We start from the raw sequence: 228,804 nt of genomic DNA, 5'->3' as shown, positions 1-228,804 counted from the left end.
GGGCGAGGCAGAATTGTTGAATGACAGGGTACGTCGTCGCCCGGCGAATCGCCCCATAGATCCGCCGAATTTGTCGTCGCGTTACGGTGCGGGCGGGAGCGCGTAGTGCGGTGGCGGTGGCGGGCGGTGCCCGTCGACGACGTGCTTCAGGAGGTGCGGCGGGTGAGGCGGATGAGGATGCGGCCCGGGAGCGGGCGACGGCCGGTCGCCCGGATGCGGCGGGTGCGGCGGTCCTGCATCCGGCTCGGCGGCATCCGTCACCGCGCTGACGATCGGCTGTTCGAGTCCGGAGTCCCCGGAGGCGCCCGCAGCGGCGGACTCCTCATCATCGTCCTCCTCCGGCACGCCGTAGTAGCGGTAGAGCTCGCTCTCCTCCTCTACCGTGATCGAGCCGCGATCACTCTCGATCCTCGGCCCGTTCCTGATCCGGGTGCGGTCGAAGGCGACGAGGATCCTGGCTCCGTCGATGGTGGCCCCGGCCAGGGGCACAAACGACTCTGACATGCCGAAAAGTCCGGTGCGCACCGTCACGAAGGCCGGGTTGCCGGAGGTCTCGCTGAGAAAGACCTGCTCGACCGAGCCGATCTTCGCTCCGTCGCTGGTGACGACGATCCCCCCGTGGACGACGATCTCGTCGATGCGCTCAAGGGTGATCATGGTTCGCTCCTTCGGGACGACGTGCCCCATTCTCTCGCGTCGTCACGCGCTGACCGCAATCATCGCGAGCACGCTCAGGCCGACGGTGACCGGCGCCAGGACAAGACCGAACAGTGCGTAGCCGCGCCAGGTGATCAGCACGTTCATCTTCTCCAGCCGGCTATGCCAGAGCAGGGTCGCCAGCGACGCCCAGGGCGCGATCAGCGGCCCGGCGTTCGCGCCGATCAGCACGGCCAGCAACCGCGTCGTCGAGTCGGCGACCGGCTCGAGCGCGAGGTACGCCGGCAGGTTGTTGATCAGATTCGAGCCGACCAGGCTCGTCCCGGCGAGGCGGAACAGGTCCCCCGGCGCATTCCCGGTTCCGGCCACGACCGTGAGCAGCGCGGGCAGGCCGAGGTGCGCCAGCGCCTCCATCACCAGGAACAGGCCGGCGCTGAAGAGGAGCAGCGACCAGGGGATCAGCGCCAGGCTGAGCACGCCCGGCCGGCGCAGCAGGAACGTCGCCGCGAGCACCAGGGCTGCGATGCCCGACGGGATCCAGACCGGGATGCCGGCGACCAACGCCGGCAGGAGAGCCACCAGGACGGCGGCACTGATCCCGAGCAGCACCCGGTCACGGGCGCCGGATGCCGGCACCCCGGTCGTTCCAGCGGCGCGGGTGCGCTGCACCGGCACGCTCTCGTATTTCTTGCCGAGTTCCTTGCGGAAGACGAGGGCCACCATGGCGAGCGGAACGACGATGGCGACCAGGGCGGGCGCCGCGGTGAGGGCTGCGAATCCCAGCGGGGTGATGCCGCCGAGCCGGTGCTGCGCCAGGAGGTTGGTCAGGTTGGAAATCGGCAGGAGCAGGCTCGCGGTGTTCGCCAGCCAGACGGTGGTCAGGGCGAACGGCAGCGGCGGCAGGCCCGCCTGGCGGGCCACCACCACCACCACCGGCGTGAGCAGCACCGCCGTGGTGTCGAGGGAGAGGAAGACGGTCGTCAGGACGGCGAAGCCGGCCACCCACAGCCAGAGCAGCCAGGCCCGGCCGCCGCCCCAGTGCCGCAACCGGCGGGCCACCCAGCGGAAGACGCCTGCCTCGCTGCACAGCTCGGTGACGACGGTCATCGCGATCACGAAGAGCAGGATCGGGCCGACCCGGTCGATTAGGGCGAGCAGCGCGTCGACGGGTAGCACTCCCGCCACGACGGCGACGGCGCCGAGCAGGAGCAGCACCGCACCGATCACCGCGAGAACCATGAGTCGGAGTGTAGCGGCCGGCGGATCAGTCCCCCGGCACGGCGTCCTGGTGCAGCTCCCGGAGCATCACTTTCATCACCTTGCCGGTGGCCGTGCGCGGCAGCGTTTCGACGAAGTGCACGTGGTCGGGCACCTTGAAGCTCGCGATCAGGTAACGGGTGTGGGTGAGCAGGTCGACCGCGGTCACGGCGTGGTCCGGCCGGAGCACGACGTAGGCCTTGGGCCGCTCGCCCCACTTCTCGTGCGGGATGCCGACCACGGCCACGTCGAGCACGGTCGGGTGCGCGAGGATCGCGTTTTCCACCTCGATCGAGGAGATGTTCTCGCCGCCGGAGATGATGATGTCCTTGACCCGGTCCTTGAGCTCGAGGTACCCGTCGGGGTGCATCACGCCCAGGTCGCCGGTGTGGAACCAGCCGCCCCGGAACGCTTCGGCGGTCGCGGCCGGGTCCTTGTAGTAGCCGAGCATGACGTTGTTGCCGCGGAGCACGATCTCGCCGATCGTGCTGCCGTCGCGGGGAACGTCGGCCATCTCGGGGTCGACGACGCGCGCCGACTCGGCCTGCAGCATCCCGACGCCCTGGCGGGAGATCATCCGGGCTCGCTGGTCGCCCGGCAGGTCGTCCCAGTCCGACTGGTACTCGCAGATCGTGTGCGGGCCGTAGACCTCGGTGAGCCCGTAGACGTGCACGACCTTCACGCCGAGGCGTTCCAGCTGTTCGATCACGCTCGGGGCGGGCGGGGCGCCGGCGGTGGTGATGCTCAGCGGACGTTCCAGCGGGTGCGCCTCTGCCGCATTCGCGATCAGGCTGCAGACCGTGGGGGCGCCGCAGAGGTTGGTGACGCCGAGGGTGTCGATGGCCGTCCAGACGCTCTCCGGGCGCACCGCCCGCAGGCAGACGTGGGTGGCGCCGGCCGCCGTGACCGCCCAGGGCGTGCACCAGCCGTTGCAGTGGAACATCGGCAGCGTCCACAGGTAGACCGAGTCGCTCGTGAACGAGTTGTGGAACACCTCGCCGAATGAGTTCAGGTAGGCCCCGCGGTGGGAGTAGACGACCCCCTTCGGCTTGCCGGTCGTGCCGGAGGTGTAGTTGATGGTCAGCGGGGAGCGTTCGTCGTCGATGTCCCAGCAGAGCGGCCGGGGATCGGCCAGCGCCGCGGCATCCGCGGCGGCCAGGAACGATTCCAGGCTCTCCTGCCCGAAGTCCAGGCCACTGGCGGCCAGGCCGAACTCGGCGTCGGGCATCTCGATCACCCCGGTGAGGAACGGGGAGACGGGGCGGGCGTCGCCGACCGTCGCGACCAGCTCGGCGTCGACGAAGAGGACCGTCGCCTCGGAGTGCGCGAGCACGTACTCGATCTCTGGCCGGGCGAGCCGGGAGTTCAGGGCGATCAGGATTCCCCCGGCGAGCGGCACGGCGAAGTGCGCGATCAGCATCTCGGGCACGTTCGGCGCCAGGAACACGACCCGGTCCCCCGGGGAGATCCGGGCACGGATGCCGCGCGCCAGCCGTTCGGCGGCCGCCCGGAATTCGGTGTAGCTGTAGCGACGTCCGCCGTAGAGGATGGCGTCCTTGTTCGGGTACACCTCCGCGGACCGTTGCAGGAATCGCATCGGGGTGAGCGGGGCGTCGTTGGCCAGGCCCGTCGCCGGCTCGAGGCCGCTCGTCTGGTCAAGCAGGGTCATCTGTTCGAACACGTGGGACTCCTTTGTCCGTCGTTTGGTGCGGGAGTGGAGCGGTCGTGCCGGGGATCAGTGGAACGCGCTGATGCCGGTGAGATCCCTCCCGATCAGGAGCGACTGCACGCTCTCGGTTCCCTCGTAGGTGTGCAGGGATTCGATGTCGGCGAGGTGCCTGATCACGTGGTTCTCGAGCAGGATGCCGTTGCCGCCGAGCATGTCCCTGGCCATGGCCGCGATCTCCCGAGCCGCCCTCGTGTTGTGGTACTTCGCGAGGGAGGCCTGGATGGGCCGCAGGGTGCCGGCGTCGTCGAGGGCGGCCAGGCGGAGGCAGTGCAGCTGCATTGAGGTGAGCTGCGAGAGCATCATGGTCAGCCGCTCCTGCACGAGCTGGAACCCTGCGAGCGGCTTGCCGAACTGGATGCGCTGGGTGGAGTAGTTGAGGGCGGCTTCGAAGACGGCGGTGGCGTGCCCGAGCGCCGACCAGGCCACCCCGAGCCGGGTGGCGAAGAGCACGACGGAGGCATCTTTGAACGTGCGGGTGCCCGGCAGCACCGCGTCCAACGGGACGCGCGCGGCGTCCAGGACGATCCGGGCCTGGTGGATCGCGCGCAGCGATCCCTTGCCGGTGATCGTGGTGGCGTGGTAACCGGGGTTGTCCTGTTCGACCAGGAAGCCGCGCACGTTGCCGTCATCGTCCCTGGCCCAGACGACGGTCACGTCGCCGACCGAGCCGTTGCCGATCCACTTCTTCTCGCCGGTGATCACCCACTCGTCGCCGTCGCGCTTCGCGGTGGTCTCGAGGCCGACCGAGTCGGAGCCGTGGTCCGGTTCGGTGAGGGCGAAGGCGCCCAGCTTCTCGGCGCGGGCCAGCGGCACGAGCCACCGCTGCTTCTGCTCCTCGCTGCCGAAGAGGGCGATGCTGCGCAGCGCCAGCCCACCCTGCACGGCGACGACCGTGCCCATCGATCCGTCCCCGCGGGAGATCTCCATGTTGACCAGCCCGGCCGCGAGGGGCGACATCGGGGTCAGCCCCTCCCCGACGACGCCGTCGGTGAGCAGGTCGAGTTCGCCGAGCCTGCGGGCGAGGTGGAGCGGGTACTCTGCCTTGTCCCAGGCCTCGTTCACCTCGTCGAGGGTCTCCTCGGCGAAGGTGCGGGCGCGGTCCCAGAATGCCCGGTCGGCGGTGGGAACGTCGGCGAAGACACCGTAGTAGTCGGTGTCGAGCGGCAGGGATACGTCGTAGTCGGCCACGGTTTTTCCTTTCGTGGAGTGAATCGTGGAGTGGATCGGGGCGGAGGGGAGTGCTGTGTCACGGGTGGAAGAGCGTGCCGCGGGCGGCCAGCGAGGCGCCGGAGCGGTCCAGCAGCGGGGTCAGCCCGCCGGTGTGGTGCGGGAAGTTGGCGCCCAGGATCATGCAGGCGTCGATGTCGGCGGCGCTGTGCACCGTGCCATCGGCGAGCATCCGCCCTGCCTCATCGGCCAGGCCGTGCAGGAGCAGCGCGCGCACGGCGGTCTGGTCGAGCGGCGGCAGGACTCGATCGCCCGGGGACGGCAGGATCGACCGGATCGCCTCGGCCGCGGCGGGCGTGAGGCAGCCGTCGGGTCCGACGTAGCTCGGCAGCGACTGCTGCACGATACGCCGCAGGCTCGGGCTCACCGCGAACCGGTCGCCGAAGCCCTCTTCGAGGTGGGCGAGGATGTGCAGCTGCACGCGGGGGCCGATGTGGCGGATCAGGGTGAGCGGCGTCATCGGGAACCCGTCGGCCACGAGTGCGTCGTCGACGAGTTTCGCATCGGCGCCCGCGTCGATCAGACGGAGGGTGTCGCTGAACCAACGGGTGATCAGCCGGTTCACGACGAAACCTGCGGAGTCCTTCACCAGCACGGCGGTCTTGCCGAGCGACCCGGCGAGCGCGAACGCCTCCGCGACGACGGCATCTGTGTTGCGCGGCGCCCGCACGATTTCGACCAGCGGGAGCTGCGCGACCGGGTTGAAGAAGTGGAAGCCGATCAGGCGCTCCGGGTGCCGGAGGCCCGCCCCCTGGTCGGCGATCGAGAGCGAGGAGGTGTTGGTGAGCAGCAGTGCGCCGGGCCGCACGACTCGTTCGATCGACTCCCAGACGCCGCGTTTGACGGCCAGGTCTTCGAAGACCGCCTCGATCACGATGTCGCTGCCGGCGAGGTCGGCGAGGTCGCTGGTGCCGGTGATGAGAGCCGCAACCCGGGCCCGGGTCTGCGGCGTCATGGTGCCGCGTGTGACGGCCCGGCCAAGCTGGTCGGCGATGCAGTCCAGCGCCTGGGCGACCTGCTCGGGCGTGAGATCGGTCAGCCGCACGGGAACGTCGAGGCGCTCGGCGAAGATCAGGGCGAGCTGGGTGGCCATCCGTCCGCCGCCGACGACGCCGACCTGGCTGACGGCGGTGGCCGTGCCGCCGGGCCGGCTGCGTTTCCGGGCCGCCTGCAGGGTGAAGAAGGCGTAGACGGCGGCGCGGCATTCGTCGGTCTGTAGCAGTTGCCCGAAGGTGACAATGGTCTCAGCCTCGATCGGGTCACCGCCGCGGGCCAGCCGCGCGGCCGTGCGGGCCGGCCGGCTCGCGGTCGGGCCGGCGGGCACGGATGCCGGGCGCGCGTCGTTCGCGCGCTGCCAGGCCGAGAGCAGCTCGATGGTCTTCTCGACGGCGGGCAGCTCGCCGGGGATCCGCTTCCGCACTGCGGCGCGCAGCGCCTCGGGCTGCCAGGGCGCGGCCGCGGCGGGCCGCCCGACCGCCGAGGGGCCGGCCGGGGTGGCCGCCGCGTCCGCTTCCGCCGTGCGGGCCAGGAGGGCAGCCGCCCAGGCGAGTGATGCACCGATGAAGTCGGCGTCGTCGATCACGACGTCCGCGACCCCGCACGCCGCCAGGTCCGCGGCCGAAAGGGCACGGCCGGAGAGAGAGCGGGTGACCGCGATCTCCGCCGCTGCCGCGGGGCCGGCCAGGTCGGCGAGCAGGCCGAGCCCACCCCAGCCCGGAACGAGACCGAGGCGTGCCTCGGGCAGGCCGAGGTTCGTCGCCCGAGCGGCGACGGTGCGGAAATCGGCGCGGAGGGCCAGCTCGAACGCACCGCCGAGCGCGACGCCGTTGAGGAAGGCGAAGGTGGGCAACCGGAGCCGGCCGATCCGGTTGAAGGCCGCGTAGCCGTCGCGGGCGATCTGCTCACTCTCCGTGCGGGAGGAGACCGAACCGAAGGCGGCCAGGTCGGCGCCGGCCCCGAAGACCGCGCCGGTGCCGATGAAGGCCACCGCGTCGACCGCGGCCAGGTCGATGGCGTCGACGGCGGCGGCGAGCGCGGCCAGGGCCGCCCTCGTCCAGGAGATCAGCCCGCCCGCCGGAGGGGTGAAGACCACCAGGGCGATGGTGCGGCCACCGACGGTCCGGTTCGAGACATCGATTCGTGTGGTCAACACACTGTTCACGGTGCCCCCTTGCGCCGGTCGAAAAGCTGTAGGTACAAGTTGTACCTGACACTCAGTCTCAGGTCAAGTGGCACTCAGTGTCAGACGGCAGGGATGACCGTCGCCGCGCGGAGTCGTTCCTCGACGGCCCTGGCCAGATCGCCGGGGTCCATCGAGGCCGGGAAGACGGCGACGACCAACTCGGGTCCGGGGCCCGGCCCCGCCGGCGCGCGGCCGTCCGGGCGGAACATCCGGCGCACCTGAGCGAGTTCGGCGGCCAGCTCGGCCGGCAGGGCGGCGGCGCGGGGGTCATCCACCGTCGAGCGGATCAGCCGGCGCAGTTCGTAGTTGTGGGTGGCCGTGACCGCGGCCGCGAAGCGGATGGCGGCCAGCGCCGGCACCGCCGGGGCGGATGACCTGAGGTAGCTGGCGAACATCCGTTCGTACCGGATCACCATGACGGTCTCCCGGTCATGCAGCACCGGGGTCTCCCGCACGACCAGGTCCCTGATCCGCACGACCTCCAGGCGCTCCCGGAACCGTTCGAAGACCATGGTCGCCGCCTCGCACACGGCCAGCCACGGGTCGGCGTGCGGCAACTCGAAATGGCGCGCGATCTGTTCGAGCAGCTCGTCGTGGTCGGCGAAGATCACGTCGTCCTTCGAGCGGAACTGCCGGAAGAACGTGCTGCGGGAGACCCCCGCCGCCTCGGCAATCTCGGTGGCACTGGTGGCCTCATAGCCGCGCTCGCGGAACAGCCGCACGGCGACGTCGGCGACCTCGACCCTGGTCAGCGCGCGCTGGCGCGCGGGCGGTGACTCCTCGCCTGCGGAATCACTGCTCGCGAACTCGGTGCGCGGGGGAACGGTCATGGTCTGCCGAAATTATCACGGAATCCCCCACGCCCGGGCTCAGCGGGGAGCGGACGGATCGATCTGCTCGAGGTGTTCGGGCACCCGCACGTTCCAGCCGAGCTCGTGCTTGATCCGCAACCGCAGGGTGTCGGAGGATGCCGGCTCGCCGTGGGTGAGGTACGTCATCGCGGGGGCGGCCGGGGCGGCACGCATCCACTCGATGATCTCGTCGGAGTCGGCGTGGGCGGACAGGCTCCCGATCTCCACGACCTCGGCGGTGATCGGCACATCCCGGCCGAAGATGCGCAGCTTGTCGTCTCCACGGAGCAGGGCGGCGCCCCGGGTGCCGCCGGCCTGGAAACCGGTCAGGATGATGGCGTTGCGCGGGTCGGAGCCGAACGCCACGATGTGGTGGAGCACGCGGCCGCCGGTGAGCATCCCGCTGGCGGAGATGATGATCATCGGGCCGCCGCGCAGGTTGAGCAGTTTGGATTCGTCGACGGTGCGCACCATCCGGGCAAGGTCGTACATGCTCCGGTACTCGGCCTCGGTGAGGCGGTGCTCGCTCTGGTGGCGCTGGTAGATCTCCGTGGCGTCGACCGCCATCGGGCTGTTCAGGTACACCGGGATGTCCGGGATCTCGCCGCGGTCGCGCAACCGGGAGAGGTGCAGCAGCACGGTCTCAGACCGGCCGACCGCGAAGGCGGGGATCACGATGACGCCGCCGCGCCCCGTGACCCGGCGGATCACCTCACCGAGTTCGGCCTCGGGGTCGGCCGGGTCGTGCGTGCGGTCCCCGTAGGTCGACTCCGCCACGAGCACGTCGACGGCCTCCAGCGCGCGCGGCGGGTTCATCAGAGGGTCGTTCGCCCGGCCGAGATCGCCGGTGAAGTGCACGAGCGACTCACCGACCGTGAGCCGGATCTGGGCCGCCCCGAGGATGTGACCGGCCGGGACGAAGGTGGCCCGGATGCCGCCGCCGAGGTCGATCTCCTGGTCGAAGTTCCGGGGCCGGAACGATTCGAGGCTGGTCACGGCATCCGCCGCCGTGTAGAGGGGACGCGGGTTCTCGTGCCGCGACGACTTGCGCTTGCGGGCGTAGTTCGCCTCCTCCTCGAGAAGATAGCCGCTGTCGGGCAGCAGCAGCGAACAGAGTTCCGCGGTCCCCTTCGTCGCGTAGACCGGTCCGTCGAAGCCGTCCCGCACCAGCGCCGGGAGGTAACCGGTGTGGTCGAGGTGCGCGTGCGTGAGCAGCACGGCGTCAAGGGACTCCGGTGCCACCGGGAAGGCGAGCCGGTTGCGGTCGCGCAGCAGCTTGTAGCCCTGGAACAGGCCGCAATCGATGAGGATGCGGCGCCCGGCCGATTCCACCAGGAACCTCGACCCGGTGACCGAGTCGGTTGCGCCGAGGAATTGGAGCCGGGAACCTGACCGTGCCGTCATGGTGATCACCCAATAGAGATCGACGAAACTCCGGCATGACTGCACCATCTCGGCCGGTTCGCCCGCCTTCCGGGGAGGCAATCGGCCGAACCACCGGCTCATTCCTCACGGTAATTTCGATGCCGGTCCGTGTCAAGGCATCCGCGCGCGGCCCGGTCCACGATTTTGTTGTACTCGGCACCAATCGGGGGTACAGTCTCCGTCGAGTCGGCCAGCCGCCGCCCGAGAAAGAAAGCCAGACCGATGAACTTCAGCCCCGAATGCCAGCAAAGCGCCTGCCGAGGACGGATGTGGGCGCTGGAACCGGCACTGGACACCCTTGCCGACGAGGAACTCTGGTTCGAGTGCGAAGACTGCGGGGTGCAGCAGCACAGCCTCGACCTGCCGCATTTCGGTTTCTGACCGCCTGTCGCGTTCGGCGACCCCCTCCGCGGCGTCCGTGAAATGACGGCCGGTCATTTCGGATGGTCTACTCTGGCCATCTCACGCTCTTCGAGAGGAGCCGCCGGATGACCGCCGCCGCCAGTACAGCGCCGCGCCGCGCCGGGCGCCCCCTGGAAATGGTGTTGTCGCGGACCCGGATCACCGCCGCCGCGCTCGCGCTGATCACGACCGAGGGCTACGGCGGCTTCACCATGTCGAGCCTGGCGAGGACCTTGAAGGTCGCTCCTTCCGCGCTGTATAACCACGTCTCCTCCAAGCAGGAGGTGCTGCAATGGCTGGAAGACCATGTGATGACCATGGTCGACGTGAGCGGGTTCGGCTCAGAGCCGTGGGATGACGCCATGCGCCGCTGGGCGTGGTCCTACCGGGACGTGTTCGCCCGTCACTCTCCCCTGGTTCCGCTGGTGGCCGTGCTGCCGGTGACGGGCGCCCCGGAAACGCTTAAGATGTACGAGACCGTTGCCGTGGGACTGGCCGGGGCCGGCGTGCCGGTGGAGACGATCATTCCGGCCATCGTCGCCGTCGAGTCGTTCATCTTCGGCTCCGCCCTCGACGCCAATGCGCCGGCCGACATCTTCGACACCGGCGAGCTGGCCGACTCGAGCCCGACGTTCACCGCGGCAGTCCTCGGCCAGGACCGGAGCACCGGGGAGCGCCCCGCCGACGTGGCCTTCCGGTTCGGGCTCGAGGCGCTGCTCGCGGCTGTCCCCGCCACCAGACCGGGGCGTCCCGCCTGAAGCCGGTGCAAACATCCGGAATGTTATCTTTTTCTTTCGGATTCGCTTGCATTCCTTTGCCGCCCGGCTCAAACTAAACGAACCCAATTCATTTAGTCGGCAGCGCGACGCCATCCCGCCGCTCGCGCCCGCCGTCCCCACCCACACATCGTCAGTGAAGACGCATGAAAGGGATCACCATGACCGACCTCTCGACCCGGCCAGCCCCGGCCTCCCCCGCCGGCGGCAACCAGCCGCACGTGCACAGCAACGAGCTGCACGACGCGGCCGGATCCACCCACGGCATCACCAGGAAAGGCCTCAAAGGCGGCCAGATCGGCCTCCTCGCGGTCGTCGTCATGGGCGTGTCTTCGGTCGCCCCGGCGTACAGCCTGACCAGTTCCCTCGGCGCCACCGTGAGCGAGGTCGGATTCCAGGTGCCGGCGATCTTCATCGTCGCCTTCATCCCGATGATCCTGGTCGCCCTGGCCTACCGCGAGCTCAACGCCGACTCCCCCGACAGCGGCACGTCGTTCACCTGGACCACCAAGGCGTTCGGGCCGTTCGTCGGCTGGATGGGCGGCTGGGGCATGCTCGCCGCCAACATCATCGTGCTCTCCAGCCTGGCCGGCGTCGCGGTCAGTTTCTTCTACGTCTTCCTCGGCGAAGTCTTCGGCAATCCCGGCCTGGCCGCGCTGGCCGACAACACCGCCGTGAACATCGTCACCTGCCTGGCCTTCGTCGCTCTCGCCGTCTGGGTCAGCTACCGCGGCCTGCACGCCACCAAGCTCGTGCAGTACAGCCTCGTCGGCTTCCAGCTGGTGGTCCTGGGCATCTTCACCGTGACGGCCCTCATCGGCGCCGGCTCCGCCGCGTCGACGACGGCGATCCCGTTCGACTGGGCGTGGTTCGACCCGACCAGGGTGCAAAGCTTCAGCCAGTTCGCCGCCGGGATCTCGCTGGCGATCTTCGTGTACTGGGGCTGGGACGTCTGCCTCACCATGAACGAGGAGACCAAGGGCGGCCAAAAGACGGCCGGCAAGGCCGGAACCCTCACCGCTCTCGTCGTGCTCGGCCTCTACCTCGCGCTCATCGTCGCGACCATGATGGTCTCCGGCGTCGGCGTCGACGGCATCGGCCTGAGCAACCCCGACAACCAGGGCAACATCTTCGCCGCCATCGCGTCACCGATCATGGGACCGCTCGCCGTGCTGATGTCGCTGGCCGTGCTCGCCAGCTCGGCCTCCTCCCTGCAGTCCACGATGACCTCCCCCGCGCGCACGCTGCTGGCGATGGCGCACTACAACGCCCTCCCTCCGAAGTTCGCCACCATCAGCAAGCGATTCGGCTCGCCGGGCTACGCCACGATCGCCGCGGGCGCCATCGCCGGCGGGTTCTACGCGGTCATGACGGTCATCAGCGTCAACGTGCTCAATGACACGATCATGTCGCTGGGCCTGATGATCTGCTTCTACTACGCCCTGACCTCGTTCGCCTGCGTCTGGTATTTCCGGCAGAGCCTGTTCAGCAGCATCCGGAACTTCGTCATGCGCCTGCTCGTGCCGGGGCTGGGCGGGCTGATGCTCACCGTCGTCTTCGTGCAGACCGCAGTGAGCAGTTGGAGCCCCGACTTCGGCAGCGGCTCTGAGCTCTTCGGGATCGGACTCGTCTTCGTGATCGGCGTCGGTCTCCTGCTGCTCGGCGGCGCGGTGATGGGCCTGACCTACTGGCGCCAGCCGAGCTTCTTCCGCGGCGAGACCCTGCGCAAGGACACGCCCGCACTGGTGGTCCCCGAGTAGGGGCAGACCGGCATCCGCCTCTCCGGCCCCGACGTCCTGGTCGACATTCGACCGGAACGGCGGGGCCCTTGCCGTTCCGCCGCCATCCGGCGATACTGCCTGCGAGGCCTGCCGATCTTCCTACGCCGGCCGGGCGGTTTCTCACCGCCAATCGCACGGGCACACTCGTCGCAAGGCGGGGTCGCAAAGGCACGGGACCCTGGGTCAGCCGGCCTACCGATTGGACAGGACTGGCACAGCATGAGCTTTCCCTTCGCAGAATCCAACCCGCGCAACGGCCGAGCGGCTCCCCCGGTTCCGACGGATCCCTCGCACGAGTCCGCCCCGGAGACCACCGGCTCCGGGATCTCCTGGTTCGGCTCGTCGCCGGCCGTCGCGGCGCCGCGCAAATTGCGCTGACCTGCCGCGTGCCGTAACTTCTGAACCGGTGCCGCGCCTCCTTCACGAGTCGCGGACTGCCGCCGTGTCGCCGACCGGTGTGCCGCCGGAATGCCGGGAGTCAGAATGTCCGCTGTTGAGCTGCTCGTCTACGCCGATCGACTGGGCGGCACCGTCCCCGAGTTGCAGGCACTGCTCGACGGGCCGCTGCGCGCGTTCTCGAGCGTGCACGTGCTCCCGTTCTACATTCCCTTCGATGGCGCGGACGCAGGGTTCGACCCCGTTGACCACGCGTCGGTCGACCCTCGCCTCGGCACCTGGGACGACATGCGGTCGCTCGCCCGCACCCGCGGACTCACCGCGGACCTCATCGTCAACCATGTGTCGTCCTCCTCGGCGGAATTCGTCGACTGGCTGGCCCGCGGCGACGCCTCGGAATACGCCGGGATGTTCCTCACCTTCGACACCGTGTTCCCGAACGGCGGCACCGAGCGCGAGATCACCGCGTTCTACCGTCCCCGCCCCGGCCTGCCGTTCACGGCTTACCAGGGCGCCGACGGCAGCCGCCACCTCGTCTGGACGACCTTCATGCCCAGCCAGGTCGACCTGGACGTGAACCACCCGGCCGCGCTCAGTTACCTGCGGCGGGTACTCCGCGCCCTCGCCGACGGCGGCGTCAGCACCGTGCGGCTCGACGCGGTCGGCTATGCCGTCAAGACCCCCGGCACCGACAGTTTCATGACGCCGGAGACTCTCGAGTTCACCAAGGTCGTCGTCGCCCTGGCCCACGAGGCCCAGGTCGACGTGCTCGTCGAGGTGCACGCGCACTACAGCCAGCAGCTCGCGATCGCCCCGCTCGTGGACTGGGTCTACGACTTCGCGCTCGCCCCGCTTCTGCTGCACTCCCTCGGCACCGGCACCGTCGACCGCCTCGCGCGCTGGTTCGAGATCCGGCCGGAGAACGCCATCACCGTACTCGACACCCATGACGGCATCGGAATCATCGACGCCGGCCCGAACGGGGACCGTCCCGGGCTGATCAGCCAGGACGAGATGGCCGCCATCTTCGCCCGCGCCGCCGTGGCCACGCACGGCCACTCCACGATCGCCTCCGTGGTGCCGGAGTGGTTCACCCTCCCGCATCAGATCAACGCGACCTTCTTCAGCACGCTCGCCGGCGAGACGGCGCCCTACCTCCTCGCCCGCGCCGTGCAGCACTTCCTTCCCGGCCGCCCACAGGTCTACTACGTCGGCCTGCTCGGCGGGCTGGACGACACCAGCCTCTTCGCCGAGACCGGGAACGGCCGCGACGTGAACCGGCACCGCTACCCCGCCGACGAGGTCACCCGGGCCCTCGGCACCGAGGTCACCCAGGCCCAGCTCGGGCTCGCCCGGCTGCGCACCGGGCATCCGGCGTTCGACGGCGAATTCAGCTGGGTGACGCCCGGCGAGGACGAATTGCGGCTCCTCTGGTCGAACGGGAACGCCCGCGCGGAACTGACCGTGCGCACCACGCTCGGCGCGCCGAGCTTTCGGATCGAGCTGACGGATGCCGGCCGCGAACAGGTGATCGACACCCCCGCCGGCCTCGCCAGCTGGGTGCGAATCGGCCTCTGACCTGAAGATTCCCCACCTTCGCGTGTCCTCATTCCTGCCGACAGCGGGATCGGTGCGGCCGCGCTAGGTTGGCTGCATCGACCTGGGTTTGATCCATCGAAGACGGTCGCGGGGGAAGGCATCTTCATGAAGAGAGTTTCGTACTGCGGAAAATCGTTCCTCACCACCGACGGCGCAGCGGACGCGCTGCTGCAACTGGCGGTGGCTCTTCCGGTCTGCAACAGCTCTGAGCTCCTGGAACTGCCGGCACTGACCGACGACGGTCACACCATGCTGGTGCAACTCGTCGTCGGCCCGAACAGCGAATTCCTCAGCGTGCCGGAGAAGACCCGGGCCAAGGACCCCGACACCGCCGTCGCCGTCGCCTACCTGCGCGAGCGCACCCGGGTGCTGACCACCCGCGCCGAACCGGCCTACGCCTATGTCGACACCGGCACACTGTCCAATAACGGCTGGGACGATTTGTACGGGCTCTGAGCCGTGCGATAGCTGGTTGACTGAGGGGGTGCAGACACCTCGAACCCGTTGTTACCGTGATGGCCTCCTCGTCGGCGAGGATTTCTCGCTCGCCGACGTGTCCGAGCACCTCGAGGCAGCCGACTCGGTGGTGTGGGTCGACCTTGACGATCCGGGCGAGGACGAGCTCGCCCTCCTCGCGGAGGAACTGGGGCTGCACGAACTCGCGGTCGAAGACGCGCTCAGCCTGGGTCAGCGTCCCAAGCTCGACCGCTATCCCGACCACCTCTTCCTCTCCGCCTACTCCGCTGCCCTCGACCCGGCCACCTCACGGGTGACCACGCACGAGATCGCAGCGTTCATCACCGACCGCGCCCTCGTGACCGTGCACCGGAACGGCCGGTTCGGCGTGGACGCGGTCGTCGCCCGGTGGGACTCCTCCCCCGACCTCGCGAAGAACGGGGTCGCGTTCCTGGTCCACGGGCTGCTCGACTACCTCGTCGACGGCTACTTCGAGGCGGTCGAGGCCCTCGACGACGAGATCGAGGAGCTGGAGAGCCAGCTCTTCGTTCCCAGCGCCGACCAGGAGGTGGTGCAACGGCGTTCCTTCGAGCTCCGCAAGAGCCTGGTCACCCTGCGCCGGGTGATCCTGCCGATGCGAGAGGTCGTCAACACGCTGCTCCGTCGCGACCTGCACCTGCTCGGCGACGAGATGGGGCCGTACTTCCAGGACGTCTACGACCATGTGCTGCGGGCGATGGAATGGACCGAGAGCCTGCGTGACCTGGCCACCAGCATCCTCGAGGCCAATCTCGCGATCCAGGGGAACCGGCTCAACGTGATCACGAAGAAGGTCACCGGGTATGCGGCCATCATCGCCGTGCCGACGGCGATCACCGGGTTCTACGGTCAGAATGTGCCCTACCCCGGGTTCAGCCAGGAGTTCGGCTACTACAGTTCGCTCGGCCTGATCGTGGGGCTGTCGGCGCTGCTCTACGTTCTGTTCAAGCGCAACGACTGGATCTGAGTCACGGCACCCAGTAGCCGGTCTTGCCGAGCAGCTGTGTCTCGCGGTCGGCGTCCGGCGGAACGTCGACCTCCGGGCCGAAGACGCCCATCTCCCGCCAGGCGGGGATCTGCGGCCCGATCTGCTCCCACAGGTTCTCGACCAGGGGCGCGGGCATCGCGAAGTCCAGCCCGACGAGCTTCGCGATCGACCAGGCCTGGAAGGCACGGTAGATGCTCACGTGCTGCAGGTATTCGGCGAGGGGGAAGTCGCCGTAGCTCAGGTGCACGGTTTTGCCCGGGTCGAGGTGGGCGGTGACCGCTGCCGTGGCGAGGTCGTTGAGCCGGTCGTAGGCTCCGATCGGATCGTCGCCGAGCAGTTCGCCGGCGTAGTCGTCGCCGACGTCGGCGATGGTGCGTCCGGCCAGCACGGCAGGCAGCCAGGCCTCGTCGCGGGCGTGGTCGGCGAGGATGTCGCGCAGTGTGGGGTTCGGCGTGCGGGACCAGTCGTCGGGCGCCGGCAGGTGCAGCTTCGCGGGGGTGATCCGGTCGATGACGGAGCGCAACGCGGCATCCGACTGGAGGAAGAGTTCTCTCTGCTTCATCCCGGCACGCTAGCACCTCGCTTCGCCGGGCGGAACAGCGCCGGGGAGACCCGGCTTCCCGACCGCTACGGCTACTTCGCCGGACGGCCGCGGCGGTGGGCGTCCCGGATCCGGCGACCCGCCTCGACGGCCTTTCGCTCCTTCGCGGCCGCCTTGTCGCTGGTTCGGGTGTCCCGCGGGGGCAGCTGGATGTTCTCTTCGGCGGCGATTCCGGCCTGCAGCTCGCGGCCCCGTTCGAGTTCGGCGTCGAATTCCGCCCCGAACAGCAGCCCGAGGTTTGCCAGCCAGAGCCAGAGCAGGAACACCACGATGCCGGCCAGGGACCCGTAGGTCTTCGCATAGTCCGCGAAGGTGGTCAGGTAGAACCCGAACGCGGCCGACGCGACAACGATCACGAGCAGGGCCAGCACCGCGCCGAGGCTCAGCCATCGGAACCGCGGCTGCCGGGCGTTCGGGGTGGCGTAGTAGAGGATGGCGATCAGCAGCACGACGGCGGCGGCCAGGAGCGGCCATTTGAGAACGGACCAGACTACCCGGGCGATCTCGCCGATGCCGAGGGCGTTGCCGACGGCATCCGCCACCGGGCCGGAGACCACGAGCACGATCACGGCCACCAGGATGAGCAGGATGGCGGCGACGGTCACGAGCAGCTGCACCGGCTTGAGCTTCCAGAACGGGCGGCCCTCGTCGACCTCGTAGATGCGGTTCATCGCCCGGCCGAACGCGCCCACGTAACCGGATGCCGACCAGATCGCCACGGCGATGCCCGCTACGAGCGCGAACCCGGCCGCCGGCGACGTACTGAACTGCTCGATCGGGCCGCGGATCACCTGGAGCGCCTCCGCTGGGGCGACGGAACCGAGGATCGACAGCAGGGTGTCGGCCGACTGTTTGCCCTGGCCGACGACACCGAGCAGGGACACCAGCGCGATCAGTGCCGGGAACAGCGAGAGCACCGCGTAGTAGGTCAACGCGGCGGCAAGGTCGGTGCACTGGTCCCTGCCGAATTCGCTCACCGTTCGGCGCAGCGCGTACACCCACGACCGCTTCGAGACGTCGGCCGGGGAGGCCGGCTTGCGCGGGTCGTCGGGGGCAGGGGCTTCAGGGTTGGCGGCGGGCGGCAACTCGGCGGCGCGGCGGTGGCGTCTGTGCAGCAGTCTCATGGGTTCTCCAGTTCTTTCGCCCGTTCGGAGGGCCAGTCCCGGCGGGGTCGATTCGGACGGGAAGGGTGGGGGCCGCAGTTCGCCCCATTCGATGGCGGCCCCCGGTCGTGCGGCGGCTCGGTGTGCGAGCGCCTGGTCTCAGCTGCCGGACCCGGCAGGGTCGGTCGGCGCGGTCGTGAAGCCGACGAGCTTGTGGGTGCCGTCGCAGAACGGCTTGATCATGGAGACCCCGCAGCGGCAGAGTGCCACGGTGCGCCGGGTGTGGGGAATGGGGCCACCGGGGGCCGTGATCTCGACGTCCCCGCGCACGAGCAGCGGCCCGTCGGGGCACGCCGTGATCGTCACGGGAGGATGCGACGCCGCGGGGGTCACGAGGCCACCGCAGTTCCGGCCAGCGGACGCGCGGCCGACTCCGGGAGCGGGACCCGGAGCGAACTGCGCCCGGACTGCCAGCTCGCCAGCAGGGCCTCGGCGACCCAGCCGTCCATGGCCAGGCAGGCGGCGGCGCCGAACATGATGTCGGGGAGCGTGAGCGAGTCGTCCTCGGCGAGCGCCCCGGCCAGGTCACGGGCGGCGATCTGCTCGTGCACGGCATCCGCTTCGATGTGCTCGTCGAAGTAGCGGGTGATCGCCTCGCTGAAGCCCAGGCGGCGGAAGCCGTCACCGTAGAGCCGACTCGGGATCGCCGAGGTCATCTCGAAGGCGGCGAGGTGGCCGACGATGGCGCCGCGCAGGCGCCGGTTGAGCCCGAACAGGCTCATCATGTTGAACGAGGCGAGCACGAGTGCCGGAACCTGGTCGACGTAGCCGCCGAAGCGGGTGTCGAGGCCCAGCCCGCGCATGGTGTCGGCGAACAGGCTCGAGTGCATGCGTTCGGCATGTCCGCCGCCGTACTCGTCGGTCTGGATCTCGATCAGGGCCGCCTTGGCGCGTCCGGTCAACCGCGGGATGGCCCACGAGTGCGGGTCGGCTTCCTTGAGGGTGTAGATCGACCGGTGCACGATGAACTCGACCGCCTGTTCCGCGGTCGCCTTCCGGGCCAGGTACCGGGACAGGCTGGGACCCTGGTCGTCGATGGTCAGCGAGAAGAGGGCCCGGGCGACGGCGTCCTGGCTCGGGGCCGGCAGCGCGGGCTGGGGCACGGTCGACCGGAGAGTGCTTTCGAGGGCCTGTTCGATGGCTACCCGGGCGACGATGGTCGTCGGATGCCATTCCCAGGCCGCGTCGGACTGCACGACATCGCCGTAGTGCAGGCCGTACAGCAGGAAGAGGGTCAGTTGGAGATCGTCGTCGTTGACGATGTCCTGGCACTGCGCGAGCGCCTCCGCGGTGGCGACGATGAACCCGCCGAGGCTGGAGCCGGAGCCGTCGGCGGGGAGGGAGAGCGCGGTCAGAAGCTGGGAGCTGAGTGGTCCCCGCGCCTGGAACGGCGCGATCGGGAAGGAGAGCTGCATGAGGTCACGGTCCTGGGTGAGATGAGTCTGATTGTGCGGCGAAGTGAGGAGAACGGAGTCGTGCGGCAGGCAGAGCAGCCCGCCGCACGCTCCGAACGGCTAGTCCTTGAAGATGTCCTTGATGTTCTCGCCGGCCTTCTTCGCGCTGGCCGAGGCCTGCTCGGCCTTGCCCTCCGCGACCTTGGAGTCATCGTTCGTCGCCTTGCCGACTGCCTCGGTGGCCTTGCCCTTGAGGTCCTCGGCGGCGTTGCTGATCTTGTCGGATGCACTCATGCTGGTCTCGCTTTCGTTCGATGTTTCGTGGGAGGAAGCTCGGCGCGGGTGCGCCAGGCGAAAGTCAGGGGTTGCGGATGCTCGGCCTGAGCGTCAGGGTTCCGGGGTCCGGCGAGGAGTTCGTCGAACGTCTCCGAGTGGTCGGCCTGCGATGCCGGGAAGGTGCTCATGACCGGCCCGCCGGACGCTCGGAGTGCTCGACGCCGGGCTGGTCGTCTGCCTCGGGCAGGTGCAGGTCGGTGACGGTCACCGTGACCTCGGTCACGCGCAGCCCCACGAGCTCCTCAACGGCCGCGATCACCGCCGAGCGGACGTCGGCGGCCATCCGCGGGAGGGGAACCGGGTAGTCGGCGACGATCGCGATGTCCACGCCGACCTGGTCGTCCTCGATCCGCACCGTGACGCCCCGGCTGTCCTCGCGGGCGATGACCTCCCGGATGGCCCCGAGCGCCCGCGGCCCCGCCGTGCCGAGCGCGTACACTCCGGCGACGTCGCGGGCCGCGAGGTCGATGACCTTGACCACGACGCTGTCGTTGATGATGGTGCGGCCGGGTCCCGTGGCCGGCGCGGTTTCGGCCGCGGGCGCGACCGGGGGCACTGTGTTCGACGAAGCGGGGTTCGGATTCATAGGAGACTTCAATCGTCGGGGGCCTCACATATTCGAGGTCCGTGCCGGGGCGCGATTCGGGTATTCACCTCTAAGACGCGTCCCATGGCATATTTGTCACGCGATCGTGCGTAGAATCTCGGCGTACGACATGACCGCAGGAGGGGGATCGCATGCCGGCAACGCTGAGAGAGCACGTGCCCTCATCGCTCGACACGGCATCCGACCTGACCCTCGCCGACCGCGCGGCCGACGGGGATGTTCGCGCGTTCGAGGTGATCGTGCGACGTTACGGACCGCTCATGCGGGTGTACGCCTCCCGGGTGCTGGGGTCCAACGACGAGATGGACGACGTGGTGCAGGAATCCTTCATCACGGCGTGGCAGCAGCTCGCCACCCTCGAAGACGGCGGCGCCGTGAAGAGCTGGCTGATGCGCATCGTGAGCCGGAAGAGCATCGACCGGTTGCGGGCCAGACGCCAGCACGCCAATATCGACCTCACCGAACCGGCCGCGCCCGAGCATCAGTCTCCCCATAGGCTGGCCGAAGCGGAGTCCCAGACCGAAGCCCTCTCCCGGGTTCTGGCCGACCTGCCGGAGGACCAGCGACGATGCTGGATGCTCCGCGAACTCGCCGAGTACAGTTACGGTGAGATTGCCGAAGAGTTGGAGCTGCCCGTTTCAACTGTTCGGGGCCTGCTCGCCCGAGCACGCAAAACCCTTCTCCGGGAAATGGAGGAATGGCGATGACCTCACCAGACGAGCCGTTCGTCGCCTTCGACCTGGACACCTCCGACCGGGAGCTTGCCCACCTGGCCGGCCACACGATCGAGGAGCTCAGCGACTACCTCGACCGGGACCGCACCCCTGCCGACCCGTCCATCGACGACTCGCCGGAGTGCCAGATCGCCCTGCGCAGCCTGCAACGCCTCCGTGTCGTGCAGCGTTCCCTGCTCTCCAGCGACGTCGAGCGCGAGTCGGCCCGCAGCGACGGCTGGGTCAGGTCGATCCTTCAGAACATCAACCTGGAGGCCCACTCGGGCCGCGACATGCCCATCGAACACCCCTCACCGACCGCACGGCTCGTCGTCACCGAGGGGGCGGTCCGCGGAATCCTGCGGGCGACGGGCGACGAGATCGAAAACATCATCGTCGGCCGCTGTCGCCTCGACGGCGACGTGAGCGTTCCCGGCACCCCGATCACCATCCGCGTCGATGCCGCCGTGTGCGAGAGGGAGAACATCCCTGGCAAGGCCCAGGCCCTGCGCCAGGCCCTCTACGCGGCCCTCGACCAGCACACGGACCTGACCATCGCCGCGATCGACATCACCATTCGCGACCTGTACCTCAGGCCGGCCACTCCCCCGAGCGAAACCGAGCAGCGATGAGCGACGTTCTCCCCCAGGCCGACCGTCTCGACGAGGTCGTGCTCGCCGTGCCCGGGGTCGACACCCTGTACTCGGCCGCTCCGCTCATCGCCACCGTGATCACGACCGCAGTGGATGCTCTCACCCGCCGCCCGCCGTCGGCCAACTCGGTCCTGATCGCACACGAGAAGGCCGGCCTCTCCGTGGCCGTGAAGATCGGGGTCACCGACGGCTACGCGGCGACTGACGTCTGCCGCCGGGTGCACGACGCGATCATGGAACACCTGCGCGAGTACGAGGAGCAGGAGATCGCGGAGGTCGCCGTGACGGTGGCCAGGATCGGCTGAGCGGGCCGAACCTCAGCTACCGCACCCTCACGTTGAGAGCGCCGACGCTCCGCGAACGAATTCGGCCACGCGAAGCGGGCTTGAGGCGAATGCCGGGGCGGGGCGCCCCAGCAGGTAACCCTGGGCCAGCCCGCACCCGCTGGTGCGCAGAACCTCGAGTTGCTCAACGGTCTCCACCCCCTCGGCGACCACTTCGACGTCGAGCTTGTGCGCGAGGGCGAGAATCCCCTGCAGGAGAGCCGTCGAGGAGGCATCGGGGAGATTCATGATGAAGCTGCGGTCGATTTTGATCTGGTCCACGGGGAGGGAGTTGAGCCAGGACAGCGTCGAATAGCCGGTACCGAAATCATCCAAGGAGACTCGGATGCCCAGCCGACGAAGGTCCACCAGCCGTTCGACGATGCCGGGGAGGTCGACGAGCGCGCGGCTCTCCACCACTTCCAGGATGAGGCGCCCGGGTGCGAGACGATTTCGGTTGAGCGCCTCTCGAATGCTCGGAACAAGGTTCCGGTCGAGGAAGGTCGCCGCATCCAGGTTGACGGCCACGGACAGTCCGGGACCCGCCGGAGCCTCGCCATCCGGTGCCGTCCACGACGCCAGAGCCGCGCAGGCGGCGCCGATGACCCAGAGGTCGAGGGCGGCGATCAGACCCGCTTCCTGCGCCAGGGGCAGGAAAGCCGCCGGAGTCAGTAAACCGAGTCGAGGGTGTTCCCAGCGAATGAGCGCCTCGGCGCCCACGACGGTGCCCCCGTCGGAACCGAAGATGTCCACGACCGGCTGGAAGAAGAGCCGCATCTCATTGCCCGCCAGGGCGGTGGACAACTCGGCCTGCAGCGACGAGTCGGGTGCGCCGGTCGACGCGTGGCCCACGACCGCGACCTGGTTGCGTCCGGTTCTCTTCGCCGAATACATCGCACCGTCGGCCGCGTCGAGCAGTTCCTCACCCCGACCACCCTGCCCCTCGTGCACGGCCACCCCCACGCTGGCGGAGATGCGAATGTCCTGCCCGGCGAGATGGAACGGCGCGTTAAGGGAATCGACGACTCGGCCGGCGGCCTCGACGGCCTCATCCGGCCAGGCCAGGTCGCCGATGAGGATCGCGAATTCGTCACCGCTGAGTCGACCGATGGTGCCTCGACTCCCGATCTGGTCGCGCAGTCGGAAGGCGACCTGACGCAGCAGCTCGTCCCCACTGCGGTGACCCAGACGATCGTTCACGCGCTTGAAATCGTCCAGGTCGCAGAACAGCACCGCGGTGTTCATGTGCGCCTGGCACTCAGCGAGCGAGGCGTCGAGCCGACGCGCGAACAGTGCCCGGTTGGGCAGCCCCGTCAGCGAGTCGTGCTCCGACTGATGCCGCACGGTCTCCAACAATTGCGTCTTCTGCATGGTGGTCGAGCACTGGTGGCTCACGCCTTCGATCCGGGCGATGGCCTCGGCCGTAGCCTCGACCGTGATCGCGCTGGTCCAGCTGACCGTCGCGACGCCCATCAGCAGGTCTCCGGCCAGCAGCGGTGCCGCGACAACGGTGTGCACGCCGACGGCGCGGAGCAGCGCCGCCAGGGCCGGGCTGGCTCCGTCCGCCGTGATCACGATGAGGTCGTGCCGAGTGAGGACACCGAGCAGCTCGGGGGTCTGCTCGGCGGGGATTGACGAGCGCATGAAGTGGTCGCGTTCGACCTGGCCCATGCCGGCGGCCGCGGCCGGGCGCAGCTCACCGCGCTCGGAATCCCAGAGCAGGACTCCCGAAGCGTCGGAGCCTACGATGGAGGGCAGGGCCGATGCGACGACTTCGGCGACGTCCTCGACCGTGTCACTGGTCGCCAACTCGTGCGCGAGGCTGAGCAGCGCGGCGGTGCGACGCCCCTCGCGCCGGGACTCCTCGAGCGCCGTGAACAGGTCGAGCGCGGCTGCCGCGTGACCCGCGTAGGCCTCGAGCAGAACCCGGTCTCCGACCATCGCCGAGTGCCCCTCGGAGAACACCGCGGCGAGGCGTCCGTGGACTCTGCGGGTGGAGGCGATTTCCACCACGAGCGCGGGCGCTCCCAGATCCTCGCGGCGCAGCATCCGGGCGACGAGATCGGCGACACGCTCTGGACTCAGGCCGCGGTGGCGAACCAGCGGCGCACCGCCATCGTAGGATTCCACGATGAGGAGATAACCCGGTGCGAGCACGGCCGAGGCCGCCCGGTTGACGATCCTCGCCAGCACTTCGTCGACGTCTTCGCTGCTGACGAGATCAGCGGCGGCCACCTGGACCTCGCGCACCTTGTCCCGGAGGACCGAGAGCGACGCTTCCGCCCAGCGTCTGCGGTTGCGCCCCGACCACCAGTGTGCCCGCGTCGACCAGGTCAGCAGGTATTCGCAGGCGGGGAAGCCGTCCGACTGGCACTCGGGGTGCTCGACCACGGCAGGAGCCAGTCCGAAAATGGTCGGGACGGAGGAGAACAGACCCTGGGCGTATTGACAGTCCAGGCGGGACGGTGCATGGCCGTCATGGAGTCGATACCGCACGCTCGCCCGGGTCGCGCCGACCTGCAGGGCGTCGATCATGGACGTCGTGGTGAATTTCGGGACCATTCGGGGCAGCCGGCGATAGATCGCCCCCGGCGACGCGAACATGCCCAGCAACTGCACGAAGACCGGCGGAACTTCGCCGATGACCGAGTTGGCACCGACCGCGAACATGGTGCTCGGGTCGTGCAGGACGGCGGTCGCCGCCTCGAAGAGCCGGATGCGGGTGTCGTAGCTCACCCAGTTGGAGTCTTCCTGGAGCAGCGCTGCGTCCTGGTCCACGCCCGCTCGGGCGAGCACGTCGGCGACGGCCGCTTCCCCTCCCTTGCTGCGCACATGGCGCAGGAGCAGACCGATGGTCGTACCGGCGGTCTCCCGCAGCTCCGCTTCCATCTTGTTCCTCCCCAGCAACCAGTATCGATGACTTTCCCCGCGATTCGGGGACGTGGGTACAGCCGATGGCGCGACCTGCCGGACGCGCTCGACGTCGACTTCGTCGTGCACGACGACGGGGCGCCCGGCACCGCCGAGGCACCCGAAGACTCACACGGCTCCGGAGCCCGGTGGCTGGGCAGCGTCGCCTTCGGAGACGAGCGCGTGATCGTCGGTCCTGACTCCCGAAGCCGCCACGCAGTGGCCGGCCGCGGCGATCGGGATGACGAGGACATTTCCGGACTCATCCCAGTCGCTCTGCGTTCCGATGTCGGCGCACAGCCGTTGCATACGACGGGCGATCGAGAGCGAAGCGGCGCCCGCCAGCCGGGCCTGGAAGTCGACGATAAGGGTCGGGTGCAGCCGCATCGAGTGCGGGATCGCGCCGCGCGTTTCCAGCACGAAGGCGAATGACTGGTCATTCCGTTCGTCCGGATCGATCGCGTAGTCGTCCACGTAGTCGCCGGCGCTGAAGATGATCGGCCTGCCGCGGTACACCTCGACCGCGCGCACGATGTGCGGCGAGTGCCCGTAGACGACGTCGACCCCGGCGCCGATCAGCGCGTGCGCGAACACCCGGTGCGCGGCCGGCACCGCCACGCCCCAGTTGCCGCCCCAGTGAGCGGACACGATCAGCAGGTCGACCTCATTCCTGAGCGTGGTGACGCGCTGGAGCAACTCGTCGACGCGAGCATCCGGAAGCTCGATCGGGACATAGAACACCCCCGGCCCCGCTTCGGCCGCCCAAGCAGGTTCGTTGTCCGTGACGGCGATGAACCCCACCGTGAGTTCGTCCTGCCGCAGGGTCACGACCTGACGGGCCTCTTTCCCGTCACGGCCGGCTCCGGCACGACAGATGCCGCGGCGATCGAGCGTGGACAGCATGTCCTCGAACGCGTCGACGCCAAAGTCGAGGACGTGATTGTTGGCCAGGGAGACGATATCGATGCCGGCCGCCACCAGGCTCTCCACATTCCGGCTGTCGGAGCGGAAGTGAAACACCTTGCCCGGCCAGGGCCGCCCCCGGTCGGAGAGCACACACTCCAGATTGCCGACCCGCAGGTCCGCGGCCGCCAGAACGGGCACGGTGTCGCCCCAAGGGAACGCGGGGTCCCTCCCGGCGAGCTCCTCGTTGACCAGCCGCCCGAGCATCACGTCGCCGACGAACGCAATCCTCATGGCCGGCACTGCACGGCGCGCGCTGGCAGCGGGCGGTTCACCTGGTCACCCGATTTCAGCTTGGCGGTTGACCGCCGGGCACCGTCACTCGTCCTGGCCGGGCAGTGTCTCGGCGGTGTTCTCGGCAACTGCCGGCAGGTCCGCCTGCTCCATGTTCTCGATGTGAGTCAGGGACGGGTATGGACCTACTTCGGTTTCGCCCTTTACCGACATGTCTCCCACCGGGCTGTCCGCTTCCGGCCCGCCGGGTTTCGCAGCCCGAGACGCCCCGCTTTCACCAGATGCCGGTGTCGCTGTCTCTTCGCGCATAGTGGACCTCCAATGGTGTTCCGATGTTCCCGGACGGCCCCGGTAGTCGGGTACCGGGCTCGTTCGCTATTTCTTGAACACGTCTTTCACATGTTCACCGGCCTGCTTGAGACTCGCCTTGGCCTGATCGGTCTTACCTTCAGTCTCAAGCGATTTGTCCCCCGCGATCTTGCCTGCGCTCTCCTTGAGCTTTCCCGCGGCCTTTTCAGCCGCGTTCCTGATCTTGTCGGCCTCACTCATTGGTTCCACCTCACGTCAGTCGAAGATAGTGAGGCTGCGCCGGCGGATCGGGTCATCAGCATTCCGGACGAGCCTCTTTCCGGTGACGATACTCTCGCGCCGGGGCCCCAACAATGAGCTGGACCGGCACCGCTTTCGTGACTCATCCCGTGCTGAGGATCCCGCCACCGGCGGCGCTCCCGCCAGGCGGCTGCGAGCGACAGCTTGTACGGATGGCGTCTGCGACCACGGCGGACAGCTTTCCTGTGCGAGCGAGCGTGGCGCGTTGCCTGCCTTCCCCGGTTCCCCGCCGCATGATGGCGGCCAGCCCGGATTGCACGCGGGAGAGGTCACCGGAATCGGCCAGGGCGGCGCGCACGTGGCCGAGAAGTGCGTCGATGACCTCCAGCGCCGGTTGCGGCCGGTTGTCCACGGGGTGCAGGAGATCACCGTTCAGGCCAGACCGGCTGGCCCGCCAGAGAGCCAGGCGAAGCAACGCGGCCGGGACCGGGCGCGGAGGGATGCCATGCCTCCATTCTCTTGCGGCCGTCTCCACCAGCGCATGGACGAGCCCCGCGATGAGGACGGCATCCTCGGCGTACAGGCAGACATCGCTCACACGGACCTCCACGGTGGGGTATTTCCGGGACAGCCGGGCGTCGAAGTAGACCATCCCTTCGTCGAGCAGAACGCCGGACGCGATATACCCGGCGATCAGGGCGTGGTAACCGGCAGCCGAGCCGAACAGCTCAACCGGCCCAGCGGCCGGCCACCGACCCCAAGCCTGCGTCCGGTAGCTGGCGTACCCCGTGTCATCACCGTTCCAGAACGGCGAATTCGCGCTCAGGGCTGCCAGCGCCGGAAGCCAGATGCGGATCCGGTCCAGGACCGCGACACCTTCCTCATCCGAATCGACGGAGACGTGCACGTGGAGCCCGCAGGTCAACTGGTCTCTGGCCGTGAAGGCGAAGCCGTCCATGATGGCCGCATACCGGGCAACAGGCGTTGTGTGAGGGACCGTCGCCACCGGGGACGTGGCCAGGGCGGCGACCCGGGCCCCCACGGCCCGCGCGGCAGCATCGGCGGCGTCGCGCCCCCGGCGGATTTGGTCCAACAGGCCATCAAGGCTTGAGCAGGGGCTGGTCTGAACCTCTATCTGCTCCTGTTTGAACTCAAGCGCGAGGACGGGTCCGCCGACCGCCGACAATGTACCGGCCGCAGTCCTGGTGGACGCCAGCAGCGCGCTGGCCAGGGGCAGCGGCCGCCCGTCCGCAGGGTCGACGATGAGCAGTTCCTCCTCGACCCCGAACGCGCGCATGCCGTCATTGTGGACCAGCGACAGCCGTTCTGTGCGAACGCCCCGCGCCCGGACTTCGACCGGGAATCAAAGGAGAACCACCCCGGCGCTACTTTGACGGCAAATACACCCGCATTGGCAGATGAGCGACGAAAGTCGGAATTGGCAGGCGCAAAATGAGCAGGCGCGGAATAGGCAGTCGGGGAATAGGTCTGATCGGGATCGTCTATCTGGTCATCGGGGTCGTGGTGGCTGCCACCCAGGGCTATTTGGTGGCATGGAATGTTCCCGGCAACATCCTGGAGGGCCTGGCGGCGGTAGTGCTGTGGCCTCTCGTTGCCCTCTTCGGGGTCGATCTGCACACCTTGATCGCGTAGGGAACCGGCACGAGACTGCACGGGCCGGATGCCGCTGACCTGGATGAAGTCAGGCGGGGCCGAAGTGATCTCGATGGTCGCCGGGGGTGGTGTTGAGGCGACGCCGGAACGCTCGATTCATGGTTTCAGGGGTTCCGAATCCGCACGCTCGCGCGACCTCCTCAACGGACAGCCGGGTCGTCTCAAGGAGGCTGCACGCGGCCTCCAACCGCACTGCTTCCACATGCCCGGCCGGCGTGATGCCTACCTCGGACTTGAACACGCGGCTGAACTGGCGCTCGGACAGGTGGGCGCGAGTCGCCATCGCAGTGATCGAGAGGTCGGCGGTCAGATTGTCGGGAACCCAGGCCAGCACGTCACGGATGGGCTCGTCGTTCGCGGATTGCGCGGCCAGCAGAGCGGAGAACTGGGCCTGGCCGCCTGACCGGCGGAGGTAGACGACGAGGCGGCGCGCGACGGTCGCGGCGGCCGCGCGGCCGTGGTCGTCGGCGACCAGCGCCAGGGCCAGGTCGATTCCGGCCGTGACGCCCGCGGACGTCCAGACGTTGCCGTCCTGCACATAGATGGCGTCGGGTTCGACGGCGACCCGGGGGTAGGCGCGCCCGAGCGTGTCGCACTCGGCCCAGTGGGTGGTCGCACGGCGGCCGTCCAGGAGCCCCGCGGCTGCGAGCAGGAACGCGCCCGAACACACGGATGTGACCCGTCGCGAGAGCAAGGCCAGCCGCCGGATGCTGTCGACCAGCCTCGGATCGCCCGCGGCAGCATCCATATCGCTGCCTCCGGCGACCACAAGAGTGTCGATGCCTCCGACCACATCGCCGATCGGCACCGTCGCGAACTCCAGGCCACTCGTCGACAGCACCGGCCCACCGTGGGTGCTCACCAGCTGCGTGGCATACCGGGGAATCGGCAGGAAGCGCGAGGCGGTGGAGAACACCTCCAGCGGCCCTGTCACGTCGAGGATCTGCACGGACGGGAACCCGACGATCACGATACGTGGTTCGTTCACTGGGTTCCCTCGTGGCCGGAATCGTCAACAGCGTGTCCTAGGTGGGTCGACAAGCGAACCCTACCGTGAAGTCATGCCCGCAAATCGAGACGGCGCGGCAAATCCGCCACACCCCAGCCACCTCCGCATCCGCATCCGCCCCGAGGAAATCGTCATGTCAAGGCTCGCCCGCCGAATCGGCAGAATCGCTCTTGCCACCACGCTCACCATCACCACCCTCGCCGCCATCGCCATCACCGGGCTCTCCCATTCAGGCGACGAGACGGCCTCCGCGGCCAGCCTCGGGGCGCCGAGCCCCGGCCCCGGCGCGGCAGCGCGTGACGGGCAGTTCGTCGTCGCGGTCGTGCTCGGCCGGTCCGGATCCGACACTGCCGACGTTCTCGCGCCCTTTGACGTGCTTGCCAGTTCGCCCGACTTCTTTGTCTACACGATTGCCGCGTCCGCCGACCCGGCGGTCGTCGACGGCGGCATGTCGGTCATGCCGACCCACACGTTTGCCGAGGTGGCGTCGGGCGCTGCGCCCACGCCCGACCTGGTCGTGGTGCCGGCCGTGAACAGCCCGGCCGCACCTGAGGAGGCGGCTGCGCGCGAGTTCATCGTCAACCAATACACGGCGGGCGCTCGCATCCTCGGCATTTGCGCCGGTTCCAGACTGCTCGCCGCGTCCGGGGTCCTCGATGGGCTTCACGCGACATCCCACTGGTCCCGGATCGCCGCGCTGAAAGCCTCGAACCCCGAGGTCTCCTGGGTCACCGGGCAGCGCTACGTGCAGGACGGCCGCGTGACCACGACCGGCGGTGTGACCTCCGGCATCCCCGGCTCCCTCAAAGTCATCGCCGACCTGGCTGGCGACGCGGAAGCCACCCGGGTCGGCGAATCCATCGGCTACCCAGGCTGGAAGCTGGATGCCCCGACCGCGATGCCCGTCAGAAGCTTCGGATTCGAAGACGCGGCCTTTCTGCTGAACACGGCCTTTCCCTGGGGGCGACCGAACGTCGCAGTCGAGCTGCGGGATGGGGTCGACGAGATCGATGCCGCCGCGATCTTCGAGGTCTACGGATACTCGCAAGGGGCCACCACCTCTGCCCTGTCGGCGAAAGGGTTCGTGACGACCGGGCACGGCCTCGTCCTGAAGACCTCCACTCTCGATGGCGCGATGCCCACGGTCGTTGCCGGCGAACTCGGGGGCGCAGGACGCCCGCAGGGCTTCGACGCGGCCTTCGCACAGCTGTCGAGAAGCAGCAGCCCGTCGGTCGTGCAGTCCGTGTCCAAAATGCTCGAGTACCCCATCGAACGAATCGAGCAGTATGCGGCGCCACTGGCCGCGCAAGCTCGCACTCCGCTGTTACTGGCTCTCAGCCTCCTGCTGGCGGTCGGGGTCGGACTGCTGCCCACGGTCATCCTCCGCCGGGTCCGACGCCGCGAGAAGGCTCGCGCCTGACCACGAAGCGACGCGAACGGCATTGGAACACCACCAACTCACCTGCAGAGAGGTACACCACAATGTCATCTCCCACGACCACCTCGCCCACGATCACGGCGGCACTGAAACCACCGTCGGTTCACGCCCGAGCCGTGATCACCTGGATCGCGATCTTCCCGCTGGTCACCCTCGGACTCTTCGCCCTCGGGCCCTTCACCGCCGAATGGAACCCGGTTCCCCGGGCCTTCGTGCTGACGATCGTTGTTGTGCCTGTTGCGGTCTACCTCGTCGTGCCCCAACTCATGCGCGTGTACGGAAAGCTCCGGGCCGCCCGGCGCTGACCCGCTGCCGTGTCCGCCCCATCACCTTCTCTGTCCCAACCGTTTCGGCGCCTCGTCTCCACTCGTGCGCGTATTCGACGATATTCGGACCCACGGGCGGCGCGGGTGCGGGCAGCACGGCAATAGGCTTGAACCGGTCCGCCTCGCTGCGCTGCGGGAGTTGCGGGCAATCTGTTGTTCCGGTGTCCAGGAGAATCCCATGACCGAATCCGCCCCCGTCGATCCCACGTCCACCGAAGCCTGGAGTCAGCTCGCCGGCCTTGCCCAGGGCTTTTCTCCCGATCTCCGCGGTTGGTTCGACGCCGACCCCGGACGAGCCGATCGATTCACCTTTAACGCAGCCGACCTCACGGTCGACCTGTCGAAGAATCTCCTGACCGACGAGATCCTGGACAACCTCGTGCAGCTCGCGAAGGAGATCGGAGTCTCCGGCCGGTACCAGGCCATGATCGCCGGCGAACACATCAACGTGACCGAAGACCGCGCGGTTCTCCACACTGCGCTGCGCCGACCGAAGGACGGCGCAACGCTCGTGCCGCCGAAAGGCTTCGTGGTCGACGGTCAGGACGTTGACGCCGACGTTCACGCCACCCTCGACAAGGTCTACGCCTTCGCCGAAAAGGTGAGGACCGGCATCTGGACCGGTGTCACCGGCAAGCGAATCACGACGGTCGTCAACATCGGGATCGGCGGTTCCGACCTTGGTCCCGTGATGGTTTACGAAGCGCTGAAACCGTATGTTCAAGCGGGCCTCGAGTGCCGCTTCGTCTCGAACATCGACCCGGTCGACGTCTACGAAAAGACGGCAGACCTGGACCCTGAGACCACCCTCTTCATCGTTGCATCGAAAACGTTCGGAACCCTCGAGACGCTCACGAACGCCCGTTTGGCACGAGAGTGGCTCTGGAACCGGCTGCTCAGCTCAAGCGCCATCCTTGATACCGACGCCGCCCGCGCTGCGGCCGTCGCCAGGCACTTCGTGGCCGTCTCCACCGCGCTGGACAAGGTCGCGGCGTTCGGCATCGATCCCGAAAACGCCTTCGGATTCTGGGATTGGGTCGGCGGTCGTTTCTCGATCTGCTCCGCCATCGGCACTTCCGTGGTCATCGCCATCGGCCCCGACAAATGGCGCGAATTCCTTGCCGGCTTCCACGCCCTCGACGAGCACATGCGTACCGCACCCATCGAGCAGAACGTGCCCGTCCTGATGGCACTCCTCAACGTCTGGTACTCGAACTTCCTCAAGGCCCAAAGCCACGCTGTGCTCCCGTACGCACAGTACCTCCACCGATTCCCGGCCTACCTGCAACAGCTCACGATGGAATCCAACGGGAAAAGCGTGCGTTGGGACGGGTCACCGGTCACGACCGACACCGGCGAGATCTTCTGGGGTGAACCGGGCACGAATGGTCAACACGCTTTCTACCAGCTCCTCCACCAGGGAACGCGCCTGGTACCAGCGGACTTCATCGCGGTCGCGAATCCTGCCCATGCGCTCAAGGACGAGACCGGTGACGGTGCCGCTGTCGAGCCCGGCCAGGACGTCCACGCGCTGTTCATGGCGAACTTCTTCGCCCAGACCAAGGCCCTCGCCTTCGGGAAAACGGCCGCCGAGGTGCGCGCTGAAGGCACCGACGAGTCCGTCGCACCGGCCCGCGAGTTCAGCGGGAACCGGCCCACCACGTCTATCCTTGCGCCGGCGCTCACCCCGAACGTCGTCGGGCAGCTGATCGCCCTGTACGAGCACATTGTGTTCACCGAAGGCATCATCTGGGGCATCGACTCGTTCGACCAGTGGGGTGTCGAACTGGGCAAGCAGCTCGCGCTTCAGATCGCTCCGGCAGTCGATGGGGATGCGGACACTCTCGAATCCCAGGACTCGTCTACGAAGGCCCTCATTCGGAAGTACCTCGAGCTGCGAAACTGACTCCAGAAAGGCGGGCCAACTCCGCCCGGCAACGTGGCCGACTCGTCGATCGACTGCCCCGTGATCGTGAACTATTGGGTGACACCCTCGAGCAGGACTGCGAGCTCGTCGAGTTCGACGTCCCAGCCCTCTCGGTTCTGCTCAAGACGTTCGCGACGGTAGCGGGTGCCGCCGGGGAGTGTGTCGAAGCCCGATTCGACCACCGTGACATCCGTCCCGGTACCCGCATCGGCGATGCTGAAGCGCACGTGCGTCGAGTACTCGTCGAGCTCTTCGGCGGGGATTCCCGACCAACGGAAGCCGAATGAGCCGTCGGGCACCACCTCGGTGATTTCGATCGGGAAGCTGCCGTAATCATCCCAGTCGATGCTGCCAGTAGCACCGGGCTCGAGCGCGGCGAACACCACACCGTCTCCGAACCACTGGACCATCACCTCGGGGTCGGTCAGTGCCTTCCAGACGCGCGCGCGCGAGGCCTCGATGTGCACGGTGCGGGTCACGGTGTGGCCCTTGATTCTTGCGTGATCAGACACGGTGTTTCCTTCACGTTCGAGCTGAGCACGACGGGACATTGCCCGCCGAGCGGCGCGTGAAAGAGTTCCGCAAACGCGCCTCATCGAGCGTACCCATGATTGCGTATCTGTTCACGGGCGGGAGAACAGTCGAGCGAGTGGAGCGATGCCTACCGAGTCGACCGAAACACCGACGAGAGCTACCACGCCTACGTCAAGGACACCGGACATGAGGCACTCGACATTTCTTCGCGCCGCCGCATCCGCGGCTTTGCCTCCCGACAGGTACTCGCAACCATGCTGCTCGTGTCCGGAAACATCCGGAGGCAAAGTGGCCACTCCAGCTCATCCCGACCGATAGGGAGGAACAAACGACCCAACTTGGCGCGCTCAGCGCCTAGAAATCCAAGAATCACGCGGCAATCTCGTAACACCACGCATTTGGACTTGACCTAACCCAGGGCAGCGCGGCGCGTGGTGTGCCGGGTGGGTATAGCGGACCGAGGGTCCTCTGGCCAGGGATGCTTCGGATAGCGGCCGCGCATCTGCGCGCGCACCTGCGAGTACGGACCTGCCCAGAATGATGCGAGGTCGTCGGTCACGGCAAGGGGATGCCCGGCGGGGGACAACAAATGGAACAACACCGGCATTCGTCCTCCGATGATTCGCGGAGTCTCCGCCCACCCGAAGCATTCCTGTAGTTTCACGGCCACGATGGGACGGGCGGTGGAATCATCGGCAGGTGGGTAGCTGAGACGAACATGCGAACCGCTGGGCACCTGGAGGCGCTCCGGAACCAGAGCATCGAGGTCGACCGCGGCCGGCCACGGCAAGATTCGGCGGAGTGCCGGGGCAAGGTCGATGCGCGCGGCGGGAGTGCCGGCGGCGAGGTCTGACAGCTCGGGGCCGAGCCAGGAATCGAGCGTGCTGAGCAGAACGGTGTCTGAAACATGCGGCCAGGGCGATCCGAGTTCGCGATGAAGCAGCGCGAGGCGACGCCGCAGAGCATCCGCGGCATCCGACCAGGTGAACACTCCGAGTCCTTGCTCTGTGACGGCGCGCCGGACGGCATCCCGTCCGCCGGCGTCCGCCTGCACACGCACCGGCACGGACGAGCGAATGATCGCGCCGATCCGACGTTCACGGCGCGCGACAACGCGCCCATTCACGAACTGTGCTTCGACCCGGTCTGTGCAGAGATGGGGTGCCACTTTCTCCGCCTGGTTCTCGGAGATGAAGGCGGCAGAGCGGATGATTGCTCCGGTTCCTGCGGCCGCTCGCCCCTCCGCACGAGTAACGTCCGCCACCGCCAACCAGTCGGCACTAGCGAGCGGACCGGTGATCCCCGCACGGGTGCCGGAGGCCAGAAGGAAGGTTGCGCCGTGTGGGGACTGATCGACGCGACGAGCGATCCACTCGGGGAACGCGAGCGCGATGAGGAGTCCAGTCTGATCAGCGCCTCCTCGCGCCGTGTCGGTCGCCCCGGCGAAGCGCTCGAGACGCCGGACTTCCTGCTCCCATCGGCGGGCATCCGGGCTTCGTCCAGTGCGCAGCGCGGTAAGCGTGGCCTGGGCATCTCCGTCTGCAACGCGGAGATCACCGCTGAGCAGCGAGATAACCTCGGCCGCTGTGCGCCCGCCGACCAGGCCACTCCCGGCACGCAGCGCGTGGGCGAGGCGAGGAGCTGTCGGGACGCGGGCGAGCTGTCGCCCTTCGTCGGTGGCGCGGCCATCCGCATCGATCGCGCCGAGCCCACGCAGCACGACGAGGGCCTCACCCAGGCTTCCCGAGGGAAGCGGATCTACCAGCCGCAGGCCCACACCGCCGGGGGCGCCCCAGCAAGCGAGGTGCAGGGCTGCGTCGGTGAGATCTGCCGCCTGGATCTCAGGCGCAGCGTGCGTCGGTGCCGTGGCGAAGGTCCGCTCGTCGACGCATCGGACCACGACGCCCGGCCCGTGCCGGGTGGCGCGCCCAGAGCGCTGGATGGCGGAGGCCTTAGGCGTCGGCCCGGTGACGAGACCGCTCATCCCGCGCGCTTCATCCCGCTGCGGAGCACGAGACAAGCAGGTGTCGACGACCAGGCGCACGCCGGGGACGGTCAGAGAGGATTCGGCGAGTGACGTCGTGACGATGATCCGTGCAGCACCATCGGGGCTCCGCCCACTGATCACCGCATCCTGCTCTGCCGCGGGGATCTGGCCGTGCAGTTCGCGGACGTCGAACTCCGCGGCGAGACCACGGATGCGTCCGGCGATCTCAGAGACCTCACGCGCACCCGGTGCGAATACGAGAGCATCGGCCGCCGGATCGGTGCGCACGAGGTTGCGGTGTGCGGCAACCGCCGTACTCGCGACGTGGTCAAGGAAGGCCCAGGTCACCCCGCGTTCACCCAGCCGAGGTGTGGGAGAGGGCGCCCAGTGCACCTCGAGCGGATGTGCCGGTGCCGTCTGGGTCACGATCGGGGCCGGCGACGCATCCGTTCCGAGAATTGTCGCGAACCGTTCGGCGTCGAGTGTTGCGGACATCGCGATGAGGACGAGGTCGTCGCGCAGCTCGCGGACCTCGCCGAGCAGCCCGATCAGCAGATCCGTCTCCAAAGCACGTTCGTGCACTTCGTCGATGATCACCGCGCCGATCCCATCGAGACCAGGGTCATCGAGCAGGCGACGCAGAAGCACGCCGGCGGTAACGAACTCGATCAGGGTAGATGGACTCACGTGGCGTTCGCCGCGGACGGTGAATCCAACGCGGGAGCCGAGAGGGGATCCGTCCAACTGCGCGAGTCGTCGCGCTGCAGCACGGGCAGCGACCCGGCGGGGCTGAGTGACGATCACACGACCCGAAACACGATCAGCGAGGATTGGCGGGACAAGCGTGGTCTTTCCCGTGCCCGGCGGCGCGCTGACGACGACGGTGGGGCTCCGATCGAGCGCAGCACTCAGATCATCGATCGCCGAGGCGAACGCGAGCCCGCGACCGAGTCTCCACGGGTCGAACGGCGCACAGGTCACTCCCCCAGTCTCTCGCGTTCGGAAGGTGCGCGCTCAGCTGCCCCACGTATCGCGCCTCAACTCTGGGCCCACATGACGGATACCGCTAGCCGACGCCCCGCTCCCGCGACCGTCGATGCATCAGGAATGCGCCTGCTCAAGCACCCCAGATCCCGATGGTCACGGTCAGCATTGGCTTCCGGAGGTGAAACTGGCCGCCGCCGTCAAGCAAAAACCCCCTGATTCCCAATGAAACAAAGGGATGCAGGGGGCTTGCACATGGCGGTACCGGTGGGATTTGAACCCACGGTGGAGTCTCCCCCACACAACTTTTCGAGAGTTGCACCTTCGGCCGCTCGGACACGGTACCGAGGGAGATTGTAGTTGAGACCGCGGCCGGATGCGAATCCGTCGGCATCGCGGCATCCGCTCGAGCCCCATCGCCAGTTGGGGAATCTCACGGATGCCTCAGCAAAGTCATGCCGGGCGGGGGTATTCTCGGCGGGTGACAATTGCCAACCAGAACCTTCGATCCTTCGCCGCCGCGGCGGGCGCCGTCGCGACCGCGGCGGGGGTCGGTGCCGCCGCGCTGGTGAACTTCCGCAATTTCAGGGGCAGGCTGGCCGAGAACGCCGCTGTGCTGAACGAGACCCTACCGGTGCACTCGCTGTGGTGGCGCAACCACGCCAAGGTGAAGGGCGAACTGCTCTACGTGGCTATCGGCGACAGCGCGGCGCAGGGCATCGGCGCGAGCGAGCCGCACCGCAGCTACGTCGGATTGCTGGCCGACCATATCCGGCTGGCCACCGGCCGTACTGTGCGCGTGGTCAATCTCAGCGTGTCGGGCGCGACCGTGGAGCTGGCCGTGCGGGACCAATTGCCCCGGTTCGTCAAGCTCTCTCCCGACATCGTGACCGTGGCCATCGGGGCGAATGACATCGCGCTTTGGGATCCGGCCACATTCGAGGCCGGGATCCGCGAGCTGTTCGCCGTGCTGCCCGCGCACACCCTGGTGGCCGACCTGCCCTGCTTCCATCTGCCGCGGAACGAACGCAAGGTCGCGGTGGCCAACCACATCCTGCGCACTGTCGCCGCCGAGCACGACCTCACCGTCGTTCCCCTGCACGCCACGACCAAACGGCAGGGCCTGCGCAGCATCGCCACCCACGTGGCGAGCGACCTGTTCCACCCGAACGACCGGGGCTACCGGATGTGGGCCGAGGCGTTCCTGCCCGCGGTCGGCGCCCAGGCGGCCCGGCTGATTCCCCAGAAGCTGGCCCCACAGTAATCGAGGGTCGGTGGCCGAGGCTAGGCTCGCTGGCATGGCCAGACCCGTTTCCTCCTTCCGCTGCACGGACTGTGGCTGGACCACCCTCAAATGGGCCGGCCGCTGCGCCGAATGCCACGAATGGGGCACCGTAGTCGACACCACGGAGAAGGCCAGTGCGGCGCGGTCGCTCAAACCTGCCACGATCAACGGCGCCGGCGTCGCCCGGCCGATCACCCACGTGGACACCACCGCCGTCTCGCACTGGCCGACCGGCATCGCCGAGTTCGACCGGGTGCTCGGCGGCGGCATCGTGCCCGGCTCGGTCATCCTGCTCAGCGGCGAGCCGGGCGTGGGCAAGTCGACCCTGCTGCTGGAGGTCGCGTCGAAGGCCGCGGCGGCTAAGTCCCGGGTGCTCTATGTGAGCGCTGAGGAATCGGTCAGCCAGGTGCGGTTGCGGGCCGAGCGCACCGGAGCGCTCCAGCCCGAACTGTTCATCGCGGCGGAGACCGACCTGGCCACCATCCTCGGCCAGATCGACGCGGTGAAACCCAACCTCGTCATCGTGGACTCGGTGCAGACGGTGGCCAGCTCGAATTCCGACGGTCTCGCCGGGCAGCCGAGCCAGGTTCGGGAGGTGGCCTCGACCCTGATCCGGGTGGCGAAAGACCGCAACCTTCCCATTCTGCTCGTCGGGCACGTGACCAAGGATGGTTCGATCGCCGGGCCGCGCCTGCTCGAGCACCTGGTCGACGTGGTCTGCCAGTTCGAGGGCGACCGGCAGACCGCGCTGAGGTTCGTGCGCGCGCTCAAGAACCGGTTCGGCTCGACCGATGAGGTCGGCTGCTTCGAGATGACCGGCGACGGCATCGCCGAGGTTCCCGACCCGAGCGGCCTGTTCCTCAGCCGCGGCGCCGTGGCCGTCTCGGGCACCTGCGTCACGGTGGCGCTCGAGGGCCGAAGAGCGATGCCGGTCGAGGTGCAGGCGCTGGTGATCAAGTCCCAGGCCCCTAACCCCCGCCGGGTGACCAATGGGGTCGACTCGTCCCGGGTGGCAATGCTCCTCGCGGTGCTCGAGCGGCGGGCAGGGCTCGAGGGGCTGGGCGGCATGGATGTCTATGTGTCGACGGTGGGCGGCATCCGTCTCACGGAACCCGCCGCCGATCTCGCCATCGCCCTCGCCATCGCCTCCGCCTGCAAAGACCTGCCGATCGCCCAGAACGCCGTCGCGTTCGGCGAGATCAGCCTGGCCGGCGAGGTGCGGCCGGTGTCGGCGGCCAAGCTGCGGGCGGCGGAGGCGACTCGCCTCGGGTTCTCCACCCGCATCGACGCGTCGGCCACCGGGTCGATCGGCGCCGCGGTGGCCCTGGCGATCAAGACCGGCTTCTCGGCGAGGGAGGCAGAACTCGACGCGGTCTTCTAGTACGACTCGGCCGCGGGAGGACTAGGCGACGATCTCCATCGGGTTGGCAGCGAGCGGGCCGGCCGAGACAAGGTTCGCCGCCACGGATTCGGCCACTGACCGGGCAATGATCGCCGAATGCACGACCCGGTTGCGGCCATCGCGCTTGGCGACATACAGGCGCACATCCGCCGCTCGCAGGAGGTCGGAGCTCTGGCTGCCGTCGTCGGGTGCCAACGCGACGCCGATGCTCGCCGTGACGGGCAGGGTGTGGGTGATCGGCGTCCAGTTGTAGCCGGCGATCGTGCGACACAGGCGCTCGAAGTATGCGTGGGCGGTTTCGGCATCCGTCTCGGGCAGGATCAGCAGGAACTCCTCGCCACCGAGGCGCGCCGCGATGGCCTCCGGCACAGCCTTCGCCGCGTCGATGAGGATGCGGCCGAGCGCGCGGAGCACTTCGTCGCCGACCTCGTGGGAGAGCGTGTCGTTGATGCGCTTGAAGTGATCAAGGTCGATCATGGCGATGGCGAGCGGAATACCGCCCTCGCGCAACCGCATCAGGGCCGAGCCGAGGTGTTCGTCGACGAACCGCCGGTTGTGCAGCCCGGTGAGCGGATCGCGCTCGGCGAGCTCTCGGTAGCGCTCGCTCTCGCGGCGGGACTCGGCCGTTTGGAACATGGCCTCGAGGATGCGCCCGCGCGCCTCGTTCTCGCTCGCTCCAAGCGCCTCGAACTTCTCGTGGAAGTCGCGGAACGCCTCGAAGGCGGCTCGGTAGTCCTCGTTCGCCGCGTGGACCTCGGCCTGCTCGCGCGCCACCTCGGTGGTGCGCCGGTTCAGGCCGTTGCGCTGGGCGACGTCGCGGCAGCGGTCGATCACGGCCTGCGCCTCACCCAGTTTGCCCTGCTCGCGGTAGAGCTCGGTCAGGGCGACGAGGGCTGCGGCGGAGCTGTCCGGGTGCGCGTCACTGACCGCGGAATCCATGGCGGGGAGGAGCATGGTTTCGGCCTCGTCGAGCCGCCCGGCGGCCATGTAGACCCTGGCAATGGTGTCACGGGCGGACATGCCGATCTCGCGGTCGCTCAGCTGCGACAGCCCGACCAGGCGTTCGACAGCCTCGAGGGCCTCGTCGTTGTTGTGGGCGAGGTGTTCGGTGAAGGCAAGGTTGTTGAGGATGATGTAACGGATGTTCGTATCCGGGTCATCGATAACCAGGCGGAGGGCGTCGTCATAGCGGCGCCGAGCCTCGTCCAGGGACCCGGCCGAGCCGAGGGCGTCCGCGAGGCACTTGCGGGCGGCGGCCCGCATCAGCGGGACCTCCGACTCGGACAGGAGGTCGTTGGCGGCGACGGCGTGCTCCAGGGCGGCTGCAGGGTCGCCGACCATTTCGAAGAGCGAGCCGAGCACGTCGTGGCAGCGGGACTGCAGGGCGATCTCGCCGTGCTGCTGCGCCCAGGCCAGAATCTGCTGCACGTCGATGGCGCTTCGACTGGGATCGGCCCGGTGGATGGTGACGGCGGCAATCAGGACCTGAAGTCGACGGCCGGTCGCGCCGTACTCGGCATCGCCGAATTCCGCGAGCCAGTCCAGGGCCAGCTGGAGGGCGTCATCACGGTCGATCCAGAACCGACGCTCGACGCTCGCCAAACGGATGCCGACGGCATCCTGATCAGTCCCCACCACTGCGACCTGCTCCCTGACGGGTGCCAGGAGAGCGGACCGTGAAGAGTCCGTCGGACTCCGCTCAGTGAGCGGGCCGAACACCGTCGAGGCTCAGCCTAGCGTGACGGGGTCACCATCACGGCGCGTCCGGACCCCAGCATGGGGAGCGGTCGCAGCCGAGGAATAGACACCGTACGGCTACTGCTCGGGCGTCTCCGCGATCTGTTCAGGCGGGTCGACGCTCTCACCGGGCAACGGACCGAGGGCGCGCATCAGGTCGGCCGGATCGGCCTGCATCACGTGCGGGCCCGCGATATCGAAGAACACCATCTCGAGCACGCCCTGATGCACGGTGAGGAACTCCCGCAGCCACTGGGCATCGCCCACCATCACCTGCGGGTTGGGCTCGTCAGGGACCATCTGGGCGTAGTTCTCGGCGGAGGAGAAGAGCAGCAGCATCCGCTTCTCGGTGCCCTCACGGCCGAACACGCGCACCTGCTCGCCCTGGCCGTTCACGACGAGCTGCGGCACGATCACGACGTCATTGCGGAGGGCGTAGGCCACGGCGACCACGTCTTGCGCGGCAAGCGCGGCGGCGAGGGCATCGGATCGGGTCGTCGGAGTCTGATCAGTCACGCCATCCATTCAACCAGTCGCACGCGGCCGGACCCCAACCGCGGCGCACGCCACGAGCGAACGGCTGCTCGGCCGACCCGGTGGTCGAGCCTGTCGAGACTCGGGAATAAATCTTCGAATGAGTTATCCACAAGACGTGACAAACGCTCACATTTGTGTTCGTGTTTTGGTATCTTCGTGGCATGAACCCAGCAGAGCAGCTCAGACAGGCGGCGGACGCCGTCGCCCTCCTGGGCTGCTCCAGCGCCGACCTGGCGGCCCTCCCGGATGCGGCGGTGCTGACCGGTCAGCGGGAGATCGCGGAGGCCCGCCGCCTGCTCGAGATGTACGCGGCGTGGATGGCCGCGACCATCGCCGACCGCTCCCGCCCGGAGCTGGGCCATTCGGGCCTGGCCGCGCAGCAGGGTTTCCTCTCCCCGGAGGCGATGATCCAGAAGGTCACCGGCTCGAGCAAGAACGAAGCGTTCAAGCTCGTCGCGGTCGGCACGATGCTCGCCCAGGCGGAGGCCGCCGACCGGCAGGCCGCAGAGGCGCGTGGGGCGCTCGGTGACGACGGGACCGGTGTCGACGGGACGGGCTTTGACGGGGCGGGCTCTGGCGGCGACTCGGGCGGCCTCGGCGACCCTGGCGGCCCGGGCGGGTTCTCGCCCGATCCGGCCGGTCCCGCATCGTGGCAGGCGCCGATCGCCCGCGCCGTGACCGCGGGAACCCTCTCCGTCGACGCCGCCGAATCCATCCGCAAGGGGCTCGGCGACATCGACACCGCCGTCACCGCCGACACACTCGCCACCGCCCTCACCCAGCTGCTGGCGGAGTCCGCGACGCTCAACGCGGACCAGTGCTTCACCCGGGCCCGCAGGATGCGCGACGACCTCGACCAGGCCGGCATCGCCGCCCGCGAGAAACAGGCCTACGACGACCGGTTCCTCAAGGTCTACCGCCTCCCCGACGGCAAGGTCCGCCTGCACGGCCTTTTCGCCCCCGAAGACGGCGAGTTCGTGCTCTCCACCTACGACTCGATCACCAGCCCGAGGCGCGGCGGGGTGCGCTTCGTGGACCCGAAGCGCGCCGCCTGGGCCAAGGCCATCCAGGACGACCCGCGCAGCACCGCGCAGATCGCCGCGGACTCCTTCGTGCAACTACTCGAAATCGCCGGTGAAGTCGACCCCGGCCAGATGCTCGGCGGCCGCCGCCCCGCCGTACGCATCATCGTCACCCAAAAAGACCTCACCAACGCCACCCGCACCAACACGGGCACCGGTGCTGAAACCGGTGCCCGTGCCGGGAGTGCCACCCCGGCACCGGCCGACACCACGGGGGCAGCTGAAGCACCAACAAATGCGCGGCCCATAACGGTCAAACCTGTCATAGCCGTTCCCTCCACTCGACCAGGCCTGACCGACCAACCCGACCAACCGGGCCAACCCGACCTGTCCGGTGATCCCGGCCAGCCCGGGACGGCCGTGGTCCTCGCGATCGGGCACGGGTCCATCGAGGGCAGTCCTGCCCCGATCTCTCTCGCCACCGTCGAACGACAACTCTGCGACACCGGCTACATCGGAATCCTCTTCGACAACACCGGCCAGCCCATCGACGTCGGGAGAGAGCAACGCCTCTTCACCCCCGCCCAACGCACCGCCATGGGCGCCCGCGACGGCGGCTGCGTCTGGCCCGACTGCACCCGGCCACCGTCCTGGACCGAAGCCCACCACCTCAAAACCTGGCTCCTCGAACACGGCCACACCGACCTCGCCGACGGAGTCTGCCTCTGCCACCCCCACCACCTGCTCCTCCACAACCAGGGCTGGACCATCATCCGCGGCGGCGACCAGTATTGGCTGAAACCACCCGTGTCGGTCGACGCGGAACAAACGCTCATCCCCCTCCCCGGCAAGACCCGCCGGCAGCTCGACCCGGGCACGCCGGCCGCGGACCAGGACACGGACTGACCGGCCAGCCGGTTCCGCGCGTAAGGCTGAGATCATCGGAATCCTGACCGCGGGTCTCGACAAGCTCGACCACCGTGGGCAACTAGGTGCCGACAGGCCCGACCACCCTGAGCAACCAGGTCCCGACAGGCTCGACCACTGCACTCAGCCGTGTCTCGACGGGCTCGACCACCGTGGGGTCGGGTCTCCACGGGCTCGACCACCAGGGCGGGTCTCGACGGGCTCGACCAACGAGGGGTTCTGGGCCTCGACGGGCCTGAGCACCGGGGCGGGGCGGGTCGGGTCGGGACAGGACTAGTTGACGGGAAAGGCGCCGCTCGTGGCGGCAGCGATCGTGCCCGAGGTCGCGGTGAGAGTGTAGGTGCCTGCCGTGTTGATCTTGCAGCCGGCGAAGGCGGCCACACCGGCGACGCCTGCCCTCGGGTTGGCCGTGCAGCTCAGGGTGGCGCCCGCCGGGGTGGTCAGGGTGAGGGTCACCAGCGCGGTGCTCGTGGTGCGGTTTCCGAGCGCGTCGCGGAGGGTGATCTGCGGCTGGATCGGGAAGGCGGTGTTCACCGTGGCGGCAACGGGCGACGCCGTGAACACGAGGCTCGCGGCCACCCCTGGATTGATCTTGACGGTGGTGCTGATGGCGTTAGTGAGGGTGCCCGAGGCCGCGGTCAGGGTGTAGCTGCCGATCTTGTCGATCGCGCAGCCCGTGAAGGTGGCCAGCCCGGCGACGGCAGTCCTGGGGTTGGCGCTACAGCCGAGGGTGGCTCCCCCGGCGGCGGTGAGGGTCAGGGCGACGTCGGCAGTGCTCGTCGTGACCGTGTTTCCGACGGCATCCTGGATCAGCACCCTGGGTTGGGCGGCGAACGCCGTGCCGGCGACCGTGCTGGTCGACGGCTGGGTCACGAATGCCAACTTGGCAGGGGAACCGACCGCCACCGAGACGGAGGTCGTGATGGCGGGAGTCGGCAGACCGGCGCTGGTGGCGGTGAGTGTCGTCGCGCCGGACTTGTTGATCTGGCAGCCGGTGAAGTTCGCGACACCCGAAACCGCCGTCACTGTCAACGCGGCGCACTTCAGCCCGGAGGCGACCGGGGCGCTCAGGGTGACCGAGGCGGTGCTCGCGGACACGACGTTGCCCCCGGCGTCCAGCACAGTGATGACCGGCTGCACACTGAACAAGGTTCCGGCGGTGGCTCCGGACGGCAGCGTGCTGAACGCGAGCTTGCTGGCCGGGCCCACCGCAATGGTCAGGCTCCCGCTCGCGACGGTGAACGCCCCGGCAGTCGCGGTGAGCGTGTAGGTACCTGGTTTGTCGATCTTGCAGCCGGCGAACGTGGCGATCCCGGCCGACGCCGCCTTGGTGAGGGATGGGGTGCAGGCAAGAGCCACCCCGGCTGGCACCCCGGTGATCTTCAGCGTGACCGTGCTGGCCGAGGTGGTGACCGTCTGGCCCGCGGAATCCTGCAGGGTGACGACGGGCTGCGTCGCGAACGGGATGCCGCCGGTCGAGCTCGACGGCGAGGCCGTGAACACGAGCCGCGAGACCGGTCCGAGCACCGTGAAGGCGATGCTCCGCGCGCTGGCGAGCCCGGCGGAAGTCGCGGTGAGGGTGTAACTGCCCGGAGTGGTCACCTTGCAGCCGGCGAATGTGGCGATCCCGGCCACCGCGGTACGGGAAGTCGAAGTGGTGCAGCTGAGGACGGCTCCCGACGGGGTAGTGAGGGTGAGCGCCACGGCGGCGACGCTGCCGGTCACGACGGCACCGGTGGCATCCTGCACCGCGACGACCGGCTGGGTCTGAAGCACCGTGGTCGTGGATGCGTTGCCCGGCTGGGTCTGGAAGGCCAGCCCGGCGGCGGGCAGGGAGACCGTGACCGTGCTGCTCAGCACGCTCGCGGCGGTCCAGCTGTGGAAGACGGCCGTGACTGTGTAGCCGAAGACGCCGACGGGCACGCGGAGGTCGTCGCAGGTGAGCGCGGTGGTGGGGGTGGCCGCGCTGGTGCCGCAGGCATCCGTGCTGGAGCCATCGCTCGTGCGGGTGCGGGTAACGGAGTAGCCGGTGGGGGCCACCGTGCCGGCGCCGGCAGAGGCGACCCAGGCCAGGTGCACGTTGCCCGTGCTCAGCGCGGGAACGGCGAGTCCGGTGGGCGGCTGCAGCGTGGCGAGCGAGGCGGAGCCGGTTCCCGTGGCGGGGGCGTCGAGGTAGGCCCAGGCGGCGGAGGGCGCGGCGAGTGCTGAGACGACGAGGGCGAGGGCGAGCAGTGCAGCGGCGAGCGCGCCGGGCGATCGGTCGCGCCGAGGGTCGGCGCGGACAGGGCTGCGGAACTGCACGTTTCCCCTGTCGTGGTCGGCCGGGCTGCGGGTGGAGTTGGGTGATGCGGGGTGAGCAGTTGTGAGGCGGGGCGACTCAGGGGGGAGCCGCCCCGCCGGTCCTTAGTTCGAGGTCAGCGTCAACAGAACCACGGCGCCCATGCAGGCGTTCTGGTTCAGGGCGGTGTCCGCGAAGGTGAGTGTGCCGGTGCCGGTCAGGGAAACGTTGGTTGCGCCGGCCGGCACGACGGTGTTGGAGACGACGGGGGCGATGGAGAAGTCGCTGACGAGGCATCCGCTGCCGCCGGTGGAGACCACATGGCTGATCGTGCCGACCTTGAGGCTCGAACCGGTCGTGTTCGTCGCCGTGTAGGTCACGGCTTCGGCGCTGCCCGGGGTGAGGCCAGCGGCGAAGTGGGCGGTGAGCTGCACGGTTCCGACGACATTGGAGTTGGCGGCCGAGCCGCTGCCGGTGCCGGTCGTGGTCAGGTAGGCCACCGCGGCACCGCCGCCGATGAGGAGGAAGACCCCGGTGAGGATCGCAATCCTCCGCGCTCCCCTGAAGGCGCGCTTCGGGGAGGTGTGGGTGTTGCGCTCTCGGGTTGCGCTCTCGTTCACGGGGAACCTTTCACTCTTCGGCGGTCGCGGCGGGTAAGCCTGAGACCCGGTGCGGGCGGCTGCCTGCACACCGGGGTTGTCCTCATTTAGGAGGACACGTGTCCTCCGTTATGAGGACACTAGAGGATGCGATCTCACCGGCGTAAGAGGCCGGAATCCCCCAGTTGGAGGCTCATTTGTCGGACAGGAGCCGGGCGGGTCTCGACCAGCTCGACCACCGGGGGCGGTCTCGACTGGCTGGACCACCGGGGGTCAGGCGTCGCGGAGGAGTCCTTCGGGGGTGACCACGAGCATCCGGTTGTCGTCGGATTCGATGACGATCGAGGCGATGGTGGCCCGGTCGGCGGGCAATACCCGGGCGGTCAGGCTGCCGGAGTAGAGGGAGTCCAGCTGGTCGGCGACGGCCACGGCGACCCGGGCAGCTTCGACGGGCGGGTGGTCACCGCTGTCGTCGAGCAGCGTCACCTCGACTCCGCGCAGCCGCGCGGCTCGGGTGGCGGTGACCAGCGGCTCCACGAACAGGGCCCGGGCGCGCATCGCGTCGCGCAGGGTGGCCTCCACCAGCAGGCACTCCGCCCGCATTTCCGGGCAGATGTCATCCGACCGCGCGAGACCCTCGAGCGTGGGCCGGCAGAGCACATTCACTCGCGCCAGCTGGGATTCGCGCTCTTCGATGGCCGCGACTGCGGTGGCGGCCGCGGCGGCGTTCTGCGCGCGCGCACGGTTGAGCACGGCAAGGGTGAGCGCGGACCGTTTGAGCCCCACGGCGAAAAGGGTGCCGGCGAGCAGCGTGCCGGCGTGGCGCACGACGAGGAGCACACCGTCGACGACGGTGAGGCCGTTGCTGAGCGCCCAGAGGATCGTGATCGCGGAGACGATCAGGTAGCTGGCCCAGGCGAACCCTTCGCGCCCCCGCACGGCGAGCACGACCAGGAGCAGGGTGACGGCCCCGAGGTACCAGTGCCCGAACGGCGTGTCCTGCACAGCCGTCATCGGTTCGGACACGAGCGCCGTCGCCACCGCGCAGAGTACCAGCACGATGACGGCCGCCGTGCGGGGCAGATGGTCGGCCCCCGCCCGGGAGATCAGGACCGCCGCCGACGACACCGCGGCGAAGCCGGCGATCTCCCAGGGCAGCCCGAACAGCGGTTCGTAGTCACCGAAGGCGAGCAGGGCGTGCACACCGATGAACATGGCCAGGATGCCGAGGGACAGCGGGCGCGGCAGCCGCACAACGGTGCGCGGGGCATCGATCTCGGTGGTCGCGGCGTCGGAGAACGGCGGCGCCGGCTGGGCGTCCGGGGTGATCATGGCCACGGCCGGCGCGGCAGCGGAGTGCGCGGCGGGCTCCAGCGGGCCGGCGGCTGGTGCCGGGCGTTGGACAGCCGGGGCGGCGGCGGATGCGATCACGGCCGGCCGGCGCGGTTCGGGCGTCCACGACACCTCCACCTCGGTGCCGGCGCCTGGGCGGGACCGCACCCGTGCCTCGCCGCCCGACAGCCGTTCCATCCGGCCGATGATGCTCTGCGCGATCCCGAGCCGTTCGCTGGGAACGAGGGCGGGGTCGAAGCCCACTCCGTCGTCGTGCACGACCACGCGGATCCCCCCATGATGCCCGCGCACGCTGACCGTGCGCACCACCCGGTGGTGGGCGCCGAGGGCGGCCGCCGCGACCGAGTTGCGCAGGGCCTCACCGACGGCGCCGAGCAGGGCGGTGACAGCCACGGCCGGCACAGCCAGGTTCTCGTCCAGGTCGGCCTGCACGATCGCATCCGGGGCCAGCTCGGCTGCGAGCTGTTCCAGTCGGTCGGCAACCTCGTTGCCGGGCAGCGACCGGTTCGACCGGGGCATCCGAAGGGCGTCGAGGCGATCCAGGGTCGAGGCCGCGTGGCGAGACAGCGTCTCGGTGGGGATGCCGCCGCGGCCGGCCATCAGCAGGGTCGAGATGACGCTGTCGTGGACGAGCGCGTCGATGGTGAGCCGTTCCCGCTTGCGTGCGACCCGGGCGGCCCGGGCGGCCACGGCTGCGCGGGTGATCCGCGCGCTGTCGTCGACCCGGGCGGCTCCGCGCCTGGCCATGATGGTCAGGCCGACGAACACGCTGATCACAAGCAGGGCGTAGAGCGCATCCTCGATGCCGACGAGCACCGGATGCGGGTCGGTCGAAGTCGCGGAGCGGAGGATTCCGCTCAGCGTGCAGACGAGGACGGTGTATGCCCAGCCGATGCGATCCCGGGTGGCCGCGGCGACGGCGACGGCCGGGATGCCAGTGAGCGAGATGGCCCAGGGGATGTCGGCACCGGCTGGGAGCGGTTCGGCCCGCACGACCAGCCAGAAGCAGAGGATCGCCAGGAAGACCACTCCCTCGGCCAGGGCGAGCGTGCGAAGCAGGCGCAGCGGCGCCCAGGTGGCGAGGATACCGATCAGCACGGGGATGCCGAAAACCAGCAGCCACGCGGCCAGCGCTGCGCCCGGGGCCGGCGGCCAGGCCTGCGCCCGGAAGGTGTCGAGGCAGAGCAGCCCGAAGACGAAGCCGGTAGGCCCGGTCGCGGTGCAGAGCACCCGGAACTGGCGTTCGGTTGCCGTTTGCCCGGTGGCGCGGCCGGGCCTCGGCGTGCGGGCGACGTTCCCTACGGTCACGGCTGCCCGGGAATCGGCAGGATGCCGTCTTCCAGCGCCCGCTTGTACAGGTCGATCTTCGTATTGGCGGGGCGGCCCACCCGTTCGTACTTCGACCGGACGCGACGGATGTAGTCGATCACCGTGAGTTCGGACAGTCCGGTCTGCGACGCCACCAGCGGCGCCTTCGCCCCGGCGGCGTAGAGCGAGAGCACCTCGCGTTCGCGGGGGCTCAGTGCCGCGTCGGCCAGGTCAGGATCGCCGTCGAGGGCGGCGGCCCACTCCGTGGACGCGATCGTCTCCCCCGACGCTGCCCGGCGCACCGCGTCGAGCAGAACGGCGGTGGGTTCCGACTTGCGCACCACACCGAGCACTCCGCCGCGGGCGGCCGCCCGCATCAGCAGGGCGTCGTCGCCGGCGGTGAAGGCGAGCACTGCGGCATCCGTCGCCCGGAGCCGGTGGACGTTGTCGGTGACGGTGGAGTCGTCGGAGAGGCGAAGGTCGAGGATGACAAGGTCAATGCCCTCTGCCTGGGCCGGCGAGGCCAACAGCTCGGAGACGGTGGCCACCGTAGCCACCACTTGGATCTCGGGGATGGTGGAGAACAGGTCGGCGAAGCCGCGCGCCACGATCTCGTGGTCGTCGATCAGGGCGACTCGAAAGCGAGCCATATTCGTTCCTTCGTCTGGGGTTTTTCTGGACCTGCCTGAACGAGCGTTGCATGCGCGCGGGCATACCGACAGCTTTGACCCCCGTACTGGTGCCCTGACAAATGACGGCTTTTCAGGCCGTTTTCGCCCACCTATGGTGTAACTCGGGGGAAACCACCGGGGGGTTGGTGGGGCGCTCGCGATACGACTGCACGCTGCGGCAGCGGATCGTCGGAGCGCCCCTTCTCATTTCTGTCGCGCGGGCGCCGGGCAGGCGTCGGGTCAGGCGTTGCCACGGCGGCGGTTATTGAGCACGCCGCCGCTCTCTTCGAGGTAGCAGGAGCCGCAGAGCGACTCGTAGGTCACCTCGGTGCCGTCGATGGCCACCTGGTCGCCGTCGAATACGAAGACGCCGTCGATCTTGCGCCCATTGAACACGGCTTTGCGCCCGCAGCGGCAGATCGTCTTCAGTTCCTCCAGGCTGTGCGCCACCTCGAGCAGCCGGCGGCTCCCCGGGAACGCCACGGTCTGGAAATCGGTGCGGATCCCGTAGGCCAGCACCGGGATGTTCTCGAGGATCGCGATCCGGAGCAGGTCGTCGACCTGCGGCTCGGTCAGGAACTGGGCCTCGTCGACGAGCAGGCAGCTCACGTCGAGGCCGGAGTCGGCGAGCACCCGGGCGCGGTGCTCGGCGAAGAGGGTGAAGGCATCCGCCGCGGGAGTGAGCAGGAAGTCGACGCCGCGGGTGACACCGAGCCGGGAGAGGATGCCACGGTCGCCCTTGGTGTCGACCGACGGCTTGGCCAGCAGCACCTTGTGCCCGCGCTCCTCGTAGTTGTAGGCCGCCTGGAGCATGGAGGTGCTCTTGCCGCTGTTCATCGCCCCGTATCGGAAGTACAGTTTTGCCACTGCTACGAACCCCGCCCCTCGGCCGCCATGTGCCGCTCATCTATCGTTCCTGCGCCGCCGCTGTGCCACTCCTGCTCGTTGAGCGGAACGGTGCCCGGCGTCAAGCCTCACTCAGCGTACTTGCCCCGCGCCCGGGCGACGGGTCACCGGGCCGTGCCGAGGCCGCGGCGGATGCTCGTCGGCCCGCGCTCGTCGTCGAACTCGAGCATGAGCAGCGGCCGGCGCATCGACACCCGCACGCGGCCGAAGACCACCCGGAGCACACCCAGGTAGGGGCGGAGCACCCGGCGCAGCCTCCGCTCCGACAGGTCGATGCCGACCTGGATCGTGACGGTGGCGACCCGGCGCTCCCGGGCCGCGGGCTCGGCGACCGTGCCGATCGAACCCGTCGCGGTTGTGATCGCACCGGTGGTCGCGGCGACCGAGCTCGCGCCCCTGGCCGTGGCCGTGGGTCCCTTGGCCGTCGATCCCGAGCCTGCGGCCATGGCCGTGGGTCCCGTGGCCAGGGTGAGGCTGCGGGGCGCGCGGCCGGGTTTGTCCCGGGCGGTGCCGACGCCGGCCGTCAGTTCGCCGAAGCGGTCCAGGAGCGGGCGGCGGCGGGCATCCGTGCCGTCGGCAACCTGCACGACCAGGCTGCACGGGTCGAATCCGCTGACCGCGCAGAGCGCCCCGATCAGCGCCGCGATCGCCGCCCGCTGGTCAGCGGTGAACGCTGTGGCCCGGTGCTCCGGGTCGGCCACGACGAGCAACGGGGTGGCGCCGCGCTCGAGCAGGCTGGCGCGTTCGCGGTCGACCGCCGCGTCCAGCCAGGTCTTGTCGATGTCGCGCAGGAGCTCCTTGCGCAGGGCGCCGGCCAGCTCGCCGGCCCGGGCGATGTCGGCCCTGGTGACCTCGCCGTGGTCGAGCACGCCGGTCAGCAGCGGGAACACGCCGGCTCCGAGGCTCGCCCACTGCTGTTCGACGATGGCGCGGACGACCTGGCCTCGGCTCTCTTCGGTGCGCGCTGAGATGGCGCGCCGGGCATCCGTCTGCCAGGTCAGCAGCAGCCGCACGATCCGGCGCGAGTACGCGGCACCGGCGAGCGCGGGTGCCAGCACCTGGCTGACCGCCACGATCGCATAGATCACCGCGGGCACCGCGATGCTGAGGAACGGCGCCTGGGGCACGGTGACCGCGGCGACGATGACGGCCGCGACCGTCCCGGAAAGCGCGATCTCCCGCCACGGCCGATAGGGGGCGAGCGCGAGCAGGAGCAGACCGATGCAGAGCGGGCCGAAGTCGTCCTGGATCAGCGTGTTGTGGCCCCACCGGGCGGCCTGGTCGAGCAGGTGCGCCGAGACGGCGAGGCCGACCATGACGAGGTGCAGCGGCCGGTCGAACGGCGCGTGGTCTGGCCGGCTCGCGGCCACGAGAGTGCCGGCCGCGGCGACGGATGCCACGATCGCTAGCACGGACAGCAGCGGATGCTGGATCTGGCCGGCCTGCAGCACCGTGGTCGTGGCCGTGTAGGCGACGACGATCAGCGCAACGACAGGCGCGAGCGGCCAGGCGGCGAGGGCGCCGAGCGGGTCGAGGCGCTGCTGGGTGAGGAGCCTCCGTGGGGTGCGAGGAGCCTGCCGGGTGAGAGGAATGGAGGTCATCGCGGCGCCTGCCCGTCGGCGATTGCGGGGGCGGAAGGTTGCTGCGCAGGGGTGGCGGGGATCTCGACAGGCTCGATCACCGGGGCGGGGTCGGTCTCGACAGGGTCGGTCACCAGGGCGGGGTCGGTCACCGGGGCAGGCTCGGTCACCGGGGCAGGCTCGGTCGACGCAGGCACGCTGAGCAGCACCGACGTGCCCGCGTCCGGACGGGTCAGGACCGTCACCGAACCGCCGAGCCGCTCGATCCGGCGACGCACTGCCTGGCGGAGGCCGAGCCGGTCGGCCCCGGTTTCCGACTCGGTGAAGCCGCGGCCGGCATCCATCACCATCACCGACACGGTTCCATCGTCGGCGCCGATGTCGACCTCGGCCGACACGATCCCCGCGTGCAGGATCACGTTGATCAAGCACTGCTGCACCGCCAGGCCGAGCTCATGGTCCACGCCGGGCTCGAGGCGACCGAGCGCGGACCGGTCACCCGTGACGTCGACCACGAGGCCGCGATCGCGGCACCGCTCGATCGCCCGGTAGACCTCGCTGACGAGCCAGGCATCCGCCCCCGGAGGATGGGAGACGCTGCGGGCGTCGGCGTCGGTCAGCCAGTCGGTGCCGCGCAGCCGATGCAATGCGGCGCGGATGCTGCCGGCCAGGTTCTCGCTGAGCGGGCCGGCGTGGGCCCGGGACAGGGCGATCAGCTCGTTGAGGGTGGTGTCCTGGTTGAGCTCGAGGGCGCGCCGGTCGAGGTCCTGGCGGAGGAGCCGGGACTGATCGGCCTGCACGGCCCGGTGGATCGCGGACTGGGCGGCACGGTGCGGGCGACGAGCGGAGCCGGCGAGCACGAGCACGGCGACGAGGAACAGGTAGGCGGAGATGGTGAACCCGTCGGGCAGGTAGGCCACCCCGGCCTCGGCCGCGGCGACCACGGTGACGGTCTCGGCCAACACGAAACCTGCCGTGCTCCAGAGCACTCCGGTGAGCGCGCCGGCGCCGGCGCCGCCGACCATGATCAGCGCCAGCTTCGGCAGCGCGACGAGGAACATGTTCGACGCCGGGAAGACATCGGGCAGCCCGAGCACGGCCGTCGTGTAGAGGTAGGTGCCGCCGGCGCCGACCAGGAGATAGGCGATGGTGAGCAGCACGGTGTGGCGCAGGCTGAGGACCGCGAGGAGCGCCGCCATGGCCAGGACCGCGAGCACGGCTACCCAGAGCGCGCCGGACTCGTAGGCGAGGCTCAGGGCCAGCGCTGAGAGCAGGGCTCCGGCGAGGCAGGTGAGGGCGAACCAGTGCGATGCCCGCGCGAGGGCACGGCTGAGGATCGGTTCGACCAGGTGGTCGGGCAATCCCAGCGTCATGGGGCCTCCTCTGCCTTGGTTGAGTATCCCACTCCGGCGGGGAGCGGCGGAAGAATCCGCCGGGCAGGCCCGGCAGGAGCGCGGTGCCAGCGCCGGCGGTGCCGGCACCGGCGCGATCGTTCAGGATGGAGTTCTTCGCGATGTGCGGGGTGTCGCGGCCGCGATAGCGGCGTGTTGCCGGTTTCTCCGATCCAGCGTGCGCGTGCACGCGTGCGTGCGCGCGAACGAACGAACGGAGAACCTGCGCGTCAGAAGAGGGTGGGTGCGAGCTCCGGCGGGAGTTCCTCTTCGATCAGGGACCGCCGGGTGCGGGCGTAGGCGGCGGGGCGCACCGCGGCATCCGCCGAGCTGAGGGTGCGGCCCGCCGAGGCGGAGCGGCCGATCGGGTCGCGGTCGTCGGCGGGGAAGGCGACGGCGCTTCGGCCGCCGGCGAAGCGGGAAGACGGGTCCTGGCCGTAGCCTGGCCCGGATGCCGCTGCACCCGGATTGCCCGGCTGCGGGCGGCCGAGCGCGCTCGAGCGCACTCCGCCGGTCGCGGGATCCTCCCGGCCCCGCTCGAGGCCGTGCGCGCGGATCAGTGGTTTGATCCGCGCCGCCAGCCAGATCCGGTACTCCTTCGGGGCGTACGCTCCCTTCGCGTACAGCTCCTGGTAGCGCGGCATCAGCTCAGGGTGGTCGCGGGCCAGCCACTGCAGGTACCAGTCCTTGACCCCGGGGCGCAGGTGCAGCGCGGTGTACATGATGTTCGACGCGCCGGCGGCCTTCGCCTGGCGGAGCGCGGCGTCAAGGTGCGCCTTCGTGTCGGTGAGGAAGGGCAGGATCGGCATCATGAACACCGAGCAGTCGAGCCCGCGCTCGCGCACCGCGGTCACCGTGGCGAGTCGGGCGGCGGTGGACGGGGTGCCGGGCTCGACAGCCTGTTGCAGTTCGTCGTCGTAGATTGCGATCGACATCGCCAGGTCGACCGGGATGACTTCGCTGGCCTCGACGAGCAGGTCGAGATCGCGGCGCAGCAGGGTTCCCTTGGTGAGGATGGACAACGGCGTTCCGGATTGCGCGAGGGCGGCGATGACTCCGGGCATCAGCCGGTAGCGGCCCTCCGCCCGCTGGTACGGGTCGGTGTTCGTGCCGAGGGCCACCGGATGCCGGCCCCAGCTCGGCTTCGCCAGCTCCTTGCGCAGCACCTCGGCCACGTTGACCTTCACGATGATCTCGTTGTCGAAGTCCTTGCCGGCATCGAGTTCGAGGTAGGTGTGCGTGGGGCGAGCAAAGCAGTAGGAGCACGCGTGAGAGCAGCCCCGGTAGGGGTTGATGGTCCACCCGAAGGGCATCGCGCTCTGGCCCGGCACCCGGTTGAGAGCCGACTTGGCGAGCACCTCATGGAAGGTGATGCCGGCGAACGCGGGCGTGCGCACACTGCGCACGAGGTTGTTCAGCCGGGCCAGACCGGGCAGCGCGCCCGTCTGCTCCTTGCTCAGTTCCTGCGCGCTCCACCTCATACAGATATTCGAACACACGTTCGAGCATTGTGCAAGCGGATGCCGCGGCAGCCCGACCGCACGCCCGACCGGAGCAACTCGCGACACGCCGTCTGCGCGGGCAGGACATGCCGCGTTCCGCGAAAAACTCCATCCCGACGGTGCCACAGCTTGCAGCGCCGCGAGGCGGTGCGCGCCGCAGCGCGCGCTTCGCAGCGCCGCAGCGCGGCAGCGCGCGCTTCGCAGCGCGCGCTTCGCGCTACGCGGTCAGGTTCAGCGCGGCGGCGGTGGCGGCGAGCGACGCGGCCGCGGCGGCCGGATCGTCGGAGAGCTTCGTGCCGAGGCTCGGGATCATCTGCCGCAACTTGGGCTCCCAGGCCGGGTACTGCTCGGGGAAGCAACGCTTGATCAGTTCGACCATGATCGGCGCCGCGGTCGACGCGCCCGGGGAGGCGCCGAGCAGGCCGGCGATCGTGCCGTCGGCCGAGGCGATGACCTCGGTGCCGAACTGGAGCACGCCGCCCTGGTCGGGGTCCTTCTTCATGACCTGCACGCGCTGCCCGGCGGTGATGAGCTCCCAGTCGGCCAGTTTGGCCGTGGGGATGAACTCCTGCAGCGCCTTGAGCTTGGTGGCCTTCGAGGCGAAAACCTCTCCGATCAGGTATTTCATCAATCCGAAGTTGTGTGCGGCCACGGCGAGCATCGGCCCGATGTTGTGCGGGCGGATCGAGAACGGCAGGTCGAACCAGGTGCTCGACTTGAGGAACTTGGGCGTGAACCCGGCGTACGGGCCGAAGAGCAGCGAGGCTTCCCCGTCGACGATGCGGGTATCCAGGTGCGGCACCGACATCGGCGGGGCGCCCACGGCGGCTTTGCCGTAGACCTTGGCCTGGTGCTGGGCGACGAGCTTCGGGTTCGTGGTGCGCAGGAACTGCCCGCTGATCGGGAAGCCGCCGAAGCCCTTGATCTCGGGGATGCCGCTCTGCTGCAGCAGGGCGAGCGCGCCGCCGCCCGCGCCGACGAAGACGAACCGGGCGTTGACCTGGCTCGGGTGCCCGCCGACCAGACGGCGCAGGTTCAGCCGCCAGCTGCCATCCGCGAGCTGTTTCAGGCCGGTGACCTGCTGGTTCACGTGGATCCCCGCGCCGGACTCCGCGAGGTTCTCGAACAGGTACCGGGTCAGGGCGCCGAAGTCCACATCGGTGCCGGAGACGATCCGGGTCGCCGCGATCTTGTGCCCCTTGGGCCGGTTCCTGGTCAGCAACGGGGTCCAGGCGCCGATCACGGCCGGGTCCTCGCTGTATTCCATGCCGTGGAACAGCGGCTGGTTCTCGAGCGCCGCGAACCGCTTGCGCAGGTAGGCGACGTTGTCCTTGCCGCGCACGAATGTCATGTGCGGGGTGGAGTTGATGAAGTTGGTCGGCTCGGGCAACGCGCCGGTCGTGACCAGGTGCGCCCACAGCTGGCGGCTGATCTGGAACTGCTCGTTGATGCTCACGGCCTTGTCGGCCGTGACGGAGCCGTCCTTGGCCGCGGGCATGTAGTTGAGCTCGCAGAGGGCCGCGTGGCCGGTGCCCGCGTTGTTCCACGGGTTGGAGCTTTCCTGGGCGACCTCGCCCAGCCGCTCATAGACCTCGATCCTCCAGTCGGGCTGCAACTGCTTGATCAGGGTACCTAGCGTGGCGCTCATGATGCCGCCACCAATTAATACGACATCGACATTCGCCATTGGATTCACACTTTTCAGTGTATCTCCGGCGAACGGATGCTCCGTGCAGCTCAGCCCGCGACGCTCGCCCCCGGCGCCTGCCCGCGCGTCGATCTGCCGGCGGAGGCCTGGCCCGCGGCCGGCTTGATCCGCCGGTAGGTCGCCAGGTAACGATCGACCGGGATGCTCGCCACCGTGCGGGCGATGAGGCCCAGGTCGACGTCGGCCAGGGTCTTGAACCTCAGGCAGCTCTTGCCCATGTTCAGTTTGCGTCCGGTGGCTGCCCACTCGGCGCGGAACACGGCATCCGCCTCGGGGTTGCCGTAGAGGCCCATCAGGTAGAGCGAGTTGTAGTTCTTCTGGGCTGCCACGCTGACGTAGGCCAGGGGCTGGCCGTTGTAGGTGTTCGGAAAGGTCTCCAGCGGGATCACCCAGCCCGGCATCCCCCAGTACATGCCCAACACGTAGCCGGGCGGCATCGCGTCGCGCACCGCGTCGATCACCGGGTAGAGCACCGCGCGCTGGTCCGGCTCGAGGTCGGCGAAGTAGTTCTCGACCTCGGCGGGGACGGGCTCAGTGCTCATCCCCCCAGAATAACCGGTGCGGCGGCCCGTGCGGCGGCCGGCGTGCGAGCGGTCAGGCCGCCGGCACCGCGAATGGGCCGGGGGCTCCGGGAACCGCTGGGAGCGCCGGAACACCCTCGGGGATGAATGTGTCCCGGACCAGCGCGGGAATGATCCGCGGCACCACGGCGGCGGCGCCGAACTGCTCGAGCCGGTTCAGGGTGTGCTCGAAGCTCTCCGGCACGCCGTAGTGGAAACCCTGGGCGCTGCGGATGCCGAGTGCGCTCAGGTGCGAGGCCATGGTCTCGTTCTCCACGCCCTCGACGATCATCGAGTACTCGAGGTTGTCGCCGAAGCCCTGCAGGGCCGTGAGCACCTCGCGCTGCCGGATGTCGTCGAGGTCGTCGACCAGGCTCTTGTCGATCTTGAGGATGTCCATCGGCATCCGCACCAGCGAGTCGACCGAGGAATCCTGGGAGCCGTAGTCGTCGAGCGCGATCATCAGGCCGAGATCGCGCATCCGGTCGGCCTGCGCGCGAATGGCCGGGGTCACCTTGGCCATCGACCGCTCGTTCAGTTCGAGGCAGAGCGAGATCCCGGGATACCGGTCGGCGAGATCCTCGACGAACGTGCCGACGCGGTCGGGCAGGATCTGGCCGGCCTCCACGTTGAAGGTCATGCAGACGACGCGGGGTTCGACCAGCCGGAAGTCGGCTGCCGCGGCCATGGCCTTCACGGCGACCTGCCGGGTCATCGCGTCGAGCCGGCCCAGGCCCTTCGCCTTCTCCACGATCGACGGCGGCGACAGCGGGCCCAGGTCGGGGTCGGTGTAGCGCACGAGCGCCTCGAACGCCCAGATCTGGCCGGTGACCAGGCTGACGATGGGCTGGAAGGCAAGTTCGAGCAGGTCCTCGTCGATGGCCCTGGCGATGATGTCGTTCATCTGGCTCGAACGGTGGCTGGAGATGTTGATGCTGCTCTCGTGCGCTGAGCCGCCCCGGCGCCGGGTCTTCTTGATCGCGAGCATGGCCCGGTCGGCGTCCTGCACGAGCTGGGTGACGTCAGTCTCCCGGTGGGCGGAGTAGGCCAGCCCGATGCTCATCATCGGGTTGAACGTGGTCGGACCGACGATGAGCGGCTCACCGGTGGTGGCCAGGATGCGTTCGGCCACGACCTTCGCCTCGCCCAGTGAGGTGAGGTGGGTCAGGATGACCACGAACTCGTCGCCGCCGACCCGGGCAACCAGGTCGTCGGGGCGGACGACGGCGCGCAGGCGCCGACCGAGTTCGCGCAGAACCTCGTCGCCGGCCGAGTGGCCGTGCCGGTCATTCAGCCTTTTGAAATCGTCGAGGTCGAGGAAGAGCACCGCGAGGGCCTCGGAGTAGTCCCGGTGGTCGTTGATGTTCGCGAGGGCGGCCTGGAAGGCGCCGTAGTTGGGCAGGCCGGTGAGCGGGTCGGTGTTCGCCCGCAGGGTCAGCCCCGCCACGTTCTGGCCGGCCTTGACCACCATCTCGGCGGTCGTGACCAGGGCCGCGAGCGCCCGGCGGTCGTTCCCGGTGAACGCGCCGTCCATCGCGTCGCGGCTGACCACAATGTATCGTTCGGCGCCTGGCGCGACGAACGACAGCGGCAGGCTGATCTCACCGGGCCGGGCCGGCTCCGCGCGCACGACGACCGCTTCAACCCCGACCGAGTCGGCGACGGCCTGGCAGAGCACCTCGGCGATCTCGGCCCCTGACCGTGCACCGGTCTCGGCATCCGCGCTCAGGGAGCTGGCGCCAGCGACCAGGCCGGCCAGCCGTCGCCGCATGTCGGCGAAGACAGAGACGACCTTGACGATCGAGGCCACGATCACGATTCCGAGGAGCACCTCGAGCGTGTTCACGGTCGCGCTCACCTCGACGAGGAACGGCGGGCCGGCGACGCTCCAGAATGCGGCGAGGACGGCGACGAGGGTCGCCCCGACGACCGCGCCGGCCATTCGGGCGGGCGAGAGCAGCGCGCGCCCGCCCCGGTCGACGGGGGGATCGATGATCTGCTTGCGCAGGACCTCGACCAGGAGCACGAATCCGACGTAGCCGACGCAGCCCGCGGCCACCGCGGCGAGGTCGGCGAGCCCGAGGGCCCGGAAACCGGCGAACAGGCCGACGGAGAGGAGCCCGCCCAGGCTTTGCAGGCCGGCGCTGTAAAGGGCGACCGTGACCCGGCCCGCTTCGAGGAGGACGGCCAGGAGCACGCCGAGGGCGATGGCCCCGATCGCCGTCGGCACTGACACGAGGGTGGCCAGGGCAGGCAGGGCCAGAACCGGGAGCGCCACCATCGGGCTGCGGTGCGCGACGCTGCCCAGCCGCACCCAGGTGAGTTCGAGCACACCGGCGCAGAGCACTCCGACTGCGGCCACGGCCCAATGCTCCGGCGGCGCGGAGAAGAGCGAGATCACTGCCGCGACGATCGCCAGGAGGGCGGCCCCGGCAAAGACGGCGAGGCCGACGCGCCTCACCTGTGCTGCCACCGAATACCCGCCCATGCTTCCAAACATTAGTGCACCGGCCACGCTGGCTGCGCCCCCCACTCCCGGTGTCCCGCGGGGCGCGGGAGCCGGAAGCAAGACCGGTTGTGCGGGCAGGCTCCGGCGCGGGCCGGATCCGTTCGGGTCAGGAGACCAGCAGGCCCGTGGCGACGAGTTCGGCGATCTGCACCGCGTTGAGCGCGGCGCCCTTGCGGAGGTTGTCGCTGGTGATGAACAGGGCGAGGCCGCGCCCGTTCGGCACACCGCTGTCCTGGCGAACCCGGCCGACGAAGCTCGGGTCCTGGCCGGCCGCTTCGAGGGGCGTCGGGACATCCGTCACGACCACACCGGGCGCGGTGGCGAGCAGTTCGAGCGCGCGGGCGACCGAGAGCGGCCTGGCGAACTCGGCGTTGATGGAGAGCGAGTGCCCGGTGAAGACGGGCACCCGCACGCAGGTGCCGGAGACGAGCAGGTCGGGCAGGCCGAGGATCTTGCGGCTCTCGTTGCGGAGCTTCTTCTCCTCGTCGGTCTCGAATTCGCCGTCGTCGACGATCGTCCCGGCCAACGGCACCACGTCGAAGGCGATGGGGCGGGCGTAGAGCACGGGGTCGGGCATGGCCACGGCGGAGCCGTCGTGCACGAGCTGGAGCAGATTGTCGCTCAGCGCCGCGGCGCGCACCTGGCTGGCCAGTTCCCGGGCCCCGGCCAGTCCGCTGCCGGAGACGGCCTGGTAGGTGCTCACGATCAGTCGTTCGAGGCCGGCCTCGTCGTGCAGCACCTTGAGCACGGGCATGGCAGCCATGGTGGTGCAGTTCGGGTTGGCGATGATTCCCTTGACGGCCTGTGTGATCGCCTCGGGGTTGACCTCGCTCACGACCAGGGGCACGTCGGGGTCCATCCGCCAGCCGGAGGAGTTGTCGATGACGGTGACGCCGGCCGCGGCGAAACGCGGCGCCTGGGCGCGGGAGAGCGTTGCGCCGGCGGAGAAGATGGCGACGTCGAGGCCGGTCGGGTCGGCGGTTGCCGCGTCTTCGACGACGATCTTCTCACCCTTCCACGGCAGGGTGGTGCCGGCGGAGCGGGCGGAGGCGAAGAAACGGATGCCGGCGACCGGGAAGTCCCGTTCCTCCAGCAGGCGGCGCACGACGGCGCCGACCTGGCCGGTGGCCCCGACGACGCCGATCTGGATTCCTGCGGTGCTGGTCATTGCTGGTTCCTTTGCTGCTCGCGTGCTTGCGTTGTGCTCTGGGCCGACGGGCCGCTCTAGCGGCCGGTGCCGCCGTGCACGATCGCGTCGTCGGCGGAGTCGAGCCCGAAGGCCGTGTGCACCACCCGGAGTGCCTCGTTGATGGTGTCGGCGCGGGTGACGACGGAGATGCGGATCTCACTGGTCGAGATCATCTCGATGTTGATCCCGGCCTCATAGAGGGCCTCGAATAGTCGGGCCGAGACGCCGGTGTTGGTGCGCATCCCGGCGCCGACGAGCGCAAGCTTGCCGATCTGGTCGTCGTACTGCAGGCCGGAGAAGCCCACGTTGTCCTGCTCGTTGGTCAGTGCGGTGAGTACCTGCTGGCCCTCGGACTTCGGGAGCGTGAAGGAGATGTCGGTCAACCCGGTGGACGCGGCGGACACGTTCTGCACGATCATGTCCACGTTGGCGTTCGTCTTCGCGACGATCTTGAAGATCTGCGCGGCCTTGCCGGGGATGTCGGGGACACCGACGACCGTGACTTTGGCTTCGCTCAGGTCGGCGGCGACCCCGGCGATGATTGGCTCTTCCACTGTCTCTCCATTCGAGGATGCGGGATTGGGCTGGGCGGCCTCGGGGACCGACGAGATCGGGATGGCGCTGGTCGGGCTGGTCGTCTCCGAGTTGTAGACGATGGTGCCCACGTTGTTGTTGAACGAGGACCGCACGTGCAGGGTCACCCCGTGCCGTCTGGCGTATTCCACCGCGCGAATGTAGAGGACCTTGGCGCCGGCGGCGGCGAGCTCGAGCATTTCCTCGCTCGTGATCCGGTCGAGTTTGTGCGCGCGCGGCACCACGCGGGGGTCGGCCGTGAAGACGCCGTCGACATCCGTGTAGATCTCGCAGATGTCGGCGCCCAAGGCGGCGGCGAGGGCCACGGCGGTGGTGTCTGAGCCGCCGCGGCCGAGCGTGGTGATGTCCTTGGTGTCGCGGTTGAAGCCCTGGAAGCCGGCGACGATCGCCACGGCTCCCTCGTCGAGGGCGTCACGGATGCGGCCCGGGGTCACGTCGACGATGCGGGCGGCGCCGTGGTGGGCATCCGTGATCATGCCGGCCTGGCTGCCGGTGAAGGAGCGGGCGTCGTAGCCCATGCTCTTGATCGCCATCGCCAGCAGCGCCATCGAGATGCGCTCGCCCGCGGTGAGGAGCATGTCGAGCTCGCGCGGGGCCGGGATCGGTGTGACCTGGTGGGCCAGGTCGAGGAGTTCGTCGGTGGAGTCGCCCATCGCGGAGACGGCGACGACGACCTCGTTGCCGGCCTTGCGGGTGTCGACGATGCGCTTGGCCACGCGCTTGATGCTTTCCGCGTCGGCGACGGACGAACCGCCGAACTTCTGCACGATCAAGCTCACGTGGGACTCCTGAACATCGGGTAGGCGGGCACAGGCCAAGCTCCCATCATAAATGCGTTTGTATTCGGCGGCGGCAATGTGACGCCGGACGCCGGTCGCCGGGCGCCGGACGGTGGTCGTCTGCACTTTGGATCGGAGATTCTCGGAACACGCCGTCTGGGCGCGCGCCGGCGGCGGCGTGTCGCGAGAAACTCCGATCGAACCGGCGCGACGGATGCCGCGGTGCCGGAGCAGGGACTACACCGAGACGCCGGAGCCGAGCCGCGGCGGAACGCGGCGAAGCGGGGACGAGTATCCCTGGGAAGGCCTCGGTCAGTGCGTGACGGTGCGGCGGCCTTCGAAGGCCCGGCCGAGGGTGACCTCGTCGGCGTATTCGAGGTCGCCGCCGACCGGCAGCCCCGACGCGAGTCGGGTGACCTTGATCTCGAGCGTCGTGAGCAGCCGGGAGAGGTAGGTGGCCGTCGCCTCGCCTTCGAGGTTGGGGTCGGTGGCGATGATGACCTCCTGCACCGTGTTGTCGGCGAGGCGTTGCATCAGCTGGCGGATGCGCAGGTCGTCGGGTCCGATGCCGTCGATGGGGCTGATCGCCCCGCCGAGCACGTGGTAGAGCCCCTTGAACTCGCGGGTGCGTTCGATCGCGACGACGTCCTTGGCCTCTTCGACGACGCAGATCATGGCCGGGTTGCGGCGGGGGTCGCGGCAGATCAGGCAGGTCTCCTGCTCGGAGACGTTGCCGCAGATGGAGCAGAACCGCACCTTGTCGCGCACCTCGAGCAGCACGTTCGCGAGCCGGGTCACGTCGAACTGCTCGGTCTGCAGGATGTGGAATGCGATGCGCTGGGCCGACTTCGGGCCGATGCCGGGGAGCCGGCCGAGTTCGTCGATCAGTTCCTGAACGATGCCTTCGTACATGGACTAGTCGCCTCTGCTTCGGGATACCGGGATGTGGTCTTGTTCTTCGAGGAAGGTTGCACCGAGGATTTCGCGGACGACGGATTCCCCGTAGCGCTGCTTCTCGGCGAAGGCCGGCGCCCGGCGAGCCGCGGCGCCTGCCGGGGCCCTGCCCGCCTGCGGTGCATTGCGAGGGGCGGCAGCTGTGGCCGTGGCGGCCGGGTGGTCACCGGCAGCGGAGGGAGCGGCGGATACCACGACGGGTGGCCGGGGATCCGGGGCCGAGGCCGGTGAACGCGTCGACCGGTCGAACCGGTCGGGCGGGTACTCGTCGTCGTGCGGCACGTCGCCGTCGTCATAGGGCGGCGGCTCATCGTCGTCGGACGACTGCGCCGGAGGGGTACCGGTCGTTGCCGCCGGCGCCGTCGTCGAAGCGGGCGCGGCGGCCGGCACCGGTCTGGCAGCAGGAAACGGCGCGGCGGGCGCAGCGGGAGTCGTCGCAGCGGGCGCCGACGCCGAGCCGGGGATGACCGCGGTCGCCCAGGCGGTGACGGCCTCTCCGGTCGACGCTGCGGGCCTGGCCGGACGCTCCGAGCGCTGCTGCGCCGGTGAGCTTGGGCCGGAACCCGAGCGGGAATCCGCGTCGACGCCGGAGTCGGCGGCGGTCATGGCGTTGGCATCAGCAGCGGCCGCGCGCCCAGGGGCGCGCCCCAGCTCAGCATTGGCAACGCCCGGCTCAGCATTGGGAACGCGGTCCGACTCTGTTCCGGGCACGCTCGGCGCAGCGCCGCGCCCGCGCTCCTGGTCGGACGCGGCGTTGAGCACTCGCGCGCCCTCCGGGCCGGACGCGGTGTCGGGCGCGCCCTCGGGCTCGGTGTCGGGCGGGGTGTCCTCGGCCGGCGGTGCGTCGTCGTCGGAGGGCGGCGCCGGCTCGGTCGCCGGAACAGTCGCGTCTCCGGCTACGCGGCCTGCTCCCCCACGGTTGGCCGCTGCTCCGGACCGATCCGGAACGCTCCGGTCGTCGGTGCGGGCGGAGGACGACGGGCCCGCAGGGTGCCGCGGGGCGGACGGCGCACCTGTCCCGCCGCTGCCGCCGCCGTCGGGGCCGCCCGGGCGGTCGACCCTGGCGGTGAGACGCGGCGTGAAGCCGAGCACGTCGTTGATCGCACGCTTGAGGAAGTCACCGACACCCTGGCCCGGCGCGGCGGGCTGCTTAAGCCCCTCGACGTCTTTCTGGCTCGGGAACGACAGAACGAGCAGGTCGCCGTCGCGCAGTTCCAGGGCCTTGGCGGTGTAGAGCACCAGCCAGGCGCTGGTCTTCGCGGCCTGAACGGCCTCGAGCACCTCAGGCCAGGCATCCTTCACCTGCTGGAAGGTAACCGGTCCGACGGGGCGCACGGTGACGGATGCCGCGACCTCGGCGGCCGGGACGGCGCCCGGAGCCGGCTGAGCGGAGCGCGCGGTCGGAGCGGTCGGGCCGGTCGCTGTCGTCGCGGCCGCCGAGGCGCCAGCCGCGGTCGCGAAGGGTTCCGAGGTGGCGCGACCCGCCGGAGCAGTCGTCGCGGGAGGTGCGGAGGCGGCCGGACGGACGGAGCTCGCCGGTGTCGCCGGGGCGGGCGCGGCATCCGTCGCCTGGCGGGCGAGGTTCGCGGAGTCGGCCGAAACACCGACCACGGACCCGGCGCCGCCGTCGATGCCGCCGATGCCGACGCCGATCCGCCGTTCGAGCCGTTCGACCCGGGCGAGGGCGCCGCGGGTGGAGTCGTCGCTGGCGGGGATGAGCACCCGGGCGATCATCAGTTCGAGGTGGAGGCGCGGCGAGGTGGCGCCGGTCATCTCGGTCAGCGCGGCGTTGAGGATGTCGGCGGTGCGCGACAGCTCCGCGGGGCCGAACTTGGCGGCCTGCAGGGCCATCCGGTCGAGCTCGTCCTGCGGCACGCCGCGGAGCACGGCGGCGGCGCCCGCGGCGGAGGTCGCCGCGACGATGATCAGGTCGCGCATGCGCTCGAGCAGGTCTTCGACGAAACGCCGCGGGTCCTGTCCGGTCTGGATGACCCGGTCGACCGCGTCGAACGCGGCGGACGGGTCGCGCGCGGCGATCGCGTCGACGGACTCGTCGAGCAGGGAGGCGTTGGTGTAGCCGAGCAGCGCGACCGCACGCTCGTATTCCACCGAGTGTCCGTCGGAGCCGGCCATCAACTGGTCGAGCAGGGACAGGGTGTCGCGGGGCGAGCCGCCGCCGGCGCGCACGACGAGCGGCAGCACCCCGGGCGCGACCTTCATGGTCTCGCTCTCACAAAGGGTCTGCACGTATTCGAGCATCGGCCCGGGTGGCACCAGCCGGAACGGGTAGTGGTGCGTGCGCGAACGGATGGTGCCGATCACCTTTTCGGGCTCGGTCGTCGCGAAGATGAACTTGACGTGCTCGGGCGGCTCTTCGACGATCTTGAGCAGCGCGTTGAAGCCCTGCGGCGTGACCATGTGGGCCTCGTCGAGGATGAAGATCTTGTAGCGGTCGCGGGCCGGCGCGAAGATGGCTCGCTCACGGATGTCGCGGGCGTCGTCGACGCCGTTGTGGCTGGCCGCGTCGATCTCGACCACGTCGAGCGAGCCGCCACCGTCGCGGGACAGCTCGACGCAGCTCGGGCAGACGCCGCACGGGGTGTCGGTCGGGCCTTCGGCGCAGTTCAGGCAGCGGGCGAGGATGCGGGCGGACGTCGTCTTGCCGCAGCCGCGGGGGCCGCTGAACAGGTAGGCGTGATTCACCCGATTCGTGCGCAGCGCAGTCATCAGGGGTTCGGTCACCTGGGACTGGCCGATCATCTCGGCAAAGGTCTCTGGCCGGTAGCGGCGATACAGGGCGGTAACCACGGGTCAATCGTAGTCGGCGCCACTGACAGTCCGCCCCGGCCTGTGGAGGGCGCCGGCGCGGCATCCGTCGCCACCGGCGCCCCCGCGCTCACCGCGCTCACCGCGCTCGCCGTTGACGATGGAGATTCTCGCGACACGCCGCGTTCGCGGGCGACGGATGCCGCGGGTCGCCGAAAACTCCATCCCCACGCTCCGCCGCTCCGCCCTGCCCCCGGGCCCGGGTCCCTCCGCGAGAGCCCGCCGCTCGCCATCCCCCCACAGCGCTCACGGACGCCGCTTCTCCCCGCATCGCCGTCGTTCCGCCCCGGCCCGCCGCGGCCGGCAGACCCTCGGCGTATGCGCAGCGCGGCATCCGTCATCTGTTCGCTCGGCCACGTCGCGACGACGGCCGAGCTCCGGCGCCGCGGGGTCTCCCCCGGCGCCCTGCGCGACGCCCTCGCCGGCAGGGCCGTGACCCGCGCGGTCCGCGGCGTCTACGTCTGCGCCCATGCCGACCCTGACCAGCGCACCGCGACCGCGGCCTTCGGCCGGATCAGCTGTCTCAGCGCTCTCCGCCGGGCCGGGGTCTGGACCGGGCTGGACCGCTCACTCCACCTGCAGCTCGCGCCGCACGCCCACGGCGACCGGCCGACCACCGACCGGAACGGGCGCCCGATCCGCTACCACTGGGCGATCCCGCGGTTCCCCGATTCCCTGGAGCGATCCTGGCTGGTCTCTCCGATGGAGGCCGTGTGGCAGGCCATCCGGTGCCTCGACGAGGAGAACGCGATCGCCTGCCTCGAGTCCGCGGTACACGAAGGGCTGATCACGGTCGACGAAGTGCGGCGGGTCTGCGCGCGGGCGCCCGCACGGCTGCAGCGGGGCATCCGCGAACTGGAGTTCACGGCCGGGTCGGGCATGGAGACCATCGTGCGGCGACGGCTCCGGCACGCCGGTTACACCGTGGTCGCCCAAGTGCGGGTCACGGGAGTCGGCGACGAGGACCTGCTCGTCGAGGACTGCGTCGCCCTGGAGACCGACGGCGAGAAGTGGCACGGACCCGACCGGTTCCACGCCGACCGCAACCGCGACCTCAAGACGGAGGGCCTGGGCCGCCGGGCGCTCCGGCTCACCCACGACCAGGTCATGTACGACTGGGAGACGACGTTCCTCAGCATCAAACGCGTCGTCGACGACGCCAAACGGGAGCAGACGCGCCGCTTCGGCCGGGTCATCCTGCGCGCCGACGATCCGCTCTGAACCCGCGCCCGCAGTTCGGGATGGAGATTCTCGCGACACGCCGCTTCCACGGGCGACGGATGCCGCGGGTCGCGAAAAACTCCATCCCCGCGCACCGCGGAGACGCGACAGGCCGCCCCCGGAACCCGGGGACGGCCGCTCGCGTGACGAAGCGCTACTTCGAGGGGTGGGTGCGGTTGATCGTCGCGAGGGTCTGGCGGGCGATCTCCAGCTCCTCGTTCGTCGGGATGACCAGTACGGTGACCTTCGAGGCATCCGTGGAGATCACCCGGGGCTTGCGCGACTTGGCCTCGTTGCGCACGGGGTCGATCTCGATCCCCATGCCCTCCAGGCCGGCCAGCGACCCGGCGCGCACGATCGGCGAGTTCTCGCCGACGCCCGCGGTGAAGACGATGACGTCGACGCTGCCGAGCTGCGCGTAGTACGAGCCGACGTAGCCCTTGAGCCGATGGAAGTACACGTCGAGGGCGGCCTGGGCGACCGGGTCGCCCGCGATCGAGGCGTCCTCCACATCACGCATGTCGCCGTTGCCGGCCAGCGCGAGCATGCCGCCGCGGCGATTGAGCAGGTCGTCGAGTTCGGCCGTGTTCATGCCGGCCCGGCGGCGCAGGTGGAAGATGACGGCCGGGTCGATGTCGCCCGAGCGGGTGCCCATCACGAGCCCCTGCAACGGGGTCATCCCCATCGACGTATCGATCGAACTGCCGCCGTCGACGGCGCAGGCGGAGGCGCCGTTGCCGAGGTGCAGCACGATCGTCTTCAGCTCGGCCAGCGGCCGGTCCAGGAACGTGGCCACGGCCTCGGAGACGAACTTGTGCGAGGTGCCGTGGAAGCCGTACTTGCGCACACGGTACCGGGTGGCCAGGTCCCGGTCGATGGCGTAGGTGTACGCCTCCGGCGGCAGTGTCTGGTGGAACGCGGTGTCGAACACGGCCACGTGCGGCACATTCGCGAAGCTGGCGCGGGCGGCCCGGATGCCCTGAACGGCGCCCGGGTTGTGCAGCGGCGCGATCTCGGAGAGGTCCTCGATGTTCAGCTCGACCAGGTGGGTGATCTCGGTCGGCTCGAAGAACCGGTTCCCGCCCTGCACGACGCGGTGGCCCACGGCGATCAGGTCGGCCTCACTGAGCTGAGGTCCGTGCTGGGTGAAGGCCTCGATCATCACGGCGAAGCCGGCGGTGTGATCGGCGATCGGCAGGTCGCGTTCGGTGCGGTCCGCCTTCGTCGGGCCGGCATTGTGCCGGGAGTGCCCGATCGGCTCGCCGATGCGTTCGACCAGGCCGCTCGCCAGCTCGGTCTCGGTGTCCATGTCGATCAGCTGGTACTTGAACGATGACGAGCCGGAGTTGACGACCAGGACGGCGCTCATGCGGACACCGCCGCGGTCTCGGTGCGGGCTGCGGCCACTGCGGACAGGGTCGCCGCCTGGATCGCGGTGATGGCTACGGTGTTGACGATGTCCTGCACAAGTGCTCCTCGGGAAAGATCGTTGATGGGTTTGCGAAGGCCCTGCAGGACGGGGCCGATCGCCAGGGCGCCGGCGCTGCGCTGGACCGCCTTGTAGGTGTTGTTGCCGGTGTTCAGGTCGGGGAAGATGAACACCGTCGCGCGGCCGGCCACGGCGGAGCCGGGCATCTTCGCGGCGGCGACGTCGGCATCCGCTGCCGCGTCGTACTGGATCGGGCCTTCGATGAGGAGGTCTGGGCGGCGTTCGCGCACGAGCGCGGTCGCTGCCCGCACCTTGTCGACATCCGCGCCCTTGCCCGACTCCCCGGTGGAATAGGAGAGCATGGCGATGCGCGGTTCGATGCCGAACTCGACCGCGGTCTCGGAGGCCGAGATCGCGATGTCGGCCAGCTGCTCCGCGGACGGGTCGGGGTTGACCGCGCAGTCGCCGTAGACGAGCACCTTGTCGGCGAGCGCCATCAGGAACACGCTCGAGACGACCGAGGTGTCCGGCCGGGTCTTGATGATCTCGAAGCTGGGCCGGATGGTGTGCGCCGTGGTGTGGGTGGCGCCCGAGACCATGCCGTCGGCGAGTCCGAGCTGCACCATCATCGTGCCGAAGTAGGACACGTCGGTGACGACATCCATCGCCTGGTCGATCGTGACGCCCTTGTGCGCGCGCAGCTTCGCGTATTCCTCCGCGAACCGGGTGCGCAGCACATCGTCGAACGGGCTGACCACCTGGGCTTTGGCAATGTCCAGGCCCAGGCCGATCGCCCGGGACCGCACCTCGAACTCTTCCCCGAGGATGGTGATGTCGGCCACGTCACGGGCCAGCAGGGTGGCGGCGGCCCGCAGGATGCGGTCGTCGTCTCCCTCGGGCATGACGATGCGCTTGCGGTTCTTCCGGGCCCGTTCGAGCAGGGTGTACTCGAACATCAGCGGCGTCACCACGTCGGCGCGGCTGACCCGCAGCCGGTCGAGCAGCACGGATGCGTCCACGTGGCCTTCGAAGAGGGCCAGCGCGGTGTCGTGCTTGCGCTGCGAGTCCGCGGCCATCCTGCCCGGGGTGTGCGTGATCCGCAGCGCCGCCTCGTAGGAGCCGAGCTCGGTGCGGATGATCGGCACCGACGGCGCGAGGCCGTCGACGAGGCGTTCGATCTCCTCGGGGAGTGCGAATCCGCCCACGAGCACGATGCCCGCGATCGACGGGAACGTCGCGGAGGAGTTCGCCATCAGCACGGCGAGCAGCACCTGCGGCCGGTCGCTCGGGATGACGACGACGGCGCCGTCGAACAGGCGCGGCAGCACGTTGACCATCGACATGGCCGCGACGACCACGCCGAGCGCCTCCCGGGACAGCAGCGCGGGATCGCCGTTCACCAGGGTGCCGTTGGTGGCCTTGAGGATGCTCTTCATGCTCGGGGCCACGATGTACGGGTCCTCGGGGATCGCCCAGACCGGCACGGAGGCCAGCTGGCTGCCCGGCGCGTCGATCACGCCGCGCACGGAGGCGATCAGGTCGTCGAGCCGCTCGGGGTCGGCCCGGTTGATGATCACTCCGAGCAGGGAGACGTGCTCGTCGCGCAGTTCCGCGAGGGAGACGTCGGTCAGCTGACGGATGTCTTCCGGCCCGCGTGGGTCGCTCTGGCCGAGCCGGTCGCTCTGGTTGAGCACCTCGCCCTGGCCGGGGCCGACCCGGCCGCCGAGCACGAGCAGCACCGGCACGCCGAGGTTCGCGGCGACGCGGAGGTTGAAGGCGAGTTCGGTGGGGCTGCCGACATCCGTGTAGTCGCTGCCGACGACGACGACCGCGTCGCACTTCGCCTCGACGGCCTTGTACCTGGCCACGATCCGGCCGAGGGCCGCGTCGGGGTCGAGGTGCACGTCGTCGTAGCTGACGCCGACGCACTCGTCATAGCTGAGCGGCGGTGTGCCCTTCGCCGACCCGGTGGCCAGGTGCGCGAGCAGCAGCTCGAGCACGTAGTCGGGGTGGTGCACCGACCGGGCGACGGGACGGAAGACGCCGACCCGCTCGACCGAGCGGAGCAGGGTGTCCAGCACGCCGAGCGCGATCGTGGACTTGCCGGTGTTGCCCTCTGCTGAGGTGATGTAGATGCTGTCGGCCATTATTCGTTGTCCCCGCCCGTTTCGATCGCATTGGTGACGCCGGCTCCGGCGCCCTGGGCGTCCCACACCCATTCGGTGACCTCGGGGATGTCTTCCCCGTGGTCGCGGGTGTAGGCGCGGGCCCGCAGGCGCGCATCCTGCATCTCCTGGCGGAGCAGCCCGGCGCGGGCGCCGAGGCCCGGAACCCGGTCGATGACGTCCATCACCAGGTGGTACCGGTCGAGGTCGTTGAGCATGACCATGTCGAACGGGGTCGTGGTGGTGCCTTCCTCCTTGTAGCCGCGCGCGTGCAGATTGGCATGGCCGTGGCGCTTGTAGGTCAGGCGGTGGATCAGCCACGGGTAGCCGTGGTAGGCGAACACGATCGGCTTGTCGGCGGTGAAGAACGCGTCGAACTCGGCGTCGCTGAGCCCGTGCGGGTGGTCGGCCTCGGACTGCAGGCGCATCAGGTCGACGACGTTGACCACGCGCACCTTGAGTTCGGGGATCGCCTCCCGCAGGATCGCGGCGGCGGCCAGGATCTCCAGGGTCGGCACCTCTCCGGCGGCGGCGAGCACGACATCCGGCTCGGTGCCGGCGATCTCGGTGCCGGCCCAGTCGAAGATGCCGAGGCCGCGCTCGCAGTGCGCGACGGCCTGGTCCATGGTCAGCCAATTCGGCGCGGGCTGCTTGCCGGCGACGACGACGTTGACGTAGTCGACGCTGCGCAGGCAGTGGTCGTAGATGGAGAGCAGCGTGTTGGCGTCGAACGGCAGGTAGACGCGCACGACATCCGCGCTCTTGTTGACGACGTGGTCGATGAAGCCCGGGTCCTGGTGCGAGAAGCCGTTGTGGTCCTGGCGCCAGACGTGCGAGGAGAGCAGGTAGTTCAGGCTGGAGATCGAGCGGCGCCAGGGGATCTCGCGGGTCACCTTGAGCCATTTGGCGTGCTGGTTGAACATCGAGTCGACGATGTGGATGAACGCCTCGTAGCAGTTGAACAGCCCGTGGCGGCCGGTGAGCAGGTAGCCCTCGAGCCAGCCCTGGCACTGGTGCTCGCTGAGCATCTCCATGATCCGGCCGGCCCGGTCGAGGTTGGTGTCGCCCGGGTGGTACTCGCCGTTCCAGGTCTTGTCCGTTGCCGCGAACACGGCGGGCGCGAGCCGGTTGGAGGCCGTCTCGTCCGGCCCGAAGATGCGGAAGTTGTCGGGGTTGTCGCGGATGACGTCGGCCAGCCAGGTGCCGAGCACTTTGGTGGCCTCGTCGGTGGTCGCGCCGGGTGACGGCACGTCGACGGCGTAGTCGCGGAAGTTCGGCAGCCGCAGGTCCCTGCGGAGCAGTCCGCCGTTGGAGACCGGGTTGGCGCTCATCCGCAGGTCGCCGACCGGGGCGAGGGCCGTGATCTTCGCGACCGGTGCGCCGGCCTCGTCAAAGAGTTCCTCCGGCTTGTAGGAGGCGAGCCAGCCCTCGAGCAGTTGGGTGTGCTCCAGGGTGTCGCGGGCGTTGCTCAGCGGCACCTGGTGCGAACGCCAGGAGTCGACGACCTGCACGCCGTCGATCGTGGTCGGGCAGGTCCAGCCCTTGGGGGTGCGCAGGATGATCATCGGCCAGCGCGGACGTTCGGTGTCGCCGGCGAGGGCGCGGGCCTTGATTTCGGCGATCTCGTTGAGCACCTCGTCGAGGGTCTCGGCCATCCGCTGGTGCACCAGGAGCGGGTCTTCCTCGTTGAACCCGCCGGAGACGATGTAGGGCTTGTGGCCGTAGCCGCGCATCAGGTCGAGGAGCTCCTCCTCGGGGATGCGGGCGAGCACGGTGGGGTTGGCGATCTTGTAGCCGTTGAGGTGCAGGATCGGCAGCACGACGCCGTCGACGAGCGGGTCGACGAACTTGTTGGAGTGCCAGCTGGTGGCGAGCGGGCCGGTCTCGGCCTCGCCGTCGCCGACGACGGCCGCGACGAGCAGGCCGGGGTTGTCGAAGGCCGCGCCGTAGGCGTGGCTGAGCGCATAACCGAGCTCGCCGCCCTCGTGGATCGAGCCGGGCGTTTCGGGTGAGGCGTGGCTGGGGATGCCACCCGGGAAGGAGAACTGGCGGAACAGGGCCTTGGCGCCGCGTTCGCTCTGCTCGATGCCGGAGTAGATCTCGCTGTAGGTGCCGTCGAGGTAGGCGTTGGCAACCATGCCGGGGCCGCCGTGGCCGGGGCCGGTGACATAAAGGGTGCTGATGGCGCGTTCCTGGATGGCCCGGTTCAGGTGGGCGTAGAGGAAGTTGAGCCCCGGTGTCGTTCCCCAGTGGCCCAGCAGACGCGGTTTAATGTGGTCACGATTAAGGGGTTCACGCAATAACGGGTTGTCCAGAAGGTAGATCTGCCCGACCGACAGGTAATTTGCGGCCCGCCACCAGGCGTCGACGCTGGCGAGGGCGTCTGCACTGAGCGGTTGCGTCTGGCGATGGGGCCAGAGGAAGGATTTACCGGACGTTTCAACCATGGGTGCCTCCAGGCACTGTCGGGGCGTTATCTGCGCCCTACCATCCTAGGAGAAATTGCGGAATCGTTATCATGGCTAACGGCATTTCGGCGTCCTCACCGCGGGAAAACGGGCCCGGCGACCGGAAGAATGCACAAAAAAGACTCCTCGCGCACCCACCAGAGCCCGGTTACCCTTGCTACGTTTCCGTCCTGGGGGAGTTGGCCGAGATGGCGCCACGCGAGGAGCCGACTGCCAGTTTAGGCGGAAAGGCCCGCGCCCCCAAAACCCGTCGGCACCGAGGCGAATCCGGCCGATCCCGGCCGGGTGTGACAGCGGCCGCCGGAAACAGGTAAGATTCTTTCTTGGCCGTTCCTCACGGATACGGCCGGCCAGGAGAATTCGCCTAGTGGCCTATGGCGCACGCTTGGAAAGCGTGTTGGGTGAGAGCCCTCGGGGGTTCGAATCCCCCATTCTCCGCCAAATGGAATCCGTCACCCCGGCGAGCGCACAGCGCCCACTCGCGGGGTTCGAATCCCCCATTCTCCGCCAAATGGAATCCGTCACCCCGGTGAGCGCACAGCGCCCACTCGCGGGGTTCGAATCCCCCATTCTCCGCCAAATGGAATCCGTCACCCCGGTGAGCGCACAGCGCCCACTCGCGGGGTTCGAATCCCCCATTCTCCACCAAATGGAATCCGTCACCCCGGTGAGCGCACAGCGCCCACTCGCGGGGTTCGAATCCCCCATGCTCCACCAAATGGAATCCGTCACCCCGGTGGTCGAGCCTGTCGAGACCCTCGCGTGATTTCGACAAGCTCAATCACCGGCGTCGAGATTAGTCGTCGAGGCGGCGGCGCGGGCGCGGCGCGGGCGGCGGCGGCACCTCTTTCGCGGCGACGATGTCCGCCAGCGTGATCGCGACGAGCCCGCGCTTGGTCTCGACCACGCACTCGGTGTCGTCGCAGGAGCGGAGGTAGCCGACGGCATCCGTCACGCCACCCTCGATGCGTCTGCGCACGACGACCCGGGTTCCCGGTTCGGCGTCGATCACGAACCGGGCTGCTGCTTCACTCATCAGGCCGAGCCTACCCGCAGCGCAGGCGGCCCGACCCGGTTAGATCAGCCGGCTGAACGCCTCGACCCGTTTGGACTCCCCCGCGATCAGGATGATGTCGGTCGCCGTGATCACGGTGTCCAGGGTCGTGTAACTCCACACCCCGTCGCGGTTGAACGCGGTGACGGTGACCCCGTGGTTCGGCCGGATGCGTGTCTTGCCGAGCGGCACGCCGATGATCTCCCGCGGCGGGGTCGTCTTCACGAGGGCGAAGTTCTCGCCGATCTCGATGTAGTCCTGCATCACCCCGCGCACCAGGTGGGCGACCCGTTTGCCCATGTCCTTCTCGGGGTAGATGACGTGACTGACCCCCAGCTGCTGCAGGATCTCACCGTGCGGGTCGCTCACGGCCTTCGCCCAGATGTTGGGGATGCCGAGTTTGAGCAGCAGCGACGCGGTGAGGATGTTCGCCTGGATGTCGCCACCGATCGCCACGACGGCGCTGGTGAACTCGGTCACCGACAGCTGACGGAGGGTTTCCTCCTTGGTCGAGTCGGCGCGCACGACGTGGGTGAGCAGCCCGTTGTGCGCCTGCACGATGTCCTCGTCGCCGTCGATGCCGAGCACCTCGGTGCCGCTTTCCATCAGTTCAAGGGCGAGGGAACTGCCGAACCGGCCGAGGCCGATCACGACGACCGACTCGGATTCGGCGATGCGGGCGGGGTCGTGAGACCCGAACAGGTTGAACTTAGCCAATGATCGGCCTCTCTTTCGGTAATTCGTAGGCGGTCGGGCGTTCGCGTAACGCGAGCGCCGAGGCGAAGGTGATCGGCCCCAGCCGGCCGATGAACATGAGCAGCATCAGGATGATCTTGCCCGGCTCCGGCAGCCCGGCAGTGATCCCCGTGGACAGGCCCACCGTGCCGAAGGCCGAGATGACCTCGAACAGGAGCTTGTCCATGCTGATGTCGGTCATCACCATCAGCGCGGCCGTGGACGCGATGACGACCGCGACGGCGAGCAGCACGATCGTGATCGCCTGCCGGTGCACCGCGCGGGAGAGCCGCTTGCCGAACACGTTCACGGCGGTGTCACCGCGCACCTCGGCGAGGAGGATGAAGAAGAGCACGCCGAAGGTGGTGATCTTGATGCCGCCGGCGGTTCCGGCCGGGCCGCCACCGATCAGCATCAGGATGTCGGTGCCGAGCAGGCTGGCCGAGTCCATCGCGCCGGTGTCGACGCTGTTGAAGCCGGCTGTGCGCGCCTGCACCGACTGGAAGAAGCCGACCAGGAGCTTGCTCGGCCAGTCGAGCGGCCCGAGGGTCGCCGGGTTGGACCATTCGACGGCCGTGAGGTACACCGTGCCGCCGACCAGCAGGATCAGGGTGCCGGCCAGCACCAGTCGGGTGTTCATGTTCCACAGTCGGGGCGTCTTGAGGTGCCGGCGCAGCTGCACGATCACGGGGAAGCCCAGCCCGCCGAGGATCACGGCGGCGGCGATCGGCAGGCAGATGAGCGGATCCGTGGCGTAGGAGATGAGGTTGTCGCTGAACAGCGCGAACCCCGCGTTGTTGAACGAGGAGACCGCGTGGAAGATGCCGAGCCAGAGCGCGCGGCCGAGCGGCTCGCCGTAGCCGAGCAGGAACCGGAGGCTGAGCAGCAACGCGACGCTCGCCTCGATCACCAGCGTCATCCGCACGACGCCGAAGACGAGCCCCTTGACGTCGTCCAGGCCCACGCTCTTCGCCTCGGCGGCCGCGGTGATCCGGGAGCGCAGCGAGAGCTTGCGCATGACCGCCAGCCCGATCACCGACGCGAACGTCATGATCCCCAGGCCGCCGATCTGGATCAGCAGCAGAATGACGACCTGGCCGAAGGCCGACCACTGGGTGGCCGTGTCGACGACGATCAACCCCGTCACGCAGACGGCGGAAGTCGCGGTGAAGATCGCGTCGAAGAACGACGCCCCGCCGGGGCCCGGGGTGGCGATCGGCAGCATCAGCAGGCCCGTGCCGATCAGGATCGTCGTGGCGAATGCGGAGGCGACGACCTGGGCCGGGTGCGGCCGGAACCGCGAGATTCTCGCGGTAGCGGGGGGCATCGTCCGGGGATTCACCTGCTCACTCTACGGTCGATGCCGTACCGGCGGGTGGCCGGGACCAATCCGATGCGGCGAGGGCACCGGACCACTTATGCGGCCCGGGGAAATCCGAGGCCGGAACTGAACAACGGAAGAGAGTACTCATCATGAACACCATCACGAAGCGTCTCAGTGCATTCGGCATCGCCGGCATCGCAGCATCCGCCATCATCGTCGGCGGGCTGGCCGCCCCCGCCCAGGCCTCCGAACAGGGCAGCCCGCAGCTCACCGGCACCGACGGCTCGTCGGCGGCCCAGACCGTCGACTTCGGCCTGCTCACCGACGCCCTGACCGGAAACCAGGCCACCGGAACCGGCGTCGCCGGCAACGACGCCTCGCTCCTCGGCGGCGGCGTGCTCAACGCCCCTCTCGTCAACGGCCCCGTCGTGGACCGCTCGCTGACCAGCGACGTCGGCGACGTCGCCTCGGGCAACGAGGTCGGCAACGGCACCTCGATCGGCAACGGCAACGACGTTCCGGTTGCCTCCGGAAACGACACCTCGGTCACCGCCCCGGTCACCGCTCCCGTCGAGGCCCCGGTCACCGCACCGGTCACGGCTCCGGTCGGTTCGGGCAACGACGTCACCGGCGGCAACGTCGGCGACATCGGATCGTCCGTGAACGACGTGGTCGACGGGTCGCTCGGCGGCCTCGACCTGGGCGCCGTTCTCGGCCGCTAACCCGCACAGCGCACAACGATGAGGCACGGCTCCTGAGGGGGTCGTGCCTTGTTTCGTGCACCGACGGCCGGCGACGGTTGCCGGGCCGAACCCCCCGGAACGGTGGCTAGCACACGACGGTGAATTTCGGGATAATCTGACTACACCGGCAAGGGGGAACCACGGGTGAGATTCGGCGGAGGGTTGCGCACGCGGGCGCACGCATTGCGACCCCACGGACGTCTCATGCTGCAGTCCGGCCTGTCCGTGCTCGCCCTGATCGCGCCGCTGTCGGCCGTGCTGTTCTGGCTGACCATCCCCACGAATTCGTGGCAGCCGGTGGCCCTGGGTGACCTCGTCGTCGTCGCGCTCTGCCTGGTCGCGGCCATCGCCTTCTACCGCACGGTTATCTGGGTGGACACGGAGGGTATCTCGGAGCGTGGTTTCCTCGGCCGGGTCTCCGATTTCTCCAAGGATGAGATCGGAAGCGTCGTGCTGCTCGACCTGTACCAGAGCGGCGCGATGGACACGCATCCGCAGCTCTTCCTCACCGGCACCGACGGCCGTCTGCTGATCCGGATGCGCGGCCAGTTCTACTCCCGTGGCGCGATGGAGACGGTGGTCGACCTGCTCGACGCTCCCGTCGTGCGCGTGCCGGAGCCGATGACTCTGCAGGACCTGAACCGTGTGCGCCCCGAACTGCTCTACTGGTTCGAGCGGCGCATCACGACCCACACCGGCTGAGTCCGGCAGTTCGGTCAGCGTCGGCGGCGAGTGCCGAAGATGCCGCTGACGACCCCGGTGAGGATCGACTTGGTGACCGACGACCCGAGCACCTGTTCGAGCACGCTCTTCTGCGGGCGCGAACTGGTGCGGCTGCGGGTCGTGCCCTGCGTCTGCTTCATCAGGCGGTCGTATTCGGTCTGCGCCTTCTTCTGTGCCTTCGCCTGCTGCGCGGCGGCGGCCTCCTGCTGCTTCTCCAGCTCGGCGGCGGCCTTCGCCTGGTCGAGGGCGGCCTGCTGGGCGAGCGCCACCCGGTTGGCTGCCTCCAGCTTCGTCGCCAGCATCTCGCGGGCCGAGTCGCGGTCGATCGCGGCACCGTAGACGGCGAGCAGCGGGGAGGCGGCGACGGTGGCGTCGATCTGTTCCGGTGGCGTCGGTGACATCGAGCCCTGCGGCGCGCGGAGGCGGGTCCAGGCGACGGGACTCGGGGCGCCCTTCTCGTTCATCACCGTGACGATAGCCTCGCCGGTGCCGAGCCCGGTCAGCACCTCTTCGAGGTCATAACCCGAGTTCGGGTAGGTGGAGACCGTCGCCCGGAGGGCCTTGGCGTCATCCGGGGTGAACGCCCGCAGCTGGTGCTGAACCCGGGAACCGAGCTGCGCGAGCACGTCGCTCGGCACGTCCTTGGGGGTCTGGGTGACGAAGAAGATGCCGACGCCCTTGGAGCGGATCAGCCGCACCGTCTGGGTGATCGAGGCGAGGAAGTCCTTCGACGCGTCCTTGAACAGCAGGTGCGCCTCGTCTAAGAAGAAGACGAGTTTGGGCTTGTCCAGGTCGCCGACCTCGGGAAGGTCGTTGAACAGGTCGGCCAGCAGCCACATCAGGAAGGTGGAGAACAGGGCCGGCTTGTCGGCGACGCCGGGCACCTCCAGCAGGCTGATGATGCCCCGGCCGTCGGGCGTGCTGCGGAGGAACTCGGCGGTGTCGATCTCGGGTTCGCCGAAGAAGACGTCGGCGCCCTGGTCGGCGAAGGTGATCAGTTCGCGCAGGATGACGCCCACGGTGGCCGGGGACAGGCCGCCGAGGCCGGTGAGTTCGCCCTTGCCTGCGTCGCTGATCAGGAAGCTGAGCACGGCTCGCAGGTCGGTCAGGTCGAGCAGGGGCAGGCCGGCCTGGTCGGCGTAGTGGAAGACGAGGCCGAGGCTGGATTCCTGGGTGTCGCCCAGGCCGAGCACCTTGCTCAGCAGCAGCGGGCCGAAGCCGGCGACCGTGGCGCGCACCGGGATGCCGCGGCCGACCCCGCCGAGCGAGAAGTATTCTGTGGGCGACGCCACGCCCGACCAGTCCTGGCCGATGCCCCGGGTGCGGGCCAGGAGCTTCTCGCTCGGGGTGCCTGCGGTGGCGACGCCGGACAAGTCGCCCTTGATGTCGGCGGCGAACACGGACACCCCGTGCGCGGAGAGCTGCTCGGCGAGCACCTGCAGGGTTTTCGTCTTGCCCGTGCCGGTGGCGCCGGCGACGAGGCCGTGCCGGTTCGTCATCGCCAGCGGGATGCGCACGGGCACGTCGGGGCGGGCGTCGCCGTTGACCAGGGCCCCCATTTCCAGCGCCGGCCCGGCGAACGCGTAGCCGGCCCGGATGGTCTCGACCTGTGCGGCGGTGAGCGGGCCGGCGGCCGCTGCGACGGCGGGCGGCGGGGCGGCAGCCGGCGGGGTGGCCGCAGCGGCTGCCTGGGCCGCGCCCTGGGCGGCTTCGGCCCGGGCGATGGCCGCCTCCGCCTCGGCCTGGGCGGCCCGGGCGGCCGCGATCGCGGCCTCCGCCTGCGCCTTCAGCTCGGATACCTGGTCCACGGGTTCGCTCGGGGTCATGGCCTGAATCCTAGCGCCGAGAGGACCGGCGCGGTCAGGTCGTTTCGGGCCGGATCGTGCCAACCGGTCGGGTCGGTCCCGGCTCGGATCCCGGCGCTGACTGCGGCGCCGGCGCATCCGGCTCCGGGCGCACGAAGACGTAGTCGTTGCCGGCGTCCAGTTCGGCGCGAAGCCCCTGGGACAGGGCCTCCGTGAACAGCGCCCGGGACCGCTCGCGCAGCCGGGAGGCGGCCGCGGGGTCGTCGGCGCGCAGCCGCTCGAAGTCGACGTCGAGCGGGAGCCGCAGCGGGGCGTGCGGGACCGGCCGGGGCGTGCCGGCGAGGGCTGCCCGCACCCGGTCGGACTCGAGCAGCCAACGCACCTCGAACCGGTCGCTCCGGTCGCTGCCGGTGATGACGTCGTCGAGGCGGCCGTAGAAGTCGGGCAGGAACCGCACCACCTCCGCGCCGAGCTTGACCAGGTTGAAGTGCGCGTTGCGGCGGATCAGGGGGTCGAAGGTCCAGCGCATCTCCACGATGCCGTGTTCGAGGCAGACCGCGCGCTGGAACAGCTTCAGCGCGTAGCCGACGCCGCCGCTGCGCCGCCACGGCACCACGGCCGCCATGTGCGAGTGCAGGTGGATGCCGTCGCTCCAGCCGAGGAAGCCCAGCGTCGCGCCGACCGCCTTGCCGGCCTCGTTGGCGACGAGCACGGTATTCCCGGCGTAGTCGAGCGCGAGCAGCATCGAGCGGTCGGGGCTGCGACCGGCACCCCAGGTGCGCTCGAACAGGCCGATCACCGGGGTCATGTCGCCGGGTTCCGCCATCCGCACGGACACCCCGGCTGCCGCCGCGGCGGCATCCGCAAGCCGGTACGCCTCGGCGACGACCTCGGGCTCAACGCTCATGCAACGAGTAGACCACATCCGCCCGTTGTGCATAACTCCTGCACTGTGGACAATTCCGGCCGATTCCGGCCGGAATCTCGGCCTTCCGGAACAATCTGCAGGAGTTATGCGCGGGGCACGCGGATGCCGCGGGCCGGGCCCCGGCTAGTGACCGCGGCCCGAGACCACGTCGGCGATGCTCGCGACCGGCGAGGTGGTCTGCCGCCGGGTCAGCTCGGCCCGGTCGGCGAACGAGTAGGCCCGGTACAAGGCGTGCACGGCGAGCCAGCGCAACGGCTCCGGCTCCCAGTTGCGCACCCGGTGGTTCACCCAGGGCAGCCCTGTCAGGCCGGTGTCCCGGTCGAGGATCAGGTCGGTCAGGGTGCGCCCGGCCAGGTTCGTCGTGGCCACGCCCGTGCCCACGTACCCGCCGGCCCAGGCCAGCCCGGTCGCCGGGTCGAGTCCGACGGTCGCCGCCCAGTCCCGCGGCACGCCGAGCACCCCCGACCAGGCATGGTCGATCGCCACGCCCGCCGTGGCGGGGAAGAACCGGGTGAGGATGCCGCGGAGCGCCTCCACCGTGCTCGCCGGGGTGTGCCCGTCGGAGTCGGTCCGCGAGCCGAAACGGTACGGCACGCCGCGGCCGCCGATCGCGATCCGGTCGTCCTTCGTGCGCTGCGCGTACATGTACGCGTGCGCCATGTCGCCGAGGGTCTCGCGTTCATTCCAGCCGATGCTCTCCCAGACGGCGTCGCTGAGCGGCGCGGTCGCGATCAGCGACGAGTTCATCGGCAGCCAGGCCCGGTGCAGGCCTTTCAGCCCGGCTGTGAACCCCTCCGTGGCGCGCACGACGAACTCGGCGTCCACCGGGCCATGCTCGGTCAGAGCCCGGCCCGGCGTGATCTCGCTGACCCGGGTGTTCTCGTAGATCTCCACCCCGAGCGCCAGGACCACCCGGGCGAGGCCTGCCGCGAGTTTGGCCGGGTGGATGCGCGCACAGTGCGGGTGCCACATCGCCCCGGTGGTGCCGGCCACGTCGATGCGGGCGCGGGCCGCCGCCGGCGAGAGGAGTTCGACATCCGTCATGTCCCACCGCTGCTCGGCCCTGGCGGACGCCTCGAGCCGCTGCTGCTGCGGCAGGTCGTAGGCCACAGTGAACTCGCCGCCCTTGACGATGTCGGCGTCGATGCCCTCGGCCGCGGCGACCCGGATCACCTCGTCGACAGTCTCGTTCATGCTCGCCTGGAACCGGGCGGCCGCCTCGCGCCCGTGCGACGAGACGTATTGTTCGCGCCCGCCGGTGACCGAGTTGGTCAGCCAGCCGCCGTTCCGCCCGGAAGCGCCGTAGCCGGCGAAGCGCTGCTCGAGGATGACTACGCGCAGCGCCGGGGCGGCCTTCTTCAGGTAGTAGGCCGTCCACAGCCCGGTGTACCCGGCGCCGACGATGCACACGTCGGCCGTGATCGGCCCGGGCAGCGGCGGGCGCGTGGCGCCGCGGCCGATCTGGTTCCACCAGAAGGAGACGTCGCCGTTGATCATGGGCGCGGGGCCAGCCGGTCCTCCATCCCCCAGGCCTCGCCGTAGCCGCCCTCCTCGATCGGGGCGCTCATCAGGTCGAGGAACGGCTTCGCGTCGAGGGCCTCCGGGCCGAGCACGCCGATGCCGCCCCAGGTGCCGGCCGCGAGCAGTTCCAGCGCGATCACCGGGTTGAGTGCGGTCTGCCAGACCACGCATTGCGCGTCGTACTCGCGCATCGTCCACTCGTTGTCGCTCACGTGGTAGAGGTAGACCTCGCGCGGCTCGCCGTCGATCCCGGTTCCCGTGACCCATACCCCGGCGCAGGTCTTGCCGGTCATCCGCGGGCCGATCGTGGCCGGGTCGGGCAGGCTGGCGGCGACGACGTCGCGCGGGGCGACCATCGCCGGGCCGGTGGCGCTCCGCACCCGCACCGGTTCGACGCTGTCCAGGCCGAGCAGGTGCAGCGTCTTGAGCACGCCGATGAACTCCTCGCCGAGCCCGTACTTGAAGGTGACCCGCTTCGCGTCGAGCCAGCGCGGCATCAGCAGCACCTCCTCGTGCTCGACGTTGACGCACTCAACCGGGCCGATGCCCTCGGGGAAGTCGAACATCTCCGGTTCGCTGAACGGTTCGGTGGTGAACCAGCCGCGGTCCTTCTCGAAGATCACCGGCGGGTTCAGGCACTCCTCGATCGTGGTCCAGATGCTGAAGGAAGGTGCGAAGATCTCGTTGCCTGCCTCGTCGCGCACCACCAGGTTGGCGCCGTCGCGGGTGCCGAGCTCGTCGATCTCGCGGAACAGGTGGTCGGAGGCGTAGCGGGCGAAGACATCCGAGAGGCCCGGCTCCACGCCCATCCCCACCAGGGCGAGGCGGCCGGCGGTCTCCCAGTCGGCGGCGAGCGCGAATTGGTCGTCGCCGAGTTTGACGCCGGTCTCCGTGTACGGGTGGGTCGGGTGCGGCTCGGACAGGCTCGCGGCCATGTCGAGGTAGTCGCAGCCGGCGGCGAGCGCCCCGGCGAAGATCGTCGGCACGAACTTGGGTTCGACCGCGTTCATCACGTGCGTTGCCCGGTGTTCCTTCGCCACCGCTGCGACCCGGTCCGGGTCGCCGGCGTCGATCTGCGCGGCCGTGAATCGGCTCGCGATGTCGGGGCCGTGCTTGGCCGCGACGGTCGCAACGGTGCGCTCCGCCCGGGCGAGGTCGTAGTCGCAGACGATGACGTGCTCGAAGAACGAGCGGCGGGCGATGATCTTCGCGAACGCGTCTCCGACGCCGCCCGCCCCGACAAGGAGGATTCTCATGGCACGACGCTACCCTGCGGCATCCGCCCCTGTCTGCCCCGCATCCCGTCGAATTCGACGGAGATTTTACGAAAAAGCGGCGTTTTGGGGTGTTTCAGGCGTCGTTCTCGGCATTTCTCCGTCGAATTCGACCGCGTGACGGATGCTGCGCCGCGAGGTGCCGTTCGCCGTCGAGTTTCGCGGCGACCGGCGCCCACAGCAGCACGGCCACCCCCACGCCGAGGAGCAGACCGCCGATGGTGTCGGTGAGCCAGTGTGCGCCGAGGTAGGTGCGGCTGACCATCATCACCGCGGTGTAGAGCGCACCGGCCAGCCAGACCCAGACCCGCGGGAAGAGGATGGCCAGGCAGACGACCATGGTCGCGGCGTTGGCCACGTGGCCCGACGGGAATGAGCCGAAGTCACTGGTCACCAGCATGTCCTCCGGCCTGGCGCGTCCGAACAGGTTCTTCAGCAGCTGCACGAGCCCGCTGCTCACGATCGTCGCCGCGAGGAAGTACCCGGCCGCCCACTTTCGCCGGAGCAGGAGGAAAACGGCGAGGATGAGCACGGGGATGACGACCACGCCCGCGATGCCGGCTCCGAGGAAGTTCATCGCCAGGGACAGGTACTCCCAGACGGGAGCGCGGTGCTCGATGATCTCGTCCATCCAGGCGGCGTCGATCCGCAGCGGCCTGCCGTTGTCCCGGTAGACGATGAGGGCTCCGAGCCCGAATGCCAGGGCGACGGCGGCCAGCGCGCTCACGAGCGGCCAGCGCCGGGCGATGCGGCGTGCCGCGGGGGCGGCGGCGGTCTCCGGGGATCTGTCGTCGGTCATCCGTCAATCCTAGGTCGGGCACGGGCGGGGGCCGGGAACCGGCGTGGGGGCCCGAGCGCGGGGTTCAGTGCTCCAGGGCGGGCACGGAGCGCGGGCGCACGACGGTCCACAGCGCGATGATCGCGATCAGGGCGGTCGTTCCCATCACCGCGCCCATCGGGATGGCGTTGCCCACCCCGAGCAGGCCGACGATCGGTGAGATCAGGCCGGCGACGCCGAAGTTCGCGGCGCCGAGCAGGGACGCGGCGGTGCCCGCCTCGTGCCCGTGTGCGCTCAGGGCGATCACCTGCACGCTCGGCAGGGTGAACCCGCAGGCCGCGATGAAGAACCAGAGCGGCACCAGGGTGCCCCAGAGCCCGGCGCCGGCCAGGTCGAGCAGCACGATGGCGGCCGAGGTGATGACCAGCACCACCGTCGAGACCGCCACGATCCACTGCGGGCCGATGTTGAACCGGTGCATCAGCCGTGAGCTCAGCTGCACGCCGGTGACGATGCCGAGCGAGTTGACGGCGAAGAGGATGCCGTACTGCTGCGCGCTGAACCCGTAGACCTCCTGGAACAGGAACGACGAGGCGGAGAGGTAGGAGAACAGCCCGGTGAACGTCATGGCGCCGATGATCGCGACGCCGACGAAGATGCGGTCGCTGAGCACGGCCCGGTAACGCTGGGCGAGGGTGTTGTGCCCGGCCGTGTGCCGTTCGGCGGCGGGCAGTGTCTCGACGATCCAGAACGCGACGGCCAGGATGACGACGGCGCCGTAGGCGGCGAGCACCCAGAAGATCCCGCGCCAGCTCATCACGAGCAGCAACTGGGAACCGATGACCGGGGCGAGCACGGGTGCGAGGCCGCTGATCAGGGCGAGGCGGGACAGCATCCGCACCAGCGGCTTGCCGCCGAACAGGTCGCGCACCATGGCGAGGGCGACGACGGCGCCGGCCGCCGCGCCGAAGCCCTGCAGCAGGCGGAAGACGCCCAGCCAGACGATGTCCTGGGAGAGCGCCGCGCCGACGCTGGCGAGGATGTGGAACCCGGTCGCGAGCATCAGCGGCAGCCTGCGGCCGACCTTGTCGCTCCACGGGCCGACGATGAGCTGGCCGAAGCCGAAGCCGATCATCGTGCCGGTGAGGGTGAGCTGGATGGCCGCGGCCGAGACACCGAGCTCGTTCTGCAGGGTCGGGAAGGCAGGCAGGTACAGGTCGATCGTGAACGGTCCGAGCGCGGTGAGCGCGCCGAGCACGAGCACGTAGACGAGGCGCTGGCGCCGGGTGAGGGCGTCCCCGGGGTGCGGGGCGGTCGACCGGAGCTGGGCCTGGGTGATCACGGGAATGACGGCGGTAGTCACGAAGTGGAGTTCCTCGGTGTCGATGGGGAGATGTCTGGTGGGGCCGGCTGGGCGGGCTGACAGGGGCTGGAGACGGCGTTCGGGCACCGAGTCTCGGGCGACGCTACCGGCAGCGGAACACGGAGCCGCTCTCTGGGACAAGCGGGTCACGGCCGTTCCTATTCCCCCGGCCGGGATCCGCGCCGAAGATTGCGCGAAACGGCCGGATCGCGCATCGTGCCGGCAGGCGGGACAGGCGGTCGAACCAGGTCAGGTGCTCAGGAGGTCGGCACGCCGCTCGGGTCGTCGAGCAACCCCTCGAAGGCCAGCTCGGCCGCGCCGATCATGAGCAGGTTGGAGCCCAGTTCCGCCGCGCTGACCCGCACGCTGCCGAACGAGGACACGAGTGTCATCGACGCCACGGCGGCGCGCAACCGGTCGGGGTCGACGGCGAACAGCGCGGCCAGGAACCCGCCGAGCACGACCAGCTGCGGGTTGAGGATGTTGATGGCGCCGGCCAGGGCCACCGCGAGGAAGTCCAGCTGCCGGTTGACCTCGTCCCTGACCTGGGGCGAGTCGGAGGCGAGCAGGGCCTGTTCCAGTTCGTCGGCATCCGCGCTCTCGAGCCCGAGCACCCCGAGCAGGTCCTCCCGCGTCACCTCGGCCTCGAGGGTGCCCGTGATCCCGGCGGAGTCGGTGCGGGAGCCGCCGCTCACCCGGGTGTGACCGAACTCGCCCGCGTAACCGGCGATGCCGCCGACGGGGTTGCCGCCGACGATCATGCCGCCGCCGATGCCGCTCGCTCCGCCGTTGAGGTAGATCAGGTCGGTGATGCCCTTGCCCGCTCCGAAGTACTGTTCGGCGAGCGCGCCGAGGCTGGCGTCGTTGGCGGCGAAGACCGGGAACCCGGTCAGCTGTTCGAGCATCTCCTTGAGCGGTTCGTCGGTCCAGCCGAGGTGCGGGGCGAGGCGCACCAGGCCGTCGTGGGCGCGCACGAGGCCCGGCACGGCGACGCCGATCCCGACCACCCGGAACCGGGAGTCCAGTTCCCCGCGCATCCCCTCGATCACCGCGCCGGCGATGTTCACGGCCTCGCTCGCGCTGGGCGAGCGTTCGGTCGGGTAGCGGATGCGCCGGTGCACGGTGCCGTCGAGGCCCACGATCCCGATCGTGACGGCGTCGATCTCGGGGTTCACAGCCAGCGCCACGACCTGCTCGGCGCAGAACACCACCGGGCTCGGCCGGCCCACCTGGTTGGTGGAATCCGGGTCGCGTTCGCCGGCGAGGCCGAGCTGGCCGAGCTCGCCGACGAGGGCGGCGATCGTGGACCGGTTCAGGCCGGTCAACCGGGTCAGCTGCGCGCGGGAGGTCGGCCCGTTGCGGTGGACGATGCGGAGGATCGCCGACAGGTTGTGCCGGCGCACATCGTCATGGTTGCTCCCCTGCACTGCTTTCCATTCCACTCGGTTGCCCTCAGGTTAGCGTCCCGCCCCTAGCCCTCCGGGATGATGCCGGTCGACACGAGGCTCCGGTACCAGAGCGCGCTGTCCTTGGGGATGCGTGCCTCGGTGTCGTAGTCGATGTAGACGATGCCGAACCTCTTGGAGTAGCCGTAGGCCCACTCGAAGTTGTCCATGAACGACCAGACCTGGTAGCCGCGCAGGTCGACGCCGCGCTGGATCGCCCGGTGGGCGGCCGTGAAATGCCGGCGAAGGTAGTCGGTGCGCTCCAGGTCGTGCACGGCAGGGCCGGTCGGTTCCTGCACGACGACGTCGGCGAAGGCCGCGCCGTTCTCGGTGATCATCAGCGGCTGGCCGGGAAATTCGTCGCGCAGCTTGACCAGCAGCTCTTCCAGGCCGGCCGGCTCGATGTTCCAGCCCATCTCCGTGTAGGGGCCGGGCTGGGCGAGGAACTCGACCCGCTCGGCGCCGGGCCACGGCGAGGCGCCGACATCCATGTGCCCGTCGGAGTGCTGGCGCGGCGAGACGCCGTCCCAGAGCCGCACGAGCGTCGTGGAGTAGTAGTTGACGCCGAGCACGTCGAGCGGCTGGTGGATGATCTCGGTGTCACCGGGCCGCACGAACGACCAGTCGGTGATGCCCGCGGTGTCGGCCTGGACATCCGCCGGGTACTCACCGGTCAGGAGCGGGCCGAGGAAGACCCGGTTGCCGAGGCCGTCGATCTGCCGCACCGCTTCGGGTCCGGTCTCGCCCTCGCCGCGGATGACGTGCAGGTTGAGCGTGATCGAGAAGTCGGGGTCGTTGGTGACGACCTTCTTGAGCTCGGTGATCGCGAGGCCGTGCGCGAGGTTGAGGTGGTGCACCGCGGTGAGCGCCGCCGCGTCGTCGGTGCGGCCCGGCGCGTGCGCGCCGGAGGCGTAACCGAGGTAGGCGGAGCACCACGGCTCGTTGAGAGTGGTCCAGGTGTCGATCCGGTCGCCGAGGGCCTCGCCCATGATGCGCGCGTAGTCGGCGAAAGCATACGCGGTGTCCCGGTTGGTCCAGCCGCCCTCGTCCTCGAGCGCCTGCGGCAGGTCCCAGTGGTAGAGGGTCGCGATCGGGCGGATGCCGCGGGCCAGTAGCCCGTCGACGAGGCGCCCGTAGAACGCGAGACCGTTCTCGTTGGCCGGGCCGCGGCCGGTCGGCTGGATGCGCGACCAGGCGATCGAGAACCGGTACGCGTGCAGCCCGAGGGACTCCATCAGGTCGAGGTCTTCCTCGAGGTGGTGGTAGTGGTCGCTGGCCTTGTCGCCGGTGTCGCCGTTCTCGACCTTGCCCGGGGTATGACTGAAGGTGTCCCAGATCGACGGACCCCGGCCGTCCTCGTCGAACGCGCCCTCGATCTGGTACGCGGCGGTGGCCGAACCGAAGATGAAGCCCTCCGGGAACTCGAGCCCGGAGTCGCGGTAGTCGGGGTTGCCCTGGCGGGAAACGGTCATGAGAGGGTTGCCTTTCCGTGGGCGGATTTCGTGGTGTCGCCTCCCACGCGCCGAGCGCGGAATGCCGCGGTCGAGTCGCAGTGCACGGTGACACCGTCGCCGTTATCCACAATCGTAAAGGTCACGACGATGGTGCCGAGCGGATTCGACACCCGCACGGTGCGCGTCGGCGCTCCGCCCGGGTAGACGGTGAGCAGAACGTTCTCGGTGAAGTCGTAGTCCGGGACATCGTCCCTGGCCCCGGTCGCGAGCACGGCACCCTCCCGCACCCAGAGCGGGATGCTGTCGAACGCGTGCGTCTCCCGGCGCCAGGCCGGGCCGGTGGCGGTCTCGCCGGTCAGGTAGTTCGTCCACGTTCCGGCCGGCAGGTAGTACGACACGTCGCCGGCCTCGCTGAACACCGGGGCGACGAGCAGGTCGTGGCCGAGCAGGTACTGGCGGTCGAGGTAGTCGACCGCAGGGTCGCCGGCGAATTCGAGCTGCATCGGCCGCATGAACGGGATGCCGGTGCGGTGCGCCTCGAGGCCGACCTCGTAGAGGTACGGCATCAGCGAGAGCTTGAGTTTCGTGAACCGGCGGGTGACGTCGACGGCGCTCTGCCCCGGCGCCTCGGTGCCGTCGTCGAAGAGCCACGGCACCCGGTAACTGGTGGAGCCGTGCAGCCGGGAGTGGCTGGACATGAGCCCGAAGGCGAGCCAGCGCTTGAGCACGGCCGCGTTGGGCATGCCCTCGAAGCCGCCGATGTCGTGGCTCCAGAACCCGAAGCCGGAGAGGGCGAGGGAGAGCCCGCCGCGCAGGGTCTCGGCCATCGACTCGTAGCTGGAGGAGTTGTCCCCGCCCCAGTGCACGGGCTGCTTCTGGCCGCCGACGGTGGCCGAGCGGGCGAAGAGCACCGCGTCGCCCGTGCCGCGGCGCTCCTGGAGCACCTCGAACACGGCTGCGTTGTAGAGCTGGGTGTACCAGTTGTGCATCCGCTCGGGGCTGGAACCGTCGTGCCAGACGACGTCGAGAGGGATCCGCTCGCCGAAGTCGGTCTTGATCGCGTCGACGCCCTGGTCGAGCAGGCGGCGCAGCTTGCCCTGGAACCAGGTCACGGCATCCGGGTTGGTGAAATCGACCAGGCCCATGCCGGCCTGCCAGAAGTCCCACTGCCAGACGTCGCCATTGGCCTTCTTCACGAGGTAGCCGGCGGCCTGGGCCTCGGCGAAGATCGGGGCGCGCTGGGCGATGTACGGGTTGATCCACGCGCTCACGTGCAGGTTCCTGCCGTGCAGGCGGGCGAGCATGCCCTCAGGGTCGGGGAAGACGCGGGGGTCCCATTCGAAGTCGGTCCAGTTGAATTCGCGCATCCAGAAGCAGTCGAAGTGGAAGACCGAGAGCGGCAGATCCCGCTCGGCCATGCCGTCGATGAAGGAGTTCACCGTGGCCTCGTCGTACTTGGTGGTGAACGAGGTCGACAGCCACAGGCCGTACGACCAGGCCGGCACCTGGGCTGGGCGCCCGGTCAGCGCGGTGTAGCGGCTGAGGATCTCCTTGGGCGTCGGCCCGTAGATCACGAGGTACTCGAGGTGCTCGCCGGCGACCGAGAACTGCACCTGTTCGACCGATTCGCTGCCCACCTCGAACGAGACGTGCTCCGGGTGGTTGACGAGCACGCCGTAGCCCCGGTTGGTGAGGTAGAACGGGATGTTCTTGTAGGACTGTTCGCTCGAGGTGCCGCCGTCGGCGTTCCAGATGTCGACGGTCTGGCCGTTCTTCACGAGCGGGCCGAACCGTTCGCCGAGCCCGTAGACGAGTTCGCCGACGCCGAGCCCGAGCCGGGCGTGCGTGTACGCGGATGCCGGGGCGAGCCCGGTCGCGGTGACGCCGGAGACCCCGGTGGGTTCCGCGGCGATGGGGGCTCCGGCCGCGAGCGAGATGTGGCCGATCGACTTCGCACCGCTCTGGGTGAGGGTGCGCCCGTCGGCCTCGAACCGGAGGTTCCAGGGGCTGCCGCGGTCGATCCGGGCGGTCAGGGGACCGCTGGTCACCGATCCGCCCGTGTCGTCGACGGTGACGGTGCCGCTGCCGCGGGTCTGGCCGTCGAGCTCGAAACCGGGCTCGGTGTGACCGCCGGTGTCCTTGGCCACCCGCACCCGGATGATGCCGGGCAGCGGTGACGAGAGCGTCACCGAGAGCAGCGCCCGGTTGAGCACGTCGCCACGGTGGGCGATGACCCTGGTCGGCGCGTCGATTCGCAGCGCGTCACCGTCGGGGCCCGCATCCGTCACTGTTTCGAGGTCGTACGCCTCCTGGGCGTAGAGGGGGGTCACGCCGGGGCGGACATGCCAGAATCCATCGGTGAACTTCATGATTACTTGACTGCTCCCGCGGTGATGCCACGCGTCAGCGTGCGTTGGAAAATGAGGAAGAAAATGAGCGTCGGCAGCAGGCCGAGCAGTGCCGAGGCGCTCGTGGTGGTGACGTCCATCAGCCGGTCGCCCTGCAGCACGCTGATCGCCACGGGCACGGTCTGGTTCGCGTTGCTGACCAGGAAGGTCAACGGAATGAGGAATTCGTTCCAGGTCCAGATGAAGAAGAAGATCAGAAGCACCGAGAGCGTCGGCCGGCTGATCGGGTAGACGACCCGCCAGAGGATCTGCCAGCGGCTCGCCCCGTCGAGCGACGCGGCCTCGAGCAGTTCCCTGGGGAAGGTGCCGTAGACCGAGGCGAGCAGGTAGGTGCCGAACGCGCTCTGGATGACTGTGAAGATGATGATCACGGCCCAGACGTTGTCGTACAGGCCGACCTGCTTGAACATGTAGTACAGCGGGTAGAGCAGGGCCTCCTGCGGCACCATGTTGGCCAGCAGCACGAGCACGACGATCCAGGTGCGTCCGCGCACCCGGCCGATCCCGATCGCGAAGGCGTTGAACATCGAGATGCCCACCGCGGCGACCGCCACGACGGTGGAGATCAGGATGCTGTTCCAGAGCTTCTCCGGGAAGTTCACCCGGGTCCAGAAGTTGACGATGCCGTCGAAGTAGAGGTTGGTCGGCAGGGTGAGCGGGCCTGAGCTGTTGTAGTCGGCGGGCGACTTGAACGAGTTGACCAGGATCATCAGGAACGGGACGGCGATGAAGAAGCCGATCAGGATCGCGACGACCAGGATGACCCAGTCGCCTGCCGACTTGCGGGTGCGCACCTTCGGCAGTCTCGGGGGTCGGGGTGCCACGGCACGGGCGGGGCGGAGTTTCTCGGTCAGGCTGGACATTTCTAGCGCTCCTCGTCCCGGCGCTCGAGCCGGGTCTGGAAAGTGATGAACACGATCGCGACGATCGCGACCACGACGGTGAGTGCCGTCGCGATCGTGGCGCCGTAGCCGACCTGCTGGTTCTGGAAGAACTCGCTGTACGAGTAGTAGCTGGGCACGATCGTGGACGTTCCGGGGCCGCCGCGGGTGAGCGCGTAGATCGGGCCGAACACCTTGAGGGCGGCGATCGTGCAGGTGAGGGTGACGACGAAGATCTCGGGCCGGATGATGCCGACCGTGATGGCCTGGAACCGCTGGAACCAGTTGGCCCCGTCGAGTTCGGCGGCTTCGTACAGCTCGGGGTCGACGCGTTGCAGCGCGGCCATGAAGATGACGATCGGGTAGCCGAGCTGCACCCAGACCATGATCACCATGATGCTCGCGAGGGCCGTGTCGGGGCTGCCGAGCCAGTTGTGCTGGAGCGACTCGAGGCCGACGGCGCCGAGCACCTGGTTGAGCGCGCCGTTCTCGGGGCGGAGGATCCAGCCGATCACGATCGCCGCGATGACCACGGGGAGGATCTGCGGCAGGTAGTAGGTGGCGCGGAGGAAGCTGGCGATCCTGCTGCCGAACTTCTTGCCTACCAGGTCGAAGAGCATGGCCGCGAGCACGAGGCCGAGCAGCGTCGGCACGATCACCATCGCGACGATCATCGCCACCGAGTTGCCGAACGAGGTCCAGAAGACGTCGTCACCGAACAGCTTCGTCCAGTTCTCGAAGTTGTTCCAGACCGGCGGGCGGATGCCGCGGTAGGAGGTGAAGGTCAGGTACAGGTTCCAGCCCAGCGGGATGAGAACGATGATGGTGAGGAGGAGCAGGCCGGGCAGAAGGTAGATCCAGAAGCCACGGCCGGTCGCCCCGGGGATGAGGCTGGTGATCGGGGCGGCGCCCGCGGGCGCCTTCCGCGAGGCGGTCTTCGTGCCGGCAAACGGGGCTGGTGTGGCCATCGTCGTGCCTTTCTTGAGTTCGGTGGTCGGGCCTCGCGCCCGGTGGTCGAGCGTGTCGAGACCCCACGAGGGCCTCGAGCCGCCCCGAGTTGCGGAGAAAACACCTTCACCCTCGAGTCAAGGGTGTTTTCTCCGCAATTCAGCGGCCGGGAGGACTACTTCTTGATGTCCTTGATGCCGTCTTCGTATTGGCCGCCGAGCTGGGTCAGCACGTCCTTGGACGACTTGGTTCCGTTGATGAGCTCCTGCAGGCCGGCGTTGAGCTGGTCGTAGAAGGTCGGGGTGGGCCAGTCGGGGTAGAACGCGATGCCGTCTTCACCGGTGAGGGTGTTGAAGTTGTCGATCAGTTCCTTGCTCTTCGGGTCGGTGATGTCTGCCGCGTTCGCCGCGACGGGCACGCCGCCGTTGTTGCCGATCAGGGCCTGGATCTCCGGTCGCATGGTGATGTCGATGAACTTCGCCGCGAGGTCCTTGTTCTTCGCGTTCTCCGGGACGACCCACATGTTGCCGGCGGAGCCGGGCGACATCTTCGCGCCGGGGTAGAGGAAGGTGCCCCAGTCGAACCCCTTGACCTCGGTCGTGAAGCGGTTGTACCACCAGCTGCCGGAGAAGAAGATCGGGTTGGTGCCGGCGATGAAGGCGGTGCCGGCATCCTCTGCCTTGGTGCCGCTGGCGTCCTTGCTGATGTCGGTCCAGTCCTTGATGGTCTCCGTGGCGTAGCTCAGTTCCTTGCCCTGCCAGTCGACCTTGCCCTTGTAGAGCTGGTAGTCGTCGACGAAGCTTCGGTCGGCCTTGGTGAGGGCGAGCTGGTACCAGAGCTGGCCCAGCGGGTACTCGGCGGCCGACTCGGCCAGCGGGGTGATCCCGGCGTCGGCGAAGGTCTTGAGCGCCGCCTCGAATTCGGCTTGCGTGGTCGGGATAGCGATGTTGTACTTCGCGAACATGTCCTTGTTGTAATAGACCTCGACGAATTCGCCGTAGTTGGGCACGCCGTACCAGGAGCCGGAGCCCATGATGCCGTTTTCGTCATACTTCGCCGTGGTCTGCAGCGACGGTGCGAGCTTGTCGGCCCAGCCGTACTTCTTGACGGCGTCGTCGAGGTTGCTCAGCAGGCCCTGGCTGGCCAGGAGCCCGGCGGTCGCGTTGCCCTTGTTGTACTCGAGCACGTCTGGGGCCTTGTCCGAGTTGAGCACCTGGCTCGCGGTCGAGCGGATCTGCTCGAAGCTCTTGGCCTCGAACTTGACCTTCGCGCCGGTCTCCTTCTCGAAGGTCTTGATCGCCTGGTTCCAGGCGATGCCCATCGCGCTCGTGTCGCTCTCGAAGTCCCACAGGGTGAGGGTCTTGCTCGCGTCGTCCGCCGCGCCGCCGCCCCCGCCGTTTACACAGCCCGACAACAGGGCCGCCGTTGCCGCCATCGCCACGACGGCGAGAGTGCGCTTACCTAATCTCACGTTCTACCTCCTTGTAGTGGGCGACGCCGGCCGCCCCGAAACCCTGAGCGAAACGCAATCGAAACGCTTCGATAGTTGCAGTGCCTATCGCCTGCCGAAACGCTTCGACAGTGGGTCGCTTTGAAGCATAAGGGCGGGGGGACGCGCGCGCAAGGGGTTTGTGGAGAATTGCAACATATCCGCGCGAGGGGGCTCGGTTGGCGTCAGCGGAGGGGGGCGGGAGGCGCGATCGATCCGCGCTCGAGGTAGCGCGGCGGCACGAGCTCGACCCGGGGGGCGATCGGTCCGGCGACCTGCTCGATCGCCAGCTCCACTGCCCGCGTGCAGGAGTCGGCCGCGACCAGGGGGATGGTGTCGAGGGCAGGCTCGAAGTGATCCGTCTCGAAGCTCGCGCAGGCTGAGATCACCGACAGGTCCTCCGGCACGCGCAACCCGCGTTCGCGCAGGATGTCCATCACGGCCGCCTGCACCGCCTCTTCGCAGTGCAGCACGAGGGCGGTCATCCCCGGCAGCGCCCGGTAGAGCTCGTCGACGGCCGCTCGCACGCTCGACCCGTCACGCTCGGGCATGGCGAACGCCGTTCCGATTCCCCGCGCCGCCGCAGCGCGGAAGAAGCCGTCCCGGAACCGGGGCGGAAAGTTGGAGCCGCGCGCATACACGCCGGGAGAGTGGCCGATGAGCCCGATCGCCCGGTGGCCGGCGTCGGCGAGGCGACTGATCGCCAGGGCCGCCGCGGCTTCGAAATCGAGGTCCACGCAGACCAGCCCCTCGGCGTCCCGCGGAACCCCGATGAAGACGGCCGGCGTGCCGAGCTTCCTGATCACCCCCACCCGGTCGTCGTCGGCCGCGACGTCGAGCACGATGATGCCGTCGACAAGGCGGCTGGAGGCGACTCGCCGCAGTCCGCTGGTGGCCTCATCCTGGGTGAGCAGCAGCACGTCGTAGTCGTGGGCGCGGGAGGCCTGCGCCACGGCGAGCACGAAGGCCATGTGCGCAGGCGCGTAGGTCTCCGCATGGAACGGCGCGGTCAGCGCGAAGATGTTGGTGCGCGTCCCGGCAAGCATGCGCGCTCCCGCGTTGGGCCGGTAGCCCAACTGTTCCACGGCATTGTTGATGCGGAGCCGGGTCGACTCCGCGATGGAACGCTTGCCGGAAAGCGCATAGGACACCGTGCTGATCGACACGCCGGCCACCCGCGCCACGTCGTGAATGCTCGCCATGAACCCCTCGAATCCCTCGTGGCACAGTCTGCCGCATCAGGCCGTGCGCGGCATCCGGTCAGGTCGTGCAGGCTACCGTGCGGGTGCGCCCGGGTCCGGCTCAGACCGGCCCTGCTCGGCCTGCTCGGCCTGCTCGGCCTCCTCGGCCTCGGCGGCCTCGGCGGCCTCGGCGAGGGTGCGGATGACGCGGGCCGGGTTGCCGACGGCGATGACACCCGGCGGCACATCCCTGGTGACCACGGAGCCGGCGCCGATGACACTGCCGGCGCCGATCGTGACACCGGGGCAGACGACGACGTTCCCGCCGAGCCAGACGTCGTCGCCGATCCGGATCGGCAGCACCCGTTCGTAGCCGGCCCGGCGTTCGCCGACGTCAAGGGCGTGGATCGGGGTGTAGAGGCGTGCGCTCGGCCCGACGAGCACGTTCTTCCCGATCGTGATCTCCCCACCGCCGAGGGCGAGGAAGTCGGCGTTGATGAAGGTGCCGGACCCCACGTGCAGGCGCGAGCCGTAGTCCAGGTAGAGCGGCGGCCGGAAGTCGACGCCCTCGCCGGCCGTGCCGAGCATCCCGGTGAACAGTTCCTGGGCGGCATCCCTGTCCTCGTCGAAGAGGGCGGTGATCTGCCGGCAGGTGCGCTGGGTGCCGATGGTCAGCTCGGCGAGCTCGGGGCCGGAGCGGTACCGGTACCAGTCCCCCGCCACCATCTTGTCGAATTCCGAGCGACCGGGGTCCGGCGTCGGCCTATTTGTTTGAGACATGAACATATCCTATCGGTGGCCGCCCGCCGAATCAGCGTCCGCCGCTGCGGCGCTTGTTGAAGATGTCGAAGGCGACCGCGAGCAGAAGCACAAGCCCCTTGATCGCCATCTGCCACGCCGCGTCGACCGAGAGGATCGAGAGGCCCATGTTGAGGACGCCCATCACCAGGCCGCCGACTATGGCCCCGACGACCGTGCCGATGCCTCCCTGCACCGCGGCACCGCCGATGAAGACGGCCGCGATGGCATCCAATTCGTAGTTCTGGCCGGCGGATGCCACGGCGCCGCCCGCGCGGGCCGTGCTGACGACCCCTGCCAGGCCGGCGAGCACGCCCATGTTGACGAAGACGTAGAAGTTGACCCACTTCGTCTTCACGCCGCTCATCATGGCGGCGAACAGGTTGCCGCCGATGGCGTACACGTGCCGGCCGAACACGGTTTGGTTGAGCATGAACGTGTAGAGCAGGATCAGCACGGCAAGGATGATCAGGATGATCGGAGTGCCACTGTATCCCGACAGGAGCCAAGCCAGCCACATGATGGCGACGATCGCGATGCCGTTCTTCAGCCAGAGCTGGGTGAGCGTCTCGCGGGGCAACTCCAGCCGGCGGAGGGTCGCCCGGGTGCGCAGCTGCTGCAGCACGAGCGCCACGCAGGTGACCAGCCCGAGACCCAGGGTCAGCACGTCGCGTCCACCGAGTTCACCAAGGAAGCCCGGCAGCCAGCCGGCCCCGATCGCGGTGAACTGGTCGGGAAGCCCGCTGATGGTGCCGCCGGTCAGCAGGACGAGGGTGAGACCTCGGAAGATGAGCATTCCGGCCAGCGTCACGATGAAGGCGGGGATGCCCACGAACGCCACCCAGAAACCCTGCCAGGCCCCGACCAGCGCACCGACGAGCAGGGCGAGCAGCACGGACGCCCACCAGGGAAGGCCCCACACGTTCGTGGCGATCGCCGAGACCGCACCGACCATGGCGACCACCGACCCGACCGACAGGTCGATATGGCCGGCGATGATCACCACCACCATGCCGACGGCGAGGATCAGCACGTACGCGTTCTGCTGGATCAGATTGTTGACGTTGCCCGGCAGCAGCAGGCGCCCGTTGGTGAGCACCTGAAACAGCACGACGATGACGACCAGGGCGGCGAGGATTCCGTACTGGCGAAAGTTGATGGCCAGCCGCGGCTTGCGCTTGGCGGGAGTGGTGGTTGTCATTGCGGTTTAGTCCTTTCCCGCGGTCATGTAGTGCATGAGGGATTCCTGGGTGGCGTCGACGCCGGCGACTTCGCCGGTGATCCGGCCGTCGGAGATCGCATAGATGCGGTCGGAGATGCCGAGCAGCTCCGGCAGTTCAGAGGAGATGACGACGACGGCTTTGCCGGCGGCGGCGAGTTCGTTGATGATTCCGTAGATCTCGTACTTGGCGCCGACGTCGATTCCACGCGTCGGTTCGTCGAGGAAGAGGATGTCGGGGCCGGCGAAGATCCACTTCGACAGCACCACCTTCTGCTGGTTGCCGCCGGAGAGTTTGCCGGTGATGGCCGAGACGGTCGGCGCCTTGATATTCATCCGGGTGCGGTAGCTCTCGGCGACCTTGTATTCCCGGTGGCGGTCGATCACCCCGTACTTCGCGAGGGTGGCCAGGGCCGCGGCCGAGACGTTGACGGTGATGTCGCCGATCAGGTTGAGGCCGTATTTCTTGCGGTCCTCGGTGGCATAGGCGATCCCATTCCGGATGGCCTCGTCGACGGTCCGCACGGAGATTTCCTCGCCGTTCTTGTAGACCCGACCGGAGATGTTGGTGCCGTAGGAGCGGCCGAACAGGCTCATTGCGAGTTCGGTGCGGCCGGCCCCCATCAGTCCGGCGAAGCCGACCACCTCGCCGGCCCGCACCGTGAAGGAGGCGTTGTCGACGACCTTGCGTGCCGTGTCGACCGGGTGGTAGACCGTCCAGTCCTCGACCCGGAGGATCTCCGCGCCGATCTTGGGTTCGCGCGGCGGGAACATGCTGTTCAGGTCGCGGCCCACCATTGAGCGGATGATCCGGGCCTGGGTGGCATCCGGGCCGTGCATGTCGATCGTCTCGATCGTCTTACCGTCACGGATCACCGTGACGGTGTCTGCGATCCGGCGGATCTCCTTGAGCTTGTGGGAAATGATGATGCAGGTGATGCCCTGCCCGCGGAGGTGTTCGATCAGGTCGAGCAGGTGGTCGGAGTCTTCGTCGTTGAGCGCGGCGGTCGGTTCGTCGAGGATGAGCAGCTTGACCCGCTTGGAGAGGGCCTTGGCGATTTCGACGAGCTGCTGCTTGCCAACGCCGAGTTCGAGTACCTTGGTGGCCGGGTTCTCGTCGAGCCCGACCCTCGCGAGCAGGCTCGACGCCTCGAGGTTTGTCTTGTTCCAGTCGATGACGCCGCGCTTCGAGTTCTCGTTGCCGAGGAAGATGTTCTCCGCAATAGAGAGGTACGGGCTCAGGGCGAGTTCCTGGTGGATGATGACGATGCCGACGGCTTCGCTGTCGTTGATCGAGCGGAAGGCGGCTTCCTCGCCCTCGAATTCGATCCTGCCGTCGTAACTGCCGTGCGGGTAGACGCCGCTGAGCACCTTCATCAGCGTGGACTTCCCGGCCCCGTTCTCCCCGCAAATGCCGTGGACCTTGCCGCGTTCCACTTCGATCGAGACCCCGTCGAGGGCTTTGACCCCACTGAAGTCCTTCTCGATGCCGAGCATCCGAAGAATCGGACCATTCATGACTGGCGCTCCTGTCAGCGTGTTTCATCGGTGGTGCAGCGTGCCGAAATGGTGGCGGGACCGGCCGGCCCCGCCACCCGGGGAGTCGACCTAGAGGCCGACGTCCGAGGCCTTGATGAACCCGGAATCGATGAGCTTGGTCTGCACGTCGTCCTTGGTGACGACCTCGGGGGCGAGCAGGAACGACGGCACGACCTTCTTGCCGTTGTCATAGGTCTTGGTGTCGTTGACCTCGACCGTGTCGCCCGCCGCGATGGACTGGATCATGGTGAAGACCTGTTTGCCCAGGGTGCGGGTGTCCTTCCAGACGGTCATCGACTGGGCGCCATCGAGGATCGCCTTGACGTTGGCCTTGTCGGCGTCCTGCCCGGTGATCAGCGGGTAGTCAGCGCCGGGCTTGTAGCCCGCGGACTTGAGCGAGGCTTCGATCCCGACGGCCAGGCTGTCGTTGGGCGAGAGCACGACGTTGACCTTCGCGCCGTTGCCGTAGAACGAGGAGAGACGGTTGTCCATCTCGGCCTGGGACTTGTCAGAAGCCCAGCCCTGGATGCCGAGCGTCGTCCACTCGTCGTTGGACTTGGGCGCCTTGCCGCTGGGTACGACGAGCTGGCCGCTCTCGACGTAGGGCAGCAACACGTCCCAGGCGCCGGAGAAGAAGAACTTGGCGTTGTTGTCGTCGGGGCTGCCGGCGAAGGGCTCGAGGTTGAACGGGCCCTTGCCGTCGGCCAGGCCGAGCTGGGCTTCGATGAACTCGCCCTGCAGCTGCCCGACCTTGTAGTTGTCGAAGGTGGCGTAGTAATCGACGTCCTTGGTGCCGTTGATCAACCGGTCATAGGCGATCACCGTGGCATCCTGCTTCTTGGCCTCGGCGAGCACGGGCGAGAGCACCTTGCCGTCGATGGATGCAACGACCAGGATCTTGGCACCACCGGCGACCTGGTTCTGGATCTGGCTGATCTGCTGGTCGGTCTTGTTGTCGGCGTACTGGAGGTCGACGGTGCAGCCGGCGTCTTCGAGCTGGGTCTTGAGACCCTCACCGTCGTTGATCCAGCGCTCGAGGCTGCGGGTGGGCATCGAGATGCCGACGTTGCAGTCGGCGATGGCCGCGCCGGTGCTTCCGGTGGAGCCGGTGGTGGTGCCCGAACATGCCGCGAGCGAGAGCGCGACTGCTCCCGTGGCAACGATGGTGAACAGCCTCTTGGTTGTCGTCATGATCTGCTTTCTGCTCTGAATGCTGTGATCGCACGAGGAGGCAGAACTGCCGATCACCTCCTTGTAACGCTGGGTCGACATCCGGTCGAACCGTTTATGTTGACGGCTCCAACATATAGCACCTGTGAGCCAGGAGACAACCACCAAACCCGGCGCCGCTCGGCATGGCCGCTCACTAGGGTGTCAAGCATGACCGCGTACTCGAATCCCGTCCTGCCAGGCATGCACCCCGACCCATCGGTGTGCCGGGTCGAGGACACCTTCTACCTCGTGACCTCCTCGTTCGAGTACTTCCCGGGCCTTCCGCTGCACTCGAGCACCGACTTGGTGACCTGGACACCGATCGGACACGCGATCGACCGGCCGGGCCAGCTCGACCTGGCCGGGGTCCCCGACTCGGGCGGCCTCTACGCCCCCACCCTCCGCCATCACGACGGTCGCTTCTACCTGGCCTGCACAAGCGTCGGCGGCGAGCGCGACGGCTCCTTCCTGGTCACCGCCACCGACCCTGCCGGCCCCTGGTCGGACCCGGTCTGGATCGACGAGGCCAGGGGCATCGACCCGGACCTCTTCTTCGACGCCGGCACGGCCTGGTGGGCCGGCTGCAGGCTGGTCGAACCGGGCGCGTACCCCGGTCAGACCGAGGTCTGGCTGCGAGAACTCGACCTGGCCGCCGGCGCGCTCGTCGGGGAGGAGCACATCCTCTGGAACGGCGCCCTGCACGGAGCGGTCTGGGCGGAGGGGCCGCACCTCTACCAGCGCGACGGCTGGTTCTACCTCGTCGCGGCCGAGGGCGGCACCGAGCAGCATCATGCCGTGTCGGTCGCCCGCTCGCGCCGGGTCACCGGCCCCTACGAGGGCAACCCCGGCAACCCGATCCTGACCCACCGCCACCTCGGCCGCACGGCCGCGGTGCAGAACGTCGGCCACGCCGACCTCGTCGACGGCCCCGACGGATCGTGGTGGGCGCTCGCCCTCGGGGTGCGGCCCCGGGCCGGCGGCCACCTGCTCGGGCGGGAGACCTTCCTGGCTCCGGTGGCCTGGGAGGACGACTGGCCGGTCGTGAACCCGGGGGCCGGGATGCTCAGCGCGGCCGGCAGCACGCCCTTCGACTCTCCGCCCGGCGCGGCCATGCCGACCTCGGCCGGGCTGCACGACGACTTCTCCGCAGCGGCTCCGGCCGGTCACTGGCTGAGCCTGCGCGGCCCGGCGAGTTTCGCGAAGACCGGACCAGGCGGATTGCGACTGACTCCGACCGGCCACGACCTGGGTTCTGCCGGACAGGCCGCGTTCCTCGGATACCGCTGGCGGCATCCGGATGCGAGCGCCGGCATCCGGGTAGTCCCGCCTGCCCCCGGGCTGACCGCGGGGCTGGCCCTGCGGCAGAGCGGGGCGTTCCAGCTCCGGCTCGAGTTGCGCACGGGGCCCTCGGGCGCGCTCGTGACCGCGGTCGAGCGTGACGGCGGGGTCGATCGGGTCCTGGGCAGCGTGCGCCTCAACCCGGTCGAGGCGGCCGACCCGGCCGGCGTTCGGCTCGAGGCACGGTTGTCCGGGCGAGGGGTCGCGCTGGTCGCGACCGCCGGAAGCACCAGGTACCCGGTCGCCGAGACGGATGCCGGGGTGCTCACCACCGAACGGGCCGGCGGTTTTGTGGGCACGTTTGTCGGCCCGTTCGCCACCGGCGACGCCGCCCGGCCGGCCGTCGTCACGGCCTTCGACTACCGACCGGCGACCGCCTGATCGACGCGCGCCGTGCTCTGGCGCGAGACCAGGCTCGTGGCCAGGTCCATCCGCTGCACCTCGAGACCGGGTTCGCGCCGGAGCCGGAGCGCGAGCCGCGCCGCCTCCTCCGCCATTTCGGTGAGCGGTTGGCGAACGGTCGTGAGCGGCGGGCCCACCCAGCGGGCCAGCGGCAGGTCGTCGTAGCCGACGACGGACAGGTCGGCGGGGATCGCGAGGCCGAGTGCTCTGGCCGCCTCGTAGACCCCCATCGCCTGCAGGTCGCTTCCGGCGAAGATGGCGGTGGGGCGGTCGGCACGCTCGAGCAGTTCGAGTGCGCGCAGCCTGGCACCCTCGGGGTGGAAGTCGCCCTCGAGCACGAGCGCCGGGTCGAAGGTGATCCCCGCGGCGTCGAGGGCGGCCCGATAGCCGCCGATCCGTGCGCTCGAGCACATCATGTCGAACGGGCCGCTGATCATGCCGATCCGGGTGTGCCCGAGGTCGATCAGGTGCCGGGTCGCCGCGAGCCCGCCCGACCAGTTGGCCGAGCCGATCGACGGCACGTCGGGGGCAGGGTCTCCCGCCGGATCGACGACGACGAAGGGGATGCCGCGGGTGGCGAGCTGCTGCTTGTGCCCGGCCGAGAGGTCGGAGAAGACGAGGATCACCCCGGCCGGGTTGCGGGCGATCACCCCGTCGATCCAATCGAGGTCGGGCGAATGCCGGTCCCCGCTCTCGGTCAGGATGATGCTCATCCCGTGTTCCCTGGCCACCCGCTCGACGCCGCGGATGATCTCGATCGCCCACACGCTCTCGAGCTCGTGGAAGACGAGCTCGAGCAGGGGCGCCGAGGCGGCTGCGTCGCCCCGGCGGCTGTAGCCGTGCTCCGTGAGGAGCGCCTCGACCCGGCTCCGGGTCGAGGCCGCGACGTCGCCCCGCCCATTGAGCACCTTGGACACGGTCGACAGCGACACCGCGGCGAGGGCCGAGATCGCCGCGAGGGTGACGCGTTCGGAGTCCTCCGCGGTGGTCTTTCCCATCTGAGGTTCCTTTCTCGGGGTGTCGAATTCGAGTCTCGGTTGGTTTGTGGCTTGACGCAACATAACCGGCGACCTAGACTCCGACCATCCTAATCACTTTCGGCAAGATTACCGAAACTTTCGAGAGGCGTTCAATGTCGAACAAGAGTACGTGGCTCATCCGGGCCATCGCCGGCACAGCAGTACTCGCGCTGGGAGTGACGCTCACCGCGTGCTCCACCGCGAGCGGAGCGGCGAGCAACCGCCCGGAGAACGTGATCCACGTCGCCGTCTATGGCGATGCCGGCAACACGGTCGAAGAGGCAATGGTCAAGAAGTTCAACGCGACGTCCGACGTCAAGGTCATCCTCGACCGCATCCCCGGCGCCAACTACCAGCAGAAGCTCCAGACGATCATCAGCACCGCGTCGGCCCCCGACATCTTCTTCAATTGGGGCGGCGGCAGCATCCAGCCGTTCGTGAAGGCCGACCTGCTCCTCCCGCTGACCGGCATGATCAAGGACGACCCCAAGCTCGAGTCGTCGTTCCTCCCCTCGGTCTTCAACGCCGCCGCGATCGACGGCGTGCCGTATGGCATTCCGATGCGCGGCACCCAGCCGGTCATCCTGTTCAACAACAAGCAGGTGCTCACCGACGCCGGTATCGAATCCCCGAAAACCTGGGACGACCTGCTGGCCTCCGTGAAGATTCTCAAAGACAAGGGCATCACCCCGATCGCCCTCGGTGGCGCCGACCAGTGGCCGACACTGATGTGGTACGAGTACATGTTTGACCGGGTGGCCGGCCCCGATCTGCTGACGAAGGCAATCGGCGGCGACTCGAGCGCGTGGGACAGCAAGGACAGCCGCGCCGCCCTCACCAAGCTCAAGGACCTCATCGACGCAGGAGCCTTCGGCTCCAACTTCGACTCGGTCAGCTTCGTCGACGGCGGTTCGCCCGCCCTGCTACGCACCGGCAAGGCTGCATTCGAGCTGATGGGCTCGTGGGAGTACTCCACCCAACAGAGCGCCGACAAGGACTGGACCGCCGCCAACCTCGGCTATGCCACCTTCCCCACCGTCACGGGAGGAAAGGGTGACGCCGCGGACCTCGTCGGCAACACCAACAACTATTACTCCGTGATCAAGGCCACCCGGTACCCCGACACCGCCCGCGATTTCCTCAAGCTCATGTACTCCGATGAGTTCGTGCAGGCCCAGCTCGCGATCGGCAATCTGACGACGACGACCTCGACCGAGAAGTTCCTCGACCAGGCTGCCGACCCGACCTACGCCGCATTCCAATTCAAGATGGTGCAGGATGCCCCTGCCTTCCAGCTCTCCTGGGACCAGGCCTACCCGCAGTCGGCCTCCGCCGACATGCACACCGCCGTCGCGCAGTTCTTCAGCGGCAAGCTGGACGTCGACGGCTTCATCGCCGCGATGCAGGCGCTCTAGGAACCTGACATGACGCGCTCCGACACCGGGCGCCCACGGCACCCGGGCGGCCCCAATGCGGGCCGCCCGGGCTTCGCCTGGGCGCTCCCCGCCACCCTGTTCTTCGCGCTCTTCGCCATCCTCCCGCTGATCGGCGTCGCGGTGATGTCCTTCACCAGCTGGAGCGGCCTCGGCAATCCCACGTTCAACGGCCTCGACAACTGGGTCAAGTTGGCCGGCGACAAGGTCATGATGCAGAGCCTCTGGTTGAGCGCGCTACTGACCCTGCTCGGGGTCGCCATCCAGACGCCGTTGAGCATCCTGCTCGGCACGTGGGCGGCCGGCCACCAGAAGAACCGGGCCATCCTCTCGGCCATCTATTTCGTGCCGCTCCTGCTCTCCTCCGCCGCGGTCTCCGTGCTCTGGCGGGCCCTGCTCGACCCGAACTTCGGCCTCCCCGGGCAGTTCAGCAGCTTCTTCGGCGGCGACGGCAACGTGCTCGGCACCCAGGCCGGCGCGATCGCCGTGCTCACGTTCGTCGGGGCCTGGCAGTTCACTCCCCTGCACACGCTCCTCTACCAGGGCGCAGCCCGTTCAGTCCCGCCGGTGCTCTACCAGGCCGCCGATATCGACGGCGCGGGAACGGTCTGAAAGTTCTTCAGCATCACCCTGCCGCAGCTGCGCAACACCATCGTCACCTCCGTCATCCTCATGGTCGTCGGCGGTCTGACGACGTTCGACACGGTGCTCATCCTGACCAAGGGCGGCCCGGGAACCGACACGACGATCACCGCGTTCTACATGTATCGGAAGGCGTTCCAGTCGTTCGACTTCGGCGTCGGAAGCGCGATCGCGCTCGTCCTCGTCATTGTCGCGACGACAATTTCCCTGGTCCTGGTCAGGGTCACCGGCTACGACAAGATGCACAGCGTGCAGGAGGGCATCTGATGAAGGCCAAACCGAACTACATCGCGGGGGCCGGCAGCGTCATCTGGCTCCTGATCGTGCTCGTGCCGATCTACGTCATGCTCACCGCGACGATCCAGAGCCAGCAGGGCTACGCCGCCAAGGGCCCATTGTCACTGCCGGGCAGCTTCACCCTGGAGAACTTCACCGCCCTGGTCAGCAGCGGTTTCCTCGCCTACGTGCTCAACACGGCGATCGTCACGGTGAGCGTCGTCGGAATCGTCGTCGTGCTCGTGCCGCCGCTGGCCTACGCGGTCGTGCGCAGCCGGAGCCGCGGCATCTCCCTCGTCTTCCGCACCTTCCTGCTCGGACTCGCGATCCCGGCCCAGGCCGTGATCGTGCCGATCTTCTACCTGATCACCGTCGCCGGCCTCTACGACAGCCTGATCGGCATCATCCTGCCGACCGCCGCGTTCTGCCTGCCGATCTGCACCCTCATCCTCAGCGGCAGCATGCGTGACATCACGCCGGAACTCTACGAGGCCATGGCCATGGACGGGGCGACGCCCATGCGCAGTTTCTTCCGGCTCGTGCTGCCGCTGTCCAAGGGCGGCATCTCGACCATCATCGTGTTCTCGGCGCTGCAGGCCTGGAACGGGTTCCTCTTCCCCCTGATCCTGACCCAGTCGGCGTCGACCAAGGTCATCACCCTCGGACTGTTCGATTTCCAGTCCCAGTACGGCATCAACATCCCCGGCCTGATGGCGGCCGTGTTGCTGTCGATGCTCCCCGTCCTGCTCGTCTATCTCTTCGCCAGGCGCGCCCTTGTCCAGGGCCTCATGGGCGTCGGAGGAAAGTAATGCCCACGACCGTCCCTATGCCCGCGGATGCCTCAACTCCGGCCTGGCACGACACCACACTGTCCGCCGGCGAGCGCGTCGACGCCCTCCTCGCCGCGATGACCACCCGGGAGAAGATCGCCCAGCTCTACGGGGTGTGGGTCGGCGCCGCGAGCGACGGCGGCGGCGTCGCCCCCTACCAGCACGACATGGAAGAGGTCGTCGACCTCGACGAGCTGCTCCCGCACGGCCTCGGCCAGCTCACCCGGCCGTTCGGCTCCGGCCCCGTCGACGCCGCGATCGGGGTGGTCTCGCTCGTGCGCAGCCAGCGCCGGATCACCGCGGCCGGCCGCTTCGGCATCCCCGCCCTCGCCCACGAGGAATGCCTCGCCGGCTTCACGGCGTGGGGAGCGACCGCCTACCCGGTCCCCCTGGCCTGGGGTGCGACCTTCAACCCGGCCCTGGTGCGGGAGATGTCGGGCCGGATCGGCGCGAGCATGCGCTCCGTCGGCGTGCACCAAGGCCTCGCACCCGTGCTCGACGTCGTGCGCGACGCCCGCTGGGGCCGCGTCGAGGAGACCATCGGAGAGGACCCGACGCTCGTCGGCACCATCGCGACCGCCTACGTGCGCGGACTCGAATCCGCCGGCATCGTCGCCACCCTCAAGCATTTCATCGGCTACTCGGCGTCGAAGGCCGGGCGCAATCTCGCCCCCGTGTCGATCGGAGCGCGCGAATTCAACGACGTGCTGGTCCCGCCCTTTGAGATGGCCATCCGCGACGGCGGCGTGCGCTCGGTCATGCACGCCTATACCGATGTGGACGGCGTGCCGACGGCCGCCGACCCGACCCTGCTCACGGAGCTTCTCCGTGACCGGTGGGGCTTCACCGGTACCGTCGTGGCCGATTACTTCGGGATCGCGTTCCTCAAGGCCCTGCACGGCGTCGCCGGCACCTGGGGAGACGCCGCAGCCCAGGCGCTGCGCGCCGGGGTCGACGTCGAGCTGCCCACGGTCAAGACCTTCGCCGAGCCGCTCCTCGCCGAGGTCGCCGCGGGGCGCCTGCCCCTGGACTTCATCGATCGGGCGGCCCGCCGGGTGCTCCTGCAGAAACTCGACCTCGGCCTGCTCGAGTCCGGCTGGTCCCCGCTGCCCGCCGGTTGGACCGAGGCCGACCTCGCCGACATCGACGCGGTGCGCGGCCGGGTCGACCTCGACCAGGCGGCCGACCGCCTGACGGCGCGCCGGGTGGCCGAACAGTCCATCGTGTTGCTCAGCACCGACGGGACGCTGCCGCTGCCCGCGGTGCGACGGATCGCCGTCGTCGGCCCTAACGCCCACGACGCCCTCAACCTCCTCGGATGCTATTCGTTCCCGGGCCACGTCGGTACGCTGCACCCGGAGACGCCGATCGGCATCGAGATCCGTACCGTGCTCGAGGCCGTCCGCGCCGAGTACCCGCTCGCGCGAGTGAGCTACGCGGCCGGAGTCACTGTCGACGGCACCGACGAGTCCGGGATCGCCGCGGCCTGTGCGGCCGCCGCGGACGCGGACCTTGTCATCGCGGTGCTCGGCGACCGGCCCGGTCTCTTCGGCCGCGGCACTTCCGGCGAGGGCTGCGACGCCGAGTCGCTTGACCTGCCCGGCCGCCAGTGGTCCCTGCTCGATGCCGTGCTCGCCGCCGGGACCCCGGTGGTGACCGTGCTCGTGGCCGGCCGACCCTACTTCCTGCACGACGCGCCGGAGCGCTCCGCCGCCGTGCTGCAATCTTTTTTCCCCGGCGAGGAGGGAGCCGGCGCAATCGCCGGTGTGGTCAGCGGGCGCGTCAACCCGTCCGGCCGGCTGCCGGTGAGCATCCCCAACCGGGCGGGCGGGCAGCCGGCCGGCTACCTCGCCTCACCGCTCGGCACGCTCAGCGAGGTGTCCAACCTCGATCCGACCGCCCGTTTCGCCTTCGGGCACGGGCTCGGCTATACGAGTTTCGACTGGACCGACCCGGCGGTCGGTGCGGCCGAGTTCGCCACGGATGCCGCCACCACGGTGGCGCTCACCGTCACCAATGCGGGTGACCGGCGCGGCGCCGACGTGGTGCAGCTCTACCTGCATGACCCCGTGGCATCCGTCGTGCGCCCGGTGAACCGGCTGGTCGGCTATCACCGGGTCGACCTCGATCCCGGCGAGAGCGTGCGAATCACGTTCACCGTGCACGCCGACCTTGCCTCGTTCACCGGGCGCGACGGCGACCGCATAGTCGAGCCCGGACTTCTCGAGCTTCGCCTCGGGCACTCGAGCTCCCGGATCGCCTACGCACTGCCGGCTGCCCTGACCGGGCAGACGCGCACGGTCGACCAGACCCGCTCGCTCGTGGCCCCGGTGTCCGTGGCACCGTCCCTGACCGGGCTCTTGCTCGCCGATTCCCGCCCGGCAGTCGCGCCGGCGCGGATTCTGCACTAATATGTTTTTAGCTACAACAAATCACCAACGTCGCTGACAGACAAGGAACCTCATGGCCATCACGCCCACCCCCGCAGACAAATTCTCCTTTGGCCTCTGGACCATCGGCTACAACGGCGCTGACCCGTTCGGTGGGCCGACCCGTCCGCCGCTCGACGTCGTCGACGCCGTGGAGAACCTGGCGAAAATCGGGGCGTACGGCCTGACCTTCCATGACAACGACCTGTTCCCCTTCGGCTGCGCCGAGGAGAAGCGCCAGTCGCAGATCGACCGGGTCAAGCAGGCCTGTGCGGACACCGGCCTGATCATCCCGATGATCACGACCAACCTATTCAGCGAGCCGGTCTTCAAGGACGGCGGATTCACCTCGAACGACCGCAGCGTCCGCCGCTTCGCCCTCCGCAAGGTGCTGCGCAACCTCGACCTCGCCGCCGAGCTCGGCGCGAAGACGTTCGTGATGTGGGGCGGACGGGAAGGCGCAGAGTACGACTCCGCCAAGGACATCCGCTCGGCGCTCTCGCGCTACCGCGAGGCCGTCAACCTGCTCGGCGACTACGTCACCGACAAGGGCTACGACATCCGCTTCGCGATCGAGCCGAAGCCGAACGAACCCCGCGGCGACATCCTGCTGCCGACGATCGGCCACGCGATGGCATTCATCACGACCCTCGAGCGCCCCGAATTGGTCGGCGTGAACCCCGAGGTCGGCCACGAGCAGATGGCCGGGCTCAACTTCGCCGCCGGCATCGCCCAGGCGCTGTACCAGGGCAAGCTCTTCCACATCGACCTCAACGGCCAGCGCGGCATCAAGTACGACCAGGACCTCGTCTTCGGCCACGGCGACCTGCACAACGCGTTCGCGCTCGTCGACCTGCTCGAGAACGGCGGCCCGAACGGCGGCCAGGCCTACGACGGGCCGCGCCACTTCGACTACAAGCCGAGCCGCACCGAGGATATCACCGGCGTCTGGGATTCCGCCAAGGCGAACATCCAGACCTACCTGCTGCTCAAGGAGCGCGCCAAGGCCTTCCGAGCCGACCCCGAGGTGCAGCAGATGCTGGCCGCGTCGATGGTGCCCGAGCTGGCCCAGCCGACCCTCGCCGCCGGCGAGAGCTACGACGACCTGCTCGCCGACCGCGCCTCCTACGAGGACTTCAACACGGATGCCTACTTCGGCGGCAAGGGCTTCGGCTTCGTGCGGCTGCAGCAGCTGGCCCTCGAGCACCTGCTCGGCGCCCGCTAGCCGGCATCCGCGCCCCCTGGTGCGGCATGTCACGCTCACCTGGGGGGCGCGACATTCCGCCGGGGGCGCGTGTCCCGGTCACCGGGGTCTCCCCGTTCGCAACTCCTGCAATTTCGAGGTCCCGGCGCGCGGAGCCCCGGAATTCCGAGGCAGTCGAATCCCTCCCGCAGAAATTGCAGGAATTATGCACCACACCCTCATTGAGAACGGCCCATCGAGCGGAGAATGAAGCCATGACACTGGTTGCCGGAGTCGACTCCTCGACGCAGAGTTGCAAGGTCGTCATCCGGGATGCCGCAACGGGCGCCCTCGTGCGGAGCGGGCGCGCTTCGCATCCGGACGGCACCGAGGTCGACCCGGAGCAGTGGTGGGACGCGCTGCACGCCGCCCTCGCCGACGCCGGCGGGCTCGCGGATGTCGCCGCCGTCTCGATCGCGGCGCAGCAGCACGGCATGGTCGTGCTGGACGGCGACGGCGAGGTCATCCGCCCGGCCCTGCTCTGGAACGACACCCGCAGCGCCCCGGCCGCGGCCGACCTCGTGTCCGAGGTCGGCGCCGGCGAGTACGCGCGCCGCACCGGTGTCGTGCCCGTAGCCTCATTCACCGCCACCAAGCTGCGCTGGCTCCGGGATGCCGAACCCGCCAACGCCGCGCGCGTCGCCGCCGTGGCGCTCCCGCACGACTGGCTCACCTGGCGGCTGCTCGGCTACGGCCCGGCCGGCCGGAGCCCGCTCGGCCCCGACCTCTCCGCCCTGACCACCGACCGGTCGGACGCGAGCGGCACCGGCTACTGGTCCCCCGTCACCGGCGACTACGACCTCGAACTGTTCCAGCGCGCCCTCGGCCACGCCGCGGTCCTTCCCCGCGTGCTCGGCCCCGGCGCCACCGCCGGCACGACCGTGCACCTGCCCGCCCCGTCGATCGGAGAGTCCGTCGACACGCCGGCATCCCTGCCGCGACACGCCACCCCCGGCCAGGAATCTCCGTCTGAAGCACGCCCCGCCACGGGCGACATCCCGACCGGGATCGTCGTCGGCGTCGGTGCGGGCGATAACGCCGGCGCCGCGCTCGGCCTCGGCGCGTCCGACGGCGACGTGATCGTGTCGATCGGCACGAGCGGCACCGTGTTCGCCGTGACCGACCACCCGGCGACGGATGCCTCCGGCACGGTCGCGGGATTCGCCGACGCCAGCGGGCTCTTCCTGCCCCTCGTCGCCACGCTCAACGCCGCCCGGGTGCTCGATGCCGTGCGCGGGCTGCTCGGCGTCGACCATGACGAGCTCGGCCGGCTCGCCCTCGAGGCCGCGCCCGGCAGCGGCGGTCTCGTGCTCCAGCCTTACTTCGAGGGTGAGCGCACCCCGAACCTGCCCGATGCGACCGCCACCCTGTTCGGCCTGACCCTGGCCGGGGCGACCCGGCCGAACCTCGCCCGCGCGGCGATCGAGGGGCTCCTCTGCGGGCTCGCCGACGGGCTCGACGCCGTGCGGGCGCAGGGTGTGGCGGTGTCCCGCATCCTGCTGATCGGCGGCGCGGCCCAGAACCCGGCCGTGCGCACGATCGCCGCCCAGCTGTTCGAGAACCCGGTCGTGGTGCCGGCCCCCGGCGAGTATGTCGCGGACGGCGCCGCCGTCCAGGCGGCCTGGGCACTCGCCGATCACCGGCCGGACTGGCCGCTGCCCATCGCCGCCCAGCCGGCGCAGGACTTCCAGCCTGTCATCCGGGCACAGTACGCGGCGCACCGGGTCACCGGCTGACCGCCCGTTCCGCCCTCCGCCCGCGGCGAGTCACTCCAGCGCGCGGATGCTCCAGCTCGCCCGATGTGACTCCCCCGGCGCCAGGCGGATCAGGTCGGTCCCGGAATTGAAGGCATCCGGCGGGCACGTCATCGGTTCGACGGCCAGCCCCAGACGGTTGAGTCCCGGGGCAGGCAGATCGGCCGTGTGAATCTGCAGCCACGCGCACTCGGGGCCGAAACTCATCGCCACCCCACGGCCGGACACTTCCCTCAGCACGACGGTTGCCAGGCCAGTGCCGAGCTCGGCACTGAGGCTTCCACCGACCAGTCCGTCGCGGCCGGCCCTCTTCCTCGCCGGCTCTCGCACGATCCCGGTGAAGGCATGGTCGATCTTCGTGGCGCCGATCAAGCGGGGCCTGCGGAAGTCGAACGAACCGTCGGCGCCGTCGGCGACCCCGGCGAGACCAGCCGCCGGCAGCAGCCGATCGGGCGTGACGCGCAGGTAACTGTCGGCCGGCAGGGTGAGCAGCCAGCTGTCGAGCGGCGAGTCCCCCGCCCTCAGGTAGGGGTGCGGGCACACTCCATAGGGTGCCGTGCCCCTGCCGACGTTCGTAGCCTCGACGGTCGTCGTGAGCCCGTCGGGGCCGAGCTCATACCGGGCGACCAGATCCAGGTCGAACGGGTAGCCGGCGCTTGACGACAGCCGGAGCCCGAGGACGACCTCTGCCGTGGTTCGTTCGAGTAGCCGCCAGTCCCGGTCGAAGACGAGTCCGTGCAAGGCGCACTCCCGGCCCGGTTCGTTGACCGGCAGCTGCCGGTCGACACCGTCGACCGGGTAACGACCCGAGTCGATCCGGTTGGGCCAGGGCGCCGCGAGGGCGCCGCGGAAGTTCGGCATCGGCTCGTCGGCGGGGAAGCCGACGATCAGGTCCCGCCCGTCGTGCTGAAGCAATCGCAGGCCGGCCCCGGTCCCGGTCACCATGGCCCGGTACCCGTGCCACTCGAACTCGTACTGGATGCCGTTCGCCGAGGCCCCGGCCACGAGCGTCACTCCGTCCGCAGCGCCAGCGCCGTCCACGACACCGGCGGCAGGGTCAGAGTGACCACGCCTGTGCCGAGCGCGGCGGATGCGTTCGCTGCCAGCCCTACGCGGTCGCGCGCGTCAAGCGTGTTCGCGGCGTAGACATCCGGGTCGGTCAGCGTCTGGACGTCGATGATCCCGACCGGGCCGAGAGCGGCGATGTCGATCGTGATCAGGGCGTCCTCGGTCTGCGAACGATTCACCAGGAAGACGGATGTCGCCCCGCTCGTCGCATCGTGCGTCGCCACCGCGTCGACCAGCGGCACGGTCCCGTACACGGCGGTGTCGTAGCTGTCCGCCTCGAGCTTCACCTCGAGCGTGACCCCGGTGGCAAGCCGCGAGGTGAGCGCGAACGGGAAGAACGTGCTCTGCCGCCAGGCCGGGCCGTTCGGCTCGGTCATGATCGGCGCGATCACGTTGACCAACTGCGCCAACGACGCGCTCGTCACCCGGTCCGCATGCTTGAGCAGCGAAATCAGCAGGCTGCCGAACACCACGGCATCCGCCACCGTGTACGCGTCCTCGAGCAGGCGCGGCGCGACCGGCCAGTTGTCGATCCCGGTGATCTTGTCGACACCCTCGAACCTGTCGATGTACCAGACGTTCCACTCGTCGAAGGAGATGTTGATGGTCTTGTCGCTGCCGTTGACGGCCTTCACGTGGTCGGCCGTGGCGACCACCGATTCGATGAACCGGTCCATGTTCACGCCGGAGGCCAGGAACGATCCGAGGTCGCCGTCCTTCTCTTCGTAGTAGGCGTGGCAGGAAATGAAGTCCACGTCGTCGTAGGTGTGGCCGAGCACGACGCGCTCCCACTCGCCGAAGGTCGGCATCTGTGCGCTCGACGACCCGCAGACAACCAGCTCGATCGACGGGTCTAGCTGGCGCATTCCCTTCGCGGTGCGCGAGGCGATCTTGCCGTAATCATCGGCCGAGCGGTGGCCGAGCTGCCACGGCCCGTCCATCTCGTTGCCCAGGCACCACATCTTGATGCCGAAGGCATCCCGTTTTCCGTTCTTGATCCGCTGCTCGGCGAGGGCGGTGCCATTGCCGAGGTTGGCGTACTCGAGCAGGTCCAGGGCCTCGGCCACACCCCGGGTGCCGAGGTTGACAGCGAGCATGAGTTCACTGCCGACCTTCTCGAGCCATGACGAGAACTCGTGCAGGCCGATCTGGTTGGTCTCGGTGGAATGCCAGGCCAGGTCCAGCCGCGTGGGGCGCTCGGCCCGCGGCCCGACGCTGTCCTCCCAGCGGAAGCCGGAGACGAAATTGCCGCCGGGGTACCGGATCGCAGAGACGCCAAGCTCCTTGACAAGGTCGATGACGTCTTCGCGGAAGCCCTCCGCGTCGGCCGTGGGGTGTCCTGGCTCGTAGATGCCGTCGTAGACACACCGGCCGAGGTGTTCGACGAACGATCCGAAGAGGCGACGGTTGATGGCTCCGACCTGGAAGTGAGGGTCGAGGGTCAGGCGAGCGGTAGACATGGGGTTTCTTTCATCGTGCGGGTCAGGTGGAAAGGAATGAGAAACGGATGCCCGGGGCCGGGATCGGCGACTACTTGAGCGCGCCGAGGGACAGGCCGCCCTGCCAGTACTTCTGCAGGGAGAGGAAGGCGATGATGAGCGGCAGCACCGAGACGAAAGCGCCCGTGACGATCAGGTTCCAGACCTGCTCGCCGCCGGCCCCGGCGTTCGAGAGCGCCTGCCAGTTGTTCAATCCCACGGTCACAGGCAGCAGGTTCGGGTCGCTGAGCACGGCCAGCGGCAGGAAGAAGTTGTTCCAGGTGCCGACCACGGAGAGCAGCAGCACGGTGACGATCGCCGGCCGTAGGAGCGGCAACGCCACCTGGAAGAAGGTTCGCAACTCACCGGCTCCGTCGACTCGGGCAGCGTCGAGCAGTTCGTCTGGAATCGCGTCCTGGGTGTACACCCGCATCAGGTAGACGCCGAAGGGGCTCAGGAGCGAGGGCAGGATGACCGCCCAGATCGTGTTGACGAGGCCGATGTTGCTCAGCAGCACGAAGGTCGGGATGACAAGCGCGGTCATGGGCACCATCACGGCGCCGAGCAGCAACGAGAAGAACGCGTTGCGGCCCCGAAACCGGTATTTGGCGAACCCGTAGCCGGCCAGCACCGCAAGTATTGTGGCGCCGACGCCGCCGGTGATCGCGTAGAAGAACGAGTTTCCCAGCCAGCGCCAGTAGATCCCGCCCTGGTGTTCGAACAGCGCGGCGATGTTGCTGAACAGGTTGAAGTCCCTGTCGAACCAGAGCGGGCCGCCGGTGCCGCTGAACAGCCCCGACGTGTCCTTGGTCGCGGCGACGGCCAACCACCACAGAGGGGTGATGAAGTAGATCACCAGCACGAGCAGCAGCACGTGCGACCCGATCCGTCGGCCGCCGTCGCGGCCCGAGTTGCGCCGTCGCACGATCACGGTGGGGCCGATGCCTTCCGGATCCGACGGGGCATCCGCTCGGGGCGTGAGAATGGCCATTATTTGAGTCCGCTCTGCTTGCGGGTGACGAAGAGGAAGAGGTAGGAGCCGATGAAGACCACGATTCCGAGCGAGAACGAGATCGCCGAGGCGTAGTTGAACTGGCTGTAGGAGAACGCGAGCGAATAGGCGTACATGTTCGGGGTGTACGAGACCGGGATGGCACCCTGGGCGACGGCGCGCAGCACCTGCGGTTCGGTGAAGAACTGCAGAGTGCCGATCAGGGAGAAGATCAGCACCATGACCATCGACGAGGAGATCATGGGCACCTTGACCCGGAGGGCGATCTGGCGACCGTTCGCGCCGTCCAGGCGCGCGGCCTCATAGATTGCCGGGTCGATGCCGCGGAGGGCGGCATAGATGATGATCATGTAGTACCCGGCCCACTGCCAGGTCACGATGTTGACCAGGCTCGCGAAAATGCTCCCTTTCGCCAGGAAGTCGGGCGCTGCCAGCCCGATGAGGCCGAATATGTCGGTTGCGGGACCGAATCGGGGGCTGTACAGGAATCCCCACATCAGCGCGCCGATCACGACGGGGATGGCGTAGGGAACGAAGATCATCAGCCGGGAGAACTTCGACAGCGCGGTGGAGAGATTGTCGAGGACGAGCGCGGCAACGAGCGCGACGATCATCTGGGCGGGGATCATGATCAGAGCGAACTGGCCGACCCGGCCGAGGCCACCCAGGAAGATCGGGTCGCTGAACGCTTTGACGTAGTTCGCCAGCCCGGTGAACGTCGTGCCCGTGGCGAGGGTGTTCGTCTGCAGGCTCATCCAGAACGCGTAGGCGAGCGGCGCGACGAGAAAAGTGAGGAAGACGACCCCGAACGGGGCCACGAAGAGCCAGCCCCACCTTTGGCGTTTGCGGTCCATCCGGTCGATGCCGGTTCGTCGCGGCGCGCGTCTCGGAGGCGACAATGCCTTCTTCGCGTTTGCCGCGGTCGTGAGTGCCATGTTCGTGTCCTTTGCTGGGCTGCCGGGGCAGAAGCGTGAGATGCTGCCGGCCGGTGGTGGTCGACCGACCGGCAGCGGGGACGGCTGGATCGCCGGATGACCTACTTGGCGACGGTGAAGCCTTGTTCCGTCGCGTACTTGACGAGGCTGGCCTGGAGGTCGTCGAGGGCCTTCGAACCGTCCTGCTCGCCCTGCACCATCGAGTAGAGCTCTTCGGTCAGCTGGTCGTACGCGTAGTTCTGGAACGGACTGAAGGTGGCGCCTGTATAGCCGGCAGCCGCATTCAGGAAGACTTCCTTATTGATCTGCTGCCCGCCGAAGAAGGGGTACTCGAGGTTGGTGAAGTAGTCCGAATCGAGCATGGGCGCGTAGGAGGGGAACAGCGCTCCCTTTTCCACGCCGATCTTCCAGGCTTCGTCGGTGCCGAAGATTCCGATGGCGACCTCGGCCGCGAGCTTCTTGTCCGTGGCCTGGCTGGTCACTGCGAAGGTCGAGCCACCCCAGTTGACCTGGACCGGGTTGGCGGCGTCCCACTGCGGCAGCGGAGCGACGCGCCAGACGGCATCCGCGTCGGCGTCGGACAGGCCCTGCAGGTAGCCGGGGCCCCAGGCAGCGGCGAGGTAGACGGCATAGGTGCCGTCGACCAGGCTCGTGTTGTAATCGGCGGTGAAGGCGTCGTCGGTGGTGACGAGGCCCTTCTGCACGAGGCCGTTCCAGTAGTTCAGCACGTCTTTCGACCCCTGGTCGTTGACGGCGATGCCGACGTCGGTCGGGCTGGTCGAGTCGTAGACGAACGGGACGGATCCGGCCTGGGCGAAGAGGGCCTGGTTGAAGGCGCGGCCGTTGGTCGGGAAGTTGACCAGGACCCCGTCGGAGCCGGCCGTCTTCAAGGTCTGCGCGGCAGTCTCGAACTCGGCCCAGGTGGTGGGCACGGGGATCGAGTACTTGTCGAAGAGATCCTTCCGATACAGCATGCCCATCGGGCCGCCGTCGACGGGGATGGCGTACACGGAATCGCCACTGGAGGCATCCTTCCAGGACCCCTCGGTGTAGTTGGCCTTCACGTCATTGGCGCCGAACTCGGTGAGGTCGACGAGCGCCTTGCGAATGGTGAAGCTGGAGAGCACCTCAGACTCCAGCATGACGACGTCGGGGGCACCTGATTTCGACTCGATCGCGGTGGAGAACTTGGTGTACTCGTCGTTACCCTGGCCGGCGTTCGTCCAACAGACCTGCACGTCCTCGTGGGTCTTGTTGAACAGGTCGACGACCTCTTCGAAGGCGGGATACCAGGCCCAGACGGTGACCTGCGGTGCGGTCTTGTTGACGATCTTGTTGGTGCAGGACGCTTCCGTCTTGGCCGCGGTGCCGGCGGAGCATCCGGTGAGGGCGGCCGCGGCGACGGCAATGACGCCGATCGTGGCCAGGAGCTTGGTCTTCATGTCGTGTAGTTTCCTCTCACGGTGCGTGAACACCGTTGTTCAATGCTGTGGTCAGTGCCGGGGCGACTGAGTCATGCGGGAGATGGTGCGTGGGACGAACCAACGCGAGAGGCGAGTCATCGTCGACGCGTTTACAACGTTGTAGGTAAACGTTGTAAATTCATCATGCGAGCCTGGCGACCCGCTGTCAAGTGAAATCGAAAGATTCGGCCGAACGAATCCCTGCGTGAGGGTCAGGCGGCGGCGGGGGCCGTGGACTCGCGTTCGACGATCCGGAAGTCGGCCAGGATTTCCCGTGGCGGTAGCGCCAGGTCGGTCGACGCGATGCGCTCCAGAAGCACCCGCACGGCCGTCTCGGCGATCTCCTCCCGACCCGGGTCGATCGTGGTCAGGGTCGGCAGACTGTACTGTGCCTCATCCAGGTCGTCGAAGCCGATGGCGGCGACATCCTTCGGGATGCGCAACCCGGCCTCCTGCAGCACCCGCATGGCACCCAGGGTGAGGGTGTCGTTGAGCCCGAAAACCGCGTCGAACTCCACTCCGGAGGCGAGCAACGCGCGCATCGCGTCGGCGCCATTGGAGCGGTGCCACAGGGTCGTGTAACCGATCAAGGCAGGGTCGAACGGGATCCCCGCGGCCTCGAGCGCCTCGCGGTATCCGCGTAGGCGCAGGCCGGCCGACCCGATGACCTCGCCTTCATGGGCGCCGATGACGGCGATCCGACGCCGTCCGAGTGCGATCAGGTGCTCCGTGGCGGCCCGGGCCGCATCGACGTTTCGCATGGTGACATGATCGGTCGGCCCACCGAAGATCCGCTCGCCGAGGAGTACAAGCGGATAGCCCACCCGCAGGTATTCGGAATCATCGCTGTCCATGCCCAGCGCGCTGAAGATCAGCCCGTCCGTGAGTTGGCGACGCGGGCTCGTGAGCAGCTCGATCTCGCGGGCGCGGTCGCCGCCGGTTTGTTCGATCAGCACAGTGACACCGTGGCGTTCCGCAGAGCGGATCACAGCATCCGCCAGTTCTGCGAAGTAGCTCAACGACAGCTCGGGAACGGCAAGTCCGATCACCCCGGTGCGCCCGGAGCGCAGGCTGCGAGCCGAGAGATTGGGCTGGTAGTCAAGCTCTGCGATCGCGTCGAGCACCCGCTGCTTGGTCGTCGAGCGGATGTGCGGGTAGTCGTTGATCACGTTGGAGACGGTCTTGATCGACACCCCGGCGATCCGGGCGACGTCGTGAAGCGTTGCCGCCATGAAGTCCCCGTTCATTCACTGACGGATGGTCGGCATCCGTTCTCTTCGCATGTTACAACGTTGTACCGCCTTCATCGGGCCGGTACGCCTCGGCGAGGCGCGCGCCGGCCCGCTCGAGCCACGCGGCCGCGTCACGGGTCGCGCTCTCCCGGCCGCCCGCGAGGTCGGTGAGGGACACCACAGCCGTGAAACCGTCGGTGGGCGCCTCGATTTGTCCGGCCACGAGCATCGCCTGTGCCCCGGCATCAGCGGCGAGCGCGGCCAGGTGGCCAGGCACCTTCCCCGCCGCCGATTGGGAGTCGAACCGGCCTTCCCCGGTCACGACGACGGACGCCCCCCGCACCGCCGCCGGAACCCCCAGCGCCTCCGCCACGGCATCGGCCCCCGGGGCGAGAGTCGCTCCCCAGGCCAGCAGCCCGAAGCCCGTGCCGCCCGCGGCCCCTGCGCCCGGCATCTCCGCGGCAGCCGCACCCGCAGCGGCACCCACATCCGAACTCGCACCCGCACCCACGCCGGCAGCCGCACCGTCACTCGCCCTCGCACCGGCAGTCCCAACCCCCGTCCCAACTCCGGCCCCGGTCCGCGCGTCCCCGACGACCGCCGCCCACCGGGCCAGCCCTTCCTCCAACTCCGCCACCTGCTCCGGGCTCGCGCCTTTCTGCGGGCCGAACACGGCGGCCGCACCCCGCTCGCCGAGCAGCGGACTGGTCACGTCCGTGAGCACGAGCACCCCTCCCGGCGGCAGCGGGCGCAGGCCGGACAGCTCCACGGCGGCCAGCCGGGCGAGGCCGCGGCCGCCCGGCGGCACCGGCCGGCCCGCCGAGTCGAGGATCTGCGCGCCGAGCGCCCGGAGCATGCCCGAGCCGCCGTCGGTCGAGCCGCTGCCGCCGATGGCGAGCAGCAGCCGGGTGACTCCGTGCTCCAGGGCGGCGGCAATGGCCTGGCCGAAGCCCAGCGTGTGCGCGTCGAGTGGCCGCAGCCGGTCGAGCAGGGTGATCCCGCTCGTCGCCGCGAGCTCGACGACGCCGGTGCCGTCGGGCAGCAGCAACCAGTGCGTGTCGACCGGCCGGTCGTCCGGGCCCGGAACGGTCACCGGCATCCGGGTCGCGCCGGGCACGGCCAGTTCGAACGCGTCGAGGGTTCCCTCGCCGCCGTCGGCCATCGGCAGCAGCCGCAGCCGGTCCTGCGGGCGAACGGATGCCCAGCCCGCCGCGATCCGACGCGCGGCGTCGCTCGCCCCGATCGTGCCCTTGAACGAATCGGGCGCGATCACGACCGCCCGGCCGCCGGCACGGGCAGGGGTCAGGGAAGGGGGATTCGACACAGGTGACCTCCGATGGTGCTGCCTGGCCATTCTGCTCCGGATGCCCCGGACACGCCGACAGGCGTGCCGGTGCTGCACTGCCCCGCCCGCCTGCCGCCCCGCGAGCAACACGGCTAGGGTGAGGCCGTGACCGACTACGCCGCGCTCCCCATCGACGCCGATTCCCACGCCGCCCTGGCGGCCGACGACCTCGAGCTGCGCCTGGTCGACCCCGCGGATGACTCCGCCGTGACGCGCTGGCTGCAGGCGGATGCCCGCGGCTTCCACGATTCCGCGCCCGGCGCGGAGTCGCTCGCCGCCCAGGCCGCGGAGGTGGCCGGCGACCGCATCACGGCCGTGCTCGACCCTACGGCCGCCGATCCGGCCACGCCCGTCGCCACGGTGCGGTGCTGGCCGATGGACGTCACGGTTCCCGGCGGCAGCCTCCCGGCCTGGGCGATCAGCTCGGTCACGGTGGCACCCACCCACCGGCGCCGGGGCATCGCCCGCGCCCTGCTCACCGCCGAACTGCGCACCGCCGCACGGCTCGGCCTGCCGCTGGCCATGCTGACCGTCTCCGAGGCCACCATCTACGCCCGCTACGGCTTCGGCCCCGCCGTGCACCAAGCCGGCTACACGATTGACACGACCAGGGCCCGCTGGGCCAGGCCCGCGCCGGCCGGCCGCCTGCACCTGGTCGCGCCGGCGACGCTCCAGACCGACGGTCCGCCCGTCTTCGCCCGGGCCCGGGCGCTGGCCGGGGCGGCCGGCGAGGTCGACCGCCGGGAAGGCTGGTGGCGGCAGGCGCTCGGCCTGATGCCGGCAGCGCCGGGCACCCCCGGGCTCACCCTCCGCGCCGTGCGCTTCGACGACCCCGACGGCATCCCCCAGGGTTTCGCCCTCTACCGGGTGGCCCTCGGGCCGAACGGCTACCCGGCCCGGCTCGATCTCGCCGACCTGGTCGCGGCGACCGACGATGCCTACGCGGGGCTCTGGCGATTCCTGCTCGAGATGGACCTGGTCAGCGAGATCTCAGCCCCGCTCCGCAGCGTGGCCGAGCCCGTCCGGTGGCAGGTCACCGACCCGCGCGCCCTGCGCAAGACAGACGAGCGCGACCACCTCTGGCTGCGCATCCTCGACCTGCCCGTCGTTCTCGGCCGGCGCCGCTATAGCGCGCCCGGCACCTTCCACCTCACGGTGAGCGACGACCTCGGCTTCGCCGACGGCGAGTTCCGGCTCACGGTGGACGAGCGCGGCCGCGGCGAGGCCCGACCGGTGAGCGGACCGGCCGCAGCCGCAGCCGACGATGTGCGGGTCTCCCTGTCGGCCGCGGACCTGGCCAGTCTCTATCTCGGCGGCACGAGCGCGGTCACCCTCGCCCGGGCAGGCCGGCTCAGCGAGGGCAGCACGGATGCCGCCGCGCGCCTCGACGCCGCGTTCCACACCATTCAGCCGCCGCACCTGAGCACCTGGTTCTGACGTCTCGTTGTAGGTTTATCTTGTAAGTCAGTTACGTGTACGTCGTAAGGCAAAGTGTGGGAGACCCATATGGCATCACCGCGCAAGGCAGCGCCAGCGCCCCGAATCCGCCTCAACCGAGAGCGGGTGATCGCCGCAGCCATCGTCCTCGCCGACACCGGGGGGCTTGAGGCCCTCACCATGCGGCGCCTCGGCGACGACCTGAACGTGGAGGCCATGTCGATCTACAACCACGTGGCCAACAAGGACGACCTGATCAACGGGATGGCCGATGCGATCTTCGGCGAGATCGAGTTGCCGTCGCACAGCGACGACTGGAAAAGCGCCATCCGCAAGCGCTCGATCTCCTTCCGTGAGGTCCTGGCCCGCCACCCCTGGGCGACCACCGTGCGAGATTCCGGGACCAATCCGGGACCGGCCACCCTCCGGCACCATGACCGGGTGATCGGCACCTTCCGCAACGGCGGGTTCTCGGTGGAGAAGACGGCCCACGCGTTCTCCGCCGTCGACAGTTACATCTACGGGTTTGCGATGCAGGAGAAGAGCCTGCCCTTCACAACTCCGGAGGAAACGGCGGCGATGGCCGCGATCATGCTGGCACAGTTGCCCCGCGCCGAATATCCCTACCTGGCCGAGCTCACGGCCGACCACGTGTTACAGCCCGGGTACTACTACGGTGACGAATTCCTGGTCGGGCTCGACCTCGTACTCGACGGGCTCGCGACCATGCGAGACACCGACCGGCACCCTGGCTCACAGCCGCCTCACAGCCGCGCTGCATCTCGCCCATAGGCGCACGCCGTAACCTTGAACCGAAGAGTCAGCCCAGACGAAACGGTGCCCAGCCAGATGAACAGCAATGCCTACGGCAAGCCAGTCCCCCCGAAGAAGGACCGCCGCGAGCAGGCGCGCGAAAGCGCCCGGCTCATGCGCGAGGAGCAGCAGAAGCGCGACAAGCGCAAGCGCCTCTTCATGCGCGGCGGGATCGGGGTCGGCCTGCTCGCCGTTGCGGCGATCGTCGCCCTGGTGATCGTCAACAGCGTCGGACCTGCCGCCGCCGGCCCCGCCAACATGGCCAGTGACGGCATCCTGCTCACCGGCAACGGTTCGTCGATCACGGCCACGCCGACGAAGGCCCTCGCCGCCGACGCCAAGCCGGTCGCGACCGACCGCACCGCTCTCACCGGCACCGCGAACATCGCCGTCTACGTCGACTACCTGTGCCCGTACTGCGGCCAGTTCGAGGCCACCAACGGCGCCCAGATCGCGAGCTGGGTCACCGCCGGAACCGCCACGCTCGAGTTCCACCCGATCTCGATCCTCGATTCCAACTCCGCGGGCAGCAAGTACTCCACCCGGGCCGCCAACGCGGCCGCCTGCGTGGCGAACTACCAGCCCGACGACTTCCTCGCCGTGAACACCGCCCTGTTCGCCAGCCAGCCCAAGGAGAACACCACCGGGCTCACCGACGCCGAACTGGCCACCCTGGTCAAGACGGCCGGCGTCACCGACAAGAAGGTGGCCTCCTGCATCACCGACCGCACCTTCGCGAACTGGCTGGGCGCCGCCACCAAGCGAGCCCTGGCCGGCCCGCTGCCGGATGCCGACATCAAGAAGGTCAGCGGCACGCCGACCGTGCTGGTGAACGGCGTCGCATACACGGGCGCCCTCGACAACGCGACCACGTTCTCCGACTTCGTCACCGCCCAGGTCGCCGCCGCGAAGTAGGGTCCCGCATGCAGGTGTTCGGCCAGACCGTCGACGACGAGACCCGTTGCGTGCACTACCGCACGCCGGCGGACATCGTTGCGATCAAGTTCGCCTGCTGCGGCCGGTTCTACCCCTGCTTCCTCTGCCACGCGGCCGGGGAGACCCACCCGGCCCGGCAATGGCCGGCGTCGGAGTGGTCTGAGCCTGCCGTCCTCTGCGGCGCCTGCCGGGGCATCCTGAGCATCACCGACTACCGGCAGGTCACCCGGTGCCCGCACTGCTCGGCAGCGTTCAATGACGGATGCCGCGCCCACGCGCACCTGTACTTCGAGGTTCCGGCGCCCACCGCCTGAGCGCGCGGCATCGGGGTCTGCGCCTACTGCGGCCCGGCCCGCTCGGTCAGCCACGCGAACGGATCGGTGGGGGTGACTCCGTCGAGCAGGATCTCCAGGTGCAGGTGCGGCCCGGTGCTCTGCCCGGTCGTGCCGACGGCGCCGAGTTCGTCACCGGCGGAGACGGCCTGGCCGACGGCCACGGCCAGCGAGCCCTCCTGGAAGTGCGCGTAGACGCTGCTGACGAGCCGCCCGTCGATCGTGTGGTCGAGCACGACGTGCACGCCCAGCCCGCCGTCGTCATAGGCGGACACCTCGCGCACGACACCGTCGGCTATCGCGTGAACAGGGGTTCCCTCACCCGGGAGGAGGTCTAGCCCCTTGTGGAACGACGAGCAGCCGGCGCACGGCGAGGCCCGCGGGCCGAAGCCGTCGGAGAGCCGCGTCGCCGTTGGGAACGGCCAGCGCACGGCCGGTCCGGCCGCGGCGATGTTCGCCACGGATGCCGGGGCCTGGCCGACGGAGTAGCCGTCACGCGCGATCGCGGCCACGAGCACGTTGCCCGCGGCCAGGCTCTGCGCCGGTCCGGCCGAAGCCGCCGTGTTGGGCGGCAGGCCGGACGAGGCGTCGCGCTCGACGGCCTGGGCCGGAATCGCGAGCACCGTGGTCAACAGGGCGGCGAGCGCCATCGAGAGGAACGCGAACGCGGCCGGCCTACGCGTCCGCATAGGCGCCTTCCATCGAAGCGGTCGGGCAGGGCGCAGGAGAAGAACGGTGGGGCATCGGGGTCTCTCGTTTGGGGACGGGGAGCGGAGACCTCGTTCAGACGGAGATGCGTTCACGGCGTGGAGCTGGCCCAAGGGAACGACGCTCCCTCGTCGGGAAGTGTCCTGGGGCACACCTGGGTCGGCATCGGGCCAGGCGCGCAAGACTTGAGAATATCTCGGCATCCTGTGAAAGCCATGACCGGTCCCGGATCTCCCGCGCCCGCGCGGAGCGGAGCAAGCCGCGGTGACCCGACGCCGGACGACGGGGCGCCCTCAGGCCCCCACCCTCAGACGGCGGCGAGGAGCGCCGCGAGCGAGTCGAGCGCGCCCGGGACGAGGCGGTAGTAGGCCCAGGTCCCGCGCTTGTCCCGCGTCAACAGTCCGGCCTCGACGAGCACCTTGAGGTGGTGCGAGACGGTCGGCTGGCTGAGTCCGAGCGGTTCGGTCAGGTCGCAGACGCAGGCCTCGGCATCCGGGTGCGCAGCGACCATCGAGACCAGGCGCAGCCGGGCCGGGTCGGCGAGCGCCTTGAGCGACCTGGCCAGCGTCTCCGCGGCCTCCGCCCCGATCGCGTCCCTGCTCGCCGGGGCGCAGCACGCGGCATCCGTGCCGGTGCGCACGGGGGTATGGATATCAGTGAGCGACATGCACACAGTATCCCCCATGAATTGACATCCATCGATGCGGTGGCCAGGGTCCATTCCGGAGCCCGCGATCCAGGGTGGCTCAGATCGGCCCTGGTCACCCTCATCTACGTTGTCCTCTGGCTGCGCCCGGCCTGTTCCCCGGACCCGAGCCGCAGGCATCCGTCGCCGCAGCCGAGCCCGACCCGACCCCGACCCCGACCCCGACCCCGACCCCGACCGGGTCTAGTCTCTTCTCTTCTCACCGCCCCGCTCCTCCGCCCGACCACCCGCCCCGCCGAGATCGACCTTTCCGGTCGAGACCGACCGCTGTGCCGGTCGGTCTCGACCGAAAAGGTGGATCTCGGGGCAGAACTGAGCCCGCCGCCCCCCACGGGTGCGGCGGGCGCAGGTCGGTGCGATCGAGGTTTCCCTACTTGCGCACCAGCTTTGTGACGGTGAATCCGCCCGGCGCGACCATGACGGCGGTCGACGATTCGCCCTTCCGGTCGTCTCGACCGGAAGCCACGTGCTTGCCGGTCGCGTCGAACGCCTGCTGCTGCAGCCGGAAGCCGCGCGGCACGGCCACCGGTCGCACGCTGGGCTCACCGGACGCGCTGACGTAGACGGTGCTGTCCCCGGCCGGGCCGGTCACCGAGACGGTGGAGACGAGCGGCTGCACCAGCAGGGCGTCCACGGCGACAGGACCATCAGCCGCCCCGACGACGACCGTGGCCCCGGCCGGCAGGGAGCGCTTGAGCGTGAGCGGGAAGAGCCGGCCCGGCGCATCCGTGATGCCCTGCGCGCCCGCGCCGCCGTTGGCGGTTCCGCCCAGCCGCACGGTGCCCGCGGACCACGTCGTGCTGCCGGAGGGCGCCTCGGTCTGGTTCACGATCGGGTACACATTGCGCGCCTGGTCGGCCGCCGGAACGGGGATGCTCAGCGTGTCCCCCGCAGCCAGGGCGACGTAGGCCCCGCCCGACAGATTGGCCTCGCCGGTCCACGCGGAGGCGGGCCGAACGACGGCGCCGGTCCCGGTGATCGTGCCGGCCTCGGCCTCGACAACGCTCAGGCCGTTGGTGCCGACCGTCTTGTTGATGCCGAGCGCCTTCGCCTTCAGTGCCGGGTTCGCGTCCAGCGCCAGCATGGTGAGGAGGGCATGGATGGTCGATTCAGCGCCGGAGTTCGGGTTGACCCGGCCGTCGTGTTCGATCCCGTCGATGGCGGCGCCGGTGGCCGGGTTGTAGGCGGGCTGCCCGCTCCGGTTGGCCCCGAAGAACCAGCCGGCGGTGACGGCGGCGAGGTCGATCAGGCCGGGGGCCTTCGCGACCCTGGCCGTGGCGACCAGACTCTGCACCCGCGAGTCGACCCCGTAGGCGATCTGCGCTTCACCCGGGGTGGGGCTCCAGGCGTTGTCCGGTCCCCCGGCGGCGAGCAACTGGGCCGTGAACTGGGCGGAATCCTTCACCGCGGCGCCGAGCAGGTCGGTCCGGTCGAGCGCCGCGGATGCCGTCGCGACGGCGGCCGGGGCCATGCCGCCCCAGGCATGCCACAGGGTCTGCGACTTGTTCCACGGCATGATCGCCCCGAACGGCCACTGGGTGACCGATCCGGAGGACATCGCGGCGACACCCTCGGCCAGCCGGGTGAGCGTGGTGCGCGCCGCAGCGTCGGCGGGCGCGGCCGTGACGTAGGCGGAGAGTCCGAGCGCTGCCTCGGCCGAGGCATCCGTCCCGCCTGCGATCAGCCAGGCCGGCACCTTCACGCCGTCAGCCACGTCGAACTGGCCGAATCTGGCCAGCGACTGGCGACCGAGCGCGTCGAGGGAGAGGTGCAGCCGGTCCTGGAGGAATGCCGCGAACTTCGGGTCGGCGCCCTTGAAGGCGGCGTAGCCCTCACCGAGGGCCCAGACAGTGCGGGCCACCCAGTACGACTCGGCGGAGTCGCTCGGGTCGGGCAGCTCCCGGGGGGTGGCACTGGGCGTCAGCGTTCCGTCGGCCTGCTGCCAGAGCACGACGTTGCCGGCGTTCGGACCGGTGGCGGTCTGCAGGTAGGTCAGCGAGCGGAGCGTCTGCAGCGCGTGCTCCCTGCTCGCCGGGTCGCCGGTCAGCTGCCAATGGCGAAGGTAGACGACTGCGGTGCGGGCGATGTCGTCTGCGTTGTAAGCACCCTGGCTCCAGTGCCCGGTGGCCGGGTCGAGCGACCCGCCGCCCACCCGCCCGTAGCTGCCGTCCGCCTTCTTGTCCGAATAGGTCCACGGCGCCTGGGCGGTCGGCTTGGCCTCGATTCCGTAGGTCGTGTGGCCTTCGACGGCCGGGAGCGGCACGGTGTCGAGGAGGAAGTCGAGGTGCGCGAGGTTGGTCAGCGGAGCCGAGGCCGGCTGCCCTCCGTGGGCGACGGATGTCGGTGGCGACGCGACCGCGGCGGCGGTGCCTGCTCCGAGCATGAGCATCGACACGGCGGCCGTGAGGGCGACGGCTTTAAGGGCGAATGGTGAGCGAACAGCGTTGTACGTCATTGTGGGTCTCCTGGTTCGAGCACTGAACCGGTTCAGTAAGGTCAACTAAACCGGTTAAGTTCAGTGCTGTCAAGAGAAAACACCCAGAAAGACCCCCCGAACGCGGCACGAACCGGTCGTGCCGCGGAAGCCCGCAGTCCACTCCCAGCGGGCGGTCCTACCCTCGGATCATGGGAGTGAGCATTCCAGAGGAGATCGACAGCGGAAACAACCCCGGGCACCCGGTCAGGCGCCTCCTCCGGCGGTGCCGCGGATGGGTCGAACTCCACCCCCGGGTGCGCTGGGTTTACCGCGTCCTGGTCGGGCTGCTCGGGGCGGGGATTGTGGGCATCGGCCTCATTCTCGTTCCCCTGCCCGGCCCCGGCTGGCTCATCGTTTTCCTCGGGCTCGCGGTCCTCGGCACGGAATTCCCGACGGCCCATCGGGTCGGGGCCTTCCTCAAACGCATCCTGACCCGGCTGTGGGTCTGGTGGCGCACTCGGGGCGCCGCCACCCGGCCGGCCAGACGCGCGACCCGCGGCACAGCCGCGACCGATTAAGCGCGCGGTCCCGCCTGCCGGCGCGGCCGCCGAAGGGTGGACCGCTTCGGCTGGGACTTGAGCAGGGTGCGCACCGAGTCGAGGATGTCCGTGACCGCGAGAAGGTCGGCCAGGCTGATCCGGTCGAAGAGCATCTCGCGCACGAGCCGCACGTAGCCGGGGCTGCCGGCGGCCAGGCACGCGGCTCCCTCGGGGGTGAGCTGCGCCACGACCGACCGCTCGTCGTCCCGTGCCGGGCGGCGCAGGACCAGCCCTTTCCTCTCCAATTGGTCGACCTGGTAGGTCAGGCCGCTGCGGGAGACGGTGAGATCGTCGGCGATGTCGGTCATCCTCCGGCCGCCCTCCGCCCCCTCGCCGATGCGGGCGAGGATCTCGAACTGGGCCAGGGTGAGGCCAACGGCAGCCCGCAGCTGCCGATCGGCGGCGTATTGCACGATGTTGGAGGTCTCGAAGATCGCCGCCCAGGCGCGCATCTCATCCGGGGTCACCGCCGATTGGGGCTCATCCGGGGGAATACTCATCGGTCACTCCTAGTTGTTTCGAATACGAAGCACTTCCTCGAGGGCCTGTTCCCAGTGTCCTCTCCCCCGACTGAAAGAGGACCACCATGAGCATCCCCACCGCACTGGGCACGGCCGCCCCGACGACTGCCGTCTACACCGCCTCCGCCACGTCCTGGGGCGGTCGCACCGGCAAGGTCGTCACGAGCGACAGTAAGCTCGACCTCGACCTGTCGATGCCGGCCGAGATGGGCGGCGACGGCGGGCCGGGCACAAACCCGGAGCAGCTGTTCGCCAGCGGCTGGGCGGCCTGCTTCCACAACGCGCTGAAGGGGGTCGCCCGGCAGCGGAAGCTCGATGTGGCCGACTCGGCGGTCACGCTGACCGTGCACCTCGTCGGAGGCATGGCCACCGGATTCGACTTCGAGGTCACCATAGAGGCCCAGCTGCCCGGCATCGACGCCCCGGTCGCCCGGGAGCTGCTCGAGGCCGCCCACCAGGTCTGCCCGTACTCCCGGGCGACCCGCGGCAACATCGCCGTCACGCTCGTCGTCGTCGACGACGAGGACTAGGCACGGGACGCGGCGGCGGCGCGGGCGGTCCGCACCCGGGCGGGCAGGCCGATCAGGCGTTCGCGGCGGTCCGGGGCCACGAGAGCCGGGAGGATCAACGCCCACATCTCGTCGACCCGGCGGTCAAGGTCTTCCCGCCCCGTCAGCGCCTCCGACACGAGCTGCACCCCGGTGAAGGCCGGGCTGATGAAATGGGCTGCCGCCGCGACATCCGTGCCGGCGGCGACGTCCCCCTCGGCGATTCCGCGGGCCAGCAGTTCCTCGCAGACGGCCATCCAGTCGCGGTAGGGGCCGACGATCGGCGTCGAGAAGACCGACGATTCCATGGTGAGGCGGATGCCCGCGGCCACGACCGGGTCGGTGCGCAGCTGTGCGGCCAGTTCGAGTGACATCGTGATCATGGCCTCCAACCCGGGAAGGGAGCCGTGGAGCATCCGGTGGCCCAGCGCGATCGACGCTTCGTGCTGGGCGCCGATCACGGCGAGCGCGATCGCCTCTTTGGAGTCGAAGTGGAAAGAGCGCGCCCTTGGTCACCCCCGCCTCCGTGGCCACGTCCGCGAGCGAGGTGCTGCCATAGCCGTTCCGGCGGAACGCCTCCGCGGCTCCCCGCACGATGGCCGCCCTCGTTCCGATCGCCCGCTGTTGTCTCGGCATGACACTCCTCGGGTCGGCAACGGAATGGTCTCATTCCCCCACAAAAGAATACTAATTGGTATGGTTCAGGGACAGGATGCTTTCGCGGGGGAAGGTTGATGGGCCGGCTAGCGGCACCATCGATTCGCCGACAGCATCACCGGGGGTATCGATCGTTAGCGGGGCCGCGCGTGCAAGTCAGTGCAGACACAATCGAGTGGGCGGCCGTTGCCTTGGCCGGCCTGGCCGCGGTGGGCGCAGTCGGCCTGATCGGGGCAGCCCTGGTGCAGATCGCCCGGGCGGTGCATCTTCGGGCGGCAGCGCGCACGAACTGGGTGCTGGCCGTGGTCTGCGCGCCCCTGTTCGGCGCGATCGCCTGGTTCGCCATCGGCAACCGGCTGGACTCAGAATGACCCCGCCGTCAGCGCCTGCCGCACCGGTGAGGCCGGCGCCTGCGCGACGCGCGACGGCGCTCGGCGTGGCCGTGTCGATGCTGCTCCTGCTCTCGGCGTGTTCCCCGGATTCTCCGTTCGCCGCCCGCGCCACCGCCCAGGCGGAGCGCGACCGGGTACCGGACACGATCGCGCTCCCGCACGGGGCGGACGCCGATTCCTCGCGTCTGGTGGGGTCCCGGAACGGCGCCGACTTCTTCCTCACCACCTTCGCCGGGGATGACGGTCCCGACGGGGTCTGCATCGTCGTGTTCCGCCCCGACTCCGGCCAGTCGAACCTCGGCTGCGGCGCCCTGTCCCCGTTGACGATCTCGACCCCGCACGGCGGGGCCGTGCGCTATGTGGAGCCGGGTGGTGACGAGGAGATGATCCCGGGCCGCTGGGTGCGGATCAGTGACGAGCTCGTCGTGCGGGACGGTGACTGATCCCTCCCAGCACTCTCCCGCCGGGTCCCGATAAGGTTTGCCCATGACGCATCTGGGGACACCGCGCCGCAAACTGCTCGCGCTGGTGACCGCGATCGCGGTGGTCGTCGTCGGATCCGGCTTCGCTCTCGGCGGCTCGATCCGCCGGATTGAGACGATCGCGGCGCCGGCGGCGTTCGACCCGGGCGCCATCATCAGCGACTACAACTTCTTCAACCCTGACGCGATGACCGAGGCCGGCATCCAAGCGTTCCTGGAAGACCGCGCCTGCGTCGCCCGCGCGGACGCGCCGTGCCTCTGGGAGTTCCGGGAATCCACGACGGCCCAGCCGGCCCAGGGCGCCGGCCATTGCGCGGCCTACCGCCCGGCCGCCGACGAGCGCGCGAGCCGGATCATCGCCAAGGTCGCGAAGGCGTGCACCATCAGTCCGCGGGTGCTGCTGGTGCTCCTGCAGAAGGAGCAGTCCCTGCTGACCCGGCCCAGCGCATCCGGCTACCTGCGCGCGACCGGGTACGGCTGCCCCGACACCGCCGACTGCGACACGGAGTACTTCGGCTTTTTCAACCAGGTCTACCGGGCGGCCTGGCAGTTCCGTCAGTACACCCAGGAGCCGGACCGCGCCTACAAGGTGGGCGTCGTCGATGTGGGCTACAACCCTGACCCTGCCTGCGGGGCGAGTCCGGTGCGCATCCGCAACCAGGCCACGGCCAACCTCTATAACTACACGCCGTACCAGCCCAACAAGGCCGCCCTGGCCCGGCCGGGCGACGACGGCGACGGATGCTCCACCCACGGCAACCTGAATTTCTGGCTGTTCTACACGACCTGGTTCGGCCCCGCGCAGACGGAGGGCTATCCCACCGTCTTCGGGTCGTGTCTGAACCTGGTCGGCGGCCAGCCGTGCCGCGCGCAGGAGTTCTGGCCGCGCTGAGTCCGCTCGACCGCCGTCTGGGGCGAGGTCAGCGCCGCCACCGCACGCGCACGGCCCGGGGCGCCGGTGAGGAGAGCGGCGTCGCCGTGAGCTGGGGCGCGGGTGCCGCCGCGAGCGGTGCGGCCGGGGGTGCCTCCGGGCTCGCCAGGCCCAGGAAGGCGGCGTCGAACGAGTTGAGGTCGACGAGCACGCCGTTGAGTTCGTGTTCGAACTTCTGTTGCACGCCGATCCGCGGGTTGGCGGCGGTGTTCCAGCCGCCGTACCCGACCGGGCCGGGCGCGCCGGTGTCGGCGGTCCAGCCGGCGTAGTCGACCGGCCCGGCGTTCGCGTCCCACAGCGGGACGTCGGCGAAGGCCGTGCTGCCGTCCATGATCGTCGGCCACATGCCGGAGCCGCTGTAGATCACGGGGCGGACGCCCATCGCCCGCACGCCGTCGACCATTTCCCGGGTCACCGGCGGGCTGCCCGGCTCCACGTCAAGGGCGAAGAACGCCAGTTGGACCTGATAGGGGCCGGCGGCGGCGATCCCGCCCTGCCAGCACGTGGCGTCCCGGGTGTAGACGGCAATCTCGAGCCCGGCATCCAGGGCCATCTTGAGCTGCTCCTGGGTTCGACTCCAGGGTTCGCAGGTGCCCCACCCGGTCGAATGCATGATGTAAAGCCGGATGCCGGCGTCGTAGGCCCGCACGAACCAGCCGGGGTCGGTGATGATGTTGGCGGAGTCAATGGCCTTCACGGACACGGCGTTCACGTTCACGGTGGTCACAGTCCTGGTGGTCGAGGCGGCTGCGGTCTGGGCGGTCAGAACCGCCGTGATGCCCGACATCGCCAGCAGCAGGGCGAGCGGGAGTGCTGGGTGGTGCCTGTTCATTGCTTGTCGACTCCGAGGTGCCAGGATCTTGTTGCTTACCCGGTCACTTCAGTGTCGAATCACATCGGTGTCGTTTGCGTATCGCGTGAATCGACGTGGGCGTCAGAATCAGCGGTTGGAACCAGGTCACAATTGACGTTTCCAGTTTGACAGAAACTCAGCTTCTTCGGGTCCGAATCCGGCGGTCGGCTCCGCCCCACCTCGAGGGAGAGGGTCGTGGCCGACACACCACGACCACTCTCCGCGCAGAGCGTAATCCCCGGTGCGCCCGCACGCCGGGCGGACCGGATCCGGCCCCTCCGCCCGCCGTCCTCGCCGGCCGGACGCATCCCCCGGTGAGAGGCGATTCCCGGCGCCCGCAGTCGCTCCCTGGGTCGCCGCGGTCCGGCCCATGCGCCGCCGGACCGCGTCCGTTCGCGACCGCGTTTCTGTGCCCGCAGTGACGGGCCGCACAATCCGCTTGCCTAGACTCGCCCGGTGACTACGTGCGGCCTGCCCGGGATTTTCGCCGGAACGGCCGCCGCAATCGAAAGGAACCACCATGAACGAGAACAAGATCTTCCAGTCGCCTCGCGCATCCCGCTCGAAGCGTCTCACCATCGGCGCAGCATCCGTCCTGGCTGCCGGCGCCCTGCTCGGTGCCGGCGTGCAGGGAGCGAGCGCCACCTCGCTCACCCCGACGCCGGAGCACACGGCCAGCTCCAGCGCATCCGCCGAGTCCACCTCGGGCGACGCGTTCCTCGCATCGGTGCAGAAGGAACTCCGCGGCGACCTCACCCACGGGCACGATGTGAACGAGAAGGCGCAGAAGGTCGCGGCCACGCTCGTCGACCACGCTGAGCTGTTCGCGAGCCTGCCGGCGAACCTGCAGACCGACCTGACCACCCTCAAGGACGCCTCAGCGGCCGACCGGGCCGCCGCCGTGCAGACCATCCAGACCACCGCTCTTGATGGCGGTTACGGCGAGCAGATCGCCCATGTCGCCACCGCCGTGCAGAACGACCCGAAGCACCCGCTCGCCGCCGCGCTCCACAGCGCGCTCGGTGAGGACACTGCGGCGGGCACGGATGCCGCCCCCTCGGTGACGAAGCTGGCCCTCGGCGTCGCCGACAACCCGGCGCTGTTCCAGAAGCTCCCGGCCGAGCTGCAGTCCGCCCTGACCGACCTGAAGAACGCTCCGGCCGGTGAGCAGGATGCCGCCGCCCAGACTATCGAGAAGGCCGCGCTCAACGGCGACTACGGCAAGGACATCCAGAAGGTCGTCGAGCGCATCCAGGCCGGCGCCGAGTCGCACTCGCAGGGCAAGGGCGAAGCCGGAGCCGGCGCCGGCGCGCACACCGACACCGAGTCGGGCAGCGCCGACACCGGTGCCCACGCCAAGGCCGGGAACTGACCCTCCGGAAGCGAACACCTCCGACGGCCGGAAGCGCAGTGCGCTTCCGGCCGTTGGTCTGTGGCCGGCCGTCGGTGACGCCCGGCGGCTCGCGCTGACGCCCCCACCCGAGCGCCCGCTCGAGCACCCCGACACAGCCGGCCGGGTCCTACAGCACGGCCGCGTGGCCGCGTGGCCGCGTGGCCGAGGTTCCTGAGATTGAAGACAGCCTGCGGGCCTGGACCTAAACGCTGTCCTCACAGAGTGCCTGCACCAGGCGTTCGAGGCGCACCAGGCCGGTGTACCGGCCCGCGTTGTCGGTCGCCAGCAGCGGCTCGAACCGGGTCCCGGCATCCCGGGTCATGGCCCGATTGAGGGCCTCACCGAGCGGGGTGTCGAGGTTGACCCTCATGCCGGGGCTGAGCACGCCCAGCTGCGCGGCGTCGGCGTCGAGGACCGCCGTCGGCCGGTGGAACTCGTCGAGAAGCACGACGGATCTCAGTCGCGGATCGGCCGTGAAGGCAGCCGCCGCCTGGGCCACACTCGTGGCCGTCGGCACCGGTTCGAGGAAGTCCCGGACGACCCGCTTCCGGGCGGGGGTGCTTCGCCCGGCCAGGCGCAGAGCCACGTCCTGGTCGATCCCGACCCAGGCCGGGGCCGGCCGGGCCAGCACGTAGCCCTGCACGAGCGGGACGCCGAGCTCAGCCAGGGCGTCGAGTTCATCCACGCGCTCGACCCCCTCGGCCAGCAGCCAGGCGTCCACCCGGCCGGCGAACGTGCCGATCATCTCGATCAGGGCGCGCTTCGCTTCGTCGCGGTCGACGTCCTCGACCAGGGCACGGTCGAGCTTGATCAACGAGGGCCGGATGGCCAGCAGGTGGCGCAGGCCGGCATAGCCGGCTCCCGCATCGTCCACGGCGATCAGGCCCCCGGCGGCCCGGAGACGGTCAAGGTCCGGCTCGAGTGCCAGGTACGACTCGATCTGCGCCTGTTCGGTCAGCTCGACGATCAGGCCGGACAGGTCTCCCTCGTCGCGCCAGACCTCCCGCACGCTCTCGGTGGAGAGCAGATCGGGCGACACGTTCACCGTGAGGAAGCAGTTCGGCGGCAGCGTGGGCCTCGAGCGGAGAGCGGTGCGCAGCGCGACGACCTCCAGATCCTCCGCCCGCCCGTGGGTGCGGGCCGCCCGGAACCAGGTTTCCGGGTTGCGTTCGGCGAAACCGGTGAACCGGGTCAGCGCCTCGTAGCCGACGATCGCGCCACGCCGGGTGTCGACGATCGGCTGGAACACCGTCGACACTCCCTCACCGCGGCAGGCCGACGCCAGCATGGCGTCCCAATCAGCGGGGACGGGTCGCGGACCGGCGTCCGCCGGACTGCCCGGCACCCTGCCTAGCCGACCGTGACGATGGCCGCACGCACGGCCTGGTCCAGCTCGGGCGATACCTCGGCCAGACCGTGGGCCGTCGCGGCGTGCGCCGCCACGGTGAAGAGGAGCTCATCCTCGGTCGAACACACCCAGCGGGACTCACAGCCCGGAACGACATCCCCACATGCGAACGACTTCATCAACGTCACCTTCCTGAGCCTGGGTGAAGTCGTCGGGCGACGCTTCCCTGTCACTCTCGGTCGGCAGCCGAAGACGGTAAGCCGGCCGAGAGCCTCCTTCGCGGCGGTCGACGTGGTCGTGGCAACTCCTTGCACGCCGAGATCAGGCGCGGTCGCCGGGAGGGCGTCCCGACATGTCCTGAACGGTGCGCTCGATGCCGAGTCCGTCGGTCTCGACGTCCTCCATATAAAGCGTTCCCGCGGTGATCAAATGGTCCCGAAACTCGAAAAGCGCGACACCGCGGGCCTCAAACGGCCGGCCGTCGGTTCGCGTGCCGAACCACGTCCATTCGCACCAGGTCGTCCCACCGTCCTGGACCACCCGCCCGAGTTCCGCTCGGAAGTCGGGAATCCCCGCGAACATCGCTTCCCAATTGGCCCGCACCTGCGCGCTTCCCACGAAGGCGCGAGCCGGATGCGCCGGCTGAAGGCTCCGATATCCGGCATGGAAGAGCGCCAGCATCTTGTCCAGGTCGTGGTCGTTGACTGCCGCCACCAGTGTGGTGATGCTGACGCTCATCTCTCCTCCTGCAGCGGCCTTGTCGGGCCTTGCCGTCTGTTAGAAGTCCCAGTCGGCGTCTTCCGTGTTAACCGCCTTGCCGATGACGTAGGAGGAACCCGACCCGGAGAAGAAGTCGTGGTTCTCGTCTGCGTTGGGCGAGAGCGCCGACAGAATGGCCGGGTTCACGTCGGTGACCGTCTTCGGGAACATGGCCTCGTAGCCGAGGTTCATCAGCGCCTTGTTGGCGTTGTAGTGCAGGAACTTCTTGACGTCCTCGGTCAGGCCGACCTCGTCGTAGAGGTCTTGCGTGTACTGCACCTCGTTCTCGTACAGCTCGTAGACGAGATTGAAGGTGTAGTCCTTCATCTCATCGCGGCGCTCCTGGGTGGCCGCCTCGAGCCCCTTCTGGTACTTGTAGCCGATGTAGTAGCCGTGCACCGCTTCATCCCGGATGATCAGGCGGATCAGGTCGGCCGTGTTGGTCAGCTTGGCGCGGCTGGACCAGTACATCGGCAGGTAGAAGCCCGAGTAGAAGAGGAACGACTCAAGAAGGGTCGATGCGACCTTGCGCTTGAGCGGGTCGTCGCCCTGGTAGTAGTCCATGACGATAGAGGCCTTCTTCTGAAGGTTCACGTTCTCGGTCGACCAGCGGAACGCCTCGTCGATCTCCTTCGTGGAGCACAGCGTCGAGAAGATCGACGAGTAGCTCTTCGCGTGCACAGACTCCATGAACGCGATGTTCGTGTAGACGGCCTCTTCGTGCGGGGTGATCGCATCCGGAATCAGTGAGACGGCGCCCACCGTGCCCTGGATCGTGTCGAGCAGCGTCAGGCCCGTGAACACGCGCATGGTGAGCTGCTGCTCGACCGGGGTGAGCGTGTTCCAGGACTGCACGTCATTGGAAAGGGGGATCTTCTCCGGCAACCAGAAGTTGTTGACGAGCCGGTTCCAGACCTCGACGTCTTTTTCGTCCTCGATCTTGTTCCAGTTGATCGCGTCAACGTGGGAGACCAGCTTGAGCTTGTCAATCATTCGTGTTGTCCTTTATCGGTGGTCGAGCTTGTCGAGACCCGGAATCGAGCCAGTCGGTGGCCGAGCTTGTCGAGACCCGGGTCTCGACAAGCTCGGCCACCGGTGCATCCGCTAGGGCTGCAGCAAACTTAGAGCATGCAGCTGACGCAGCCGTCAACCTCGGTGCCCTCGAGGGCCAGCTGGCGCAGGCGGATGTAGTAGATCGTCTTGATGCCCTTGCGCCAGGCGTAGATCTGCGCCTTGTTGATGTCGCGGGTCGTCGCGGTGTCCTTGAAGAAGAGCGTGAGCGAGAGCCCCTGGTCCACGTGCTGCGTGGCCGCGGCGTAGGTGTCGATGATCTTCTCGGCGCCGATTTCGTAGGCGTCCTGGTAGAAGTCCAGGTTGTCGTTCGTCATGAACGGCGCCGGGTAGTAGACGCGGCCGAGCTTGCCTTCCTTGCGGATCTCGATCTTCGACGCGATCGGGTGGATCGACGAGGTCGAGTTGTTGATGTAGGAGATCGACCCGGTCGGCGGCACGGCCTGCAGGTTCTGGTTGTAGATTCCGTGCTCCATGACGGATGCCTTGAGCTCGGCCCAGTCGGCCTGCGTCGGCACGCGCACACCCGACGTCTCGAACAGCTCGGCGGCCCGCGCGGTGGCGGGTGCCCAGACCTGGTCGGTGTACTTGTCGAAGAACGCGCCGGAGGCGTAGGTGGAGTCCTCGAAGCCCACGAACGCGCGGCCACGCTCGACGGCCAGCTTGTTCGAGGCGCGGAGGGCATGGAACAGGACCGTGTAGAAGTAGATGTTGGTGAAGTCGATGGCCTCTTCGCTGCCGTAGTACACCCGCTCACGGGCAAGGTAGCCGTGCAGGTTCATCTGACCCAGGCCGATGGCGTGGGAATTGTCGTTGCCGTCCTCGATCGACCGCACTGAGGAGATGTGGCTCTGCTCCGAGACAGAGCTGAGGCCGCGGATGGCGGTCTCGACGGTCTTGCCGAAGTCGGGCGAGTCCATCGACAGGGCGATGTTCATCGACCCGAGGTTGCAGGAGATGTCCTTGCCGATCGAGTCGTAGGACAGGTCCTCGTTGTACGTGGTTGGCGTGTTGACCTGGAGGATCTCCGAGCACAGGTTGGACATGTTGATGCGGCCCTTGATCGGGTTCGCCGCGTTGACGGTGTCCTCGAACATGATGTACGGGTAGCCGGACTCGAACTGGATCTCGGCGAGCGTCTGGAAGAAGTCACGCGCCTTCATCTTCGACTTCTTGATCCGCGGGTCGTCGACCATCTCGTGGTACTTCTCACTGACGGAGATGTCCGCGAACGGCACACCGTAGACGCGTTCGACGTCGTACGGTGAGAACAGGTACATGTCCTCATCCTTCTTGGCCAGCTCGAAGGTGATGTCGGGCACGACGACGCCGAGCGACAGCGTCTTAATCCGCACCTTCTCGTCGGCGTTCTCACGCTTGGTGTCGAGGAAGCGCATGATGTCGGGGTGGTGGGCGTGCAGGTAGACCGCTCCGGCACCCTGGCGGGCACCGAGCTGGTTCGCATAGCTGAAGGAGTCTTCGAGCAGCTTCATCACGGGGATGATGCCGCTGGACTGGTTCTCGATCTGCTTGATCGGCGCGCCGGCCTCGCGGATGTTGCTGAGCAGCAGTGCGACGCCGCCGCCGCGCTTCGAGAGCTGCAGCGAGGAGTTGATGCCGCGGGAGATCGACTCCATGTTGTCTTCGATGCGCAGCAGGAAGCAGGAGACGAGCTCGCCGCGCTGCGCCTTGCCCGAGTTCAGGAACGTGGGAGTGGCCGGCTGGAAACGGCCGGCGATGATCTCCTCGACAAGGGCGATCGCCAGTTTCTCGTCACCCTGGGCGAGGCCGAGGGCGGTCATCACGACGCGGTCTTCGAAACGCTCGAGGTAACGCTTTCCGTCGAACGTCTTCAGCGTGTACGAGGTGTAGTACTTGAACGCGCCGAGGAAGGTCTGGAAGCGGAACTTCTTCGAGTAGGCCAGGTCGTTGAGGCTCGTGATGAACTCGAACGAGTACTGGTCGAGAACAGCCTGCTCGTAGTACTCCTTCTCGACAAGGTAGTCGAGGCGCTCACGCAGGCTGTGGAAGAACACCGTGTTCTGGTTGACGTGCTGCAGGAAGAACTCCCGCGCCGCTTCACGGTCCTTCTCGAACTGGATTTCCCCGTTCGGGCCGTACAGGTTGAGCATGGCGTTGAGAGAGTGATAGTCCATCGCCAGGCCGGGGGCCGGGTGAGTCATCGTCTTCACGGCTGTTGCTTCCAAAATTCTTCCAATCCGTCATGAACGATGCGCACATCATCCGGAGTTCCCAGTACTTCAAATCGATACATGTGGGGCACCTTGCACTTCGCGGCGATGATGTCGCCGGCGACGCAGAAGGCCGTGCCGAAGTTCGTGTTGCCCGCGCCGATGACCCCGCGGATGAGCGACCGGTTGTGCTCGTCGTTCAGGAACCTGATCACCTGCTTGGGCACCGCGCCCTTGGTCTCGCCGCCGCCATAGGTCGGCACCACCAGGACGTACGGTTCGCTGACCCGCAACGGTTCGTCACGCGCGTAGAGCGGGATGCGGGCCGCCGCGCGACCGAGCTTCTCAACGAAGCGGTGCGTGTTTCCCGAGGTGCTGGAGAAATAAACGATATCGGTCACTGAACACCCCCTTCGTGTGTGAAAGACCGTCGTGCCGTGCTGAAGCGCGCGCTGGAAGCCGCGGTCCGAGCCGGGCGGTTACGCGAGGCGCTGCGCGAGTTCGTTGATCTTGTCGGGACGGAAGCCCGACCAGTGGTCCTCGTCGGTGATGACGACGGGGGCCTGCAGGTAGCCCAGGGCCTTGACGGCTTCGAGGGCGTTCTCGTCGACCGAGAGGTCGAGGATCTCATATTCGATGCCCTTGTTGTCCAGGGCGCGGTAGGTCGCCGTGCACTGCACGCAGGAGGGCTTGGTGTAGACCGTGATTGCCATGGGAAGGGCCTTTCTCGTCGTTCAGGAATCAGTATTCAAACTCAGTATTCAAACTCAGTGCTCAAAATCGGTTTTCATGTGAAATCTGAAGTTCAAGGCGTGCTGTGTTGAACTTTAATACTACATGTAGTGATCGGAAATGGGAATGGCCACTACATGCAGTAATTACAATTATGTAGTTATCCACCGACATTCCACCGGTTGTGCACAGCCCGGAGGAGGCGACAACGCCCATTCTCCGCGGCATCCGGCGAAGTTATCCACAGGCCGGTACTCGCCCGAAGTTTCTCCCTGTGGAAACAGAAACGGCGTGTCGAGATTCCTGGTCGCAGTGCCGCCGCCCGCGCGGTCGCCACACCGTCGCCGCATGTCGCCGACCGGTCGTTCGTGGCGCACCTTCGGCGACCCGGCGCACCCTGCAACATGAGCCGGCTTCCCCACGATGCGCCGCGACTTTCGAGCCTGACCCGCGGCAGCCCGACTTGGGGAACACCCGGCCCGGATGCACCGGTTCCGTCAGGCCCGCGGTACGCCGCGCTCGCTCAGGAAACGGTGGAAAAGCGTGGGCGAGAACGCGGTGTCCCAGTCCCAGCGGTCGAAGCTGTCGGAGTGCCTCCGCAGGGCGTCCTCGCGGCGTTTCTCCTGCCACACCACTTCCCCGGGGTTCCGCCCCGCAAGTACCCTGCCGCGGGTGTACTTGTGCTTTCCGTCGAACTCCCCGATCTTGCGGATCCTCCGCCAGTAGTAGTCGACCCAGTAGTCGCTCCCGTCGACGTTCAGGAACGGCACCTGCAGCTCGGGCACCTCGAACCCGAGTTGGAAGATCCGCACTCGGCTCAGCGATTCCCCGCCGTTCGCCGACAACCCATTCCCGAACTCGATCGCCCGGTCGGCCTGCCGGGCGCCGAACCGCGGGTTGACGTCCGCGAGTTCGGCGAACAGGTGGCCTTTGGTCAGGGCGGCAGGCAGGACGATGCCGCGCCGCGCCGCTCCGCACTCGCCACGCGTTCCCGGTCGATACGGAGGGCATGGTCGATCATCACGACCCCCGTGAGAAAGCTCGTGGACGCGGCGACGTCGACCAGGGTCCGCGTCAGGGAGGTGACGCGAATCCCGGCGATCACCGCGATCTGCGAAGCCGCCGCCCGGCGATGACTGGTCGTGTGGCGCGCCGTGCTGCCACCGGATGCCTCGGGGTTGAGCATGTGCACGACGGGCGGCCAGGACCCGATGATCGGCAGGCCGTGCATCGCGGCAGCCGAAAGGTGGGAGACCACCGCCGGCCGCTCGGCCGAAGCCACCGTCGCCCGTGTGAAAAGACGGTACCGCTCGTCGGGGTCGGCGGAACGCCACACCTCGCCCGGCACGTACACTCCCCGGCGCGGGCGCACCAGCGACCCTTCCCGCACCATCACCCCAACCGCGTGCGAGGTGAAGCCGCTCTCCCGCAACGCCGCGGCCGGGATGAGCCCGTCGTGCCGCGCGCTGACGGCGTCGAGCAGGTCGGACCTGACGGCACTTCGGATATCGGTCATCCGCCACAGTGGTTCTGGCCGGCCCGCCGGCACGGTGCGCCGTCGCATCCGTGGACAAGTCAGACGGATGCCGCCCTGTGGACAACCGCCCGCGCTCCCCGAGCTCTCGCGCAGTCGTTCCCTCGCGGCGCACCTTGCGGAAGCGGGCGCAGGCTCTACCGCGCGCCGCGTGTCCGAAGGTGCGCCGCGAGCCGCTGAAGGCGACGCGGCAACGGCGTGGCCGGACGCGGAACGGGGCCGGGCATGCGGAAAGGGCCGGCCCCGAGGGGACCGGCCCTTTCTGCGTGCGCTGTGAGGCCGGCCGCTACTTGGTCAGCGGGGACAGCTTCGGGTCGTTCGCGTATGCCTCGGCCGCGTTGGCCTTGGTCACGATGACCGGGGGGAGCAGGAAGGCGGGGACGACCTTCTTGCCGTTGTCGTACGACTTGGTGTCGTTGACCTCGGGGGTCTCGCCCTTTTGGAGGACCTTGACCATGTCGATGGCCTGCGCCACGAGAACACGGGTGTCCTTGTTGATGGTGGAGTACTGCTCGCCGGCCATGATCGACTTGACGGACTCCGCCTCGGAGTCCTGACCCGTCACGACGGGGATCTCCTTGCCGGCGGCCTTCACCGAGGTGATGATCGCGCGGGCGAGGGTGTCGTTCGGGGAGAGGACGCCGTCGAGGGTCTTGCCACCGTAGGTGCTGGTGAGGAGCGAGTCCATCCGGCTCTGCGCGTTCTCGGCCTTCCAGCCGGCGGTCGCCGTCTGCTTGATGTCGGTCTGGCCCGAGGCGACGACAAGGGTGCCGTCGTCGATCTTCGGCTGCAGCACGCTCATCGCACCGTTGAAGAAGACCGCGGAGTTGGCGTCATCCGAGGAACCGGAGAACAGCTCGATGTTGTACGGGCCGGCCGGCTTCTTCGCCTTGAGTCCGTCCAGCAGCGCCTGGCCCTGGAGTTCACCCACCTTGAAGTTGTCGTAGGCGACGTAGTAGTCGACGTCCGTGGTGTTGAGGATGAGACGGTCGTAGGCGATCACGATCGCGCCGGCGTCGTGCGCCGCCTTGACCTGCGTGCCGAGCTGGCCGCCGTCGGCCGCGCCGATGATGATGACCTTGGCGCCCTTGGTGACCATGGCCGAAATCTGGTCCTGCTGGTCCTTGACCGTGGTCGAGGCGCCGGCGTACTGCACGTCGCCCTTGAACCCGGCAGCCTTGAGGCCGTCTTCGAAGAGCCCGCCGGCGAGGACCCAGTTCTCAGAGGTCTTGGACGGGAGTGCGACGCCGATGAGTGAGTCGGCGGGGAAACCGGCAGCAGCGCTGGATCCGCCCGTCGTGTCGGTGCGGGTCGAGCAACCCGACAGCGCCATCAAGGCGACCGCGGCGATCGCGGTGGTCGTAAGGAGTTTTCGCATTGTCAATCACTTTCTGTGGGAGAGGTTGGTGCAGGGAAGGGTGAAGCGACGCCCGGAAACGGGCGGGGTCAGGTGGAGACGTCCGACGGCCGCACGGAGTCCGGCGTGCCGGAGGTCGGGACCACGGCCGGCGGTTCGGCGGGGAACTCGCCCGTCTTGTTCTTGCGGGTCAGGAAGCCGATCAGCGACGGCCGGCCCTGGCTCTTGTTCCAGACGTCAACGCCCACCGCGATCAGGAGCACCAGGCCCTTGATGATCTGCACCCGGTCGGCGCCGACGCCGAGCAACTGCAGGCCGTTGTTCAGTACGGCCATGACCAGGCCACCGACGATGGAGCCGGTCACGGTGCCGATACCGCCCGAGACGGCCGCGCCGCCGATGAACACGGCCGCGATCGCGTCGAGTTCCCAGCTCAGGCCGTCCTGGGGTCCGGATGCCACCGAGCGGGCGACGAAGATCATGCCGGCCAGCGAGGCCAGGATCGACATGTTCATCATCACGAGGAAGTTGACCCGGCGGGACTTGACGCCCGACAGTTCTGCGGCGAGCTTGTTGCCGCCGACCGCGTAGACGTGGCGGCCGAAGATCGTGTTGCGGGTGATGAAGGAGTAGAAGAGCACGAGGGCGCCGAGGATGATGCCCGACACCGGGAAACTCGTGCCCACCCGGCCGCCGGCGAACAGCACCGTCGCGTAGATCACGACCGCGTCGAGAAGCACGACCTTGAGGATGCTGACCCAGAGTGGTGCGGGCTCGGAACCCATGATCTTCTGCACGCGGCGGGCGCGCCATTCGACCAGCACGACAGCCACGGCGATGATCAGGCCGAGCAGCAGGGTGAGGTTGTTGTAGCCGGTGAACGGGCCCACCTCCGGAAGATAGCCGGAGCCGATCGTGGTGAAGCCGTCGGGGACCGGCACGGTGTTCGCGTTGCCGATGACCTGGTTGCCACCTCGCCAGATAAGCATGCCGGCGAGGGTGACGATGAAGGCCGGCACCCCGATGTAGGCGACCCAGAAGCCCTGCCAGGCGCCGATCAGCACCCCGACGGCGAGGCCGAGGAGGATCGCCAACGGCCAGGGCAGGTTCCAGTCCTGCATGGCGGTGGCCACGACGATGCCCGCGAACGCGGCGACGGAGCCGACCGACAGGTCGATGTGGCCCGCGATGATCACCATCACCATGCCGATCGCGAGGATCAGGATGTAGGAGTACTGACTGACCAGGTTAATCAGGTTCCCTGAGGAGAGGGTCAGCCCGTTGGTGAGGAATTGGAACAGCACGACGATGGCGATCAGGCTGAACAGGATGCCGAACTGGCGCACGTTGGAACTGCCGCCGCCGAAGATCTTCTTCAGGTCCCTGAGGCCGCCCCGGGGACTCGTGTCTGCGCTCATATGCTCTGAACCTTCTTCCTTGCGGAGGTCATACTCTTCATCAGGGTTTCTGGGTCGGCCGTCTCGGCCGGGATGCAGTCGGTGATCGCGCCCTCGAAGACGGTGTAGATCCGGTCGGCCAGGCCGAGCAGCTCAGGGAGTTCGGAGGAGATCAGGATGACTCCCTTTCCCTGCGCGGCCAGCTCCTGGATGATGCCGTAGATCTCGTATTTGGCACCGACGTCGATGCCTCGGGTCGGTTCGTCGAGGATGAGCAGGTCAGGGTCGGTGAACATCCACTTGGCCAGGACCACCTTCTGCTGGTTGCCACCCGAGAGCTTGTTGACGCCGGCGTCGACGCTGGGCGTCTTGATCCGGAGGCTGGTGCGGTAGCGCTCGGCGATCGCGTACTCCTTCGAGTCGTTGACGACCGGGCCCGCAGAGATCTTGGACAGCTTCGCGGACACGATGGACCGCTTGATGTCATCGAGCAGGTTGAGGCCGAGCGCCTTGCGGTCCTCGCTCACGTAGGCGAGGCCGTGGTCGATGGCCTCGGCCACGTTGCGCAACTCGATCTCCTTGCCGTCCTTGAACACCTGCCCCGAGAGGAAGTTGCCATAGGACCGCCCGAAGATGCTCATCGCGAGCTCGGTGCGGCCGGCGCCCATCAGCCCGGCAATGCCGACGATCTCGCCCTTGCGCACGGTGAGGCTGGAGTTCTTGACGACCATCCGCTCGGCGACCTGCGGGTGCTGCACGTTCCAGTTGCGCACCTCGAAGAAGACGTCGCCGATGTGCGGCGTGCGGTCGGGGAACCGGCTTTCCAGGCTGCGGCCGACCATCCCGCGGATGATCCGGTCCTCATTGACACCGTCCGCGACCACGTCGAGCGTCTCGATGGTCAGGCCGTCCCGGATGATCGTGATCGAGTCTGCGACCTGTTCGATCTCATTGAGTTTGTGGGAGATCATGATCGAGCTGATGCCCTTGCCCTTGAGACCCCGGATCAGGTCGAGCAGGTGCTGGGAATCGGCCTCGTTCAGGGCGGCGGTCGGCTCATCGAGGATGAGGACCTTGACCGATTTGTTGAGCGCCTTCGCGATCTCCACGAGCTGCTGCTTGCCGACGCCGATGTTCTTGATCAGGGTGTCGGGGTCGTCCCGGAGGCCGACCCGGGCGAGCAACTCGAGAGCCGTCTTCTTGGCGGTGATCCAGTCGATCGCGCCCCACTTCGTGGGCTCGTTGCCGAGGAAGATGTTCTCGGTGATCGACAGCTCGGGGACCAGCGCGAGTTCCTGGTGGATGATCGCGATCCCGGCGGCCTCGCTCGAGCGGATGTCCTTGAAGTGCATGACCTGGCCCTGGTAGACGATGTCGCCCGAGTAGGTGCCGTAGGGGTAGACGCCGGAGAGGACCTTCATCAGGGTGGACTTGCCGGCCCCGTTCTCGCCGCAGATCGCGTGGATCTCACCGGCCCTCACCGTGAGGGACACGTTCGAGAGCGCCTTGACGCCCGGGAATTCCTTGGTGATCGAACGCATCTCGAGGATGATCGGTTCAGCGGACATCGCCGGCCTCCCCACCGCGGCGGGCGTGGCCGGGCGTCGGGTACAGGTCAGGAGTGGGCCCGTGAAGTGCGGCGGCGGAAGTCGTGCGGGCAGCGCCGGGCGGATGTACTAGTATTCTCACAGCTTGACCTCGATGTCGTGTGACTGACCGTGACCACGGCCAACTTAATGTGACCGATCACATTGTTTATGTTTGCGTGCGCCTCGCGCGCTGTCAAGGGAAAGATAGTCACGCTTGGGTAACGCCCGGCCAGGACGGGTTCCGCGGGTGCGGACCGACCCTCGCCCCGTTGATAAAGAGGGAGCGTACTCCCCACCGGCCGGCCCGGCTAGCGGATGCGCCCACGCCGGGCGCGCAGAAGGGCCCGGCGTCCGAAGACACCGGGCCCCTCTCTGCTGACTGGTCAGCGACCGCCGGAGCGGCGCTTGTTGTAGACGTCGAACGCAACGGCCGCCAGGAGCACGAGGCCCTTGATCAGCTGCTGGTATTCCGTGCCGACGCCGAGGATCGACATGCCGTTGTTGAGCAGCCCGATGATCAGACCACCGATGATGGCACCGGTGACGGTGCCGATGCCGCCGGTGACGGCGGCACCACCGATGAAGACCGCGGCGATGGCGTCGAGCTCGAAACCGTCACCGGCCTTCGGGTTGGCCAGGTTCAGCTGGGCGGTGAAGATGAGCCCGGCCAGGGCGGAGATGACACCCATGTTCACGAACAGCATGAACGTGACGCGCTTGGTCTTGATGCCCGACAGGGCGGCGGCGTTGAGGTTGCCGCCGATCGCGTAGACATGCCGCCCGAAGACGCTGTTGGCCATCACGGCCGCGTAGACGACCGTGAGCAGGCCGAGGACGACGAGCACGATCGGGGTGCCGCGGTAGCTGGCGAGCAGGTAGGTGATGAAGAGGATGATGCCGGCCGTGAAGACGAGCTTGAGGATGAACCAGGCGAACGGCTCATCTTCGACGTCGTACTTCTTGCGGGCCAGGCGAGAGCGGATGCCCTGGGCGACCAGGAGCGCAGTCGCCAGCAGTCCGATACCCATCGTGAGCGGCTCGAGCAGAGTCGTTCCGCCGCCCAGGTCAGGCAGGAATCCGCTGCCGAGTGCGCGGAACTCGTCCGGGAACGGGGAGATCTGCTGGTTCTGCAGGGCGATCTGGGTGAGGCCGCGGAAGGTGAGCATGCCGGCCAGGGTGACGATGAAGGCCGGTATCCCGAAGTAGGCGATCCAGAACCCCTGCCACACTCCGACCAACGCGCCGACGCCGAGGCAGAGCACGATGGCGGCCCACCACGGGATGTTCCACTGCGTGATCATCACACCAGCCATGGCGCCGACGAAGGCGACGACGGAACCGACCGACAGGTCGATGTGGCCGGCGATGATGACCATCACCATCCCGACGGCCAGGATCAGGATGTAGCTGTTCTGCACGATCAGGTTCGACACGTTGATCGGCTTGAGCGTGATGCCGCTCGTCGCGATCTGGAAGAAGATGGTGATCGCGAGAAGGGCGATGATGAGGCCGACTTGGCGCAGCTGGCTGCCAAGGTAATTAACTGCAGATCTGAACGCGCTCATCGGTTGTCCTTCTCCCTTTCCTGAGTCATGTTTTGCATAAGGTATTCGGCGGTCGCCTGACCGCGGGGCACGTCAGCCGTGATGCGCCCCTCGAAGATCGTGTAGATGCGGTCGCAGATGCCGATCAGCTCCGGCAACTCGGACGAGATGACGATCACACCCTTGCCGTCGTCGGCGAGTTTGTTGATGATCCCGTAGATCTCGTACTTGGCACCGACGTCGATTCCGCGGGTCGGCTCGTCGAGGATGAGGACATCCGGGTCGGAGAACATCCACTTCGACAGCACGACCTTCTGCTGGTTGCCGCCCGAGAGCTTGCCGGCCAGTGCCTCGACGCTGGGGGCCTTGATGTTCATGCTCTTGCGGTAACCCTCGGCGACGACGATCTCCTGGTTGGAGTCCACCCAGCCGCGCTTCGAGATCTTGTGCAGCGACACCAGCGAGATGTTCCGCTTGATGTCTTCGATCAGGTTCAGGCCGTAGCGCTTGCGGTCCTCCGTGGCGTAGGCGAGGCCGTGGTCGATCGCGGCCGCCACCGTGCTGGTGTCGACGAGGGCGCCGTTCTTGTAGACCTTGCCCGAGATGTTGTGGCCGTAGCTGTGGCCGAACACGCTCATCGCGAGTTCGGTGCGGCCCGCGCCCATCAGCCCGGCGATGCCGACGATTTCGCCGGCCCTGACCGAGATGTTGGCGTCCTTGACGACCTTGCGCTGGTGGTCCAGCGGGTGGTAAACGTTCCAGTCCTCGACCCGGAGGAGTTCCTCGCCGATGTGCGGCGTGTGGTCCGGGTAGCGGCTGCCGAGGTCACGGCCGACCATTCCCTTGATGATGCGTTCTTCCGAGATCTCGTCGGTGTGCATGTCGAGGGTTTCGATCAGCTTGCCGTCACGGATGATGGTGACCTCGTCGGCGACGGCCTTGATCTCGTTCAGCTTGTGGCTGATCATGATCGACGTGATGCCCTGGCCCTTGAGGTGCTTCATCAGGTCCAGCAGGTGCGCGGAGTCCTCGTCGTTCAGGGCGGCGGTCGGCTCGTCCAGGATGAGGAGCTTCACCTCCTTGGAGAGCGCCTTGGCGATCTCGACGAGCTGCTGCTTGCCGACGCCGATGTCGCGCACCTTGGTGATCGGGTTGTCCCTGAGGCCGACCCGGGCGAGCAGCTTCGCGGCCTCGAGGTTGGTCTTGTTCCAGTCGATCCAGCCGTTGGACTGCTGCTCGTTGCCGAGGAAGATGTTCTCGGCGATGGACAGGAACGGGCTCAGAGCGAGTTCCTGGTGGATGATGACCACGCCGGTGGCTTCGGATTCGTTGATCGATTTGAAGGCGACGGTCTCGTTTTCGAAGACGATCTCACCGTCGTAGGTGCCGGCCGGGTAGACACCCGACAACACCTTCATGAGGGTGGACTTTCCTGCGCCGTTCTCACCGCAAATCGCGTGAATGTGGCCCCGCTGCACCGCGAGGGAGACGTCCTGAAGCGCTTTGACTCCGGGAAAGGTTTTCGTGATGCTGCGCATCTCGAGAATATTTGTGGTCACCGTTACTTCTTCTTCCGGTGGTAGGGGGTGAGGGTAGTGGCGGCGTCTCCGCCGCCACTACCCGGTGTGGGAGAAGACCTACTTGAGGTCTGCTTCGGTGTAGTACCCGGTGTCGATCAGGAGCGCCTTGTAGTTGTCCTTCGTGACGACCTTGGGCGGGAACAGGAAGGTCGGGACGATCTTGACCTTGTTGTCGTAGCTCTTGGTGTCGTTGACCTCGGGGGTCTTGCCGTTGAGCAGGTCGTCGGCCATCTTCACGGCTTCGTCGCCCAGGAGGCGAGTGTCCTTGTAGATGGTGGAGTACTGCTGGCCGGCGATGATCGACTTGACCGAGGCCGCTTCCGCGTCCTGGCCGGTGACGATCGGGAGGGCATCGGTGGCGTAACCGGAGCTGGTCAGCGCCGAGATGATGCCGATCGAGAGACCGTCGTACGGGGACAGGACGCCGTCAACCTTGCTGCCGTCGGAGTACGTGCTGGCAATGAGGTTCTGCATCCGCTTCTGGGCGGTCGCCGGGTCCCAACGCAGGGTTGCGACCTGGGTGAAACCGACCTGGCCGCTCTTGACGACGACGACGCCCTTGTCAATGAACGGCTTGAGGGTGTCCATCGCGCCATTGAAGAAGAACGTGGCGTTGTTGTCGTCGGGGCTGCCCGCGAACAGTTCGACGTTGAACGGGCCGGTCGCGCCGGTGTCCTTGCCGTCCTTGTCGAGAACGCCGAGCCCGGTGAGCAGGCTCGTGGCCTGCTGAACGCCGACCTCGTTGTTGTCGAAGGTCGTGTAGTAGTCGACGTTCTTGTTGCCGTTGATCAGCCGGTCGTACGCGATGACCTTGACGCCGGACTTGGCGGCCTGGTCGAGCTGGTCGCTGAGCGCGGTGCCGTCGATGGAGGCGATGATGAGGACCTTGGCGCCCTTGGTCAGCATGTTGCTGATCTGCTGCACCTGGTTCGGGATCTTGTCGTCGCCGTATTCGAGGTCGACCTTGTAGCCGAGCTTCTCGAGCGAGGCCTTGACGGCGTCGCCGTCCTTGATCCAGCGGGAGGAGGTCTTGGTCGGCATGGCAACCCCGACGAGGGCGCCCTTGTTGGCTCCGGCCGAGTTGTCGACCGTCGTGGTGCCGCCGCGGGTTCCGCCGGAGCAGGCCGCGAGGGAGAGTGCAAGTCCGATGGCAGCGATGCCGGCGAGGACCTTACGTGTCTTCACTGATTTACCTTTCGTGTTTCTGTATCAACTCTGATTGCAGTTGGTGGTGGGTGCTGATGGGTGTGATTACAGGCCCTGTGCCAGTCGGTAGTAGGCCTGGTTCCAGCGCACCTCGCGGGTGAAATCCCGCAGGGTGGTGGTCTTGTCGATCACGAGAAGCTCGGTGCGAGCGATCTCGGCGAAATCGTGGAACACCTCGATGCCGACGGCGGTCGACATCACGGTGTGGTGGGCGGCGCCGGCGGTGAGCCAGGCTGCGGCGGAGGTGGCGAAGTCGGGTTCCGGGCTCCAGACGGCGCGGCCGACGGGGAGCTTCGGGAGCGCCTCGGTGGGTTCGACGACCTCGACGACGTTCGCGACCAGGCGGAACCGGTCGCGCATATCGCTCATCGCGACGACCACGGCGGGGCCGGGGTCGGCGTTGAAGACCAGGCGAACCGGGTCCTCGCGGCCGCCGATGCCGAGCGGGTGGATCTCCAGGGTCGGCCGGGCACTCGAGAGCGCGGGGTTGACCTCGAGCATGTGTGCGCCGAGGATGAGCTCCGCCCCGGGGGTGAGGTCGTAGGTGTAGTCCTCCATCAGGCTCGCGCCGCCGGGGAGACCCGCGCCCATCACGCTGGCGACGCGCACGAGAACGGCCGTCTTCCAGTCGCCCTCCGCACCGAAGCCGTAGCCCTGTTCCATCAGTCGCTGCACGGCGAGGCCGGGCAGCTGGCGGAGGGCGCCGAGGTCTTCGAAGCTGGTCGTGAAGGCACTGAAGCCGCCGGCTTCGAGGAAGGACTTGAGGCCGATCTCGATCGCGGCGCCGTAGCGGAGCGAGTCGTAGCGGGGGCCGCCTGCACGAAGCTCGGGGGCCACGTCGTAGAGTTCCTCGTATTCGGCAACGAGGGCGTCGATCTGTGCATCCGTTGCCGCGTGCACTGCCTCGGCGAGTTCGTTGACCGGCCAGGTGTTCACCTGCACGCCGAACCGGAGTTCGGCCTCGGTCTTGTCGCCCTCGGTGACGGCGACGTAGCGCATGTTGTCGCCGAAGCGGGCGAGCTTCATGCTGCGGGCCGCGGCCCAGCCGGCGGCGGCGCGGGTCCAGGCCCCGATGCTCGAGGTGACGGCCGGGTTCGACACATGGCCGACGACGGTCTTGCGGGACACCCCGAGCCGGGTCTGGATGTAGCCGAACTCCCGGTCGCCGTGGGCGGCCTGGTTGAGGTTCATGAAGTCGAAGTCGATCTCACTCCACGGCAGCTCGACGTTGGCCTGCGTGTGCAGGTGCAGCAGCGGCTTGGTCAGCGCGTCGAGGCCGGAGATCCACATCTTCGCCGGGGAGAAGGTGTGCATCCAGGCGATCAGGCCGATCACGTGATCGGCGGAGTTCGCGTCGAGCGCGGCCCGGCGGATCGACTCGGAGTCCTTGAGAACGGGCTTCCAGACGATCTTCACGGGCACGTCCCTGGACGCGCCGAGGGCGTCGGCGATGGCCTTCGACTGCTCGGCGACCTGGCGCAGCGTTTCCTCGCCGTAGAGGTTCTGGCTGCCGGTGAGGAACCAGACCTCGTAGTGGTCGAGGGTCGTGGAGAGAATAGGCATTACTTGAGTGCTCCTTGCGGTGCTTGTCCGTAGACGTTCTGGTAGCGGTTGAAGAGGGAATCGATCGCGGCCTGGGGGATGGGGATGAGCTCGCCGCCCTGGCGGGCGATGTGCACGGTGCGGGCCACGTCTTCGACCATGACGGCCGCCTTGACGGCGTCGCGGGCATCCTTGCCGATCGTGAACGGACCGTGGTTCTGCATCAGCACGGCCCGCGAGCGGTGCCCGGTCAGGGCTTCGACGATGCCGCGGCCGATCGTGTCGTCGCCGATGATCGCGAACGTGCCGACCGGCACAGGTCCGCCGAACTCGTCGGCCATGGCGGTGATCACGCAGGGGATCGCCTCGCCGCGGGCGGCCCACGCGGTCGCATAGGTGGAATGCGTGTGCACGACGCCGCCGACCTCCGGCATGTGCCGGTAGACGTAGGCGTGGGCGGCGGTGTCGCTGGACGGCGACCGGTCCGACCCGGGGGTGTCGGGGATGACGTTGCCGTCGAGGTCGCAGAGGATCATGTTCTCCGGCGCGAGGTCGGCGTAGTCGACGCCACTGGGCTTGATCACGAACAGGTCGGCTCCCGGCACCCGGCCGGAGACATTGCCGCCGGTCCAGACGACCAGCCCGTTGCGGGTGAGTTCGGAGTGCAGCCGGGCGATATCGTCGCGGAGCCGGGCGACGGCCACCTCGATGCGCGGTCCGAACGAGCTCATGCGGACACCGCCTCGGCGCGGGCGGCGACCGGTGCGAGGGCGTCCCGTCGCAGGGCCTTCAGCCGGTGCATCACGTCGTTGCCGCCGCGGCCGAAGTAGTCATGCAGCAGCGAGTATTCGGCGAACAGCCTGTCGTAGGCGGTCGCCGACTCTTCGTTCGGGGTGTAAACGTTCCTGTTGAGCTTGCCCATTGCCTTCCCGGCGGCGCGCACATCGGCGTAGGCCCCCGCGGCGACGGCCGCGTGGATCGCCGAGCCGAGCGCGGGGCCCTGGTCGCTCGCGATGGTGGAGATCGGCATCCGCAGGATGTCGCTGTAGGTCTGCATGAGGAAGCTGTTTTTGAGCAGGCCGCCGGCGACGATGAACTCGGTGACCGGCACCCCGCTCGCGTTGAACGTCTCGACGATGGTGCGGGCGCCGAACGCGGTGGCCTCGAGCAGGGCCCGGTAGATCTCCTCCGGACGGGTGGTGAGGGTGGCGCCGAGCACGAGCCCGGAGAGTTCGTGGTCGACGAGCACGGAGCGGTTCCCGCTGTGCCAGTCGAGAGCGACTAGCCCGTGGCCGCCGACCGGCTGGTCGCGGACCAGTTCGGTGAGGTACTGGTGCACGCTGAGCCCGGCATCCTTCGCGGCCTCGTGGCAGCGCGGCGGAACCTGGTTGGCGACATACCAGGCGAAGATGTCGCCGACGCCGGACTGGCCGGCCTCGTAGCCGTAGAGTCCGGAGACGATGCCGCCGTCGACGACGCCGCACATGCCGGGGACTTCGGCGAGGTGGTCGGAGTTCATCACCTGGCAGGTCGAGGTGCCCATGATGGCGACCATCTGGCCGGGCTCGACCGCCTGGGCGGCGGGGGCGGTGACGTGCGCATCGACGTTGCCGACGGCCACGGCGATGCCTTCCGGCAGGCCGGTCCAGGCCGCGGCCTCCTTCGACAGGGTGCCGGCGGATGCCCCGAGCTGGCCGATCTCATGGGCGACCTTCTCGTTCGCGAACTGGGCGAACGCGGGGTTGAGGGCGGTGAGGAACTCCTCGCTCGGGTAGACGCCGTCCTGCAGGATGCCCTTGTACCCGGCGGTACAGGCGTTGCGCACGTAGCTGCCGGTGAGCTGCCAGACGATCCAGTCGGCGGCCTCCACCCAGTGGTCCATCCGGTTGTACAGTTCGGGGTCTTCCTCGAGCAGCTGCAGGCCTTTGGCGAACTCCCACTCGCTGGAGATGAGTCCGCCGTAGCGGGGCAGCCAGCTCTCGCCGCGGCTGGCGGCGAGCTCGTTGATGCGGTCGGCCTGGCGCTGCGCGGCGTGGTGCTTCCACAGCTTGACGTAGGCGTGCGGCCGGTCGGCGTATTCGGGCAGTTCGTTCAGGGGCGTGCCGTCGGCGAGGACCGGCACCATTGTGCAGGCGGTGAAGTCGGTGCCGACGCCGATCACGAGTGCCGGGTCGATACCCGCGTTCCTGACCGCGGCGGGGACCGCGCTCTTGAGCACGGCGACATAGTCCTGCGGAACCTGCAGCGCCCACTCGGGCGGGAGGACCGCTCCGGTGGCGGCGAGGACGGTGTCCATCACGGCGTGCGGGTAGTCGAGCACGGCCGATCCGAGTTCGACTCCGTCGGAGACGCGCACGACGACGGCGCGACCGGACAGGGTCCCGTAGTCGATTCCGATGACGTAGCTCTCGTCGCCTGCCTGTGTCGGCGGCTGCTCGGTCGTGCTCACGAAATCGACTCCCTTGTCTGGCTGGTGCTGCGCCTGCCCGGGTGGTTCTCGGGCCGGATGTGACGGCCGAATGTGATCGGTCACATTCGATGGTCTTATGTTAGCCCCACTAACGACTGCGGTGTCAAGTCCGATTTGCGTCGATTTGAGAACGGTCCCCCCAGTCCGGGGCGAGACGGCTTCCTCGGGTGGCCGGGCGCGGCATCCGTTCACCCGGGCCCGGCCTCCGCGCCAGGGCGCGCCGGTTTCGGCAGGCCGCCCCGCCCCCGCGGGGGCAGCCTGCCGAAACCGGCGCGGGTCAGAAGGCCGGCGGGGCCGTCGACTCGCGCACGATCAGCCGCGGCATGATCGGATCGCGGTCGGCACTGGGCTCACCGCCCGGGAGATTGCTCAGCAGCAGGGCGATGCAGCGGCGGCCCAGTTCGCCGAAGTCCTGCCGTACCGTGGTCAGCGGCGGCCAGAAATGCGCCGCTTCGGGGATGTCGTCGAAGCCGACGATGCTGACGTCCCGCGGGATGTCCAGGCCGGCGTCCCTGGCCGCGTGCATGAGGCCGAGCGCCATCTGGTCGTTCGAGGAGAAGATCGCGGTGAAGTCGCGGCGGCCGAAAAGTTCCCGCCCCGCGTGGTAGCCGAAGTCCGCGGTCCAGTCGCCGAGGATCGGCGCCGTGGTGGGGACATCCATCGCCCCCATCTCGTCGAGGAAGCCGCGCATCCGCGCCTCCGCCTCGATCCAGTCCTGCGGGCCGGCCAGGTGGTAGATGCGCCGGTGGCCGAGGTCGATCAGGTGACGGGTCGCCAGCCTGGCGCCGGCGATCTGGTCGACCGACAGGGCGTGGTCGTCGAGATGGCCGGTTGACTGCAGCGACACGAAGGGCACCGTGATCGAGAGCTGCTCCAGCACATCGAAGACCCGCACCTGAGGTGCGATCACCACGATTGCCTCCACGGCCTGCAGCATCAGGTGCATGAGGGCCGCTTCGATCGACTCCTGGTCGACCGTGGTCAGGTTCGCCGTGTTCACGTAGTACCCGGCTTCCCGGGCCGCGTCCTGGATGGCCGCAATGCTGCTGGCCGGGCCGTACTCGGAGCTCTGCGCCGAGAGTATCCCGATCGTGCGCGACCGCCCACGAGAAAGCGCCCGTGCGGCGCGGTTCGGCCGGTACTGGAGCTCCTCCATGACCTGGAGCACGCGGGCCTTGGTCGACTCTCGGATGCTCGGGTGGTTGTTCAGAACGCGAGAGACGGTCTGGTGGGAGACGCCGGCCAGGCGGGCCACATCCCGGATGCTGGGCGCCCGCACCTTGGGCAGATTCTCTGTCACGTAACGACCTTGTTCACATGTGCACGGTCACAAACGTGAACGCATATCAATTATGCACACGTCGCCGCCAGTCGGAAAGCACTGTGTGACAGTCACATTACCGAGAGGCGCTGCCGGAGTTCCGTTGAGGTGACTGTCACATCCCGCCGCGTGCCTGTCACATCGGGGCGGTGGGCGTCACAGCCGGGCGTAGGCCCGCACCGGGAAGGTGCCGAAGCCCGAGATCTTCGGCGGCACGGCCGTGAAGCTGGCGCCGGCGTCCGGCAACGCGGCGAGCCCGGTGAGGTGCTCCACCACATGGATGCCGGCGGCGAGCAGCAGGGAATGCGCGGGCCGTTCCCCGCCCGACTCGGTGTCGTCGATGTTCAGGGAATCGATCCCGACCAGGATGACCCCGGAGTCGATCAGCGCCTGCGCGGCCGCGCCGGTCAGGTAGGGCGCGCCGACGGCGTACCCCGGGGTGCCGAAGTGAGCGTCCCAGCCGGTGTGGAGCAACACGGCGGTGCCGGCCAGGGCGCTCCCCCGCCGGTCGAATACGCCGAGGGCTATGCCGCGGGAGGAGGTATCCGTCAGATGGAATACCTCCGCGGGCAGGTCCACAAGAGTGTCAAGGGCGAGGCCGGCCAGGTCGGCGCCCTGAGGATACCGGTGGAACGGGCTGTCGAGATAGGTGCCCGTGTTGCCGATCATGGTGATCAGGTCCATCGCGAACTCGGTCCCGGGGGCGTATTTCGACCGGGAGTCTTTCCGGGTGAGGTGGGGGGAGATGACGGGGGCAGGAAGCCCGGGATAAGTAACCAGACCCGCCCTGATCTCGTGGCTGAGGTCGATGAAGCGGGGGCGGGTGCCGGTCACGCGGACTCCTTGGTCAGGGATGGACGGAGGCGGTGCCGCTTGGCGGCGCGCACGATGAGCGCGACCACCGCGAGCAGGGCGGGGACGACGAGGTTGGGTCCCGCCAGCACGAGCAGCCCGGCGGTGAGCGCCACGGACACGACGGCGAGCCACCAGCCCGGCGACCAGGTGGCGAGCAGACGCACGGCCGCGATCATGCCGAGCGTGTAGATGGCCACCATCGAGCTCGTGTGGATGAGGATGAACGCCGCCAGGGGTACTCCCTGGCTGACCATGACGGTGAAGTAGCTGCCGGTGAGCCCGGCGACGACGGCCAGGCTGCGGCGCGGGATACCGCCGGATTCGACGCCGGGGGTCATCCACCGCGGCAGGTCGCCGTCCCGGCCGAGTGAGGCGCCGAGCTTCGCGAAGGCGCCGATGTACACGTTCAGCACACCGAGTGCCACGACGGCGGCGATCACTGCCACGAGGAGCGGCCCGACCCCGAGCGGCGCGGCCCGGACCAGCTCGAGCAGGGGCACCTGGCCCTGCCCGGCCCGCGGGCCGAGCACGGCGACGGTCACGTACTGCAGGGCGAGGTAGGCGATCCCGACCACGACCAGGGCGATCGCGGTGGCCACCGGGATGACCCGGCGCGGGTTGCGGAACTCGCCGGCGATGTGGGTGCCGACCTCCCAGCCGGCGAAGGCCCAGACGAACAGGCTGATCGCCGTGCCGACGCCGCCCCAGCCGTTCGGCAGGAACGGTTCGAGGTTGCCAGGGTCCGCGGCGGGGAACGCCACGGCGACCACGCCGACGACGACGAATAGGAGGGCGCCGGTCAGCGCGAGCTGCACCAGGCCGGACACCCGCAGGCCGAAGAAGTTCGACACGAACGGGGGGATCAGGATCAGCAGGGCCACCCACGGAACGGCACCCCGGTCGGCGCCGATGATCGCCACCACATATTCCGCGCCGAGCATTGCCACGACGGGGGCTCCGAAGCCCACCCCGAAGAAGAACCAGTAGCCGGTCATTCGAGCCCAGGTCTGGCCGAGCGCGCGCCGCACGTAACTGGCCACGCCGCCCGGGTCGGGGTAGCGCGAGGCCAGCGCGGCGAAGGTTCCGGCGAGCGGGATCGAGAGCAGGAATACGGCGAAGACGGCCAGGAGCGAGGCCGGCCCGGCCGCGGTCGCCGCGAGGCCCGGCAGCACGAGGATTCCGGTGCCGAGCACGGCCGCGATGTAGAGGGCCGTGCCCTGCACCAGGCCGAGGGATCCGGCGTGCGCGGGCCGCGCATCCGTCGGGAGCGGGTCAGGGATCACTGTCTCAGTGTCTGGGTTGATGGTCACTCCACCATGATCGTGCTCCATCGCCGTCACCGAAATGGCAGAGACGACACACTCCGTCGAGAAACTGCCAAGGTCAGCGGGCGGGCAGGGCCTGCTCCACGTCGGCGATCAGGTCGGCCACGTCCTCGATGCCCACCGAGAGGCGGATGATGTTGTCGGGCACCTCGAGTTCGGTGCCGCGCACCGAGGCGTGCGTCATCTCGGACGGGTAGTTCACGAGGGACTCGACCCCGCCGAGGGACTCGGCCAGCTGGAACAGGTGGGTCGACTCGGCGAAGGCGCGCGCCGCCGGCGCTCCCCCGGCGAAGGCGAGGGAGAGCATGCCGCCGAAGCCGCGCATCTGCTTCTTCGCCAGCTCGTGGCCGGGGTGGCCCGGCAGCCCGGGGTAGTACACGGTGTCGATCGCGGGGTGGCCCTGCAAGTGTTCGGCGATCGCCTGCGCGTTGCTGCAGTGGCGGTCCATCCGCACCGACAGGGTCTTGATGCCGCGCACGGTGAGCCAGGCGTCGAGCGGCGCGGAGACCGGGCCGGCCGCGAACTGCAGGAACTGGGCCTTCTCGGCCAGCGCGTCATCGTTGATGACCAGGGCCCCGCCGAGCACGTCGGAGTGGCCGCCGAGGTACTTCGTCGTGGAGTGCACGACCACGTCGGCGCCGAAGGCAAGCGGATGCTGCAGCGCGGGCGAAGCGAACGTGTTGTCGACGATGACGGTGACCCCGAAACGGTGCCCGAGCTCGGCGAGCGCGGCAATGTCACTGATCTTCATGAGGGGGTTGCTCGGCGTCTCCACCCAGAGGATCTTCGTCTTACCGGGGAGGATCGCCTGTTCGACGGCGGCGAGGTCCGACATCTCGACCGTGGTGTTCCGCACGCCCCAGGCGCCGTGCACCTTGTTGATCAGCCGGTGGGTGCCGCCGTAGACGTCGTTGCCGAGCACGATGTGGTCGCCGGGCGCCAGGAGGGCGCGCAGGATGGTGTCCTCGGCGGCGAGCCCGCTGGCGAAGGACAGCCCGTGCTTACCTCCCTCGAGCGCGGCGAGCAGGGTCTCGAGCACTGTGCGGGTGGGGTTGCCGCCGCGGCTGTACTCGTAGCCGCCGCGCAGGTTGCCGATGCTCTCCTGCACGTAGGTGGAGGTCTGGTAGATCGGCGGGATGACGGCGCCGGTAGTCGGATCGAATTCCTGCCCGGCGTGGATGGCGATGGTGTCGAAGTTCTGCGTGCGAGCCATGGGTGGTCCTTACTGTCGAAGACTGTCTAGGCGCTCAGGTAGGTGAGCAGGTCGTGGCGGGTGATGACGCCGAGGGGTTTGCCGCCGTCGGTGACGAGCAGTGCATCGTGGCCGGCGAAGGCGGCGCGGGCCGCGGCGACCGGCTCGTTCACGCCGATCATCGGCAGGGAATCGCTGACGAAGGCGCTGACCTGGTCGCCCAGTTTCGCCTCCCCGGAGAAGACGAGTTCCATCAGGTGGCGTTCGTCGAGGGAGCCGACGACCTCGCCCATGACGACCGGCGGTTTCGCCGTCAGCACGAGCACCTGGGAGACGCTCGACGACGTCATCCGCTCGATCGCGTCACGCACGGTGGCGCTCGGGTGCACGTAGACGAACGCCGGGAGCGTGCCGGTCTTCGATTCGAGCAGGTTGCCGACGGTGTGCCCGGCGGGCGCGTTGGTGAAACCGTAGCTGCGCATCCAGCCGTCGTTGAAGATCTTGCCCAGGTAGCCGCGGCCGCCGTCGGGCAGCAGCACGACGATGGTGTCGGCGGCGGTGAGCTTCTCGGCGGCGCGGAGGGCGGCGACCACGGCCATCCCGCTCGAGCCGCCGACCAGGATTCCCTCCTCAAGGGCGAGGCGGCGGGTCATCGCGAAGGAGTCGGCGTCGGACACGGCGATCACCTCGTGCACGACGGCCGGGTCGTAGGCGGCCGGCCAGAAGTCCTCACCGACGCCCTCGACCAGGTAGGGGCGGCCGGTGCCGCCGGAGTAGACCGATCCTTCCGGGTCGGCGCCGATGATGCGCACGGTGTCGCCGGACACCTCGCGCAGGTAGCGCCCGGTGCCGGTGATGGTGCCGCCGGTGCCCACGCCCGCGACGAAGTGGGTGATCGTGCCGTCGGTGTCGCGCCAGATCTCGGGGCCGGTGGTCTCGTAGTGGCTGAGCGGCCCGTTCGGGTTGGCGTACTGGTTCGGCTTGAACGCCCCCGGGATCTCCCGGGCCAGCCGGTCGGAGACGCTGTAGTAGGAGTCGGGGTGGTCGGGGGCGACGGATGTCGGGGTCACCACGATCTCCGCGCCGTAGGCCGTGAGCACGTTGCGCTTGTCCTCGCCGACCTTGTCCGGCAGCACGAACACGCACCGGTAGCCGCGCTGCTGGGCGACCAGGGCGAGGCCGACGCCGGTGTTGCCGGAGGTGGGTTCGACGATGGTGCCGCCGGGCAGGAGCAGGCCGTCGCGTTCGGCGGCGTCGATGATCCGGGTCGCGATGCGGTCCTTGGACGAGCCGCCCGGGTTGAGGTATTCGAGCTTGACCAGCACGGTGGCGGTCACGCCCTCCGTGACCTTGTGGAGCTTGACCAGCGGGGTGTCGCCGATCAGGTCGAGAATGGTGTCGGCAATTTTCATGGAGTGTCCTTCGTCATGGTGTCGCGCCGTAGTTCACTCGCCGCGCGGCCGGAGGCTGCACGCGCCGAGGGAAACGCGAGGTCGTGGGGAAGTGCGGAGGCTTGGCTAGCGACAGCCACACCGCGGACACGACATCAGAACGAGCACGTTTCCCACTCTAGCGAAGCGCGCTCGGAGTCACCAGACTGCGGCCCGCGCACCAGACTCAGCCGGGCTGCGTAGAATCGCGACCATGCTGAAAGACGCCCGTGCCTGCTGACGACACGACGGATGCCCCGCGCTCACCCCGCGAGATTAAGCGCCTGGTCTGGAACCGCCGGTTCGGCCTCGCCCTGGGCGTGCTCGCCGCCGTCGCCGTGAGCGCGCTGCTCATCTCCTCGGTGCTCGCGCCCGCGAGCGCGCCGGGCGAGTCCGCCGGCACCCCCGGGTCCGGCGCGACGGGAGCCGCCGCAACCGGGGCCGCCACCGGGACGCCGGGCGCGACGCCGGCCGCAACCCCCGGCGCGGCACCGATCGCCGGGCTGGAGACGTTCGCCAACGAACCGAGCCACGTCACGACATCCGTCGCCTACCCGCAGACCCCGCCGGCCGGCGGGCCGCACAGTCCCGTCTGGCTGGACTGCGGGGTCTACGACCGGCCCGTGCCGAACGAGAACGCCGTGCACTCGCTCGAGCACGGCACGGTCTGGGCGACCTACGACCCGGCGCTCGCCCCGGCCGAGGTTGCGGCGTTGCGGGCAGCCCTGCCCGGCGACCACGTGCTCGTCTCGCCCTACCCCGGACTGGGCTCACCGATCGTGCTGACCGCCTGGAACGTGCAGCTCCGGCTGGACTCGGCCGCCGATCCGCGCATCCCGGCGTTCGCCGCCTACTACCGGAACGGGCCGACCGCGCCCGAGCCGGGCGAGTCCTGCTCGGGCGCCCTCGACGCCCCCGGCAAGGTGGGCTAGCCGCCTGCTCCGTTCACGCTCGTGGCGCACCTTCCGGCTGCGGGCGCACGATTGAACATGCGCGCGCTCACCGAAGGTGCGCCACGAGAGCCGAGGCCCGGACTGCGGGCGCCGGATGCCGCGGCTACTCCGCGGGGAGCAGCCGGGACGGCGACGGTGCGGTCACCTGCTCGGCGTAGAGCCGCGCGTAGACGCCGTTCGCGGCGAGCAGCCCGGCGTGGGTGCCGCTCTCGACCACCCGGCCGCCGTCCACGACGAAGATCACGTCGGCGGAGACGATCGTGGACAATCGGTGCGCGATGGCGATGGTCGTGCGGCCCCGGGACGCAGTGTCCAGCGCGGTCTGCACGATCCGCTCGGAGATGGAATCGAGGGCGCTCGTCGCCTCGTCGAGGATGAGCACCTCGGGGTCCTTCAGCAGCACCCGGGCGATCGCGATCCGCTGCTTTTCACCCCCGGAGAGCCGGTACCCGCGCTCCCCCACCACAGTGGCGTAGCCCTCGGGGAATGAGGCGATGGTGTCGTGGATGCTCGCCGAGCGCGCGGCGGCCTCGAGTTCGGCGTCGGTGGCATCCGGTTTCGCGTAGCGCAGGTTCTCGGCGATCGTGGCGTGGAAGAGGTAGGTCTCCTGGCTGACGATGCCGATGTGCGAGACGAGGGACTCCTGCCGCAGCTCGCGCACGTCCACGCCGGAGAACAGCACCCGCCCGGCGGAGGCTTCGTAGAAGCGCGGGATCAGGTAGGACACCGTGGTCTTGCCTGCCCCGGACGGGCCGACGAACGCCGCGAACTCGCCGGGTTCGATCCGGAACGAGACGGCGTCGAGGGTCGGCCGGGAGTCGGCCGCGGCATCCGGGTAGGCGAAGGTGACGTCATCGAACTCGACCCGGCCGGTGGCCTCGCCGGCGGCCGGAACGTCCCCGGCGGTCGGCGCGTCGCTGATCGCGGGGGTGAGGTCGAGGTACTGGAAGATGCGGGCGAACAGGGCGCTGGAGGTCTGCAGGTCGAGCGCCACCCGCATCAGCCCCAGCAGCGGGAACAGCAGGCGGGACTGCACCGTGGTGAACGCCACGATCGTGCCGGGGGTGACATCCGTGGTGCCGTTGGCCATCAGCAGCCCGGCGACCAGGTACACGATCGCGGGAATGCTGGAGAGGAAGATGCTGACCATGGCGAAGAACCACTGGCCGCTCATCTGCTGGCTGACCTGCAGCCGCACCTGGTTGTCGTTCTCGTCGGAGTAGCGGCGGATCTCGGCCTGCTGCCTGGTGAAACTCTTCGAGAGCAGGATGCCCGACACGCTCAGGGTCTCCTGGGTGATGGCGGTCATGTCGGAGAGCGACTCCTGGGTCTTCGACGCGATCCGGGCGCGCACCTGGCCGACGCGGCGTTGCGCGATGACGAGAACGGGCATCAGGATCACCGCCACGATGGCGAGCTGCCAGTTCAGCAGCAGCATGGCGACGAGGGCCGCGATCACCGTGACCATGTTGCCGAGCAGGCTGGAGATGGTGTTGGTGAGCACGCTCGCCACCCCGCCGACGTCGTTCTGCAGCCGGGACTGGATCACGCCCGTCTTCGTCTTGGTGAAGAAGCTGAGTTCCATCGCCTGCAGGTGGGTGAACAGGCGCACCCGCAGCGCGCCCATCACCGAGTTGCCCACGGTCGCGGTCAGCCAGGTCTGCCACACGCCGAGGAGCTGGGATCCCAGGTAGATGCCGATCATCAGGCCGACCAGGGTGGCCAGGCGCGGCAGGTTCGGGTTGCCGCCCGGCGGGAAGAGGCCCTCGTCGAAGGCGCGCTGCACGAGCAGCGGCGGCACCACCGACAGGGCGGCGCTGATGAAGACGAGCACGACGGTGATCGTCAGGTCCCGGCGGTGCGGTGCGAAGAGGGAGCCGATGCGGCGCAGGAGGTTCGGGATGCGCGGGGCAGCCGCATTCTCCGCCCGCTGGGCCTCGGCATCCCCGCCGCTGACGCGGCCTCGGGGACGCCCGTACTGACCGGCCTGGCGCGGACTGTTGCCGCCGTGCATTCCACTCATAGATTCACTCTAAGCTCCCTAGGCACCTTAACGATCCCGGGGTCGCCCCACCCTCTCCCGCCCCGCGCCCGGGGTCGCCCCACCCTCTCCCGCCCCGCGCCCGGCCCCACTCCCATCCGTTCCCCGCCCTGCGCCCGTCCGCTCCCCGCCCTGCGCCCGTCCCGAATTCAGGAGTACAGGGCGCGGGAGTGCGGAAGTCCGGCGATCTCCGCCGGATTCGGGGCTCTGCACCTGAATTCGGGACAGGAGTGTGGTCCTCCACAGGTCGCCAGGGGCGGGGTTCTCCACAGAGTGCACGCCCAGCCGGGAGGCTCCTACCCGGCAGGCCAGGCTCGCCGCATGACACATCTGACGGATGCCCTCACCACGCTTCACGGAGTCGCGCAGCGGCGCGAACTCATCGCCCTCGGTGCGACCGGGCGGCAGTTGAGCATCGCGGTCAATCAGGGCCAGGCGTTCCGCCCGCGGAAGGGCTGGTACGCCCTCCCCGGAACGCCAGCCGACCTGATCAGGGCGGTGCGCATCGGCGGCCGACTCGCCTGCGTCTCGGCCGCGCGCCACTACGGCTGGGCCGTGCGGGAACGACCGGGACTCCACGTCTGTCTCGCCCCGAACGCGGCTCGGCTCCGCACGCCCCTGGACCCGCGGGAACGGATGTCCGCCCCCGCACCCCAGGGGATCACCCTGCACTGGGCCGACCGGGTGCCCGCAGAGCCGTTCACGCGCCTGGTCACCTCGCCGCGGGAAACGGTTCTGCAGCTCGCGCTCTGCCAGAGCGCCGAGCTCGCGGTCGCGGCCTTCGACTCGTTCCTCCATCTGGATCCGACCGGCAGCGCAGAGCTGGACCGGTGGCTGCTGGACCTGCCGCAGACCACTCTCGCCGAGCTCGAGGACTGCACCGCCCTGTGCCACAGCTTTCTCGAGAGCATCGGCCGGGTTCGGCTGGCGCGCGCGGGCATCCGTGGCCGGCACCAGGTCAAGATCGCCGGCGTCGGCCGCGTCGACCTGCTGCTGCAGGGCTGGCTCGTGATCGAGTGGGACGGGCTCGAACACCACGACAACGTGGCTGCCCACGACGAGGATTGCCGGCGCGACGCTGAGCTCGCCATTCGCGGTTTTCGCACCCTGCGCTTCAGCTATGCACTGGTGATGCGCAGCTGGCCCCTCGTGCTTGCGGCGATTCGTGCGGCTCTGGCCGGCCACCGCCCCTGACCCCGCCTGCACCCTCCGGCCGCACTCAGCCCTCACTCCGCCCTGATCCCGCAAGCCCGCCCTCATCCCGCCCGCCCGCCCCGTTCCGAATTCAGGAGCACCGGCCGTTTTCGGGCCGAATCCGAGTGGAAACGGCGGAAAACGGGGCTGGACGCCTGAATTCGGAACGGGGCGGGCTGGGGCGGGGCGGATGCCGGGCTACCCCTTGGTCGAGCCGGCCAGCAGGCCGCGCACGAAGTAGCGCTGCAGGCTGAAGAACACGATCAGCGGCACCAGGATCGAGATGAAGGCGCCGGCCGTGAGCAGGTGCCAGTCCTGGCCACGGCTTCCGGTGATCTCGGCCAGAAGCTTCGTCATCGGGGCGACGGCTCCGTCGGCGAAGATCAGCGCCACCAGCAGGTCGTTCCAGACCCAGAGGAACTGGAAGATGGCGAAGGATGCGATGGCGGGCATGGTCAGCGGCAGCACGATCCGGAAGAAGACCTGGCCGTGGCCGGCGCCGTCGACACGCGCCGCCTCGATCACGTCAGCCGGGATCTCCGAGACGAAGTTGTGCAGCAGGTAGATCGCCAGCGGCAGGGCGAACATGGTGTGCGCGATCCAGACCTGCGAGTACCCACCCGCGTCGCTGATCGCCGTGACCACCGGGAAGCCGAAGATCTCCCCCTTGGAGAAGAACCGGAGCAGGGGCACGAGGGCCATCTGCAGCGGCACGATCTGCAGCGCGAACACCGCGATGAACAGCACGTTCTTGCCCCGGAAGTCGATCCAGGCGAACGCGTAGGCGGCGAGGCTGGCGACGATGAGGGGCAACAACGTCGCCGGAAGGGTGATCGCGATCGAGTTGATGAACGCCCCGGCGAGGTTCAACTGGCTGTTTCCGGCCTGGAGCACGTCGGAGTAGTTGTCGAACGTGACACCCCAGTTGGAGAAGATCGTCCACCATCCGGTGGTCCGCACCTGCTGGGCAGGCCGGAACGACGAGACGAAGAGACCGAAGGTCGGAATCGTCCAGACCACGGCGATCACGAGGGCCGCGATCGTGGCGCCCCTGCTGGTCAGGCGCTTCTTGGTGCGGCGGGCCGCGGCGAATTCCGTCTTGCGGGCGCCGTTGCGCAGCTGCTTCTCGGTGGACTTGTCGACGGGGAGCTCAACTGGAAGGATCGCGCTCATCGGATTCCCCTCTGCTTCTGGATCTGGCGGGCGTTGTAGACGACGATAGGCAGCACGAGCAGGAACAGCACGACGGCGAAGGCCGCCGAGCGGCCCAACTCGAAGTTCTTGAACTGCGTGTACATCTCGTTCGCGATGACGCTCGTGTCGTTGGCGCCGGCGGTCATGGTCCGGACGATGTCGAAGACCTTGAGCGAGGCGATGGAGATCGTCGTCAGGACGACGATGAGGGAACTGCGGATGCCGGGGACCGTGACGTTGATGAACTTCTGCCAGGCGTTGGTGCCGTCGAGTTCCGCGGCCTCCAGCTGCTCGGCGGGGACGCCCTTGATGGCCGCTGAGAGCACGACCATGGCGAATCCGGTCTGCACCCAGATCAACACGATGATCAGGAAGAGCGTGTTCCACGGCTCGTTGGCGATGAAGTCGACCGGCTGGCCGCCGAACCAGACGACGATCTGGTTGAGCAGGCCGATCTGGTTCTGGTCCGCCGGGCGGGCCGTGTAGACGAAGCGCCAGATGATCGACGCTCCCACGAAGGAGATGGCCATGGGCATGAACACCATGATCTTGAAGTACTTCTCACCACGGCTCTTGTCGATGAACACCGCGTAGGCGAGTCCGGCGATGGTGGACACGAGCGGGGCGATCAAGACCCAGACGATCGTGTTGAGCACCGTGCGGATCGCCTCCGGCTGGGTGAACACCCAGATGAAGTTGTCGAGGCCGATGAAGGCTGTTCCCCGCGAGTTCATGAACGCCTGCACTGTGGTCTGGACGGTCGGGATGACCAGTCCGACCACGAGCAGCAGGATGGCCGGCGAGAGGAATCCGAAGAGCTGGAAGAGGTAGCCGGCTCCGGCGCGGGAACGGTAGTCGACGATGAAGAACACCCCGCCGAGTACCGCGGCGGCCGCCGACGCCCACCAGTACGACCCGGCGGCGAGGAGGATGAGCAGCGGAGCCGCCACGCACACCACGAGCCGGATGACGGTGTAGATGGTGCCGGATCGCGGGGCGATCTCGACGAAGAACAGGATAGCCCCGACCAGGGCCGCGAAGGCCAGGACGATGATGGGGATTTGTGCGAGGGCCGGCAATTGCCCCAGCCAGGCAAAGAACGCTGACATCTGAAACCTCTCGAGTACGACTGTGGACTCACGGTGATCGCTGGTTGGGCGGGAAAATTTACCGCCACGCTACACCCACAGCGGAGTGGGCCGCCCGGTTTTGAGGACGAGCGGCCCACCACTGCTGGGTGCTGCTACTACACGTGCTGTGTTGCTGGGGGTCTGAGCCCCGGTCGTGCTACTTGGACGGCCAGCCGCCTTCGATGCTGGTCAGCACCTCGTCGGTCGGAGTGCCGTTGATCCAGTTGACCATTCCCTTCCAGAACGTTCCGGCTCCCACCGAACCCGGCATGAGGTCGGAGGCGTCGAAGCGGAAGGTGGTCTTCGGGTCCTGCAGGATCTTGATGGCTTCCTGGAGGATCGGGCTCTTCGCGTTGGCCGGGTCGAGACCCTTGTTGGCGCTGATCACTCCACCGAGGCTGACGCGGCTGTTGGCCCAGTCGGCGCTGGAGAGGTAGGCCTGGACCTTCTGGGTGTCGGCGTCGTCGGAGAATGCGCCGACGATCTCGCCACCACCGGTGACGGCCTGTCCGCCGGCCTTGGCGGCCGGGGTGATGAAGGCCCACACGTCGCCGTCAGGACCGACCTTGCCGCCGGCATCCGTGATGAAGCCGTCGAAGAAGGATGCCTGGTGGGTCAGGGCGCAGGTGCCGTTGGCGATCGGAGTGGCGACGTCGCCGAAGGCGGTCGTGTTGATCGAGCGTACGTCGCCGAAGGTGGCGTTGACGTAGGCCGGGTTCAGCAGGATCTCGCCGAGGGAGTCGAACGCGGTCTTGATCGCGGGATCGGTGAACGGGATCTCGTTCTTGACCCACTTGTCGTAGGTCTCCGGTCCGGCTTCGCGGAGGACGAGGTCTTCGACCCAGTCGGTGCCCGGCCAGCCGGTGGCGTCGCCGGAGCCGAAGCCGGCGCACCACGGTGCGGTGCCGGACTTCTCCTGGATGGTCTTGGTCACGGCGAGGAGCTCGTCCCAGGTCTTGGGAACCTCGACGCCCCACTCCTTGAACTTTTTCGGCGAGTACCAGACGAAGCCCTTGACGCTGGCCATCAGCGGGGCGCCGTAGAAGGTGTCTCCCACGGTGCCGTACGCCTTCCAGTCCTTGGACCAGTTCTTGTCGACGTTGTCCTCGACGGCCTTCGGAGCAGGCTTGAGGAAGTCGCGGCTGGCGAGGTCGGCCATCAGGCCCGGCTGCGGGAAGATCGCGAGGTCAGGAGCGTTGCCACCCTGCGCGCGGATCGCGATCTGCGCTTCGAACTCCTTCGACGATTCGTACTGAATGTCGATGTTGTTCTTCTTTTCCCAGTCAGCCCAGGATTTCTCGAGCAGCTTGGCCTCGGTGTCGGCGATCGTGCCGTAAACGGTGACGACGCCATCGCCCTTGGCTCCGGCGTCGGATGTGGTGCTTCCGGGTCCCCCGGAACAGCCGGCCAGGGTCAATCCGGCGATCGCCGCGAAGGCGATGGATGCTGTGAAACGGCGGTGCGAGAGCCGCATTAGTCCTCCTCATTGAGATGTAGCGGTGTTCGATTGGGCATTTCCCAGGGACACCGAAGTGCTGCAGGTGCTGGAATCGACCGAATAGGGAACCGGTTCCACACCATAAGTTACGGCACGACCCCCTGATCCGCAAGACCGATGTGGTCACAAATTGAAAAAGATCGGCTGAGAGCGCTCTCGACGGCGGCGTGCCAGGTTGAGGCTGCGCAGAGCAGAAGAAATTCATGGAACCGGTTCCAGTCGGGGAGAATTGCCGCTAGTCTGTCGTCAGCACAACCAACGACGGAGGCCGGAATGAGCGCGATCGCGGATGTCGCCCGCCTCGCCGGCGTGGCGAAGGCCACGGCCTCCCGCGCGCTCAGCGGCCGGGGCTACGTGTCGGAGGAGACCCGGCTCAAGGTGGTCGCAGCGGCCAGGGAGATCGGCTACGTCGCCTCCCCCAACGCCGCCAGCCTGGTCACCGGCCGAACCAAGAGCATCGGCGTCATCATCCCGTTCATCAGCCGCTGGTTCTTCTCCGAGGTGCTCGAGAGCATGGAGGAAGCCCTCCTCGCCGAGGGGTACGACATGACCCTCTACAACCTGCCGGCCGCCTCGCCCGAGCGGGACAGCGTGTTCGAGTATTTCCTCGCCCGCAAACGATTCGATGGCGTGATCTCGGTCGGGGTCGCCCTCAGCGAAGGCGAGGTCGACCACCTGCACCGCCTCGGCCGACCGCTGGTGGGCATCGGCGGGCCCATCCGGGGCGTGCCGACGATCGCGATCGACGACGTCGCCGCCGCCCGGCTCGCCACCGAGCACCTGCTCAGCCTCGGCCACCGCGACATCCTGCACATCGGCGGCAATCAGGCCGATGAGATCGACTTCAAGGTGCACAGCCAGCGCCTGACCGGGTTCTACGCGGCCATGCACGAGGCCGGCTGCCGCACCGAGGGCGCCTTCTTCCCCTGCGAGTTCACGATGCCGGGCGGCTACCAGGTAGGGCTCTCCGTCTTCGGCGACCCGCGCACCCGGCCGACGGCGATCTTCGCCGCCAGCGATGAGATCGCGATCGGCCTCATCGTCGCGGCCCGGGAACTGGGCATCCAGGTGCCGGCGGACCTGTCCGTGATCGGCATCGACGGGCATCCGTACGCCGACATGTTCCGCCTGACCACGCTGGAGCAGCACCCCCGGCGGCAGGGCCGCCTGGCGGTGGCCACTCTCCTGGCCGAGCTCGAGTCTCCCGCGCTCCGCGAGGAGTCCGACCACCTGACCGTGCTGCCGACCAACCTCGTGTTCCGCTCGAGTACGAGCGGACCCCGGAGCCCGCTGGGCGGCTGAGCCTCAGCTGTCGCCGGCCCCGATCGCCTCGGCCTCCTCGAGCGGGTCGACCTGCCCGAGCGGGTCGACCTGCCCGTTGGCCCGGCCCAGGTGCCGGTGCCCGGCCACGAGGATCGCCACGGCGACGAGCACGGATGCCGCGGCGGCCACGAACGGGCTGGCCGGCCCGACCGATGCCGCCAGCAGCGTCGCGGCGGGCGGGGCGATCGCGCCGCCGAGGAAGCGCACCCCGGAGTACGCCGAGCTCGCCACGGATCGCGGCAGGTCGGTCGCCTCCATGACGCATTCGGTGAGGACGGTGTTCAGCACGCCGAGCAGCAGCCCGCCGACGACGACGCAGGCGACCAGTCCGACGGCGGACCCGATCGACACGGCCGCGGCCAGAAGGTCGAGCGCGAGCAGCGGAAGGACGATCCAGAGCACCTGGGTGCGCGGCATCCGGCGGGTCAGCAGCGGTGCGACCCAGACCGAGGTGACCGCGAGCGAGAGCCCCCAGCCGAAGAAGACGAGACCGAGGGTCACGGCACTGCCCAGGCCGAGCGGGACGAGCGCGAACGGGGTGTAGGCGAGCAGCACGAAGAAGCCGATGTTGTAGAAGAACGCGGCGGCGGCCAGCACCCCGAGCCCGGGGCGGGCGAGCGCGCGGAACGGGGCCGAGACACGGATCGGCGCAGGTCTGGCCGGCTCGCTTTTCAGCATCACGACGATCGCGATGAATCCGACCGCCATCAGCGTCGCACTGCCGAAGAACGGGCCACGCCAGCTCAGGCTGCCGAGCAGCCCGCCGATCAGCGGCCCGATCGCGATGCCGAGACCGAGCGCCGCCTCGTAGAGGATGATCGCCGACGAGGTTCCGCCGGAGGCCGCGCCGACGATGGTGGCCAGGGCGGTCGAGATGAAGAGCGCGTTGCCGAGGCCCCAACCGGCCCGGAAGCCGATGATCGACTCCACATTCTGCGACAGGCCGGCCGCGAGGGCGAAGGCGATGATCAGGGCGAGGCCGATCAGCAGGGTGCGCTTGGCACCGATCCGGCTGGACAGCCAGCTCGTGAAGAACATGGCGATGCCCGTGATCACGAGGTAGCTGGTGAAGAGCATCTCGGTCTCGGTGGGCGTCGCCACGAGGTCCCGGGCGATGGCCGGCAGGATGGGGTCGACCAGGCCGATCCCCATGAACGCGATCACGCAGGCGAAGGCGACCGCCCAGACCGCGGTCGGCTGGTGCAGGATGCTGCGGGCCGGTTCCGGTGCCCCGGCGTTCGCCGTCGTGCCGGTCGCCTGTGCCGTCGGGTCCGCATTCGCGCGGCTCATGCGCTCGCTCCAGCCGCGGCGCTTGCCCCGGGGGAGGTGCTCGAACTGTGCACGGCGCTTGTCCCGGGCAGGGCGCCGACGGATGTCGTGTGGACGGCCGGGCGGACGGCGGGCGTCTCGCTGCCGTCCAGGCGTGCCCGCAGGATCCCGATCGCCTCTTCGAGGGTCTCGACCTCGGCATCGGTCAGCCCGGAGAACATCGGCAACAGCGCCTCGGCGAGCTCACTGCGCCAGGCGTCGAGCGCGGCCACCCCGGACGGGGTGATCACGGTGCTCGCGACGCGTGCGTCGAGCGGGTCGGCGAGGCGCTCCGCCCAGCCTCGCTCGGCGAGATGGGTGACGAGCTTGGTCGCGGTCGGCTGCGAGACGCGGCTGCGGGCGGCGAGTTCGCCGAGCCGGATCGGGCCGAGCTGGCGCAGCACGCTGAGGGTGCGCCAGGTCGCGGCCGACTCCGTCCCGTGCGCGGCGTGCGCCGCCACCCGGGTGAGGCGATTGTTCACGGTGATGAGGTCACCCAGGAGGGCGGAAAGATCGGAAGACATTCCCCCACTATACATAGTCTGACTATGTATGTCCATAGCCCAGCTATGGACATCCGTCACCCGCGTCGTCGCCCTGTTCCGAATTCAGGTGTGAAACCCGATTCCGGCCCGCTTCAGCCCGAAAACCCCGGAAAACGGATACCGGCTCCTGAATTCGGCACACCCCCTGAGCAGACAGGGCCGGGCGGGACACCGGGCGGCCGGGAGTCGGGGGGCGAGGAGCCGGGGGCAGGGAGCCGGGGGCAGGGAGCCGGGGGGCGGGCGGGGGCGGGCGGGGGCGGGCGGGGGCGGTTAACGGCCGACGGGCGTCGCACCCAATGGATGCGACGCCCGTCGGCGTGCTGGACGGCTGACGCCGCCCGACCTCACTGGACCCCTGGGGGCCCGGTTAGTTACTTGAGGACTGCGGTGGCGCCGGCAGCTTCGAGAGCAGCCTTGCCCTTTTCAGCGGCCTCCTTGGAGACGCCTTCGAGGACGGCCTTCGGCGCGCCATCGACGACGGCCTTGGCCTCGCCGAGGCCCAGGCTGGTGAGCTCGCGCACAACCTTGATGACCTGGATCTTCTTGTCGCCGACGGCTTCGAGAACGACGTCGAACGCGCTCTGCTCTTCGACCTCTTCAGCAGCAGCGGCAGGTCCGGCGGCACCGGCAACGGCGACCGGAGCAGCAGCGGTGACCTCGAAGGTCTCCTCGAACGCCTTGACGAACTCGCTGAGTTCGATCAGGGTCAGGCCCTTGAACTGTTCGAGCAATTCTTCGGTGGAAAGCTTTGCCATGATTTTTCTCCCTATAGTTTCTTAGTTACTCACCGCGATGCCAGGCAAATGCCTAGTTCGCGGACTCCTGCTTCTCACGCAGCGCTTCGATGGTGCGAACAGCCTTCGACAGCGGTGCGTTGAACAGATATGCGGCTCCGAACAGCGAGGCCTTGAAGGCGCCGGCCAGCTTGGCCAGCAGCACCTCACGGGACTCGAGGTCGGCGAGCTTGCCTACCTCTGCAGCGGTGAGCGGGTTACCGTCGAAGTAACCACCCTTCACCACCAGGAGAGGGTTTGCCTTGGTAAAGGCACGCAGGGTCTTCGCGACGGCGACGGGGTCTCCGTGCACGAAGGCGATTGCGGACGGACCGACAAGCTCGTCGTCAAACGACGTGATGCCGGCGTTGTTGGCCGCAATCTTGGTCAGCGTGTTCTTTACCACGGCGTACGTGGCGTCCGCACTGATGGATACGCGCAGCGTCTTGAGCTGCGCAACAGTGAGACCGCGGTACTCGGTGAGCAGAACGGCGGTCGAGCTCTGGAATTTCTCCGTCAGCTCGGCGACCGTTGCTTCCTTGTTCGCCATGGCGCTCCTCTTGGTTTTCATGTGCCGGTAGCCCGGGGCGCAGACATGAAAAAAGCCCCAGCGCAAGCGCCGGAGCTGGGAGGCAATCCACGAGGGAGTGCATTCATACTTCGATTCCTGCGCGGGCCGTTCACGTGAATGAACCTTCGATCAACGCTTCCTGTGCAGGGGCGATGACAACCGGCGGTCTTTGGCTATTGATCACTCTAGGCGCCCCGGGCCCCGCCCGCAAATCGACGGCACGGCGTCCGTGCCCGATATTTAGTTGACCTGAGTCCACTAACGCCATATAGTTGACGTCTGTCAATTATCTCCGGGAGTCCCATGCCACGCGCTTCGCGCACCACCACCTCGTCCGCCAGGCCCACCGCGCCCGCCGCACGCACCGTTTCCGCCGACGGTTCCATGTCCAGGCGCCAGGTGCTCGAGGCCCTGTCCGGCCTTCTGCTGGGCATGTTCGTCTCGATCCTGGCCGGAACGGTGGTCAGCACCTCGCTCCCGATCATCATCTCCGACCTGCACGGTGACCAGTCCGCCTACACCTGGGTGATCACGGCCACCCTGCTCGCCACGACCGTCAGCACCCCGATCTGGGGCAAGTTCGCCGACCTGTTCAACCGCAAGCTGCTCATCCAGCTGGCCCTGGCCGTGTTCGTGCTCGGCTCGGCGCTGGCCGGGCTCTCCCAGGACACCGGCACCCTGATCGGCTTCCGGGTGCTGCAGGGCCTCGGCGCCGGCGGTCTCGCCGCGCTCAGCCAGATCATCATGGCCGACATCATCAGCCCGCGCGACCGCGGCAAGTACGCCGGCCTGTTCGGCGCCGTCATGGCCGTCGGCACCGTCGGCGGCCCGCTGCTCGGCGGCGTGGTGACGGATGCGTTCGGCTGGCGCTGGAACTTCTTCATCGCCCTTCCCGTGGCGATCGCGGCCATCGTGCTGCTGCAGCGCACCCTGCACCTGCCCGAGCGGATCCGTCGCGCGGTGCGGATCGACTACCTCGGCGCCGTGCTGATCACCGGGGGCGTATCGCTGCTGCTGGTCTGGGTGACCCTGGCCGGGAGCCAGTTCGAGTGGGCATCCGTGTCGTCGTTCCTCATGGTCGGCGGCGCCGCACTGCTCCTTTCGCTGGCCGTCGTGGTCGAGTCCCGGGTGACGGAGCCGATCATCCCCCTCGGCCTGTTCCGCGACCGCACCTTCACCCTGGCCACGATCGCCAGCGTCTCGGTGGGCGTCGCCATGTTCGGTACCTCGGTCTTCCTCAGCCAGTACATGCAGCTCGCCCGGGGCGCGACGCCGACCCAGTCCGGCCTGCTCACCATCCCGATGATGGGCGGCTTCCTGGTCTCCTCGACCACGTTCGGCACCCTGATCAGCCGCACCGGCAAGTGGAAATCGATCATGGTCTCCGGCAGCGTGCTCGTGATCGTCGGGCTGCTCCTGCTCGGCTCCCTGACCAGCAGGACGAGCCTGCTCTTCGTCGGGGTCTTCATGTTCGTTCTCGGATCCGGGCTCGGCATGCTGATGCAGAACCTCGTGCTGGTCGTGCAGAACGGGGTCGAGGTCGCGAACCTCGGCGTGGCCACCAGCGCGGTCACCTTCTTCCGCAGCCTGGGCGGCACGATCGGGGTCTCCGTTCTCGGCTCCGTGCTCGGCACGGTCGTCTCCCAGCAGATCACCGCGGGGATCGGCCAGTTGACCCCGGCCAATCAGGCGGCCGCCGCGACCACCCTCGGCTCCGGCACCATCCCGCACATCGCTGCACTGCCCGCCGCGATCCGGGTGCTGGTCGAGTCCGCCTACGGTTCGGGGGTCGGCACTGTCTTCCTGCTCGGCGCGCCGCTGGCCGTGATCACCCTCATCGCGGTCGCCCTGCTGCCCAACGCGGCGCTCGGCACCCGCACCGGGATCGCCCGGGCGCACTCCGAGACGGCAGGCGGTGCGGCCGAACGCGAGATCGCGCTGGTCGAGGACATCCTGATCGACGCGGGGGCGGCGGCCTCGGCCCTCACCCCGGTCGGCCGCAACGATCCGACGGGGGCGATCCTGGTCGGCGGCGGCGGCGAGCCTGCACCGTCCGGGCTGCGTAGTCTGTGACCATGACGCAGACCAGCCAGGGCGACACCGGCGCCGCGATCGCCGAGGTCGAGGAGCAGATGAGCGTGCTCGCCGGGCACATCCGGGCGAGCATGCGCGACGCCGCCCTCAGCATCGACCCGGCACTGCAGCCGTTCGGCCTGAAGATGCTGCGCCTCCTCGCCCGGTGCGGGCCCACTCATGCCAGTGCCGTCGCCGCGGCGCTCTACGTGGACAAGAGCGTGATCAGCCGCCAGGCCAGGCTGCTCTGCGACCTGGGGCTGCTGGAGACCCAGGTCGATCCGGCCGACGGCCGGGCGCGGTTCCTCGCCGTCACGCCGGAGGCGGTGCGGAAGCTCGCCGAGGTGCGGGCGGGCGACACCGCGATCGTGCACCGCCGGCTGGGCAGCTGGCCGGCCGGCGAGCTGCGCGAACTGGCCCGGCTGCTGGCCAAGCTCAACACCCCGTAGCCGGGGGCCGCCCGGTTCAGCCGAGCGGCAGGGAGACCCGGAAGCTGGTGCGGCCGGGGCGGCTGTCCACGGTCACCTCGCCGTGGTGGGCGGTCACCACGGCATCCACGATCGCGAGGCCGAGGCCGGTACTGCCCGTGCCCCGGAAACGGGAGCTGTCGCCGCGGGCGAAACGCTCGAACAGGGTCGACATGAGGTTCTCGGGGATGCCCGGGCCGTCATCCGTCACGGTCACCACGGCCCGGTCGCCCAGGGTGGTCAGCGCCACCTCGACCCTGGTCTCCGGCGGCGTGTGGATGCGGGCGTTCGCGAGCAGGTTGGCGAAGACCTGGTGCAGCCTGGCGGCATCGCCGACGACCTGGACCGGTTCGTCGGGCAGGTCGAGCTCCAGGACCCGGTCCCGGCCGGCCGCGTGGGCGTCGCTGACGACGTCGACGAGCAGGCTCGTGAGGTCGACCGTGCCGTGTTCGAGCTCCCGGCCCTCGTCGAGCCTGGCGAGCAGCAGCATGTCCTCGACCAGCCCGGTCATCCGGATCGACTCCGATTCGATCCGCCCGAGCGAGTGCAGTGCGTCGGCCGGGAGATCCTGGCCGGTGCGGCGGGTGAGTTCGGAGTAGCCGCGGATCGAGGCGAGTGGCGTGCGCAACTCGTGGCTGGCATCCGCGACGAACTGGCGCACCTTGCGCTCGCTGGCCTGCCGGGTCTCCAGGGCGACGTCGACGTGGTCGAGCATCCGGTTCAGCGCGGACCCCACCCGGCCCACCTCGGTGCGTGGATCGGTGTCGGCGGCCGGCACCCGGTCGACCAGGGAAACCTCCCCGCGGTCGAGCGGGAGCTCGGCGACCCGGGCCGCGGTCTCGGTGACCCGTTGCAGCGGGCGGAGCGCGAGCCGTACGATCCACAGCGCCAGGACGGCCACCACGATGATGCCGGCCAGGGAGACCACTCCGATGGTGATCGCGAGCTGCGCCGCGGTGCCGTTCACCTCGGCGAGCGGGAGGCCGACCAGATAGAGCACGCCGTAGCGATTGACGTTCGCCATGATCCGGTAGTCGCCGACCGTGCCGCCGAGGTCGATACTCACGGCCCGGGACGGTTGCATCTGCCGGGCGAGGAGCTCCTTCTGGTGCGTGCTGAGCGCGGCGATGTCGCCGCTGACCGTCGTGTAGCCGGAGGAGACGCTGGCCCCGTCGAAGACCAGCGCGAGGGTTCCCGGCGGCTGGGCCGGGCCGTTCAGGATCATCTCCGCCGTCGGGACGAAGAGCGCGGGGGCGCCGTCGTCCAGGTCGCGGTGCCCCTCGAGCACGCCGCGGGAGCGGGCGGCCGCTCCGCTGAGCTGCTGGTCGAGGCCGTCGAGCAGGGAGGCCCGGAGGATGGCGACGCTGACCACGCCGATCGAGAGGCTGACCAGCGCGAGCAGGCCGACGACGGCGAGCACGAGCCGCCGCCGGAGCGTCCAGGGCGCGCGGGGACGGCGCGGCCGCCGGGGCGTCATCAGGCGGTCTTCAGCATGTAGCCGGCGCCGCGCACGGTGTGGATCATCGGTTCGCGCCCGGCGTCGACCTTCTTGCGCAGGTAGGAGATGTAGATCTCCACCACCGACGACTTGCCGCCGAAGTCGTAGCTCCAGACCCGGTCGAGGATCTGCGCCTTGCTGAGCACCCGGCGGGGGTTGCGCATGAGGAAACGCAGCAGTTCGAACTCGGTGGCGGTCAGCTCGATTGGCACGCCTGCCCGGGACACCTCGTAGCTGTCTTCGTCGAGGGTGAGGTCGCCGACCGAGATCCGCGGGTCGGTGGAGTCGGACACCGCGAGGGTGGACCGGCGGATGAGGCCGCGCAGCCGCGCGACGACCTCTTCGAGGCTGAACGGCTTGGTGACGTAGTCGTCGCCGCCCGCGGTCAGGCCGGCGATCCGGTCGTCGAGGGAGTCCTTGGCCGTGAGGAAGAGCACCGGGGTCTCGTACCCGTCGGCCCGAACCCGCTGCAGCACCTGCAGCCCGTCGATGTCCGGGAGCATGATGTCCAGCACGATCGCATCCGGCCGGAATTCGCGGGCGATGGTGAGCGCCTGGCGGCCTTCGCCGGCCGTGCGCACCTCCCAGCCCTCGTAACGGAGGGCCATCGAGAGCAGGTCGGTGAGCGTGGGCTCGTCGTCGACCACCAGCACCCGGATCGCACTTCCGTCCGCCTTGTGCAGCCGCGGGCCGCGCGCCGCATGGTCGGTCTCACGAGTGCTCATGCTCCCAGTATCCCCAGTCAGCTATGAAACGGCTATGCGAAACCCGTGGCGCCCCTGTGAAGACGCTCATTCCCGGCTCCATGGCCGATTCATAGCTTGCCGATAGCACCGCCATAGGCGATGTTCGTAGCTTCAGTTCCGGCGGTGGTCCCATCGCCGGAACTGGAGTGCCATGTTTATCACGTACCTGCGGCGGGAGCTCGCCGGCCGCCGAAAGCAGACCGCGATCGTCGCGATCGGCATGGCCCTGGCCATCGCCCTGGTCATCATCGTCAATGCCGTGTCCAGTGGGGTGCAGCTCGCCCAGGCCACCGTGCTCGAATCCGTCTACGGCGTCGGCACCGACATCACCGTGAGCCAGACGCCGACGGCCCCGACGGCCGGCGACACCAGCGGCGGACCGCAGAGGTTCGATTTCGGCGCCGCCGACGGCACCGCGACCGACGGAACCACCACGGTCAGCCGGTCCCGGCTGAACGCCACCCGCGGCACGTCGACGTTCGACTCGACGGCGCTGGCCACGGTCACCGCCGTCGACAACGTGAGCGGGGCATCCGCCACCCTCGCGCTGGAGAACACGACCTTCAACGGGGCGCTGCCGACATTCACCCCGGGCACCGCGCCCGCCGAGGGCGCCACCCCGCCGGAGGGCGGCCCGGACGGTGCCGGGGGCAGCTCGTTCAACGTGGACTCCTTCTCCGTGCTCGGGCTCGACCCGGCCGATGAGGCCGTCGGTCCGCTCTCGGCGGTGACCCTCACCGACGGCCGCTCCCTCACCAAGGCGGATGCCGGCGCTCACGTCGCCGTGCTCGACTCGAGCTACGCCACCTCGGCGTCACTCGCCACCGGCGGCACCGTCGCCATCGCCGGGACCGACTTCACCATCGTCGGGCTCGTCACCGCGGCATCCGCCGACGCCGCCACGGCCGCGAACGTCTACATCCCTCTCGACGTGGCGCAGACCCTGTCCGGCCTGACCGGGCAGGTCTCCAACATCTACGTGCAGGCGGCGTCCTCCACCGACATCGCCCAGGTGCAGTCCGACATCGGGAAGGCGCTCCCCGCCACGACGGTGAAGACCCAGGCCGACCTCGCCTCGAGCGTCTCCGGGTCCCTCTCGAGCGCCTCCGACCTGGTCAAGAACCTCGGCCTGTGGCTGTCGCTGATCGTGCTCGCCGCGGCGTTCCTGATCGCGGTCCTGTTCACGGTTTCCGGGGTCACCCGGCGCACCCGGGAGTTCGGCACCCTGAAGGCGATCGGCTGGTCCAACGGCAAGATCGTGCGCCAGGTCGCGGGTGAATCGCTCGTGCAGGGCCTGATCGGCGGCGCCGCGGGCATCGCCATCGGCCTGCTCGGCATCCTCGTGGTCAACCTCGTCGCCCCGACCCTGACCGCGGGCACGACCAGCGTGGCCGCGGCCGGCCCGGGCGGACCCGGCGCCGGACGCGGGTTCGGTGGCGCCGCGCAGGCGGCCGCGACCTCCGACATCGTGCTGACGGCTCCGGTGACGGTGTCGGTGATCCTCATCGCGGTCGGACTGTCCGTGCTCGGCGGGCTGCTCGCCGGGGCGATCGGCGGCTGGCGCGCCTCCCGGCTGCGCCCGGCCGAGGCCCTGCGCAGCATCGCCTGACCGGCCCGGGCCTAGGCCGGACCCGGACCTCCTCGAACGTCGAACCCCGAACCTGAAGGAATCAGCAGATGTATGAATTGACGAACGTCACCAAGAAGTACGACCAGGGCAAGCGCTCCGTCACCGCGCTGAGCAACGTGACCCTGACGATCCCGGACGGCCAGATGGTCGCCATCCAGGGGCCGACCGGCGGCGGCAAGTCCACCCTGCTGCAGATGCTCGGGGCACTGGACCGGCCCACCGCCGGTACCGTGCACCTGGGCGAGGCCGACTTGTCCCGGCTCGGCGACGGGAAGCTCGGGGTGATCCGGGCGACCAAGATCGGCTTCGTCTTCCAGGGCTTCAACCTGATCCCGACGCTCACGGCGCAGGAGAACGTGGAGACGGCGCTCGCCCCGCTCGGGCTCGGCCATGCCGACCGGCGGTCACGCGCGGCCGCGGCGCTCGAAGCCGTCGGCCTCGGCGACCGGGGCGGCCACCTGCCTGCCGAGCTGTCCGGCGGGCAGCAGCAGCGGGTGGCCATCGCCCGGGCCCTTGTCAAGGAGCCGGCCGTGCTCCTCGCCGACGAACCCACCGGCAACCTCGACGAGGGAACCCGCGACGAGATCATGGACCTGCTCGAGGGGCTCTGGCGGGACCGCGGCCTGACCCTGATCGTGGTCACCCACGATTCGGCCGTCGCCAGGCGGGCCCAGCGCCGCCTGCAGATCAAGCAGGGAGTGCTCAAGGAAGTCGCCTGACTCTCCCCCAGCTGACTGCCCCAGCGCTCGTTTCGGCAGCCCGCCACCGCTTCGGCGGGTGCGGGCTGCCGAAACGGGCGCGGCCTGGCGCCGGCGGGAGTCCCGCCGGGAGACAATGGGGTTGTGACCGACACCATGCTCTCCCTGTTCGAGGAGGACGAGTCACCCGTTCCGGGCGCGACGGCCACGGCACCGCACCTGCTCCGCATCGTCGCCGATTCGACCGACCGGGTGGCCTGGCTGCGGGCGAGGGCCCAGGGGATCACGGCCACGGATGTCGCCAAGCTCGCCACCCCGAAATCGGTGCAGAACGCGGCCTTCGACAAGTTCAACGGGAGCAGTTTCGGCGGTAACACGTTCACGGATCACGGCCGGGCCCGGGAGCCGGAGATCGCGGCCTGGGTGCTCGGCAAGTACGGGATCGAACCCAGCACCACCCTGTTCCACGCGGCGGAGCATCGCCGCCACCTGGCCACTCCCGACGGAGTGGGCGCCGGGGCAGGAGGGCTGGAACTCGCCGAGATCAAGACGACCAGCAAACCGTGGCGCAGCATCCCGCGCTCATACCTGCGCCAGGTCTGGTGGCAGCAGTACGTGCTCGGCGCCGAGCGCACCCTGCTCGTCTGGGAGCAGCACAAGGATTTCGTGCCGGTGAACCCCGAGCCGGAGTGCCGGTGGATCGAGCGAGACGACGACCAGATCGCGATCCTCGTCGGTTACGCCAACGACCTCATCGCCCGGCTCAACACGATGAGCGCCCGGTAGCGGACGCCCGCAGCCCGGGGCGAGTGGCGGAGGATCGCGCCGGTTCGGGTTCGGCGCGATCCTCCGCTCACTGCCGGAAGAAATTGATCGTGGACCGGTTCCACCGGTTGCCCGGTGACGCCCACAAGGATGGTTCCCCGTCAAAGGAGAACCGTGGTCCCCCTTTGTGAGGACAGACTATTGCGGGACGCCGTCCGACGGCCAGACTCCGGCACCCCCAAGCCGAGGGGGAGCGGCGATTTCCGTACCCCCAATTCGGGGCACCCTCGCTTACCGACGGCGGGGATTGGCCGACAATGGCCGCCGCACATGCCGCCGCCGCGCGACCCCTTGTCGTCGCCGCGGCTCTGGCTGCCGGTGGAGAATGGGGACATGGGAATCGCCACGAAACTGCCCTTGTCCATGCGCGCTCTCGTGATCGACCGGCCCGGCGCGGCTGACGAGTTGCACCTCGCCGACGTGCCGGCCCCGGTCGCCGTGCTCGATGAGCTCATCGTGCGTGTCGTGGCGGCCGGGGTCAACCCGATCGATGCCAAGACCCGCGCCGGGAAGGGCGTCTCCGCGGCGATCTCCGCCTACCCCGCGGTGCTCGGCAACGACTTCAGCGGCGTCGTCGTCAGCGCGCCGTACGAAGCATTCCCGCTCCAGCCCGGCGACGAGGTGTACGGCATGGCGCGGGTTCCTCGCACCTCGGGCAGCTACGCCGAGTACCTCCCCGTGTCCAGCCTGAGCGTCACCCGCAAACCCGCGCGGCTCAGCCACATCGAGGCCGCCGCCGTGCCGGTCGCCGCGCTCACCGCCTGGGGGATGGTCGTCGAGCTGGCCGAGGCAGCGCCGGGGCAACGGATGCTCATCCACGCCGGCAGCGGCGGCGTGGGCCACTTTGCGGTGCAGTTCGCTAAGGCGTTCGGCGCGCACGTGATCGCCACCGGGTCGACCCGCAACCTCGACTTCCTCCGCCAGCTCGGCGCCGACGAGGTCATCGACTACACCGAGACCCGGTTCGACGAGGTCCTCGCCGAACTCGACTCGGTGATCGACCTGATCGGCAATGTGCACGACAACACCGGCACCCGGTCGCTCACGGTGCTCCGCGCAGGCGGCATCCTCGTGAACGCGCCCACCGGCAGCTGGCCGACGATGGCCGCGGATGCCGCCGCCGCCGGCATCCGCGCCACCGGCTACAAGGTCCCCGCCGATGCGCGCACCCTGGACTGGATCAGCGGCCTGATCGAGGACGGCACCGTGCGGGTGCACGTCGACCGGGTGTTCGAGCTCGCCGACGGGGCAGCCGCCCACCGCCTGATCGAACAGGGCCACACCAGGGGCAAGATCGTGCTGCGCATCTCGGATGTGCCGCTGACCACCGCGGGCGGCGCGGTGACCGGGAGTGAACCCGGCGCTGCGAACGGCCAGGGTCCGGCCGCGGCGGACCCGCGCGCGTGACCGGCGCTCAGGCGGACGACGCCGCCACGGGAACCGGACCGTCGATCGTCTGGTTCAGGGACGACCTCCGCCTGGCCGACAACCCGGCGCTGCACGCGGCCGTCGAGCGGGGCCGGCCGATCGTGGCCGTGTATGTACTTGACGAGGAATCGGCCGGGATCCGGCCGATCGGCGGTGCGGCCAGGTGGTGGCTTCACGGGAGCCTGGTCTCCCTCGCCGATTCGCTGGAGAGCCTCGGCGCGCGGCTGACGCTCCGGCGCGGGCCGGCCGAGGCGGTTCTGACCGGACTGGCGGCATCCGTCGGGGCAGGCGCGGTGTTCTGGAACCGCCGCTACGGCGCCGCCGAGCGGGCCGTCGACGCCGGCCTGAAAACAGGGTTGCGGCAGTCCGGTCTGGCGGCCGACAGCTTCGCCGGGTCGCTGCTGCACGAGCCGTGGACGATCCGGACCGGGCAGGGCGGGCCGTATTCGGTGTTCACCCCGTTCTGGCGGGCCTGTCAGGCCGCACCTCCGCCCCGGCCTCCCTACCCGGCCCCGGCGGCGCTCCCCGGCTACCCGGACACGCTCGCCTCCGACGACCTGGCGGACTGGGCGCTCCTGCCCGACCGGCCCGACTGGGCCGCTGGGCTGCGCGAGGCGTGGCAGCCGGGCGAAGCCTCCGCGCAGCGTCTGCTCGATGGTTTCCTCCGCGACGCGCTCCCCCGGTACGCCGACGAACGCGACGAGCCGGCCCGGGCGGCCACCTCCCGGCTGTCACCGCACCTGCGCTGGGGCGAGATCAGTCCATTCCAGATCTGGCATGCGACAGAGTGGGCGCGGATGGGCCTGACCGGCCGGGCGCAGGAGAGCGCTTCCCGGTTTCTCACCGAGGTGGGCTGGCGGGAATTCGCCCACCACGTGCTGTTCAACGCCCCCGACCTGGCCACCGTGAACCTGCGGCCCGAGTTCGACGCCTTCCCCTGGCCGCCGCTCGACCGGGCGGCCCTCGGCGCCTGGCAGCAGGGCCACACCGGATTCCCCCTGGTCGACGCCGGGATGCGCGAGCTCTGGCGCACCGGCAGCATGCACAACCGCGTGCGGATGGTGACGGCGTCGTTCCTGATCAAGAACCTGCTGATCGACTGGCGGGAGGGCGAGGCATGGTTCTGGGACACCCTCGTCGACGCCGACGCGGCGAGCAACCCGTTCGGCTGGCAGTGGGTGGCCGGTTCCGGCGCCGACGCCGCACCCTACTTCCGGGTGTTCAACCCTGAGCTGCAAGCGAAGAAATTCGACCCCCACGGCGAGTACATCCGCGAGTACGTGCCCGAGTGGGGCACGGATGCCTATCCGGCGCCGATCGTCGACCTCGGCGAGACGAGACGGGCGGCCCTGGCCGCCTACGAGCAGATCAAGGGCGTGAAGGACCAGGCGCTCGCGGCCCGCGCGGCCCGCGACCCGGATGCAGGGGCGACGGGCACCCGTCCCGGCGCACCCGGATCGGCTTAGAGGGCCCGTTCCAGCACGAAGTCATCCTCGTACTGCCCGCCGACGAGGAAGCGCTTCACGCCGACCTTGACGAAGCCGTTCTTCTCGTAGAACCGGATGGCCCGCCCGTTCTCCTGGTTCACGCCGAGCCAGCTGCCCGCGGCGCCGCGCTCCCTCGCCGCATCCAGAGTCGCCGCCATCAGCGGGGCGGCGACTCCGCGGCCATGGGTTTCCTCGCGCAGATAGCATTTGCTGAGCTCTACGGTGGGGCGGATGCGGATGGCGGCCCGGGCGTCGGCATCCGTCGGATCGCCGAAGACGAGCATGGTGTACCCCTGCAGGGCACCGTCCTCCTCGGCGACCAGGATGACCCGGTCAGGGTCGGCCAGAAACCCGGCGAAGTTGGATTCGGCGAGCACGTCGCGGAGGAACTCGGCCACCGCCTGATCGGTCGTATGCGCGGGTGTCGCCAGCCGGAAGGTGGCCTCGGCCAGCTCTGCCAGCGCCGCGGCATCCGCCCCGGTCGCCCGTCGTATCGTCACCATCGCTCCACCCTACCGACACCCACGCCCCCGGTCGCAAGCCCGTCGCACCGCCGCCCCGACAGGCCGCGAGAGTGCACTTTTCGCCCCTCACGGTGATCGAAGGGGCGAAAAGTGCACTCTCGCGGGGAGAGGAGGCGAGATCGGGCCGGGCTACAGGTAGCGGGCGTAGGCGCCGACGGTGAGGAACGTCGGGAATTCAGGCTCCAGGGCGGATGCCCGGAACACCTCGAGGGCGTCATCGAAGCGGTCGCCCGACGTGCGCTCGAGCCCGGCGAAGACCTCGGCGACCTGCTCGTTGACCCAGGTCTTGTCGATCCGGCGACCCTCCGCGGTGAGCGAGTTGTCGTGGACCCACTGCCAGATCTGCGAGCGGGAGATCTCGGCGGTCGCGGCATCCTCCATCAGGTTGTCGATCGCGGCAGCCCCCACGCCGCGCAGCCACGACTCGATGTAGCGCAGCCCGATCTTGATGTTGTCGCGCACCCCGGACCCGGTGATCTCACCGCCGGCGGATGCCACGTCGAGCAGGTCGGCCGCGGTCACAGACACGTCGTCGCGGGTGCGGTGCACCTGGTTCGGCTTGTCTCCGAGCACGGCGTCGAACTCCGCCTGCGCGGTGGGGATGAGGTCAGGGTGCGCGACCCAGGTGCCGTCGAAGCCGTCGGTCGCCTCACGCCGCTTGTCGGCGGCGACCTGTTCCAGTGCCCGGGCCGTCACCTCGGGGTCGCGCCGGTTCGGGATGAACGCGCTCATGCCGCCGATCGCATATGCCCCCCGGCGGTGGCAGGTGGAGACGAGCAGTTCGGTGTAGGCCCGCATGAACGGCAGGGTCATCGTGATCTGCTTGCGGTCGGGGAAGACGAAACGGCGTCCACGGGAGCGGAAGGTCTTGATGATGCTGAAGATGTAGTCCCAACGACCGGCATTCAGCCCGGCGCAGTGATCGCGCAGCTCGTAGAGGATCTCTTCCATTTCGAACGCGGCCTGGATCGTTTCGATCAGGACGGTGGCGCGGATCGTGCCGTACTCGATTCCGAGGCTCTCTTCGGAGTGGCTGAAGATGTCGTCCCACAGCCGGGCCTCGTAGTGGCTCTCGAGCTTCGGCAGATAGAAGTACGGACCGCTGCCATCCTCGATCAGCCGTTTCGCATTGTGGAAGAAATAGAGTCCGAAGTCGACCAGGCTTCCCGACGCGCTCATCCGCCGGTTGGCCCGGTCGACAAAGATCAGGTTCTTCTCCACCAGGTGCCAGCCGCGCGGGCGCATCACGATCGTGGGGGTCTGGCCCGTGGGACCGCCGGTCACCGTGTACTTCTTGCCCTCCGGGCTGGTGAAGCTCAACTGCCCGCGCACGGTGTCGAACAGGCTCAGCTGGCCCTCGACGACGTTCGCCCAGGTGGGGCTGGTGGCGTCCTCCTGGTCGGCCAGCCACACCTTGGCGCCGGAGTTCAGGGCGTTGATCGCCATCTTCCGGTCGGTCGGGCCGGTGATCTCCACCCGGCGGTCCTCCAGGCCGGGCCCGGCGCCGGCGACGCGCCAGCTCGGGTCTCGTCGTACGTGCGCGGTCTCGGTCAGGAAACCAGGGTCGCGGCCGTTGGCGGCGTCGACGCGCTTGCGGAGCCGGGCGGCGAGAAGGTCGTGCCGGGTTCCGGCGAACCGGTCGTGCAGCTCAGCGAGGAAGGCCAGGGCTTCGGGGGTGAGGATCTCGGCGTAGCGGGGCCCGAGGTCGCCGGTGATCTCGAGGTGCGGCTCGATCGTGGCGAAGCTGCCGGTGTTTGTGGTGGTCCCGGTGGTCGAGCCTGTCCCGGTGGTCGAGCTTGTCGAGACCCGGTTGGTGGTCGCGAGGGGCGGGGTGTTCATGATCTGGTCTCCTTCGGTGAGCGTCCTTGCTTGCCTGTGCACCAACTCTGCGCTGCCCGGCCACCCCGCAGGCCGTTCCAGACAACAGAAGAAGATCAGTTCTTCTGCTTGCGTGAACTTCTGCTCCGTGTGACGATGAGGCATGGTCAACGCCGATCCGCTCCTCCGTTCCGCCCTCTCCGCTCCCCCGCCGGCCGAGCACGGGCTTGACGCGCTCACGCTTGGGCGGCGCATCCGTGAACTGCGCACGACCAGGAGGATGACCCTCGACAGCCTCGCCACGGCCATCGACCGGGCACCGTCGCAGGTCTCGATGATCGAGAACGGCAACCGCGAGCCCCGCCTGTCGATGCTGCGCACGATCGCCACCGCCCTCGGCACCACGGTCGACGATCTACTGAAGCCGGAGGCTCCCTCCGAGCGGGCCGCGCTGGAGATCGCCGTGGAACGCGCCCAGCGCGGCCCGGTCTTCACGGCGCTCGGTCTTGCGAAAATCCGGGTCAGCCGGGCCACCAGTGACGAGACGCTGCAGACGATCCTCACCCTGCACCATGAGATCGAACGGCTGCATCGCGAGCGGGCCGCCACCCCCGAGGAGGCCCGGCGGGCCAATGCGCAACTGCGGGCGACGATGCGCGCGAGGGACAACTACTTCCCGGAGCTCGAGGAACAGGCGCTCGAGCTGCTCACCGCGGTCGGCCATTCCGGCGGGCCCGTGTCGCACCAGGTGGTCGCCGACATGGCCACCCACCTCGGCTACTCGCTGCACTACGTCGGCGACCTGCCGCATTCGACCAGGTCGGTCACCGACAAGCGGAACGGCCGGATCTACCTGCCGACCGCCCAGTCTGCCTCGCGGGACTCACGCACCCCCATCCTGCAGGCGTTCGCGAGCCTGCTCTGCGGCCACGACGAACCCGGAAACTACGCGGATTTTCTCCGCCAACGTGTGGAGACGAACTACCTGACCGCGGCCATCCTGCTGCCCGAGAAGGACACCGTGCGGCTGCTGACCGAGGCGAAGAACCTGCGGCGCATCTCGATGGAGGATCTGCGCGACGCCTTCTCCGTGTCCTACGAGACGGCGGCGCACCGGTTCACGAACCTCGCCACGGCGCGACTGGGCATCCCCGTGCACTTCATGAAGGTGCACGAGTCCGGCACGATCATCAAGGCCTACGAGAACGACTCGGTGCGCTTTCCGAGCGACGCCCTGGGCGCTGTCGAGGGCACGACCGTCTGCCGAAGCTGGACCGCACGGACCGTGTTCGACGTGCCCGACCGGTTCAGCCCCTGGTACCAGTACACCGACACCCCGAGCGGCACCTTCTGGTGCACCTCGCGGATCGAGAAGGCGAAGGAGGGCGAGTACTCGGTGAGCGTGGGGGTGCCGTTCGAGCACGTGAAGTGGTTCCGCGGCCGCGAGACCACCAATCGCGCCGTGTCCCTCTGCCCCGACGAGTCATGCTGCCGCCGGGCCCCCGACGACCTGGCCACCCGCTGGGCCGGCCAGTCATGGCCGGCCGCACGCACCCCGACGAGCCTCCTCGCCGCGCTGCCCACCGGCACCTTCCCGGGCGTCGACCAAACCGAGGTGTACCAGTTCCTCGAGTCTCACTCCCCCACGCACTGACCCTGGCGGGTCAGGCGGCGGGCGCGGGTTCGGGCAGGCGGTGCAGGGCGTCGATGAGCGGCGCCAGTTCCGGCTTCCTTTCGGCAGCGGCGAGGGCGCGGGCCAGGGTCTCGTCGTGCAGCGGCCGGGCGGCGGCCAGAAGCTCCCGGCCGGCCTCGGTGAGTTCCGTGTAGATGCCGTGCCGGGCCTGCAGATGCGGGTCCTCAGCCACGCCAGCGCGACCTCGACCCTGGCCTCGGGCGCCAACATCGCCGCGTTCAACCTCGGCAACGCGCTCGGCGCCTGGCTCGGCGGGCTGACCATCACGGTCGGGCTCGGTTACACCTCGCCGATCTGGGCCGGCGCCGGCGTCACGGTGCTCGGGCTCGCGGTGATGCTCGCGGCGGCCCGCGGTGCGCGCCGCCAGGCATCCGTCGCCCGCCCCGCGGCTCCCGACACCGGCGGCAACCCGGATGCCGGCCCCGAGCTCGACCGCGAGCCCGGCCGGGAACCCGCCCGGGTCTGACAGCGTCCTGTGCCGAATTCAGGAAGACTCGCGGCCGCGCCGGCAGCATCCCGCAGACCAGTGCGGCGGATGCGCGTGGCCGGCCCGGATCTCCTGAATTGGGCACGGGGCGGGGTGGACTCAGGCCTCCCGGGTGATCTCCACCCGCACGAAGAGCTCGGAGCCGAACGGCCCGGCGAACACTCCGCGCAGCGGCGGCACGTCGTTGTAGTCGCGGCCGCGGCCGACCGAGACGTGGCGGTCGCCGATCCCGATCGAGTTGGTCGGGTCGAAGCCGCGCCAGTCGCCGCAGAACCATTCGACCCAGGCGTGGGATTCGCCGATGACGGTCTCGCCGATCCCGGCATCCGGCTTGGGGTGCAGGTAACCGGAGACATAACGGGCGGGGATGCCGACCGAGCGAAGCGCCCCGAGCGCGATGTGCGTGATGTCCTGGCACACCCCGCGCTTGTCGCTCCACGCCTCCGCTGCGGTGGAGTGGACGCCCGTCACGCCCTGCACGTACTGCATCCGGTCGCCGATCGCCGTGCAGATCTCCAGCGCCGCGTCGCACGGGCTCTCGTGCCGGGAGACGATCTCCGCGGCCAGGTCCTGCACGTCGTCTGGCGGCTCGGTGAGCCGGGTCTGCCGGGAGTGCTCCACGGTCGCGGTGCTTCGCACGGCGATCGCGGCCAGTTCGGCCCAGCCCATCGGATGGGCCAGGTGGGTGAGCGGACGCACCTCGACCAGGCTGGTGGCGGTGAGGGTGAGCTCGGCGTGCGGGGTGAGCACCTCGAACGAGGACACCTGGGTGCCCCAGTAGTCGACGTAGTGGTGGTTGCTCGACACCGGCGAGATCTCGAGGTTGGAGTACAAGACCAGCTGCTCAGGGGAGCTGACCGGCAGCATCCGGGCCTCGTTGTAGGAGGCGGCCACCTCACCCTGGTAGCGGTAGCCGGTGCGGTGCCGGATCCGGAGCCGGTTCATGAGACCTCCCCCGTCCAGGTCGGAACGGTGCTGGTCGGGAAGTACCGCTCGCCGATGGCCTCCGAGGCCGTACTGGTGGCCTCCTGCACGATGTCCATCTGGTGCGGCAGATCATTCAGGATGTCCATGATCGGCCGGTATTCGAGCTGGCTGCGGATCTGCCCCAGCACCCGCTGCGCCTGGTCGGACACGCCGACCCGGTCCGTGCGAGGCTCCATCTCGCGCAGGCACTGCTCAGCCCGGGACACGGAGAACACGATCGACCGCGGGAACAACCGGTCCAGCAGCAGGAACTCCGCCGCGTTCCGCGCCGACGGCACGCCCCGGTACGTGCGCAGGTACGATTCGTAGGCGCCGCAGGACCGCAGGATCGTCGTCCAGGACGGCCCGCTGGTCTCGGTCAGCGACCGGGTCGCCAGCAGCCGAGCGGTCATGTCCGCCTGTTCGAGGCTGCGGCCGAGGTTGAAGAAGTGCCAGGCCTCGTCGCGGCTGACCCCGGACTCCACGATTCCCACGGCGAGCGCGGCGCGTTCGCGCACCCAGCCGAAGAAGTCGTGGGTCTTCTCGCTCGCCACCTTGCGCGGCATCCGGGCGCTCGTCGTGTTCAGGCACTCCCACAGCTCGGTGGGCACGATCTCCCTGGCCCGCCGCGCGTTCTCCCTGGCCGCCTTGACCGAGTAGGCGATCGAGGCCGGATGCGCGCGGTCGACGGCGAGCGTCGCGAGCACGTCCTTGCGGGTGAGCAGCCGGTCGGGCGGAACGTCGCTGCCCATCAGGTGCAGCAGGGACTGGCAGGCGATGCTCTCCTCGATCCACGGGTCTTCGAGCAGTAGCTGCAGGTGCACATCCAGGATCCGGGCCGTACCGTCGCTTCGCTCGATATAACGTCCGATCCAGAACAGGCTTTCAGCGATGCGGCTCAACATTCCTGGACCTTCCTCTCCCCGACAGGGCGCGCGCACGCCTGTTGCTGTTGCTGTTGCTCGTTGTCGTTGAACGGTTTGTCCTGCGGCGAGTGGTCGACCGCGTGCACCACGCCGGCGGAGCGCACGTTCGCCGCCTGGTTCGCGACGAGGCCCTGCACCGAGCCGGCGGCCGATTCGGCGAAGAAGTCCGGCTCCGACCCGATCACCCAGGTGTCCTTCGACCCGCCGCCCTGGCTGGAATTGACGACGAGTTCGCCCTCCGGCAGCGCCACCCGGGTGAGGCCACCGGGCAGCACCCAGACGTCGGTGCCGTCATGCACGGCGAACGGGCGAAGGTCGGCGTGGCGTGGGCGCAAGCCCTCGTCGACGAGGGTGGGAATGGTCGAGAGCTGCACGACCGGCTGGGCTATCCAGCCGCGGGGGTCCTGGATCAATTGCTTCCGGAGGGTCTCCAGTTCGGCCGCGGATGCCGCCGGCCCCACCACGAGCCCCTTCCCGCCCGACCCGTCCACGGGTTTGACCACGAGCTCGTCGAGCCTGTCGAGCACCTCTTCGAGGGCGAGCGGGTCCTCCAGCCGCCAGGTGTCGACATTGGGAATGATCGCCTCCTCACCGAGGTAGTACCTGATCAGGTCGGGAAGGTAGGTGTAGACGAGCTTGTCGTCGGCGACACCGTTGCCCACCGCGTTGGCGATGGTCACATTGCCCAGCCGGGCCGCCATCAGGATGCCGGGCGACCCCAGCTGGGAATCGGCGCGGAACTGCAGCGGGTCGAGGAACTCGTCGTCGACCCGGCGGTAGATCACGTCGACCCGGGTCGGGCCGGCCGTGGTGCGCATCCAGACCCGGCCACCCGAGCAGAACAGGTCCCGGCCTTCCACGAGTTCGACCCCCATCAGGCGGGCCAGCAGGGTGTGCTCGAAGTAGGCCGAGTTGAACACCCCCGGGGTGAGCACCACGACGTTGGGGTCGTCGACCCCGGCCGGGGCGGAGGCGCGGAGGGCCTGGAGCAGCTTGTTCGGGTAATCCCCGACCGGCCGCACCCGCATCGAGACGAACAGCTCCGGCAGGGTCTGGGCCATCACCCGCCGGTTGGAGATGACGTAGCTGACGCCGCTGGGAACCCGCACGTTGTCCTCGAGCACCCGCCAGGCACCCTTCTCGTCGCGGATCAGGTCGATCCCGGAGACCTGGATGCGCACGTTGTTCGCCGGGACGATTCCGGCCGCCTGGCGGTGGAAGTGGCTCGAGGAGCTGATCAGCGCGGCCGGGATCACTCCGTCGTGCACCGCGGCCTGCTGGCCGTAGATGTCGGCCAGGAAGGCCTCGAGCGCGAGGACGCGCTGTTTGATGCCGGCCTCCACGGTGACCCATTCCTGTTGTTCGATCACCCGTGGCACGGCGTCGAGCGGGAACGGGCGTTCCTCGCCCGCGAAGTCGAAGGTCACCCCCTGGGCGAGATAGGACGAGGCGAGGGCATCCGTTCGCCCCCGGAGTTCCTCCTGGGTCATCCGGGCCAGCGCGGTGAAGACGTCCTTGTACGCCGCGCGGGCTTCGAGGGGTGTGAGCGAGGAGAGATCGGGGAACATCTCGTCCCAGGCGCTGGGGGCGCCTCGTTTCGCCCGAAGTGCCGCGGTAGCGCCGTAGCCCGTGAACAGGTCAACCATGATGGGAGCGTAGCGGCACCGTGTTGCCGCAATGTTTCACGGAAATTTCGACGGGGCGGCATACAATCGTTCCCCCAGTTCGGGTTCCAAACGCCGGGAATCCGGGCCGTTCGGCCCCACCGGGCGCGGCGATTGCATACAGTGAAGCCACCCGAACTTGTTCTTCCTCATCGTGCGCGACCGTCGGTCACCCGCACGACGACCTCGAACGCCCGATCCGCACACTTTTCGCAGTCCGACCCGAAGGAGCCGCCGTGAACGCGCTGCTGCCCGCATGGGGGACATCGAACGCGCCGCACGAGACCGGGCGGCCGGGAGACGATCCGATTCCCTCCCCTGCCTTCCGCTCCTCGGCGCTGCTCGACGTGCGCGGCCTGCGGCTCTCGCTGACCGGCGGCGGTAACCCGTGGCCGGACGAGGGGTTCTCCCTGTCGGTCAGCCGCGGCGAGACGCTCGGCCTGGTCGGCGACGCCGAGTCCGGTCGCTCCGAACTCGCCCTTGCGATCGCCGGGATGCTGGCCTCTCCTGCCGTGATCTGCTCCGGTTCGATCCTGTTCGACGGGCGCGAACTCGTCGGCCGGCCCAGACGCTGGTTCGGCCGCACCCACGGGCCGAAACTGGGGTCACTGACGGCCGCCGCGACGCCGGGCACCCCCGCCGGTCGCCACGGCGAGCGCCGGGCCGGCGGCCACCTCGCCGCGGTCCTCGGTTCGGCGCGGGAAGCGACGCACGATCCGGAACTGCTCATTCTCGATGACCCGGCGGGCGAACGGGGGCCCGAGGACCGGGCGTCCGTCGAAGCGTTCCTGGCCGCCCTTCGTCGGGGGCGCACCGTCATCTTCGGCTCGGCTGACTTCTCGATCGTCGCAGCGACCTGCGAACGGGTGGCCGTGCTCGACGCCGGGCGAATCGTGGAGCAGGGTTCGACGGCCGAGATTCTGGCCGCGCCGCAGCATCCGAAGACCAGGGCGCTGCTCGGCCGGGACTGACCGTGCCGGCCGCGGCTACCGGTCGGTGTCGGCGACCGTCGGCGCGACCGAATTCCGGGCCGCGAGGATGTGCGAGCGCATCGCGACCTCGGCCCAGAGCGTATCGCCGGACTGCAGGGCGGTGAGGATGTCACGGTGGTGGTGGTTGCTGACCGCCCGGAAGCGCGCCCCATCGCGGCGGAAGTAGCTGCTCATCATGGGCACCCGGGTGACGGATGCCGCGAGCGCGATCAGCTGCGTGCTCTGGCACGCGGCCACGACGATGTGGTGGAACTCGGCGTTGAGCTCGCTGAGCCGGGTGATGCCGGCGTCGTCGGTCGCCCGCACGAACTCGTCCATCTGCGCGATCAGCACCGCGAGCCGCTCGAGGTCGGCCTGCCCGATCAGGTTCGCCGCGAGGCCGGCCGCCCGGCTCTCCAGGGTCGCCCGGAGGAAGTACGTCTCCCGGAGCGCCTCCGCGGTCCAGGCGACGACGGTCGCCCCGCGGTTGGGCACGAATTCGACCAGCCCGGCCTCGTCGAGCCGGCGCAGCGCCTCGCGCACTGGAGTGCGACTGACCCCGAGCTCCTCGGCCAGGGCCGCCTCGCGCAGGGTGGCATTGGCCGGCAGGTCACCGGTGAGGATGCGTCCGCGCAGGGTCGCATAGGTGGTCTGGCCCCCGGTCACCGCCACTTCGCCCCCAAGTCGCACAGCTCTAGAACCTCACTATGGCACACACGACACCGGCACCCTCGCGATCCGGCAAGGTCAGGCGATCTGACCAGGTCAGTGCCCGCCAGGACCTGCCGGCGGCGTTCGTCCCGTCAGGCAAACGCGTTCAGGCCGGTCAGCGCCCGACCGAGAACGAGCTGATGGATCTCATCCGTGCCCTCGTAGGTGCGCACGGACTCGAGGTTCGCCATGTGCCGCATCACCGGGAACTCGCTGGTGATGCCGTCGCCGCCGAGGATCGTGCGGGCCTCGCGGGCGATCAGGATGGCCTCGCGCACGCTGTTGAGCTTGCCGACGCTGATCTGGGCGGGGGTGAGCGCGCCGCGTTCCTTCAGCCGGCCCAGGTGCAGGGCGAGCAGCACTCCCTTCTCGTACTCCACGAGCATGTCGGCCAGTTTGGCCTGGATGAGCTGGGTGGCGCCGATCGGCTTGCCGAACACCTCGCGGGTCTGCGAGCGCCCGATCGCCGCGTCGAGGCAGCTGCGGGCGGCGCCCATCGCTCCCCAGACGATGCCGAAACGGGCCTCGTTCAGGCAGCCGAACGGCCCGGAGAGCCCGCGCGCGCCGGGCAGGATCGCCTCCCCCGGCAGGCGCACCGCGTCGAGTTCGACGTCACACTGGATCGAGGCGCGCATCGAGAGCTTGTTGTTGATCGGAGTGGCGGTGAACCCCGGGGTTCCGGTGGGCACGAGGAAGCCGCGCACGCCCTCGGGGGTCTCTGCCCAGACCACCGCGACGTCGGCGATGCTGGCCAGGCCGATCCAGCGCTTGGACCCCTCGAGCACCCAGTCGTCGCCGTCCCGGCGGGCCGTGGTTCTCATCGCCGCCGGGTCGCTGCCGCCGGTGGGCTCGGTGAGAGCGAAGCAGCCGACGAGTTCGCCCGCGGCCATCCCGGGCAGCCAGCGCTGCTTCTGCTCTTCGGTGCCGTACTTGTGGATGGCGGACATGGCCAGAGAGCCCTGCACCGACACGAAGGTGCGCCAGCCGCTGTCGGCGGACTCGAGCTCGAGGCAGACCAGGCCGTAGCTCACCGCGCCGGCGCCGGCACAGCCGTATCCATCCAGGTGCATGCCGAGGAAGCCGGCCGCGCCGAGTTCGGCGACGAGCTCCACCCGGAATCGCTTGTCCTCGAAGTCCTGCTCGATGGTGGGCAGGATGCGGTTGGTCGCGAACGCGCGGGCCTTGCGCGCCCAGGCGATCTCGTCGACCTCGAGCAGGTCGTCGAGGTCGAAGACGGAGTCCACGAGGGGGCTGTGGACGAGCGGGGTGGGGCGGCCGGAGGCGGTCACGAGTGTCCTTTGGTCAGGTCAACGAAACAGGGGTCAACGGAATGGGGGTCAGCGGGGCGGACCCGGTGAAGCGGGGTCCGGGCGGAGCCAGTCGGCGCCGTCGTGTTCGCCGAGCCTCGGCGGCGGCAGGAGGTAGCCGGGCGGCCGGCCGGCGAGGTGGATGGGGTTGGCGACCTGCCGGCTGCCGGACACCTCGACCACCGGGGCGAGCCCCAGCGCGGTGGCGAAGGCGAACGCCTCGTCGACCGTGTTGACCAGGCCGGCCGGCACCCCGGCATCCGTCAAGGTGGCAACCCACTCGGCGGCCGGCCGCGCGCTCAGCAGCCGTTCGAGCAGCGTCTTGAGCTCGGCGCGGTGCTGCACACGGGCCGTGTTGCCCTCGAAACGGGGGTCGGCGGCCACCTCCGGAGCCCCGAGCAGCCGCACGAGGGTGCGGAACTGGCGGTCGTTGCCCACGGCGATCACGAGCGGCCGGTCCTGCCCGGCGAAGAGTTCGTAGGGCGCGATGCTCGGGTGCGCGTTGCCGAGCCGGGCCGGCGACCGGCCGGTGGCCAGGGTGCCCGCGGCCTGGTTGGTGAGCGCGGAGAGCAGGGTGCCCATCAGGTCGACCTCGACCCGTTCGCCGGACGCGGCACCGCCGGCGGAGCGGGAGGCATCACGGGCGCGGAGGGCGAGCAGGATGCCGCTGAGGGCGTTCAGCCCGGCGAGCACGTCGACCAGGGCCACACCGACCTTGCTCGGGTCACCGTCGGGGTCGCCGGTCACGCTCATCAGGCCGCCGACCGCCTGCACCAGCAGGTCGTAGCCGGGCAGCCGGGCGCCGGCGCCACCGCCGAAGCCGGTGATCGAGCAGTAGACGACCCCCGGGTTGGCCGTGGCCACGGCGTCGAAGCCCAGCCCGAACCGGTCGAGCACCCCGGGCCGGAAGTTCTCGACGACGACGTCCGCCGTCTCGGCCAGGTGCCGGGCGGTCGCGAGGCCCGCCGGGGTGGCCAGGTCGCAGACGACCGAGCGCTTGTTGCGGTTCACCGCGCCGAAGTAGGTGGACTCCCCCTGCGCGTCGACGGGCGGGAGCCACTGGCGGGTGTCGTCGCCCTGCGGGCTCTCGATCTTGATCACGTCCGCGCCGAAATCCGCGAGCATCATCGTGGCGTACGGGCCGGCGAGCACGCGGGAGAAATCGGCGACCCGTACCCCGGCCAACGGGCGGTTCCGCCCGGCCGTCTCCTGCAGCAATCGCCCACCTCGGTCCCGGTTTCACGACGGATCACCGGGCACCGGCAATGGTCGCACTTGATGTCATCCTATGTCGCATGATTAAGGTCCCGCCACCCGGCAGGGCGTCGGCTAGATTGGGCCTATGAAGGCTCAGCTGCGACCCGGCGCCCGGGAAGCGATCTTCGCGCAGCTCATCGAAGCCGGCCGCGCCGAGCAGGTTGCGCGCCGCCTCACCGACGCCATCATCCTCGGCGTGCTCACCCCGGGCGAGCGCCTCCCGAGCGAGCAGGAGCTGGCCCGCCGCTTCGGCGTCGCCCTGATCACTGTGCGCGAAGGCCTGGTCATCCTGCGCGACGCCGGCCTGGTCGAGACGCGGCGCGGGCGCGGCGGCGGCAGCTTCGTGATCAAGGCGGATGCCCCGCACGGCACGCTGCTGCAGGCCCGGCTGCGCGGCCTCGCCCAGGTCGAGCTCTCGGACCTCGCCGTGTACTTCTCGACGATCGCGGAAGGCTGCGCCGAACGAGCCGCCCTCCGCGCCTCCGCCGCCGACGCCGAACGCCTGCACGCCTGGCTGCTCCACGCCGACTTCTCGACCACCGCGGGCGCCCGTACCAACGCCGGCGGGTTCTACCTCGAACTCGCCGTGCTCAGCCAGTCGGCGCGACTCGTCCGCGAGCAGATCCGCCTCCAGGCCGAATTCGGCCCGCTGCTCCTGCTCGGCCTCGGTGACCCTGACACCCGCGCCCGGGTCACCGGGCTGAACGGCCGGATCGCCCTGGCCATCACCGACGGCGACGGCCAGGCCGCCCGCACCCTCGTCGCCGACCAGGTGCGGCTGCTCGGTGAGTGGCTGCTGACCATGAAGGCCCGGATCGAGCGAGGAGGACACCTTGACGACGTCATCGTCGACGACGCCTGAGACCGTCAGGCCCACGGCTCACCCGGCCGGGCCGGCCACCGCGGAGGACTGTGCGATCGAGGTCGGCGAGATCTTCGCGCGGGTGTTCCGTACCCTGGACGACTGGCGTGAGCGCATTGCCGCCGCCGTTCCCGACCGGGCCGACCTCGACATCCTCGTCGAGTCGCTCGTGGTGCCCGCGCTGATCGCCTCCGCGGACTCCCCCGCCACCGACGCCCCGCCGGCCACCGAATCGCTCCTGATCGGCGCTGGCTTCATCGCCGCCCCGCAGTACGTCAACGGCCGCGACGCGCACTTCGCCTGGTGGCTCGGCCCGCTCGCCTCGAATCCGCTGCTGGGCAACACGAGCGGCGCCAGCCGGCTCGACCTGGCCACCCGGGTGCACACCGAGTACCTCCGCGACTTCCGCGAACTCGAGTGGTACGCGGTGCCGGAGGCCACGAACCGGACCCACGTGACAGGCCCCTACGTCGACCAGCTCTGCACCTGCGACTACATCATCACCCTCACCATGCCGGTGCGGCTGGGCGAGCGGATGATCGGGGTCGTCGGCGCCGACGTCTACGTGAAGCGCCTGGAACAGGTGCTGCTGCCGCACTTCCTCGCCCTGCCGGGGCCGGTCGTGCTCGTGAACCAGTCGGGCCGCGTCGTGATCTCGACCGAGCCGACGCTCCCGGCCGGCGACATCCTGCCGAACCGGCGGCATCCGGCCGACGGCTTCGCCCTGCTCCCCTGCCCGGGCACCCCGTTCCTCCTCGCGACCCGCGTTGCCACCCCCATCGTCACCCCCGTCGCCACTCCCGCAATTTAAACATTGCATTCCAGATGATTTAGGGTAACGTCGTCCACGGCGAGCCACCGGCTCCCGGGCGAGGCAGCACTGCCGGGCTCACCGCACTCCCGAAAGGCCGGCCATGCCCATCCGCGAACTCCGCAACTTCGTCAATGGAGGCTACGTCGACTCCGCCGCCACCGACCGGCTCGACATCATCAACCCGGCCACCGAGGAGGTCTACGCGCAGACGCCCGTTTCCACCGAGGCGGATGTCGCGGCCGCCTACGGCGCGGCCGCCACAGCCTTCGAGACCTGGGGCGAGACGACCCCGGGCGAACGCCAGCGGGCACTGCTGCGGTTCGCCGACGCCCTCGAGGCCCGCGCCGAAGAGATCGCCGACGTGGAGAGCGAGAACACCGGCAAGCCGCGCGCCGGAATCGTCGGCGACGAGGTCGAGGTGATGATCGACCAGGTGCGGTTCTTCGCCGGGGCCGCCCGCGTGCTCGAAGGCAAGTCGGCCGGGGAGTACCTCAAGGACCACACCTCGATGGTGCGGCGCGAGCCGATCGGCGTGATCGGCCAGGTCACCCCGTGGAACTACCCGATGATGATGGCGATCTGGAAGATCGCCCCTGCCCTCGCGGCCGGCAACACCGTCGTGCTCAAGCCCTCCGACTCGACGCCCGTGTCCACGCTGCTGCTGGCCGAGATCGCCGCCGAGTTCCTGCCCGCCGGTGCCTTCAACGTCGTCGCCGGCAACCGTGAGACCGGCCGCGCCCTGGTCACCGACCGCACGCCGCAGATGGTCTCGATCACCGGTTCGGTGCGCGCCGGCATGGAGGTCGCCGGCACCGCGGCCCTCGACCTCAAACGCGTGCACCTCGAGCTCGGCGGCAAGGCCCCGGTGATCGTGTTCAACGACGCCGACATCCAGGCCGCCGTCGAGGGAATCACCGCTGCCGCGTTCTACAACGGCGGCCAGGACTGCACCGCCGCCACCCGGTTGCTCGTCCAGGAGGGCATCCACGACGAGTTCGTCGCCGCCCTGGCCGCGCACGCCAGGAAGAACGCCCGCACCGGCGGGCCGCGCGAGGAGGGCATCCTCTTCGGCGCCCTCTCCAGCGCCGACCATCTCGCCCGGATCGAGGGCGTGATCGACCGGCTGCCCGACCACGCCGAGATCGTCCTCGGTGGACACCGCCAGGGCAGCGTGGGCTACTTCCACGAGGCGACGATCGTCGCCAACCTGCGCCAGAGCGATGAGGCCGTGCAGGAGGAGTTCTTCGGCCCGGTGATCACGGCGCAGAAGTTCACCGACGAGGGGGAGGCGCTCGCCTGGGCGAACGATGTGCAGTACGGCTTGGCCTCGTCGGTCTGGACGAAGGATCACGCGACCGCGATGCGGATGGCCAAGCGGCTCTCCTTCGGCTGCGTCTGGATCAATACGCATATCCCGCTCGTCGCCGAAATGCCGCATGGCGGGTTCAAGCACTCCGGCTACGGCAAGGACCTCTCGATGTACGGCCTCGAGGACTACACCCGGATCAAGCACGTGATGAGCTACATCGGCTGACCACCTGCCTGCCCCCGTCGGCCCGGGGGTGGACAGGGCGGCCCGGTCAACGGATGATCGTGGTGGAGGACACCATGGAGATCCTGCAGGTTGCCCAGCACGCCGACGATCTCGACCGGGCGGCCGCCTTCTACGAGCTGCTGCTCGGGGGCCCGCCGGCCGCCCGGTTCGATCCCCCCGGCCTGCTCTTCTTCAACGTGGGCCGGTCCCGCCTGCTGCTCGAGCGGGCGGCGCCGCCCGCCCTCGTCTACCTGCAGGTCGACGACGTCGCGGCGACGGTCGAACGGCTCCGCGGGTTGCAGGTGGAGATCGTCGACCTGCCGCACATCATCTTCAGCCACACCGACGACTCACTCGGTCCGGCCGGCACCGACGAGTGGATGGCGTTCATCCGCGACAGCGAGGGCAACACGGTCGGGCTGGTCAGCCACGAGCCGCGCCACGACCCCTAGCCCGCTACGCGCCGCAACACGCCGGAGAATGAATCATTCGGTTCTATACCTTTTGGCGTTGCCGGTCCAGTATGTTGAGCACACACAATGAGGTGTCGCGGCCAGGTGGGTGGCTGCCCGTCCCTCCGGCTTGATCGGAAAGGTCATCATGAACGACAACCCGTCCCCGCAGAAGGGGCTCGGCGACAGCGAGCACCTCAAGGCCCTCGGCTACGAGAACTCCTTCCACCGCTCCATGGGCCTCTGGGCGAACTTCGCCCTCGGCTTCACCTACCTCTCCCCGCTCGTCGGCGTGTACTCGCTGTTCGCGCTCGCCCTCAGCACGGGCGGGCCGCCCTCGATCTTCTGGCTGATCATCGTCGGCACCGGCCAGCTGCTGGTCGCGCTCGTCTTCGGCGAGGTCGTGTCGCAGTATCCGATCGCGGGCGGGATCTACCCGTGGACGCGCAGGCTCTGGGGCAAGCGTTACGCCTGGATGGCGGCCTGGGTCTACGTCTGGGCGATGATCGTGACCATCACCGCGGTCGCCGAGTTCGGCACGGGCTTCCTGGCCAGCCTTATCAACGCCCCGGTGACCAATGAGGTGACCCTGGGCCTGTCGGTGCTCTTCCTCGTGGTCGCGTTCGGCCTGAACTTCTCCGGCACGAAGACACTCGGCCGGGTCGCCCGGATCGGCCTCGCCGCCGAACTCGTCGGCGTCGTCGGGCTCGGCCTCTATCTCTTGATCTTCCAGCGCAAGCAAGAGTTCAGCGTCTTCTTCGACACCATGGGCGTGCAGGGCAACGGCAGCTACGTCGCCGCGTTCCTCGGCGCGGCCCTCGCCGGGCTGTTCCTGTTCTACGGTTTCGAGGCCTGCGGGGACGTGGCGGAGGAGGTCGAGAACCCGGCCAGGGGCATCCCCCGGGCGATGATCCTGACCATCCTCGTCGGCGGGGTCTCGGCCCTGTTCTCCTTCGGCGGTTACGTGCTGGCCGCCCCCGACCTCCAGGCCATCGTCACCGGGAAGGACATCGACCCGATCCCCGCGATCCTCGACGCTTCGCTCGGAACCGTCGGTGCGAAGATCTTCCTCGTGGTCGCGCTCACCGCGTTCCTGTCCTGTGTGCTGAGCCTGCAGGCCGCAGCCAGCCGGCTCCTGTTCTCGTTCGCGCGGGACGGGATGATCCCCGGCCACGCCTGGCTCTCCCGGGTGTCCCCCCGCACTGCGGTACCGGTGAACGCCCTGATCGTCGCCTGCACGATCCCCCTCCTGCTGTGCCTGCTCATCTACGTGGGAGGCAGCACGCTGCTGGCCCGGATCACGGCCTTCGCGGTGATCGGCATCTACGTGGCGTTCCAGGCCGTGGTGCTCGCCGCGCTCCGGCAGCGGATCAAGGGCTGGCGTCCGGCCGGGCCGTTCAACCTGGGCCGGTTCGGTTTCGTCATCAACGTGGTCGCCCTCGCCTACGGGATCTTCGCGATGGTGCTGCTGGCCAGGCCGGGCGCGACCGGGGTGTTCCTCGACGACTGGATCGTGCTGATCGGGCTTGCCGTCGTGATGGGCAGCGGGCTGCTCTACCTGTTCATCGCCAAGCCGCACAGCGCCTCGCACCAGCCGGAGGGTGACGCGATCGCGGTGGCCGCGATGCTGCGGGCGCACCCTGACAACGCGCGGGCGACATCCGTCACCGACTGAGCGCCGTTCGGCCGGACACCGTCCGGCCGAACCCGGCTTAACGAACGAAGGGCCCGTCTCGCGACGGGCCCTTCGTGATGGTGCGCGTGCTTAGATGCTGTTCACATCGAGCGGGATGCCGGGGCCGAACGTGGTCGACACGGCGCCCTTCATGATGTAGCGGCCCTTGGAGGAGCTGGGCTTGAGGCGCACGATCTCCTCGAGCGCTGCGGCGATGTTCTCGTTCAGCTGCTCGGCGGTGAAGGATGCCTTGCCCACGACGAACTGCACGTTGGCGTGCTTGTCGACGCGGAATTCGATCTTTCCGCCCTTGATGTCGGACACGGCCTTCGCGACGTCGGGCGTCACGGTGCCGGTCTTCGGGTTCGGCATGAGGCCACGCGGGCCGAGAACCTTTCCGAGACGGCCGACCTTGCCCATGAGCTCCGGGGTGGAGACGGCGGAGTCGAACGAGGTGTAGCCGGCGGCCACCTTCTCGATCAGCTCGTCGCCACCGACCTCGTCGGCGCCGGCTGCGATGGCAGCGTCGGCTGCCGGGCCGGTTGCGAAGACGATGACGCGGGCGGTGCGACCGGTTCCGTGAGGAAGAATAACGGTTCCACGCACCATCTGGTCCGCCTTGCGCGGGTCGACGCCGAGCTTGAGGGCAACCTCAACGGTCGAGTTGAAGTTCGCCGAACCGGTCTCGCGGGCCAGCGTGACGGCCTCGACGGGGGTGTAGAACTTGTCGGCTTCGATCTTTTCGGCCGCGGCCCGGTAGGCCTTTGACTTCTGTGCCATTTGAATCTCCTGTACAAAAATTTGAGAGTGTGGTGCGAGCCTGGCTGGCTCTTCCACGTACTGCTGGGTGGCGGGATGCCGGAGGTTGAGGCTTAGGCCTCGACCGTGATGCCCATGGAGCGGGCCGTGCCGGCGATGATCTTCGACGCAGCGTCGAGGTCGTTCGCGTTGAGGTCGACCATCTTGGCTTCGGCGATCTCGCGAACCTGTGCCTTGGTGAGCTTCGCAACCTTGACGGTGTGCGGGGTGCCACTGCCCTTGGCGACGCCGGCAGCCTTCTTGATGAGCTCCGCCGCGGGCGGGGTCTTCAGGATGAAAGTGAATGAACGGTCGTCGTAGACGGTGATCTCCACCGGGATGACGTTGCCGCGCTGGGATTCCGTCTGGGCGTTGTAGGCCTTGCAGAATTCCATGATGTTGACGCCGTGCTGACCAAGCGCCGGCCCGATGGGCGGTGCGGGGTTGGCGGCGCCGGCCTTGATCTGAAGCTTGATCAGACCAGTTACCTTCTTCTTCGGTGCCATTGTTCTTCCTTCTTTGTGATGACGAGCAGCCGCGAGGGCCGCTCTCCCGGTGGCCCGGACGGGCCCCGGTGAACTGGAAACGTTTTAGAGCTTGGTGACCTGGTCGAAGCTGAGCTCGACCGGGGTCTCGCGCTCGAACAGGGACACCAGCACGATGAGCTTGCCGCTCTCCGCCTTGATCTCGCTGATCGATCCGGGCAGGCCCGCGAACGAGCCTTCCTTGATCGTGATGGTCTCGCCGATTTCGTAGTCGATCTCGGCCGGGAGGGCGCGGGTCGGAACCTTGCCGCCGTGGCCTGCGCCGGACTTCGCGGTGGGGACTTCCTGGATCTCGACGAGGCTCTTCAGCATGCCGAACGCCTCTTCGAAACGGAGGGGGGTCGGGTTGTGGGCGTTGCCGACGAAGCCGGTGACGCCGGGGGTGTGACGAACCACGGACCAGCTGTCTTCGTTGAGGTCCATCCGCACCAGCACGTAGCCGGGGATGCGGACGCGAGTGACCATCTTGCGCTGGCCGTTCTTGATCTCGACGACGTCTTCCATCGGAACCTCGACCTGGTAGATGAAATCTTCCATGGCCATCGACTGCTTGCGGTTCTCGATGTTCGACTTCACTCGGCGTTCGAAGCCGGCGTAGGAGTGGATGACGAACCACTTGCCGGGCTGGAAGCGCAGTTCCTTGCGGAACTCGGCGTACGGGTCCTCGTCGACGGCTTCCTCGGCGGCGGCCTCGGTTGCCTCTTCGTCCTGCACGGCCTCGGCGGACGCATCCGCTTCGTCGGCGGAGTCGATGTCGAGGGCGTCGTCGACGAGCGCGTCGGCCTCGGGGTCGACCGATTCGGCGAGCGCGTCAAGCGCGGCGTCGAGGTTGTCTTCGACGCCGACGCTCGGGTCGAACACGTGCACGGCTGCCTGCTCGGCGGCCTCTACGGAATCTTCTTCGGCGGCGAGGGTGTTGCCCTCCTGCGCCTCGTCTTCGTCTGAGGACTGTTCGGCAGCGGTGGCCCAGTCGACATCGTCGTGATTCGTCTCAGTCACTAAATCTCAATCCTTATCTATTGCCTGGGCACGAAAGCGTGACCCGTTCAGCGTTGCCATGAATCCTTGCGGGAGCCGCCTGGCGGCATCCGTTCAGCCGCTTGGCGTTCCGAACACGTATGTCACGACGAGCGCGAACACCCAGTCGAGTGCGGAAACCAGGGCCATCATGATCACCACGAAGACCAGCACGACACCCGTGTAGCTCAGGAGTTCCTTTCGGGTCGGCGTGACGACCTTGCGGAGCTCCGCCATGACCTGCTTGATGAACAGGGACATCCGAGCGAAGGGACCGCGCTTGGAATCGCGCGCCATTCTCGCGTTCGCGACGATTTCCTCACTGGGTTCGTCGACAACTTTTCGGGCCACCTGTTCACACCTTTCATGGGCCGACGGAATGCCACCGACTTGCAGGGCGGACAGGACTCGAACCTGCAACCTGCGGTTTTGGAGACCGCTGCTCTACCAATTGAGCCACCACCCTATGGAGAGAATCCTGAGCGCCATTCGACTTCGCGGCTTTCAGACGAGTCCATCGGACACACCAAAAAGGGCGCAAAAAAGCATGGCAGAATTCAACTACCTCGATCAAGTCTAGGTCACTCCGGGACGAGAGTAAAGCCGGGGCACCGCGGGGGCCGGGCATGCTCCGAGATTCACCTCCCCGCACCTTCGCCGGAGTGGCCGCCCGCCGTATGCTCGAAGCGTGGCTCACGAACTCAAGCGAATCTCTACTCGGATCGGCTCCATCGCGGAGTCGGCGACCCTCAAGGTCGACGGCAAGGCCAAGGCGCTCCAGGCGGCCGGCCGGCCGGTGATCAGTTTCGCCGCGGGCGAGCCTGACTTCCCCACCCCTCCGCACATCGTCGAGGCGGCGCTCCTGGCGGTGTCGGACCCGAAGAACCACCGCTACACCCCGGCGGCGGGGCTGCCCGACCTGCGCGAGGCCATCGCGTCCAAAACCCTCCGGGACAGCGGGCTGGCGATCTCACCCAGCCAGGTCGTCGTCACCAACGGTGGCAAGCAGGCGGTCTACCAGGCCTTCGCCACGCTGCTCGACCCGGGCGACGAGGTCATCGTCCCCACCCCGTACTGGACCACCTACCCCGAGTCGATCCGGCTGGCCGGCGGCGTGCAGGTCGACGTCTTCGCCGGCGCCGACCAGGGCTACCTCGTCACCGTCGAGCAGCTCGAGGCGGCGCGCACCCCGCGCACCAAGGTGCTGCTCTTCGTGTCCCCGTCGAACCCGACCGGCGCGGTCTACTCTCCCGAGCAGACGAAGGCGATCGGCGAGTGGGCCGAGGAGCACGGCCTGTGGATCATCAGCGATGAGATCTACCAGAACCTCACCTACGACGGGGTGCGCGCCGTGTCGATCGTCGAGGCCGTTCCCGCCCTGGCCGACCGCACCATCCTGGTCAACGGCGTCGCCAAGACCTACGCGATGACCGGCTGGCGCCTCGGCTGGATGGTGGGCCCGCAGGACGCGATCAAGGCCGCCGCCAACCTGCAGTCGCACCTGTCCTCGAACGTCTCGAACATCTCCCAGCGCGCCGGCATCGCCGCCCTGACCGGGCCGCAGGATGCCGCGTTCGCCATGCGGGACGCCTTCGACCGCCGCCGCAAGGTCATCGTCTCCGAACTGAACAAGATCCCCGGCATGGTGACGCCGACCCCGCAGGGCGCGTTCTACGTCTACCCCGACGTCACCGGCCTGCTCGGCCGCACCTGGGGCGGCGTCACCCCGACGACGTCCCTCGAACTCGCCGACCTGATCCTCGACCAGGTCGAGGTGGCCGCGGTCCCGGGTGAAGCCTTCGGCCCGAGCGGCTACCTCCGCTTCTCCTACGCGCTCGGCGACGCCCAGCTCCTCGAGGGCGTCCAGCGCCTGCAGCGCCTCTTCGCCTAGCTCCCCCTCCCCTCCCCAAACGCTCACTCGGGGTTCCGCGAGAGTGCGGCTGACCTGGCGGGGGCATCCGTCGACCGGTGGATGGGCAGGTCGGCCAGGTGACGCTTCCGCGCGGCGCTCGGGAGTGGGACTCTACTGGTATGGAATCCTCATCCCCGGTCGTGCGCGTGCGCGACCTGCACAAGTCCTACGGGAGCTTCGAGGCCCTCGGCGGCATCAGCTTCGACATCCGGGCGGGCGAAACGTTCGCGCTGCTCGGCCCGAACGGGGCAGGCAAGAGCACCGCGATCGAGATCCTCGAGGGCTACCGCGACCGCAGCTCCGGCGAGGTGAGCGTGCTCGGCGCCGACCCGCAGCGGGCCGGCCGCGCCTGGAAGGCCCGCCTCGGGATCGTGCTCCAGTCCACCGGAGAAAGCGGCAACGTCACCGTGACCGAGCAGCTCAGCCACTTCGCCGGCCTCTACCCGAACCCGCGGCCGGTCGCCGAGGTGATCGACGCGGTCGGCCTCGCCTCGAAGGCGAAGACCCGGATCAGCCGGCTGTCCGGCGGGCAGCGGCGCCGGGTGGATGTCGCGCTCGGCATCATCGGACGGCCGGAGCTCCTGTTCCTCGACGAGCCGACCACGGGCTTCGACCCCGAGGCAAGGCACCAGTTCTGGGATCTGGTGCGCCGGCTCAAGGCGGAGGGCACGACCATCCTCCTCACCACCCACTACCTCGACGAGGCGGCGCAGCTCGGCGACCGCGCCGGCGTGATCAACGACGGCCGGCTCATCGACATCGGCACCATCGCCGAGATCGGCGGGGCGGAGGCACGGGTGCCGCTGGTGCGCTGGCGGGACGCCGGGGGGGTACTGCACGAGGTGCGCAGCGAGGAGCCGGCCCGCATCGTGGCCGGGCTCGCCGCCGACGGCGGGGAACCGGCCGACCTCGAAGTCATCCGGCCGAGCCTGGAGGACGTCTACCTGGGCCTCGTCCGCGGCCACCGCACCAGCGGAGGCGCAGACGCCACCGGCGACGGGAACGGCGCCACCGCCGGCCCGGACGGCGCCACCAGCGACGAGGAGGTGCTCGCATGAGCGCCGTCGACAGCACCACCGGCCACCACGCCGCCACCGGCGACCCGTCCCTCGGCGGGCTGGGCGGCATCCTCCGCCTCGGCGCAGCCCGGGTGGTCTACGAGACGCGGGTCTACTTCCGCAGCCCCGACAGCGTCTTCTTCACCTTCCTGTTCCCGTTCATCATGCTCGGCATCTTCACGGCGGCGTTCGGGTCGGCGGGGAACATCGGCACGAACCCCGACGGCACCGGCGGCATCAGCGTCGGCGCGTACTACCTGCCAGGGATGCTGGCCGCGGGGATGCTCTTGTCGGGCGTGCAGAACCTCGCCGTGGACATCGCCGGGGAGAAGGGCGACGGCACCCTCAAACGGCTCGGCGGCACCCCGCTCTCCCCGTTGAGCTACTTCATGGGCAAGATCGGCGAGGTGCTGGTGACCGGGGCGATCCAGGCGGCGCTTCTGATCCTGGTCGCCCGGTTCGTGCTCGGCATCGACCTGCCCACCGAACCGGGGAAGTGGCTGACCTTCGCCTGGGTCTTCCTGTTCGGTGTGATCACCTGCGCGTTCCTCGGCATTGCGCTCTCGGCCCTCCCCCGCTCCGGCAAGAGCGCCACCGCCGTGGTGATCCCGATCGTGCTGATCCTCCAGTTCATCTCGGGCGTCTACCTGCAGTTCTACGTGCTGCCGGAATGGATGCAGAACGTGGCCGGCCTGTTCCCGCTCAAATGGATGGCGCAGGGCATGCGCGGGGTGTTCCTGCCCGAGAGCTTCGCCGGCCTGGAGCAGTCCGGCTCGTGGGACTTCCCGTTGGTGGCGCTCAACCTCGGCATCTGGCTCGTGGTCGGGCTCGTGCTCAGCCGGGTGACGTTCCGATGGATCCGGAAGGACTCCTGAACACGGGCCGGGCGGCATCCGACCGGATGCCGCCCGGCCGCGCCCGTTGCCGCGTGGGAAGCTGATCTCATGACAACCCTGCGCTGGTGGGACACGGCCATCGCCGGGTCGCTCCTGGTGATGGCGGTGATATCGGCCCTCGACCCCGACTTCGTCGACCCGGGACGGGCCGGTTCCCTGATCACCCTGGCCGCGATCGGCCTCTGCTACCTCGCGTTCGGCCGCCGCGGGCTCCGCCAGGCCGCCGCCCGCGCCACGCCGGCGCACGGCGGCGTGGCGGCGCGTGGCGGCGTGCCGGCCGGCACCGGCGCCCAGACAGCGTTCCGGATCGCGATCATCGTCGGCTCCGGCGTGGCCGCCGCATTCAACCCGAACCTGGCGACCCTGCAGGCGATCGGCTTCCCAGTGCTCTGGGTGCTGACCGAGGGCTTCCTCGCCTCCGTCGCGCTGAGCGGCCTGCTCGCGGTCATGGTCGCGGCCGGCCTGACGGTGAGCCTCGGCGGCAGCCCGGGCGACCTGCTGCAGGCGGGCGCCGTCGAGACGATCTCCTTCGTCTTCGCGGTGGCCCTCGGCGCCTGGATCACCCGGATCTCCCAGGACGGCAACACCCAGCGCCGGCTGCTCGCGGAGCTCACGGCGGCCCAGGACGAGCTGGCGGTCCTGCACCGGGACGCCGGCGGCGCCAGCGAGCGCGAGCGCCTGGCCAGGGAGATCCACGACACCATCGCGCAGAGCCTGACCAGCCTCGTAATGCTCGCCCAGCGCACCCGCGCCGAGCTGGGCGCCGACTCCGGCGCGGCGGGAGCGAGCGTCGACCTGATCGAGGACACCGCCCGGCAGGCGCTGACCGAGGCGCGCACCCTCGTCGCCGCGATGTCTCCGGTGCGGGCGAACGATTCGCCGCTCGCCGACACCCTGGGCCGCCTCGCCGAGCGTTTCGCCCGGGAGACCGGCATCCAGGTCGACGCGACGGTGACCGTGGCCGGCCTCGACCGCGAGCTCGAGGTCGTGCTGCTGCGCTGCGCGCAGGAGGGTCTCGCGAACGTGCGCAAGCATTCCCGGGCCGGCGCGGCATCCGTATGCATCGAGCGGAACGGCGATGACGTGACATTGACGGTGAGCGATGACGGCCGGGGACTCGGCGGCTACGCGCCCGAGCGGGAGAACGGGTTCGGGCTCTCCGGCATGCGCGACCGGGTCGGACTCGTCGGCGGCAGCCTCTCGATCACCGACGGCGACCCCCGCGGCACCGTGCTCAGGGTGAGCGTGCCCGTGCCGGCCGACGCCCGTCCGACCCGGAGCACCCCGTGATCCGCCTGTTGGGCGCCCGCCTCGTCGCCGACGCCCGTCCGACCCGGAGCACCCCGTGATCCGGGTGCTCGTGGCCGACGACCACCCGATCGTGCGCGGCGGGATCGCCCTGCTGCTCGGCACGGCCGACGACATCGTCGTCGTCGGCGAGGCCGCAGACGGCGAGGAGGCGGTCGCCCTGGCCGCCGCGCTCCGCCCCGACCTCGTGCTGATGGACCTGCGGATGCCGCGCCTGGACGGCGTCGAAGCCACCCAGCGCATCCTCGCCGCGAACGACACCGTGCGGGTGCTGATCCTGACCACCTACGAGAGCGACGACCAGATCCTCGGCGCCATCGCCGCCGGCGCGAGCGGCTACCTGCTCAAGGCCGCGCCCCAGGCTGAGATCATCGAGGGCGTGCGCGCGGTGGCCGGCGGTCAGACCGTGCTCGCGCCGACCATCGCCGCCAGGCTGGTGCACCGGGTGCGGGCGGATGCCGCGCCGTCGCCGCGCCTGTCGGCCCGCGAACTCGACGTGCTCCGGCTGGTCTCGGCCGGCCAGAGCAACCCGCAGATCGGCCGTTCCCTGTTCATCAGTGAGGCCACCGTGAAGACGCACCTGCTGCACGCGTTCGAGAAGCTGGCGGTGAGCGACCGCACCCGGGCCGTGACCCGGGCGATGGAGCTCGGGCTGCTGTAGCGGGGCATCCGCGGGCCGTTTCGGGACGCCGCCGCACCCGCAGCGCCAGCCGGGGCCGCTCGCGGCGCACCCTGCGGAAGCCGGCGCAGGCTGTAGCGTGCGCCGGCTCGCCGAACCTGCGCCGCGAGCGAGCGCCCGGAACCGCGGGCGTCGGGCACACCCCGGAGGAGCGCGGCTGCTAGAGGCCGAGGCCCACGAGCATGGGCTCCGGCTGCAGGATCACGCCGAACTCCGACTGCACCCGGCCCTGCACGAAACGGGCGAGCTGGCCGATCTCGTCCGCCGTGGCCCCGCCGCTGTTGGTGAGCGCGAGGGTGTGCTTGCTGGAGATGGCCGCGCGCGACCCCGGCAGCCGGAAGCCGCGCGAGATCCCGGAGTTCTCGATCAGCCAGGCCGCGCTGAGCTTGACGAGCCGCACGGGGTTGGGATCCGCGACCGGCCCGACCCCGTAGTACTCGTCCAGCGGGATCACCCGGTCGGGCAGCTCCGCGTCCCCGAGCGGCCAGCGCGGCGCCGCATCCGGCATCGTGCGGGAGAAGGCCAGCGACACGATCGGGTTGGTGAAGAACGACCCGGCGCTGTGCGTGTCGGGGTCGCCGGGGTCGAGCACCATACCCTTGGCCCCGCGCAGGGCGAGCACGGAGGCCCGCAGCGCCCCGAGCGGCACCCGGTCGCCGACCTGCACCCCGAGCGCCCCCGCCAGCTGCGGGTAGGCGACCGGCCGGCTGAGCGCGCCGCCGAGCACGGATGCCTCGGCCTGCGTGTCGTGCAACTCCAGTTCGACCGCGAGCACGAGGCCGCGCAGCCCCTGCTTGAGCACGGAGGTGCGGTAGCCGAGCTCGAGCTCGGCGGCCACGATCCGGCGGCGGACGCCGGTCTCGTAGTCGAGGAAGTCGATCGCGACCAGGCTGTCGGAGAGCTCCTGGCCGTAGGCGCCGATGTTCTGCACGGGCGCGGCCCCGGTCGAACCGGGGATGCCGGAGAGCGCCTCGAGGCCGGACCAGCCCCGCTCGACGGTGTGGGCGACGAGATCGTCCCACGGTTCGCCGGCCTGCACACGCAACCGCACCCGGTCGGGCGCCGCGGCATCGGCCGCCTCGGCGCCGCCGGCCTCGGAATCGCCCGCCGTGGCATCGAGCACCGTCACGCCACGGGTGAGCACGCGGATCACGGTGCCGTCGAAGCCGTCGTCGGAGACGACCGTGTTCGAGCCGCCGCCGAGCAGCATCCACTCGTCGCCGGAACCCCACACGGTGAGGGTAGCCTCGACGAGCTCCTGCTCGGTGGCAGGGGAGAGCAGCCTGGCCGGCAACCCGCCGACCCGCATGGTGGTCAGGTCGGCGAACCGGGGCGCCCTCCCGGCGAGCGCGCCGGAATCGGGCACCGAATCAGGCATCGCTGAGCGGTGAGTCGGCCAGGCGGACGCGCACCTGCGCCTTGCCGAGCACGGTCACCTCGTTGAACGAGACGGTGAGGTCGATCCGGGCGATGCCGGCGTCCGCGTCGATCGCGCCGACCTTGGCGACGACCGTCACGACGGCGCCGGCGGCCGGGTCGACGAGCACCGGTCGGGTGAAGCGCACCTGGTAGTCGACGATGCGGCCCGGGTCGCCGGCCCAGTCGACGACCGGCTGCACGGCGAGGCCCATCGTGAGCATGCCGTGCGCGAGCACGCCGGGCAGCCCCACCGAGACCGCCACGTCGTCGCGGTAGTGGATGGGGTTGAAGTCCCCGGATGCCCCGGCGTAGCGCACGAGGGAGTCGCGGGTCAGCGGGAAGCCGGCTTCGGCGACGACGGCGCCGACGACCAGGTCGTCGAGGCGGGGCGTGGTGCTTTCGATGCTCATTCGTCTCCCCTGACGACAAGGGTGGAGGTCGCGGTCACGACGTGGGCGCCGGCCGCGTCGACGACGCGGGACTCGGCCGTGACCATCGAGTGGCCGCCGAGGCTCTTCACGCTCGCCACGGTCAGGGTCGCCGTCAACTCATCACCGGCGACGATCGGGCGACTGAAGCTGAACCGCTGGTCGCCGTGGACGACGCGGCTGAAGTCGATGCCCGCATCCGGTTCGGCCAAGAGCTGCGCCAGGGTCGCTTCCTGCACGACCACCGCGAAGGTGGGCGGGGCGACGACGTCGGCGTAGCCCGCTCTGCGCGCGGCCTCCGGGTCGTGGTTGATCGGGTTGGTCGCGAAGACGGCGCGGGAGAACTCGCGCACCTTCTCCCGGCCGACGAGATAGGGGGCGACCGGCGGGAAGACCCGGCCCTGCAGTTCGGGGTTGACAGACACAGGAGGAGTTTACCGGTCGCGCCGGGAAGCGGGCCGATCGGGCAGCCTGAATCGGGCAGACTGAGAGGTGTGAAACTCGCCCGCGTACGCCTGGCCGACCCCGAAGTCGCCCCTCTCCTCGCCGACCTCCGCCGCGAGTACGAGGAACGCTACGGCGACGGCGATTCGGTGCACGACGTGGAGGCGGATGCCTTCGACCCGCCGCAGGGCGGCTTCATCGTGCTGCTCGACGGCGACAACACCGTGGCGGGCGGCGGCATCCGTCGTCTCGACGATGCCACCTGCGAGGTCAAGCGGATGTGGACCAACCCGACCTATCGCCGGGCCGGCCACGCGTCGACCGTGCTCGCCGCCCTCGAGGAGCTGGCCCGCGAACTCGGCTACCGGCACGTGCGGCTGGAGACCGGGTACGCCCAACCCGAGGCGCTGGCCCTCTACCGCCGCCTCGGCTATCGGGAGATCGGCAACTACGGCATCTACGACCGGGCAACCGGGTTCGAGCGGTCGTTCCCGGCCGACGACGCCGCCCGCTGAGCCGCAGCCTGCCCGGCCGCCGGCATCCGGCATTGGCCTGCACCGCGCGCGCTTGCTAGTTTTGGCAGTGCCATGCATAACAAATTAGATCCCCACCCCGACCTTCCCATCGACCTCCCGACGGCCGAGCGCATCCACGCCGCCGTGGAGCACTATGGCGAACAAGCGGTGATCGACAACTCCATCGCTCTCCTCCGCGCCAAGAACGCCGGCAAGGACTTCCTGCTCTACGCCGGCGGCCGCCACGCGCTGGGCATCCTCGACGGCGCCCCCGCCCTGTACTGGCCCGAGCTGTGGGGCGCCCGCGCCCTGCTCTACGTCTGGAGCGAGGCCGCAGCGCCCTACGTCGTGGTCGGCCTGAACAACCAGGCCTGGCGGGTGCGCGAGATGTGCGCGCGGGTGATCATGCTGCGGGGCCTCGAGGTTGCCCCCAAGCTCGTGCGCCTCACCACCGACGAGGTGCCCCGGGTGCGCGCCGCCGCCCTGCACGCCCTCGCCGCGCAGGGGACCGCCGACCACCTCGCCACGATCGTGCAGCGCCTGCGCGACCCCGACAAAGAGGTGCGCCGCGCCGCCCAGCAGGCCAGGGACGTGCTCACCGGCCGCTGGAACCTGCCGAAGGACCCGAGCCAGGGCGTGGAGCAGACCCACGGCACCCGGCACACGCACGACGAGAGCGAGTAGCATCGCCTCTCGGCGGATATCGCCACACGGCTTTCGCAGGGTGAGGGGATCCTGATGTTCCAGCGTTACGTCGCCATCGGCGACAGTTTCACCGAGGGCGTCGGCGACGAGCTGCCGGGCGGCAGGCTGCGCGGCTGGGCCGACCTGGTCGCGCTCGGCCTCGCCGCGGCCTCCGACACCCCGGTCTCCTACGCGAACCTCGCCGTGCGGGGGCGCCTGCTCGGGCCGATCGTCGCCGAGCAGCTCGAACCGGCCATCGGCCAGGCTCCCGACCTGCTCTCGATCTGCGGCGGCGGCAACGACCTGATGCGGCCCCGGGTCGAGATCGGCTACGTCATCGACCTGATGGGCCAGGTCGTCGAGCGCGGTCTCGACAGCGGCGCCCACGTGCTCGTGCTCAGCGGCGGCAACCCGTCCCGCCACCTGCCGATGGGCGCGGTGATGCAGCGCCGCGGCGACCGGCTCGCCGAGGCCGCCCGGGACGCCTTCGTGCGCCCGGGGGTCACCCTGGTCGACAACTGGGCCGACGCGCACCTCGCCGAGGCGCGGTTCTGGTCGATCGACAAGCTGCACCTGAACGCCCTCGGGCACACCCGGGTCGCCTCCAACGTGCTCGACGCGCTCGGCGTGCCGGTGCCCGTTGACTGGGCCGAGGTCGAGGCGTCCGCCGCCGACCGGGTGCAGGGCACCGCCGCGTACTACCGCGAGTACGTGCTGCCGTGGATCGGGCGCCGGCTCACCGGCCGCTCCTCCGGCGACGGACGGCCGCCGAAACGTCCCACCCTCGAACTCGTCGACGCCTGAGCCGGTGTGCCGCCCGATCCGGGCGACGCCATCGCACCGGCGATCTCACCGGTATATTGACGTTCATCAATATTTAGTGAAGGATTGCATCGACGACGGTCAATACCCGAGGGAGAACCATCATGACCGAGGACACCGACACCGTACGCGAGGCAGTTCGCGCCCGCTATGCCGGCGCGGCCCTCGCCGTGACCCTGCGGGACAGGGGCCCGGCCGCATCCACCGCCTGCTGCGGACCCGGCGACGCGGCGGATGCCGCAGCCGACTGCTGCGGGCCGGCGTTCGTCGACGAGAGCCTCGTCTTCGGCGCCGCCCTCTACGACCCCGACTCGACCGGTGGTCTCCCCGAGGCGGCGGTGCTCGCCAGCCTCGGCTGCGGCAACCCCACGGCGGTCGCCGACCTCCGCACCGGGGAGAGCGTGCTCGACCTCGGCTCCGGCGGCGGAATCGACGTGCTGCTCTCCGCTCGCCGGGTGGGCCCGACCGGCTTCGCCTACGGCGTCGACATGACCGACGAGATGCTCGACCTGGCCCGGGCCAACGCCGCGGCCGCCCACGCCGAGAACGTCGAGTTCCGGAAGGGCACCATCGAGAACCTTCCGCTGCCCGGGGAGAGCATCGACGTCGTGATCTCCAATTGCGTGATCAACCTGTCCACCGACAAGCCGGCGGTGCTGCGGGAAATGTTCCGGGTACTCGTCCCGGGCGGCCGGGTCGGCGTGTCCGACGTCGTGGCCGAGAACCAGCTCAGCCCGGCGGACCGCGCCGCCCGCGGCTCGCACGTCGGCTGCATCGCCGGCGCACTCTCGGTGGAGGAATACACGAACGAACTCGGCCTGGCCGGCTTCGAGCAGGTGAGCGTCAGCCTCACCCACGAAGTCGCCCCGGGCATGCACGGCGCAATCGTGCGGGCCGTCAAGCCGCTCGCCGCCGGCTGACCCCGGCGGTCCCGGCTGCCTGATCCCGTCAGTCGACGGGCGGCACCCGCAGCAGGGCGCCCTCCTCGCGGCAGGTGGCGGCCGCGATGCGCATGGCGTCGGCCAGCAGGCGCTGCCAGCCCGCGGCATCCGTCGGCACGCCCCTGGTCAGGAACGTCTGCACGCTGGAGGCGAGGGTCGCGTCGCCGCCGCCCATCGTGTCGACGACCGCGCCGGGCAGCGGGGTGATCGGCTCGCTCACGAGCAGGCCGTCGTCGGTCTCGATCGTCGCCCCGTCGCGGCCGGCGGTCGCCAGCACGTGGTGGGTTCCGGCGGCCACGAGCCGGGCCCGCAACTCGGCCAGGGTGCTGCCGTAGAGCAGCTCGGCGTCTTCGTCGCCGACCTTGGTCAGCAGGCTGCGGGCGGCGGCGCGCTCGAAGTTGCGCACGAACGCCTCGCGGTCGGCGAGCATGCCGGCGCGCGGGTTCGGGTCGATCACGAGGCGGTGCTCCGGGTCGGCGACGGCGTCGAGGAAGGCATCCGTCTGGGCCGTGTCGTCGAACGGGAAGCAGCTGACGACGACGAGGCGGGCGGCGTCGAGGGCTGCGTGTTCCGCGGGCCCGAACTCGATCCGGCGCTTCTTCGCGGCCTCGTTGAACGCGTAGCGCGGCTCGCCGTCGGTGCGGTCGGAGGTGGCGCGGGAGCTGCCGTGCGGGCCGAGTGTCGCGATCAGTGTGACGTCGTGGGCGGCGAGGAAGTCCCGCAGCACCGCCCCGTCCGAGTCGTCGCCGACCATGGCGATGAGCGTCGTCGGAATGCCGAGCACGGCGAGGCCGACGGCCACGTTCAGGGCCGCGCCACCCGGGAATTCGCGCAGGGACTCGGCGTCGCGGAGTTCGTCGATGAGGGCGTCGCCGACGACGACGACGCGGTTGGATTCAGTCATTCGGTCTTATCTCCCCTGATCCGCGAGCAATCAGCTCGGTTGGAACAATGTAGGTCTTCCCGATGGCGCGGTCACCATCGAGCCGTGCGAAAACACGTTCTGCGGCCAGCCGGCCGATTCCCTGGGGGTCCTGGGCGACGACGGTGATCCCCGGGTCGAGCAGGTCGGCGAGCGGCACATCGTCGAAGCCGACCAGCGCGACCGTGCGATGCAGTCCCAGGGCGCGAAGGGCCCGGATGGCGCCGATGGTGACGAGGTTCTGGCTGCTGAAGATCGCCGTCGGCGGCCGGGCGCCGGTCAGGAGCGCGGTGATCGCGCGCTCGGCCGCCTCTTCGTCGTGCAGGCCGGCGATGATCGGCACTCCCCCGGTCGGCACGCCCGCACGCCCCAGTTCCTCGAGGAAGCCGCGGCGGCGTTCGGCGGCGGTCTGGATGTCGGTGCGGTCGCCGAGGAACGCGATCCGGCGGTGCCCGTGCGCGAGCAGGTGGCGGGTGCCCGCTGCCGCGCCGGCTGCGTTGTCGCTCGCCACGACATCCGCTTCGATCCCGGCCGGTTCGCGGTCGACGAAGACCAGCGGGGTGCCCCGGCGCTGCTCGGGCAGCAGGTAGGCCTGGCTCTTCGACACGGTGGTGAGGATGAGCCCGTCGACCCGGCGGCGCAGGAACGCCGTGACGGCCGCTTCCTCCCGGTCGGGATCGTCGTCGAGGCTGGAGGCGAAGACCGCGATGCCGCGCTCACGGGCGGCATCCTCCACGGCGCGGTGCACCGCCCCGGAGAAGGGGTTGCCGACACTGCCGACGAGGAGCCCCAGGGTGCGGGTGCGGCCGTCGGCCCGCCGGAGGTTGCCGGCGTGCAGGTCAGGGTGGAAGCTGAGGCTCTCCGCCGCGGCACGGACCTTGGCGATGGTGGCCGCTGAGACGTTCGGCTCGCCGTTGATCACCCGGGACACCGTCTTCACGCCGACCCCCGCGAGGACTGCGACATGGCGCATGGTCGGGCGGGTGCGTTGCCCGCCGGGCACGCCGCCGACTGTCGCCGCCGGAACGGCGGGGAGTGCGTCAGCTTCTGACATCGATGTCACGGTTTGATCTCCAAGGAAAGATTGCACTTGACTGTACAACAATCTTGGTCTAAAAATACCTATGACATCGTTGTCAGGGAGTTCCCCTCCCCCCAAACCAAGAGGAGATTCGATGATGAATCACAGCACACCATCACTCACGTTCAAACGGCTCATCGCCGCCGGATCGATCGCCGCCCTCGCCACGGTGGGCTTCGCCGGGTGTTCTTCGAACACCTCCTCCGGCGGGTCGACGAGCGCGTCGGACAAGATCGGCGTCTCGCTGATCGTGAAGACCACGACCAACCCGTTCTTCGTGGCCATGCAGAACGGCGCGAAGGCCTCGGCCGAGAAGCTCGGGATCGACCTCACTCTCGCAGCCGGCAAGAAGGACGGCGACGAGGACAGCCAGATCCAGGCCGTCGAGAACGCCATCTCCAAGGGCGACAAGGGCATCCTGATCACTCCGGCCGGCCCCGGCGTCGAAGACGCCCTCGTCAAGGCCCGCGACGCCGGCCTCTACGTGATCGCCCTGGACACGCCCCCGTCCGACCCCAAGGCCGTTGACATCACCTTCGCGACCGACAACTACCTCGCCGGCCAGGACATCGGCAGGTGGACCGCCGCCAAGCTCGGCGGCAAGAAGGCCACCATCGCGATGCTCGACCTGTTCAGCGACAAGATCGTCTCGGTCGACGTCAACCGCGACCAGGGCTTCCTCGACGGCATGGGCATCGACGCCGCCGACAAGACCAAGAACGGCGATGAGGCCAAGACCGGCACCTACAGCGGCGGCGACTACGCCCTCGTCGGCAACGAGCCGACCGACGGCGCGGAAGACGGCGGCCGCACCGCCGCCGAGACCCTGCTGAGCAAGAACCCGGACATCAACGTGGTCTACACGATCAACGAGCCGGCTGCCTACGGCGCCTACCAGGCATTCAAGGCCGCGGGCAAGACCGACACCATCATCGTCTCGATCGACGGCGGATGCGCCGGCGTCGGCCAGGTCAAGGACGGCGTGATCGGCGCCACCGCGCAGCAGTACCCGGTGAAGATGGCCGAGCTGGGCGTGCAGGCGATCTCCGACCTGGTCAAGTCCAACACCAAGCCTGAGGTCTCGCCCGGCCTCGACTTCTACAACACCGGCGTCGCCCTCGTGACCGACGACCCGCAGACGGGAGTCGACTCGATCGACACCAGCGCAGCATCCGACATCTGCTGGGGCTAACACCGGAGAACGACCCAACGACCCCGTGGGATGCCGAGAATCGACTCCGGCATCCCACGGTCTCACCCCTTGAACTCACACCATTCACCAGGACAACGGAGTTCCCACGTGACCCAGAATGCTCAGGAGGCGCCCGCAACGACGGGGGCCCACGACCTGGCCGAGGAATTCCTCGACCGCACGACGCCGCTCAGCCGGCTCCGCTCCACCATGCACCGCTACCCGGCGCTCAGCCCGGCCATCGTGCTCGTGATCGCGGTCATCGTCTTCGGACTGCTGAACGACAGATTCCTCAATCCCGCGAACCTCTCCCTGATCACCCAGCAGGTCGCCGTCGTGGGAACCCTCGCCATCGCCCAGACCCTGATCATCCTCACCGCCGGCATCGACCTCTCCGTCGGCGCGGTGATGGTGCTCAGCTCGATGGTGGTGGCCCAATCCAGTGTGCAGGCCGGGCTGCCGGCCGTGTTCGGGCTCCTCGCCGGGCTGCTCGTCGCCCTCGGAGCCGGTGCCGTGAACGGCTTCCTGGTCACCCGGCTCCGGCTCCCCCCGTTCATCGTGACCCTGGGCACCCTGAACATCTTCATCGCCCTGACCCTGCTCTACTCGAGCGGCGCCACCATCCGCGGCGGCGAGATGCCCGACCTCCTCACCTGGACCGGCACCACCTTCAACATCGGCGGCGTCAACTTCACCACCGGCGTGCTGATGATGCTCGTGCTCTACCTCGTGCTCGCCTTCATCCTGCAGAAGACGGCCTGGGGCCGGCACGTCTACGCCGTCGGTGACGACAAGGAGGCCGCCCGGCTCGCCGGCATCAGCGTCAACCGGGTGCTGATGAGCGTCTACCTGGCCGCGGGCGCGATCCTCGCGGTCGGCGCCTGGATCCAGATCGGCCGCAGCAACGCGGCATCCCCGAACGCGGGAGTCGACCTCAACCTCGACTCCATCACCGCCGTCGTGATCGGCGGCACGAGCCTCTTCGGCGGCCGCGGCACCGTGTGGGGCACCCTCCTCGGCGCCCTGATCGTCGGCGTCTTCCGCAACGGCCTGTCCCTCGCCGGCCTCGACGTGCTCTGGCAGACCTTCGCCGTCGGCGTGCTCATCATCGTCGCGGTCTCCGTCGACCAATGGATCCGAAAGGTACGCAAATGACCCTCCTCGACCGTGACGCCGCGTCGCCCGCGGCCCCGACCCGCACACCCATCCTGCAGGCCAGGAAACTCGTCAAGACCTACGGCCGTGTCGTCGGCCTCGACGGGGTGAGCCTCGACCTCTACCCCGGCGAGGTGCTCGCCATCATCGGCGACAACGGGGCCGGCAAGTCCACGCTGGTCAAGTGCCTCACCGGGGCCGAGATCGCCGACGAAGGCGAGATCCTTCTCGACGGCAAGCCCGTGCAGTTCAAGCGCCCGCAGGACGCCCACGCCGCCGGCATCGAAACGGTCTACCAGACCCTGGCGGTGTCCCCCGCGCTGGACGTGGCATCCAACCTGTTCCTCGGGCGCGAGGTGCGTCGCAAGGGCATCCTCGGCTCCGTCTTCCGGATGGTCGACACCAAGGGCATGCGCAACCGGGCCAGGGCGGAACTCACCGCCCTCGGCATCACGACCCTCCAGGACGTGACGGTGGCGGTGGAGAACCTCTCCGGCGGCCAGCGCCAGGCGGTCGCGGTGGCCAGGGCCGCCGCCTTCGGCTCCAAGGTGGTCGTGCTCGACGAGCCGACGGCCGCCCTCGGGGTGCGCGAGTCCAACCAGGTGCTCCAACTGGTGAAGAACCTGCGCGAACGGGGCATCCCGGTCATCCTGATCAGCCACAACATGCCGCACGTGTTCGAGGTGGCCGACCGCATCCATATCCAGCGCCTCGGCAAGTGCGCGGCCACCATCACGCCGCGGTCGCACAGCATGACGGATGCCGTGGCCATCATGACGGGGGCACGCAAGGCATGAGCGGTGTCCCGGCCGCGTTGCCCGCCGGGCCGGTCGCGCTGTACGCCGAGTTCACGGCCAGGCCCGGCCGCGAGCAGGAGGTCGCGGACCTCCTGCTCGGGCTGACCCGCGACGTGCGAAACGAACCCGGCAACCTCGTCTTCGACCCGCACCGCCTCACGGAGAGCCCCGCGGAGTTCTTCGTCTATGAGGTCTACCGGGACGCCGCGGCGTTCGAGGCGCACATCACCGCCGAGTACGGCGCGGTATTCAACGCCGCCCTCGGGGAGCTGATCGTCGGCGACGGGTCCCGGCTGACCTGGCTGACGCCTTTGGACGGCAGCCGGTAGCTCCCGGTACCGGTACTACGCCGTCCCAAAGCACAAGGGCCGCCCGATGGGCGGCCCTTCCGTTGTCCAGTGGGGTGTTCGTCAGGTCCGGCGGCCCGAGATCGACCGGACCAGGAACATGATCACGGCGATGACGAGGAGCACGATCCCGACCCAAAGCAGGAAGTTCAGGGATTGCACGAAACCGCCGGTGAGGAGAAGCACGACCGCCACGATTGCGATGATGACCAATAACAGGTTCATGATTGCCGACCTCACTTTGCTCTGCTGCCGGGGGAACTCCCCGGTAGCTGGCAGCATAATCCGATCTGGTCGGTTCGGGCAGCAACCGGCTCAGGGATTTCCCAGCCGCGGTCTCAGCGAAGGCTCAGCCGCGGCCGTAGATCCGGAGGATGACCGCATCCATCATCCGGTCGCTCAGCACCCAGCGCAGGAACAGGATCGCGCGGGCGCTCGCGGGCGCGACATACCTGGCCCTCGGCCGGCGGGCGGTGACGGCCTTGCCGATGGCGGCGGCGATCACCTGCGGCGCGGCGCCGACGCCCTCCGCGTCCGCGCGGGTGAGCACCCGCACGAGGGCCTCCGCCTGCCGGCGGTAGGCCGAGTCGCCCGAGGTCTTCATCACGTTCTCCCGGGCGATGGTGTTCCACTCGGTGCGGATCGCGCCCGGTTCGATGATGACCACGTTGATGCCGTGCGGCTTGAGTTCGACCCGGAGCGAGTCGCTGAGGCCCTCGACGGCGAACTTGGTGGCGTGGTACCAGGCCCCGAGCGGCTCGTAGAACTTGCCGCCGATCGACGAGATGTTCACGATGGTGCCGCTCTTCTGCCTGCGCAGCTGCGGCAGGGCGAGCTGGGTGAGCCGGGCCAGGCCGAAGATGTTGACGTCGAACTGTTTCCTGGCCTCGCTGAGTGGAACGTCTTCGAGGGCGCCGAACGAGCCGTAGCCGGCGTTGTTGACGAGCACGTCGAGGCGGCCGGCCTCACCGAGAATGGTGGCGATCCCTGACTGCATGGAGGCGTCATCCGTCACGTCCATCGCGAGGGGGCGCACGCCCTTCGCCGCGATCCCGCTCATCCGGTCGACGCGGCGGGCCGCGCCGTAGACGGTGAAGCCGCGGCCGAGGAGTTCGAGCGCCGTGGCCTCGCCGATGCCGGATGATGCGCCCGTGACGAGTGCGACTTGGGTGACCATGATTTATACTTCCTAACCGGTTAGTTACTTACGACTTCCCGTATCAAACCACAGCCCGGGAGAAAACTCAACCAACCGGTTAGTAAGCTCGGTGCATGGCACGAGATTCCCAGGACACCCGGCGGCGCATCCTCGAGGCGGCGACCGCCGAATTCGCCGAGCGGGGCATCGCCGGCGCGCGGGTCGACCGCATCGCGGCGAGCGCGGGCTGCAACAAGAGCCTGCTCTACACCTATTTCGGCAACAAGGACCGATTGTTCGAGACAGTCTTCGACTCGCTCGTCGCCGAGATGGTCACGGCCATCCCCATCGACACGACCGACCTCGCCGGCTACGCGGGCCGGCTCTTCGACCGGTACTGCACCCACCCCGAGGTCGTGCGACTGGCGCTCTGGGACAGGCTCGAACGCGACGGCCAGGGGATGCGGGTGGCCGGCATCGTCGCCGCCGAGACCGCCAAGGCCGAGGCTCTCGCCCGCGCCCAGGGCGACGGCAGCGTCTCTGCGCTGCTCTCCCCCGCCGACCTGCTCGCCGCGATCACACTGGTCACCTCGCTCTGGCCGCTCATGCAGCCCCATGACGAATCACCGAGCCCGGCCCGGCTCGCCGAGATGCGCACGGCCGTCACCGCCATCGTCTCCCGGCTCACCGGCCCCGGCCCCGCGCACTGAGCCGCGACCGGCCGCTCCCGACGACGGAGGCGAGCCCCCACCCACCACGACGGGAGTCATCATGACCGAAACCACCGGACCCCCCTGGATCACGGGGGCCGAGATCTTCCGCCGGGTCGGATTCCGAGCCGCGGCGCGCGCGATCGACGAGGCGCTCGCGCGCGGGCTCGACCCGGCGCGGGACTTCGACCGCGGCATCCTCGCCCTCGACCATGGCCAGCTGCTGCTGATGCCGGCCCAGGCGGCGCAGTTCGCCGGCGTGAAGGTCGCCACGGTCGCCCCGGGCAACCCGGCCCTCGGCCGTGAGCGGATCCAGGGCGTCTACCTGCTGCTGGACGCGGCGACGCTCGGCCCGGTGGCGATCCTCGACGGCGCCGCCCTCACCACCCTGCGCACCCCCGCCGTCTCCGCTGCGGCCGCGAACCACCTCGCCCCCGCCGCAATCGACCGGATGGTCGTGTTCGGTTCCGGCCCGCAGGCCTGGGGTCATATCGAGGCGATGCGCGGCATCCGCGAGATCGACCGGGTCACGATCGTCGCCCGACACCAGGGCCGCGCCGAGGACCTCGCCACCCGGGTGCGGCAATCCGGTCAGGCCGCGGGCGTCGGTACGGCCGCCGACGTCGGCGACGCCCAGCTGATCGTCTGCGCGACGACCGCGCGCATCCCGCTCTTCGACGGCGCCCTGGTGCCGGATGACTCGTGCACCGTCGCCGTCGGATCGCACGAACCCGACGCCCGCGAGCTGCCCTCTGCCCTCATCGCCCGCGCGCAGGTCGTGGTCGAGGACGCGGCGGTCGCCCAGCGGGAGGGCGGCGACGTGATCATCCCGATCGAGGAGGGCGTTATCGCAGCCGGCTCGCTCGTGCCGTTGCGCTCCATCGTGACCGGGCGGGTCCCCGTCGACATGGGCCGCCCGCGCGTGTTCACGAGCTCCGGCATGTCCTGGGAGGACCTGGTCGTGGCCACGGCGGTGTTCCAGGCCCGGTGACCCGGCCGCCCCGTCAGCCCCTGAGCCCCGGCGCCGTTCCGGCCGTGGAGGGCATGCCGCCCGGGTCGACGACCGCGGCCGGGCCCTCCGCAGCCAGACGGTGCTCGGCCAGCCAGCCGTCCAGCTCGGCGGCAGGCACGGGGCGGCACAGGAAGTAGCCCTGGGCCTGGTCGCACCCGTAGCGGGTCAGGTCGTCGCAGGCCGCGGCATCCTCAACGCCCTCGGCGACCATGATCAGCCCCAGGCTGTGAGCGAGGTCGATGGTGGAGGACACCAGTGCCGCGGCGCGCGGATCGTCGGACATCGGGAAGACGAAGGCCCGATCGAGCTTGAGCTCGTCGATGGGGAGTTCGCGCAGGTAGGCCAGCGAACTGTACCCGGTTCCGAAGTCGTCGACGGAGACCCGCACGCCGCTCTCCCGCAGCCGGCCCAGGATGTCGCGGGCGCGGTCCCGGTCGTCCATCAGGAACTCCTCGGTGATCTCCACCGTCAGCGCTGACGAGGCCAGCCCCCGCGCCTCGAGCATGGCGCCGATGCGTTCGGGCAGGCCCGCGTCGACCAGGGAGCTGGCCGAGAAATTGACCGCGACCGACAACGGAGTGCCCTGCCGCTGCCAGATTGCCGCCTGGTCCAGGGCCAGGCGGAGCACGATAGCCGTCAGTTCGCGCATGAGCCCGGTCTCCTCGGCGAGCGCCAGGAACGCGCCCGGATAGAGCAGGCCGAGCCGGGGGTGGTTCCAGCGCACCAGGGCCTCGACTCCCCGCACCTGGCCCGTGGCAAGCTCGATCTTGGGCTGGTAGTGCAGCTCGAGTTGCTCCTCGGCGAGCGCCACCCGCAGTTCCTGGAGGGTGCGCAACCGCTCCTGGCCTCGGTTGTCGTCGGAGTCGACGTAGACGTGGTGGCCGCTCCGCGCGGCCTTGGCCTTGTACATCGCCATGTCGGCCTTGCGCAGCAGGGTGGTCAGGTCATCGCCGTGGTCGGGGAACAGGGCGATTCCAACGCTGGCGCTGGCCTGGAGGGAGATGCCCGCGAGGGTGAACGGTGCCGCCATCGCCGCGCGCAACCGGGCGGCGGCGAGCACGGCCGCGTCGGGCCCGGCGTCGTCGAGGAGCACGGCGAACTCGTCTCCGCCCAACCGTGCCAGTAGATCCCCGGAGCGCAGCTGATCCGACAGGCGGGTTCCGATCTGAACCAGCAGGAGATCCCCGATGTCATGCCCGAGGCTGTCGTTGACCTCTTTGAAGCGGTCGAGGTCCAGGAGCAGCAACGCGCTCCGCCCGCCCCGCCGCGCGGCCAGCCGCAACGGCACGTCCGAATGCAGGGCGCGGCGGTTGGGCAGCCCGGTCAGGTCGTCGGTCCTGGCCAGGAGCCGGAGGTCCGCGACCTTGACCACTCGCCGGAAGGCCAGCTGGGTGCGCACCCCGGCCAGGAGGATCGTCAGCCCGGCCAGGACGACCGCCAGGCCCGGAACATTCCCCTGGCTCGCCAGCAGCAGGATGCCGAGGGCGGCCGCCGTCGCCACGGTCGGCACGGCCAGCGCGCCGGCCCCTGCGACGGCGGGATTCGCCGGATCGCCCCCGCGGGGCAGATCATTGGCCCAGACCGCGATGAAGGCAAGCCCCAGGGCCCAGCCGGCGTCCAGCGGGGTTCCGCCCTCGTAGTCGGCGCCGTGCTCGAGCAGGGCGTAGGCGGCGTCGGTGGCCGCGAAGATGAACAGGCCGCCGGCCAGGACGATCCAGCGACCCGGCGCCAGCCCCGGGGAAGCGGCGATGCCGACGACTGCGGCGACCAGGACCAGGTCGGCCATCGGATAGGCGACTCCCACGACGGCGGCCGGCGACACCGGCCCACTGACCGCGGAGTCCAGGATCGGGCTCAGGACCACGGCCAGTACTCCCGCGGCGCCGAGGGAACCCACCGTGCTGTCCAGCAGCGCCGACCAGGGGAACCCCCGGCTCTGGCGGTGCACGACGGCCATCAGGCCGGCCAGGATGAAGGGGCAAAAGAGCAGGTAGCCGGCGTCAGCCGGTGAGGGGAACGGCAGGCTCCCCCCGATCGGAGTGGCCAGGACGTAGTAGCTGTCGCCGAGGGCATACGACGTCACGGCGGTGGCGCACAGGGCGAGCGGGGCGCGCATGAACCGGGACCGAGCCACGGCCGCCCAACAGGCGAGGGCGGGTAGCCACACCGCCAGCACGGACAGCAAGCCGTCCAGCAACGGGTTGAATCCCTCGCCCGGGATGAGCAGCACCACGCCGTAGCAGGCGAGGACCAGCCACATGGCCCAGACCAGCCAGCGCCTGGCGCCCGTGGGACGCCAGGATTCCCGGCGTCGTGCAGAAATGCTCAACATCTTCGCCCCCCGCGAGTTCCGTTGACCTCACGCTAGCCGACGGGCGGCCCCGCACCCGCGTCCCTGCGCACCCAGAACGGGTGTCAGCCCGAGGGTCCCCAGGGGCGCACCCGGCAAGGAGAAAGGCCCGGCATCCTGTGGATACCGGGCCTTCGTCGTATGTTCTGGTAGCGGGAGCGGGAATTGAACCCGCGACACCACGATTATGAGCCGTGTGCTCTAACCAACTGAGCTACCCCGCCACGACCTGTCGGCTGCAAGAGCTTCCAAGCCTGAGCCCCCTGTGGGAATCGGACCCACTACCTCTTCCTTACCAAGGAAGTGCTCTACCAATGAGCTAAGGGGGCAAAGCTTCCAACGGGCAGAAGCTGAGCCTTTGTTTTTCGGCAACCGGTAAAGATTATCACCAACTTCGCCTGCCCGTTGACCGCGCTCAGCCGATGGGCAACCGAACCCCCTGAAGCGCCCACGCCGTGAACGACGGGCCGGCAACCGTGAAGCGGATGCCGCCGGCATCCACGCCCAGCCCGGCGTCGCCGAAGAGCCGCGTGGCGGCCTCCGTTCCCGCCACCGCCCAGCCCGGGATCACGGCCTCGCCGGCCGCACGGGCGGCCACCAGCAGCACCGATTCCGCGGCTGTCTCGCGCAGGTAGACGAGCACGTCGTCGCCGACGTGCAGCCAGCGCATCCCGCCCTCGCTCAGCGCGGGGTGCCCCGTGCGCAGGTGGATCAGCGCCGAGTAGAGCTCGATGGTGTCCGCGACCTGCGGCTCGTCGACGCTGGACCACGGGATCGGGGTGCGGGAGTGCTCACCGTCGACGCCGACCAGGCCGAATTCGTCGCCGGCGAAGATCATCGGGATACCGGGCAGCGTCACCGACATCCCGAAGGCCACCGGCACCCCGCCGTCGATCGCGTGGGTGCGGAACCGCGGGGTGTCGTGGGTGTCGAGGGCGTTCATGGTGGACAGGCGGGTGCGCCAGGGGAAGCCGGCGACGAACCGCTGGTGGGTGGCGACGAACTGGTGCCCGTCGTACTGCGGGATCGTGGCGTAGGGCAGGCCGAAGAACGACGACGACGGGCTGCCCGGCCGCGACAGCCAGCTCCAGAGCGGCCGGGTGAAGTTCGTGTACGTCATCGCGCCGTGCCAACCGTCGCCCTGGAAGTCGGCGGACGCATCGTTGGTCGACTCCCCCAGCAGGAGCGTGTCGGGGTTGGCCTCGATCATGGTGCGACGGATGGTCTGTCGCACCTCGGCGTTCAGGTCCTCGCCCGCAAGCCGTCCGGTCATGTTGGCCACGTCGATCCGCCAGCCGTCCAGGTGGTACGGCGCCTGCAGCCACTTCGCGACGACGGACCCGGGGCCCCCGATGAAGCGGGTGCGGAGCTCGGCGGATGCCCAGTTGAATTTGGGCAGGGTCGGCACCCCGAACCACGAGGTGTAGGTGGCGTGCTCGTTGTCGAGCCAGTAATAGAAGGAGCTCTCCGCGGCATCCGGGTTGAGATGCGCGGCCCGGAACCACTCGTGCCGGTCGCCGGAGTGGTTGGAGGTGAGGTCGCCGATCACCTTGAAGCCCTGGTCGTGGGCGGCCTCGACCAGGCGCACGAGTGCGGCGTCGCCGCCGAGGGCCTCGTCGACCTCGCCGAAGCTGGAGGCGTCGTAGCGGTGGTTCGACCCGGCCGGGAAGACCGGCGTGAGGTAGATCAGGGTCACGCCGAGGCGCCGCAGGTGGTCGAGATGCAGGATGATGCCGTCGAGGTCGCCGCCGTAGAACTGGTGCGAGCGACCCGGGGCGACCTGGTCGACCGGGTCGTCCCAGTCCGCGGGGATGCCCCAGCCAGGGGTTTCCCGGGCGTCGGCGGCCGAGGAGCGCCCGAACCGGTCGGGGAAGATCTGGTAGATCACGCTGGAGGCGGCCCAGCCGGGTGCCGCCGGGTAGGCGAGCAGCTTGAAGTCCTCGGTGTCGAGGGTTTCGATGCCGGACAGGCCGGTGGCGTTCAGCCACCAGTGGCTCCCGTCGGCCAGGTCGATCAGGAACCGGTAGCCGTGCACCGGGTTCTCCACCACGATGGCGGCCTCCCACCACTGCCAGCCGTCCTCGGCGCCGAGGAGCCTGGCCGCGTCGAATCGGGGCTCCTTGTCGGGGTTGGACCGGGCATAGACGCTCGCCACGGTCCCGAACGACTCGGGGATGCGCACCCGCACCGTGACGCTCTCGCCCAATTCGGGGTTCGGGGAGGAGACGAAGAGCGGCGAGCCGTCGTGGTGCGGCGTCAGGACGGAACCTGACCGCGGATCGGGCACGGGACCGCTACTTCACGGAGCCGGCGGTGAGGCCGCCGACGATGTACTTCTGCAGCCAGAGGAAGAGGGCCATCACCGGCAGCGCGGCGAGCACGGCGCCGGCCGCGAAGACCGAGTAGTTGCTCGAGAATTCCTGCGACACGAACTGGTAGAGCCCCACCGCGAGGGTCTGCTTCTCGGGGGTGATCAGCACGATGCTGGCGATCACGAACTCGTTGGTGGTGCCCACGAAGGAGAGCAGCCCGACCACGGCGAGGATCGGCGCGACCAGGCGCAGGATGATCGTGAAGAAGATCCGGGCATGGCCGGCCCCGTCGATCTTGGCGGCCTCGTCGATCGAGGCCGGGACCGTGTTGAAGAAGCCGTACATCAGGTAGGTGTTCACACCGAGGGCGCCGCCGAGGTAGACCATGATCAGGCCGACCTGCGAGTCGAGCCCGATCGCCGGGAAGATGTCGGAGATGCCGTTGAGCAGCAGGAAGATGGCCACCACGGCGAGCAGCTGCGGGAACATCTGCACCAGCACGAGCATCAGCAGGCCGGGGCGGCGGCCGATGAAGCGCATCCGGGAGAACGAGTAGGCCGCCAGCGCGCCGAGGAACACGGTGCAGACCGAGGTGATGCCGCCGATCAGGAGCGTGTTGCCGTACCAGGCCGCGTAGGGCTGCTGGGGCAGGTTGAACAGGGTTTGGTAGCTGCCCAGGTCGACCTCGCTGAAGAGACCGTTCGCCGTGATCAGGGTGCCGCCCGGGTGCAGCGACGCGGAGAGCACGTAGAGCAGCGGGAACGCGGAGAAGACGACCATGATCGCGCCGACCAGGTGGCGCCAGCCGGTGCGGGAGAACCACCGGCCGAAGTTGAACGGTCGTTTCGTCGGGATGTACAGGTCGCTGGTTTCGGGGGCTGCAATCCGCATGTCAGTTCAACTCCTCTAGCGCCTTGGTCTGTTTGAAGCTGATCACCGAGACGAGGGCCACCAGCAGGAAGATGATGATCGAGAACGCGCTGGCGAGGCCGTAGTCGCGGTTCGCGCCGACGAACGCGACCTTGTACACCATGGAGATCAGGATGTCGGTGGAACCGACGTTGACCCCGGCCGTGACGTCGCGGGGGCCGCCGTTGGTCAGCATGTAGATCAGGTTGAAGTTGTTGAAGTTGAACGCGAACGAGGAGATCAGCAGCGGGGCGACGGAGACCAGCAGCAGGGGCAGCTTGATCAGCCGGAACACCTGGAACGGCCTGGCGCCGTCGACCGTGGCGGCCTCCTGGATCTCATCCGGGATCGACTGGAGCGCCCCGGTGCAGACCAGGAACATGTACGGGAAGCCGAGCCAGAGGTTGACGAAGATGATGCTGAACTTGGCCAGCCATTCGTTCGTCAGCCACGGGATGTCGGCGCCGCCGAACAGCACCTGGTTGACGAAG

The 228,804-nt window shown here is 69.0% G+C and carries 202 protein-coding genes, 5 tRNA genes, 1 other RNA gene, 2 pseudogenes and 1 riboswitch (1 of these 211 cut by a window edge); of the genes and pseudogenes, 72 read left to right on the top strand and 138 right to left on the bottom strand.

The window, feature by feature from the left end; genetic code table 11:
• Positions 1–81: 81 nt before the first annotated feature.
• The 7 genes from IWX89_RS01760 to IWX89_RS01730 form a co-directional block, all read right to left on the bottom strand.
• Positions 82–657 carry a PRC-barrel domain-containing protein gene (locus IWX89_RS01760; protein ID WP_196901864.1) on the bottom strand — a complete coding sequence of 192 codons (576 nt, stop codon included), beginning with the start codon at positions 655–657 and terminating at the stop codon, positions 82–84.
• A gap of 42 nt (positions 658–699) precedes the next feature.
• The gene (locus IWX89_RS01755; protein ID WP_196901863.1) at positions 700–1,896 is read right to left on the bottom strand and encodes an SLC13 family permease; all 1,197 of its coding nucleotides are present in this window, start codon (positions 1,894–1,896) and stop codon (positions 700–702) included.
• A gap of 25 nt (positions 1,897–1,921) precedes the next feature.
• Entirely contained in the window at positions 1,922–3,595 is a 1,674-nt protein-coding gene (locus tag IWX89_RS01750; protein WP_307836335.1) for an AMP-binding protein, read from the bottom strand.
• Positions 3,596–3,649: 54 nt separating this feature from the next.
• Entirely contained in the window at positions 3,650–4,831 is a 1,182-nt protein-coding gene (locus IWX89_RS01745) for an acyl-CoA dehydrogenase family protein (RefSeq protein ID WP_307836334.1), read from the bottom strand.
• A gap of 58 nt (positions 4,832–4,889) precedes the next feature.
• Positions 4,890–7,022, bottom strand: coding sequence for a 3-hydroxyacyl-CoA dehydrogenase NAD-binding domain-containing protein (locus IWX89_RS01740; RefSeq protein WP_196901862.1), 2,133 nt, complete (start codon positions 7,020–7,022; stop codon positions 4,890–4,892).
• A gap of 89 nt (positions 7,023–7,111) precedes the next feature.
• On the bottom strand, positions 7,112–7,882 hold the full coding sequence (locus IWX89_RS01735) for a TetR/AcrR family transcriptional regulator (protein ID WP_196901861.1): 771 nt from the start codon (positions 7,880–7,882) through the stop codon (positions 7,112–7,114).
• Positions 7,883–7,921: 39 nt separating this feature from the next.
• Positions 7,922–9,307: an MBL fold metallo-hydrolase RNA specificity domain-containing protein gene (locus IWX89_RS01730; RefSeq protein ID WP_196901860.1), complete on the bottom strand. Its 1,386-nt coding sequence runs from the start codon at positions 9,305–9,307 to the stop codon at positions 7,922–7,924.
• 243 nt (positions 9,308–9,550) lie between these two features.
• Between IWX89_RS01730 and IWX89_RS01725 the strand changes: the two genes are divergently transcribed.
• The 7 genes from IWX89_RS01725 to IWX89_RS01695 all read left to right on the top strand — a co-directional run bounded on the left by IWX89_RS01725 (position 9,551) and on the right by IWX89_RS01695 (position 15,744).
• Positions 9,551–9,709, top strand: coding sequence for a hypothetical protein (locus tag IWX89_RS01725; protein ID WP_196901859.1), 159 nt, complete (start codon positions 9,551–9,553; stop codon positions 9,707–9,709).
• A gap of 107 nt (positions 9,710–9,816) precedes the next feature.
• Positions 9,817–10,488, top strand: a complete 672-nt coding sequence (locus IWX89_RS01720; protein ID WP_196901858.1) for a TetR family transcriptional regulator — start codon at positions 9,817–9,819, stop codon at positions 10,486–10,488.
• A 179-nt stretch (positions 10,489–10,667) separates the two neighbouring features.
• Complete coding sequence (locus tag IWX89_RS01715; RefSeq protein WP_196901857.1) at positions 10,668–12,266, top strand: APC family permease; 1,599 nt, start codon at positions 10,668–10,670, stop codon at positions 12,264–12,266.
• Between the two features lie 148 nt (positions 12,267–12,414).
• A riboswitch (cyclic di-GMP riboswitch) is annotated at positions 12,415–12,487 on the top strand.
• Positions 12,488–12,506: 19 nt separating this feature from the next.
• Complete coding sequence (locus IWX89_RS01710) at positions 12,507–12,665, top strand: hypothetical protein (protein WP_196901856.1); 159 nt, start codon at positions 12,507–12,509, stop codon at positions 12,663–12,665.
• 105 nt (positions 12,666–12,770) lie between these two features.
• Complete coding sequence (gtfA, locus tag IWX89_RS01705; RefSeq protein ID WP_196901855.1) at positions 12,771–14,261, top strand: sucrose phosphorylase; 1,491 nt, start codon at positions 12,771–12,773, stop codon at positions 14,259–14,261.
• A gap of 126 nt (positions 14,262–14,387) precedes the next feature.
• Positions 14,388–14,738 (top strand): hypothetical protein, encoded by a 351-nt coding sequence (locus IWX89_RS01700; protein ID WP_196901854.1) that lies wholly within the window; start codon positions 14,388–14,390, stop codon positions 14,736–14,738.
• A 28-nt stretch (positions 14,739–14,766) separates the two neighbouring features.
• On the top strand, positions 14,767–15,744 hold the full coding sequence (locus IWX89_RS01695) for a magnesium transporter CorA family protein (protein WP_307836332.1): 978 nt from the start codon (positions 14,767–14,769) through the stop codon (positions 15,742–15,744).
• Between the two features lies 1 nt (position 15,745).
• Here IWX89_RS01695 and IWX89_RS01690 read toward each other — a convergent pair whose 3' ends face one another.
• From IWX89_RS01690 to IWX89_RS01665, 6 genes are all read right to left on the bottom strand, one after another.
• Positions 15,746–16,327, bottom strand: a complete 582-nt coding sequence (locus IWX89_RS01690) for a hypothetical protein (protein ID WP_196901852.1) — start codon at positions 16,325–16,327, stop codon at positions 15,746–15,748.
• Positions 16,328–16,398: 71 nt separating this feature from the next.
• Entirely contained in the window at positions 16,399–17,490 is a 1,092-nt protein-coding gene (locus IWX89_RS01685) for a YihY/virulence factor BrkB family protein (RefSeq protein ID WP_196901851.1), read from the bottom strand.
• Between the two features lie 138 nt (positions 17,491–17,628).
• Positions 17,629–17,835, bottom strand: coding sequence for a CDGSH iron-sulfur domain-containing protein (locus IWX89_RS01680; protein ID WP_307836331.1), 207 nt, complete (start codon positions 17,833–17,835; stop codon positions 17,629–17,631).
• Between the two features lie 23 nt (positions 17,836–17,858).
• Positions 17,859–18,944 carry an iron-containing redox enzyme family protein gene (locus IWX89_RS01675; protein ID WP_196901849.1) on the bottom strand — a complete coding sequence of 362 codons (1,086 nt, stop codon included), beginning with the start codon at positions 18,942–18,944 and terminating at the stop codon, positions 17,859–17,861.
• A 99-nt stretch (positions 18,945–19,043) separates the two neighbouring features.
• A complete protein-coding gene (locus IWX89_RS01670; protein ID WP_196901848.1) occupies positions 19,044–19,217 on the bottom strand; it encodes a CsbD family protein in 174 nt (57 codons plus the stop codon).
• A 166-nt stretch (positions 19,218–19,383) separates the two neighbouring features.
• A complete protein-coding gene (locus IWX89_RS01665) occupies positions 19,384–19,845 on the bottom strand; it encodes an Asp23/Gls24 family envelope stress response protein (protein ID WP_196901847.1) in 462 nt (153 codons plus the stop codon).
• Positions 19,846–19,997: 152 nt separating this feature from the next.
• Here IWX89_RS01665 and IWX89_RS01660 point away from each other — a divergent pair, with 152 nt between their 5' ends.
• From IWX89_RS01660 to IWX89_RS01650, 3 genes are read left to right on the top strand one after another with little or no spacing between them, the layout of a single operon-like run.
• Positions 19,998–20,573 (top strand): RNA polymerase sigma factor, encoded by a 576-nt coding sequence (locus tag IWX89_RS01660; protein ID WP_196901846.1) that lies wholly within the window; start codon positions 19,998–20,000, stop codon positions 20,571–20,573.
• On the top strand, positions 20,570–21,211 hold the full coding sequence (locus IWX89_RS01655) for a hypothetical protein (RefSeq protein ID WP_196901845.1): 642 nt from the start codon (positions 20,570–20,572) through the stop codon (positions 21,209–21,211). The genes IWX89_RS01660 and IWX89_RS01655 overlap by 4 nt, the downstream gene beginning before the upstream one ends.
• On the top strand, positions 21,208–21,537 hold the full coding sequence (locus IWX89_RS01650) for a hypothetical protein (protein WP_196901844.1): 330 nt from the start codon (positions 21,208–21,210) through the stop codon (positions 21,535–21,537). The genes IWX89_RS01655 and IWX89_RS01650 overlap by 4 nt, the downstream gene beginning before the upstream one ends.
• Positions 21,538–21,564: 27 nt before the next feature.
• Here the strand turns inward: IWX89_RS01650 and IWX89_RS01645 are convergent, their stop codons facing one another.
• From IWX89_RS01645 to IWX89_RS01630, 5 genes are all read right to left on the bottom strand, one after another.
• Positions 21,565–24,444: a bifunctional diguanylate cyclase/phosphodiesterase gene (locus IWX89_RS01645; protein ID WP_196901843.1), complete on the bottom strand. Its 2,880-nt coding sequence runs from the start codon at positions 24,442–24,444 to the stop codon at positions 21,565–21,567.
• A gap of 150 nt (positions 24,445–24,594) precedes the next feature.
• On the bottom strand, positions 24,595–25,662 hold the full coding sequence (locus tag IWX89_RS01640; RefSeq protein WP_196901842.1) for a CapA family protein: 1,068 nt from the start codon (positions 25,660–25,662) through the stop codon (positions 24,595–24,597).
• Between the two features lie 84 nt (positions 25,663–25,746).
• The gene (locus IWX89_RS18730; protein WP_255548450.1) at positions 25,747–25,875 is read right to left on the bottom strand and encodes a hypothetical protein; all 129 of its coding nucleotides are present in this window, start codon (positions 25,873–25,875) and stop codon (positions 25,747–25,749) included.
• Positions 25,876–26,037: 162 nt separating this feature from the next.
• Complete coding sequence (locus IWX89_RS01635) at positions 26,038–26,211, bottom strand: CsbD family protein (protein ID WP_134403289.1); 174 nt, start codon at positions 26,209–26,211, stop codon at positions 26,038–26,040.
• Between the two features lie 142 nt (positions 26,212–26,353).
• Positions 26,354–27,508: a glutamate--cysteine ligase gene (locus IWX89_RS01630; RefSeq protein ID WP_196901841.1), complete on the bottom strand. Its 1,155-nt coding sequence runs from the start codon at positions 27,506–27,508 to the stop codon at positions 26,354–26,356.
• Positions 27,509–27,663: 155 nt separating this feature from the next.
• On the opposite strand from IWX89_RS01630, the gene IWX89_RS01625 reads away from it, so the two are divergent.
• Complete coding sequence (locus tag IWX89_RS01625) at positions 27,664–27,864, top strand: hypothetical protein (RefSeq protein ID WP_196901840.1); 201 nt, start codon at positions 27,664–27,666, stop codon at positions 27,862–27,864.
• Between the two features lie 49 nt (positions 27,865–27,913).
• On the opposite strand, the gene IWX89_RS18905 is transcribed toward IWX89_RS01625, so the two are convergent.
• On the bottom strand, positions 27,914–28,873 hold the full coding sequence (locus IWX89_RS18905) for a GlxA family transcriptional regulator (protein WP_196901839.1): 960 nt from the start codon (positions 28,871–28,873) through the stop codon (positions 27,914–27,916).
• Positions 28,874–28,946: 73 nt separating this feature from the next.
• Here IWX89_RS18905 and IWX89_RS01615 point away from each other — a divergent pair, with 73 nt between their 5' ends.
• The 3 genes from IWX89_RS01615 to pgi all read left to right on the top strand — a co-directional run bounded on the left by IWX89_RS01615 (position 28,947) and on the right by pgi (position 32,564).
• Entirely contained in the window at positions 28,947–30,314 is a 1,368-nt protein-coding gene (locus IWX89_RS01615; protein WP_196901838.1) for a DJ-1/PfpI family protein, read from the top strand.
• A gap of 62 nt (positions 30,315–30,376) precedes the next feature.
• The gene (locus tag IWX89_RS01610) at positions 30,377–30,637 is read left to right on the top strand and encodes a hypothetical protein (protein ID WP_196902140.1); all 261 of its coding nucleotides are present in this window, start codon (positions 30,377–30,379) and stop codon (positions 30,635–30,637) included.
• A gap of 199 nt (positions 30,638–30,836) precedes the next feature.
• Positions 30,837–32,564 (top strand): glucose-6-phosphate isomerase, encoded by a 1,728-nt coding sequence (gene pgi / locus IWX89_RS01605; RefSeq protein WP_196901837.1) that lies wholly within the window; start codon positions 30,837–30,839, stop codon positions 32,562–32,564.
• 71 nt (positions 32,565–32,635) lie between these two features.
• On the opposite strand, the gene IWX89_RS01600 is transcribed toward pgi, so the two are convergent.
• The 3 genes from IWX89_RS01600 to IWX89_RS01590 form a co-directional block, all read right to left on the bottom strand.
• On the bottom strand, positions 32,636–33,097 hold the full coding sequence (locus tag IWX89_RS01600) for an SRPBCC domain-containing protein (protein WP_196901836.1): 462 nt from the start codon (positions 33,095–33,097) through the stop codon (positions 32,636–32,638).
• A gap of 431 nt (positions 33,098–33,528) precedes the next feature.
• Complete coding sequence (gene hrpB, locus IWX89_RS01595; protein ID WP_196901835.1) at positions 33,529–36,087, bottom strand: ATP-dependent helicase HrpB; 2,559 nt, start codon at positions 36,085–36,087, stop codon at positions 33,529–33,531.
• A gap of 259 nt (positions 36,088–36,346) precedes the next feature.
• A tRNA-Ser gene (locus tag IWX89_RS01590) sits at positions 36,347–36,436 on the bottom strand.
• 135 nt (positions 36,437–36,571) lie between these two features.
• On the opposite strand from IWX89_RS01590, the gene IWX89_RS01585 reads away from it, so the two are divergent.
• Positions 36,572–37,354, top strand: coding sequence for an SGNH/GDSL hydrolase family protein (locus IWX89_RS01585; protein ID WP_307836328.1), 783 nt, complete (start codon positions 36,572–36,574; stop codon positions 37,352–37,354).
• 34 nt (positions 37,355–37,388) lie between these two features.
• Positions 37,389–38,756, top strand: coding sequence for a DNA repair protein RadA (gene radA / locus IWX89_RS01580; RefSeq protein ID WP_196901833.1), 1,368 nt, complete (start codon positions 37,389–37,391; stop codon positions 38,754–38,756).
• Positions 38,757–38,777: 21 nt separating this feature from the next.
• Here radA and IWX89_RS01575 read toward each other — a convergent pair whose 3' ends face one another.
• Together IWX89_RS01575 and IWX89_RS01570 are read right to left on the bottom strand one after the other, a co-directional pair.
• Positions 38,778–40,415, bottom strand: a complete 1,638-nt coding sequence (locus IWX89_RS01575; RefSeq protein ID WP_196901832.1) for a diguanylate cyclase — start codon at positions 40,413–40,415, stop codon at positions 38,778–38,780.
• Positions 40,416–40,592: 177 nt separating this feature from the next.
• Positions 40,593–41,030, bottom strand: a complete 438-nt coding sequence (locus IWX89_RS01570) for an SseB family protein (protein WP_307836326.1) — start codon at positions 41,028–41,030, stop codon at positions 40,593–40,595.
• A 182-nt stretch (positions 41,031–41,212) separates the two neighbouring features.
• Between IWX89_RS01570 and IWX89_RS01565 the strand changes: the two genes are divergently transcribed.
• Entirely contained in the window at positions 41,213–42,979 is a 1,767-nt protein-coding gene (locus IWX89_RS01565; protein WP_196901830.1) for a DUF222 domain-containing protein, read from the top strand.
• A gap of 294 nt (positions 42,980–43,273) precedes the next feature.
• Here the strand turns inward: IWX89_RS01565 and IWX89_RS01560 are convergent, their stop codons facing one another.
• From IWX89_RS01560 to IWX89_RS01490, 15 genes are all read right to left on the bottom strand, one after another.
• Positions 43,274–45,301, bottom strand: a complete 2,028-nt coding sequence (locus IWX89_RS01560) for a hypothetical protein (protein ID WP_196901829.1) — start codon at positions 45,299–45,301, stop codon at positions 43,274–43,276.
• Between the two features lie 102 nt (positions 45,302–45,403).
• Positions 45,404–45,898 carry a hypothetical protein gene (locus IWX89_RS01555; RefSeq protein ID WP_196901828.1) on the bottom strand — a complete coding sequence of 165 codons (495 nt, stop codon included), beginning with the start codon at positions 45,896–45,898 and terminating at the stop codon, positions 45,404–45,406.
• 252 nt (positions 45,899–46,150) lie between these two features.
• Positions 46,151–48,538 (bottom strand): sensor histidine kinase, encoded by a 2,388-nt coding sequence (locus IWX89_RS01550; RefSeq protein WP_196901827.1) that lies wholly within the window; start codon positions 48,536–48,538, stop codon positions 46,151–46,153.
• Positions 48,535–49,188 (bottom strand): response regulator transcription factor, encoded by a 654-nt coding sequence (locus IWX89_RS01545; RefSeq protein ID WP_196901826.1) that lies wholly within the window; start codon positions 49,186–49,188, stop codon positions 48,535–48,537. Before IWX89_RS01545 ends, IWX89_RS01550 begins: the two co-directional genes overlap by 4 nt.
• Positions 49,189–49,449: 261 nt before the next feature.
• Positions 49,450–50,076 (bottom strand): thymidine kinase, encoded by a 627-nt coding sequence (locus IWX89_RS01540; RefSeq protein ID WP_196901825.1) that lies wholly within the window; start codon positions 50,074–50,076, stop codon positions 49,450–49,452.
• 143 nt (positions 50,077–50,219) lie between these two features.
• Positions 50,220–51,716 (bottom strand): hypothetical protein, encoded by a 1,497-nt coding sequence (locus IWX89_RS01535; protein ID WP_196901824.1) that lies wholly within the window; start codon positions 51,714–51,716, stop codon positions 50,220–50,222.
• The gene (locus tag IWX89_RS01530; protein ID WP_196901823.1) at positions 51,713–53,068 is read right to left on the bottom strand and encodes a sensor histidine kinase; all 1,356 of its coding nucleotides are present in this window, start codon (positions 53,066–53,068) and stop codon (positions 51,713–51,715) included. The genes IWX89_RS01535 and IWX89_RS01530 overlap by 4 nt, the downstream gene beginning before the upstream one ends.
• Before the next feature lie 248 nt (positions 53,069–53,316).
• Positions 53,317–54,567, bottom strand: a complete 1,251-nt coding sequence (locus tag IWX89_RS01525) for an Rv2578c family radical SAM protein (protein WP_231382745.1) — start codon at positions 54,565–54,567, stop codon at positions 53,317–53,319.
• A 238-nt stretch (positions 54,568–54,805) separates the two neighbouring features.
• A complete protein-coding gene (locus IWX89_RS01520) occupies positions 54,806–56,284 on the bottom strand; it encodes a malate:quinone oxidoreductase (RefSeq protein WP_374220475.1) in 1,479 nt (492 codons plus the stop codon).
• 41 nt (positions 56,285–56,325) lie between these two features.
• Positions 56,326–56,838 carry a DUF1801 domain-containing protein gene (locus tag IWX89_RS01515; RefSeq protein ID WP_196901821.1) on the bottom strand — a complete coding sequence of 171 codons (513 nt, stop codon included), beginning with the start codon at positions 56,836–56,838 and terminating at the stop codon, positions 56,326–56,328.
• Between the two features lie 52 nt (positions 56,839–56,890).
• On the bottom strand, positions 56,891–59,344 hold the full coding sequence (locus tag IWX89_RS01510; RefSeq protein WP_196901820.1) for a bifunctional diguanylate cyclase/phosphodiesterase: 2,454 nt from the start codon (positions 59,342–59,344) through the stop codon (positions 56,891–56,893).
• Positions 59,345–59,471: 127 nt separating this feature from the next.
• Positions 59,472–60,533 carry an aspartate-semialdehyde dehydrogenase gene (locus IWX89_RS01505; protein WP_196901819.1) on the bottom strand — a complete coding sequence of 354 codons (1,062 nt, stop codon included), beginning with the start codon at positions 60,531–60,533 and terminating at the stop codon, positions 59,472–59,474.
• Positions 60,534–60,589: 56 nt separating this feature from the next.
• Positions 60,590–61,927: an aspartate kinase gene (locus tag IWX89_RS01500; RefSeq protein WP_196901818.1), complete on the bottom strand. Its 1,338-nt coding sequence runs from the start codon at positions 61,925–61,927 to the stop codon at positions 60,590–60,592.
• Positions 61,928–62,239: 312 nt separating this feature from the next.
• Positions 62,240–62,839 carry a recombination mediator RecR gene (recR, locus tag IWX89_RS01495; protein WP_134507565.1) on the bottom strand — a complete coding sequence of 200 codons (600 nt, stop codon included), beginning with the start codon at positions 62,837–62,839 and terminating at the stop codon, positions 62,240–62,242.
• 3 nt (positions 62,840–62,842) lie between these two features.
• Positions 62,843–65,641, bottom strand: coding sequence for a DNA polymerase III subunit gamma and tau (locus tag IWX89_RS01490; RefSeq protein WP_231382808.1), 2,799 nt, complete (start codon positions 65,639–65,641; stop codon positions 62,843–62,845).
• A 384-nt stretch (positions 65,642–66,025) separates the two neighbouring features.
• On the opposite strand from IWX89_RS01490, the gene IWX89_RS01485 reads away from it, so the two are divergent.
• Complete coding sequence (locus tag IWX89_RS01485) at positions 66,026–66,928, top strand: hypothetical protein (RefSeq protein WP_196901816.1); 903 nt, start codon at positions 66,026–66,028, stop codon at positions 66,926–66,928.
• A gap of 154 nt (positions 66,929–67,082) precedes the next feature.
• Here the strand turns inward: IWX89_RS01485 and IWX89_RS01480 are convergent, their stop codons facing one another.
• From IWX89_RS01480 to ffs, 4 genes are all read right to left on the bottom strand, one after another.
• Positions 67,083–68,297, bottom strand: a complete 1,215-nt coding sequence (locus IWX89_RS01480; protein ID WP_196901815.1) for an acetate/propionate family kinase — start codon at positions 68,295–68,297, stop codon at positions 67,083–67,085.
• A complete protein-coding gene (gene pta, locus IWX89_RS01475; RefSeq protein WP_196901814.1) occupies positions 68,294–70,504 on the bottom strand; it encodes a phosphate acetyltransferase in 2,211 nt (736 codons plus the stop codon). Before pta ends, IWX89_RS01480 begins: the two co-directional genes overlap by 4 nt.
• Positions 70,504–72,969: a phosphoketolase gene (locus tag IWX89_RS01470; RefSeq protein WP_196901813.1), complete on the bottom strand. Its 2,466-nt coding sequence runs from the start codon at positions 72,967–72,969 to the stop codon at positions 70,504–70,506. Before IWX89_RS01470 ends, pta begins: the two co-directional genes overlap by 1 nt.
• 135 nt (positions 72,970–73,104) lie before the next feature.
• Positions 73,105–73,201, bottom strand: an RNA gene (ffs, locus tag IWX89_RS01465) — signal recognition particle sRNA small type.
• A gap of 142 nt (positions 73,202–73,343) precedes the next feature.
• On the opposite strand from ffs, the gene IWX89_RS01460 reads away from it, so the two are divergent.
• Positions 73,344–73,431, top strand: a tRNA-Ser gene (locus tag IWX89_RS01460).
• A gap of 355 nt (positions 73,432–73,786) precedes the next feature.
• Here IWX89_RS01460 and IWX89_RS01455 read toward each other — a convergent pair.
• The 3 genes from IWX89_RS01455 to IWX89_RS01445 are packed head-to-tail and all read right to left on the bottom strand — an operon-like array spanning position 73,787 to position 76,106.
• On the bottom strand, positions 73,787–74,026 hold the full coding sequence (locus IWX89_RS01455) for a hypothetical protein (RefSeq protein WP_196901812.1): 240 nt from the start codon (positions 74,024–74,026) through the stop codon (positions 73,787–73,789).
• A 39-nt stretch (positions 74,027–74,065) separates the two neighbouring features.
• Positions 74,066–74,761: a TrkA family potassium uptake protein gene (locus IWX89_RS01450; protein WP_196901811.1), complete on the bottom strand. Its 696-nt coding sequence runs from the start codon at positions 74,759–74,761 to the stop codon at positions 74,066–74,068.
• Complete coding sequence (locus IWX89_RS01445) at positions 74,754–76,106, bottom strand: TrkH family potassium uptake protein (protein WP_196902114.1); 1,353 nt, start codon at positions 76,104–76,106, stop codon at positions 74,754–74,756. Before IWX89_RS01445 ends, IWX89_RS01450 begins: the two co-directional genes overlap by 8 nt.
• A gap of 146 nt (positions 76,107–76,252) precedes the next feature.
• Here IWX89_RS01445 and IWX89_RS01440 point away from each other — a divergent pair, with 146 nt between their 5' ends.
• Both IWX89_RS01440 and IWX89_RS01435 read left to right on the top strand, forming a co-directional pair.
• The gene (locus IWX89_RS01440) at positions 76,253–76,825 is read left to right on the top strand and encodes a hypothetical protein (protein WP_196901810.1); all 573 of its coding nucleotides are present in this window, start codon (positions 76,253–76,255) and stop codon (positions 76,823–76,825) included.
• Between the two features lie 225 nt (positions 76,826–77,050).
• Positions 77,051–77,548, top strand: coding sequence for a hypothetical protein (locus IWX89_RS01435; protein WP_196901809.1), 498 nt, complete (start codon positions 77,051–77,053; stop codon positions 77,546–77,548).
• A 14-nt stretch (positions 77,549–77,562) separates the two neighbouring features.
• On the opposite strand, the gene IWX89_RS01430 is transcribed toward IWX89_RS01435, so the two are convergent.
• The 17 genes from IWX89_RS01430 to chvE (IWX89_RS01350) all read right to left on the bottom strand — a co-directional run bounded on the left by IWX89_RS01430 (position 77,563) and on the right by chvE (IWX89_RS01350) (position 99,791).
• A complete protein-coding gene (locus IWX89_RS01430) occupies positions 77,563–79,395 on the bottom strand; it encodes a helicase HerA-like domain-containing protein (RefSeq protein WP_196901808.1) in 1,833 nt (610 codons plus the stop codon).
• Positions 79,396–79,429: 34 nt separating this feature from the next.
• Positions 79,430–80,281: a hypothetical protein gene (locus IWX89_RS01425; RefSeq protein ID WP_196901807.1), complete on the bottom strand. Its 852-nt coding sequence runs from the start codon at positions 80,279–80,281 to the stop codon at positions 79,430–79,432.
• A 144-nt stretch (positions 80,282–80,425) separates the two neighbouring features.
• Positions 80,426–81,799, bottom strand: a complete 1,374-nt coding sequence (locus tag IWX89_RS01420; protein ID WP_196901806.1) for an FAD-binding oxidoreductase — start codon at positions 81,797–81,799, stop codon at positions 80,426–80,428.
• Positions 81,796–83,079 carry a saccharopine dehydrogenase family protein gene (locus tag IWX89_RS01415; RefSeq protein WP_196901805.1) on the bottom strand — a complete coding sequence of 428 codons (1,284 nt, stop codon included), beginning with the start codon at positions 83,077–83,079 and terminating at the stop codon, positions 81,796–81,798. Before IWX89_RS01415 ends, IWX89_RS01420 begins: the two co-directional genes overlap by 4 nt.
• Before the next feature lie 94 nt (positions 83,080–83,173).
• Positions 83,174–83,896, bottom strand: a complete 723-nt coding sequence (locus tag IWX89_RS01410) for a phosphatase PAP2 family protein (RefSeq protein ID WP_196901804.1) — start codon at positions 83,894–83,896, stop codon at positions 83,174–83,176.
• Positions 83,897–83,960: 64 nt separating this feature from the next.
• Positions 83,961–85,238: a multidrug effflux MFS transporter gene (locus IWX89_RS01405; protein ID WP_307836324.1), complete on the bottom strand. Its 1,278-nt coding sequence runs from the start codon at positions 85,236–85,238 to the stop codon at positions 83,961–83,963.
• Between the two features lie 257 nt (positions 85,239–85,495).
• Positions 85,496–86,680: an ROK family transcriptional regulator gene (locus tag IWX89_RS01400; protein ID WP_196901803.1), complete on the bottom strand. Its 1,185-nt coding sequence runs from the start codon at positions 86,678–86,680 to the stop codon at positions 85,496–85,498.
• A gap of 29 nt (positions 86,681–86,709) precedes the next feature.
• Entirely contained in the window at positions 86,710–88,155 is a 1,446-nt protein-coding gene (locus IWX89_RS01395; protein WP_196901802.1) for a GH1 family beta-glucosidase, read from the bottom strand.
• Positions 88,152–90,506, bottom strand: coding sequence for an alpha-xylosidase (yicI, locus tag IWX89_RS01390; protein WP_196901801.1), 2,355 nt, complete (start codon positions 90,504–90,506; stop codon positions 88,152–88,154). The genes IWX89_RS01395 and yicI overlap by 4 nt, the downstream gene beginning before the upstream one ends.
• 2 nt (positions 90,507–90,508) lie before the next feature.
• On the bottom strand, positions 90,509–91,408 hold the full coding sequence (locus IWX89_RS01385) for a carbohydrate ABC transporter permease (protein ID WP_196901800.1): 900 nt from the start codon (positions 91,406–91,408) through the stop codon (positions 90,509–90,511).
• A gap of 2 nt (positions 91,409–91,410) precedes the next feature.
• Positions 91,411–92,394, bottom strand: a complete 984-nt coding sequence (locus tag IWX89_RS01380; protein ID WP_134522819.1) for a carbohydrate ABC transporter permease — start codon at positions 92,392–92,394, stop codon at positions 91,411–91,413.
• Positions 92,395–92,549: 155 nt separating this feature from the next.
• Entirely contained in the window at positions 92,550–93,809 is a 1,260-nt protein-coding gene (locus IWX89_RS01375) for an extracellular solute-binding protein (protein ID WP_196902112.1), read from the bottom strand.
• Between the two features lie 239 nt (positions 93,810–94,048).
• Positions 94,049–95,065 carry a LacI family DNA-binding transcriptional regulator gene (locus tag IWX89_RS01370; RefSeq protein ID WP_196901799.1) on the bottom strand — a complete coding sequence of 339 codons (1,017 nt, stop codon included), beginning with the start codon at positions 95,063–95,065 and terminating at the stop codon, positions 94,049–94,051.
• 72 nt (positions 95,066–95,137) lie between these two features.
• The gene (locus IWX89_RS01365) at positions 95,138–95,824 is read right to left on the bottom strand and encodes a sugar O-acetyltransferase (protein ID WP_196901798.1); all 687 of its coding nucleotides are present in this window, start codon (positions 95,822–95,824) and stop codon (positions 95,138–95,140) included.
• 31 nt (positions 95,825–95,855) lie between these two features.
• Positions 95,856–97,043 carry a multiple monosaccharide ABC transporter permease gene (gene mmsB / locus IWX89_RS01360; RefSeq protein WP_134522815.1) on the bottom strand — a complete coding sequence of 396 codons (1,188 nt, stop codon included), beginning with the start codon at positions 97,041–97,043 and terminating at the stop codon, positions 95,856–95,858.
• Between the two features lie 6 nt (positions 97,044–97,049).
• Positions 97,050–98,579 carry a multiple monosaccharide ABC transporter ATP-binding protein gene (gene mmsA / locus IWX89_RS01355; protein ID WP_196901797.1) on the bottom strand — a complete coding sequence of 510 codons (1,530 nt, stop codon included), beginning with the start codon at positions 98,577–98,579 and terminating at the stop codon, positions 97,050–97,052.
• Positions 98,580–98,669: 90 nt separating this feature from the next.
• A complete protein-coding gene (chvE, locus tag IWX89_RS01350) occupies positions 98,670–99,791 on the bottom strand; it encodes a multiple monosaccharide ABC transporter substrate-binding protein (protein WP_134522813.1) in 1,122 nt (373 codons plus the stop codon).
• 189 nt (positions 99,792–99,980) lie between these two features.
• Here chvE (IWX89_RS01350) and IWX89_RS01345 point away from each other — a divergent pair, with 189 nt between their 5' ends.
• Entirely contained in the window at positions 99,981–101,531 is a 1,551-nt protein-coding gene (locus tag IWX89_RS01345; protein WP_196901796.1) for a glycoside hydrolase family 43 protein, read from the top strand.
• Here IWX89_RS01345 and IWX89_RS01340 read toward each other — a convergent pair.
• Positions 101,510–102,550 (bottom strand): LacI family DNA-binding transcriptional regulator, encoded by a 1,041-nt coding sequence (locus IWX89_RS01340; RefSeq protein WP_196901795.1) that lies wholly within the window; start codon positions 102,548–102,550, stop codon positions 101,510–101,512. The two genes, IWX89_RS01345 and IWX89_RS01340, sit on opposite strands and share 22 nt — an antisense overlap.
• 134 nt (positions 102,551–102,684) lie before the next feature.
• On the opposite strand from IWX89_RS01340, the gene IWX89_RS01335 reads away from it, so the two are divergent.
• From IWX89_RS01335 to IWX89_RS01310, 7 genes are all read left to right on the top strand, one after another.
• Positions 102,685–103,986 (top strand): ABC transporter substrate-binding protein, encoded by a 1,302-nt coding sequence (locus tag IWX89_RS01335; protein ID WP_196901794.1) that lies wholly within the window; start codon positions 102,685–102,687, stop codon positions 103,984–103,986.
• 9 nt (positions 103,987–103,995) lie between these two features.
• Positions 103,996–104,616, top strand: a complete 621-nt coding sequence (locus tag IWX89_RS01330; RefSeq protein ID WP_231382744.1) for a carbohydrate ABC transporter permease — start codon at positions 103,996–103,998, stop codon at positions 104,614–104,616.
• Between the two features lie 60 nt (positions 104,617–104,676).
• The gene (locus IWX89_RS18340) at positions 104,677–104,913 is read left to right on the top strand and encodes a hypothetical protein (RefSeq protein WP_231382743.1); all 237 of its coding nucleotides are present in this window, start codon (positions 104,677–104,679) and stop codon (positions 104,911–104,913) included.
• On the top strand, positions 104,913–105,731 hold the full coding sequence (locus IWX89_RS01325; RefSeq protein ID WP_134522809.1) for a carbohydrate ABC transporter permease: 819 nt from the start codon (positions 104,913–104,915) through the stop codon (positions 105,729–105,731). Before IWX89_RS18340 ends, IWX89_RS01325 begins: the two co-directional genes overlap by 1 nt.
• Complete coding sequence (locus tag IWX89_RS01320; protein ID WP_231382742.1) at positions 105,731–108,163, top strand: glycoside hydrolase family 3 N-terminal domain-containing protein; 2,433 nt, start codon at positions 105,731–105,733, stop codon at positions 108,161–108,163. Before IWX89_RS01325 ends, IWX89_RS01320 begins: the two co-directional genes overlap by 1 nt.
• Before the next feature lie 52 nt (positions 108,164–108,215).
• On the top strand, positions 108,216–109,406 hold the full coding sequence (xylA, locus tag IWX89_RS01315) for a xylose isomerase (protein ID WP_196901793.1): 1,191 nt from the start codon (positions 108,216–108,218) through the stop codon (positions 109,404–109,406).
• 233 nt (positions 109,407–109,639) lie between these two features.
• Complete coding sequence (locus IWX89_RS01310; RefSeq protein WP_196901792.1) at positions 109,640–111,160, top strand: xylulokinase; 1,521 nt, start codon at positions 109,640–109,642, stop codon at positions 111,158–111,160.
• Positions 111,161–111,190: 30 nt separating this feature from the next.
• Here the strand turns inward: IWX89_RS01310 and IWX89_RS01305 are convergent, their stop codons facing one another.
• From IWX89_RS01305 to IWX89_RS01275, 7 genes are all read right to left on the bottom strand, one after another.
• Positions 111,191–112,183, bottom strand: coding sequence for an aldose 1-epimerase family protein (locus IWX89_RS01305; protein WP_307836320.1), 993 nt, complete (start codon positions 112,181–112,183; stop codon positions 111,191–111,193).
• Between the two features lie 5 nt (positions 112,184–112,188).
• Positions 112,189–113,706 carry an alpha-N-arabinofuranosidase gene (locus IWX89_RS01300; protein WP_196901791.1) on the bottom strand — a complete coding sequence of 506 codons (1,518 nt, stop codon included), beginning with the start codon at positions 113,704–113,706 and terminating at the stop codon, positions 112,189–112,191.
• A 70-nt stretch (positions 113,707–113,776) separates the two neighbouring features.
• Positions 113,777–114,715: a carbohydrate ABC transporter permease gene (locus IWX89_RS01295; RefSeq protein ID WP_196901790.1), complete on the bottom strand. Its 939-nt coding sequence runs from the start codon at positions 114,713–114,715 to the stop codon at positions 113,777–113,779.
• Positions 114,715–115,671 (bottom strand): carbohydrate ABC transporter permease, encoded by a 957-nt coding sequence (locus IWX89_RS01290; protein ID WP_231382741.1) that lies wholly within the window; start codon positions 115,669–115,671, stop codon positions 114,715–114,717. Before IWX89_RS01290 ends, IWX89_RS01295 begins: the two co-directional genes overlap by 1 nt.
• 101 nt (positions 115,672–115,772) lie before the next feature.
• On the bottom strand, positions 115,773–117,113 hold the full coding sequence (locus IWX89_RS01285; protein ID WP_196901789.1) for an ABC transporter substrate-binding protein: 1,341 nt from the start codon (positions 117,111–117,113) through the stop codon (positions 115,773–115,775).
• 233 nt (positions 117,114–117,346) lie between these two features.
• Positions 117,347–118,366, bottom strand: a complete 1,020-nt coding sequence (locus IWX89_RS01280) for a LacI family DNA-binding transcriptional regulator (protein WP_196901788.1) — start codon at positions 118,364–118,366, stop codon at positions 117,347–117,349.
• Positions 118,367–118,418: 52 nt separating this feature from the next.
• On the bottom strand, positions 118,419–119,690 hold the full coding sequence (locus IWX89_RS01275; protein ID WP_307836318.1) for a glycerate kinase: 1,272 nt from the start codon (positions 119,688–119,690) through the stop codon (positions 118,419–118,421).
• A gap of 126 nt (positions 119,691–119,816) precedes the next feature.
• On the opposite strand from IWX89_RS01275, the gene IWX89_RS01270 reads away from it, so the two are divergent.
• From IWX89_RS01270 to IWX89_RS01255, 4 genes are all read left to right on the top strand, one after another.
• Positions 119,817–121,148 (top strand): GNAT family N-acetyltransferase, encoded by a 1,332-nt coding sequence (locus IWX89_RS01270; protein WP_196901786.1) that lies wholly within the window; start codon positions 119,817–119,819, stop codon positions 121,146–121,148.
• 69 nt (positions 121,149–121,217) lie between these two features.
• Positions 121,218–121,940, top strand: a complete 723-nt coding sequence (locus tag IWX89_RS01265; RefSeq protein ID WP_196901785.1) for a TetR/AcrR family transcriptional regulator — start codon at positions 121,218–121,220, stop codon at positions 121,938–121,940.
• A gap of 57 nt (positions 121,941–121,997) precedes the next feature.
• Positions 121,998–122,876 carry a thioredoxin domain-containing protein gene (locus IWX89_RS01260; protein WP_196901784.1) on the top strand — a complete coding sequence of 293 codons (879 nt, stop codon included), beginning with the start codon at positions 121,998–122,000 and terminating at the stop codon, positions 122,874–122,876.
• Positions 122,877–122,884: 8 nt separating this feature from the next.
• Complete coding sequence (locus IWX89_RS01255) at positions 122,885–123,211, top strand: CHY zinc finger protein (RefSeq protein WP_196901783.1); 327 nt, start codon at positions 122,885–122,887, stop codon at positions 123,209–123,211.
• 23 nt (positions 123,212–123,234) lie between these two features.
• Here IWX89_RS01255 and IWX89_RS01250 read toward each other — a convergent pair whose 3' ends face one another.
• From IWX89_RS01250 to IWX89_RS01240, 3 genes are all read right to left on the bottom strand, one after another.
• Complete coding sequence (locus tag IWX89_RS01250) at positions 123,235–123,918, bottom strand: M23 family metallopeptidase (protein ID WP_196901782.1); 684 nt, start codon at positions 123,916–123,918, stop codon at positions 123,235–123,237.
• 326 nt (positions 123,919–124,244) lie between these two features.
• Positions 124,245–124,604, bottom strand: a complete 360-nt coding sequence (locus tag IWX89_RS01245; protein WP_196901781.1) for a metalloregulator ArsR/SmtB family transcription factor — start codon at positions 124,602–124,604, stop codon at positions 124,245–124,247.
• A 409-nt stretch (positions 124,605–125,013) separates the two neighbouring features.
• Complete coding sequence (locus tag IWX89_RS01240) at positions 125,014–127,098, bottom strand: hypothetical protein (RefSeq protein ID WP_196901780.1); 2,085 nt, start codon at positions 127,096–127,098, stop codon at positions 125,014–125,016.
• Between the two features lie 170 nt (positions 127,099–127,268).
• Between IWX89_RS01240 and IWX89_RS01235 the strand changes: the two genes are divergently transcribed.
• Entirely contained in the window at positions 127,269–127,637 is a 369-nt protein-coding gene (locus IWX89_RS01235; protein WP_196901779.1) for a TIGR02611 family protein, read from the top strand.
• Here IWX89_RS01235 and IWX89_RS01230 read toward each other — a convergent pair.
• Positions 127,634–128,158, bottom strand: a complete 525-nt coding sequence (locus IWX89_RS01230) for a MarR family winged helix-turn-helix transcriptional regulator (protein WP_196901778.1) — start codon at positions 128,156–128,158, stop codon at positions 127,634–127,636. The genes IWX89_RS01235 and IWX89_RS01230 overlap by 4 nt on opposite strands.
• 86 nt (positions 128,159–128,244) lie before the next feature.
• On the opposite strand from IWX89_RS01230, the gene IWX89_RS01225 reads away from it, so the two are divergent.
• Complete coding sequence (locus IWX89_RS01225; RefSeq protein WP_196901777.1) at positions 128,245–128,709, top strand: organic hydroperoxide resistance protein; 465 nt, start codon at positions 128,245–128,247, stop codon at positions 128,707–128,709.
• Here the strand turns inward: IWX89_RS01225 and IWX89_RS01220 are convergent.
• Together IWX89_RS01220 and IWX89_RS19060 are read right to left on the bottom strand one after the other, a co-directional pair.
• The gene (locus IWX89_RS01220) at positions 128,706–129,188 is read right to left on the bottom strand and encodes a TetR/AcrR family transcriptional regulator (protein WP_231382740.1); all 483 of its coding nucleotides are present in this window, start codon (positions 129,186–129,188) and stop codon (positions 128,706–128,708) included. The two genes, IWX89_RS01225 and IWX89_RS01220, sit on opposite strands and share 4 nt — an antisense overlap.
• A 46-nt stretch (positions 129,189–129,234) precedes the next feature.
• Positions 129,235–129,363: pseudogene (locus IWX89_RS19060) on the bottom strand (TetR family transcriptional regulator); the annotation flags it as partial.
• Between the two features lie 170 nt (positions 129,364–129,533).
• Here IWX89_RS19060 and IWX89_RS01215 point away from each other — a divergent pair.
• The 3 genes from IWX89_RS01215 to IWX89_RS01205 are packed head-to-tail and all read left to right on the top strand — an operon-like array spanning position 129,534 to position 131,150.
• The gene (locus tag IWX89_RS01215; protein WP_196901776.1) at positions 129,534–129,755 is read left to right on the top strand and encodes a PLDc N-terminal domain-containing protein; all 222 of its coding nucleotides are present in this window, start codon (positions 129,534–129,536) and stop codon (positions 129,753–129,755) included.
• On the top strand, positions 129,752–130,219 hold the full coding sequence (locus IWX89_RS01210; protein WP_196901775.1) for a hypothetical protein: 468 nt from the start codon (positions 129,752–129,754) through the stop codon (positions 130,217–130,219). The genes IWX89_RS01215 and IWX89_RS01210 overlap by 4 nt, the downstream gene beginning before the upstream one ends.
• Before the next feature lie 43 nt (positions 130,220–130,262).
• Complete coding sequence (locus tag IWX89_RS01205; protein WP_196901774.1) at positions 130,263–131,150, top strand: hypothetical protein; 888 nt, start codon at positions 130,263–130,265, stop codon at positions 131,148–131,150.
• A gap of 28 nt (positions 131,151–131,178) precedes the next feature.
• Here the strand turns inward: IWX89_RS01205 and IWX89_RS01200 are convergent, their stop codons facing one another.
• Positions 131,179–132,021, bottom strand: a complete 843-nt coding sequence (locus tag IWX89_RS01200) for a hypothetical protein (RefSeq protein WP_196901773.1) — start codon at positions 132,019–132,021, stop codon at positions 131,179–131,181.
• Between the two features lie 541 nt (positions 132,022–132,562).
• Between IWX89_RS01200 and IWX89_RS01195 the strand changes: the two genes are divergently transcribed.
• Entirely contained in the window at positions 132,563–133,414 is an 852-nt protein-coding gene (locus IWX89_RS01195; RefSeq protein ID WP_196901772.1) for a hypothetical protein, read from the top strand.
• A 223-nt stretch (positions 133,415–133,637) separates the two neighbouring features.
• Here IWX89_RS01195 and IWX89_RS01190 read toward each other — a convergent pair whose 3' ends face one another.
• The 23 genes from IWX89_RS01190 to IWX89_RS01080 form a co-directional block, all read right to left on the bottom strand.
• Complete coding sequence (locus IWX89_RS01190) at positions 133,638–134,723, bottom strand: EAL domain-containing protein (protein ID WP_196901771.1); 1,086 nt, start codon at positions 134,721–134,723, stop codon at positions 133,638–133,640.
• Between the two features lie 62 nt (positions 134,724–134,785).
• Positions 134,786–134,962, bottom strand: coding sequence for a DUF1059 domain-containing protein (locus tag IWX89_RS01185; RefSeq protein ID WP_196901770.1), 177 nt, complete (start codon positions 134,960–134,962; stop codon positions 134,786–134,788).
• A gap of 142 nt (positions 134,963–135,104) precedes the next feature.
• Positions 135,105–135,521 (bottom strand): nuclear transport factor 2 family protein, encoded by a 417-nt coding sequence (locus tag IWX89_RS01180; protein WP_196901769.1) that lies wholly within the window; start codon positions 135,519–135,521, stop codon positions 135,105–135,107.
• A 39-nt stretch (positions 135,522–135,560) separates the two neighbouring features.
• Positions 135,561–136,535: a class 1b ribonucleoside-diphosphate reductase subunit beta gene (gene nrdF, locus IWX89_RS01175; RefSeq protein ID WP_196901768.1), complete on the bottom strand. Its 975-nt coding sequence runs from the start codon at positions 136,533–136,535 to the stop codon at positions 135,561–135,563.
• A 128-nt stretch (positions 136,536–136,663) separates the two neighbouring features.
• Positions 136,664–138,796 carry a class 1b ribonucleoside-diphosphate reductase subunit alpha gene (gene nrdE, locus IWX89_RS01170; RefSeq protein ID WP_231382803.1) on the bottom strand — a complete coding sequence of 711 codons (2,133 nt, stop codon included), beginning with the start codon at positions 138,794–138,796 and terminating at the stop codon, positions 136,664–136,666.
• A gap of 5 nt (positions 138,797–138,801) precedes the next feature.
• Complete coding sequence (nrdI, locus tag IWX89_RS01165; protein ID WP_166788639.1) at positions 138,802–139,206, bottom strand: class Ib ribonucleoside-diphosphate reductase assembly flavoprotein NrdI; 405 nt, start codon at positions 139,204–139,206, stop codon at positions 138,802–138,804.
• 78 nt (positions 139,207–139,284) lie between these two features.
• Positions 139,285–139,518, bottom strand: a complete 234-nt coding sequence (nrdH, locus tag IWX89_RS01160) for a glutaredoxin-like protein NrdH (RefSeq protein ID WP_134363478.1) — start codon at positions 139,516–139,518, stop codon at positions 139,285–139,287.
• A 516-nt stretch (positions 139,519–140,034) separates the two neighbouring features.
• Positions 140,035–140,349: a hypothetical protein gene (locus IWX89_RS01155; RefSeq protein WP_196901767.1), complete on the bottom strand. Its 315-nt coding sequence runs from the start codon at positions 140,347–140,349 to the stop codon at positions 140,035–140,037.
• A 122-nt stretch (positions 140,350–140,471) separates the two neighbouring features.
• A complete protein-coding gene (locus tag IWX89_RS01150; RefSeq protein ID WP_196901766.1) occupies positions 140,472–141,053 on the bottom strand; it encodes a hypothetical protein in 582 nt (193 codons plus the stop codon).
• A 304-nt stretch (positions 141,054–141,357) separates the two neighbouring features.
• The gene (locus IWX89_RS01145; RefSeq protein WP_196901765.1) at positions 141,358–142,449 is read right to left on the bottom strand and encodes a sugar-binding protein; all 1,092 of its coding nucleotides are present in this window, start codon (positions 142,447–142,449) and stop codon (positions 141,358–141,360) included.
• A gap of 68 nt (positions 142,450–142,517) precedes the next feature.
• Positions 142,518–143,846 (bottom strand): multiple monosaccharide ABC transporter permease, encoded by a 1,329-nt coding sequence (mmsB, locus tag IWX89_RS01140; protein WP_196901764.1) that lies wholly within the window; start codon positions 143,844–143,846, stop codon positions 142,518–142,520.
• Positions 143,843–145,393, bottom strand: coding sequence for a multiple monosaccharide ABC transporter ATP-binding protein (gene mmsA, locus IWX89_RS01135; RefSeq protein ID WP_196901763.1), 1,551 nt, complete (start codon positions 145,391–145,393; stop codon positions 143,843–143,845). The genes mmsB (IWX89_RS01140) and mmsA (IWX89_RS01135) overlap by 4 nt, the downstream gene beginning before the upstream one ends.
• A gap of 404 nt (positions 145,394–145,797) precedes the next feature.
• The gene (gene mmsB, locus IWX89_RS01130) at positions 145,798–146,979 is read right to left on the bottom strand and encodes a multiple monosaccharide ABC transporter permease (protein WP_196901762.1); all 1,182 of its coding nucleotides are present in this window, start codon (positions 146,977–146,979) and stop codon (positions 145,798–145,800) included.
• Complete coding sequence (mmsA, locus tag IWX89_RS01125) at positions 146,976–148,496, bottom strand: multiple monosaccharide ABC transporter ATP-binding protein (protein ID WP_231382802.1); 1,521 nt, start codon at positions 148,494–148,496, stop codon at positions 146,976–146,978. The genes mmsB (IWX89_RS01130) and mmsA (IWX89_RS01125) overlap by 4 nt, the downstream gene beginning before the upstream one ends.
• A 99-nt stretch (positions 148,497–148,595) precedes the next feature.
• Entirely contained in the window at positions 148,596–149,723 is a 1,128-nt protein-coding gene (gene chvE / locus IWX89_RS01120; protein ID WP_307836312.1) for a multiple monosaccharide ABC transporter substrate-binding protein, read from the bottom strand.
• A 66-nt stretch (positions 149,724–149,789) separates the two neighbouring features.
• Complete coding sequence (gene araA, locus IWX89_RS01115; RefSeq protein ID WP_196901760.1) at positions 149,790–151,307, bottom strand: L-arabinose isomerase; 1,518 nt, start codon at positions 151,305–151,307, stop codon at positions 149,790–149,792.
• The gene (locus IWX89_RS01110) at positions 151,307–152,017 is read right to left on the bottom strand and encodes an L-ribulose-5-phosphate 4-epimerase (RefSeq protein WP_196901759.1); all 711 of its coding nucleotides are present in this window, start codon (positions 152,015–152,017) and stop codon (positions 151,307–151,309) included. Before IWX89_RS01110 ends, araA begins: the two co-directional genes overlap by 1 nt.
• The gene (araB, locus tag IWX89_RS01105; RefSeq protein WP_196901758.1) at positions 152,014–153,735 is read right to left on the bottom strand and encodes a ribulokinase; all 1,722 of its coding nucleotides are present in this window, start codon (positions 153,733–153,735) and stop codon (positions 152,014–152,016) included. Before araB ends, IWX89_RS01110 begins: the two co-directional genes overlap by 4 nt.
• A gap of 298 nt (positions 153,736–154,033) precedes the next feature.
• Positions 154,034–155,056: a LacI family DNA-binding transcriptional regulator gene (locus IWX89_RS01100; protein WP_196901756.1), complete on the bottom strand. Its 1,023-nt coding sequence runs from the start codon at positions 155,054–155,056 to the stop codon at positions 154,034–154,036.
• Positions 155,057–155,233: 177 nt separating this feature from the next.
• Positions 155,234–155,911: a cyclase family protein gene (locus IWX89_RS01095; protein ID WP_307836311.1), complete on the bottom strand. Its 678-nt coding sequence runs from the start codon at positions 155,909–155,911 to the stop codon at positions 155,234–155,236.
• The gene (locus tag IWX89_RS01090; RefSeq protein ID WP_307836310.1) at positions 155,908–157,242 is read right to left on the bottom strand and encodes an amino acid permease; all 1,335 of its coding nucleotides are present in this window, start codon (positions 157,240–157,242) and stop codon (positions 155,908–155,910) included. The genes IWX89_RS01095 and IWX89_RS01090 overlap by 4 nt, the downstream gene beginning before the upstream one ends.
• 73 nt (positions 157,243–157,315) lie before the next feature.
• Entirely contained in the window at positions 157,316–158,470 is a 1,155-nt protein-coding gene (locus IWX89_RS01085; RefSeq protein ID WP_196901752.1) for a cystathionine gamma-synthase, read from the bottom strand.
• 26 nt (positions 158,471–158,496) lie between these two features.
• Positions 158,497–159,861 (bottom strand): cystathionine beta-synthase, encoded by a 1,365-nt coding sequence (locus IWX89_RS01080; RefSeq protein WP_196901751.1) that lies wholly within the window; start codon positions 159,859–159,861, stop codon positions 158,497–158,499.
• Between the two features lie 248 nt (positions 159,862–160,109).
• Between IWX89_RS01080 and IWX89_RS18900 the strand changes: the two genes are divergently transcribed.
• Positions 160,110–160,811: a DUF3105 domain-containing protein gene (locus IWX89_RS18900; RefSeq protein ID WP_196901749.1), complete on the top strand. Its 702-nt coding sequence runs from the start codon at positions 160,110–160,112 to the stop codon at positions 160,809–160,811.
• 124 nt (positions 160,812–160,935) lie between these two features.
• Here IWX89_RS18900 and IWX89_RS01070 read toward each other — a convergent pair whose 3' ends face one another.
• Positions 160,936–162,855, bottom strand: a complete 1,920-nt coding sequence (locus IWX89_RS01070) for an ABC transporter ATP-binding protein (protein WP_231382738.1) — start codon at positions 162,853–162,855, stop codon at positions 160,936–160,938.
• A gap of 339 nt (positions 162,856–163,194) precedes the next feature.
• Between IWX89_RS01070 and IWX89_RS01065 the strand changes: the two genes are divergently transcribed.
• Positions 163,195–164,067: a DUF559 domain-containing protein gene (locus IWX89_RS01065; protein ID WP_196901747.1), complete on the top strand. Its 873-nt coding sequence runs from the start codon at positions 163,195–163,197 to the stop codon at positions 164,065–164,067.
• 198 nt (positions 164,068–164,265) lie between these two features.
• On the opposite strand, the gene IWX89_RS01060 is transcribed toward IWX89_RS01065, so the two are convergent.
• The 3 genes from IWX89_RS01060 to IWX89_RS01050 form a co-directional block, all read right to left on the bottom strand.
• Positions 164,266–165,240 (bottom strand): carbohydrate ABC transporter permease, encoded by a 975-nt coding sequence (locus IWX89_RS01060; protein WP_196901745.1) that lies wholly within the window; start codon positions 165,238–165,240, stop codon positions 164,266–164,268.
• A complete protein-coding gene (locus tag IWX89_RS01055; RefSeq protein WP_196901744.1) occupies positions 165,237–166,370 on the bottom strand; it encodes a carbohydrate ABC transporter permease in 1,134 nt (377 codons plus the stop codon). Before IWX89_RS01055 ends, IWX89_RS01060 begins: the two co-directional genes overlap by 4 nt.
• A gap of 178 nt (positions 166,371–166,548) precedes the next feature.
• Complete coding sequence (locus IWX89_RS01050) at positions 166,549–167,865, bottom strand: ABC transporter substrate-binding protein (protein WP_196901742.1); 1,317 nt, start codon at positions 167,863–167,865, stop codon at positions 166,549–166,551.
• Positions 167,866–168,162: 297 nt separating this feature from the next.
• Between IWX89_RS01050 and IWX89_RS01045 the strand changes: the two genes are divergently transcribed.
• Positions 168,163–169,191: a LacI family DNA-binding transcriptional regulator gene (locus IWX89_RS01045; RefSeq protein WP_196901740.1), complete on the top strand. Its 1,029-nt coding sequence runs from the start codon at positions 168,163–168,165 to the stop codon at positions 169,189–169,191.
• A gap of 3 nt (positions 169,192–169,194) precedes the next feature.
• Here IWX89_RS01045 and IWX89_RS01040 read toward each other — a convergent pair whose 3' ends face one another.
• The 4 genes from IWX89_RS01040 to rplJ form a co-directional block, all read right to left on the bottom strand.
• Entirely contained in the window at positions 169,195–170,502 is a 1,308-nt protein-coding gene (locus IWX89_RS01040) for an MFS transporter (protein WP_196901738.1), read from the bottom strand.
• Entirely contained in the window at positions 170,499–171,044 is a 546-nt protein-coding gene (locus IWX89_RS01035) for a MarR family winged helix-turn-helix transcriptional regulator (RefSeq protein ID WP_196901736.1), read from the bottom strand. The genes IWX89_RS01040 and IWX89_RS01035 overlap by 4 nt, the downstream gene beginning before the upstream one ends.
• 392 nt (positions 171,045–171,436) lie before the next feature.
• On the bottom strand, positions 171,437–171,820 hold the full coding sequence (gene rplL, locus IWX89_RS01030; protein WP_134510997.1) for a 50S ribosomal protein L7/L12: 384 nt from the start codon (positions 171,818–171,820) through the stop codon (positions 171,437–171,439).
• A 52-nt stretch (positions 171,821–171,872) separates the two neighbouring features.
• Positions 171,873–172,388: a 50S ribosomal protein L10 gene (gene rplJ, locus IWX89_RS01025; protein ID WP_134365673.1), complete on the bottom strand. Its 516-nt coding sequence runs from the start codon at positions 172,386–172,388 to the stop codon at positions 171,873–171,875.
• Positions 172,389–172,793: 405 nt separating this feature from the next.
• Here rplJ and IWX89_RS01020 point away from each other — a divergent pair, with 405 nt between their 5' ends.
• On the top strand, positions 172,794–174,482 hold the full coding sequence (locus IWX89_RS01020) for an MFS transporter (protein WP_196902097.1): 1,689 nt from the start codon (positions 172,794–172,796) through the stop codon (positions 174,480–174,482).
• 2 nt (positions 174,483–174,484) lie between these two features.
• Positions 174,485–174,931, top strand: a complete 447-nt coding sequence (locus IWX89_RS01015) for a MarR family winged helix-turn-helix transcriptional regulator (protein WP_196901735.1) — start codon at positions 174,485–174,487, stop codon at positions 174,929–174,931.
• A 16-nt stretch (positions 174,932–174,947) separates the two neighbouring features.
• On the opposite strand, the gene IWX89_RS01010 is transcribed toward IWX89_RS01015, so the two are convergent.
• Complete coding sequence (locus IWX89_RS01010; protein WP_196901733.1) at positions 174,948–176,426, bottom strand: cell wall metabolism sensor histidine kinase WalK; 1,479 nt, start codon at positions 176,424–176,426, stop codon at positions 174,948–174,950.
• Complete coding sequence (locus IWX89_RS01005) at positions 176,426–177,172, bottom strand: response regulator transcription factor (RefSeq protein ID WP_134537850.1); 747 nt, start codon at positions 177,170–177,172, stop codon at positions 176,426–176,428. Before IWX89_RS01005 ends, IWX89_RS01010 begins: the two co-directional genes overlap by 1 nt.
• A gap of 172 nt (positions 177,173–177,344) precedes the next feature.
• Between IWX89_RS01005 and IWX89_RS01000 the strand changes: the two genes are divergently transcribed.
• From IWX89_RS01000 to IWX89_RS00980, 5 genes are all read left to right on the top strand, one after another.
• Positions 177,345–178,802, top strand: coding sequence for an ABC transporter permease (locus IWX89_RS01000; RefSeq protein WP_196901731.1), 1,458 nt, complete (start codon positions 177,345–177,347; stop codon positions 178,800–178,802).
• A 68-nt stretch (positions 178,803–178,870) separates the two neighbouring features.
• On the top strand, positions 178,871–179,542 hold the full coding sequence (locus IWX89_RS00995; protein ID WP_196901729.1) for an ABC transporter ATP-binding protein: 672 nt from the start codon (positions 178,871–178,873) through the stop codon (positions 179,540–179,542).
• Positions 179,543–179,665: 123 nt separating this feature from the next.
• Positions 179,666–180,307, top strand: coding sequence for a YqaJ viral recombinase family protein (locus tag IWX89_RS00990; RefSeq protein ID WP_374220474.1), 642 nt, complete (start codon positions 179,666–179,668; stop codon positions 180,305–180,307).
• Positions 180,308–180,679: 372 nt separating this feature from the next.
• Entirely contained in the window at positions 180,680–181,753 is a 1,074-nt protein-coding gene (locus tag IWX89_RS00985; RefSeq protein WP_231382737.1) for an NADP-dependent oxidoreductase, read from the top strand.
• Positions 181,750–183,240 carry a deoxyribodipyrimidine photo-lyase gene (locus IWX89_RS00980; protein ID WP_196901727.1) on the top strand — a complete coding sequence of 497 codons (1,491 nt, stop codon included), beginning with the start codon at positions 181,750–181,752 and terminating at the stop codon, positions 183,238–183,240. The genes IWX89_RS00985 and IWX89_RS00980 overlap by 4 nt, the downstream gene beginning before the upstream one ends.
• Here the strand turns inward: IWX89_RS00980 and IWX89_RS00975 are convergent.
• Positions 183,237–183,764 carry a GNAT family N-acetyltransferase gene (locus IWX89_RS00975; protein ID WP_196901726.1) on the bottom strand — a complete coding sequence of 176 codons (528 nt, stop codon included), beginning with the start codon at positions 183,762–183,764 and terminating at the stop codon, positions 183,237–183,239. The genes IWX89_RS00980 and IWX89_RS00975 overlap by 4 nt on opposite strands.
• 150 nt (positions 183,765–183,914) lie before the next feature.
• Complete coding sequence (aceB, locus tag IWX89_RS00970) at positions 183,915–185,624, bottom strand: malate synthase A (protein WP_196901724.1); 1,710 nt, start codon at positions 185,622–185,624, stop codon at positions 183,915–183,917.
• Between the two features lie 142 nt (positions 185,625–185,766).
• Here aceB and IWX89_RS00965 point away from each other — a divergent pair, with 142 nt between their 5' ends.
• Positions 185,767–187,257: a helix-turn-helix domain-containing protein gene (locus IWX89_RS00965; protein WP_196901723.1), complete on the top strand. Its 1,491-nt coding sequence runs from the start codon at positions 185,767–185,769 to the stop codon at positions 187,255–187,257.
• Between the two features lie 10 nt (positions 187,258–187,267).
• Here the strand turns inward: IWX89_RS00965 and IWX89_RS00960 are convergent, their stop codons facing one another.
• The gene (locus IWX89_RS00960; RefSeq protein WP_374220478.1) at positions 187,268–187,468 is read right to left on the bottom strand and encodes a hypothetical protein; all 201 of its coding nucleotides are present in this window, start codon (positions 187,466–187,468) and stop codon (positions 187,268–187,270) included.
• Between IWX89_RS00960 and IWX89_RS00955 the strand changes: the two are divergent.
• Positions 187,430–187,762 (top strand): annotated as a pseudogene (locus IWX89_RS00955) (hypothetical protein); the annotation flags it as partial. The gene IWX89_RS00960 and the pseudogene IWX89_RS00955 sit on opposite strands and share 39 nt — an antisense overlap.
• Before the next feature lie 120 nt (positions 187,763–187,882).
• On the opposite strand, the gene IWX89_RS00950 reads toward IWX89_RS00955, so the two are convergent.
• The 3 genes from IWX89_RS00950 to IWX89_RS00940 are packed head-to-tail and all read right to left on the bottom strand — an operon-like array spanning position 187,883 to position 191,321.
• Positions 187,883–188,728 (bottom strand): transglutaminase family protein, encoded by an 846-nt coding sequence (locus tag IWX89_RS00950; RefSeq protein WP_196901722.1) that lies wholly within the window; start codon positions 188,726–188,728, stop codon positions 187,883–187,885.
• Positions 188,725–189,654, bottom strand: coding sequence for an alpha-E domain-containing protein (locus tag IWX89_RS00945; protein WP_196901721.1), 930 nt, complete (start codon positions 189,652–189,654; stop codon positions 188,725–188,727). Before IWX89_RS00945 ends, IWX89_RS00950 begins: the two co-directional genes overlap by 4 nt.
• Positions 189,648–191,321 (bottom strand): circularly permuted type 2 ATP-grasp protein, encoded by a 1,674-nt coding sequence (locus IWX89_RS00940; RefSeq protein ID WP_196901720.1) that lies wholly within the window; start codon positions 191,319–191,321, stop codon positions 189,648–189,650. Before IWX89_RS00940 ends, IWX89_RS00945 begins: the two co-directional genes overlap by 7 nt.
• A gap of 254 nt (positions 191,322–191,575) precedes the next feature.
• On the opposite strand from IWX89_RS00940, the gene IWX89_RS00935 reads away from it, so the two are divergent.
• The gene (locus IWX89_RS00935) at positions 191,576–192,310 is read left to right on the top strand and encodes a hypothetical protein (protein WP_196901719.1); all 735 of its coding nucleotides are present in this window, start codon (positions 191,576–191,578) and stop codon (positions 192,308–192,310) included.
• A gap of 15 nt (positions 192,311–192,325) precedes the next feature.
• On the opposite strand, the gene IWX89_RS00930 is transcribed toward IWX89_RS00935, so the two are convergent.
• The 3 genes from IWX89_RS00930 to IWX89_RS00920 form a co-directional block, all read right to left on the bottom strand.
• Positions 192,326–192,982 carry a GntR family transcriptional regulator gene (locus tag IWX89_RS00930; protein ID WP_196901718.1) on the bottom strand — a complete coding sequence of 219 codons (657 nt, stop codon included), beginning with the start codon at positions 192,980–192,982 and terminating at the stop codon, positions 192,326–192,328.
• A 131-nt stretch (positions 192,983–193,113) separates the two neighbouring features.
• Positions 193,114–194,265 carry an acyl-CoA dehydrogenase family protein gene (locus tag IWX89_RS00925; protein ID WP_196902094.1) on the bottom strand — a complete coding sequence of 384 codons (1,152 nt, stop codon included), beginning with the start codon at positions 194,263–194,265 and terminating at the stop codon, positions 193,114–193,116.
• 93 nt (positions 194,266–194,358) lie between these two features.
• Entirely contained in the window at positions 194,359–195,546 is a 1,188-nt protein-coding gene (locus tag IWX89_RS00920) for a CaiB/BaiF CoA-transferase family protein (RefSeq protein WP_196901717.1), read from the bottom strand.
• Positions 195,547–195,670: 124 nt separating this feature from the next.
• Here IWX89_RS00920 and IWX89_RS00915 point away from each other — a divergent pair, with 124 nt between their 5' ends.
• The 5 genes from IWX89_RS00915 (at position 195,671) to IWX89_RS00895 (ending at position 200,922) form a co-directional block, all read left to right on the top strand.
• Positions 195,671–196,447 (top strand): GntR family transcriptional regulator, encoded by a 777-nt coding sequence (locus IWX89_RS00915; RefSeq protein ID WP_196901715.1) that lies wholly within the window; start codon positions 195,671–195,673, stop codon positions 196,445–196,447.
• Complete coding sequence (locus tag IWX89_RS00910; RefSeq protein WP_196901714.1) at positions 196,419–197,258, top strand: cache domain-containing protein; 840 nt, start codon at positions 196,419–196,421, stop codon at positions 197,256–197,258. Before IWX89_RS00915 ends, IWX89_RS00910 begins: the two co-directional genes overlap by 29 nt.
• 103 nt (positions 197,259–197,361) lie before the next feature.
• Positions 197,362–198,795: an aminobutyraldehyde dehydrogenase gene (locus tag IWX89_RS00905; RefSeq protein WP_196901712.1), complete on the top strand. Its 1,434-nt coding sequence runs from the start codon at positions 197,362–197,364 to the stop codon at positions 198,793–198,795.
• Between the two features lie 74 nt (positions 198,796–198,869).
• On the top strand, positions 198,870–199,247 hold the full coding sequence (locus IWX89_RS00900; protein ID WP_196902093.1) for a VOC family protein: 378 nt from the start codon (positions 198,870–198,872) through the stop codon (positions 199,245–199,247).
• Positions 199,248–199,395: 148 nt separating this feature from the next.
• Positions 199,396–200,922 carry an APC family permease gene (locus IWX89_RS00895; protein WP_196901710.1) on the top strand — a complete coding sequence of 509 codons (1,527 nt, stop codon included), beginning with the start codon at positions 199,396–199,398 and terminating at the stop codon, positions 200,920–200,922.
• A 90-nt stretch (positions 200,923–201,012) separates the two neighbouring features.
• Here IWX89_RS00895 and rplA read toward each other — a convergent pair whose 3' ends face one another.
• From rplA to IWX89_RS00870, 5 genes are all read right to left on the bottom strand, one after another.
• Positions 201,013–201,702: a 50S ribosomal protein L1 gene (gene rplA, locus IWX89_RS00890; protein ID WP_134506161.1), complete on the bottom strand. Its 690-nt coding sequence runs from the start codon at positions 201,700–201,702 to the stop codon at positions 201,013–201,015.
• 92 nt (positions 201,703–201,794) lie between these two features.
• Positions 201,795–202,226 carry a 50S ribosomal protein L11 gene (rplK, locus tag IWX89_RS00885; RefSeq protein WP_134424703.1) on the bottom strand — a complete coding sequence of 144 codons (432 nt, stop codon included), beginning with the start codon at positions 202,224–202,226 and terminating at the stop codon, positions 201,795–201,797.
• 84 nt (positions 202,227–202,310) lie between these two features.
• Positions 202,311–203,264 (bottom strand): transcription termination/antitermination protein NusG, encoded by a 954-nt coding sequence (gene nusG / locus IWX89_RS00880; protein WP_196901709.1) that lies wholly within the window; start codon positions 203,262–203,264, stop codon positions 202,311–202,313.
• 93 nt (positions 203,265–203,357) lie between these two features.
• Complete coding sequence (secE, locus tag IWX89_RS00875; protein WP_134524136.1) at positions 203,358–203,633, bottom strand: preprotein translocase subunit SecE; 276 nt, start codon at positions 203,631–203,633, stop codon at positions 203,358–203,360.
• A gap of 42 nt (positions 203,634–203,675) precedes the next feature.
• Positions 203,676–203,748, bottom strand: a tRNA-Trp gene (locus tag IWX89_RS00870).
• A gap of 222 nt (positions 203,749–203,970) precedes the next feature.
• Between IWX89_RS00870 and IWX89_RS00865 the strand changes: the two genes are divergently transcribed.
• The 5 genes from IWX89_RS00865 to IWX89_RS00845 all read left to right on the top strand — a co-directional run bounded on the left by IWX89_RS00865 (position 203,971) and on the right by IWX89_RS00845 (position 209,117).
• Positions 203,971–205,173, top strand: a complete 1,203-nt coding sequence (locus IWX89_RS00865) for a pyridoxal phosphate-dependent aminotransferase (RefSeq protein WP_196901707.1) — start codon at positions 203,971–203,973, stop codon at positions 205,171–205,173.
• A gap of 140 nt (positions 205,174–205,313) precedes the next feature.
• Positions 205,314–206,252 carry an ABC transporter ATP-binding protein gene (locus tag IWX89_RS00860; protein ID WP_196901705.1) on the top strand — a complete coding sequence of 313 codons (939 nt, stop codon included), beginning with the start codon at positions 205,314–205,316 and terminating at the stop codon, positions 206,250–206,252.
• Positions 206,249–207,127, top strand: a complete 879-nt coding sequence (locus tag IWX89_RS00855; protein WP_196901703.1) for an ABC transporter permease — start codon at positions 206,249–206,251, stop codon at positions 207,125–207,127. Before IWX89_RS00860 ends, IWX89_RS00855 begins: the two co-directional genes overlap by 4 nt.
• A 69-nt stretch (positions 207,128–207,196) precedes the next feature.
• Positions 207,197–208,438 carry a sensor histidine kinase gene (locus IWX89_RS00850; protein WP_196901702.1) on the top strand — a complete coding sequence of 414 codons (1,242 nt, stop codon included), beginning with the start codon at positions 207,197–207,199 and terminating at the stop codon, positions 208,436–208,438.
• A 55-nt stretch (positions 208,439–208,493) separates the two neighbouring features.
• Positions 208,494–209,117: a response regulator transcription factor gene (locus tag IWX89_RS00845; RefSeq protein WP_196901700.1), complete on the top strand. Its 624-nt coding sequence runs from the start codon at positions 208,494–208,496 to the stop codon at positions 209,115–209,117.
• A gap of 178 nt (positions 209,118–209,295) precedes the next feature.
• Here the strand turns inward: IWX89_RS00845 and IWX89_RS00840 are convergent, their stop codons facing one another.
• The 3 genes from IWX89_RS00840 to IWX89_RS00830 are packed head-to-tail and all read right to left on the bottom strand — an operon-like array spanning position 209,296 to position 211,407.
• Entirely contained in the window at positions 209,296–210,513 is a 1,218-nt protein-coding gene (locus IWX89_RS00840; RefSeq protein ID WP_196901698.1) for a UDP-N-acetylmuramate dehydrogenase, read from the bottom strand.
• Positions 210,506–210,964 (bottom strand): MaoC family dehydratase, encoded by a 459-nt coding sequence (locus IWX89_RS00835; RefSeq protein WP_196901697.1) that lies wholly within the window; start codon positions 210,962–210,964, stop codon positions 210,506–210,508. The genes IWX89_RS00840 and IWX89_RS00835 overlap by 8 nt, the downstream gene beginning before the upstream one ends.
• The gene (locus IWX89_RS00830; protein ID WP_196901696.1) at positions 210,961–211,407 is read right to left on the bottom strand and encodes a MaoC family dehydratase N-terminal domain-containing protein; all 447 of its coding nucleotides are present in this window, start codon (positions 211,405–211,407) and stop codon (positions 210,961–210,963) included. The genes IWX89_RS00835 and IWX89_RS00830 overlap by 4 nt, the downstream gene beginning before the upstream one ends.
• 69 nt (positions 211,408–211,476) lie before the next feature.
• Between IWX89_RS00830 and IWX89_RS00825 the strand changes: the two genes are divergently transcribed.
• The 4 genes from IWX89_RS00825 (at position 211,477) to arsM (ending at position 214,367) form a co-directional block, all read left to right on the top strand.
• Positions 211,477–211,941, top strand: coding sequence for a GNAT family N-acetyltransferase (locus IWX89_RS00825; protein WP_196901695.1), 465 nt, complete (start codon positions 211,477–211,479; stop codon positions 211,939–211,941).
• Positions 211,942–212,013: 72 nt separating this feature from the next.
• Positions 212,014–212,625: a HEAT repeat domain-containing protein gene (locus IWX89_RS00820; RefSeq protein WP_196901694.1), complete on the top strand. Its 612-nt coding sequence runs from the start codon at positions 212,014–212,016 to the stop codon at positions 212,623–212,625.
• A gap of 54 nt (positions 212,626–212,679) precedes the next feature.
• The gene (locus tag IWX89_RS00815; protein WP_196901693.1) at positions 212,680–213,429 is read left to right on the top strand and encodes an SGNH/GDSL hydrolase family protein; all 750 of its coding nucleotides are present in this window, start codon (positions 212,680–212,682) and stop codon (positions 213,427–213,429) included.
• Between the two features lie 122 nt (positions 213,430–213,551).
• Entirely contained in the window at positions 213,552–214,367 is an 816-nt protein-coding gene (arsM, locus tag IWX89_RS00810) for an arsenite methyltransferase (RefSeq protein WP_196901692.1), read from the top strand.
• A gap of 28 nt (positions 214,368–214,395) precedes the next feature.
• Here arsM and IWX89_RS00805 read toward each other — a convergent pair whose 3' ends face one another.
• Both IWX89_RS00805 and IWX89_RS00800 read right to left on the bottom strand, forming a co-directional pair.
• The gene (locus tag IWX89_RS00805) at positions 214,396–215,292 is read right to left on the bottom strand and encodes a carbohydrate kinase family protein (protein WP_196901691.1); all 897 of its coding nucleotides are present in this window, start codon (positions 215,290–215,292) and stop codon (positions 214,396–214,398) included.
• Positions 215,285–216,283, bottom strand: a complete 999-nt coding sequence (locus IWX89_RS00800; RefSeq protein ID WP_196902092.1) for a LacI family DNA-binding transcriptional regulator — start codon at positions 216,281–216,283, stop codon at positions 215,285–215,287. The genes IWX89_RS00805 and IWX89_RS00800 overlap by 8 nt, the downstream gene beginning before the upstream one ends.
• Before the next feature lie 205 nt (positions 216,284–216,488).
• On the opposite strand from IWX89_RS00800, the gene IWX89_RS00795 reads away from it, so the two are divergent.
• The 4 genes from IWX89_RS00795 to IWX89_RS00780 all read left to right on the top strand — a co-directional run bounded on the left by IWX89_RS00795 (position 216,489) and on the right by IWX89_RS00780 (position 219,864).
• Positions 216,489–217,583, top strand: coding sequence for a substrate-binding domain-containing protein (locus IWX89_RS00795; protein WP_196902091.1), 1,095 nt, complete (start codon positions 216,489–216,491; stop codon positions 217,581–217,583).
• Positions 217,584–217,691: 108 nt separating this feature from the next.
• Positions 217,692–218,738 (top strand): ABC transporter permease, encoded by a 1,047-nt coding sequence (locus IWX89_RS00790; protein ID WP_307836306.1) that lies wholly within the window; start codon positions 217,692–217,694, stop codon positions 218,736–218,738.
• Positions 218,735–219,535: an ATP-binding cassette domain-containing protein gene (locus IWX89_RS00785; RefSeq protein ID WP_196901689.1), complete on the top strand. Its 801-nt coding sequence runs from the start codon at positions 218,735–218,737 to the stop codon at positions 219,533–219,535. Before IWX89_RS00790 ends, IWX89_RS00785 begins: the two co-directional genes overlap by 4 nt.
• Entirely contained in the window at positions 219,532–219,864 is a 333-nt protein-coding gene (locus IWX89_RS00780) for a putative quinol monooxygenase (protein ID WP_196901687.1), read from the top strand. Before IWX89_RS00785 ends, IWX89_RS00780 begins: the two co-directional genes overlap by 4 nt.
• Positions 219,865–219,945: 81 nt before the next feature.
• Here the strand turns inward: IWX89_RS00780 and IWX89_RS00775 are convergent, their stop codons facing one another.
• A complete protein-coding gene (locus IWX89_RS00775; RefSeq protein WP_196901686.1) occupies positions 219,946–220,107 on the bottom strand; it encodes a hypothetical protein in 162 nt (53 codons plus the stop codon).
• 124 nt (positions 220,108–220,231) lie between these two features.
• Positions 220,232–221,059, bottom strand: coding sequence for an oxidoreductase (locus tag IWX89_RS00770; protein ID WP_196901685.1), 828 nt, complete (start codon positions 221,057–221,059; stop codon positions 220,232–220,234).
• A 95-nt stretch (positions 221,060–221,154) separates the two neighbouring features.
• Here IWX89_RS00770 and IWX89_RS00765 point away from each other — a divergent pair, with 95 nt between their 5' ends.
• Positions 221,155–221,730: a TetR family transcriptional regulator gene (locus tag IWX89_RS00765; protein WP_196901684.1), complete on the top strand. Its 576-nt coding sequence runs from the start codon at positions 221,155–221,157 to the stop codon at positions 221,728–221,730.
• Positions 221,731–221,791: 61 nt separating this feature from the next.
• On the top strand, positions 221,792–222,721 hold the full coding sequence (locus IWX89_RS00760; RefSeq protein ID WP_196901683.1) for an ornithine cyclodeaminase family protein: 930 nt from the start codon (positions 221,792–221,794) through the stop codon (positions 222,719–222,721).
• 13 nt (positions 222,722–222,734) lie between these two features.
• Here IWX89_RS00760 and IWX89_RS00755 read toward each other — a convergent pair whose 3' ends face one another.
• The 6 genes from IWX89_RS00755 to IWX89_RS00730 all read right to left on the bottom strand — a co-directional run.
• Complete coding sequence (locus tag IWX89_RS00755) at positions 222,735–225,074, bottom strand: bifunctional diguanylate cyclase/phosphodiesterase (protein ID WP_196901682.1); 2,340 nt, start codon at positions 225,072–225,074, stop codon at positions 222,735–222,737.
• 165 nt (positions 225,075–225,239) lie between these two features.
• Positions 225,240–225,316, bottom strand: a tRNA-Met gene (locus tag IWX89_RS00750).
• Positions 225,317–225,349: 33 nt separating this feature from the next.
• Positions 225,350–225,421, bottom strand: a tRNA-Thr gene (locus IWX89_RS00745).
• An 86-nt stretch (positions 225,422–225,507) separates the two neighbouring features.
• Positions 225,508–227,379, bottom strand: coding sequence for a glycoside hydrolase family 13 protein (locus tag IWX89_RS00740; protein WP_196901681.1), 1,872 nt, complete (start codon positions 227,377–227,379; stop codon positions 225,508–225,510).
• Positions 227,380–227,386: 7 nt separating this feature from the next.
• Positions 227,387–228,295: a sugar ABC transporter permease gene (locus IWX89_RS00735; protein ID WP_196901680.1), complete on the bottom strand. Its 909-nt coding sequence runs from the start codon at positions 228,293–228,295 to the stop codon at positions 227,387–227,389.
• A gap of 1 nt (position 228,296) precedes the next feature.
• A protein-coding gene (locus IWX89_RS00730) for an ABC transporter permease subunit (protein WP_196901679.1) crosses the window boundary here: on the bottom strand, positions 228,297–228,804 show its end. 1,115 nt of this gene lie beyond the right edge of the window; the window shows 508 of its 1,623 coding nt (coding positions 1,116–1,623); its start codon lies beyond the right edge, outside the window; its stop codon occupies positions 228,297–228,299.

The organism is Cryobacterium sp. MP_M3 (assembly GCF_015752155.1).
Taxonomy (GTDB): domain Bacteria; phylum Actinomycetota; class Actinomycetes; order Actinomycetales; family Microbacteriaceae; genus Cryobacterium.
This window is presented reverse-complemented; position numbering and strand designations above follow the sequence as displayed.

Bases quoted from the DNA above. Each gene is read 5' to 3' on its own strand.
- IWX89_RS01545 (WP_196901826.1), bottom strand. From the start codon at position 49,188: ATGGCTCGCTTTCGAGTCGCCCTGATCGACGACCACGAGATCGTGGCG.
- IWX89_RS01110 (WP_196901759.1), bottom strand. From the start codon at position 152,017: ATGAGCTCGTTCGGACCGCGCATCGAGGTGGCCGTCGCCCGGCTCCGC.
- mmsB (WP_196901762.1), bottom strand. From the start codon at position 146,979: ATGAGCGCGTTCAGATCTGCAGTTAATTACCTTGGCAGCCAGCTGCGC.
- IWX89_RS01280 (WP_196901788.1), bottom strand. From the start codon at position 118,366: ATGGCGGCAACGCTTCACGACGTCGCCCGGATCGCCGGGGTGTCGATC.
- IWX89_RS00965 (WP_196901723.1), top strand. From the start codon at position 185,767: ATGGTCAACGCCGATCCGCTCCTCCGTTCCGCCCTCTCCGCTCCCCCG.
- IWX89_RS01720 (WP_196901858.1), top strand. From the start codon at position 9,817: ATGACCGCCGCCGCCAGTACAGCGCCGCGCCGCGCCGGGCGCCCCCTG.
- IWX89_RS01250 (WP_196901782.1), bottom strand. From the start codon at position 123,918: ATGCGGACGCGTAGGCCGGCCGCGTTCGCGTTCCTCTCGATGGCGCTC.
- IWX89_RS01690 (WP_196901852.1), bottom strand. From the start codon at position 16,327: ATGAAGCAGAGAGAACTCTTCCTCCAGTCGGATGCCGCGTTGCGCTCC.
- IWX89_RS01205 (WP_196901774.1), top strand. From the start codon at position 130,263: ATGACGCATCTGGGGACACCGCGCCGCAAACTGCTCGCGCTGGTGACC.
- IWX89_RS00765 (WP_196901684.1), top strand. From the start codon at position 221,155: ATGGCACGAGATTCCCAGGACACCCGGCGGCGCATCCTCGAGGCGGCG.
- recR (WP_134507565.1), bottom strand. From the start codon at position 62,839: ATGTACGAAGGCATCGTTCAGGAACTGATCGACGAACTCGGCCGGCTC.
- IWX89_RS01395 (WP_196901802.1), bottom strand. From the start codon at position 88,155: ATGACCGTTTCCCGCCAGGGCAACCCCGACTACCGCGACTCCGGGCTC.
- IWX89_RS00950 (WP_196901722.1), bottom strand. From the start codon at position 188,728: ATGAACCGGCTCCGGATCCGGCACCGCACCGGCTACCGCTACCAGGGT.
- chvE (WP_134522813.1), bottom strand. From the start codon at position 99,791: ATGACGACAACCAAGAGGCTGTTCACCATCGTTGCCACGGGAGCAGTC.
- IWX89_RS00850 (WP_196901702.1), top strand. From the start codon at position 207,197: ATGACAACCCTGCGCTGGTGGGACACGGCCATCGCCGGGTCGCTCCTG.
- IWX89_RS01425 (WP_196901807.1), bottom strand. From the start codon at position 80,281: ATGAGCGTTGAGCCCGAGGTCGTCGCCGAGGCGTACCGGCTTGCGGAT.
- IWX89_RS00805 (WP_196901691.1), bottom strand. From the start codon at position 215,292: ATGACTGAATCCAACCGCGTCGTCGTCGTCGGCGACGCCCTCATCGAC.
- IWX89_RS01145 (WP_196901765.1), bottom strand. From the start codon at position 142,449: ATGCGAAAACTCCTTACGACCACCGCGATCGCCGCGGTCGCCTTGATG.
- IWX89_RS01470 (WP_196901813.1), bottom strand. From the start codon at position 72,969: ATGGTTGAAACGTCCGGTAAATCCTTCCTCTGGCCCCATCGCCAGACG.
- IWX89_RS01410 (WP_196901804.1), bottom strand. From the start codon at position 83,896: ATGACCGACGACAGATCCCCGGAGACCGCCGCCGCCCCCGCGGCACGC.
- IWX89_RS01055 (WP_196901744.1), bottom strand. From the start codon at position 166,370: ATGTCAGCGTTCTTTGCCTGGCTGGGGCAATTGCCGGCCCTCGCACAA.
- IWX89_RS01735 (WP_196901861.1), bottom strand. From the start codon at position 7,882: ATGACCGTTCCCCCGCGCACCGAGTTCGCGAGCAGTGATTCCGCAGGC.
- IWX89_RS01265 (WP_196901785.1), top strand. From the start codon at position 121,218: ATGGCATCACCGCGCAAGGCAGCGCCAGCGCCCCGAATCCGCCTCAAC.
- IWX89_RS01430 (WP_196901808.1), bottom strand. From the start codon at position 79,395: ATGACCCCGAGCGAACCCGTGGACCAGGTATCCGAGCTGAAGGCGCAG.
- IWX89_RS00785 (WP_196901689.1), top strand. From the start codon at position 218,735: ATGACCCTCCTCGACCGTGACGCCGCGTCGCCCGCGGCCCCGACCCGC.
- IWX89_RS01365 (WP_196901798.1), bottom strand. From the start codon at position 95,824: ATGTCTCAAACAAATAGGCCGACGCCGGACCCCGGTCGCTCGGAATTC.
- IWX89_RS01670 (WP_196901848.1), bottom strand. From the start codon at position 19,217: ATGAGTGCATCCGACAAGATCAGCAACGCCGCCGAGGACCTCAAGGGC.
- IWX89_RS01340 (WP_196901795.1), bottom strand. From the start codon at position 102,550: ATGGGAAAGACCACCGCGGAGGACTCCGAACGCGTCACCCTCGCGGCG.
- IWX89_RS00775 (WP_196901686.1), bottom strand. From the start codon at position 220,107: ATGAACCTGTTATTGGTCATCATCGCAATCGTGGCGGTCGTGCTTCTC.
- nrdF (WP_196901768.1), bottom strand. From the start codon at position 136,535: ATGATTGACAAGCTCAAGCTGGTCTCCCACGTTGACGCGATCAACTGG.
- IWX89_RS01655 (WP_196901845.1), top strand. From the start codon at position 20,570: ATGACCTCACCAGACGAGCCGTTCGTCGCCTTCGACCTGGACACCTCC.
- IWX89_RS01515 (WP_196901821.1), bottom strand. From the start codon at position 56,838: ATGAGCACTGAGCCCGTCCCCGCCGAGGTCGAGAACTACTTCGCCGAC.
- IWX89_RS01535 (WP_196901824.1), bottom strand. From the start codon at position 51,716: ATGACCTCCATTCCTCTCACCCGGCAGGCTCCTCGCACCCCACGGAGG.
- IWX89_RS01525 (WP_231382745.1), bottom strand. From the start codon at position 54,567: ATGAGGTGGAGCGCGCAGGAACTGAGCAAGGAGCAGACGGGCGCGCTG.
- IWX89_RS01285 (WP_196901789.1), bottom strand. From the start codon at position 117,113: ATGAAGACCAAGCTCCTGGCCACGATCGGCGTCATTGCCGTCGCCGCG.
- IWX89_RS01195 (WP_196901772.1), top strand. From the start codon at position 132,563: ATGAACGAGAACAAGATCTTCCAGTCGCCTCGCGCATCCCGCTCGAAG.
- IWX89_RS18340 (WP_231382743.1), top strand. From the start codon at position 104,677: ATGGTCGTCGGCGGTCTGACGACGTTCGACACGGTGCTCATCCTGACC.
- IWX89_RS01240 (WP_196901780.1), bottom strand. From the start codon at position 127,098: ATGACGTACAACGCTGTTCGCTCACCATTCGCCCTTAAAGCCGTCGCC.
- IWX89_RS01200 (WP_196901773.1), bottom strand. From the start codon at position 132,021: ATGAACAGGCACCACCCAGCACTCCCGCTCGCCCTGCTGCTGGCGATG.
- IWX89_RS01180 (WP_196901769.1), bottom strand. From the start codon at position 135,521: ATGAGCGTCAGCATCACCACACTGGTGGCGGCAGTCAACGACCACGAC.
- IWX89_RS01150 (WP_196901766.1), bottom strand. From the start codon at position 141,053: ATGACCGATATCCGAAGTGCCGTCAGGTCCGACCTGCTCGACGCCGTC.
- pgi (WP_196901837.1), top strand. From the start codon at position 30,837: ATGACCGAATCCGCCCCCGTCGATCCCACGTCCACCGAAGCCTGGAGT.
- IWX89_RS00835 (WP_196901697.1), bottom strand. From the start codon at position 210,964: ATGAGCATCGAAAGCACCACGCCCCGCCTCGACGACCTGGTCGTCGGC.
- araA (WP_196901760.1), bottom strand. From the start codon at position 151,307: ATGCCTATTCTCTCCACGACCCTCGACCACTACGAGGTCTGGTTCCTC.
- xylA (WP_196901793.1), top strand. From the start codon at position 108,216: ATGGCCATCACGCCCACCCCCGCAGACAAATTCTCCTTTGGCCTCTGG.
- IWX89_RS00815 (WP_196901693.1), top strand. From the start codon at position 212,680: ATGTTCCAGCGTTACGTCGCCATCGGCGACAGTTTCACCGAGGGCGTC.
- IWX89_RS01225 (WP_196901777.1), top strand. From the start codon at position 128,245: ATGAGCATCCCCACCGCACTGGGCACGGCCGCCCCGACGACTGCCGTC.
- IWX89_RS01290 (WP_231382741.1), bottom strand. From the start codon at position 115,671: ATGGCACTCACGACCGCGGCAAACGCGAAGAAGGCATTGTCGCCTCCG.
- IWX89_RS01375 (WP_196902112.1), bottom strand. From the start codon at position 93,809: ATGGCGGCAACGGCGGCCCTGTTGTCGGGCTGTGTAAACGGCGGGGGC.
- IWX89_RS01490 (WP_231382808.1), bottom strand. From the start codon at position 65,641: ATGATCGGCCAGTCCCAGGTGACCGAACCCCTGATGACTGCGCTGCGC.
- IWX89_RS01185 (WP_196901770.1), bottom strand. From the start codon at position 134,962: ATGAAGTCGTTCGCATGTGGGGATGTCGTTCCGGGCTGTGAGTCCCGC.
- IWX89_RS01625 (WP_196901840.1), top strand. From the start codon at position 27,664: ATGAGCAGGCGCGGAATAGGCAGTCGGGGAATAGGTCTGATCGGGATC.
- IWX89_RS01020 (WP_196902097.1), top strand. From the start codon at position 172,794: ATGTCCAGGCGCCAGGTGCTCGAGGCCCTGTCCGGCCTTCTGCTGGGC.
- yicI (WP_196901801.1), bottom strand. From the start codon at position 90,506: ATGAAGTTCACCGATGGATTCTGGCATGTCCGCCCCGGCGTGACCCCC.
- mmsB (WP_134522815.1), bottom strand. From the start codon at position 97,043: ATGACAACCACCACTCCCGCCAAGCGCAAGCCGCGGCTGGCCATCAAC.
- IWX89_RS01190 (WP_196901771.1), bottom strand. From the start codon at position 134,723: ATGCTGGCGTCGGCCTGCCGCGGTGAGGGAGTGTCGACGGTGTTCCAG.
- IWX89_RS01530 (WP_196901823.1), bottom strand. From the start codon at position 53,068: ATGACGCTGGGATTGCCCGACCACCTGGTCGAACCGATCCTCAGCCGT.
- IWX89_RS01730 (WP_196901860.1), bottom strand. From the start codon at position 9,307: ATGACGGCACGGTCAGGTTCCCGGCTCCAATTCCTCGGCGCAACCGAC.
- IWX89_RS00915 (WP_196901715.1), top strand. From the start codon at position 195,671: ATGAAGGCTCAGCTGCGACCCGGCGCCCGGGAAGCGATCTTCGCGCAG.
- IWX89_RS01085 (WP_196901752.1), bottom strand. From the start codon at position 158,470: ATGGCTCGCACGCAGAACTTCGACACCATCGCCATCCACGCCGGGCAG.
- IWX89_RS01330 (WP_231382744.1), top strand. From the start codon at position 103,996: ATGACGCGCTCCGACACCGGGCGCCCACGGCACCCGGGCGGCCCCAAT.
- IWX89_RS01310 (WP_196901792.1), top strand. From the start codon at position 109,640: ATGACACTGGTTGCCGGAGTCGACTCCTCGACGCAGAGTTGCAAGGTC.
- IWX89_RS01510 (WP_196901820.1), bottom strand. From the start codon at position 59,344: ATGGGCGGGTATTCGGTGGCAGCACAGGTGAGGCGCGTCGGCCTCGCC.
- rplA (WP_134506161.1), bottom strand. From the start codon at position 201,702: ATGGCACAGAAGTCAAAGGCCTACCGGGCCGCGGCCGAAAAGATCGAA.
- radA (WP_196901833.1), top strand. From the start codon at position 37,389: ATGGCCAGACCCGTTTCCTCCTTCCGCTGCACGGACTGTGGCTGGACC.
- IWX89_RS01050 (WP_196901742.1), bottom strand. From the start codon at position 167,865: ATGCGGCTCTCGCACCGCCGTTTCACAGCATCCATCGCCTTCGCGGCG.
- IWX89_RS01665 (WP_196901847.1), bottom strand. From the start codon at position 19,845: ATGAATCCGAACCCCGCTTCGTCGAACACAGTGCCCCCGGTCGCGCCC.
- IWX89_RS01040 (WP_196901738.1), bottom strand. From the start codon at position 170,502: ATGAGCCGCGCGAATGCGGACCCGACGGCACAGGCGACCGGCACGACG.
- IWX89_RS01235 (WP_196901779.1), top strand. From the start codon at position 127,269: ATGGGAGTGAGCATTCCAGAGGAGATCGACAGCGGAAACAACCCCGGG.
- IWX89_RS01675 (WP_196901849.1), bottom strand. From the start codon at position 18,944: ATGCAGCTCTCCTTCCCGATCGCGCCGTTCCAGGCGCGGGGACCACTC.
- IWX89_RS01380 (WP_134522819.1), bottom strand. From the start codon at position 92,394: ATGGCCACACCAGCCCCGTTTGCCGGCACGAAGACCGCCTCGCGGAAG.
- IWX89_RS01755 (WP_196901863.1), bottom strand. From the start codon at position 1,896: ATGGTTCTCGCGGTGATCGGTGCGGTGCTGCTCCTGCTCGGCGCCGTC.
- IWX89_RS01760 (WP_196901864.1), bottom strand. From the start codon at position 657: ATGATCACCCTTGAGCGCATCGACGAGATCGTCGTCCACGGGGGGATC.
- IWX89_RS01000 (WP_196901731.1), top strand. From the start codon at position 177,345: ATGTTTATCACGTACCTGCGGCGGGAGCTCGCCGGCCGCCGAAAGCAG.
- IWX89_RS01435 (WP_196901809.1), top strand. From the start codon at position 77,051: ATGCTGCAGTCCGGCCTGTCCGTGCTCGCCCTGATCGCGCCGCTGTCG.
- rplK (WP_134424703.1), bottom strand. From the start codon at position 202,226: ATGGCACCGAAGAAGAAGGTAACTGGTCTGATCAAGCTTCAGATCAAG.
- IWX89_RS01710 (WP_196901856.1), top strand. From the start codon at position 12,507: ATGAGCTTTCCCTTCGCAGAATCCAACCCGCGCAACGGCCGAGCGGCT.
- IWX89_RS01630 (WP_196901841.1), bottom strand. From the start codon at position 27,508: ATGCGCGCGTTCGGGGTCGAGGAGGAACTGCTCATCGTCGACCCTGCG.
- IWX89_RS01255 (WP_196901783.1), top strand. From the start codon at position 122,885: ATGCAGGTGTTCGGCCAGACCGTCGACGACGAGACCCGTTGCGTGCAC.
- IWX89_RS01070 (WP_231382738.1), bottom strand. From the start codon at position 162,855: ATGAGTGGAATGCACGGCGGCAACAGTCCGCGCCAGGCCGGTCAGTAC.
- rplL (WP_134510997.1), bottom strand. From the start codon at position 171,820: ATGGCAAAGCTTTCCACCGAAGAATTGCTCGAACAGTTCAAGGGCCTG.
- IWX89_RS01615 (WP_196901838.1), top strand. From the start codon at position 28,947: ATGCCCGCAAATCGAGACGGCGCGGCAAATCCGCCACACCCCAGCCAC.
- IWX89_RS01210 (WP_196901775.1), top strand. From the start codon at position 129,752: ATGACCCCGCCGTCAGCGCCTGCCGCACCGGTGAGGCCGGCGCCTGCG.
- IWX89_RS01260 (WP_196901784.1), top strand. From the start codon at position 121,998: ATGAACAGCAATGCCTACGGCAAGCCAGTCCCCCCGAAGAAGGACCGC.
- IWX89_RS01645 (WP_196901843.1), bottom strand. From the start codon at position 24,444: ATGGAAGCGGAGCTGCGGGAGACCGCCGGTACGACCATCGGTCTGCTC.
- IWX89_RS00755 (WP_196901682.1), bottom strand. From the start codon at position 225,074: ATGTTGAGCATTTCTGCACGACGCCGGGAATCCTGGCGTCCCACGGGC.
- IWX89_RS00735 (WP_196901680.1), bottom strand. From the start codon at position 228,295: ATGCGGATTGCAGCCCCCGAAACCAGCGACCTGTACATCCCGACGAAA.
- IWX89_RS01480 (WP_196901815.1), bottom strand. From the start codon at position 68,297: ATGAGCGCCGTCCTGGTCGTCAACTCCGGCTCGTCATCGTTCAAGTAC.
- IWX89_RS00760 (WP_196901683.1), top strand. From the start codon at position 221,792: ATGACCGAAACCACCGGACCCCCCTGGATCACGGGGGCCGAGATCTTC.
- IWX89_RS01035 (WP_196901736.1), bottom strand. From the start codon at position 171,044: ATGTCTTCCGATCTTTCCGCCCTCCTGGGTGACCTCATCACCGTGAAC.
- IWX89_RS01440 (WP_196901810.1), top strand. From the start codon at position 76,253: ATGAACACCATCACGAAGCGTCTCAGTGCATTCGGCATCGCCGGCATC.
- mmsA (WP_196901797.1), bottom strand. From the start codon at position 98,579: ATGAATGGTCCGATTCTTCGGATGCTCGGCATCGAGAAGGACTTCAGT.
- IWX89_RS01660 (WP_196901846.1), top strand. From the start codon at position 19,998: ATGCCGGCAACGCTGAGAGAGCACGTGCCCTCATCGCTCGACACGGCA.
- IWX89_RS01485 (WP_196901816.1), top strand. From the start codon at position 66,026: ATGCGCAGCGCGGCATCCGTCATCTGTTCGCTCGGCCACGTCGCGACG.
- nrdH (WP_134363478.1), bottom strand. From the start codon at position 139,518: ATGGCAATCACGGTCTACACCAAGCCCTCCTGCGTGCAGTGCACGGCG.
- IWX89_RS18730 (WP_255548450.1), bottom strand. From the start codon at position 25,875: ATGTCGGTAAAGGGCGAAACCGAAGTAGGTCCATACCCGTCCCTGACT.
- IWX89_RS00780 (WP_196901687.1), top strand. From the start codon at position 219,532: ATGAGCGGTGTCCCGGCCGCGTTGCCCGCCGGGCCGGTCGCGCTGTAC.
- IWX89_RS01610 (WP_196902140.1), top strand. From the start codon at position 30,377: ATGTCATCTCCCACGACCACCTCGCCCACGATCACGGCGGCACTGAAA.
- IWX89_RS01370 (WP_196901799.1), bottom strand. From the start codon at position 95,065: ATGGCGAGCATTCACGACGTGGCGCGGGTGGCCGGCGTGTCGATCAGC.
- IWX89_RS01640 (WP_196901842.1), bottom strand. From the start codon at position 25,662: ATGAGGATTGCGTTCGTCGGCGACGTGATGCTCGGGCGGCTGGTCAAC.
- IWX89_RS00860 (WP_196901705.1), top strand. From the start codon at position 205,314: ATGGAATCCTCATCCCCGGTCGTGCGCGTGCGCGACCTGCACAAGTCC.
- IWX89_RS01700 (WP_196901854.1), top strand. From the start codon at position 14,388: ATGAAGAGAGTTTCGTACTGCGGAAAATCGTTCCTCACCACCGACGGC.
- mmsA (WP_231382802.1), bottom strand. From the start codon at position 148,496: ATGCGCAGCATCACGAAAACCTTTCCCGGAGTCAAAGCGCTTCAGGAC.
- IWX89_RS01715 (WP_196901857.1), top strand. From the start codon at position 10,668: ATGACCGACCTCTCGACCCGGCCAGCCCCGGCCTCCCCCGCCGGCGGC.
- aceB (WP_196901724.1), bottom strand. From the start codon at position 185,624: ATGAACACCCCGCCCCTCGCGACCACCAACCGGGTCTCGACAAGCTCG.
- IWX89_RS01015 (WP_196901735.1), top strand. From the start codon at position 174,485: ATGACGCAGACCAGCCAGGGCGACACCGGCGCCGCGATCGCCGAGGTC.
- IWX89_RS00995 (WP_196901729.1), top strand. From the start codon at position 178,871: ATGTATGAATTGACGAACGTCACCAAGAAGTACGACCAGGGCAAGCGC.
- IWX89_RS01295 (WP_196901790.1), bottom strand. From the start codon at position 114,715: ATGGCCATTCTCACGCCCCGAGCGGATGCCCCGTCGGATCCGGAAGGC.
- IWX89_RS00940 (WP_196901720.1), bottom strand. From the start codon at position 191,321: ATGGTTGACCTGTTCACGGGCTACGGCGCTACCGCGGCACTTCGGGCG.
- IWX89_RS00800 (WP_196902092.1), bottom strand. From the start codon at position 216,283: ATGCGCCATGTCGCAGTCCTCGCGGGGGTCGGCGTGAAGACGGTGTCC.
- rplJ (WP_134365673.1), bottom strand. From the start codon at position 172,388: ATGGCGAACAAGGAAGCAACGGTCGCCGAGCTGACGGAGAAATTCCAG.
- IWX89_RS01345 (WP_196901796.1), top strand. From the start codon at position 99,981: ATGACCGCGTACTCGAATCCCGTCCTGCCAGGCATGCACCCCGACCCA.
- IWX89_RS01565 (WP_196901830.1), top strand. From the start codon at position 41,213: ATGAACCCAGCAGAGCAGCTCAGACAGGCGGCGGACGCCGTCGCCCTC.
- IWX89_RS01650 (WP_196901844.1), top strand. From the start codon at position 21,208: ATGAGCGACGTTCTCCCCCAGGCCGACCGTCTCGACGAGGTCGTGCTC.
- IWX89_RS01685 (WP_196901851.1), bottom strand. From the start codon at position 17,490: ATGAGACTGCTGCACAGACGCCACCGCCGCGCCGCCGAGTTGCCGCCC.
- IWX89_RS01455 (WP_196901812.1), bottom strand. From the start codon at position 74,026: ATGAGTGAAGCAGCAGCCCGGTTCGTGATCGACGCCGAACCGGGAACC.
- arsM (WP_196901692.1), top strand. From the start codon at position 213,552: ATGACCGAGGACACCGACACCGTACGCGAGGCAGTTCGCGCCCGCTAT.
- IWX89_RS01080 (WP_196901751.1), bottom strand. From the start codon at position 159,861: ATGAAAATTGCCGACACCATTCTCGACCTGATCGGCGACACCCCGCTG.
- IWX89_RS01635 (WP_134403289.1), bottom strand. From the start codon at position 26,211: ATGAGTGAGGCCGACAAGATCAGGAACGCGGCTGAAAAGGCCGCGGGA.
- IWX89_RS01725 (WP_196901859.1), top strand. From the start codon at position 9,551: ATGAACTTCAGCCCCGAATGCCAGCAAAGCGCCTGCCGAGGACGGATG.
- IWX89_RS01065 (WP_196901747.1), top strand. From the start codon at position 163,195: ATGACACATCTGACGGATGCCCTCACCACGCTTCACGGAGTCGCGCAG.
- IWX89_RS01445 (WP_196902114.1), bottom strand. From the start codon at position 76,106: ATGCCCCCCGCTACCGCGAGAATCTCGCGGTTCCGGCCGCACCCGGCC.
- mmsA (WP_196901763.1), bottom strand. From the start codon at position 145,393: ATGTCCGCTGAACCGATCATCCTCGAGATGCGTTCGATCACCAAGGAA.
- IWX89_RS01320 (WP_231382742.1), top strand. From the start codon at position 105,731: ATGCCCACGACCGTCCCTATGCCCGCGGATGCCTCAACTCCGGCCTGG.
- IWX89_RS00900 (WP_196902093.1), top strand. From the start codon at position 198,870: ATGGAGATCCTGCAGGTTGCCCAGCACGCCGACGATCTCGACCGGGCG.
- pta (WP_196901814.1), bottom strand. From the start codon at position 70,504: ATGGCCGACAGCATCTACATCACCTCAGCAGAGGGCAACACCGGCAAG.
- IWX89_RS00770 (WP_196901685.1), bottom strand. From the start codon at position 221,059: ATGGTCACCCAAGTCGCACTCGTCACGGGCGCATCATCCGGCATCGGC.
- IWX89_RS01325 (WP_134522809.1), top strand. From the start codon at position 104,913: ATGAAGGCCAAACCGAACTACATCGCGGGGGCCGGCAGCGTCATCTGG.
- IWX89_RS00945 (WP_196901721.1), bottom strand. From the start codon at position 189,654: ATGTTGAGCCGCATCGCTGAAAGCCTGTTCTGGATCGGACGTTATATC.
- IWX89_RS00895 (WP_196901710.1), top strand. From the start codon at position 199,396: ATGAACGACAACCCGTCCCCGCAGAAGGGGCTCGGCGACAGCGAGCAC.
- IWX89_RS00975 (WP_196901726.1), bottom strand. From the start codon at position 183,764: ATGGTGACGATACGACGGGCGACCGGGGCGGATGCCGCGGCGCTGGCA.
- IWX89_RS01415 (WP_196901805.1), bottom strand. From the start codon at position 83,079: ATGAGAATCCTCCTTGTCGGGGCGGGCGGCGTCGGAGACGCGTTCGCG.
- nrdE (WP_231382803.1), bottom strand. From the start codon at position 138,796: ATGACTCACCCGGCCCCCGGCCTGGCGATGGACTATCACTCTCTCAAC.
- IWX89_RS01010 (WP_196901733.1), bottom strand. From the start codon at position 176,426: ATGACGCCCCGGCGGCCGCGCCGTCCCCGCGCGCCCTGGACGCTCCGG.
- IWX89_RS01045 (WP_196901740.1), top strand. From the start codon at position 168,163: ATGAGCGCGATCGCGGATGTCGCCCGCCTCGCCGGCGTGGCGAAGGCC.
- gtfA (WP_196901855.1), top strand. From the start codon at position 12,771: ATGTCCGCTGTTGAGCTGCTCGTCTACGCCGATCGACTGGGCGGCACC.
- IWX89_RS01385 (WP_196901800.1), bottom strand. From the start codon at position 91,408: ATGTCCAGCCTGACCGAGAAACTCCGCCCCGCCCGTGCCGTGGCACCC.
- IWX89_RS01005 (WP_134537850.1), bottom strand. From the start codon at position 177,172: ATGAGCACTCGTGAGACCGACCATGCGGCGCGCGGCCCGCGGCTGCAC.
- IWX89_RS01230 (WP_196901778.1), bottom strand. From the start codon at position 128,158: ATGAGTATTCCCCCGGATGAGCCCCAATCGGCGGTGACCCCGGATGAG.
- IWX89_RS01335 (WP_196901794.1), top strand. From the start codon at position 102,685: ATGTCGAACAAGAGTACGTGGCTCATCCGGGCCATCGCCGGCACAGCA.
- mmsB (WP_196901764.1), bottom strand. From the start codon at position 143,846: ATGAGCGCAGACACGAGTCCCCGGGGCGGCCTCAGGGACCTGAAGAAG.
- IWX89_RS00855 (WP_196901703.1), top strand. From the start codon at position 206,249: ATGAGCGCCGTCGACAGCACCACCGGCCACCACGCCGCCACCGGCGAC.
- IWX89_RS01245 (WP_196901781.1), bottom strand. From the start codon at position 124,604: ATGTCGCTCACTGATATCCATACCCCCGTGCGCACCGGCACGGATGCC.
- IWX89_RS00905 (WP_196901712.1), top strand. From the start codon at position 197,362: ATGCCCATCCGCGAACTCCGCAACTTCGTCAATGGAGGCTACGTCGAC.
- IWX89_RS01060 (WP_196901745.1), bottom strand. From the start codon at position 165,240: ATGAGCGCGATCCTTCCAGTTGAGCTCCCCGTCGACAAGTCCACCGAG.
- IWX89_RS00795 (WP_196902091.1), top strand. From the start codon at position 216,489: ATGAATCACAGCACACCATCACTCACGTTCAAACGGCTCATCGCCGCC.
- IWX89_RS01505 (WP_196901819.1), bottom strand. From the start codon at position 60,533: ATGACCAGCACCGCAGGAATCCAGATCGGCGTCGTCGGGGCCACCGGC.
- IWX89_RS01420 (WP_196901806.1), bottom strand. From the start codon at position 81,799: ATGATCAACGGCGACGTCTCCTTCTGGTGGAACCAGATCGGCCGCGGC.
- IWX89_RS00840 (WP_196901698.1), bottom strand. From the start codon at position 210,513: ATGCCTGATTCGGTGCCCGATTCCGGCGCGCTCGCCGGGAGGGCGCCC.
- IWX89_RS00820 (WP_196901694.1), top strand. From the start codon at position 212,014: ATGCATAACAAATTAGATCCCCACCCCGACCTTCCCATCGACCTCCCG.
- IWX89_RS01300 (WP_196901791.1), bottom strand. From the start codon at position 113,706: ATGTCTACCGCTCGCCTGACCCTCGACCCTCACTTCCAGGTCGGAGCC.
- IWX89_RS00985 (WP_231382737.1), top strand. From the start codon at position 180,680: ATGGGAATCGCCACGAAACTGCCCTTGTCCATGCGCGCTCTCGTGATC.